The sequence below is a fragment of the Psychrobacter sp. CoH-33_TS_01 genome, from assembly GCF_058189395.1.
In genome coordinates, this window is the sequence record NZ_JBVGQI010000009.1 from 1 (window position 1) to 162,368 (window position 162,368).

The window sequence follows — 162,368 nt, forward strand, 5'->3', positions numbered from 1 at the left end:
GCTCACAATGCTCGTGATTCGATGATAAATTGTACCAATAACTCATGAGATTTATCATCAATCAAGATACAAGGGTGTGGTTAGCGCAGCGTAACCCACCAATTTTATTTAAATTTCATTCAATGGCAGGTGTATGGTGTGCCCCGCGCACCAATAAATAGCTGGTATTAATTCACCTCACAATACTTCTCAAATAACCTGTAGTTCTTATTCAACCCTCCATATCCCCAGAAAAACTACCCTCATGCCAACTCGTTAGATGTCACAGCAGCGCTTTTCGGTATAATGGCTAAATAACCTTATTTTAGTAAATTAAAGTTTTAAGCAATTATAGTTCTAATAAATCATAGGACTACTACATTAAGCCCGTTACCTAAGAGAGCCGCTATGTCCGTGTATACCCATCTGAGCCAAGACCAGTTCACTGAATTTTGTCAAGCGTTTGGCGTCAATTTTGCCAAAGCTATCCCGATTACCCAAGGTATTAAAAACTCAAACTGGTTTATTCAGACCACGGAAGATGCCCTAAGCGGTGTAGAGAATAGCTACTCGTACGTGTTTACCTTATTTGAAGAGCGCCCACCTGAAGATATTGCGAAGATGGCGACGATCTTAAATAAGCTCAGCGGTAAGCTGCCGGTCGCTGCTCCCTTAGCTATCAAATCAAGCGCTACCGAGGCAAATCAAGACGGCTCTGCTGAATATCTCATTCATTTTGAAGGCAAAGCCATCACTTTAGTGCCTTGCTTAGCGGGCACACATCCTGCTAAAACTACCGCGAGTATGTGTCGCACTATGGGGCAGGCTTTAGCGGTATTACACAACAGTCTGCAAAGTTTAACCCCTGCCGAAGATTATGGGGTGCCCCTGTATCCGTGGGACCAAGTGCGCGACCGTGAAATCCAATTTATGCCCGGTGACGAAGCCAAGCTGATGCGTGATATTTGGCAAGGCTATGATGAGCTGCCTCTTAATAGCTTGCCACAAGGGTTATGCCATCTAGATATGTTTGCGGACAATACCTTGTGGGATTTGGCGGGCGGGCGGGAGACCTTGACCGGTTTGCTCGACTTTACCGAAGTGAGTGCTGAACATTATGTGATGGATATTGCCATTACTATTAATGACTTCTGTACCACTTGGGGCGATGCTGAAGATGGTGAGACCGTTAACTTTGATACAGCGAAGATGCAGGCTTTCTTAGAGGGTTATAACAGCGAGCGCCCCTTAACCGAAGCGGAGCAACACGCATTGCCGGTTATGCTGTCAATGGCCGCCGTAACTTTCTGGTTATTGCGCCTAAACGTGATTTACTACAACCGTGAGCAAGGCCGTACTGGCGATAATATCATGGTCAAAAACCCGGACTTAATGAAACGTCTGGCCGCGTATCATTGGGGTAGAGTAGAGAAGTTACGGGGTCTTAAATCGACCGTTTTTGTCTTAGAACATGTCAGTCGTAAAGATACGGATAGCGACACTTATAATAAGGACATGAAATTAATTGGTGTCTTTGCCACTGAGTCGCAAGCACAAGCAGCGATTGAGCAATTAAAATCGCAACCGGGCTTTAAAGACTATCCAGACGGCTTTCATATCGATGCGTACCCCCTCGGTCAAATCAATTGGCAAACCGGCTTTGGGGGTTAATAGTCACCACTTGCCCTATTCATTTTAATTGCGCAAATACAGGGTTTATCCCAAGGAAGCCATAATGACGAATCAAATTGACAACTGGCACAAGCTGGCCCGCTACGACACCAATATCCAAGGTGAGCTGCATGCGGGTCTGCTGCGTAATAATGGCCTAACGGTATCGCTGCAGTCGCTAAGCGGCATCCCAGGGATGAACTCGGGGGCAGTATTATGGGTACAAGAGGACGAATTGGCACAGGCGCAGCGCATTTTAGACAGTATAGAAGTCAGCGATGATGCCGATGCGTCAGACGATAACGGACAGGATGGAAACGAATAAATGTGTCAATTACTCGGTATGAATGCCAACACCCCAACCGATATTAGCTTTAGTTTTGCTGGGTTTCGCCAGCGCGGTGGTATGACGGACCATCACGAAGATGGCTTTGGCATTGCCTTCTTTGAGCGTAGTGAGTGCGAGCCTTGCGATAGTAATGATTCTGAGGCTAATAGCAGCTTTAATAACTCTAGTTTTAATAGCCCGAGCTTTGGTAATAGTTCGAATAATAATGGTCTTAATGACAGCGGCGTTGATGGGGCTACGGTTGCGCAACGAGCGGCGACTGGATTGCGCTTATTTCATGATAATAAGCCCAGTCATTTATCGCCTGTAGCGGACTTGGTGCATAATTATCCGATTAAAGCTATCAATGTGATTTCGCATATTCGCAAGGCTACCCAAGGGCAAAACTGCTTGGCCAATACTCATCCCTTCGTCCGCGAAGTCTGGGGCGAGCAGTGGGTATTTGCTCATAATGGTCAGATGAATGAGGCTTTTGTCCGCCGTTGTGAGCGTCTGAAAAAAAATGGTAATGCGGAATATTGCCAACCCGTGGGTAATACGGACTCTGAGATGGCTTTTTGCTATCTCATTAACCGCTTGAAATCGACCTTTAAACAGCGTCCCGATGATGCGGCTCTATTTGCCTTTTTAACAGCGCAGTGCCGTTATCTAGCGGCCAATGGGCTATTTAATTGCTTGTTATCCAATGGCAATTGGCAATTAGCGTATGCCGGCAGTTTGCTGTTTTATCTCACGCGCAAGGCCCCATTTGGTGAAGCACGCCTAGCCGATGATGATTTAGCGATTAACTTTAGTGATGTCACCACGGATAAAGATAGAGTGACCATTTTAGTCACTATACCCTTGACCAAAAATGAAAATTGGCAGCAGCTAGCGGTCAATGAGTGTGCCATATTTAAAGATGGTGAATTGGTGCATCAAGATCGCCCGAGTCAGCGTAAGTATCTGACTATTGAGGAAGGCAAAGCTATTGCTAAGGCGGTTGGGGCTAGTGTTTAGGGCGGCATAATGTTGGCTCAAATACGGGTCTAAACATACTCCCCACAACACCGTTTAAACTTCTCACCCGACCCGCAAAGACATGGCTGTTTTTGCGTCACATTCATAGCGACAGTCGGGTCGAGAAAATACCATTTAATCGGAGTATTCTTACCCGCTTGTTCTGTAGTTTTTACAAAAGTAGACAGCTCATGGTGCGCTTGCAAGCCCGCATCTGAGTTGAAATACGCTTTAAATTCTACCTGAGCATGGCGTTTGCCTAATTTTGCTAGGTGCTGCACAATTTCTAGGCCTGCCCAATCGGTAGCGATCGCCCAGTCTTCGATAGCAGCTTTATCCAGTAAGGCTTGCTGAGCGGGTAGAGTAGTCGCAACGATATAATCCGGCAGTACTAAAACAAACGCAGCATAACGTGAGCGCATCAGTATTTCGGCCGTATCTGCACTGCGTTCGCCCTTGTGTAATGGTTCGCAGCACTGCGCATACGGTAGAGGCGAGTCCATAACCTGACGAGAGTTGGGATTGATTTGGCAAGGACAGATAGCGTCAGTAGTGATGGTCATAAATAATCAACTCAGGCTGGTAAACATCAGTATTCAACGAGTAAGTGTGCACTTATTTTATGGTCGAAGTCAGGCTACTAAACAGCTCTCTAGGCAATAAGCCATCTTTAAGAATCATCCAAGTAATAGGGTCGGTTACTGTGGACCAAAACTCGGTGAAGGGGGGCGCAAATACAATACCTACCGCCAGTAAGGCATACAGGCCAATATACCAGTAACGGCCACTGTCGCTATAGAGCTTCATTGCAGTGCCTGAAGAGCGTTTGAGCCGACTATTTAACAGGTCTACGCTGTAAGCCTCGTCCAAACCTAAATGCACCATGGAGCCGATAAACAAAAATAACCCATAAAACCAACTGGTCATAGCGGTGGTGTCGAGTAAGTAATAATTGAGCATGACCAACCCTAGCGCCAGTACCCCCATATAAGGGACCGAATGGATGATGCCGCGGTGTACCGTGATTTTGGTAAAGACATGGAATATCCCATAGCGCATCAAGCCGTAGCCTGCCAGCCAAAGCGCCATTAGCGATAACAAGGACAGCTCACTGCGCCAGTGCATGACGAGGCTAAAGGCGAAGAATAAAGAGGCAAAATCAAAGCCTAGCCTAATCGGGGTAGAGTTGTCTGAGTCGATGTCGGGCAGTAAACCACCAATAGTACCGAGGGCGATACAAATTAGAAACTCATGGCCGCCAAGTAAGCCCGCTTTATAGCCGACGATACCTAAGACTCCGCTGACCGCGAAAGCCCCATTCAGATGCGTTTTAAAATTTGCCATAGCGTGTGCCGTTATTGGGTCGTCAGAATAAAAAACGCCTTATAATACCATGAGTTCAGCGGTGGCAGCGTCTTAGCATGATATGCCCTAGTTCAAGGTTGGGATAACGTTGACTTGCTGCTGCTGGCCATGATTCACTTTACTTATTGCAGAGACTTTATTTCCCTGTTCCTCTTATTCTATATAACTTCCTATTTATACTTGATGGCTATGACTGATTTATCTATACCTACTGCTAATACTACCCCCTTAAGCCCCCTCTCACCTATACAGCAAGTCGATTGGCAAGCGCCTTGGCTACAGCATTTGACCTACCAGCCCTGTATGGTGAACGCTCCTGAAGCAATGGCTCAATCGTCTGTCCTCGCGAGCGTAGCCGCTTATCTAAATCAGGGGTTAACTCAAGCAAAAACTAAAGCGTTAATGGCTAATGATGAGTCAAGCGCTGCCACTGATAACTCGGCCTTAACCTCAGGGCGCGGGCAGACCTTAAAGTTTGTTGCACAAGATGATTTACCGGAAGGTATGGCCTACGAGACCTTTATCGCAACGACAGGTGGAGTGCCCACACGGGAAAATCTACACGATTTATTCAATGGCAGTATTTGGCTGACTTTCCCGCAGAGTAAAGCGTTGCTCAATCGCTACCAAGCGCAAGCTATCGATGAGGCAGGTATTTCAGGCAGTCGCGGTCGAGTTCGCGATACCATCACGGTGTTTGATGAAAACGGCGCTATTTTAGTCGCGACAGATTCTTCTATTGGGGAAGCGCTAGCGAATTTTGATTGGCAGAATGGTTTGGTGCAGCCGCGAGCATTGTGGGACCACCCTATGCAACCTAATGCAAATGCTAAAGCGGCTGTCTATATCTTTGGCCATGCTCTATTGGAGCAATTAATTGAACCGCGTAAGCCTTTATGCGCGCATACGCTTATTTTGACGGTTAACCCAGAATTTTTTAGCTTGTCCGTGCCACACCGGATGGCGCAATTAGATCAGATATTAGCCGTTAAATTAGCAGAAATTCTGCGGGATGAAGGGGTCACGCCACGGGTATTCTCGCCATTGCCTATCTTAGGGGTGCCGCATTACTGGCCAGAAAATGCTAACCCAAGCTTTTACGAAGATACTTTTGTGTTTCGTAGCGGCCGTCGCAGCTCTAAAAAATAATCCTATAGAGCATCCCTAATAAATAGCAGGGTAGGCTGACTATATAAATCTAGTTTTCTGCTAAGAAAATATTGAGATGAGAGCTTTGAGACTAGTGACCATGTTACGATTCCGCAACCCATTCCCTCTTATCTGTCATTAACAAGATAGCGGTTATCTGCTATGGTAAGAAGATACCTAAATAAAATAATATTTAGAAAATCTACCTCAGATTGGCCGCTGATTTATGGGCTGGTCTGTTGATGACTTTAGCGATATTTTAACTTACCCGATGAATGGATTCATCCCATGCTCCATGCTTAGTTTTAGGCTTATTAGACGCTCTAATTGAGTGCCTAAGTCCGATTAAGAGACTAAGCTATACAGTCCTCCTTTCAACAATGACCTTGAGTCCATTCCTATAGTCGCTAATCACTTAGTGAGTCACTGAACGATTTTGCTCATATCTGCTATTTTCTTCTACACCGTTAGCAGTTTGGGTTTTAACAGCCTAGCTGGTTTACTTATTAGCTTAGCGACAGCCCATCGTTTTATAGCCGACCCGCTACCATCAAGCCACCTTATAACTCTCTTCAATAATAAAGATAAGGAAGCCCAAATGACCGATATTTTCAACGTAAAAGATACCCTAAACGTTGCTGGTAAGCCGCATGCTTATTACAGCCTACCTAAACTTGCCCAAGTTCACGAGAATATTAACCGACTGCCTTTCTGTATGAAGGTGGTATTAGAAAACCTATTGCGTAATGAAGACGATGGCCAGTCTGTTGGTAAAAAACATATCGATGCGGTCGCCAATTGGGATGCCGCTGCTGAGCCGAGCCAAGAGATTGCCTTTATGCCAGCGCGTGTGGTCCTGCAGGATTTCACAGGTGTACCCTCAGTCGTCGATTTAGCCGCTATGCGCGATGCTATAGTCAAATTAGGTGGTAATGCGGAGCAAATTAACCCGTTTATTCCTAGTGAGTTGGTCGTTGATCACTCAGTCCAAGTCGATGTCTATGGCCGCGAAGATGCTTTAGACCTCAATAAAAAGATTGAATTTGAGCGCAATAATGAGCGTTATGAATTTCTGCATTGGGGCAAGCAAGCCTTTAATAATTTCGTGGTCGTGCCACCAGCCACGGGTATCGTGCATCAGGTCAACCTAGAGTATTTAGCGCGTGTAGTCATGGCCGCTGAGCAAGACGGTGAATTGGTTGCCTATCCGGATACGGTATTTGGTACGGACAGTCATACCACGATGATTAATGGTATTGGCGTCCTAGGGTGGGGCGTTGGTGGTATTGAGGCGGAAGCTGCGATGCTAGGTCAGGCCTCGTCTATGCTGATTCCACAAGTGGTGGGCTTTGAGCTGACCGGTAAATTGATGGAAGGGGTGACGGCGACCGATTTAGTGTTACGGGTCGTGCAGATGCTAAGAGCGCATGGCGTGGTCGGTAAATTTGTTGAATTCTATGGTGAAGGCTTACACCAAATGCCATTAGCAGACCGCGCTACCATTGCCAATATGGCGCCCGAATACGGCGCTACTTGCGGTATCTTCCCGATTGACCAAGTGGCTATTGAATACTTACGTCTTTCTGGCCGTTCTGAAGAGCAAATCGAGTTGGTCGAAATGTATGCGAAGGCGCAAGGGCTCTGGCACGATGCGGATACCCCAAATGCTATCTATTCAAGCAACTTAACCTTAGATTTAACTACCGTAGTGCCCTCATTGGCCGGGCCAAAGCTACCGCATCAGCGCATTGCGCTCACCGACATGCATAAGAGCTTTAGCTCGACCTTGACCGAGATGACGCAAGATCGCAAAGCAGAAATCGTAGGCAAAGTCCGCTTTGATCAAGAAGGTGGTGAGCAAGAACAGGCTAAAGAGTTGGCTGCTGAACCCAAGGTTGAAGTTGATACCGAAGATGAGGTGGCGAAACAAGAAGGCGTTTATTCTACCGTCTGCATTAGCGATAAAGAGCATAAGCTACGCGATGGTTCAGTAGTGATTGCCGCGATTACCTCTTGTACCAATACCTCAAACCCGGCGGTAATGATTGGTGCTGGCCTGGTCGCTAAGAACGCTGCTGCCAAAGGCCTGAAAGCCAAGCCTTGGGTAAAAACCTCGCTAGCCCCAGGCTCAAAAGTCGTCACGGATTATCTAGAAAAGACCCAGTTGATGGATGAGCTAGAAAAGGTAGGTTTCTACTTAGTCGGTTATGGCTGTACTACCTGTATCGGTAACTCAGGTCCTTTGCCTGAAGTGATCGAAAAAGGTATTGTGGAAAAAGACTTAGTTGTCGCGTCAGTGCTATCCGGTAACCGTAACTTTGAAGGTCGGATTCACCCGCATGTGAAGACCAACTATTTAGCCTCACCACCCCTAGTCGTGGCTTATGCGCTGGCAGGAACGGTCGATATCGATTTGACCACCCATCCGCTGGGTCAGGACGAAGACGGCAACGATGTTTATCTTAAAGATATCTGGCCGACTACCGCACAGATTGATGAGTTAATTGCCAATAATATCGATGCTGATATGTTCCATAAAAACTACGGTGAAGTGTTTGACGGTAGTGAAGAGTGGAATGCGATTAGCTCATCTGATAGTCAGCTGTATCCGTGGAGTGAAGCGTCGACTTATATCAAAAACCCACCGTTCTTTGATGATATGACTATGCAACCCGAAGGTATCCCAGATATTGAGAATGCGCGTATTCTCGGTCTATTTGGTGACTCTATCACCACGGATCATATCTCACCAGCGGGTAATATCGATGCGGGCTCACCGGCAGGTAAGTACTTGCAAGAGCGCGGTGTATTGGAAGCGGACTTTAATAGCTATGGCTCACGCCGTGGTAACGATGCGGTCATGACTCGTGGTACCTTTGCCAATATCCGTATCAAAAACTTGATGATGGATGGTATCGAGGGTGGTTACACTTATTATCTATCGGGTGATAGTGCTACGCTAGCCGATGGTGAAAAGATGGCCATTTACGATGCGGCGATGAAGTATAAAGAAGAAGGTCGCACCTTGGTTGTGTTAGGCGGTGAGCAGTATGGTACGGGCTCTAGCCGTGACTGGGCAGCTAAAGGCACAATTCTACTGGGTGTGAAAGCCGTACTTGCCGGATCTTTCGAACGTATTCACCGCTCTAACCTAGTCGGCATGGGCGTATTACCGCTAACCTTTAAAGAAGGCGAGAGCATTCAGTCGCATAATCTAGATGGCTCAGAGGTGCTTAGCATCACTGGTCTGAATGATGGTGAAAGTGAGACTGCAACTGTGACAGCCACACGTGCTGATGGCAGCCAGGAAGTGTTTGAGGTTAATGTCATGCTGCAGACGCCAAAAGAGCGCGTCTATGTGCGTCATGGCGGCGTATTGCACTATGTACTGCGTGAGCTCGCCAATGAGAATATTGCCGCGACCGCGTAAATTCAGTTGCGATACTCTCTATTTTAGAAAATCGTAATTTAAGAACGCTCGGCTTAGGCTGGGCGTTTTTTTATGCCCATTATTGTGCGGCTTGAGTTTTATTACAGCGCAGTTATTCTCAGAGAATCCTTTAACACTTCATGATAGCGTTGTGATTACTTTGCTAGGCTAATAGCAGATTTATACCCTCATAATAGAGTAAGCCATGCTAATAACTAACCCTTTGCAAACGCCTAGATTTCGTTTTCATCTTGGCTATTTTCTTTTAGCGCTAACCATTTTTTTAATCGAAATATTAATAGCTAAATACATGAGTGGCTGGGTAAGAAGTTATCTCGGTGATGTATTGGTCATTGCATTGCTATACAGCGCCATAATGAGCGGGGCAGCGCTAAACAAAAAACTCGTGGTGCTATTTACGTCGATAGTCGCATTTACCATTGAGTTTGCCCAGTATTTTAAACTTGCAGAACGGCTTGGGTTTGCGCCGGACAGCTTGGCTTATATCGTATTGGGCAATACTTTTAGTGTGGAGGATTTAGGCTGTTATGCCGTTGGGGCTATATTGATTTTATTGCTTGAGCGTTTTACGTTGAAACTCAGCTATTGACGCATTTAGCCATATTAGACTTTAAATAGCTCCATACAGCTGCTCACGTACAGTTACTAACATCGCTAAAGCCACCTCATGATCCGGCGTCTCCGGCAAAGTACTGTTAGAAAAGGCAGCCGTAATCTGCTGGGTCAACTGCTCAGCCTGCGTTAATAAGTCATCATAATCACTCTTACCCGACTTTATAGCGAGTAATTCCTCCCTATTGGGACGTTCAACAACAACTTGTCCCGTAGTAGCGATATCTAACGCCATCTCGAGCAAGCGAATAGTATGCATCATATTCTTCGCATCGTACTGCTTACCGTGCGATATCGTAGTCTGATAGCGGTCTTCGTTGCGATTGTCTACCCATTGCCAGTAGTCTTTATAATCCTTACAGTATTTGCTAAAGCCCTGCTCATTAAAGGATAAATAACCTACGGGGGTCATGCCTTTAGGAATAGAGCTAAGTCGCAGTTGGCTAGCTTCTGGCTTTTGCATAAGCCCTGAAAAACCAAGTGAACCGTCATAATCCACGTACATGGCATACATTTGCGTAGCTTTTGGCATGACCACCAGACCGATTTGACGTTGGGTAAAAGGCTGCTGCGCTAACCATTCTAGTAAGGGAATACTATGGTTGTCCGCAAATACCGAGCAGAAATCCAATAGGGTCTTTTTTTCTTTAGCCATCGGGTTGACGATTTTCTTATTCAGCCCGCGCGCCTTTTTAATCTGACTGCTGGCAAAACCAGCAAAGGTATTCTCACACAGTTTACTGACGAACCATTCGGCTAAAAAGAGCTCCATAAGCGGATGGCGATATAAGACTTTATCCGCAGGCGTTGCTAGTAGCTCCATCATATTGGGATTATTCTGTAGCAGCAGCTCGATATAGCGGCCCAGTTCGTAATACACGATATCGTTGCTAGCATTACTAACTTGCGGCACATACTCGTTTTGCAGCCCATAAAAACTTGATTTGGGCATATAAAACACCCCTTTGATATCGGTATCCGATTGTGGCGTATCCAGACCATAAGCACGGCTGCCCGAAAGACACTCTAGCAATATAAGATTGTTAGCTTTTAACTGCTCGATGGTAAGCGGGGTGGCCATGGTTACTCACTTTCTATAAAGCTTGTTATTAATAAATTAGCGTTGGTTTGCAAATAAGACGCCTTAGCTACTAAGGCGTTATTGACTCAGCACTACTTGCCTAAAAAAATCATTCAATGAGTCGGTATTCGGAGTATCGAGCGGGGTAAGTTCCGCTGCGTCAATGCTTTGCCATAAGTCATTAATGGTCTGTATTAGTAAAGGCGATACGGACACCTTATGACCTTCAGCGCAATGGCTTTTTAAGTCAATTAACTGAATTATCTCAGCTTGTGCTTCTAAATTAATTAACTCAAACATTGCTGCCATGACTACGGGAGGCGGTGTCTGCTTAGTCATAGTCCAATTCGCCGCCAGTAAAGCCCGCAATAAGTAAAACAGCTTTTTAATTTTAATGGGCGCGTTTAGCTCTAGACCAGTACTAGCCGTCTTTGCCATACCGCGATAATGATGCAGAACAGCGATAGGCTGAAAATAAGCACTACTAATATTTTTGAGGGTTTTCATCGCTTCGGTCTGCTGCCGATAGACGATAGGCGAGTGCAGCCATTCAAAAATGACAGCGTTAGATTTATAAATGAGTTGCAGAGCTTTTTTAATATCCCAACCACCAATATCAAAAGGAACCGTAAGCAAATCCTCTTGGATAAATTCAAAAGTATCTTTACCTTCAAACAGACTGAGATACCAATCCGGCGCATGGCAATATAACAAGCGCACATCATAGTCGCTATCCGGTGATGCAAAGCCCCAAGCGCGGCTGCCACTCTCGATAGCGTGTAAGCAGGTAATTTGCTGCTCAGCACAGACTTGCTCGATAGTTTGGATAATGATGGTCATATCGCTTAAGGTAGCTATGCCAGTATTAGTAGGGGTCGCCAGATTACTTGGTACAGTCATTATTTTTATAACTCGTAAGGTTTATGGTTAGCAATATGCTAATTATCCTACGTGAAATCTTAGCAAGAACCTAGCTAAGTTATTTGGTTCTATTGCTTATTATTACTTTTCCTCATTGACTCTATATAACGTGCATAAAAAAACGCACCCAATATTCTGAGTGCGTTTTTTGCTTGTGCTTAGCGTATGTTAATTAGATTAGAAAAGTTGCTTTTCTAATGAGCTAATTATTTAACGTTGTCACCCCAAGTTACGATAGGCTTAGCTAGGCGGTAGTTAGCAGCCGCTTTGCGAGCACCCATAGTACTGGCTAGGAAAGTAAGTAGAGCACTGATTAACCAGAATAGGCCTGAGTATAGTGCCGCTTTACGAGCGGTATCTTCAGCAGTGTCTAATACTTGGTCCACTTTCTGCATACCTTGGTCCGCTTTCTGCTGGGCAGTAGCAATAGCTTGCTCAGTTTCAGCTTTATATTCGTTGAATGACTCAACAACTTCAGTACGTACTTGCTGCGCTTCTGGCTCACTTAGGCCATTGGCTTGTAGACGAGTGATAAACTCAGGACCAGCTAGCGTTTGTTCCATGCTAGCGATACGTTGTTTAGCGATCTCGTCAATGTTGCGCCACGTATCCAAATCAGTAAAGTCTAATTCTTTAACTTCCGCTTTGTTTTCGTTCAATACTTCTTCTAAAACGTCAGCAGTTGCAGAGACTTGCTCTTGATCTAGGTTTTGTGTGTTTTTAGCGACCATCTTCTCGATGTCGGCACGGCTAATATCGCCAGTGACACGGTCATACATAGTTTTGGCTTCTTGCTGGATGTTCATATCCGAGTTTTCTACTACTGAACCTACTGCGCTAGCACCAGCGCCAACAGTTGAAGCCGCTGCACTAGTTACTGTGCTCACTGTGCTACCAACCGCTTTAGTAGCAGTACCCATGATGCTAGTAGCACCACTGATGGCTAAATAAGTTGTCAAAGCAATTATAGCGGCAGCAGTTAGCATACCAGTCAAGGTCGCATCTTTAGGGTCGATAGCGGTGCCGTCACCAAATAGTGCTTCTGGAGCAGAGGCTTTCACAGCGAAATAACCCGCAACGAATGCACTTACTAAAGCCGTAATAGCGGCATAAATACCAGCACCGATGCTAGTGCCTTTAAGGTCAAACGGTAAGAATGAGCTCAATACTAGGGCAAGAGCCGTCATGGCCATGACAACGACTAAACCCATAAGTAAGCCCGCTAAAACACCGCGCCAAGAAGGGCGACGTTGTGGAGTATAAGTAGGCATCATAATATTTTCCTCTGTTAAGCAAATAGTTGTTTATTAACTCATTGCGTAATTAACACTCTGAAATAAGCATTGTTAATTTAATAAAACAACTCATATAATATAATTTTAAAAGTAAGTCCACTAGCATCATATGCTAAAAATAGATGCTAGTGATACCGCTCAGCTGTTAAGTTACGTAAGATGGGCGAGATTATATAGAGCCGCAAAGCAACTGTCGTGAGGGTTTTAAGTAACTCTGTCTTGTTGACTATGAGGTTTTTAATAAACCATGTAAGCTATACATAAGTTCGGTTACTTTTGTTCATTAATAAGTAAATTATGTAAACTAATCTGTAGAAACGACTTGTGGAAAATTATAGAGTAATGTTTTGCTAAAGAGTATTTTAATAAATAATAATATAATATTGAAAAAACTGCATATAGACACAGATTGCTAAAGAATAACTAGTTCAGAACACCAAAGAAGTTTTAAAGAGGCCTAAACGGAGTGCCAAGAGAGTAATCAGCAGGAAAAAAGAAGATAGGAGAGTGGCAAAGGCGAGAATAAATTTTAGACAAAAAAAATCGCCCAATCCGTTAGATTGAGCGATTTTAGTAGTGGTGTCAGCCACTGAATAGTGGCGTCCCCAGGGGGATTCGAACCCCCGTTACCGCCGTGAAAGGGCGGTGTCCTAGGCCTCTAGACGATGGGGACGCAAAGAGTAGTTAAGCTTCATTGGTATAAACCAACTATCATAACAATCAACATCAGGGTGGAGATTAGCCTAGGGACTGATGTCGATACTTAGTGATAAACTATTAACAGCATAGTAATGGTGGAGCTAAACGGAGTCGAACCGTTGACCCCTTGCATGCCATGCAAGTGCTCTACCAACTGAGCTATAGCCCCTCACTAAGAGATGCGTATTTTAGGTAAGCTGAGGGTTATTGTCAAGAGCTTTTGCGCGAATTAATTCAAATAATTGAAAATAATTTTTAGTGGCTGAAATTTGATGACAAATTAAGAGGGTAAACAAAGAGATAAGGACCCCTCAACGCTAAGTATTACCAAGTTGAGAGACCCTATACTGCTCAGGTTAGTTGGTCAAGACTTAGGTCAGTTGCAATGACCCTTTAGCATTCATGACTAAATCAATCACATCATCGGCACCAATCAGGCCAAAGCGCGGATCAATTTCAGATTTATCAATGCCGTTATGAATCATACAAGCTTCGCAGACCAGGACTTGGCCGCCATGCTTGATGAACGCCTCTAGCATATCAACAGCAGGTTTGAATGGTGCACCGATATCCATACCGTTAAGGGCATCGGGTTTGGCTAGATGTACGGCATCTACCATTAAGATAACGGTAGCAGAATGACCTTTTTCAGCAGCTTTAGCGGCCATAGTGTAGGCAACGGTAATTTTATTAGGATTGCTAGCATCGTCAAATAAAGTACCGACGTAATCTGTAGTTTTAACCACGTTATTCTCCTTGGTAGATTTTTAATTGTCTGTTTTTAATCGAGTAGATAGTAATGAAATACCACCTTTATTAATATACTAACATATATTATATATTTTTATATAATGATTTGTTGTTTGAGGGTTTCAATGTGATTACAGAGGGTGAAGGGCTAGATGTTTTGAGGGCAGAAGGGTGTCAAATAGGGTATGGACTTTATTTTTTCCGTGTGTTTTATCCACGCTACTTGTGCTATTGATCAATTGCCATACTTCCTTGCATATATTATTTTCTGTCGGCTGTAGCCACTTCACCTTTTAATTTATGCTATTTTTCTATTAGACCTAACGTAGGGTGCGCCCAGCGCACCAACAATGATAAAAATTGAACTTTTCTCACAGGGCTCAAAAATGTCGCAGTACATTCGCTCTTATACGCAAGGCGCCACTTATTTTTTTACTTTGGTCGCCCATGACCGACGCAAAATATTTTGTGAGATGGATTTTCTACAAGCTGTTAAACACAGTATAAAGCGAGTACAGCAGCAAGAGCCCTTCGAAATATTAGCTTGGGTGCAGCTGCCTGATCATTTGCACTGTATCTGGCAAATGCCTAACGATGAGGCTAATTACAGCCGACGTTGGTCAAAGATAAAGCGTTTTACCACTCAGGCTTGCCCGCAATATCAATTGCCCATTGAGGACTTAAACTATTCAAAGGTAAAAAGAAACGAGCGTGGTCTTTGGCAGCGTCGATTCTTTGAGCATCAAATAAGAGATGAGGCTGATTTTTTTAGGTGTATGAACTATTTGCATTACAACCCGGTTAAACATGGGTTAGTGAGCAGGGTCAGAGATTGGCGATATTCCAGTTTTCATAGGCATGTTAAGGAAGGCACGTACCCTGTAGATTGGGGAGCGGATGTGGTCGATTTTTCGGAGGATTTTTTGCGTGGCTTGGAGTAGTTTATTTTAAATGGTGCGCGGGGCGCACCCTACGGATATTGATAATTTTTATCCATAGGTTGTCACCCTGCGTTTTTACTGAAAGCTATACGCTAATAGGGCATTAAATTGCCCAAATGTTAGAGCTATATCGCATTACCACCACCGCTATTCCATGCTTTGGTAAAACCTGTAACAGGGAATATAAATATCTCATTGTTTAACTGAATTTTGATAGGTAATAGTGCTGTTTTAAAAAGATTTATGACATATGTATTGCCTCTATCTGTTTGAGGTGTGTAAGAATAATATGTGGTTCCTGAGTCACCAAATTTCTTGCACCATCGAGACATTTTTACAGCTTGGTTATTGAAAATCATTGTGATGTCTTCAGGAATTATACTTTCATATTTACAGATATTTTTATCCTGTATATATTGATCTAGAAAATATAACCTTTGCTCTCCTGATTTTGCATGAGCAATATGAGCCATAAAATATTTAGGCATATCGTCATAGTCACTACTATAGTAAATACCAGCCTTTCCTGATGCAGCTGTCCATTGTTCTGTATAGTTTGCAGTTGTAGCGTGACTCTGCATCGCAAAAAGACCGCTTATCAATAGCGGTGCTAGTAATTTTATAATTTTCAAACTGCTCATCTCCCAATAAATTAAAATTTAATCAAGGTTTCTCGTCAGTAAGTTGACAGTATTTATCTTTAATATCAGATAAAAAATAGAGTTAATTCAGGACGTTATGCCTAAACCTTTATTTTACCAATTTAGCATCATATAGTGCAAACTATTGTTAGGTTTAAGGTGTGAGATTAGGGTGCGCTCAATACGCCCATTAAAATGCAATTTTTATTCCTATAATAGATATTTCAGTGTTTTAAAAGTTGTGATAGCGATTTACTTTTCGCAATTTCTGGTGCGCATGGCGCACCCTACGAAACTTTCTAAGAGTAGTAGCGTTGGGTATCGTAAAATCCACCCAACCTACATCCAGAATTTTATTGATGGGGTAGCGTGGGTGTAACCCACGGGTTCGCAGAGTAATCTCATGAATACCCTATCGCCAAAACCTCATCAATTAACACTTTTCTGTGTTTCGCACATATAAAAAGTTTCACCCATAAAAAATGCCCAGCCAAAGCCGAGCATTTTTATCATGATAAGACTAAATCTCAAGGCTATTTAGTCAAAAGACTATTCAGCCGAATCCGCCAAAAAGTTCGGCAAATCCGCCGACGTCTTCTCTAGTTTCTTTAGTTTCTTTTTGCCTAAGCCACCCAAGACTTCGACCGCATGACGCAGACGGTTCAAGGTCATATCGGCACCGATAATATACATCGAGTTCATAACCGGCGTCGAAGAGGTGCTGCCCGCAATGGCGATGAAGAACGGGGCCATCATATCGCGCAGTTTGATATTAAGCGCAGCAGAGAGACCTTTCAGCGTAGCGTAGATATTCTCCTCGCTCCACTCTGGCAATACTTCCAGTTTCCACAGGGTAATCTGCAGAATCTCAATCACTTGCTCAGGTGTCAGCGTTTTATGCTCAAAATCTTCGGCAGTGATGTTAGGAAGGTTTTGATAGTAGAAACCTGCCCAATTAACCGCATCAGATAATAGGTTGATACGTGGTTGAATCGCCGCCGCAATCGCGGTCAATTTGTCTGAATCATTCGCCCAAGCAAGAATCTTGTTTTTCAATTCTTCTGGGGTTAGTGCACGCAACCATTCCCCGTTTAACCAGCTCAGTTTCTCTACATCAAAGATAGGGCCGCCTAACGAGACGCGTTTTATATCAAAGCTAGCAATCATCTCTTCTAACGTGAACTTCTCTTCTTCGTTTGGCATTGAGTAGCCCATACGACCGAGGTAGTTGAGCAGCGCTTCTGGCAGCATGCCGGCATCACGATAGTAGGTGATAGACGTAGGATTTTTACGCTTAGACAATTTCGATTTGTCTGGGTTACGCAGCAATGGCATATGGCAAAGGGTGGGCATTTCCCAACCGAAATACTCATATAACAACTGGTGTTTAGGCGCTGAGTTGAGCCACTCTTCCCCACGAATCACATGGCTGATATCCATCAAGTGGTCATCGACGACGTTGGCCAAATGGTAAGTCGGCATACCATCGGTCTTGAGCAAAACTTGCATATCGACCTGTGACCAAGGGATTTCAACTTCGCCGCGCAGCATATCGTTGACGATACAGGTACCCTCAGTCGGGACGCGCATACGGATGACGTAAGGCTTGCCCTCAGCGACCATCTTGTCGGACTCTTCGCGAGATAAATCGGCATAGCGACCATCGTAACGCGGGGTCTCGCCATTGGCCATTTGCTCAGCGCGCATGGCGTCTAGCTCTTCTGATGTGCAGAAACAGCGGAATGCGTGGTCTTTATCCAGTAATTCTTCAGCATACTTTTTATATAAGTCACTGCGCTCGCTTTGGCGATATGGCGCGTGTGGCCCACCAATATCTGGACCTTCTGACCAATCGAGACCCACCCAACGCAATGCATCCAAAATCATCTTTTCTGATTGCTCGGTAGAGCGCGTCTGATCCGTATCTTCGATACGTAGGATAAACTCTCCGCCATGCGCCTTAGCAAAAGCTAAGTTAAATAGCGCAATATAGGCGGTACCGACGTGAGGAAAACCAGTCGGAGAGGGTGCGATACGGGTACGAACAGGACGGTTGCTAGGGGTAGGTTGGGTCATAGTAGTCTCGATAACGGGATGAAAAATATAATTTTATGAGTTTAATAGGGTGTGACAGGCTGGTTGAACGAGTTGGCTCACTTTAATAGCTTAATGATTCAAAGTACTAAGCTAACAGTACTTAGCTAACTAGTGGGCGTAGTCAATACATGGGGACGACTTGGCGACGAACCAATAGGAAAAAGTGGCCGATAATAAAGGTCAATAGGCCAGGCCATAGCGTCCTAACGCCCCCTGACTTATGAGCCCTTGGCTAACCATTGGCAGATGTCGTTGATGCATGGTGCCTATTATAACAGGTATTAAATCCCTGCTCGTATATTGCTGTCAGCAGTGCTTTATGTTTCATACGCCGATTTTCGTCAGATTAACTTCTCGTTTATGGGGGCATCACTTGACATGACCGGAGAGCTTGCGATAATGACAACTGCAGTGGCTAGGCTGACGGCAAACCTTGAGTAAGGTACTTTTCACGTATTTTACATCGTTTGCCGCTAGTATTTTGCTACTATATTATGGTGCTACCAGCTATTAACTTTTAATACAGAATATCGTGAGAAAATCACAATAGAAACTTGCTATTATTGGCGAGTAAAAGGTTATGATGAGCTTTTGCGAGCTTGCATAAGTCATGCAGAATGGTGAGCGTGCTTACTCATTCAATGAGCCCCTTTATTATCGATAATAAGTACTTACGCTAAGCCTAGCTAACGACACTATCCTTGCTTTGCTATCTCCTAGCTTTTCCGTAAAAAAGCTTTTATAGCCGAGCTATTACACAAGAAATTTGCCTTGAATGCCTTATAATACTGCACCAACCGAAGACACTCCCACTCCTATAGTCGCTGAGACCCTAAGTCATCACGCTGTTTTATTAGAAGAAACAGTGGCCGCTGTTTTGGGTTTAAAATCATTAGCGAAAGCGCCCGCACAAAAAGCCAGCGGTATCTTTGTGGATGGGACTTTTGGCCGCGGTGGCCACAGTCGCCTGTTGCTCAGTCATTTGGCAGAAGACGCGCGGTTATTGGTGTTTGATAAAGACCCAGAAGCTATCGCAGTGGCGAATGAATTGGCCGCTAGTGACCCACGGGTGACGGTCATTCATGACAGTTTTGCCACTTTACAGGCGCGCTTGGCCGATTTAGGTATCGCTAAGCTGACCGGACTGATGGCCGATTTGGGCGTATCGTCACCGCAGATTGATGATGGCAGTCGCGGCTTTAGTTTTATGCGTGATGGGGCAGTGGACATGCGCATGGATACCACGCGCGGTCAGCCGGTGTCGGCATGGTTAGAGACCGTAGAGGTGGATATTTTGGCCGATGTGCTGTATGAATTTGGCGAAGAGCGCCACAGCCGCCGTATTGCGCGTGCTATCAAAGAGATGGACCGTTATGACTCGACGCTAGAATTGGCCGAAGTCATCAAGGTGGCGCATCCCAATTGGCAAAAGGGCAAGCATCCTGCGACGCAAAGCTTTCAAGCCATGCGCATTTTTATTAATAATGAGCTGGGTGATGTCGATAGCTTCTTGGAGCAAAGCTTAGAAGTGGTGGCGACCGATGGCTGGCTAGCGGTGATTAGTTTCCATTCGTTAGAAGACCGCCGCATTAAGCAGTTTTTGCAGCGTCATAGCCGAGGGCAATACCCGGAAGACCAGAATTTGCCGATGCCGCCCAAGCGCCCGCGCTATTTTTCGAAGCCAAAGCGTATTGGACCGAGTGCTGCTGAAGTGAAGGGCAATCCACGCTCGCGCAGTGCTTGGTTGCGAGCCGCACAACGGACCGATATCCCGTATACGCCGCAAGTAGATAGCTACTAGCATTTTTTATCCCAAACTTAGCTTACCCCTTTACAATATTTTTATAATTGAGATTGACATGGCAGCAACAGACAAATCCGTCTCAAGGCGAGCGGGCAACGATTCGACGCCAGATGTGGGGGAAATTCTCTCAAAACGCTTTGTGGGCGTGAATCTCTATGTCGTCATTATGCTGGTACTCGCCGTGCTTATTATCGGGACTGGGGTCAAAGCTGCTGAACAAGTTCAAAAATATCATCAGGATTATAAAGTCTTGCAAGACATGCGCAAACAATACCGTAAGCTCCAAGTCGAACACCAACGTCTGCTTATCGAGCAGCAGACCTTTAGTGCCACGCCGCAAATTGCCAGTCGTGCCGTCGCTGAGTTGGGTATGTTCTCACCAGGTACGAAAGACAAGCTAATTTTGCAGCCCGGTTCCGAGCCTGCCGATGTACCCGCTAATATAGCTAGCGGCAATAAGTCATCGGCTGCTAGTAATACCCCAGCTACCCCTATACCCACCGATGCTACGAGTGACCAGACTGACTCTGCCTCAGCCGCGACTGAGGTCACCCCATGAGTACCAAACAACCTAAAACGCCAAAAACGCCCGCTAAAAAAACCACTGCTAAAACGACGGCCTCTAAAAAGCCTAGCCGCAGTAAAGCCAGTAGCGCCAGCACGGTTAAAGTGACTGAGCCCTTGCGATCCAAAGAGTCAGCGCAATCGGCTAAGCCGAAGTCTTCGCGATTCTCCCTAAAAAAAGCGGACAAAGCTGAGCAGGGTGGTGCTTACACCAGCGTTAAAAACCGCAAGTCCCTAGTATTTAATCGAGCTACTGGGGCGTCCTCTCGTGGTGGTGTCGAGGCGGATAAATCTCGTTTTCGGGTCATTTGGATTCTAGCTTTAGGCGTGTTGGTCGCTTTGATAGGCCGGGCTTACTACATCCAAGTCTTAAATGCCGGATTTTATCAAGAAAAAGGCAACCAGCTCATCACTAGCGTGCGTACGCAGCCCTCCTATCGCGGTATGATTACCGATCGCAATAATCTCCCCTTAGCGGTCAGCGCCCCTTTGGCAACGGTTTCTTTTAGTCCACACGATTATGCGCAAGAATACTATAGTATCAAAAAGGCTATCGTGACCAATCCTGAAAACCCTAAGATGCAAGCGCGTATGCGTAAACGTTTAGAGGCCATGGATTTAAACCGTCTCGCTGCGGCTGCGAATGTGCCGGTAGATAAGTTAAAAACAGCGGTGGCGATTGATGAGTCGGTCGATGTGACGGATGAAGAAGCGGTCAAAGCTGCACTGCCATCCGGTGCAGGCTCGCATTACTTCCCGTTATTAAACAAGGTCACCCCAGAGATTGCGCAAAGTGTCACCTCGCTTGATTTCGTAGCGGTCTATGACAAAAACTTCTTCCAGCGTTATTATCCGCAGCCGCAACCCAACTCACAGCTGCTAGGCTTTATGGGCCAAAACGCTAATGACCCAGAGGGTGGCTACGAAGGGCGCGCAGGGATTGAGCGTCAGTATGAAAAAGAGCTGGCTGGCGAAAATGGCAAGGTGATGGTTCTAAAAGACGCTCGCCAAAACAGCCTGAAAGAAATCAAACAGGTCAAACCTGAGATTGCCGGTAAAGATATTGCTTTGACCATCGACTCACGCTTGCAGTACTTACTCTATAAAGAGTTAGAGAAAGCGGGACGTCTGCAGCAAGCACGTTGGAGTACCGGCATGATTGTAGATGTGCAGACCGGTGAGGTGTTGGCGCTATCGACGTGGCCGTCGTTTAACTCTAATAACTTGAATGAGATGACGGGGGCCAACCAGCGTAACCGTGCCGTATTAGACGTGTTTGAGCCCGGTTCGGTCATGAAGCCCTTTACAGTGGCCGCCGCCTTAAAGTCGGGTAAATATACCAGTAATTCGTTAATCGATACCAACCCAGGGTCTATCCGTGTCAGAGGCTATACCATCCGTGACCATAATAACTTGGGGGTGATTAACTTTGCGACCTTGCTGCAGAAATCGAGTAACGTCGCGTCGACCAAGGTAGCGTTATCATTGCCACCAGAAGCCATTACCGATATGCAGCGTCAGTTTGGTTTTGGCAAAAAGACCCCGCTACAATTCCCTGGAGAGGGCAGTGGTCTGGTCGTGACGCCAAAAGAAAATGAAACGGCACGCCGCGCCACCGTCAGTTACGGTTATGGTCTGCAAGTCACTTTGGCACAAATAGCTCAGGCGTATAGTGCTTTAGCAGCTGGCGGGGTTATGCACCCATTAAAGCTAGTTAAGACGGAAAAGCCTGCAGCGAGTGAGCGCTTAATGGAGGCGCAGCAAGCCCAAGATATCGTGGAGATGTTGGAGTTGGTGACTGAGCCTGGTGGTACGGCGACGGCAGCGGCTATTGATGGCTACCGGGTCGCAGGTAAGACGGGAACGTCACGCCGTGTGAATCCTAAAGGGGGCTATTATACGGATCAATATCGCAACGTTTTTGTCGGTATCGCGCCGGCGTCGAACCCGCGCTTGGTCGGTGTCGTGCTGATTGAAGATCCGCGTAAGCAGTACTACGCTGGTCTCACCGCAGCGCCCGTGTTTCATAGTGTGATGAAAGAAGCCTTGCGTCTTTATAATGTGCCGTTGGATAAACCGCTCAAGACTAAATAATAGCGCTCGCACCTAGCAAGCTATTAGGCTAGTGAGAAAAAATACGTAGATAAAGAGAGAGCAGTCTGTCCGCTTAGGGGGACTGCCCATTGTTTTTACCTTTAATTTAGCCTTTTTTTGGCTTAGGGATTTTGCATGACCTCTGGTACTGATAACGCCCTCACGCTACAGCAGTTATTGACGTCACTAGCGCCTGTCTTCGCTAACCGTGATGGGCAAGATTTAGAGGCTGCAAACCCTACTACTAAACAAGTTAACTCCGCTTATCAGCAGCTTATGCAAGCGGATCCCACCGTATTACAAACGCCTTTCCACCAATTTCAACTCGATAGCCGCCAAGTGGCGCAAGCTGATGTCTTAGTCTTGCTCAAAAGCCAAACGCATGATGATGCTCGTAGCGGTCTATTCGCTAAGCAAGCTATGGATAAGGCGGCATTTATCTTGTCAGAGATTGACCCACAGGCGCTCGATATTGTTGAGCCCAGCTGTCCTATTATTTATAGTGCAAATATTCGCGATATTCTAGGCTCACTTATTCAAACGGCTTTGCTGCAAACGACGCTCAGTGTAGACGGACAATCGCTATCATTGCCGAAAGTCGCTGCAGTCACGGGGACGAATGGTAAAACCACCATCAGCCAGTTGCTCGCTCAATTGTGCCAAGGGGCAGGGATGAGTAGTGCCATTATGGGCACGGCTGGCAACGGTAAATTGGGTCAATTAACCCAAGCCAGTCATACCACTGGGGATGCGTTGGCCGTACAAAATTTCTTGCTGAATATGGCCAATCAATCGGTCGACCTATTGGCGCTAGAAGCCAGCTCGCATGGTCTGCATCAGCAGCGTTTACAAGGCGTGCCCATTAAAGTCGCTATTTATACCAATTTAAGCCGTGATCATCTCGATTACCATGCGGATATGGCGGAGTACGCCGCAGCCAAAGCGATGTTGTTTAATCGCCATTATTTCCCCACCTTGACCCATGCCATTATCAATAGTGATGATGAGTTTGCCCCGTTAATGCTAGAGACCGCGCAGCAGAGTGGTCTGGAAGTATGGACGTATAGCTTAAATGCAGCGTCAGACGCTACTTTTGTGGCCCGCCAGATTGAGCCCAGTTTAGAAGGTGCCCGTATTGAGATAGCCAGTCCGTTATTGAATGGTTTGTCAACAGAGCACGCTAGTGATAACACTTCTAGAAACCCTGCTCAGGCCAAGACTATGTGGGTGGATAGCCCCTTGCTGGGCCGTTTTAATGTGGCCAATTTATTAGCCGCTATTGCTGGAGCTATCGCTTTAGGCGTGACTATCGAGCAGATTCCTGCCCTAGTGGCGACCTTAGAAGGGGCGAGTGGCCGGATGCAGCGTATTGAGAATACCGCGGGCTATGACCAAGGCTGCTTTATCGTGGATTATGCGCACACACCAGATGCGCTGCAACAAGTGATGACCAGTCTAAAAGCCCATTGCGAAGGTACGCTTTGGGCGGTATTCGGGTGTGGCGGTGATCGCGATGCGGGCAAGCGTCCGTTAATGGCACAGGCCGGATTAGCAGTAGCGGACCAAGTCATTTTTACCTCTGACAATCCGCGCTCAGAAGACCCCCTTGCGATACTACAAGATATGCAAGCGGGCATGACCGCAGAGCAACACGCCCGCACCCATATCGAAGCTGATCGCCGTAAAGCGATTTTTTATGCGGTAGCGCAGGCTCAAGCTAATGATATCGTAGTGATTGCGGGCAAGGGTCATGAGACTTATCAAGAAATTAAAGGCGTGCGCCATGATTTTGATGACACGGTGGTGGTGAAAGAAGCCTTAAGTCAATAACAGCCGGGTGCAAATGAAGTCAGCAACTTACTCCCGTTAAGTCACTGAGCACTTATTTGAATAAAGTAAGACACAGATAGCGCTACAAGTTATTCCCATAGTTAAAGATAACGCAAAAGGTACCCTATGACAGACAAAGAAGAGAGTTCATCGGCAGGCGCTGATAACGAGCTGCACTCGCAAGGACTATACGTCTGGCAGGCAGAGAACTTGTTGGCCGCTACGGCGTCGCTAAATAGCCATTGGCTACCGGCTGCTGATCAAGCCAGCAACCCAACGGCTACAGTCTCCGTGACCAGCTATCGTATCGCGACAGATACACGGACGATTAAGCCGGGAGATATCTTTTTAGCCTTGTCAGGAGAGAATTTTGACGGTCACGACTATATCAATGCCGCCGCCAGCAAAGGCGCTATTGCGGCAATCGTCGAGCGCCCCGTGCCGAGCAGTATTCCGCAATTGGTAGTGAGCAATGCACGCCTCGCCTTAGGGCAACTGGCGGCGTACCGTCGGCAGCAGCATAAAGATTTAAAAGTGATTGCGATTACGGGCTCTAGTGGCAAGACCACTTGTAAAGAAATGCTCGGCAGTATTTTTAGCCGGCTTGCCCCTACGCTGATCACGCGTGGTAACTTAAACAACGACTTGGGCGCGCCCATGATGCTGCTAGAATTATCCGATCAGCATCAATATGCCATTATCGAGTTGGGCGCCAACCACATTGGTGAGATCGCCTATACCACTGAGATAGTGCAGCCGGATGTTGCTTGTATTCTCAATATTGGTACCGCACATTTGGGTGAGTTTGGTAGCCGCGAAGGCATTTGCCAAGCTAAGGCTGAGATTTACCATACGCTAAGCCGCGATCAATACGCTATCGTGCCGGATAATGACGACTTCACCAACCAACTGCGCCGTATCGCCGAAACCCATAGCGACCATGTGCTGGGCTTTGGCAATACCGACATTAGCGCCAGTCACTTGGACGTTGAGCCGGAACGCAGCGAGTTTAAGCTGCATATCGGTAGCGAAGTCCATGATATTAATTTACCTTTAGCGGGCGAGCATAACGTGAATAATGCGTTGGCCGCCGCTGCTTGTGCGCATGCATTAGGCGTGTCCGCAGCAGATATCGTAATTGGCCTAGAGAATGCCCGTCCAGCGAAAGGCCGTCTCAACAGTCAGTTGTTGGGCATGCACCGCCTGATTGATGACACTTATAATGCCAATCCTCACTCTGTGCGTGCTGCTGCGAAAGTCTTAGCCGCCCAGACAGGCACACGAATCATGGTATTGGGCGATATAGGTGAGTTGGGTGAAGCTGCTGTCGCCGAACACCAAGCGCTCGGCCGTGCAATTGCGGCTACCGGTGTCGATATCTTACTGTGTGTCGGTGATCTCGCTCGCTTTAGTGTGGACGGGGCTATGGAAGTCGGTGGCATTGCAGCGCAAGCATTCACAGACAAATTGGCGCTGCTGAACTATTTACAGCAGTATCTACAGACTCACGAAGATCGTCCATGTACTGTCCTATTTAAGGGCTCACGATCTGCCAAAATGGAGACGCTCATCGAAGCGTTGCTAGGGGAGTAAGTAGTGTTACTTTGGTTATTTGAATGGCTCGGTCAGTATTACACACCTTTTTCCGCAGTGTCCTCTTTGACCCTACGAGCCCTGCTTGCCGTGGTCACAGCGCTAGCATTTAGTCTCATATTGGGCGGTCCTGCGATTGCGCACCTGCGTACCTTAAAATATGGTCAGGCTATCCGCGATGATGGCCCACAATCACATTTGGCGAAGACGGGCACCCCCACGATGGGGGGGATTCTGATTTTAAGCTCAATCGCTGTGGCCACGCTCAGTTGGGCGCGGCTCTCTAACCCCTACATCTGGATTCTCATCGTGGTTATGGTGATCTTTGGTGCCGTAGGGTGGATGGACGATTGGCTCAAGATTAAGTATAAAAACCCCAAGGGCTTATCCGCTAAGAAGAAGTATTTTTGGCTGTCTATGGGTGCGCTCTTCGTTGGGGTCTCCTTATATTATATTGCGCTCCAGCAACCTAATATGCAGACCACTTTTGAGATGCAAGACGTGCTGGTGCCGCTGTTTAAAAATTGGGTTATTCCTTTTTCAGCGGTGCCTTTTGGTATTGGGTTTATCATCTTTACCTACTTCGTCATTAATGGCTCCTCGAACGCAGTCAACCTAACCGATGGCTTAGACGGCTTAGCTATTCTGCCCGTCGTGTTAGTGGCAGCGGGTCTCGGCGCCTTTTCTTATGTCTCTGGTGACGTGCGCTTTGCTGATTATTTGCACGTACCATATATCGCTTATAACTCTGAAGTCACCATTGTCTGCGGCGCTATGATTGGCGCAGGTCTTGGTTTCTTATGGTTTAACGCGCATCCCGCACAAGTCTTTATGGGTGATGTCGGTGCCTTGGCCTTAGGGGCTATGCTCGGTACTATCGCCGTGATGACCCGCCAAGAGATTGCTTTCGCTATCATGGGCGGCCTCTTTGTAGCTGAAGCCTTGTCTGTTATGATTCAGGTGGGCTCCTATAAGCTGCGTAAAAAACGCGTGTTTAGAATGGCGCCGCTGCACCATCACTTTGAAGAAATTGGTTGGAAAGAAACCCAAGTGGTCGCTAGATTTTGGATTATCGCGATTGTCTTGGTCGTGTTGGGCTTGATGACGTTGAAATTAAGATAAACCTCTAGCAAGAGAGCAATACAACGTAAACGGTAGGTTGAATAGCTATTTGACCTACCGTTATTTTTTTTATGCTATGCTATTTTTAGCCGGTGTCGTTCCGCATAAGCTTACCTTTGATAAGCTCATAATAATTTTCGTTAATTCCTCGCACCTTTTGCCCACCCGAATAAGAGTCTGCCGTGTCGCCATTTACTGTTTCTGTGCCCAATCCTACGTTTACTGCCCCTGATTTTATTTGTCCACTTTGTCAGTCGCCTCTACAAGTGAGCGCCAAGACTTGGATTTGCGATGCCAGTCAACAGCCACCTCTTATGGCAGATGGCATAACGCCTGCAAAGCTGACTCAGCATAGTTTTGATGTGGCGCGGCAAGGCTATGTTAATTTATTGCCCGTCCAGCAGAAGAAATCCAAAGCGCCTGGCGATAGCCCAGATTCTATAGCGGCAAGACAGCGGTTTTTGGCGGCAGGGCACTATGCGCATTTGCAGGCACTGATTTGTGAGCAGTTGACGCAACTGCCTAGCGCAACAGTAGCGCTAAAAGAAAAGGTGGCGCCAGTAATAGAAGAACAAGTAGCGGGTAAAGAGGCGAAGTATTGGGCAGATATCGGCTGTGGAGAGGGCTATTACACCTTAGCAATGCGCGAGGCGTTAGTGAAGCAAGGCATCACGGGTTTCATCGCAGTTGATATTAGTAAGCCTGCGGTGGTTACGTTGGCTAAGGCGAGCAAAGCGGCAGGATGCTTATGGCAGCAGGATACTGAGCAGGCAGTAGCGCACGACAACGGTATTTTATACCCGTTAGTCGCCAGTGCAGCGCATTTGCCTTTACCGCCGGCTAGCCTCAACGGTATTACTACTATCTTTAGCCCCATTTTGCCGGAAGTGTTTGCGCAGATGTTGCAACCTGGCGGCTGGCTAGTGATTGCTAAACCGGATGTTGGCCATCTGGCCTCAGTGCGCGAGGCACTATTTGATTCGGTCCGTGAGCACGATTCTGATAAATTTCTCACGCAACTAGAGCCGTATTTTGAGCAGCACACCGTCTTATCTTGCGCTCAGGATTTACAGCTGAATCAGACGGATTTAGCCGATTTACTCACCATGACCCCTTATGCTTATCGGGCACAACCGGCCAAACGAAACGCTCTATTAACGTCTGCTAGTGAGACTGAGTTTAAGACAGAAGCTAAGTTTGTGGTTTATATTCTGAGTAAGCGCTAAGTCAGTTTTCTCTATTCGCTAACCAAAAAAAACGCTGAGTCATTCATGGTTCAGCGTTTTTTTTACCTAACAACTCTCAGTATTGCCCATATTTTTAGCCCTTATCCTATAAGACAGGGCCAATCGTAGCGACCACATTATTCCAAATGCGTCTCGGTAAGCTCCAGGCTTTAACAGCGTCTTTGGTCACGGCATCCGAGTCGCTAATGTAGTCGAATTGGCGCGCGATAATAGCAGCGGTTAGGGCCGCATCACTCAGGACGATATTATTTTCATAGTTCAAATCAAAGCTGCGTAAGTCTAAATTGGTCGATCCGATCAAACTGACCTGACCATCGACGGTTAAGGTCTTTGCATGCAGTAAACCGCCTTTAAACTCATAAATTTTCACGCCTGCTTCCAACAGCTCCCAATAATAGCTGTGACTGGTGGCTGCCACGACGAAAGAATCGTTGTTTTTTGGAAAAATCATAATGACTTCGACCCCGCGATAGGCAGTGGCACACAGTGCGCTAATCAGGGAGTAGTCGGGAACGAAGTAGGGGGTAGAAATAATCAGTTGCTGCTGAGCCTGAGTGATAAGCGTGGTGAGAAATTGCGGGGTGGCTGCACGGCGCTGGGTAGGGCCATCTGCAAATACTTGGGCGGCAAACCCTGCCGTGGTGTCCTGATTTAGCGCCTCCTTCGCTGCCGTAGGATAGTTAAAAGCGGCTAGTGGCGTGTCTGGATTGGCCATCAGCCAGTCGCTGGCAAAGAGCATCTGTTTTTGCGCAACGATAGGCCCTTCAAAGCGCACCATGATATCGACCCAAGGCGCATATTTAGGCTTCACTCGAAACTCTGGGTCAGCGCAATTTTGACTGCCACAATAAGTAATGGTGCCATCGATGACCGTAATCTTGCGGTGATTGCGCAGGTCGATACGGCTGGTCAGCAGCACTTTAAAAATATTGCGAAAGGGTAGGGCAACTCCAAGCTGCACGCCCGCGTCTTTCATCTCTTGCCATAGCGGGGAGCTGAGCATCTTGCGCGAGCCCATGGCATCGACCATCGCCCGACAAGTGACCCCACGCTGTGCTGCGCGAATCAAGGCTTTGGCCGTATTAATCCCGGTCTCATCGCTGAGCCAAATGTAATAGAGCACATGAATATGGTCGGTTGCCGCATCAAAGTCCGCAATCATGCGCGCCCTTGCCGTCTGGGCGTCCGGCATTAATTCAGCGCGATTGCCTGTCGTGGTATTAAAGCCGGTGACCGCCGCTCCGTAAGCAAACGCCGGCTGGTATTCCGTCGCTATATAGTGCTTGAAGGTCTGTGCATCGCCCAAGACTTCAGGGTGACGCTTATGCAAATCCTCAATCGTAGCGTGATGTTCCTTAGTAATCTTACGCCCTAAATGCACCTCGCCAAACATCCAATACACAATGACACCAAGATAAGGCAAGGCCAATACCACCACAAACCAGGCCAGCCGAGCAGACGAGGTCAGGTCATAACGCGCCAGAATCCGTAACGTGATGAGCACCAATAAGAGGAAATGCACGGTGAGTAAGATATCGCTAAAAGTGATATCTAATATCCTTAAATCATTGACAGTGCTAGGGTTCATAGCAAAGAGTCATCCTATTGGCTCGTGGTTGTAAGCGGGGTTATCAGCAGAATTGTCTCACCAGTCATAGAGTTTTGCACTCAGCTAAGAGATGAGCGCTTGCCAATAAACGGGCTAAAAAAGTAAAGGTCTAGACGGGTTTGCCGCTCAGTTTACGCTGTTGATAGCGGCTGTAATAATAGATGGCCAGACCGGGGATATAGAGCAGCAATGACAGCAGCAAGTTATCGATTCCTGCCGCGTAAATCAGCCAAACGCCATAAACGCTGGCCCCTAAGCCGACCGCTTTAATCCCCCAACCTGCCTTTTCTTGAAAAGCGACTTTGACCAAATAAGCCCCCACCAAAAAATAGGGAATCAAGATCATAGAGGTAGAGATCAACACCAAAGTAGTATAACCCTTGCCGGTCCATAGAATCATCAGCAGACAAAATTGTACGGTCAAGCTGGTGAGTATTAAGGAAGTATAAGGGGTGCCTTGGGCATTTTTTTTGGCAAATATACGCGGGAAGGCATGATACTGGGCCGCCGTATAAGGGACTTCTGCAGAATAAAGAATCCAACTTAAATAAGAGGCCAGTACGGAGACGATTAGCCCTAAGCTGATTACCCATTTGCCCACTGGACCAATCATCTGCGCCATCAATCCAGCCATAGAAGGATTGGTCAACCCTGCTACGTCTACTCTACTCATCACCCCCAAAGACAGCAAGGTAATGGCGATATAAAGTACTAAAGCGCAAATGACCCCTATATAAGTGGCGCGGCCAATATCCGCTCGCCGTTTGGCGCGCCCCGACAAAACCACTGCCCCTTCTATACCCGTAAATACCCAGAGGGTAATCAACATGGTGCCTTTGACTTGCTCCATAAAAGGAGTGGCTAACGTGGTGCCAGCACGATCGGCATTAAAAGTGGGCAAATCAAAAGCGTAGTACGCAAAGACTATAAAGGCCAATAGCGGTAAGCTTTTGGCCAAGGTAGCAATCAGGTTAATAAAAGCCGCTTGTTTGACCCCGCGCAGCACCAGATAGTGCACGGACCATAAAATGATGGACTCGCCGACAAAGGCCCAAACGGTATTGCCTTCGCCAAAAATGACTCGGTTAGGACTGTCTACAAAGCTGCCCAACGCAGCAAAAGCGACCACCAAATAGCCTACCACGCCAATGGTGGCACACAGCCAATAGCCCCAAGCCGAAAAAAAACCTGCTAAATCACCAAATCCTTGTCTGGCATAAGTATAAATACCGCCATCCAGCTCAGGCTTGAGTCGAGATAGGTATAAAAAGCAACCGGCCAGAAATAAAATCCCAATGCCGGTAATTACCCAGGCCGTCAAGATGGCGTTTACCCCCGCCACCTCTGCCATATTTTGTGGCAAACTAAAAATACCGGCACCAACCATTGAACTAAATACAATGGCGGTGAGCATGACTAAGCCAATTTTTTGTCCATTTTGCATGGCAGCATCTCTATTTTTGCGTGGTCTGATTAAAGTTTTGGCTCAAGACTTTGATATGCTCTGCGCCAATACCGCAGCAGCCGCCAATGACAGAGGCGCCTATGGTTTGCCACTTTTTGGCCCAGGTCAAATAGGCGGGTGGCGTCAAATCGCTACGGACCTCATCCAGGCCCGCATTGGCAGTAGCGTCTTTAGTTTGCGGTGCAAAAGCATTGGCATAAGCGCCGAGCTTAATATGCTCGGCTTGGTTGTTTTTGAGGGTGGTTTGTGCCACTTGCAAAGCTTGCGCAATGACTTCCGGTTGGCAGCAATTAAACAGGATGCAGCTGACGTTCAACGTCACTAAGCGCTCGACTGCCGCTTGCACGGTCTCGCCTGATCTTAAGCGCGGGACGTCGAGTGCCTCGCTATCCTCCAAGGTAAAAGCGACCCAAAGAGGTTTGTGGGCCTCATCCCATTGCGCTAATAGCTGGTGAATGGCCACGGCCTCCGCTATTAAGCTTTGGGTCTCAGCAAGCCAGAAATCCACATAAGGCGCCAAACCTTTGATTAAAGGTGTGGCTATGACTTCTACGCGCTCAGGTTCAAAAAGATCAGCGCGATAAGAGCCAAACAACGGTGGTATAGAGCCTGCAACTTGAGTGTCACTACTTTCTAGTTCGACCGCTTGACGCGCCATCTTGCCAGCAGTTGCAGCCAAATCCTGCCCTTGTGCTGTGAAACGGGCCTCACCAATATGAAAAGGCACCAAAGCATAGCTGTTGGTAGTGATGACTTGCGCGCCACTTTGTATAAAATCACGATGGACTGCGCAGACGATTTCCGGCGTTTCCATTAGGGACAGCGCCGACCACTCCGGTTGACGAAAAGGCGCGCCATGTTTTTCTAACTCTCGGCTCATGCCGCCATCTAAAATAGTGACTGCTGGAATTGACATAAAAAATCCTTTTATATTGAGTTTTATTTATAAACGTAGCATGGAGGGGTGGGCTATTAAAATCATAATAGACCCCAGGACATTAGGGAATGATACCTCGCACGAGCAGCTACTGTGCTTGCTAGGTGATGTTGATATTGATATTGATATTGATATTGATGTTATATGGTAGTTAGGGTTGCGTCTGACTGTGCTGAGAAAAGGGTACTATTTTGTCAAAGATTAGAGTAAATACAAAGGCATAAACCAAAAAAAATAGTAATAAGGCGGCTGCCATAATAAAGGCCTAGCAAATACCCCCGCCATCCCAACCATCTTCTATAACAATGCCCATCAAAAACACCGCTTTGGCGTGACCAAAGCGGTGTCTGTGGTTTTCTTACTGTGCAGTGTACTTACCGGTATTCAAGAGAGGACTGTCTCCTAAATAGCCTTATAGAAAACTAGGTAAATGGCGTGCAGGGTCGGTCTCGCGAGCGGCGAGCGCATCGGCTACCGTCATACCCAAAGCTTTAGCCACGCCCTCACCATACGCCGGATCACACTGGTGGCAATGACGAATGTGGCGGTACTTAATAAAATCTAAAGCATCGCCCATGGCGCGAGCGGTGTTAGCAAACAATACTTGTTGCTGCTCGGCACTCATCAGCTGAAACAAAGCCCGTGGCTGGCTAAAATAGTCACTATCGTCCTCACGGAAGCTGTAGTGCTGCGCTGAGCCATTAATCTTCATAGGCGGCTCGGCATACTGCGGCTGCTCTTGCCACTGGCTAAAGCTGTTGGGCTCATAATGTGGACGGCCGCCGTAGTTATTATCCGCACGGCCCAAGCCATCACGCTGGTTGCTCATGACCGGGCAGCGGGGCTGATTTACCGGAATTTGATTGCGGTTCACCCCCAAACGGTAGCGCTCAGCATCGGCGTAACTGAATAGACGAGCTTGTAGCATACGGTCTGGCGAGGCACTGATACCCGGCACTAAATTGCTCGGCGCAAACGCGGCTTGCTCGACATCTAAAAAATAGTTGTCTGAGTTACGATTGAGCTCAAACTCGCCCACTTCGATGAGCGGATAGTCACCTTTTGGCCAGACTTTGGTTAGATCAAACGGGTGATAGGGGACTTTGTCTGCATCGGTCTCTGGCATGACCTGCACATACATGGTCCACTTGGGATAATCCCCTTGTTCGATAGCCCCAAACAAGTCGTTTTGATGGCTTTCACGATCGCCACCGATGATGGCTTCGGCCTCGGCGTCCGTTAGGTTTTTGATGCCTTGCTGCGTGCGGAAATGGAACTTCACCCAAAAGCGCTCGTTAGCCGCATTGATAAAGCTATAAGTGTGCGAACCAAAGCCGTGCATGTGGCGGTAAGAAGCTGGGATACCGCGGTCACTCATGACGATAGTGACTTGATGAAAAGCCTCAGGCAATAGTGTCCAAAAGTCCCAGTTATTCGTCGCTGAGCGCATATTGGTACGTGGGTCACGTTTGACCGCTTTATTCAAATCTGGGAATTTTCGGGGGTCACGCAAGAAGAATACAGGGGTGTTATTGCCCACCATGTCCCAGTTGCCCTCTTCGGTATAAAACTTCAAAGCGAAGCCGCGGATGTCTCGTTCAGCGTCAGCGGCACCGCGCTCACCTGCGACGGTACTGAAGCGCGCGAACATTTCGGTTTGTTTGCCCACAGTGTCAAAAATTTTGGCCCGGGTGTAGCGGATGATGTCATTGGTGACAGTGAAGGTACCGAAAGCACCCGAACCCTTGGCGTGCATACGGCGCTCAGGGATGACCTCGCGGTTAAAGTCAGCGAGCTTTTCATTCAGCCAGAGGTCTTGTGCGAGCAAGGGTCCGCGCGGTCCTGCAGTCAGGCTGTCTTGGTTATCAGCGACCGGAGCTCCGTTGCTCATGGTCAGATTGGTTGGCGCATAAGGGCATTTTTTATCGGTCATAGTGATCCTCACTTAGCAATGAGTCTGAAAGGCAACCTCTCGACTCTAATAAAGGCAAACGTCCATTTGCGTATGCCGGTTTAATAGCCCCATTACACCCCATTTATGAATATTTGTAAAACAAATTAATCATATGAAATAGTTTGGTTTTTTAGAATGATGGTGGCTTATAAAGCTTGGTGACAACCGAGCCATTAGAGGGAATGAGGCGACGCTAATATAAGCGGCTCATAGATAGACTAAGCGAGGGTTTTAGGGGTTGGTCTCTTCAAGCATCAGCAAGAACACAGCTCAAGCATTGACCTCATTGGGATAAGACAAAGTAAAAATCTTATCAAAGACCAAGGTAAACACAAAAGTATAGACCAAGAAGAAAAGGAGTAGCGCGGCTTCCATGACAAACGCCTCCCAGAGGCCTACCCCATACCAAAGCATATACAGCGGCAAGCAGATTAACACCAGCCCACCTTCAAAAGCTAACGCGTGAATACTACGCACGATAAAAGTACGCTCGGTGATCTGCCAACGGCGCTCTAACCGCTCAAACACGGTATTAAAGGTAAAATTCCAGATCACCGCTACCGCTGAAACCATAATGGCTACTGGCAAAGATTGCGCGGCCTCACCACCGCTTAACAGCATGAGGATAAAGGTGGAGGCTAAGATGGCGATAATTTCAAAGACAGTTACGTAGAGTAAACGACGTTTAATAGGGCTTAAGGTAATCAACCGACACTCCAACGAGCCTTGTTGGCTGTTATTTGAAATATGAGCCGGTCCGTCCCGGTAAAAGATACAAGTAAAGATGAGTCGTTATAAAGCGAGACCACGGTTTCCGTCTGCGCTTATAAAGTGCAACGAGATATTATCGCTTACAATCAAATGGTTATCAAATCAACATGCCCGATAACAGGGTTAGCACACCCATCGATAACAGTTTTATAGTAGGGGGCTATTACTGAATGACCGGGGTGCCTTCGGTGGTAAAGGCAAAGCTTTTATTATTAAAATTGCCAATCATTACCGCCTCAATCACGGGGGTAACCGCCTTATCAGCGCCTTCAACCTCAATAATAAAATTGGCTCCAGAGCCGCCCTTATTTTCCTCTTTTTCGACGATATAGTTGAGGGTCGCCATCGGGGGCAGTTCGATAGGGCCCTTAATATAAGCTTTGACTAAAGCGCCATCGGTATCGTAGTAATCGATTTTATTGATATATAAAGATTTTTTTAGTGTGGTATTGCGCACACTTAACGTCGCGGACAACAGCACTTTGCCGTTATTACTATCGGTATAGATATCAGAGTAAATCGGCACGTAAAAGGTCTGCTGATATTTAAAGTGACTGCGATCCACCTCTGATTTGATGGCTAACGCTTCAATGGGGTCTTTTTGCTCCTCGGAGAGCATGACATTGGGGTCTTGCAAGGACTCATTACAGCCAGCACATAACAACAGGGCGGCAATAGATAGGGCAGAAATACGATATTTATTCATAGCTTTTCCCTGCTTAGACTAGTGGACTTTGACCCCAACACTGCGCAAAAACTGGTTGATATGCTTATTCGCCCCATATACGACTAAGATGTCATCCGCCTGCAAGACTTGGTCAGGTTGCGCCAACCCTTGGATACTGGGCTTGCACTGGGTGCGGCCAAAACTGTCTTCATATTGCTCATAGCGCATTGTACTGAGCAATTTGATATCGAATTTATGCTCGAGCTGTAGCTCAGCCACATCCTTACCAATTAGCGGCATGGGAATGCTGATTTCGACGATACTAAAGTGCTCACTCAGCTCAAAGGAGTCTACAAAATAGCGCAAAGACAAACGTTTTGCCCAGCGCATCGCCGATTCCTTTTCGGGGTGAAAAATATCGTCGACCCCAATCGCCTGCAGTACTTTTTCGTGGAGCGGGTTGATACTGCGGCTGATTAAACGGCGTGCTTTCAAGGTCTTAAATAGCGCGGTCGCCATGACATTGGCGCCTTGATTTTCGCCAATGGCTACGACCACAATATCGGTGTCATTAATGGGCAGCCCATTCACGGTAAACTCATCGGTGGCGTCCATGCAAATAGTATGGGTGATGACTTCTTTATAAGTCTCTACTTTTTGCATATTACTATCAATAGCAATCACTTCATGGCCTTGGCTGGTCAGCGCGATGCCTAGTGATGAGCCAAAACTGCCTAACCCTGCGATGATATATCTCATAGTATTCCTTGGGGCTTATGTCACAGGCTATGCTGCCTAATATAGCGATAAGCCGTTAGTTAATAGTAATCTCTTCAGTAGGATAACGATAGTTACGTTCGTGTCTATTTTTGAGCAAAGCAATAAATAGCGTCAACATGCCCACGCGCCCGACAAACATAATGGCGGCAACTACCAGCTTGCTAAAGGTCGATAAATCAGCGGTTAGGTTTAAGCTAAGCCCTACGGTACTGTACGCAGAGAAGCACTCAAACACCACCTTGATAAGGTCCAGCTCCGGTTGGTCGTAACTAATCAGTGTGACCCCAGTGCCGATCACCAATAGCGACAACCACATGATAGAAAACGCACGGCGGATAGAAATCTCGGCAATTTCCCGTTTAAACACTTCGACTTTGCTCTGCCCGCGCGCTAGGCTCAAGGTATTTAATAGCGCGATGGCAAAAGTACTGGTCTTGATACCCCCACCGGTAGAGTTAGGGGAGGCACCAATCCACATCAAAAAGATGGTCAGCATAATAGTCGGGAAGGCGAGGGCGTCCATATCGGCAATATTAAAGCCCGCCGTACGCGGAGTGGCTGCGGTGAATAGACCGGTGATGAGCTTGCCCATAAAACTAGCATGTTCGGCCAGCACCCCGTTATATTCAAACATCATGACCCCAACTAGACCAATGAGTAAGAGGGCGCCCGAAGTAATCAAGGTAATGCGGCTATTGATATTGAGTAGCCACGGCTGATAAGTATAGCGAGCATCGTGACGGTACAGCACCCTTTGGGCACGATGGCGCAAATAGCGCAGCAGATTCACGACAATGACAAAGCCCATACCGCCAAATAAAAAGGTCGTACTGATAATCAGCTGTAGCGGGTAGTTAAAGCGCAGCGCTTCGTCATATAACCCGGCACTAAAAGTGGAAAACCCGGCATTACAGAACGCCGATACCGCATGGAACACGGCAAAGAATAAGCGCTCGGATGGGTCCATACCCGCTAAATTATAGATGCTTAGGTAAATGAGTAGTGCGGCCAGCGCCTCTACCCCAAAGGTAACATAAAGGATAGATTTTAGCGTGGTGACCATATCTCCCATCCGTTGGGAGTAGTTCATCTCACTGATGCTCAGTTGGGTCTCGTAACTGACGCCCCCCTTAAAGAAGTAACTGAAATAAGTCACGAAAGTTAAGATGCCTAAGCCCCCAATCTGGATGAGCCCCATGATGATGACTTGACCTAACGGGGTAAACCGCGTCGCTGTGTCGACTACAATGAGTCCAGTAACGCAGACGGCACTGGTGGCGGTAAAGAGCGCATCAACGAAGGTTAAAGGCTCAGTAGTGGCATTGGGCATCATCAGTAATAAAGCGCCGATCAAGACCACGAAAAGAAAACTTAGAATAAAAAACTGTGGAGGGTTGAGAAAGGCGCGATTTAGCGTGAAATTATTGTCGGAAATCTCACGGATAAAAGTGACCAATACGGCGACTTTAATAGCGACAAAGCCATCTACTGCACCGGCAAGGCCCGAGCGGAATAAGTCTGTAAAATGCAGCACTAATAAAATCAAAATAGCGATGCTGGTCAGCAAGTCAAAAACAGCGACTTTATTCACGGTCAGCGGGGTTTTTGGGCGCAGATAGCGGCCTAGAGTGGTGACAAAGCCCAAAAAAATAATGACTAAATAAAACAGATGAAAAATTTGCTGCAGCCAATTAGATAGGTTAAACCCGCTATCGACGAGCGCTACTCCGATGCCAATAAGGCTGATAACAATAGTAAACTTATTCAATAGCCGATACGGTAGGGCTGCGTGCATAGCCTAAATCCAGGATAGGAATAACCAGAATACTTATACTCCTTTTTTTAGCGGTCTACTAAGGCTGCTTACAAATAAACGTAACGATTTATGACATTGTTCGCCCTGATTTTTTGCAAAAAATAAGCCACTCAAACGAGTGGCTTATTGTTAATAGCAGAGCAATTACCCTTAGCTGGCCTTCTTTTTACGCTGCACAAAGGATAAATTCAAAAAGTGCTCAAGCGAATCATCGGTAATATCTAACCACGGCTCTGGTAACTCTGGAGCTAAAGTACCTGTCAACGTCGAGCGATAGGCTTTTTCTCTAAAGCCCATGATGTTCTTAGCTTTGTCTTTTTTCCACTGCTTAAAGATTTCGCCTTGTTTTTCTACAGCAAATTCTGGATAGTCCGTAGCGTTATTCAAATCACGGATATACTTCGCTTGGAAGTCAATTTCTTCATCCGTATTCTCTACGGCGGCATAGTCTGCCAACCAGCGTTGCTCATCAGCTTCACGCTCTGCCAGCTCAGGCAATTGGATTTGATCCATCATTACATCACGGGCATACCAAGCTTGCGCATCAAACATATTAAAGGTGAAGTACTGATCTTGCATACCAAGATAAATCAACTTGGGATTCGACTGCCAAAAGATACCTTTATAAAGGTTGGCAGGGTACAAGCAGTTGTGCGTTTGCAAACGCAACTCGTCCGGCAAAAAGCGGAAATGGAACAAGTAGCCGGTACACATAATCACGGCGTCAAAACGCTGGCTAGTCCCGTCGGCAAAGTGGGCGACATCGCCTTCAAAATGAGTGAGTAGTGGCACTTCTTTAATGCCATCAGGCCAATCATAACCGAGGGCTTTAGTGCGATAGCTGATGGTAACCGACTTGGTGCCGTATTTATAACATTGCGTACCAATATCTTCGGCAGAGTAGCTGCTACCCACGAGTAAGATATCTTGGTCTTTAAACTCTAAGGCATCGCGGAAATCATGCGCGTGCAATACGCGGCCTGGGTACTCTTCAAACCCTTCGAAATAAGGCATATTTGGTGTTGAGAAATGACCGGTTGCCACGACGACGAAATCAAATTCATCCGTCTCTTGCTCACCTGTCTTATGGTTCATGACGGTTACAGTGAATTTCTGCGTCTCGTCATCAAAGGTCACCCAACGGACGGGGCACTCAAAACGGATATATTTGCGAATATCCTGCTGATCGATACGGCCCATAATGTAGTCTTTAAGGATTTCACGCGGCGGGTACGACGGGATAGGCTCACCGAAATGCTCTTCAAAAGAGTAATCTGCAAACTCTAAACATTCTTTAGGGCCATTCGACCATAGGTAGCGATACATGCTGCCATGGACAGGCTCACCATTTTTATCTAGACCGGTACGCCAAGTGTAGTTCCACATACCGCCAATATCATTTTGTTTTTCATAACATACTATCTCAGGCAGATTCTTAACTCCGGCTAAACGTGCTGCTTCGAAAGCACGCAACTGCGCCAAACCGCTTGGACCCGCTCCTAAAATAGCAATTTTTTTCCTAATCAAGACTAACTCCTTTAAAAGTAATGAGTTATTACTATAACATGTTTAGAGAAGTCGTGTTTTTATTGGATTTTTAGAATATGGAGGGCAAGTATGGTGGCTGTTAGCGCATAATGCGTGGTTTTTATTTTTAAGTTTTACTGTAATTAATAAAATATTATTTATGAGGGTTTAGCTTAAAGATAGGGACTATGTATTTAACAATTAACAAGCTATAACCTTTAAGTATGTGTGTAAGTAAATCGTTGGAGGGAGCCAATATCCTGTTGTTTGCATTCTAAGTCACATAAGCGGATACTTTTACTTTAATGTTTTTATGAGCTTATATAGGCGAATGTAGCAGCGGAATTATTAGCATAAGCTATGCAGAAAAATAAGGAGTGTTTATGTCTGCAACGAAAGAAGATATAGTGGCCTTTTTGGCAGTAGAGTTTCCCACTGCCAACTGTACAGTAGAAGCAGTTAGGGAAAACGGAGCGACCTTATCACGTGCTATTGGCCCAGACGATCTGCGTCCTGGGGGCACGGTCTCAGGCCCGGTATTGATGGCCGTAGCTGATGTGGCCCTATACGTCGCTATATTGGGTAAAATTGGTATCGTACCGTTGACAGTGACCACCAGTTTAAACATTAACTTTTTGCGTAAACCTTCTGCAGAGGCGCGTATTATTGCGGAATGCAGTCTGATAAAAGTAGGGCGCACGTTAATTGTAGGTGAGGTTTCTATCTATTCAGAAGGCTCTTGCGATTTAGTAGCGCATGTCGTGGGCACCTATGCCATCCCGCCTAATCGCTAAATTTAGTTTGTAATCATAATCTTATATCGCTAGCAAGGAAGCTAACACTATGAATAATCCTATCGCTAAGACCTCAACGAATAATACTACCCCTATAAAAGAAGCTGTTAATGGTCAACTTATCGAGGCAAAAACTTCCGTAAAACAGAAATTTTACGACTTTTACTTAGATGAGCATCAAAATATGGCTTGTCGTCGATTGCATTTCGCGGGCAGTAGCTTTGGTCTATTAGGCTTAACTAAGGCAGTTAAAGAACGCTCAGCGGCACCGCTCGTGAAAGGCATTGCTGCGGGCTATGCTTGCGCTTGGGTAGGCCATTTTTTCTTTGAAAAAAACAAACCGGCTTCTTTTAAATCTCCGCTCAAAAGCTTTGCCAGTGATTTTCGGATGTATGGGGATGTGCTGCGCGGTAACTTAAGCTTGAAGGATAAGAATTTAGATAGGGTACGTTAACGACAGCTAGGCTTTGCTAGGACAGATTAATAAACAGCAGACATAAAAAAAGTAAGTTATGAGAGGTCAATAAATAACCCCAATGCTAGCACTGGGGTTATTGATGAGATTAAACTGCGCGGACAACTGTCTTAATCGCCAAACTCGGTACCTGCAGCTGCCATTTCGAGCAGTATCTCAGCCGGTGCATAACGCTGCCCGTACTTATCAGCCAGCTCCTGGCTACGTTGAACGAAGTTATCGACCCCTACTGAGTTGATAAATTGCAGCGTGCCGCCTAAGTGCGGCGCAAAGCCCCAACCAAAGATCGAGCCTATATTGGTATCAGCCACCGAGCGCACGACTTTCTCTTGATAGCACTTCGCCGCTTCATTGGCTTGTACATAGAGCAAGCGATCAATGATGTCCTGCATAGGCGGCTGCTCAGCTTTTACAGGGAAGTGTTCTGCGAGTCCTGACCATAGCTTCTTACTCTTGTCCTCGCCATAGTCATAAAAACCTTTACCGGCTTTGCGGCCCAAGCGCTCCAAATCACCACCTAACTTGTATAAGACCGTGTCACCAGGATGTTCATCAAGAGGCTTGCCTTCCGCTTGCAAATCTTTGCGAGTTTGCTCTTTGACATGCATGGCTAGGCCTAAAGACACCTCATCTTGCAAGGCTAATGGCGGCATTGGCATCCCTGCTTTCACACCCGCTACTTCAATGCTGCGGGGATTGATGCCTTCGCCTACCATCGCCAGCCCCTCATTGATGTAAGTTCCAAAGACGCGTGAGGTGTAGAAGCCGCGCGAATCATTAACCACGATAGGCGTCTTACCAATCTGCAGAACATAATCAAAAGATTTGGCCAGCGTCGCATCATCGGTCTCTGCGCCTACGATGATTTCGACCAAAGGCATCTTATCCACAGGTGAAAAGAAATGCAGACCGATAAACTGCTGAGGACGCTGACTGTTAGCCGCTAAGCCAGTGATCGGTAGCGTAGAGGTGTTAGAAGCATAAATTGCGGACTCAGGGATAACCGCTTCAGCTTGCTGGGTACATTTCGCCTTAATCTCGCGATCTTCAAAGACCGCTTCTATTACTAAGTCACAACCTTGTAGATTGGCATAATCGACCGTGGTTTTGATTTTATCGAGCAAGGCCTGTTTTTTCTCTTCGGTAGAGCGTTTACGGCTAATGGCTTTATCTAAAATCTGTTGCGAGTATTGTTTGCCTTTTTCAGCGTTCTCCAAGCTGGTATCTAGCAGTACCACCTCCATGCCAGCCTTAGCGCTCACGTAAGCAATACCTGCGCCCATCATGCCCGCGCCCAATACCCCAATTTTGCTCATCTTATGCGCAGCAAAACCTTCGGGACGAGATTGGCCTTTTTTGATTTGGTTGAGCTGAGTCCACATTGAGGTAATGAGGTTATTGGCCACTGGCGACATGACACACGCTGTAAAAAAGCGCGACTCAAGCTCAAGGGCGGTATCTATATCTAATACACTGCCTTCAAAGATAGCCGACAAGATATGAGTGATTGCCGGATAATTGCCATGGGTCTTTTGATAAGCCATAGCAGGAGGTACGGCCATAGATTGAGTGATATTATGGCTTTTGCCGTCCCCGCCAGGCACTTTAAAGCCTTTTTTATCCCAAGGCTGCGTAGCCTCTGGATTGGCTTGAATCCACTGCTTCGCTTGAGCCAATAAGTCGTCTTCATCGGTTGCTAAGGCATCGATAATGCCTAACTCTAGCGCTTTGGCTGGACTCAGCTCGCTCCCTTGGGTGATGAGCTCAATGGCTTTTAGCATCCCTACCAAGCGCAGCATACGCTGCGTGCCACCACCGCCGGGCAGCAGGCCAATCTTGACCTCTGGCAGACCCAGCTTAGTGCGAGGCGAGTCGATACAGATACGATGGTGACAAGCCAACGCGACCTCTAATCCGCCGCCTAGTGCCGTACCATTGATAGCGGCGACCACCGGCTTACCACAAGTTTCAATCTGTCGTAAACTGCGCTTTAAGGTTTCCACCAGCTCAAAGGCTTGCTCGCTCGTGGATATCGTCGCTAGCTGGTCGATATCACCACCCACGATAAAGGTGCTCTTGCCCGAGGCCAGAACCATACCTTTAGCATTGTCACCATTGACGAAGCTTTGTGCTACTTGGGTAAATTCTTCATTGAATTTATCACCGATGACGTTCATTTTTCGGTCTTTTTGGTCAATAGTGACGACCAATACGCCATTGTCATCGAGTTCAGCGCTGAACATTGACAAGCCATTGATATTGCTTTTGCTATCCGTAGTCATAAGGGGTCCTTTTATTCATGCTATGTATATGGTCACTATCAGGGATATAGCGTACGGGTTTATACGCGCTCGATGATCGTAGCGATCCCCATACCACCACCCACGCACAAGGTAATCATGCCGGTTTTAAGATCACGGCGTTCAAGCTCATCCAGCAAGGTGCCCATCAATATGGTACCGGTAGCGCCCAGTGGATGCCCCATAGCAATTGCTCCACCATTCACGTTGACGATGTCCAAAGAGATCCCCAGCTCTTTTGCGGTAACCATAGGCACTACGGCAAAGGCTTCGTTAATCTCCCAAAGATCAATGTCTGAGGCTTTCATACCGGCTTTTTCCAAAGCTTTTTGACAAGAGGCAATGGTGCCATCTAGCATGATAGTCGGCTCCGAGCCCACAACAGCACCCATCACAATTCTGCCACGCGGTTTCAGCCCTGCTCTTTCCCCGGCTTCTTTGCTAGCAATAATACAGGCAGCAGCCCCATCGACGATCCCTGACGAGTTGCCCGCATGATGCATAGGGGTAACGCTTTCAATCTCTGGGTATTTATCTAAGACTACGGCATTGAAGCCCATCTCTCCGAGTTTGGCAAAAGAGGGTTTCAGTCCTGCCAATTTATCCACGCTGGTATCAGGGCGGATGGTCTCATCTGTGTCTAATAAGAGCATGCCATTGATATCGTTGACCGGCACTACCGACTTAGCAAAATAGCCCTTTTCCCAAGCAGCAGCGGCGCGGTGATGAGATTGGGTGGCAAAAGCATCGACGTCGCTACGAGTAAAGCCATGAATACCGGCTAGTGCATCGGCGCCCACCCCTTGTGGGACATAGCCTATTTGCGAGTTGATGCGAGGATCGCTGTACCAAGCGCCCCCATCTCCGCCTAGGGGGATGCGGCTCATAGACTTTACACCGCCTGCGACTACCATATCCTCCATACCTGACATGACTTTAGCCGCTGCTAAGTTGATCGACTCTAGACCTGAGGCACAAAAGCGTGACTGCGTAATCCCTGCTACCCGCCGGTCCCAACCTGCATCCAAGACCGCCATACGAGCGATGTCTGAGCCTTGCTCGCCTACAGGAATGACGCAGCCGAGGACCAAGTCATCGACTAGGCTGGTGTCTAAATTATTGCGCGATTCTAAAGCTTGCAGCACAGTACGTGCCATCCAAACCGGTGAGGCTTGATTGAGACCACCTCCAGGTTTGCCTTTACCGCGTGGGGTGCGGACGTAATCATAAATATAGGCTGACTGATTCATATAAATCCTTTTATATCTTGATAGTCTAAAGAGCTTTAAATAGGTTTAGGGAAAAAAACCCTTAATAATTTATTAAACTATTAAGGGCGGTATAGACTATTTTTAACTCAGATCTATTAACCTAGTTCTGGTCGCTGGGCCAAAATATTGTCATATTGCTGGCGGAGCGCTTTCTTATCAATCTTACCCGTGCCTGACACAGGGAGCTCATCAACAAAGATAATTTTGTCGGGAACCTGCCAGCTGGCCACATTTTCTTTATACAAGTCTAGTAATTCCTCTTCACTCACTTCGTGACCTGGATTTACCGAGATAATGACGACTGGCCGCTCATCCCATTTAGGGTGATAAGCACCGACTGCAGCGGCAAGATTTATGGCAGGATGATTTAGGGCGATCGCCTCAAGCTCTACAGACGAGATCCACTCCCCACCTGACTTAATCAAATCTTTCGCGCGATCACGGATGGTCACATAACCATCCTCATCGATACTAGCGATGTCACCGGTATCAAACCAACCATCAGGCTCAAGCGCTGATTCTTCGAAGCCAAAATAGGTATCCATGACCCAGTAGCCTCGGGCCTGAATATTGCCTCGAGCGATGCCGTCATTGGGTAATAAACGGTTGTTATCTTCGCCATCGACAATACGCAACTCCACCCCAAAGGACGGGCGACCTTGCATCATTCTCCGCGCTACCATCTCATCGTCATTCAAGTCTTTGTGTTTGAGTTTGACCGTCCGATTCATGGCGCCAAGCGGACTCATCTCAGTCATACCCCACGCGTGAATGGTGTCACTATCAAAGTCATCTCTTAAGGTACGGAACATAGACTCAGGGCAGGGCGTACCACCAATACCAGTACGATTCAATGAGCTAAGCTTACTGCCGCGTGCTTTGGCAGCATCAATTAGGCCTTTCCAAATAGTAGGTACCCCTAGCGCTAGAGTCACCTGATAAGTGTCAATCAAAGTGACCAGACTATCACCGTCTAGCTTTGGTCCTGGCAAGATTAAAGCAGCACCTGCCAAAGCGGTACTATAAGGAAGTCCCCAAGAGTTGGCATGAAACATAGGAGCGACAGGCATTACGATGTCTTGCGCCGACATGCCTATAGCATCTGGAAGGCTAATAGCATAGGTGTGGATAATAGTGGTGCGATGGGTGTATAGCACGCCTTTGGGATTACCGGTCGTACCTGAGGTATAGCATAAAGAGCTGGCCTGATTTTCGTCCAAGATAGGCCACTCAAAATCATCTGATTGTGCATTCACTAAATCATCATAGAAAACCACGTCTGGGATAGCTGCCAGCACCTTCTCGTTAGGAGCGGTCATACAGACAAATTTTTCGACATTAGGAAGAGCAGGTTTAATGGCCTGAATTAGCGGCAAGAAAGTATCTTCAAAAAAGACGACTTTATCGTCGGCATCATTAATAATATAAATAAGTTGTTCAGGGAATAGTCGCGGATTAATAGTATGACAAACCAAGCCGCTGCCCGACACGCCATACCAGATTTCTAGATGACGGCGGTTGCTCCAAGCAATAGTGGCAACTCGGTCTTGTTGCTCTAGTCCTAAAGCCATTAAAGCATTGGCCAAGCGTTTAGAATTACTATGAATCTCAGACCAATTGCTTTCAGTGGTCGAGCCATCGGTCTCACAAGAGACCACTAGGGTGTCGCCATGGTAGCGATCGGCGTGTTTGATCAAATCACTGACCAATAGAGGGGTGTTCATCATTTTGCCTAACATAATTTTTCTTCCTTGAAAATTATAGAGAGAATTGCGAAATCAACTTAAAACTAAGTTGCTGATTAGAGTACGTCCTTGTACTGAGTAATAGGTATTGTCATAAGCAAAAATTTTTTAAATCATTATTTTATGTCCCTAACAAGTTGTATAGTAGGAAATTAAAAGTAGATTATCAATATCATAAATGGCGATAGTAACGATGATTACTCATTATTAGTACATATTAAATAGTTTATTAATATTTTTTATAATATAGCACCTATCCTAAAAATGCCCGACCAGATCCACCTAGGTTGTCAGCAATGTGCAGCGCTACACTGACGGATATTGAGAATTAATTGATGCCTTTGTGATTATATTGACAGAGGGTCAGCGGCGCGGGATGCTCAATGATAAAGTGCCGTTATATGTCTTGTTTGATGTTTTTATGAGCGTCTATGAAAAATAGACCAACAAATACACCAACACAAGCTAAGGGCAAGCCAAGGGATAGGTAGGATTTGCTTAGACAGATTGGGAAATAGTAGACACAAAAAAAACGCTCGAAGCGTTATATATAAAGGTTTGCAGAGGCGTTTGGGAGAGATTGGAACAGGATAGGAAAACTAGGAGTTGATAAGATTGGCGGTGAAGGAGGGATTCGAACCCTCGATACGCTATTAACGTATACACACTTTCCAGGCGTGCGCCTTCAGCCACTCGGCCACTTCACCGTCTTACTTTCAAGCCGCACAGTATACCCGAAATATTAGGGAGTGTCACCACTTTGCCCTCTGCGCCGCAAAATAGCCCATCACTGCCCCATACTAAGGCGAGCCCCTTTTATCAAGCCCTCTTTATAAGGAGCGATGGTGTCTATTAAGCCTACTTTACTGCCGATTTATCCCTAAAAAAGTCTCGCGGTTGAATCAGGCTTTGCACCACTCAGACGAACTTGCTACGATAGCGCTTTTCTATACTCGCTATGTTACTCGCTATGTTTGCTGTACCTTGCAGACATTTTATCATTGCGCCCATTTAAGGTTATCCGTCATCACAAGCTTGTCTAACACTACCCGTTTTCAATCCTTAGTTACCCTGTTGTTTATTGCGTTCGCTATTCCATCGCACCGGTTAATGAGAGGTTTCTTCCTAGTCATGACCTTTATGGTTATGCCAGTGGCCCATGCCGTAGAGTTTTATGACTGTAAAGATGCCTTTTATGGGGCGACGCCGCCAGACTATCTAAAAGCCTCTTTGACTAAGGATGCCTATCCTTTATGTTTTGATGGCTTTGCGACTATGTATTCGGGCGCTACCCGCACCGGTATGTGGTCCGCTACCCATTTAACACGCAAGCGCTTGGCACAAGCCGATACAGTGGCTAGAGACAATACCTTTCATGAAGAGAGTCGCATACCTGACTCTAAGCGCGCGACCTTAAAAGACTATTCAGGCTCAGGCTACGACCGCGGTCATATTGCCCCTAGTGCCGACATGGCGACGGTGAGCCAGCAATATGATAGCTTTAGTCTGGCCAATATGGCGCCACAATCACCGCGCAATAACCGTTATATCTGGCGTATGGCAGAAGCTGCGACGCAAGCGCTGACCAAGCAGTACGGTGAGGTCTATGTGGTCACTGGGGTTGCTTTTACGGGTAAAAAGTTAAAAAAGATTGGCTCAGGGGTGTTGGTGCCAAGCGATTTCTTTAAGGCCGTTTATATTCCTGCGATTGGGCAAGCTGGGGTGTACTACGCGCCTAATGACGAGTCAGAGCGTATTGAAATTATTAGTATTGATGAGTTGGCCTTACGGACGGGTATAGATGTGATGCCGGCTATCAATCCTACTGCTAAGTCGGAAGCGCTAGATTTGCCCCTGAGAGCCAGCGAGGTGACCGGTGAAGCGTTGCCAGATCCTGTAGAGGAGCAGGAGCAACAACCGTGGTGGTTGCTGCTGATTACTGAGATTATCTATTGGGTTATTGACCAATTGCGCCAATAACAGGCTCATATTTATAGAAGAAAGCTGATGGTTTTATAAAATAATAAGGCTAATGGCTTTATAGAATATTGCCGGCTATTAAAACGTCATAATCCGTGGTGTAGTTTGCCTTATAATGCAGGGCGTAGCCTATTTTCTTAGTTTAACGTTAGGAGTATTTGATTATGATCTCACCATTCGCGAATGACAGTGAAAGCATGCAGATAGGGGAGTTGGTAATAGAAAACCAGCAGGATAAAGTCATCGTGTACGGTGATATTGATATCTATCGTACCGCAAAAGGATTAGAGCAAGCGCAGCAGCTGCACGAGTTATTTGGTAAGATAGTACAAGCGTTAAGTACAGCCTCTACACAGACTCTAGAGCCTGAAAGCTTGGCGGATAGCACTATAAATGAAGGTAAAAATCAAGCAGATAGCGATTTAACCGATAACCCCTTTTTATAATTAACTTAATATTTGTTAACTTTATAGAAATAATTTATTATATAAAAATAACTATCAATCCATAAAAATTTGCTTATAATAGCGTTAAGAAATCCCAAATAACTCCTATTAATAGAGGGAGTTAGTTTGAGAATACACTTGTGTACTGATACTTAATATATCAAAATTTATGTCAAGTGTATAGGGAATAGCAAGCATAATGTTGAATAAACAGCGTTATGTATCAATCGTACGAAAGGAGTCGATTATGAAATTATTTACTAAAACTGCAATCGCGGTAGCTGGTATTGGTATTGCAAGCATGGCTATGGCCGCAGATCCAATCGTTGGCACTTGGCAGACGTTTGATGATGACGGCAAAACACCAAAAGGTGTGGTTAAAATCACTGAGTCAGGCGGCGTATTCACTGGTAAGCTAATTAGTACCGTGAAGCCAGAAGGCAAGAAACACGTAGGTACTACCGTAATTAAAGGCTTAAAAGCTGATGGCGGCAACAAGTACAGCGGTGGTAACATCACTGATCCAGTTAAAGGTAAAACTTACCGCATGACTTCTGAAGTTAGCGGCAACACCATGAAACTGAAAGGTTATGTTGGTCCGTTCTCACGTAGCCAAACGTGGAAAAAACAGTAAGTCACTAGGACTTATTGAAAGTCTAATCGATTAGTAAATCAGTTAGACTTAATAAAGCCCGGATAGCCATTTGGTTATGCGGGCTTTTTAAGGCCTGTTATTTATTAAAGCCTAATCTTTATTAAAGTGTGTTGTCTATTTAAGTCTGTTACTAACTAAGGCTTAGCAAAAGTAGGGAATAACCATCAGCTAGTAGCGATAAGTTAGTTCCCTATGTTATGGCCAACATAAAAGGAGCACTGGGCTCCTTTTTTTTACGCTATTTTTTACCAAGACTTTATTAGAGCATTTATTACCGGCTAATAACTCGCTTAAATGGGTATGAGCTTAAGCTATTATTTAACAAACTCAGGGTAAGCTTCCTGACCACATTCAGACAGATCCGCACCTTCGTACTCTTCTTCTTCGCTTATACGGATGCCAAAGACGGCCTTTAATATACTCCACACGATTAAGCTGCAGATGAATACCCAGAAGAAAATCACGCCCGCGCCTGCTAATTGCCCTAAAAAGGTCGCGCTAGGATTGGTCAGCGGCACCAGCATTAAGCCAAAGAAACCCACCACACCATGGACTGAGATGGCACCAACGGGGTCGTCTATTTTGATTTTATCCATGGCTAAGATAGACGCGACCACAATGATACCAGCCATCATGCCAAATATCGTGGCCAATAGCGGGGTAGGGGTCAAGGGTTCAGCGGTAATCGCCACCAGTCCAGCGAGGGCACCATTTAAGAGCATGGTTAAATCGGCACGACCAAAGATGAGACGGGCTAACACTAAGGCACCTATTGCTCCACCAGCCGCTGCGGCATTGGTATTGAGAAACACCATCGCTACCGAGTTGGCACTGGCAATATCGCCCAGTTTCAAGACAGAGCCGCCGTTAAAGCCAAACCAACCCATCCATAGGATAAAGGTCCCAAGCGTCGCTAGCGGCAAGTTGGCACCAGGAATAGCGCGAACTTCGCCGTTTTTGCCATATTTACCCTTACGAGCCCCTAATAATAATACCCCAGCTAGCGCTGCAGCCGCACCGGCCATATGCACGATGCCAGACCCTGCAAAGTCAGAAAATCCTAAATCGCCTAAGTTAAATAGGCCGAATACATCGTTGCCGCCCCACGTCCAGCCGCCTTCCATAGGATAGATAAAGCCGGTCATCACTACGGCAAAGGCAAAGAAAGCCCAGAGCTTCATACGCTCAGCGACTGCGCCTGAGACGATTGACATGCAAGTCGCGACGAAGACCACTTGGAAAAAGAAATCGGATGCTGTGGAATAAACAGAATCGCCGCCAAAGCCATTTTCTGCTGAAGCTGCTAAGGCATCAGGAACTAGTGACTCGTTTCCTGCAATACCGTTTAAGAAGAAGTCGCCGCCATACATAAAGCTGTAGCCGCAAATCATATACATGGTGCAAGCGATAGCAAATAGGCCGACGTTTTTGGCGAGGATTTCTGTGGTGTTTTTAGACCGTACTAGGCCTGCTTCGAGCATGGCAAAGCCGGCAGCCATCCACATTACTAAGGCGCCACAGATAAGAAAGTAAAAGGTGTCTAGTGCGTATTGCAGCTCAAAAATTTGGTTTTGCATTGAAATTCCCCCTTGAATTATTCATGCAGATTTTGTCAAAAAGACAAATGGGTCAATGAGACCCTGTAGGCAGGGCTTAGATAGCGTCTGGCCCTGTTTCACCTGTGCGGATACGAATAACCTGCTCAAGTGGGGTAACGAAAATTTTGCCGTCACCAATTTTGCCGGTACTGGCAATGCGCGTAATGGCTTCGATAGCAGGATCTACCATCTCATCCGTCACAGCGACTTCAACTTTGACCTTAGGTAAAAAGTCCACGACATATTCAGCGCCACGATACAGTTCGGTATGGCCCTTTTGACGACCGAAGCCTTTCACTTCAGTGACAGTGACGCCTTTAACGCCGATTTCAGAGAGTGCTTCGCGCACATCATCCAGCTTAAACGGTTTTAAAATCGCAGTAATAAGCTTCATAAAAACTAGTCCTTAGTAAGATAATGTCAGTGGTTATCTTTTGGGCTGCCCGGAGCAACCGTTACCTGTAAGTATTCAAAAACCATGCCAAGCGCGCTAAGGGGGAGAAGAGCGCTAGGCGGTTTAAGAAGTACTGATTAGGGAATAACAAACAGTGACATAGAGTTAAATGGGTCAATGATTAAAAAAAATAACAGATGAATTATAGCTAAATTTAAGGGCTCTAGGATAGGCATCCTGTGACGATTTGCTAATAGTTGCACAGATAATGTAGCGCAGTCTTAAGGATGCCAGCTCTGCGGCATGCCGAGGGTGCTCGTAAAAAAAACTGAGTAGGGGCGGAGGAAGGGATAAAGGCTGTTGGATAAAGGGCTAGCGAATGAAGTGGGCAGTATATAAACATTCAGGTTGGCAAGGATTTGTGAGTAAATCGCCGGATCGACAGTCATTGCTATAGTCTACTCTAAACACAGAATGTAGGAGTTGAATCAGTAATAATCGAGGGCGATAAGGGCAATAAGCCATAGCACGACAGAGATTACGCTATAACGGTACTAGGCAGTCAGATTTGATGTAGCGGCTTTAGGACTAAAATAATCTAGTGATTAGGCCGCTAACACCGTCAAAGTCAGTCATCTTAAGTTGGCATAACGGTGAATTGCTGCAGAGTTGGGTAGGTTTACTAACGCTAACTCGCCAATGGCACCATAATGGTGCATTGGTAGGCTTTATAGCATGAATAAAGCGAAAATGGCTTACTCTTTGGGGAATAATAAATAAGGGGTCTGAGTGCTGCCGAGTAATTTCTGCGTATCACTGCCGCGAAATAGCTCACGCAGGCGCGATTGGCCAAAGGCCCCCGTCATTAGCATGCCGAGATTGTGCTGCTTTTGATAATAGAGAATGGCGGCGCTGACATCGCGACTTTCGATGAGCGATTTTTTGCAATTAATCCCTGCTTGCTTCATACGGGCATAGGCCTCACGCAGTGCATCAACGTTTTCTGTGGTGTCTTTACCGACCATGACTATATGGACCGATAAGGTGCGCACGAGGGGGTTTTGACACAGCCAATCGAGCAGGCGATGGCAAGTAGCGCGGTTATCAAAAGCGAATAGGGCGGAGGTAGGCGCTATAAATGGTGCATCAGTCACCAAGATGGGGCACAGACTGGGGCGAATCAATTCACTCAGCGTGGCCTTGCTGGTCACATGGCGGCCAATGACCACCAATTGCACCACTTCATCGACGTAATCGATACTTTCTGCCAAGGACTCATGGCGATGTAAGGAATAGACCGATAGCTTATGGTGCTGCTGCTCGCAGTAGGCAGCGGCTTGATGCAATAAAATTTTGCCACGGGCATTGCGCTCGCTGTTACTGAGACGCTCCGCATTGGTAAACTGATCTAATAGCTGACTCTCGTCATCAATATTGATGCAGCCAGAATAATTGACGGCCGCCTGCCGATGCGTGCTTGGGACCGCGTGGAGCAGTCCGATCGGCGCTTGCAAGCGGTTAGAAGTCCACATGCTGGCATCTAAGACGGCTTGGACGTAGTCGGGGCTATCGAGACAAGCGATGACACTATCTGGTTTTAAATTACTCATAAAGCAGCAACACCATTCCACTCAAATCAATCTAGCACACGCCACATAGGGAGCAATCGTGCCGCTATTTATGGTCAGCTTAGCGGCGATCGCCAAGCTAACTTAAGGTAGGATAAGACTTATATTAATATTAACAAGCAACCTTGAATGGCTTAATCTAATAAGCCAATATCGCGACGATCATGGATCGAGAACTTGTCAATTAAGGTACGGCTAGCACTGTTTAATCCCACTACCTTGACATCTATCCCTTCGCGTTGCAAGCGCATCACTAGCTTGTCTAAGGTATCCACAGCCGTGACGTCCCAAAAATGGGCATTACTCACATCGATATGCACCGCATCCAAAGCTTCTTTCGTATCAAAGCTATTAAGAAATTGGGTGGTTGAGGCAAAAAAGACTTGGCCATGAGCATAATAATAACGGGTGTTGCTGGCCTCATCGTATTCACTATAAATACTTAAGAACTGCCCGATTTTATTGGCAAAGAACAGCGCGGATAATAGCACCCCTACCAACACACCGTAAGCCAAATTATGGGTAAATACGGTGGTTAATACGGTCGCTAACATCACGATGTTAAAAGACATTGGGTGGGTTTTAAATTCGCGGATAGACTGCCAATTAAAGGTGCCGATAGACACCATAATCATCACCGCCACCAGCGCGGCCATAGGGATTAAGCTGACCCAATCGCTTAAAAAGACCACCATAATGAGTAGCACGACCCCAGCGATTAACGTCGATAGACGAGTACGACCCCCTGATTTGACGTTGATGACCGACTGACCGATCATGGCACAACCCGCCATGCCACCAAAGAAGCCTGACACTACGTTGGCAATACCTTGACCGCGGCACTCGCGATTTTTATCACTAGGCGTATCTGTCAATTCATCGACGATCGTGGCGGTCATCATCGACTCTAACAAGCCGACAATCGCTAGTGCGATAGAATAAGGCGCGATGATCATCAGCGTTTCTAGATTTAGCGGAATATCGGGGATTAAAAACATCGGTAAGGTATCAGGCAGGTCGCCCATATCGCCAACATTACGGATATCTAAACCCATATATAAGGCGACAATGGTCAAGCCAACAATACAAACCAGTGGCGAGGGAATCACTTTACCAATTTTAGGAATTAGCGGAAATAAGTAAATAATACCCAAGCCAGCCGCGGTCATCAAGTAGACGGTCACACCGACTCTTTCTGTAGCTGGGTTAAGTTCAGGCAACTGAGCAGCGAAAATTAGAATGGCCAACGCATTAACAAAACCGATGACCACGGAGCGTGAGACAAAGCGCATGAGGTTGCCCAGTTTGAGCACCCCCATGACCACTTGAATTGCGCCACATAAAAGGGTGGCTGCCAGCAGATACTGCAGACCGTGAGAGGCGACTAAGTCCACCATCACCAAGGCCATGGCGCCTGTCGCTGCAGAAATCATAGCCGGACGGCCACCGACAAAGCTAATCACTACGGCAATACAAAAGGAAGCGTATAAACCTACTTTGGGGTCGACACCAGCGATAATAGAAAAGGCGATAGCCTCAGGAATAAGGGCCAAGGCCACGACCAGCCCGGACAATATGTCGCCACGGACGTTAGAAAACCAGTCATCACGCACGCTATCTAGAGAAGGTATCATCATAAAAGTCAGTAGTCATTTAGAGAAAGTTAAAAACTTAGGCCTATATTAGGGGCAGGGAGGATAGCGACATCGGCCCTAATATAGGACAGCAAGCCACGGTACTTTCCGCTAAACTGCGGGAGCATGATCCGTCAAGCCGCCCCTGTAAAGAAGGTATAGATTACTTAATTGAAAAGCCTTGGTTGTGATTGTGCATATCGCTAGGCTCAGCGCCCAGATGTCGAAATAACCGTGCTAGAATAAGAGCAAATTAGGGGCCAATTGAGCCGCAAAAAGTTGTCCAACCGCTTTACGATAGCGTTGCGGATAATTCTTAGCCAAACCGTCTTATGACGCCAGTAACTTAGTCGACAGGGAGTGCTAAGCAATATCACTTTTATTTCAAAGAGTTGATAGCTATAGCAGTTTGCTAGCATCATTTTAGCCTAGCAAAACAATCACAAAAATACTGCGCATCATAGCACACCAGACACAAAAGGAATAATGATGAGCCAAGACCCATCAGGCGATAACGTAAGCGTTACTTTATCCGGGCAGCTACCAAATCAGACGACAACCGCTATGAGCGCTACCCATACCAGCGTAGGGCAGTGGTCAGGCTCTCAAGCTGATAAAGCGCCGCAGATGATTCATAAAGGTGGCCTGCAAGTGGTCATTGGCCTAGGACAATCAGGCTTGTCTGCGGCTCGCTATTTGATCGAGCAAGGCTATAACGTCGCCGTGACCGATGGTAATACGAACCCTTCTTTAGCCGCTCAGTTGCCAGATAGCATAACGATTCGGCAATTTGGCCAAATCGATGGTCAATTATTACGTCAAGCTGCCCGTATCATTATTAGCCCCGGTATTGCGCTCACGACCCCTGAAATCGCGGCCGTGCATCAAGCGGGCACTCCGGTCATTAGTGATATTCAGCTGTTTCGTGATGCTTGCACCGTCCCTATCGTGGCCATTACTGGCTCCAATGCCAAAACGACGGTCACGACCCTAGTCGGTCAGATGGCCAAAGAGGCGGGCGTGAACGTCGGGGTTGGCGGAAATATTGGCTTGCCCGCTTTGACGCTACTGGACAATCCTGATATGACGCTAGCTGTGCTAGAGCTGTCGAGCTTTCAGTTAGAGACCGTCACCAATTTGGGCGCACAAGTCGCTTGTGTGTTGAATATGTCTCCTGATCATCTAGACCGTCACGGCGATATGCTCGGCTACCATCAAGCCAAGCATCGCATTTTTCAAGGCGCAAAGTCGGTTGTGATTAACCGTGAAGATGCGCTGACCCGACCGTTGGTGGCCGATGACCTGCCTAGAATCAGTGTGGGCAATCATGCGCCCGATAAAGGCCATTACGGGTTGATTACCGAAGCGGATGGCAGTGTCTATTTAGCGCGCGGCACTGAACTGCTATTGGCCGCTGATAGCCTGCATATTAAAGGCCAGCATAACCTGATTAATGCGCTATCTGCGTTGGCTATTGGTGAGCTGGCGGGCTTGCCAGTAGCGAGTATGGTCGAGACCCTCAAGCAATTCGGTGGTTTAGAGCACCGCTGCCAGTATGTGGCCGCAGTCGCTGGTATCGATTACTTTAATGACTCCAAAGGTACTAACATTGGCTCTACCATGGCCGCTATCGCGGGTCTCGGTGCTGTCTATGCGCCCAAAGGCGGCAAATTGCTGCTGATTTTGGGCGGTCAAGGTAAAGGACAAGCCTTTGGTGAGCTCGCGCCCTTGATTAACCAATATGTCGGGCAAGTCTTACTGATTGGCGAAGATGCCGAGCAAATTGCTAGCGACTTAGTGACTGCAGCAAAGAGTCCGGTCACTGAAGAAGTCGGTATGCACCAATGTGAGACCCTAGCGGCCGCGATGGCCCTAGTGCCGCAACTGCTCAGCAGTAGCCTATCGCAAGTGCAAGCGGTATTATTATCTCCAGCTTGTGCGAGCTTTGATCAATTTACTGGCTACGCGGATCGCGGCGAGCGGTTTATGGACTTAGTCGCTGCATTGACCCCTGCGGAGCCTTAAAGCTATAGACAGTAGCTCGCTTATTCTTCTTGTTTTTAGCACTACCTTAGCTCGGTGTCTATCGAGCTCTCCATTTTAGCCCTTTATAGATTTGATGATTATGGCGTTAACTAAATTTTCTCGTCCCCAGTCGCGTAGTAAGCGCGCCTCGCGACCTTTTACGGCTGGCGATGGCGTCCTCACCACCCCTTCTGCTAGAGCGACCCTGCTGGCAGGTGTGGGCTGTATTCTAGTGCTCAGTTTGTTGATGGTCGCGTCAGCTTCTATTCCCTTTGCGCTGAGTAAAGGGATGTCGGAGCTGTATTTCTTTGATCATCAACTTATGTACATGGGGTTGGGGCTACTGGCTGCGTTTGTGACGTATCGCATCCCGCTCAAGCACCTGTATCACTTGCCCAACCAGTTTATGATGTTGCTGCTGACCGCGATATTGCTAACCGTTACCTTGTTTGGCACGCCCATTAATGGCTCGAAACGTTGGATAGAGTTGGGCATATTTAATTTTCAGGTAGCCGAGCTGGTCAAGTTGGTGATGATTATTTTTGTCTCTGACTTTGTGGTGCGACGCTCGTATGAGGTCCGTAATGGCTGGGATGGCTTTTTGCGGATTTCTTCCGTCGTCGCTATTCTCACCGTATTCTTACTCTTACAACCCGATTTTGGCTCGCTAGTGGTGATTGTCGGGTGTATTCTGACGATATTTTATATCGCAGGGGCGCCGCAAAAACAGTTCCTCCTGCTAGGTGTTATTGTAGGGGGCTTAGCGTTCGCTGCAATCTCCATGGTGCAATACCGTTTGACGCGGGCGCTGTCCTTTCTCGATCCCTTTGATGATATTCAAGATACTGATTACCAGTTGGCGCGCAGTCTGATTGCCTTTGGTCGCGGTGAGTTTACTGGGGTAGGTTATGGCGAGAGTGTGCAGAAGTTATCGCATCTGCCCGAAGCGCATACGGATTTTCTACTGGCCATTACCGGGGAAGAGTTAGGCTTTATTGGGGTAGCAACTATTCTACTGCTAGAGGCGCTGATTATCGCTAGTGCTATGCGCATCAGTTATAGCGCCCTACAACGCCGCCAGATGCGCTTGAGTTATACCGCTTTTGGTATCGGGGTTATCTTTATTGCTCAGACCATTATTAACGCTGCGATGAATATGGGCGCTATGCCTACCAAAGGTCTGACGATGCCGTTCTTCAGCTATGGTGGCTCGTCCATGCTGATCAGTCTAATCATGGTAGGGCTGCTGCTAAGAATCTATAAAGAAAGCCCGGAAATTGAAAAAAACCAATGCCGTCACTATTAGTTTTTTAGAAATTAGCATGCCGCTAATCAATAAGCGCAAACAAAAAAATACGGTCTGATATAGGCCGTATTTTTTTGTCTAAAACTAAGTTAGGTAAGGCCTAAGTAACTTTTAAGTAAGGCCTAAGTAATTCCTAAGGTATGTTGACCTTGCAACGGCGCTATGTCCCACTGGGCGATAGCTTGCGCCAGCATCCGCTCAGGCGTATCAAAATCAACTTGCGGTTGTAATAATAACTTTAGGGCAAGTTGTAGCAGCTCGCTAGGATAAGCCGTATCTATGGGCAAGGCTAAATTCTGTTTTGACAGCTTTTGTCCGCTGGCATTCAGCACCAGAGGCAGATGATACCAGTGGTCCACCGTGGGCAACCCAGCTGCGCGCATGATACTGATTTGCGCAGTCGTCATGGGCAAAATATCTAAGCCACGCATGATGTGACTGATATTCTGTAAGCCATCGTCAATACTGGCTGCCAAGATATAGTTGATAGTCCCATCTTGACGCCTGACCACCACATCGCCCTCTAATTGCTGGGGATTGTGCCACTGGGGCCCTTGAACACCGTCCCTAAACCCAATCAGATGGTCTGCTAGTTGTAGACGAACTTTATACTGATGGCCCTCTAAGTGTCGCGGCAGACACAGACGCGGGTAAGGCGAGGTCTCAATACCATGCTGTTCGGCATAGGTATTGAGTGTTTTGCGAGAGCAATCGCAGCCATAGGTCAACGCCGCTAACTGGTCCTGCAAATAGTCGTTGTAAAGATCGGTACGTTCCGACTGATATAGGACATCGCCATCCCAACCCAACCCTAAGGCCTCTAAATCCATCAGAATTTGCTCAGTAAATTCGTCTGAGCAGCGCGCCATATCGGTATCTTCAATGCGCAAGCGCCATTTACCGCCTAGCGATTTAATATGACAATAGCTAGCAATGGCTGTCGTTAACGAGCCCAGATGCAATTCGCCCGTCGGTGAGGGTGCAAAGCGGCCAATAGGCTCGCGCAGGGGGGCTGTCATAGTCGTGGTCGGCTGAGAGGTGACGGCATTGAGCATAAGAAAATCAGTGATAGGGTGCATGAGGGTCACCTTACGTTGAGTAAGGAGTAGCGGCTATCAGGAGTAACAGCCGGTAGGGCGCGGGGTGTTAACCCTTAACTTATGAACACGTTACCAATATATGTATTCATAAACATAGCTCAATAGAGCTAAGAGGCGAAGCCGACAGAATGGCCGCTTTACCTCGCAGTAGTACGGTCTGATAGCAGACTAGTAGTCTCTATAATATAGCATAAGTGGGGTAAGCTCTATAAGTTAAGGCCAGATAGCACCCAGCTCAAATAACACGTAAAAAAACCGACCTAGTTACCCACGCGAGCGCAAGCAAACAGGTCGGCTACTTATCACAATAGCTTGCTAATTAAGATAGCAGGCTCTTAGGCCTATTAAGCGTGGCCTAAGTTTTGGCGCTCTTTCATCTCAGCTAGCGTTTTGCAATCGATGCACTGGGTAGCCGTTGGGCGCGCTTCCAGACGACGCAGGCCAATCTCAACGCCACAAGTCTGACAAAAGCCATAATCATCGCCATCAATCTCAGCGATAGACTTGTCAATTTTGCGGATGAGTTTACGCTCACGGTCGCGGGTACGTAATGCTAGCGCAAATTCTTCTTCTTGCGTAGCACGGTCGTTGATGTCGGGCATAGCACTAGACTCGTCCTGAATGTAGGACTTAGTGCGATCCGCTTCACCGATCAATTGCTCCTTCCAATGGATAAGAATCTTTCTGAAGTGCTCCAACTGCTCATCAGACATGTACTCTTCATCTTTGGCAGGCTCATAAGGCGTGAATTTGATATCCGCCGGGGTAGGGGAAACTTTGCTCATAAGAAATTCCTACTAATTCAAAATAATAACAAGGGTGAACTCATTCTTGTGGCACTACAGCGATAGTCAAATTAGCCGCCTAGACCTATCTTAGTAATACCGTCCCAAAAAGTGATGTCTAGATAGCACGAAGGCTATGCAGCGCTGATCACTCATCTTTCTAATCTTTGGCGATAGTCCCTTCACTGCTGAAAGATATCGTCCACCGCACGTGCCGAACACAACCATTAAACCAACTATTATTCTTTTATTCTCAGACTCAAGGTGATCACACAATGAGGATTTGAGTAAGGGCTACTGTGCATACGATAATACCTTTTTACTCTAGGGAATACCGCAAGCCGCCAACCCTTAAACCCAACCGTGGCTAAGCCCACCTAAAAAATCCGCTCTATTAAAAGCTATACCAGCAACATTTTCAACCTATGAAGGGTGGAGAATTGTGAGCTTGTGTTCAGATGAATTAGCTATTCTGAACTAAACCATACGGTTAATTGCCCTATTTAAGCGGCTTACTCAGTACAAGTCAATCGGCTAATTTAGCTAGAATGGTTGGGCGACTGTCTATAACGTAGCTGACGTGTTATGCGGTACGACAAGTAGTCGCTGTACCCAACTTTTAATCTGCCCATCAGCGCCCAATTGTAGCCAACGATAACCAGGTCGGGCTTCGTTATCGTAAGCAAACTCATCCACGTGTGGGCGAAACTGGTAGCTGGTCGCCGGAGCTGCGTAGACAGTAATGCCTTGCTTATGCAGCACCTGCTCCTGATGAGTATGGCCATGGACAATCGCTCGCACTTGCGGGAAATCTGCCAATAGTGACCATAAATCCTCAGGGTTTTCCGCCATATGAGCATCAATCCAAGCCGACTGCATTGGCAGCACATGATGATGCAAAATCAATAGGGCCGGTTTATCACAGCGGGTGAGTTGTGCGCTTAGCCAGCTCATACTCTCTAAGTGTAACCTACCGGCCACTTGCCCCGGTACGGAAGTGTCTATTAGTAAAATCTGCCAGTCCGGGGTGGTAATCACATGGTGATTGACCAGCTCAGCATTGGCCGGCTGTGCAATCAGTCGCCGCTGCGCAAAAGGCAATTGCTTGCCAGTCTCGTCCGTCACGTCATGATTGCCTGCTATACATGCAAAAGGAATGCCAGTCTTGCGCAATCGTTTATAAATTCGCTCATAAATACTGGGCTTGACTTCACTGACCAAATCGCCCGTTACTAAAATCAAATCGCAGCGGATAGCTTCGGCTAGCGCTTGCGCCAGTACCGCTTCAAAATTTTGCTGCAAAGGGTTGTTGTGGATGATGGTAGCGGGGTCTTCGTGAAGGTGCAGATCTGTAATCTGCAACACATTAAGGATGCGGTCAGCAGGGGCTAGGGTGGTCGGCGGCTGTGGCAACAAGTCAGTCATCAGGGCGCACTCGCTAAACGTCGAGGCAATGGTAGCTGTAAACCATCACTAGGCGCTAAATACAGCCGCGAATGAGGTAACTGCCGCCACTCGGCTCTAGGCTTGGACGTGCCAGGCAATGTCTGGTAGCTGCCCCCAACCTCAGGGTATACATAGGCAAACATACGTCTATTCCCTTAACGATTAACTTAGCGACTACTGAGTAATCTACAGCCGTTTACTGGTCAAAAATCAGCCAGTCCAAACTGAGAGCAGGGTTATATCATATCTGTTATTATAATACCAGAAATTTCTATAAATTTTATAAATTATTAGGAGCGGCTAGCCGTAAGTTTTGTAGTTAACTTAGTGATAATTAAGGTCATAAAGAATATCACCGCCAATACCAAGACGATCGATAGCCCGGTTTGGATATCCAACCAGACACTGCTCCAGACCCCAACGGTCACCCCAATCTGCGCCAATACTAAAGCAACTATCACCATACGGTTGGGAGAATTGGCCAACAAACGGGCAGTGAGCGCGGGTAAAATCAGCATGCCGCTAATTAATAGGCTGCCTACCGCTTGTAGCGCAATAGCACAGAAGCCAGCAAGCACGCCCATAAAGAAGAGTCTTTGCGCCGCCGGATTAATCCCTTGGATACGGGCGAGCGCCTCATGGGTCGCCAGCTTAACTTGTGCGGACCAAATGTAGCGTAACGCTATGAGCCCTATCAAGACCGCCGCCGCAATCATAGGCAAATCGGCCCAGTCGCGCTCTAGCAGATTACCAAATAAAAAGCCTAGTACATTGGCTTGCTGGTCGGTCAATTGCGTCAACGTCAGTAGGCCAAAACATAATAAGGTGACGGCTACTACGGCGAGTACCGCATCCATAGGCAAGCGCTCATCGTCGATGACGACCAGACTAAATACCACCAACACGCTGACTAAAGCGATACCAATACCGCTCGGCAATTGCCACCACACGGCCAAACCCACACCGAGCAAGGTGCCATGAGCTAAGGCATCCGCAAAAAACGCCATCCGCCGCCAGAGGACCAAACAGCCCAGGGGCGCAGAAAGTAGCGCCAATAAACTTCCTGCAATCCAAGCAGGGGCAATGATGGCAAGCCAAGAAAGCATAAAAATTCACTTAAATTAATGCGTTATAAAAACAAAAGCCAAAATTGGCTTAAGGATAATAAAGGATGAGACGGGTATTTTATAACAACTCGCTAGGCGCATGATGCTCACAGTGGTGCGGTTTGTGGACATAAGGTTGCTCGTAATTATGGCCAAAGAGCTTTTGAAATTCCGCGGAGACGGCCAACTCGCTGGGCTGGCCCACACAGCAAATATGTTTATTTAAACAAATCACTCGGCGACTGCCTTTCATCACCCAATGCAAATCATGCGAGACCACCAGCATGGCACAGTGTAAGAAGTCCGGCAGCTCATCAATAAACTGATATAACCAAGCTTCGGAATCCGGGTCTAGCCCCTGCATCGGCTCGTCTAATATCAATAAGTTAGGCCGCTCTAACAGCGCTCGAGCCAACAGAACCCGTTGGGTCTCGCCACCGGACAAATGGCGCAATTGCCTTAATAACAGATGCGATAACTTTAATTTGTCATAAATAAAGTCTTGCTGGGCTTGATCGAGTAGGCGGGTATCGGCCTGCGCCAATAAGTCCTGCACGCGCAGCGGTAGGATAGGGGAGACGCTAAAGCGCTGCGGCACATAGCCCAGGCGTAATGGCTGCTCTGGGACGATTTTACCACTGCTCGGGGTCAGTAACCCCAGAATCAATTTGACTAAGGTAGATTTGCCGGCGCCATTGGGCCCAATCAAGCTAATGGTCTCACCAGCGGCTATAGCAAAGCTCACTTTTGAAACTAAGGTCTGTGGCCCTATGGCATAGCTGACTTGGTCGAGACTAAGTAACGGCGGCGATATAGTGGCGTTCGTACTACGAGTCGTCGCAGCAGGGTCAGTAATAGGAGCGGGGGAGACAAGGGAGGTCATGGCTACCTGATTTATTCGGAAACATTAAAAAAACAGGATATCACTATATCACTGTAGAGAGGAGACAGCCGTTAGGAGACGGTAGCGAGGATAATATAAGACACGGTACTATTATAATAAGACACGGTGTCATGCGCGTGACTAACCGCTATTGGCAAGACTGACAGACACCTTGCAGTTCAATCACGCTATGAGACACCTTAAAACCCACATCGCTGTTGGCGAAAGTCATCATCTCTTGCACCGGTAGACTGCTGCATTCCTGCACCCCTTGGCAAGCGGTACAAATTAAAAACGCAGCCGTATGTTGCAAGCGCGGATGGCAGCAAGGGATATAGGCATTGATGGAAGCCAGCTGATGAATAAGGCCTTGCTCAAGCAGAAATTCGAGACTGCGATAAATCGTAGGCGGAGCGACATTCTTACTCTGCGTCTTTTTATCACTAGCTGACAATTCTGTTTGATGCTGCGTGCGCACTTGCTGCAGTTCAGTGATTAAATCGTAGGCACCCACGGGCTTATCAGCTTGTAGTATAAGCTCATAAATTTGCTGTCGCAGGGCAGTAAAGCGCACGCCCTGCTGCTGACACTGCGCCTTGGCCATGTCCAAGCGCTTAGTGATGGCTTGGGGACCAAGATCATGCACGTGATGCAAGTGCTCAGAATGTGGTTTGTGGTCATCCATAGTGGCCATATTTGTCAACTAATATTTACTCAGTTTAAGCGATAGCCTGCCTTTGGGCAATACACTATCTACCGTTATAGGCATAAGGCCTAGGGTGAAGATTCGATTCTTAGTAATACGCCAAGCATGCCAGCTAGCGAATTATTCAGTTCGCTAGGTATACGACCGGCATTAAAAATGACTACCTGTAAAAATATTTGGTAATCTAAATCAACATAATCTATTGATAATCAAAGTGTAGAGTACAGTTGTACCGATATGCTGCAACTTATATCTAGACAGTCATTATCTTAATGTTATATTATAACATAATAGTAAGGTGCAACTAATACTTATCTTGACTAGGCAAGCTAACTTATCATATAGCTGTAATTTTATCAGTATGTTAACCGCTACTTATCAAAGGAGCAAGCGGTAATAATAGACTTTAGTCCAATAAATAGAGTTTTTATTCCCTAGAGTAAGATTAATAAGCAATATCATAATAATTAGGCACTGCCACGGTCTTAGTCAGCCGTAAACTATCGTGTCTTTACTGTCGTTCATTATATAACCCCTACCATCGCCCCCACGTTACTGAGACCTCTTATGCCAAGCTCAATATGCTACTTATTGCCAACAGCCCCTAACAGCATGCGCAGCCAACCACTGGATAGGGCTAAGCAGCCTGTATCCAATCACCCTTTATTTAAGGCCATTGTACCTAAAGGACCTGAGTCCAAGGGTGGTATAGGTAAAGCCGCTGTCTCAATGAGATTGCTAGGTATGACAAAGCTAGCCGCTATGGCAGCGACCAGCATAACGCTGCTGCTAGCGTTTGCCCCGAGTGCGCAAGCTGCCGGCGTGAGTGTCAGCAACTATCCTCTCTATCTACTGAGCAACGAGGTGACCAAGGGCACGCCCGATGCCAAGCGTCTGCTTGAACCTGGGGATGTGGGGCACCACGGTAGCTTAAGTCCTAGCGATATCAAAACGATTAAAGACAGTAAATATGTGGTTTGGTTTGGCAATCCTTTAGAGCCCAATTTAACCGATGCCTTAAAAAAAGCGCCCAATGCGATTTCTTTATTAAGCTTTAAAGCTTTTGCTCGGCAGCCGCTCCGTGATGTACAGGGCCAGCCTATTAAAGGTACTGAAGACCCGCATATCTGGCTCAATCCTGATAATGCTAAAGCCATTACCCGCGCCTTAGCGGTAATTCATAGCCGCGCTGATCCTAAAAACGCCCCACTATATCAGCGTAATACCGCAGACTTTGCCAAACGTATGGATGCAGCGGTAAGCCGCGTCAATCAGCGCAAGCTACCGGCGGGGACTAAAAACAGCTACTGGGCCTATCATGATGCCTATCAATATTTAGAGCCCGCGTTAAAGATACGTCTGGCCGGTACGCTCACCACCGACCATCACCTGCCGCCAAAAGCCAGTCAGTTTCGCTGGTTGCAGCAGCATCGCGCCAACCCTAAGATGTGTCTTGTGTCACAAGGTAAGGTGAGTTCCGGGATCCAGAGCAAACTTGCCCCGGTCAACATCACTACGCAACTAGAAGATATGAGCGCCTCTAAAGACTTTGTCAGTGGTTGGCAGCAAATGGCGGGGGATATCCTCAGCTGTATGGCTAACCAATAACCTTTAAACTTGACAGCCGTTACTGAGCCTGACGTGAGCCTCTAGCAAGGGGCTTACGTGAGCAATTATTATTCGATTAATCATTGAAAAATACGCTTTTTTTGCAGGTTTGTGGTATATTCCTCTTGCACTACACCTAGGCTGTCCCTATAATAGGGGCGCTTAATTTTTACATCAGCAATGCTAAAGAAACCGTCTTACCTAAACTGTAATTATTATCTTAGTTATGGAGTTTATGGTAGGTCGTCTGCCTGCAAAGGCTATGGTTGTTAGCTATCGTAGGATGTCGTATGACTCAGCCTGCAAAACGCACGCAATCAGATCAAGTCGTTCGCGCGGTCAAACAGCAATTATGGGTCCTATTTGGCCTCATGGTGTTTGCGGTATTGTTAGACACGCTTTGGATGGGCACGCAGAGTGCTGTTGCTAAAAGCCTATCGCTGGGTGCTTTATTAAGTTTTATCTCTCAAGCCATATTTGCATGGTTTGTCTTTCATCGCACAGGCTTTCATGCTCGTCTTTATATAGTCCAACAGATGTACCGTGGACAGATGATCAAGTGGGCAGTGACGATCGGCGGATTTATTGTCATTTTCATTACCATACAACCCTTGTCAGCGCCTGCGCTCTTCACCGGTTTTATGCTAATGCAAATAAGTCACAGTTGGATGCTATGGCGCTTGCGCTAAGTTAAGGTATGACACCTACTTAATGTACAGCTTGCTTTATTAGCACCGCACTTTCAAATTTATAATATTTGCAACTTTGCTACGATAACTAACATTATTTTGTTATTTCATAGCGAAGACTGAGAGTAGGGGTCAAGTTATTGCAGCCCTTATGGTGGCTCAGTTAACTTAGAATGAATTATTAGTAAAAAATGACCTGACAAGGTCATATTTGGCTTACAAAGCGTAAAATACTAATAATTGACTTTACACAAATATGTCTCTGCATTAAGATAGACAACGAAATTGTGAACCTTAGCGTATTGGTTAATTGGATTTACAAAGAGAGCCGGCTAGGGAAGCTAGGCTTGTAGTCTTATAAAACACTATAAAGGGCGAATAGTAACTATGTTTCGGCCCTTTTTTGATAAGTGTTCGTTTTGTAGAGCACCCTAGATTTTGCACAGTAAAGCTAGACCGTTTTAAGAGATACCAAGTTTTAGAGATACCAGGTAGTAGCACGTAACGACCGCAGCAACAAGCAGTCAATGGGCACCCTAATATGGTGGCGTTCTCTGTCCTTGCCAATAGCAAGACAAGAGTATGAGCACCTTAAGTATTAGGCGATACAAACTCGGTGATTCAATCGTTGATTATAAAGAAGCGAAATTATGGCAGGCGAGCAAACCACAACAGAATATATCTCTCATCACTTAACGAACTGGACGTACGGCTATCTGCCGGGCGAAGGTTGGAAAGTTGCCTACACGGCTGAAGAAGCTAGTGCTATGGGCTTTAAAGCTATCCACCTAGACTCTATGCTTTGGTCTATAGGGTTGGGCCTAGTGTTCTGTGCGCTGTTTTGGATGGTTGCGAAAAAGGCCACTTCAGGCGTCCCTGGTAAATTGCAGGCGGCTATTGAGATGATCGTTGAATTCGTTGATAACAACGTTCGCGACTCTTATAGCGGGACTTCAAAACTGATTGCCCCGTTAGCGTTGACCATTTTCGTTTGGATTTTCTTGATGAACTTGATGGACTTATTGCCCGTTGACTTCATCCCAGCACTGGCTGGACAGATCGGTGCAATGATGGGCCATGACCCACATCACGTGTTCTTTAAGATTGTGCCAACGACCGATCCTAACATCACGCTCGGTATGTCGTTCTCAGTCTTTGCGCTTATTATTTTTTACAGTATTAAAGAGAAAGGTATCGGCGGGTTTGTAGGTGAGCTAACGCTACATCCTTTTAGCGCCAGTAACCCTATCGTGCAAGCTATCTTAATTCCCGTAAACTTTATTCTAGAGTTTGTTACCCTAATAGCCAAGCCTATCTCTTTAGGTCTACGTCTATTCGGTAACATGTATGCTGGGGAATTGATTTTCATCCTGATTGCCCTAATGCCATTTTGGATTCAATGGGCACTATCAGTACCGTGGGCAATATTCCACATTTTAATTATTACCCTTCAAGCGTTCGTATTTATGATGCTGACCATAGTTTATATGTCACTTGCATCATCAACTGAACATTAATTAGACATTCAATAGGTAAATGAGGATACATCAATGGATCCAGTATTAGGTGGTTATACAGTTATCGCAGTTGCACTGCTTATCGGTCTTGGCGCTTTAGGCACCGGCATTGGCTTTGCTATCTTGGGCGGTAAATTCTTGGAAGGCGTAGCCCGTCAGCCAGAGCTGGGCTCGCAATTACAAACCCGTATGTTTATCGTAGCAGGTCTACTTGATGCGATTCCTATGATCGGTGTCGGTATTGCTATGCTATTGTTGTTCGCCAACCCTCTAGCCGGTTAATCTGAAATCTCAGTTTGACTTAATTTGATCATGAACTTTGATCAATTAACTGATTTTTCATTAACAATGAGGTGATCACGTGAATATCAATTTTACCATCATCGGTCAAGCCATTGCGTTTGCAATATTCGTGGTTTTTTGCATGAAATTCGTGTGGCCACCACTCATTGCAGCGATCAATGAGCGTCAGCGTAAAATTGCTGACGGACTGAATGCCGCTGAAAAAGCAAAAGCTGACCTAGCTTCTGCCGAGCAAGAAGCCGAACTTGAGCTGAATGCCGCCAAAGCTAAAGCTGCTGCCCTGATTGAGCAAGCGAACAAAAGCGCCAACCAACTGGTTGAAGAAGCTAAGGTTCAAGCTCAGTCAGAAGGCGAGCGTATTCGTCAGCAAGCTCGAGCGTCTATCGATCAAGAAATCAACCAGGCGCGTGAGTCACTACGTGCCCAGGTCGCTGAGCTGTCTGTACTTGGTGCAGAAAAGATTCTACAAGACAAAGTCGACGTGCAAAAGCATGCTAGCATGCTAGATCAACTCGCGGCAAAGCTCTAATTGTGAGGATATAATGGCTGACTTTTCAACCTTAGCACGACCTTATGCCAAAGCTGCTTTTGACTATGCCAATGAGCATAGCGTGGCGGATGCATGGGAGGACTTTTTGTTTATTGCTAGTACTGTCGTCAATGACAAGTCTTTTCATGACATGCTAGACAATCCGGCCATTGCTGCTGACCAAAAAGTGAGCGCTTTGGTTGATCTTTACGACACCCAAGTCGCCTGCACCGAAGATACGGCGTTCAAACAACTTTTGAGCGCTACTGGCGCGCACAAGTCTGCGGATGCCGAGTATCCTAAAGTGTCAGCTGGCCTGCGTAACTTCCTCAGTCAGTTGGCAAACCAAGAACGCCTCGCACTGCTTCCTGAGGTTTATGAGCATTATCGTCGCCATAAAACCCAAGCGCAAAAGCAAGTCGATGCGTATGTGACCTCAGCGTATCCATTGACTGATGCACAGCGTGACCTATTCCAGACCCGTCTTGCAGCCTCGCTCAATGCCAAAGTGGTATTGCACGAAGCCGTGGATCCCAGTCTATTAGCAGGCGCGACTATCAAAATCGGTGACAAGATCATCGATGACTCTATGCGCGGTAAGCTAAAACAGTTAAAAACGCAGCTTATGGCTTAATAGTGGTTTAACTGAGCTAATTGCTTAGTTGAAAACGGTTAAGACTCTGTAAGTTGGTTATCATAAATTAAAGGAAACAAGGCAATGCAACAATTGAATCCAGCGGAAATCAGTAATCTGATTAAGCAGCGTATTCAAGACCTTGATGCGGGTGCAACTGCAAAAAATGAAGGCACGATTGTCAAAGTATCAGACGGTATCGTGCAGATTCATGGTCTTGAAGATGCCATGTACGGTGAAATGATTGAGTTTGAAGGCGATGTCTATGGCATGGCTTTGAACTTAGAGCGTGACTCAGTCGGTGCGGTAGTACTGGGTGAGTTCTTGACGCTACAAGAAGGTCAAAAAGCATACTGTACTGGTCGAATCTTAGAAGTACCGGTAGGTCCTGAGCTGCTAGGCCGTGTTGTTGACGCCTTGGGTAACCCTATCGATGGTAAAGGTCCTATTAATGCTAAAATGACCGATAAAGTCGAAAAAATCGCCCCAGGCGTTATCGACCGTCAGTCAGTAGACCAGCCAGTAATGACCGGTTATAAAGCCGTTGATACTATGATCCCAATCGGTCGTGGTCAGCGTGAGCTTATCATTGGTGACCGTCAGACGGGTAAAACCGCGATGGCTATCGATGCCATTATTGCGCAGAAAACTTCTGGCATTAAGTGTGTTTACGTCGCTATCGGTCAAAAACGCTCTACTATCGCTAACGTCGTGCGTAAGCTTGAGCAATCAGGTGCCTTAGAATATACAACAGTAGTTGTGGCTTCTGCCTCTGAGCCTGCCGCTCTCCAATACATCGCGCCATACTCTGGCTGTACGATGGGTGAGTACTTCCGTGACCGCGGTGAAGATGCACTGATTGTTTTTGATGACTTATCAAAGCAAGCCGTAGCTTATCGTCAGATTTCACTATTGCTCCGTCGTCCGCCAGGTCGTGAAGCTTATCCTGGTGACGTCTTCTATTTACACTCACGTTTACTTGAGCGTGCTTCACGCGTAAACGCAGCGTATGTAGAAAAATTCACCAATGGTGAAGTGGTTGGTAAAACCGGTTCTTTAACTGCGCTACCTATCATTGAAACCCAAGCCGGTGACGTATCAGCATTCGTACCAACCAACGTAATCTCAATTACCGATGGTCAGATTTTCTTAGAATCTAGCCTATTTAACTCAGGTATTCGTCCTGCGGTTAACGCCGGTATTTCAGTATCTCGTGTTGGTGGTGCTGCGCAGACCAAAATCATCAAAAAGCTATCTGGCGGTATCCGTACAGCTCTAGCTCAGTATCGTGAATTGGCGGCTTTCGCTCAGTTTGCCTCGGATCTTGATGATGCGACTAAGCAACAGCTTGAGCATGGTGAGCGTGTGACCGAATTGATGAAGCAGAAACAGTATCAGCCAATGAACATCGCTGACCAAGCTGTGGTTATCTATGCCTCAAACGAAGGTTTCTTATCAGATGTGCCCGTAGAAAGAATCGGCTCATTCGAAGAGTCATTGCTACGCTACATGCATGATGAGCAAGCGGACTTGATGAAAGAAATCAACGACACTGCCAACTACAACGATGATATCGCTGGCCGTTTACAGTCGTCTATCAATACCTTTAAGCAAAATCACAGCTACTAAGCTAATAGCGACTGCCTTATCTATAATCTACAGGCAGTGGCCAGCGGTCTCTTATTAGCGCCGCTGTTTATTAGTAAATGAGTTGAGTGATTGGCTAGGGTAGGGCTTATGATTGGCCTAGGCTGATAAAAGTACTGCCCACTACTGGTGTTATCAATAACGATGGCGCCAGTAGACCCAAGTAAGTGCTGGTAACAGATAATAAACTATCTAGCTTATTAGGCTTACGCCAAGCCCTACCACGCTCGCTGTAAGACAAGCATCGTAGGCACCGAATACAATGCTTTGTCGTTTATACTTTTGGTGAGCTTATCGGGTTATTTTTAGCCCAACGACTCGATAACCCTAAAGGCGTAAACAGGAAAGCAATCAGCATTTCTGATTAACGTTAATCGTCGCTAGCTGGCGAATAGCGGTCTGCAGACAGTTTGGTATTCATTTTTGATTTATATCCCACCGTATTGGAACCATTATGGCAAGCTTAAAAGAAATACGTGCCAAAGTCACCAGTATTAAAAGTACCCAGAAAATTACTCGTGCCATGCAAATGGTCGCAGCGAGTAAGATGCGCCGTGCGCAAGAGCGCATGGAAGTGGGACGCCCTTATGCTGATAGTATGCGTCGAGTGATCTCTCACTTAGTGCATGCCTCGTCAGACTATAAGCATCCATATATGGTCGCGCGTCCTGTCAATCGGGTTGGTTTTATCGTGGTCACCTCTGACCGCGGCTTAGCTGGTGGCTTGAATATTAACTTATTCAAAGCCCTCACTCGTGAGATCAAAGACTATCAAGATCAGTCTGTACAAGCAGAGTTTGCTGTCATTGGCTCAAAGGGCGTAAGCTTCTTTAAAAGCTTTGGCGGTAAAGTCACTTCAGCAGTCACTGACTATGGCGATAAACCGACCTTTGAACAGCTTAATGCGCCGGTCCAAGCCATGTTAGATGATTATGCTAAAGGCAATATTGACCGTATATACATGGTGTATAACAAGTTTGTGAATGCGATGACGCAAAAGCCAACCGTGACTCAGCTGGTACCTCTACCAGAAGGCTCACTCGAAGGCAGCGCCGTGCAGACAGAGCACAGCTGGGACTATATCTATGAGCCAGACATCAAGACTTTAATTGACGGTTTATTAGGCCGTTACATTGAGTCTATCGTCTATCAAGCCGTAATGGAAAACATCGCCTCTGAGCAGTCTGCTCGTATGGTAGCGATGAAAGCGGCTACCGATAACGCTGGCGACCTAATTAACGATTTACAGTTGGTTTATAACAAGCTGCGTCAAGCCGCGATTACCCGAGAAATTTCGGAAATCGTTGGTGGTGCTGCTGCTGTTTCATAATTGACTACACCTATATGTTAGAAGTTCAAGGAGAACGCAATGAGTAGCGGTCGTATTGTACAGATCATTGGCGCGGTTATTGACGTTGAGTTTGACCGTAGCAATGTGCCCCAAATTTATGACGCTCTGCAAGTCGATGGTACTGAAACCACGCTTGAAGTACAGCAGCAGTTAGGCGATGGCATCGTGCGTACGATCGCCATGGGTTCAACCGAAGGGTTGAAGCGTAACCTTCCTGTGACTAACAGTGGTGCGCCTATCTCTGTACCAGTAGGTATGGGTACGCTAGGTCGTATCATGGACGTATTGGGTCGCCCTATCGACGAAGCAGGTCCAGTACCTACTCAAGAGACTTGGTCTATCCACCGTGAAGCGCCAAGCTACGCTGAGCAGTCAAACAGCACTGAGTTGCTAGAGACTGGTATCAAAGTTATCGACTTACTATGCCCGTTCGCGAAGGGTGGTAAAGTTGGTCTGTTCGGTGGTGCCGGTGTTGGTAAAACCGTTAACATGATGGAATTGATCAACAACATCGCTCTAAAGCATGACGGTTTGTCTGTTTTTGCTGGGGTAGGTGAGCGTACTCGTGAAGGTAACGATTTCTATCATGAGATGCAAGATGCTGGCGTTGTTAACACCGAAAACTTTGAAAAATCTAAAGTTGCGATGGTATACGGCCAGATGAATGAGCCACCAGGTAACCGTCTACGTGTTGCGTTGACCGGTCTAACTATGGCTGAGTACTTCCGTGACGATATCGACCCTGCTACTGGTAAAGGTCGTGACGTACTACTATTCGTAGATAACATCTACCGTTATACCCTAGCCGGTACTGAAGTATCAGCCCTACTAGGCCGTATGCCTTCAGCGGTTGGTTATCAGCCAACGCTAGCGGAAGAGATGGGTCAGCTACAAGAGCGTATTACTTCTACACAAGCCGGTTCTATTACCTCTGTGCAAGCCGTATATGTTCCCGCGGATGACTTGACGGATCCATCACCTGCTACGACGTTTGCTCACTTAGATGCTACAGTCGTATTGAGCCGTGATATCGCTTCACAAGGTATTTACCCAGCGGTAGATCCTCTAGATTCAACGTCGCGTCAGCTTGATCCTTTAGTAATCGGTGAAGAGCATTACAACGTAGCACGTGGCGTACAGGAAGTCTTGCAGCGCTATAAAGAGCTAAAAGACATCATCGCTATCTTGGGTATGGACGAGTTGTCAGAAGAAGACAAGCTAGTCGTTTACCGTGCTCGTAAGATTCAGCGTTTCTTGTCACAGCCTTTCCACGTAGCCGAAGTCTTCACGGGTGCGCCAGGTAAATATGTCCCACTACGCGATACCATTGCTAGCTTTAAAGCAATCATTGCCGGTGAGTATGATGATTTACCTGAGCAAGCATTCTACATGGCCGGCGGCATCGACGAAGTCGTTGCGAAAGCTGAAAAAATGAAATCTACTGCTGCCTAATTAATGGTGCTGGGGGTAGGCGGCTTGGCCGTGACTGCCCCTGGTAATAGCAGCGTCCAGTTAGGAGATAAGCATGGCAACCTCAACCTTAGAGTGTCGGGTAGTAAGTGCTCGTGAAGAGCTGTATTCTGGTCCGATTACGATGCTGATTGCCACAGGTAGTGAAGGCGAAATCGGGGTGTTGCCAGGCCATACACCTCTTATTACGCTGCTAAAACCAGGCCCAATGCGTGTGCAAAATGCTCAAGGCGAAGAAGAAGTTATCTATGTCTCTGGCGGCGTTCTTGAAGTGCAGCCAAAGATGGTAACCGTACTGGCAGATACCGCAGTACGCGCCCATAACCTTGACGAAAGCAAAGTCATTGAAGCCCGTAAGAAAGCAGAGCAGATGCTGGCCAATCAAAGCGATCAGGTTCAGACTGGTGCCGCCCTTGCGTCATTAGCTGAGACGGTCGCCCAGTTAGAAACTATCAGAAAGTTCAAAAACCGCGCTTAAGTTAGCGTTTACTGCTGATAGCTTGCAAGTACTCTAAAAAACAGTCTTTTATAGGCTGTTTTTTTATGGCTAATTTTTAGTCAATACGGCATTATTCAGAGCCGCTTTGCTCAGTGTCGTTTTAGTTATTGGGCAATATTGATGCTATGATTAGAGGCTAATGCTAGGCTAAATTAATGTGTTTCCTCTATTGTCTATCATGGTAAGATGTAGTATTAGTAACGGTTTTAGCGTAGAATTTTACTCAGCGTACCGGTTAATATTTGGCTTTAATATTGCCTGCTTTGCAAAAATTTAGGCACATTGCGAGTCTCAGTAACAATAAGACAAACTTAGAGCTGTCTTTACCTCTCGCTATTCGTATCTCAAATCGTCATAATCCTATTTATCCCGTATTTATCACGGATAAAAAATGGTATCAGACTCTTTTGCAAAATCATTTTGGTGATATTTGTTAGTATTTTAAGGACATAACAATGGCAACATCTGAAGAAGACAACACCCCCCGAATTCTCATCGTAGAAGACGATGAGCGCTTAGCGATGCTAACGCAAGACTACTTGGTTAAGAATGGCCTAGAGGTAGCGATTGAAACCGACGGCAACCGTGCTATACGCCGTATCGTAAACGAGCAGCCTGACCTAGTGGTACTGGACGTTATGCTGCCTGGTAGCGATGGCTTGACCGTCTGCCGTGAAGTGCGCCCGCATTACCACCAGCCTATTTTGATGCTTACCGCCCGTACTGAAGATATGGATCAGGTACTTGGATTAGAGATGGGTGCTGACGATTACGTTGCCAAACCAGCTCAGCCACGCGTACTACTAGCGCGTATCCGTGCCTTGCTACGTCGCTCAGAAAATGCGCCATCAGAAGATGTGCCACAGCGTCTTGAGTTTGGCGAATTGGTCATCGACAATGGTGGCCGTTCGGTGACGCTAGATGATGAGTTGGTGGACTTTACTAGCGCTGAATACGACCTATTGTGGTTGCTCGCGTCAAACGCCGGTCGTATCCTATCGCGTGAAGACATCTTTGAGCGTCTCCGTGGTATCGAATATGACGGTCAAGACCGTTCAATCGACGTGCGTATCTCTAGAATTCGTCCAAAAATTGGTGATGACCCAGAGAATCCAAAGCGTATCAAAACCGTCCGTAGTAAAGGCTATCTCTTCGTTAAAGAAGGCAACTAGTCACTAACGGTGGTCTAGTTGGTTAACGCTAGCAGTCTTTGCTTAATAAAAAACCAGCAGTTTGCTGGTTTTTTTGCTTTATGCTGGCAGTTATGCGAATGGCCCTAATAAGGTGAATTTATTGGCCGTATTGTGTATTATTGCGGACGCTTGCTCACTAATAACCTGTTAGCGTTTGCTTTTAAGGCCAGCCCACTGCCTGCAGTTATTTCGAAACCTAGAATGGTGTTACCTCATGTCGCTAATTTCCTCCTTAAAGCACAGTATCTTTGTCCGCATTTATGCCGGACTGCTGTTAGTTTGTCTGTGTGTGGCATTATTTGCCCAACTGCTAATGGATACAGTCAATAAAGAGCGTGTACAAGCTTACCGTGAGAATATGGCGACCGGTGCCTTTTACTTGGTCAGTGAAGGGGTGACGCATCAGGAGTCCCAGCTGCAGCGCGACTATTGGCTTTCAGATGCTAGCAGTCTGTTCGGTGCGACCTTCAAGGTCATTCCTTTACCAGAAATCGACTTTAGCTCTAGCGAGTTGAATCGTTTGGAAAAACAGCAGACGGTCGTGCGTTATGATAAGCAGGGCCACTACGCGCAAATCTACCATAAGTTGCCGGAAGAAGAGTCCATACTGACGGTAAAGGTAGCGCAGGTCACCGAGCAGCAAGTGCGCGCTATGGCCATCTTCTTACTTGATGATTTGTCCCATTATGCCTCGCTAACGGACAAGCAAGCGCGCCTAAAAGAGCTTGAGGAGCGCTTCTCTTTTCCTCTCAGCCTACAGATGGTCAATGACCTTGGTCTAGATAATGACCAAAAGGCGCGGTTGCGCCGTGACGAAGTGGTGTTCTTATTCCAAGACAGTACCAGCAATAAGAGCAACTCCTCGATTAAAATCATCATTCCTTCCGAAATTAATGACATGGTGGTGGTCATGGGGCCGGTAGGGCTCTTTAACTGGTTCCCACTGAATCTCATTATTAGCGTGGTGTTGATCAGTATGTTCCTGATTAGTCTGGGGGTTTATGCGCTGATTTTCCCCTTAGAGCGCAAGCTGCAATTGATTCAGATGGGCGTCAACGAGGTCAGCCACGGTAATTTGGATACACGGGTACAAGTCATTGGTCAAGACGAGATTGCTCGGCTATCCGCCACTTTTAACGCCATGACTGAGCATATTAAGCGTCTAATTGAGTCGCAGCGTGAGTTAACCCGGGCGGTGTCGCATGAACTGCGGACACCGGTAGCGCGGATTCGCTTTGCCGTCGATATGCTGGCAGATACCGATGATGAAGAGTCGCGCTTTATGCAGCGGGATTATATTGATGAAGATATTGAGTCGCTAAACTCGTTAATCGATGAGATTTTGACTTACGCCAAGCTAGAAGAGGGCTCGCCAAAGCTGGATTTAGAATCCGTCAATTTGAGTGAACTGGTCGAGCAAATCGTGCGCGAAACCAATGCTTTGGGCAAGCCTATTACCGTTACCGCCAATCCACCAGGGGCCAAAGTTACCGCGATTGCCGATCGTCGTTATTTGCACCGGGTGGTACAGAATTTAGCGGGCAATGCGCTACGTTATGCTGATAATACAATTATCGTTAGCGCTGGGGTCAAAAAGGGTATTGCCTTTGTCTGTGTAGAAGATGATGGCCACGGTATTCCGGAAGAAGATCGCGATAAGGTCTTTATTCCTTTCGCCCGTCTAGATGACAGCCGTACGAGAGCTTCAGGCGGTTATGGGCTCGGTCTGTCTATCGTCTCGCGCATTGCCTTCTGGTTTAATGGCAATATGAAAGTCGATGAGAGTCCAAAATTAGGCGGCGCCCGTTTTATCATGACTTGGCTGGTGAAGCCTTTGACGCAAACGATCTCTGCAGATCAGATTACTCAAGAGCAGAGCGAACGTAAGCTTATGGATTCTTAGCCGCATAGCCCCGTTAATAACGCCTTCTCCATACTCATAAGACATGCGCTGATAGAGCTCCTAAACAGTTACTAAGTTATGTGCGCAAGTGCCCTAGACAACCGTTAAGCGGGTCTAGTGAGGCCTTCAAAGCGGCTAGGGTTGTCTTTCGGGCAGATATCCACTATATTTGCTCAACACTATGCCATTATTTGGCTGATGCTTAGAGAGCTGGTATAGGATGTAAAGGCAGGGCTGCACAGTAGGCTGCCTAACGATAATAAAAATTAAGGATTGGTTATGCCCTACGTTTTTGGCGTGTTAGTCATACTCAATGCCCTCATGCTGGGCTATTACATTTTTTTTCCGCAAGAGCCAGACTCGCAAAGCTTACAAAGCGCGCAGTCCGCTTTAGTACAGCCTATAGCTTTTGAAAACTCCTCTGCGCATGTACCGCCACTCATTGGTACCAAAAAGTAGTGAAGTTCTTAATGATTTATTATGCGACTCTTAGCGTAGCTGTAGAGTAAGGTTGATACCCCTATTCCCATAAAAAAAGCTTACGAGAGATCGTAAGCTTTTTTTATGGGGTAACTTTAAGGGTTACTAGGTTAGCCGATATGACCGACGTTATTGTTTGTTCAAACCTCTTGTACTTTTAAGCCGCTTTAACAAAAAGCTATTTTAGTCCTTACTTTGCTTATTAATTTGCCCTTACTTCTCTGGAGTAGGGTCTGCTAAACGCTTCGGCATCGGGACATCGGTAACTTTTGATAATAGCGGGATGCGCACACAAACTTGCAATCCACCTTCAGGGTGGTTAATCGCCTCGACCGTGCCATGATGCAGGTGGGCAATCCGGCCTACGATAGCCAGGCCCAAACCACTACCTTGGGTAGTCCGAGCCGTCTCACCGCGCTCAAAGGGCTGCATAATACGCTCTAACTGATCTTCTGCCACGCCGCTACCGCAATCTCGCACACAAATAATCAATTGCTCAGAGGCCTGACGATTCAAATCATTTTCAATAATCACATCACCTTCTTCCACAGGAGGCAGGGTTTCAGCAAAGGTAGGCACTATGGTCGCAGACAGATAAATAGGCGGCTTACCATAGCGGTTGGCGTTATTAATCAGGTTGATAATTAATCGCTTAATGGATAAAGGGCGCAGTGGAATCTCAGGTAAATTCTGTGACTCGTAAATAAATTCAAGCGGCGCTAACTGGATAATCACTTCATTAAAAATACTGTCTAAATCTGTCAAGCGCACAGGCTCATCAGAGCCATCCTTCATAAAGGAGATAAACTGCTCCAAGATGGCATCCATATCTTCGATATCATAAATCAAGCCTTCGCGGAAAAACTCATCTGGCAGCATCTCTGCCGTCAAGCGCATCCGCGTCAACGGTGTCCTTAAGTCGTGGGAAATACCCGCGAGCATAATCGTGCGCTCTTTTTGCGCTTGGTTGAGCGTGGTGAACAGCCGGTTAAAAGCAGCATTCACTTGGCGAATTTCGCTAGGTCCCTTATCCGTGGGTAGGGTAGTGGCATGGCCCATACGAATATAGTTGGTAGCGGCCCGCTGGAGATGGCGTAAAGGACGGTTTAATTGGCGGGCGAGTAGCGCAATGGTCAGTAAGGTCAAAAACGGCAGACCTAAGATAAATAGAATGATTAAAGTGGGGCTATATTGTGAATAGTAGATAATCGGCTCACGCAGCCAAAAGCTAGTATCCGCGCTGTCTTGCACCCACAGCTGCGGGGTGGGTTTGAATTTAAAATAAACCTCCACTGGGCGGCCTAATTGCTGACTGATTTCTGCCTCTAACACGCTAGTAAATAAGCCAACGAAAGCTTTATCTGCCACTTCCGGGAATTTCTGCTCATTCTCTACTACTACGACATGCGATTTGTCATAAACCCATTGCGCGACCTCAGGCTGCTGTGACCATTCTTGGCGTGCACTGGTAATGAGTTTCATCTCGCTGGTCAAGTAACGCGCATGGTTTTTCAGTTCAGGTAAGTACAAGCTGCGCCAAAAAAACCATAGCGTCAGCGCCACACTGATAAACACAATCGACATGACCATGAAAGTGGTCTGCCAAGTGGATGAATAGGCGCGCGACTTTGTAGGGCGGGGTCTACGAGAAGGAAGAGCGGGCATAACAAGGTTACTCACAATACTCAGGCAAAGTTTAAGGCCAGCAGATGGGTCAAGCGGCTGCTGCTTCGGGTAGCGGCTGGGTCTAGTAGCAGAATACTGTTATTAATAGATCATGTATTAATAAATAATGTATTAACAGACAATGGCCATAACCCAGTTAGTTTACCAGTTAACGGCAGGAGCACTAACTACTTTACGTGAAGAGGCTATTTACTCTCCGTGAACAGGCCTGGTCATAGGGTTGAGTTTATTTAAAAATAGTGTCCCTGCAGCCGAGTGGTCCAAGGTTTGTCTATACCTTTGTAATAGATTTTCAGGGCTTGCCAAATCTCGGCTGACGTCCTAAAATAAAAACATTTATCTAGTTTGCAACCCCTCAGCTCTGTGATATAATTATGCCCTTTTTGGTATACCTGCGAAAGAGAGAATTCATATGGTTGTTATTCGTTTAGCACGGGGCGGCGCCAAGAAACGCCCATTTTATCAAGTTGTTGTCGCTGACCAACGCCGTTCACGTGATGGCCGTTACATCGAAAACATTGGCTTTTTTAACCCACTAGCTAAAGGTCAAGAAGAAGCTTTCCGCTTAAACCTTGACATGTATAACGCTTGGGTTGCTAAAGGCGCTCAGCCTTCTGACCGCGTTGCTGCACTAGCTAAAGCTTATGCAAAAACGGCTACAGAAGCCACTGCTTAAATTTTTTTTATTAGCGTATCTAGCGGTTGGTTAGATGCGCTGAGTTAGTCACTGTTGGTCGCTTTTTTTATTATTTTTTAATTTATTATTCTTTAGTTAAGAGCGCGCAGTACTAGCCATTTTTATCCTTAGCAGTTGTTAGATATCAGTTGTCAGATATCACTGTGTCATCCTATTAAGAGTGTCTTTATCATCATGTCCTCAATGCCAAGCCCAGATGAGTTAGTAAAAATCGGCCAGCTAAAAAAGCCTTACGGCATTAAAGGTTGGCTATGGGTGTTCAGTGAGCTTGATGAGCGCGACACCATTTTTGAGATGCAGCCGTGGTGGATTAAGACAGCAACCGGTATCCGTCCGTTAACGGTGACCAACTGGCGTAAGCAAGGTGCGGGCATAGTCGCTCAATTTGAGCAGATCCCTGACCGTAATGTTGCTGAAACCATGATTGGCGTCCCGATTTGGACGGCAAAGGATGCTATGCCTGAGCCTGCGGAAGATGAGTATTACTGGTCGGATCTGCTTGGCCTAACGGTCATTAATGAGCAAGACGAGTGCTTAGGCGAGATTACTGAAATGTTTGAGACCGGTGCCCACGCTATCATGCGAGTGGCCGCGACCGACGCCAGTATCGACGCTGAAGAACGCCTCATCCCTTGGCACAAGCAAACGGTAGTGACAGTAGACTTAGTCGCTAAGACCGTCTTAGTGGATTGGCAGCGCGATTATTAATCATTACTAACGAGCAATAGGTGGTAGTAATGTATTTTGCGGTGATTAGTATTTTCCCTGAGATGTTTGCAGCGATCAGTCAGTACGGTATTACCGGCCGCGCAGTACAGCAAGGCCAAGTCGTCATAGAGGGGTTTAACCCGCGCGACTATACTACGGATAATTATCGACGTGTCGATGAGCGCCCTTACGGCGGTGGTCCGGGTATGGTGATGATGGCAGAGCCCTTAGCCCAAGCAATCGCTGCGGCTAAAGCTAGTGCTAGCGCAAAAGGTTGCCGTGTTGATGCCAGTCACTGTCCCGTCGTCTATCTCTCGCCGCAAGGCAAGACGTTAGCCGAAGCCAGTGTGCTACAGATGGCTGAGCTCGATGGCATGATTTTATTATGCGGTCGTTACGAAGGCATCGATGAACGCCTATTAGCGCAGCACGTCGATTGTGAAATATCAATTGGCGACTATGTACTAACCGGTGGCGAGCTGCCGGCAATGGTGCTCATGGACAGTGTGATTCGTCGGATACCCGGTGTTATGGGTGATGACCAATCAGCAGTTCAAGACTCTTTTGTCGATGGTCTGCTCGACTGCCCGCATTATACCAAACCAACGGTATACGCCGATGAGGCTATCCCTGAGGTATTGCTGTCTGGGCACCATGCCAAAATCGCGGAATGGCGATTTGTGCAGCAAGCTCAGCGGACTATAATGCGGCGGCCCGATTTGTGGCAAGCGTTTACCCCAAGCAAGCAGCAGCTCAAATGGCTGCAAAAAGCTGGGGTAGCGCTAGAAAGCGATGCGAGTCGCTAGTCTGCACGGATACCATACAGCAAACCGATAAAAATGCGCTGACCTGATTAAGCAAAATTTTAAGTCATTTAATTTCTATTATATTGAGCGCGTCATTGTATTAATGGCCTCTTAAACCCCAAGCGACTGCCGTAGCAAAATAAGCTGTGTTATGGTGATTTAATTATAAACAGGTGATAAGCGTTAAGCCTCTATCGTCTAATATGAGGAGCAACTCTCATGAGCAACAAACATTTATTAGTTCAAGCCGTTGAAAACTCTCAGTTAATTGAACGTCCAAGTTTCGCTCCTGGTGATACTGTTGTCGTACAAGTAAAAGTTCGCGAAGGCGAGCGTGAGCGTCTACAGGCCTTTGAAGGCGTAGTAATCGCTAAGCGTAACCGTGGTCTTAACTCTGCGTTTACTGTACGTAAAATCTCTAGCGGTGTTGGTGTTGAGCGTGCTTTCCAATTGCATTCTCCAATCATCGATAGCATCGAAGTGAAACGTCGCGGCGCTGTTCGTCGTGCGAAACTTTACTATCTTCGTGAGCGTTCTGGCCGTTCTGCGCGTATCCGCGAGAAGCTTACCGTTCGCCGTGTTGATAGCAAAAAAGCTGATGCTGGCGTTCCAGCCGAGTAGAGACTGCACCAGGAATCTAAGTCATTCAGACTAGATTTAGCAGTAATATCCTTTTATAGATCATTAATTGGGTATGCCAAAAAAGACAAAACCCCAACTTGAGCAATCGAGTTGGGGTTTTTGTTTGGGGCAAGAAAAAAGAACTGATAACAATCGGGCTTGCCCTTAAATCCACCTCCGGCCCCTCCTTTATAAAAGTAGGGGCGATCTAAGTTTTGCAGGCGTTACTAACTGTGCTTTACCATAGCGCTGATACGGCTGCTCTGGGTTTTAGAGCCACTGAATTTACGCAAGCGGATATAGAGCGTTTTGCTCACTGTCGCCACGATTTTGCCTTCTTCATCGAGGATGTCGATTTCGTAATCACGGAAAACCGCCTGCCCGCTTGCAGCCAAACTTTTGATGGTCTGCAGTTCCTGTTGGCAAACATGCATATTGGCAGTGACTTTACTTTTACCTGGCGCGACAAAATCAATCTGTGACGCTTTATCCCAGACCACATAATCATCCCCTAGCATTTGCATTAATAGCAGCATATAAAAGGGATCGACCATCGAATATAGACTGCCGCCAAATTGGGTGCCGACGACATTTTTATTCAGCGCCGTTAACGGCATAGCCACGCTACAGCGCCCGTGCACTAAATCCAGTTTGGTCATCTTTACCCCTGCGCCAAGATAAGGCGCATAGGTATTGATTCGCCACATAATCAACTTCGGCAATAAGGGCGGTAAGACTTTCTTTTTCAGCTGGATTTGCGCGCTGCGCAGGGTCTTTTGCAGTAAGGACATAAACAGAACTCATAATAGATACCATAATAATTTAGCACATTTTTTGGTGGCCGGCGTATTGAGAACTCATTAGGTTAATGACGGTTAGTGAGTTGTATTTATAGTCATTATTAATAGGATGATAACGGAATAATACTTAAATAAAGGTTAGATGCAGGCTAGGTAATGATTCAATTGAGAGCACGCCCTAATATAGTGATAACCGCCAGTGTTCACATAAAGATAGCCGGGACAGCCGCAAAATCAGGAGTGATAAATGATGGCGAATTATGTCGATATAGACCCTTTAGCGTCTCAAGCCGATGAGGGTACAGAAACAGAGATAGCAGCCAGTACAGAGGCTATCTGTGAGCTCTGTGGCCGCAATGAAGTGGCATTGACCCGCCATCATCTCATTCCTCGTGCTCGGCACAATAAAGCGCGCACCCGTAGGCATTTTAGTCGCGATGAGATGGTCACCGAGATTGCTATGATTTGTCGACCTTGTCACAGCCAGGTGCATCGCCTATTTGCCAACCATGAGTTGGCCAGTTATTACCATACCATTGCGCGTTTGCAAGACCATAGCGAGATGCAGAAGTTTATCCAATGGATTCGCAAGCGTCCAGCGGGGCTAAAAGTGCGGGTAAGGCGTTGATAAAAAAATAATTCTTATAATTAAAACAATAATAACCTTTATAATAACAAGGGATTAGTCGGTTTCTAGCTATATTCTCGATAATAGTAAGTAAAACTGCGGCTTACCACACTCGCTTTATGGAGATGAATCCCCTACAATAATGACCGAATTAGGTTAGGTTGGTTATCGGCGATGGTGATTAGACCTAATAACTGCGGTTTTTAACTGCCTGTACCACGAGCTACCACCCCCTTGCGTAGCTATTTTTTCTCTGACTTTTTCTTCCCTGCAGCCGACCGCTATCGGTATGGCAGTCGCTACTGTATTGCAGAATGAGCAGAATCTCATATCACATAAGGAGATGTAATGAGTCCTAGTCAGATCCCGACTCCCGGGTCTAAGACCACACTACCTGATAATAGCGACAGTATTACTGCCACCTCTACTACAGAGGACCATTCTGCAGCGCTGCACGGTACGTATGTCGATCTTCATAAGCCTAGCTCAACGTTTGCCAGTCGCGACGACTACCTCAATCACGAACTACAGATTATGCAGCCCAAGCGCTGGCGTCCTAACCTGCCGTTTCGGGATTATCGCTTTGAATATGAAGATACTATTCCGGCCATGGCCGCGACTATCGGTAAAGTGGTTATGGTGGGCGCTATTGCCGCCACCTTTGCGGGCCCACTAGGGCTTGGTGATGCATTCATCTTAGAAAACGTACGCTACGAACTGTTAATTGTCTCCTTCTTTATCATTTTATTCTCAGGCTTTTTGCTGCCCACGGCCAACTTGGCGGGTACGCATGGTCCGCTAATTCCTTTAATCCCTATTGTGGTCGCTGCGGGCGGTCACCCCATGGCGTTTGGTCTTTTGATTGGCGCTTTTGGCCTGTTGCTAGCCATTAGTAAAGGGGGGAGTCTGCTGGCCAACTTGACCAGTAAAGGCGTGTGCGGGGGACTGCTGCTTTATCTGGGCTTTATTGGCACCACCTCGCAAGTCAAAAACCTATTTGCTTGGGCAGAAGGCATCGGCATGGCACATATCGCCTTTGTGGTTATTCTGCTGACCATCATCCTTTACGCCGTCTTAGAAAATTATCAAAAACGCTGGCTAGCCGTACCGTTAAGTTGTTTAGTCGGCGGCGGTACTGCCTTTTTAATGGGCGCACCATTTGCGTTTAAAACCGCACCGGGTCTGCCGCATATGAGCCCAATGTATTGGTGGGGCGAAAACAGCGGTTGGATGCTCGGTCTACCGACGCTAGAGAGCTTTATCGTGGTGCTGCCTTTTGCCATCTTAGCCGTAGCTATGTGGTCGCCGGATTTCCTAGGCCATCAAGTGTTCCAGAAAATCAGCTATCCTAAACGTACCGAACGGGTATTAATGGACATCGATGACACTATGGTCAGTGCGTCTTTCCGTCAGGTCGCAGGCTCGGTATTGGGCGGCGCAAACTTCGCCTCCTCATGGGGGACTTATATCGTCCCGGCAGCGATTGCCAAACGCCCGATTCCAGCAGGGGCTTTGCTGACCGCATTATTCTGTATCGTGGCCGGCATTTGGGGCTATCCAATGGACTTAGCCATTTGGGAGCCGGTATTGTGTGTGGCGCTCATTGTTGGGGTCTTTATCCCGCTATTAGAGGCCGGTATGGAGATGACACGTGAAGGTAAAACCACGCAGTCTGCCGCCATCGTAGTCTTTGCTTCCGCCTTGGTAAACCCTGCGTTTGGTTGGTCGCTGACGTTATTATTAGATAACTTGGGTTTAATCGGCTCAAAAGAGCGCAGTGCGGGTCTGACCAAGATGAGCCGTTGGATTATCCCTGGGGTGATGTTTGTGGTGCTAACGGGTGTAATGGCTATCGTCGGTATGCTGCCGGGTATCCCTGCGTTGATGGCGAGCTTCCGTCATTAAGCGGGCAGTACTTAAGTTAGAATGACCGTAAAGCCAGCTTAGTGCTGGCTTTTTCACGCTTGCAATTTGGCCGCTATTGCCCCATAAATAGAGGATATTTCAGTATTTTGATGGCCTCGATCCTATGGTTACTGCTCCTACAACTGTCCCCATGCCAGCCGATGATAAACAAGCCCGGCTTAAGCATTTAATCAAGCGTCTGCCCAATTTGCCAGGCGTGTATAAAATGCTAGGTAAAAATGGTGACATCCTCTATGTGGGCAAGGCCAAGTCGCTAAAGAGCCGGGTAAACAGCTATTTTGCCAAGACCATTGACCATCCGAAGACTCGGGCTTTGGTCGCGCGTATCCATAATATTGAAACTATTATTACCCGCAGTGAGACGGAAGCGCTGCTGCTCGAACAGAATCTGATTAAAGAGCATCGTCCCCCTTATAACGTTTTGCTACGCGATGATAAGTCTTATCTATACGTGTTTATCTCAGCCGATCAGCCCTATCCACGGTTGGCTTATGGACGCGGCAAAGGCAACCATCAGAAGGGCAAGTTTTTCGGACCCTTTCCTTCTGCGCATGCCGCTAAAGAAACCTTGGTCATGATGCAAAAGATGTTTCAGATGCGCCAGTGCACCAATACCTTTTTTCGCCAGCGCAAACGCCCGTGCTTGGAATATCAAATTAAACGTTGCCGGGCTCCTTGCGTTGGTTTCGTCACGCCAGAAGAGTATGCCGAAGATGTGAATAATACGATTCGCTTCCTCAAAGGCGACTCGAGCGATATTCATAATGCGCTGATTGCTAAGATGGAAAAGGCGGCGGACGATTTGGACTTTGAGCAGGCGGTATTCTATCGCGATCAGCTGTCGATGTTGCGCGAAGTGCAAGCACGACAAGCCGTCTATACGATTAAAGGCGAGGCCGATGTCATTGCTATTGGCAGTCAGGCGGGCATGACCTGTGTGAATGTTTTAACGGTACGGGGTGGTCGGGTTTTAGGCGGTAAAAACTATTTCCCCGACGTTGATAGTAGCGAACCCTTACCCGATAATTTATCTGCCTTTATTACCTCGTTTTATTTCCAAGTCACCGATGATTTGCCGGCTGAGATTATCTTAAGCCATGAGTTGCCGGATCAACAGGCGGTCAGTGAAGCTTTAGCCACTCATTTCGGCAGTAAAGTAGCGATTAAGACCAGTGTGCGCGAGCATCGTGCCGAGTGGTTAGATTTGGCAAAATTGAATGCTAATAATGCGTTAAAGACTAAGCTAGGCGATTATTTAGAATTAATGAACCGCTTTAAAGTGTTAAAAGAAACCTTAAAAGTGGTGACGGATAGACCTATTGATCGGATTGAATGTTTTGATATTTCGCATACGATGGGCGAGGCGACCATTGCCAGCTGTGTGGTCTTTGACCAAGGTGGGGCGCGTCGTCGCGACTACCGTCAGTATGCCATCCATGATATTCAAGGCGGCGATGACTATGCGGCGATGAAGCAAGCGTTGACCCGGCGCTATAAAAAACAACCCTTGCCGGATCTACTGTTGATTGATGGGGGTAAAGGTCAATTAAATATGGCCAAAGAAGTGCTGACAGAGCTGGGCATTTTAGACGACACCCTGTTAATCGGGGTGGCCAAAGGCGAAGGGCGGAAGGCAGGCTTAGAAGTCTTACATTTCCTCTATCATGAGCCGCTCGATTTGCCTATGGACAGCAAGGCGCTGCATTTGCTGATGCATATCCGGGATGAGGCGCATCGTTTTGCTATCACTGCGCATCGGAAAAAACGCGATAAACGCCGTTCCTCTTCAGTGTTAGAGGTGATTCCGGGTCTTGGCGAAAAACGTCGTCGCGATTTGCTTAATCACTTTGGCGGTCTGCAGCAATTACTGGGGGCGTCGCAGCAAGAGTTGGGCGGGGTGCCGGGGATAGGTCCGGTGTTAGCGAATACCATTTATAAAGTCTTACACGAATAAGAGCAGCTAAAAATTCCTATAAAAAACGGGCCGTGAATTACTCTTCGCGGCCCGTTTTTTTGCCCCCTCCCTTTTGTAAAGGGAGGGTTGGGGAGGGATTCAATAAAACATCAAGCCTTTTCTGATAAGTCACAAAGCGGTAGCTAAGCCTACTCTTGTCATCAGTAACCGGCGCAGACTCAGCGCATCATCTAAATTATGCCCCACATGCACGTTTTCACAGTCGCTTAAGCCTTGTTTTTCAGCATAAACCTTTAATATCTGATATATCAATAAAAATACTTTACCTCTGTAATTTATAACCGCTATGTTAAACTAAGTAAGTACCATTATAAATTTGCTTTTCCATCAGTTAGTTAATCAATAATCAATAATCAAGGATGATGATGACCCCATTTAATACTAAATCCAGTTTTTTATCGCTTGCCATTGTCGCAGTTGCCTACGGGGTCAGCGTGCCTTCTACTGTTGCCCACGCCGCGCCAGCGTTAACTTATATCGGCGATTATGCAGATACCAAGACCCATCTATATAATTCTCACAATACTCGCGCGCTTAATATCGACAATGCCAACGCTTGGCTTGAGGTGGACGCTGGCGCTTATGGCGACAACATTGAGGCAATGCGCAACCACTTAAATGGGCAGGCTGAGATTTGCGCCATATTAAAGGCAGATGCTTACGGGTTTGGTATTAACAACTTAATGCCCACCATTATGCAGCATAATGTGCCTTGTATTGGTGTTGCCAGTAATGAAGAGATTCGCATTGCTCACAGCCATGGCTATAAAGGGCGCATCATGCGTGTGCGCGCCGCTACCAATGCTGAAATCGAAGACGCCATGCAATATGGCGTTGAAGAATTAATTGGCAGCCTAAAACAAGCAGAAATTGTCAATGAGCTTGCTAAAAAAGCCGGTAAAAACATTAAGTTTCATATGGCATTAAACGCTGGCGGCATGGACCGTAACGGTATTGATCTTAGCGTTAACCGTTTGCAGCAAGATGCTATCGCGATAACCAAGATGAGTAACCTTGACATTGTTGGCATTATGACACACTTCCCAGAAGAAGACCGCGAAGATGTGCTAAAAGGGCTAACAACTTTTAAACAGCAAACCGACTGGTTGATAAAAGCGGCTAATTTAGACAGAGATAAGTTGACCATTCACGCTGCCAACTCGTTTGTGTCATTAAATGTGCCAGAGGGCTGGTTTGATATGGTGCGCCCGGGGGCAATATTATTTGGTGAGCCGTATTTTGAGCGTGAAGATTTTAAATTTATAATGAGTTTTAAAAGCCGAGTTGCTAGCGTTAATTATTACCCCAAAGGCTCAACGGTTGGCTATGACCGCACTTATAAATTAACGCGCGACAGCTATTTGGCAAACTTACCATTTGGTTATTCTGATGGCTATCGCCGTACCTTTACCAATAAAGGGCACGTGCTTATCAATGGGCATAAAGTACCGGCGGTAGGCAAAATCTCGATGAATACCACAATGGTGGATGTAACCGATTATCCAGACATTAAATCGGGCGATGAGGTGGTTATCTTTGGCAAACAAGGCGATGTGGAAGTGACGCAAAACGAGGTGGAAGAAATTGTGGATACCTTATTTACCGAGATATATGCCAATTGGGGCAATGCCAATCCTAAGTTTTTAAAAACACCCACAGCAACCATGCCTTAACCATTTGTGTGATGCTTTCGGTAACAAGGACCCACAAAGCATTATCAAGTGGTACTAATCCCTCTACCATACCTTCTGATAAGCTATCCCAAGGCAAAAATTACTCAGGGGTAGTTGCAAGAACTGGGCGGTGTACCGGGATAGGTCCGGTGTTAGTGAAGACTATTTATAAAGTCTTGCCTGAATAGGGGACCTTAAATTTACCCATAAAAAACGGACCGTGAATCATTATTCGTGGCCCGTTTTTTTTGCTTTATTTTTTGCTCCCTCCCTTTACAAAAGGGAGGGGGCAGAATCTATTGAGATGTTAAAAGATTTATAGTCCCCCTTTTCAAAAGGGTGAGAAGCACTGCTTCGCAAGAGGGGGATTTTTTTAGTTATTAGTAAATATTGCACTTATTATCCTAAAACCGAGTTTAGATAACCAGTAAGGTCATCAAGCCTTTTTCTGATAAGTCACAAAGCGGTAGCTAAGCCCACTCTTTTCATCAGTCACCGGTGCAGACTCAGCAACTTTTTCAAAATCGCTAGGAATCTCAGGATAAAAAGCCTCGCCATTTTCAATACTGGTATCGACCAAGGTCAGCTCAATGCGATCGGTAAACATCAGCGCATTTTTAAAGACTTTCTCGCCACCGATAATCCAAATGGTATCGAATTTTAAACCGTGGGCTAGGTTGGCGGCATGCGTCAGCGCGTCATCTAAATTATGCACCACATGCACGTTTTCACGGTCGCTTAAGCCCTGTTTTTCAGCATAGTCTAGCTGAGTAGTCACCACAAAATTGACGCGTTTTGGTAAAGGTTTTGCGCCCATCGATTCGAAGGTTTTACGGCCCATGATTACGATGCCGTTAAAGCCAGAATCGGCGTATTCGTTGGTTTCTGCGGTGGTTAAAGCTTTGAAATGCTGCAAGTCGCCTGAGATATGCCAAGGCAGCTGATTTTCTTTACCAATACAGCGCTCGTTACTAATAGCAGCGATTTGGGCAACCTGGGTATGGGCGTAGCTCATAAATAGTCCTTGGCAGAAAAATAGGGAGAGAAATTGGGCGAGGATCTAAACCGCCACTGGTGCTTTAATGGCAGCGTGCGACTGATAGTTATCAATACTGATATCGGCAAAATCAAAGTCGAATATATCTTTAATGTCAGGGTTTAGCGTCAAGGTTGGCAGCTCGTAGCAATCACGCGCCAACTGCGTGTTTACCTGCTCGACATGGTTGGCATAAATGTGACAATCGCCCCCGGTCCAAATAAATTCACCAACGCCTAGATCGCACACTTGCGCGACCATATGGGTTAGCAGCGCGTAACTGGCAATATTAAAGGGGACGCCTAAAAATAAATCGGCTGAACGTTGATACAGCTGGCAAGACAGCTTGCCATCCGCCACAAAAAACTGAAATAGCGTGTGGCAAGGGGGCAGGGCTACTTGATTGGCTTCTGCGGGATTCCAACCGGAAACGATAAGGCGGCGCGAGTTTGGATTGGTTTTAATCTGCTGAATAACTTCACAAATTTGGTCGATACCATCTTGGCGATACTGTCCAGAGTCATCCTTGCTAGCGCCATAATTGCGCCACTGATGACCATATATAGGGCCCAGCTCACCGGCAGGACGACCAAAACGCGCAGTCTGCTCGGCGGTCGACCATTCGTTCCAAATACGCACGTTATGCTCTTGCAAATAAGCGACGTTGGTATCGCCCTTCAAGAACCAAAATAGCTCATAAATAATCGATTTAAGATGCACTTTTTTAGTGGTCATCAACGGAAAGCCGTCATTTAAATCAAAGCGCATCTGTGCGCCAAAATGACTGTAAGTGCCGGTACCGGTGCGATCGCCTTTTTGGGTGCCGTGGGCTAAGACGTAGCGAAGTAGCTCCAGATAAGCGGCTTCATTTTTACTCGTAATCATAGGGTTAAGCCTTACTAATATAGTGAAATCGCTCGCTTTAGCGTCGGTTTGCTTATACAAAGTGTATTTTCAAAATACTATTTTAAAAAAAATGAGATTAACAGTCGTAGTGCTATGGCAACCAACGCGCTTTATCTAAAGGTTAGCTGTTTATAAAGGCTAGTTATTTATAAAGGCTAGCGGTTTATAAAGGCTGTAAAAGTTAGCTTTGCGTCAGTAGCACTACTTTAAAGCTTAATATGTTGTGGTCGCTTTTGGACCCCAGTCGTAAACGCCGCGCTTATAAGCATAGGCGAACAGCAGCAAGCCAACGATAATCATCGGAGCGGTCAGAATCTGTCCTTTGGTCATCCAACCAAATAGGATGAAGCCTTGGTCGACGTCAGGCTGACGGAAAAACTCAATGATAAAACGACTCAAGCCATAGCCTAAGACGAATAGCGCTGAAGCAGCCATACGTGGACGCGGTTTTGAGGTATATAGCCACAGGATGATGAATAGCAGTAAACCTTCTGCGAACGCTTCGTACAATTGCGAAGGGTGGCGTGGCAACAAATACTGGCCATTCACCTCTAACATCCGCTCTTTTAGTGCAGGATTGGCCGTGAGTTGCTGCATGTCAAAGCCGGCCGCCTGTGGGAAATACGTGAGCCAGTTATAGCTGCCTTCTGAAACCCGGCCCCATAATTCGCCGTTTATATAATTGCCGATACGACCGAATAATAAACCTGTAGGTACGCAGGGCACTACAAAATCTAATACGGTGAATACTGGCTTTTTATATTTGCGGGCGAAATACAGCATCGCTAACGCTACCCCGAGGAAACCGCCGTGAAAAGACATGCCGCCTTCCCAAACGCGGAAAATATAAGCCGGGTTTGCCAATAACTGATCGAGCTGATAGAACAGCACGTAGCCAATGCGTCCGCCTAATATGACCCCGAGGGCACCAAAAAATACCAGGTCTGAGACCATCTCCGTCGTCCAACCTTCGCGCTTACTGCTGCGATACCAAGCGAGGCCATAGGCCGCGGCAAAGGCCAACAGATACATCAAGCCATACCAGTGAACTTGTAACGGTCCAGCGCTCAGCGCTACCGGGTCGTACTGCGGATGAATCATCATGAGGGCATCATACAAAGTGAAGAAAATGGTCTCATAATACCAAAAAAAGCCGCTTGAAAATACACTGGAGCGGGAATAGCTTATTGCCGCTAGTCTTTATGATTTCGCTTTACAACCGCAATCCTATAGCCCATCAGCCGCTAGCGAATTTCTCTTATTTTAATGCAAAGTTTGCGCTAGGCAATTTGTCACTATCTGTCTGATTGTTTACAGTAAAAACCAGGGAACTTGCGGGTAGATATTGGTCAGTTATTGGGCTGTTAATTCACCAAAAAGCGGGTAAGATAGAAGTTACTTACGCTTAGTGAGGAGACTGCTGTGCGGCTCCTAGCGCCCGTATTCAATGATAATTATAAAAGGACTTAGCCATGCCTCATTCTCCTGCTACCGCCTTCCTTGCCTTGCCACAAGCTAGGCGTAAACTCATGACTGTTAAGCTAATGGCTAGTAGCCCAAGGGCTATAATGACACCATTGCTGCCCGTTACCTTATTGGGCTTCACGGCCGTTGCTAGTGCGACTAGTGTACAGGCGGCCGTCAGTGATGTTGAGCAAGTGACCATCTATCAGGGTTTAGCTAGCGTGACCCGTACTTTACCCGTGACGGCAGCGGGCGAGCAAACGTTGGTGTTTTCTTGTTTATCTCCCTCTATCGACGAGGGCAGCATCAGCGTGCAGGCACCCCCCAGCGTCAATGTAGGCGAAGTAAGTATTGAGCGACTGACAGGGGAGCAGGCGGCTCAGTGCCAATATCAGACCGATACCAAAGTACAATCACAGCAGCAAACCTTAGCGGAGATTAATGCGGATTTAGAAGCCGCACGTTTGGCCAAAGCCTATCTGCAGAATCTCACCAAGGTCACGCAAATCAGTGTGGATGGTACGGTTGGGGGTAATGCGCGCGACCTAGAGACGCAGGCGAGTACTATTAATAAACGCATTTTGGTATTGCAGCAGCAGCAAGCTCGCGCACAAGATGCTCTCAATCAATTAATGGCCGGTAGTACCGGAGCAACACGCAATAGTGTTACTCAAGTCAGTGTGCGCACCGCCACGCGGACGCCCGGATCCGTCAAACTGCATTACCAAGTCCGCGGCGCCAGTTGGCAACCGACTTATCAAGCGCGCTTAAACACTGAAACTGAGCAACTCAGCATTATCGCCTCAGCCGTTATCGCCCAGCAGACCGGTGAGAACTGGACCAATATTCCGCTCACATTAAGCTCAGTCGACCCCAATCAGAACACCACAGGCAGCTTGCCGATAGTGCCGCGCTTGTCTCTGTATGAAGAAGAGCAAGATAACACCACCAAGCGCTTGTCTGCGCGCCCGATGGCTGCCCCCATAGTGGCCATGGCACAAGCGGAATACTCTGCGGACATGGCGGAAGGCGGCGGTATGGCCCCGCTACCGAGCTTTACCGTGAATAGCCAAGATAAAAACGGCATTACCGAATATAGCTTGCCGCAGCGAGTTAATATCCCAAGCGACGGTCGCCGGGTGCAAACCGTTATCGCTGAGCAGGCCGGTAAGAGTAAGGTCTGGCTGCGTAGCACTCCTGAACGCGAGCGCAAAGCTTACTGGTATGCTTCAGCTCCCTTCTTAACGCCAGCCTGGGTCGATGGCTCATTACAGCTATACCGTGATGACAACTATGTCGGCCAGTCCAACTATAGCTACCAGCAGCTTAAAGAGCAGGGCATTGGCTTTGGTGAAGACCCGAATCTACTGGTCAAACAATTAATCAATGAAAGTAAACAAGGCGATAAAGGCGTGTTGAACCGTACGCAAACCGTCACCAGCACGCAGTCCTATCAGTTTACCAACCAGCATAAGCGTACGGTGCGGCTGCAAGTCTTAGGTAGCGAGCCGGTCAGCCAAGATGAGGCTATCAAGCTCACAGTAACCCATACTCCGCCTGTAACTGAAAAAAATTGGAATGATAATAAAGGGATGGTGGCGTGGCAGTTTGATTTGCCGGCCCAGCAAACGAAAGTTGTGACCTCGACCCAGCAAATCAGCTATCCTGCCAGTAAGCAACTCAGTGGTAATTGATGGCAGGCCGTCGTTAACTATTAGCTCGCTATCTTGCATCTCCTATTACCACGACTCTATTTTATTTAAAGTCGACTAAAACAAGTTTATGAAAGGAAGACTATGTGTATCGTCGCCATAGCTTGGCAATTATTTGAAGAGATGCCGTTGGTACTGCTCTCTAACCGTGATGAGTTTTTTGCGCGGCCCACCCAGGCGCTGCATCAATGGTCAGACCATCCTGTTTACGCAGGACGCGATGAGAAAAGTGGTGGCTCTTGGTTGGGAATCCAGCAAACCAGCGCTGGCGAGCAAAATGGTCGTTGGGCGGCGGTGTTAAACTTCCGTGATGGCGTGCAAGCCGACCCAGAGCAGCGCTCCCGTGGTGATTTGGTCACTGAGTACTTAATAGGGGATTTATCTCCGATGGCGTATGCTCGCCAGTTGGATTTGCAAGCGTATGCCGGTTTTAACCTTATCGTTGGCGACCGTCAGCAAGCCGTATTAGTCAATAACCGCGGTTATCCGCCCACGCCGCTATTCGCGGGCTTGCATGTGCTGTCTAACGGGCAGCCTGATAGTGAGTGGTATAAATGCGAGCGTTTGCGCGGCCGAGTACGCCAAGAAGTGTTGCCGTTAATCGCTGAAAATAGTGAGCGCTCTTATTGGCAACAGGCGGCGTATGACGTGATGTCTGATCGTCTTAAGGCAACGGATGAGCAACTGCCACACACGGGCATGCCAATCGCTATTGAGCAGATGCTGTCTGCTGTCTATATAGAAGATGGCAGCTTTAAAGACTTTGGTTTAATGGGCAGTTATGGCACGCGCAGCCAAAGTATTTTAACCATAAGTGTGGATACTGAAGAAGCAGTAAAGTCTAATACCGCAGTGTCTCTACATTTAAGCAGCCGTCAACGGACACCTTTACAACAATAGCGTTAGTCTTTATCTAAGCGAACTTTGCTCATTTTATTAATGTAGAGCTAGATTATCTTGATAAAAAAAGAGCCCCTACTATAACCGTAGGGGCTCTTTACTAACCAATACTGCACTTTGCTTCAGTCTGCTGCCAATACATTAAGCGATTAAATGATTGGCTTGCTTAGGGATGATAAGCTCTTGTTTTAACGGCAGTTCCCGAGCGAGCTCTTGCAATGCTCGGCGGTAAACCCCGCGTTTAAAATGTACCACCTGACCTAGGGGGTACCAATAGCTGACCCATTCCCAATGATCAAACTCAGGTTTGACCGAATCAAAGCGAATATGTTGGGTATTCGGTTCATCTAGACGCAGCAAAAACCACTTTTGTTTTTGCCCAATACATAAGGGATACTGCCCATGACGGACGTAACGCTTGGGGAGGCGATAGCGCAGCCAATCTTGCGTGACGGCCAATACTTCGACGTGACGCGGATATAAACCGACTTCTTCCCACAGCTCGCGGTACATCGCATCTATTGGTGTCTCGCCAGCATCTATGCCCCCTTGCGGGAACTGCCACGCGTCGTGTCCAATTCGTTTTGCCCACAGGACTTGCCCTCTCGTATTTGCCAAGATGATACCGACATTGGCGCGAAAGCCGTCTGCATCAATCATGACGATTACCTTTTTAATAGTTTAACAATGTGACATTTAAAAAGTTATCTTAGTAAGTTAATCTGTGCTTTGCCTTTGGTTGCTCTCATTATAATTCGGCTTTAGCCGCGCAAAGCGCTAAACTAAATCACAAGATAAAAGTTGTTGCCCTTATTAGAACAAGAATCAGCGTAAATGTGTAACGATATTTTGCTATAAAAATGTTTCACAAATTAACCTAATATAAATCAATAGCTTATACATAATAATTTTCGTCATGAAACCTTATTGCGCCCAATAAGCGAAAACGAGCCTAATTTTATTTTACGGTAGTGATAAAAACAGTAGCAAACCTGCTCAAGGCTACAGAGCAGCAAACCTCACTCTCCTTTAGGTATGCTAAACTAAACCAAAATTAATAGCCCAAAACAATAGTCCAAAATAACATCAAGGATATCCCTTATGACCGATCAGAAATTCGCTTTAAACGCTGCAGTAGTTTGGCAAGAAAACGTGAGCTTTATAGGGACTGCGCCTTCTGGTAAAACGGTAGCTATCGATGCTGATAAGCAGACCGGTGCCAGTCCAATGGAGTTGATTCTATTAGGGTTAGGCGGCTGCGCCAGCTATGATGTGGTGACTATTTTGCAAAAGTCACGTCAGGATATTACCGATGTGCGTTGTGAGCTGTCTGCCAACCGTGCCGATACCGTCCCCGCCGTTTATACCGAAATCCATCTGCATTTCGTAGTGTCGGGCAATGACGTTAAAGAGAAGCAAGTGGCCAAAGCAGTCGAGCTATCTGCCGAGAAATACTGCTCAGCCAGTCAAATGCTATCAGCTGGTGGCGTAAAGATTACTCATGATTTTGAGATAGTAGCTGCCTAGGGAGAGGGGTCAGTGAATATGTTATTTGAATGGATTCCTGAAACCGCTAATGTGGCTATTTGGGCGATGGTGATAGCGAGTCTATTGCCATTAAGCTTTGCTATCATGGCGAAAATGCTCGGGGGTTTTGGTTTAGCTGATAATGCCAATCCACGCGAGTTTATGCAGCATGCTTCAGGGCCGGCTGCTCGAGCAAATGCCGCGCAACAAAACAGCTATGAGACCCTGCCAGTATTTTTAGCAGCCGTGTTAGTAGCGATGTTGTTCTTCGTTCCGCAGTCGATTATTAATTATCTGGCTTGCCTGTACGTCTTGCTACGCTTTGCTTATGGCGTCGCTTATATTGTGAACCTGCCGACATTTCGCTCGATCCTTTGGGGTCTGTCGATATTGTGTTGTCTGCTGCTGTTTTATTTAGCGATTCGACTGAGTGCTTAAGTAATAGGGTAATGGGTCAATAGGGCAGGCAGTAAATAAGAGTGCGAGGAAGTCGTGCTCTTATAGTATCTAATAGTTTAAAACCACTCATAATTCGCTAATCCGTCTCATACTGACGCAAGATTTGAATAATCACCGCCTTATCTTTCTCTCTCTTAATACTATTCCAAACTATCTGCGCTTCCTCATAGCCCTTGCTGAGCATGCCAAGCCACTGTTTATAGCGGCCTACCAACACTTTGTCATTTTTCGCATCGCCCTGCAAAAACATAATTTGAAAAGGAATAAGCTGTTGCCAAGTGACTTCGGAAGTAGGGTTCTCCACTTTGGCAATTAGGTCGGGTCGGGTCACGGCGCCGCGGCCTAGCATGAGATGGGTAGACTGTGCCTGTGCCATACAATCATGCGCTTGCTCAGCGGTCCAAATCTCGCCATTAGCAATCACCGGAATGGGCAACTCTGTAAAGCTGGCGATTTTATCCCAGTAGGCGGGTGGCTTATAGCCCTGGGTCTTGGTGCGTGCATGTATCGTGAGCCAGTCCGCGCCACTGTCAGCGATAGCTTGGCGGATATCTTCCATATTGCTGGTATCGTTATAGCCCAAGCGAATCTTAGCGGAGACGGGAATATGAGCAGGTACTGCGTCTCTAACCGCTGCGATAATATCACGCATTACCGCAGGCTCATCGAGCAGCACCGAACCGCCACGGTGGTTGTTCACAGTCTTGGCCGGGCAGCCGAAATTGATATCGATCGCTGGCGCGCCAATCTCACACACCGCTAGCGCATTCTCTGCCATCAGCGTAGGGTCACTACCGAGTAACTGCACATGAATGGGCGTGCCCGAAGCCGTTTTGCTGTCGGTCTTTAACTCGGGAACAAAGCGATAAAATACATGGTTAGGCAAAACATGAGCATTAACCCGAATAAATTCACTCACTGACCAGTCGTAAGGCCGGCCTAAGTCGCTAGCGATTTGCGTGAGGATTTGCCGCATTAAAGGGTCGGTGAGACCTTCCATCGGCGCGAGTAGGCGGACGGGATTGGCAAACCAGCTGTTAGTGACGGCATCGGCTGTGCTAGCTGCTAAAGGAGATAAGGTACTGCTCATGCGCTAATTTCCATAAATCACTTTTTTGCCTGACTTTAACCCCGAGATTAAATCAGAAATATGATGGATATCCAAGTTGGTCTGCGCGCGCGTACATGCCACATATAATAACCGCAACTCTTCTGGGCTAATCTTAATGCCACTGGTGGTCACGTCATAATAGAAGTCATCATCGAGCTGCACGCGCGACCATTCCAAGCCTTTGGCCTTATGGGCGGTAGAAATCACGTAATCCGCATCTTTCACATCGGTTAAGCTATTCACCGCCTTCGTCAAAATATCGGTACCATGATCATCTACTAATTTCACCAGCGTTTTTAAATCACTGCCTTCATTGGTCTCAGAATAATCCTGCACATCTGACCAATTATAGAAATACGCTAACTCAGGCACGCCGTAAGCTGGTTTGCCATTTTTTAGGTTCTCTGCCGATTGGCAAAAGCGTAGCATGCGCTCAGTATCGGCTTGTAAGGCGACTTTATGGCCAAGCTTTAATCCCATTAATAATTGTGTCATCGCCGCGGCATTGGTCCGGCATAGAATCGCGTCTTTTTTACCATGCACGAGTGATTTGGCCAGTCCCGATTCCCTATTGGGATTACCTTTGAGTGGGATATCTTCTTGTAAGGCGGCTAACAATAAGTTGGCCACCTCGGCAATAGGCTCGCCAAAACGGAACGATTGGGTCAATAGCGTCTGCGGTAAAGGCAGCTTTTTCATAGCATTGACCGCGCCGCGCCACTCATAAATCTGCTGGTGCGCATCGCCCACATAGATTACTTGGCGGGATTGCTGGGTCAAAATCCCCATCATTAACGGGTCAGCATCTTGCGCCTCATCAAACAGAATAAAATCAGCGGGAATGGTCGGTTTGGATAAGGCCCATAACTTAAGATAAATATCGTGACCAATACCCGCCGGATGACGTGGGTCAATCGATTGTAGCCAGCGCTGCTCGACGGCAGGGTAGAGGGCTTCACGCAATTGTTCAGCATCGCTCTCACTCAGCCAGCTAGGAAATTCTAAATGGCGCGGGGCCGGATAGCTGGCATGAGTGCTACAAAAATGACTGACGGCATCGCTGACAAAGCGGGCTTGGCGGGCAGGGGTCAAATTAATATATTTGCTCGAGCCTTCAACCTGACGTCTAACTTGAATGGTTTGTAGCCGTAAATCATCACCCAGGCGTTTGGGAGAGAATCTTGGCAAAGATAATTTCGCGGTAATATCACGCGGCACATGGCGATACGCTAGCGAGTGAAAAGTACGGCATTCCACATGCGGAGGGAATTTCTGCTTGGCCTCAGCAGCAATGCCTTTGTTAAAAGCTAGGTATAAGCCGCGACCACGCAGACGCTCGCCAATTAATTTTAGCGTGGTGGTTTTACCGGCACCCGCATAGGCCACCACTTTGAAGGACTTGCCATCCATCGCCATATTGAGCGCGGCAAGCTGCTCTTCGGTAGGGTCGGTCATATAAGTGGGCATGGACATAGCAAAATACCTATTGGGGACAGTGACTGGGTAAGGCCGAGGGTTGGCAATTACGGGATGCACCTTGCCCCTATAACTAAAATAAACACAATGGAATCGCTGGTGAACACCGCCAATTATTTAGCCAATAGCACTGCAAAATACGCGGCTAAAAAAAGCCACTGATTAAAGTTAAGTCAATGGCTTGGCAGCGGTCATAACTGAAGAGAAAGCAGAGGATAAGCAAGAGATGGCGCAGTTAGGCAACCCTATAGTGAATGGGGCTGCGAATATTGTGTTAAATAAGCTCGCTATTATAGCAAATTATTAGCCGTTCTTGGGGGTAGGAGTAACAGAAAAGACCCTAGGGTCATTCGTGATGGGCTAGCAGTAAAAGCGCTAACCATTGGTAAGAAACGCTGCCTAAAATTAGACCAATTCCCGCTAAGCTTTAGCAGGACGAACCAGCATTCTGGCTAGCAGTAAGCCTAGCTCAAATAATAACCACATAGGGATAGCCAACATGAGCATGGAGACACCATCGGGTGGGGTCACCACGGCAGAGACCGCAAAACACCCTACGATAATATAGCGGCGTTTATCCGCAAGGGTTTCTGTTGAGACTAGCCCTGCTAAGATGAGTAATAGCGTCACTACCGGTATCTCAAAGGTGAGGCCAAACACCATAAACAGCTTCATTGCGAAACTTAAGTAACTGGCAATGTCGGTCATGGGTAAGACGTTGTGCGGGGAGTAAGTGATAAAAAACTTGAGCACGCCTTTTAACACGATGAAGTAGGCAAAGGCGACCCCGGTATAAAACAATAAAATCGAGGAGAGTAAGACGGGAATGGCGACCCGCTTTTCTTTTTTATACAGACCTGGGGCGACGAACGACCAAATTTGATACAGGATATAAGGCATGGCCACGAAAGCCGCCACAAACAAGGTTAGGCGAATAGGCGCCATAAAGTTAGAGGTGATATCAGTAGCAATCATCGTTGCATTAGCGGGCAATTCGGCTACTAATGGATCCGATAAAAAATCATACAGCTCGCGCGCAAAGCCTACTAGGGCCAAAAATATGACCAATACGGCGACGCAAATCTTAATCAGATGCGAGCGCAGCTCAATGAGATGCTCAGTAATGGGCATGTCACCTAGGGTATCGGTCAAGTTGCTAGCGTCTGTCGCGGTCGTTTTTACACTATTCACACTATCTAGAGCCTGCTCACTGTCTGCTATTTGGCCTCTAGGTTTTTTACTCTTTTTTAGTAGGCTCATGAGGTTGCCTCAGTGCCTGTCGGGGTCATTCGGGTAAGAGCGTTATTTTGCGGAGCATTTAATAAGACGTCGGCATGATAATTGGCGCGTAACGGCGCAGGGGGTAGGCGACGGGCTTTATCATAGTCACCCAAACGAAACCACATATGCTCCCAAGGTCGGGTTATAGCCTCCGGCATAGTATTCACTGTAGCTTCGGTAGCCGTATCACCCGTAGGCAGTTCCGCAGAATTTTGCTTAGCATCAGATTTTTGGTGAACAACAGGAGTTTGCTCAGTAGCCAAGTCGCTAGTAGCATTTACTGCCGCTGCGGTAGCCCCAGATTTTTCTAGGTGGACGGCCTGAGTATTCGGGCTTGTAGTCTCTGCATCAGGCTTATATTGCGTGCTGGCGAGATGCTTATTTTGCGCATTTTCAAACTCTTGCATACTGCCGCGCAATTCTGCCATTTCCCGCTTCATCTCTGCTTCAGCTTGTTTAATCTTCGCCAGCTCTTCTTGCATCTTCTGCCGAGTCTCTGCCAAGTCGAGCTCAGCTTCAATCTCATTTTGCAGCGTCGCTACCGTACGGCGAAATTTCGCATACCAATGCCCAGCAGTACGTGCCGCTTGTGGGAGCTTTTCAGGCCCTAACACAACCAGGGCGATGACCCCAAAAAGTAAGAGCTCAGAGAATCCAATATCAAACATAGGCGTCTACAACGAAGAATGGCAGAGCGATATCAATATAAGTTGACCCGATATCGTTTTTAATAAATACAACAAGTTATGTGATAATAACGCACGATTCATTAAAGTGCATTGACAGCCGTAATCATACGTTATGCTTGTCATCGACCGAAGTCTTAGTCACTTTAAGCTCGTCAACTGGGGTGCCTGCGTCGTGGTTTAAAACGCGATGTTTATTAGCATGCTCAGTATTCTCGTCTTTGACGGCTTCTTTAAAGCCTTTGACGGCGCCGCCTAAATCTTTGCCGGCGTTTTTGAGTTTGGAAGTCCCAAATATCACAACGACAACGACGAGTAAAATAAGCCAATGAGTAATCGAAAAACTGCCCATAACGGTATCCTTAACACGTAGTGGAGGTAGCACTTATGATAGCATTTTACGCGCTGAACAAGAATGTTAGCGGTTGAATAACAGCTACTTAATATCTATCAGAGTTTATTAAGCCCTATAGCTTGGCGATAATAGCTGTGCCGGCCTTAGTGCTTAATAGTATCTTGAGCACACGACCGGCTAGCGTGAAGCTTTTTCTTCGATACCCGAGAGCCCAAAGCGTCTGCCAAGCTCAGTCAGTATCTGCTCAGAGCCGATATTAAACCATGCTAATGTGACTAAGGTATGAAACCAAACGTCTGCAATTTCATAAACTAATTCATGTTGCGCGGCTTGCAGGGTCTGAGTGTCTGATTCATCGTCAGCTTTAACATTGTGATGCTGTGCTAGTGCCGTCTCCAAATCTTTAGCGGCAATAATACTTTCTGTGCTTTCTTCACCGACTTTTTCAAGGATTTTATTCAAGCCTTTATGATAAAGACTGGCCACATAAGAGCTGTCTGGGCTGGCGGCTTTACGCTCAGTCAATACCGCATCTAATTGGCGCAAAATCACCGCCCCGTCTATCTCAGGGTTGTTATCAGTCTCAGTGTTGGTGCCAGTATCAGTACTAGTATCAGCCGCCTCAATAGGCACCGCTGTGCTGGAGGTTGATTGCTTGGCGTGACCATAGATTTCGTTAGGGTCTTTTAGGATAGGCGCAGCCACCTCCCAGCTCGGTTCAGCTTGTGACAGGTCAAGACGTTGATAGAAGCAGGACTTGCGACCGGTATGGCAGGCGATTCCACCTTGCTGGGTAACCGATAAGATAAGCGCATCGGCATCACAATCTAAATAGATGTCATGTACTTGTTGCACGTGTCCCGAAGTCTCGCCTTTATGCCACAGCTGATTGCGTGAGCGTGAAAAATACACGGCCGTTTTAGTTTGCGCGGTTAAGGTCAAAGCTTCTGCGTTCATCCAAGCCATCATAAGAATCTCACCAGTGGCATGATCTTGTGCGATTGCAGGGAGGAGGCCATCTTGATTGAATTTGATTGGGTTGAGCCAAGTTTGCATGGTCATAGGTGTCTAACTTTATAAGGGATAAAAGGAGCAGTAAGGGGGCGCTACTAGGGCTATTATCAGAGCCGCTACACTGTCTAGGCAAATTACTGCGAGTGCAAATTACTTTCAGTATAGATTGCTATAAGTACAGATTGCTGTGCGTGCAAATAGCCAAGCCGCTAGTGACCCATAATAAAGTGTGCGTTCGCATAAGGCAACGCACATATGGCTATCTCGCGAGTCCAAAAAGGCGTGACGCCACAGTGGGGAGTTTTTAAGGCAGAGGAGGTCAGCTAATCTTTATAAAAGCTGCAAAAATTTTTACCCACTGCTCTTTTTACCGACTGCTCTATAGAGGTAGGCTAATCAGGTCAGTGTAGATAATAGCAGCCACTATGCTAGTAACCTATAACAGGGGGTTATAATTCGAAAGGGGTGGGGTCGAGCGCTTCTTTGGTATGGGCATTCATAGCGATAATATGATTGAGACGGTAGTCAAAATTGACAAAGTGCAAAGTAGCTTTGGCGACTACTGAGCCATCAAACATGCGGCTGACTTTGATAGCTAAGCAGCCATCTTCATAGGTTAAATCTGTGATGCCTACCTCAAATAATAATTCTTCGCGAACTCTCACCCGGCTGTACATAGTCAGGGTTAGGTCATCCACTATTAGACCTTGATACTCTGCCGTTATTTCCTGAATCCCTTTGGCATAAAAGAAGCGCGAGCGCACCTCGGAAATCAATGAAGTTAGCGCTTCAATGGTCAAGTATTGTCCTACGTCTACTTCCGTACTACGCACGCGAATGGCCGTTTCAAAAACAAAGATTTTATCCGCAAAAACCAACTCTTGATTAGGCACTTTAGCCTCCAAGCATATCTAGCAATAGGTACAAAGCTATTGGCCACACTTGCTAGTCAATAGACATCCTTAAAACTCAGCAATTGTCATCTAGTAAAGCCCTCTGCAAATAGTAGCATATTTCTTATTGGCATAAGTGCGCCTTAATATGAATTATTTTAGCCTATAGCCCCTTATATTTAGAGTTGGTACCTGTTTAGAACGGATACGTTAGGAGTCATGGAGATAAAGTTTTTGGTTAAACGTCAGGATTAGCCTGAGATCAGGATAACCTCATATCAGGGGCGCTTTATATAAAGAGTGCTCTAGCACATCTGCAGGTGGCTGGATGATAATGATTTGAGACAGCGAAATACCATTCCTTACTCTGAGCTAAAAATACCATGCTTCACTCTGAGCTAAGCTATGAGCGGTCGCCTATAGCGGATGAATAGACCTTGGCAATTTGCTGGCTTTCCGCTATAATGTCGCCTCCCACCTCGAGGCAAATGTCTTTAGCTATGCGTTTATACTATTAGCCACTGCATTTGACGACCAGGTTCATCCTTTTATTTACCCCATAACCTTATTGTTAACGTGCTATTGGCTCGATAATAACTAAGGAGCTCAAGGTAAAAAAGATAAAGAGGCTAGTTATCATGAAAGTGAAAATGAAGACAAAACGTGGCGCTGCTAAGCGCTTCAAAAAGACGGCCACTGGTTTTAAGCGTAAGCAAGCTTTCAAAAGCCACATCCTGACCAAAAAATCTCCAAAGCGTATTCGTCAGTTACGCGGTTTGAAAATGGTTCATAAGTCTGATGTTGCAGCGGTTCGCCGTATGTGCCCGTATATCTAAGCGGACAGCTGACTTAGTAATTATTTAATCGCAACTGCTAATCGTTATTTTCGTCGTTATTGCTACCTGACTCTTGTGACTTATTAACGCCATTTGGCACTAATGATAATAAGAAAAGGTAACCGGTCTCCAAGCTTAACAGGCTTTATTGCAACTTATTAATAAGGTTGAGCTGAGACCAAGTAGCGACTATCAAAAAATCTTGGAGTAAATTATGGCTCGTGTAAAACGTGGTGTACAGGCCAATCGCCGTCACAAAAAAATCTTAAAACGCGCAAAAGGTTACTACGGTGCCCGTTCGCGTGTTTACCGTGTTGCCGTTCAAGCGGTAACTAAAGCAGGTCAGTACGCTTATCGTGACCGTCGCAACAAAAAACGTTCATTCCGTCGTCTATGGATTGCTCGTATTAATGCTGGCGCACGCTTAAACGGTTTAAGCTACAGCCGCTTTATCAACGGTCTTAAAAAGGCAAACATCGAAATCGATCGCCGTGTACTAGCTGACATCGCTATGCATGATGCACCGACTTTCGCTGCCTTGACTGAAAAAGCTAAAGCTGAGCTTGCTTAAGTTTATATTTTTAAACTTAATATCTGCATTGTTATAACGCAATTATTAAAAGCTGCCCTTAGCCGGTGGCTTTTTTTATGCCTGTATTATTTATTGCAATATAAAAGCAAGTCTTTACAATTAGGGCGTGTCGTCAATTAAGTCATGACACATTAGCGTGGTTAAATAAGGACACGCCTTAACACTCTGTTTTGATCAGGAACTATTATCACCATGAGCCATTTTGCAGATGAGGCCCTCGCAGGCGTCCTACCGACATTATCTGAGACCTTGACGGAAGTCACCCAAGCGCATTTCGATGAGTTTATCGCGGCCGCCCGCCAATTAATCGCAGGCGCAGCATCGCTACAGGATTTGCAGCAGCAGCGCGTGACCCTTACCGGGAAGAAGAGTGCCCTGACAACGTGGTCAAAGCAGCTGGGTAAATTGGATGCTGAAGACAAAAAGTCTTATGGTGCGAGTTTGCATGAAGTGCGCAGTGCTATTCAAGACGCTTTAACCGCCCAGCAGCAAGCGTTGGAAGTCGCAGCGCTACAGGCCAAGTTAGAAGCCGAGCGTATCGATATCACTTTGCCGGCTCGCGGTAGTGATAAAGGTCGTCTGCATCCGATTACTATGACGACCCAGCGTATGCAGCAGTTTTTTGTGCAGGCCGGTTTTAATGTCGCCACAGGCCCTGAAGTAGAGCACGACTACTATAACTTTGAAGCGTTGAATATTCCTTCGCATCACCCTGCGCGCGCTATGCACGATACTTTCTATTTTGATGCGCACTATTTATTGCGTACGCACACCAGCCCCGTGCAGATTCGCACTATGGAGGCCGGTGAGCCGCCTATTCGTATTATCTGTCCAGGCCGTGTCTATCGTTGTGATTCCGATCAAACGCACTCGCCAATGTTTCATCAGTTAGAAGGTTTAATGGTGAGCAAATCGAGCACTTTTGCTGAATTAAAAGGTCTGATTAGCGAGTTTTTAGAGGCTTTCTTTGGCAAATCACTGACCGTGCGTTTCCGTCCGTCATTCTTCCCTTTCACAGAGCCTTCTGCAGAAGTCGATATCTTGGCAGATAATGGCAAATGGTTAGAAGTGATGGGCTGCGGCATGGTACACCCCCAAGTCCTCAAAAACTGTGGCATTGACCCAGAAGAATATACGGGTTTTGCCTTTGGTATGGGCATTGAGCGTTTTGCCATGCTCTATTATGGTATCGATGACTTACGCTTGTTCTTCCAAAACGATGTGCGCTTTTTAAAGCAATTTAGCTAGCCTTATCGATGGCACCACTGGTCTTAGTGTCGACTACGGCTGGTGTCTCTGTTAAAAAGCAGATAAAAAGCAGCTAGAGAGCAGATAAAAAGTAGATATTAAATCAAAGCATTAACAGTATTGAGAGTCTTATGAAAATTAGTGAACAGTGGCTACGTCAATGGGTGAACCCCAACAATAGCAGTACCGAGCTTGCCGAACAATTAACGATGGCAGGTCTTGAGATTGATGATCAGTATGCCGTTGCTGCCCCTTGCGAAGGGGTGGTGGTGGGCCAAATTACTCAGGTTGCTCCGCATCCAGACGCCGATAAACTGCGTGTTACCCAAGTGGATATCGGTAGTGACGAATTGCTACAGATCGTTTGCGGTGCCCCCAATGTTTATGAAGGTATGAAAGCGCCAGTCGCGACGATTGGGGCAGTATTACCTACCGCTGATGGTCAAGGCTTTAAGATTAAAAAGAGTAAGTTACGCGGTATAGAGTCGCAAGGGATGCTGTGCGGTGCCTCTGAAATCGACCTGCCTGATGTGGTTGATGGCTTACTAGAGCTGTCTGCTGATGCACCAATAGGGAGCGATATACGCGACTATTTGGGGCTTGATGCACAAATTTTGGACATTTCTATTACGCCAAACCGTGGGGATTGCTTTAGCGTCCGTGGCATAGCGCGCGAAATCTCTGTTATCAACGATTTAGCCGTGACCCCACCAGCGATTACGGCACCGGCCGTCACTAGTGAGCAGCAACAAGCGGTGATTGTCACTGCCAGCGAAGCGTGCCCACGCTATCTTGCGCAGCTGCTTAGCAATATCGATCGCAGTGTACAGACCCCAAAATGGCTGCAAGATGCCTTGATACAATCGGGTCTGCGCTCGCATAACTTTTTGGTCGATGTGACCAATTATGTGCTATTAGAATTGGGTCAACCACTGCATGCGTTTGATGCCGATAAAATCGTCGGCGCTATCCAAGTGCGTTTTGCTAATGAAGGTGAAACGGTCGTCTTATTAAACGAGCAAACCGTTACCCTAACAGGCGATGAGCTGGTTATTGCTGATGACGAGGGCGTGTTAGCCTTGGCCGGTATTATGGGTGGCATGCGCAGCAGCGTCACGGACAGCACGACCAATATTGTGCTAGAAAGTGCCTTCTTTGCCCCCTTAAATATTGCTGGTCGCGCGCGCCGTTTTGGCTTGCATACCGATGCCTCACAACGCTTTGAGCGTGGCGTAGATTTTGAGTTGCCCGCATTGGCATTGGCCCGTGCGGCGAGCCTTATCGTTGATATCGCAGCAGCTACTGCCGGCGAAGTGACCACGGTTACAAGCGCTGAAAACCTACCGGCTCGCAATGAAATTCGTCTACCAATTCATAAGGTTAAAGACGTTCTTGGCATTGATATTGCAGTTGAAGAGATGACGCGTATTCTGACACAATTGGGTTTTGCGGTAGCGTCAGCAGATTCGGCATTGCTATGTACGCCACCGTCTTATCGTTTTGATATGGCCTTAAAGGAAGACTTGATTGAAGAGATTGCGCGTATCTATGGCTATGACAATATCCCGATGCAACTGCCGTCTTTGCAAGTCAATATGGCCTACGAAGACAGTGCGGATTTGACCTTACGTCTTAAATTGGCTTTGGTAGATGCCGGTTATATGGAAGCAGTGAGCTTTAGCTTTACTGATCCAAAGATGGAAGCGTTATTACAGGACGACGCGCTAGGGGAGGTGCTTACCTTGGCCAACCCTATCTCTGCTGACCTTGCGGTGATGCGTCGCACCTTATTATCGAGCTTACTGCCGTCGGTACAGTACAATTTAAACCGTCAGCAGCCGCGTATTCGCTTTTTTGAGACTGGGCTTAGCTTTGTCGGTCAAAGTGTCAGCGAACTAGTGCAAACCCCAAGTCTAGCTATGGTCGCTGTAGGTGATGTCTGGCCTGAGCAAGCATATGACAACCGAGCTTATGATTTTTATGATCTCAAGCACGATGTCGAGCAGCTGCTGCCTAGCGAATTTGCAACGACCCGAGTCCGGTATGAGCGTAGTAATTTAGCGTTTTTACACCCTGGCCAAAGTGCGGTGCTCTATATTGATGACGTTCGCGTCGGTTGGTTGGGTCAATTGCATCCGAGTATCGCGCAAAAGTTAGATTTGCCAGCGACTTGGGCGGCGCAGTTGGACCTATCTCCATTGTTAGAGTTAGCTAGAGAGAAGTCAGCCGTACAAACCCCTAGCAAGTATCCTCAAGTTCGCCGTGATATTGCGCTGATTGTGGATGCGGATATCGAGCTACAAGCGCTTGAAGCTACCATTCGTCAAGCGGCGGGTGACTATCTGACAGATCTCTGGTTATTTGACGTCTATCAAGGCGACAATATGCCAGAAGGCAAGCGCTCATTGGCTTTCGCTCTAGTGTGGCAAGATGCGCAGCAGACTTTAGCCGATGAAACTATCAAGCAGGCTTTCGATAAAGTAGTAGCGGCACTGCGCGAGCAACATCAAGCGCAACTGCGTGATAGTTAAGAAATTATAGTAAAAAGAGTCTATAGTAATGTCTCGCTATGCCATGGTATAGAGTCAAGCGGTCCTATTCGACCTGCGCATACTCGACCGTGAATAGGGAGACTTACTGAGCCATCACCATCTTTGTAGGCATTCTCTGACAGCGGTAATTGCCCTAAATTGGGGCGTTAGCGCTTAGATTTATTGAATGCAGGGTTGCAGATAGTCTAGGTGACTAGTAATGAGTTATATTGAATATTAACTTAATTGTTAATTTACAAATATTATACTTGCTAGCGCTTTAATCAATTGATAAGGTTGTAAGTTAAGAATTACTAACAATTGTCTTGAATAGAGATGGCATATTCAAGGTTGCGACGTAATTACCTATAACTAGACAACAAGGAGCACATTATGAAGACATTGACCAAAGCTGATTTGATTGAGCACTTAATGCAGCAGATGCAACTGACGCGCCAAGAAGGGCGTTGTTTAGTAGAGAATTTTTTTGATGAGTTATCGACCAGCCTCATTGAAGGTAAAGTCATTAAATTATCAGGATTTGGTAATTTTGAGCTAAAAGACAAAAGAAGCCGTCCGGGTCGTAACCCCAAAACGGGTGAGCCTGTTGCCGTATCGGCAAGACGCGTAGTGACTTTCAAAGCAGGACAGAAGTTTCGTCAAAAGGTCGATGCCAACCTTTTTAGTTAAGGGCAGACGGTTATAACTCAACTTTGACCCTTATTTAGCCCTTCTTATAGTTATCACTGCTTATAATTATCACTGTTTATAATTTTAAGACGAAAAAAAAGAGAGCCTAGGCTCTCTTTTTTATTGCTTAATAAACAGACTAAATATTTAGACTATTTACTAAACTCAGTATAAATTACTGAGCAGGTGCTTCTTCAACAACAACTACGTCGTCAGCAGCATCAACAGCAGTAGCGTCAGTTGCAGCTGGATCAACAACTACAGCTTCAGTACCGTCAGCAGGAACTTCTGCGTCGATTTCGTTAGTTGCAGTAGCAGCAGCAGCGTCAGCAGTAGCAGCAGCAGCAGCGTCAACTTCAGCAGCAGCGTCAGCTACAGGCTCGCCTTCAGCAGCGCCTTCTTGGATCTCTTCTTGAGCGTCTTGAATTTCTTCTTGCGCGTCAGCTACGTCTTCAGCAGCGTTTTCTTTGTTGCTATCGCAAGCAGCAAGACCCATTGAAGCGGCCATAATACCTGATAGAGCTAGTAACTTAAGTTTCATAGGGATATCTCCATAATAAAAAAAGAGCAGTAGCCAAAAAAGTAAAAATTGACACAACGAAATTCGAGGGTCAATTTAACAAGTTGGAGCTACACAGCTTGCACGTATTTTATATAAACTCTATGACAAAAGAAAGCGTTTCTACATTTAAGTAACAATTAAATACACTGTTACATTCTTAAAGTCTTCGGTAACACCGAAGCCGCTACTTATGCTACCACTGACAAGCTACGCTAGGCCTATGCTGTATAGCATAGGGATTATAAATAGAGAGCTAAAATGACTAATACTAAAGGCAATAGTCATATTCAGTAGCTATAAATAATCGTACTAGAATAATCTACCAGCTGTTTCGACCGCTGTCGAGATTTTGCGACCAACATAAAGCCGTACATTTATACGAGTTAGGAAGCAAGTATAAATCAATATGACGGTAAAGCAAATCCCAACTGTAGCAGGATTGATGTGTATTTGTGACTAATGTTAAATGGGGATTATTTATTTTTATAACTATATGTTATAAGGAGTTAGCAGAGACATAACCCCTTATCTGCCCCAATATTTAAGCCGTATTAGCACCTGCTATTCATGCTGAGTAGGTAGCTAGGCCACTCAGCTTTATAATAAAACTATGCACAATTCACCACAAGCGGCTACGGCTATGCTAATAACAATATGCAATAATATTTACAACTTGATAGGGCCAAATAGTTTTTAATGTCGGTTTAAGCGCAATGTTGAGTCTCGGCATTACTAATTAGCTGATCATTGAATGATAGCGGCGTGGTCAGCTGGTTCATGAATATTGATTTTTGCAGCCTGAGTAAAGGCTTATAAAAGCCAATGAAGTAAATAGCCCCAGTATAAAAATTGTTATTTGGCATAGTAGCTAGTATAGAATAACTCAATTGCATTCAATGAGTGCGCAGGCAATAGTATCTGAAGTGAGGAGAGCCTAAGATGAAATGGCAGGGTAGACAAGGTAGCTCAAACGTACGTATGAGCGGCGGTAAAGCAGTCGGTGGCGGTATTGGTGGTATTATTATCGGTCTCATTTTATGGCTGGTCTTCGGGGTCAATCCGATGCAAGCTCTGCAAACGGGACAATCAGTAGCCGGTGGTAGTAGTACTAAAACGACCGAAGCCACTGATGACAGTCGTGATACGCAATTTGTTAAAGTGGTTTTGGCGGATACGGAAGCGGTCTGGCATCAGGTTTTCCAAGAGGCAGGTGGCACTTATAAAGAGCCTACTCTAGTGCTGTTTAACGGTCGCGTAAACTCGGCTTGTGGCGGGGCTACGGCAGCTACGGGGCCTTTTTATTGCCCAGGCGATGAGACCGTTTACCTAGATACTTCATTTTTCGCAGAAATGCGTCAGAATCTAGGTATAACAGGGGATCAACAAGGGTCAGGCGACGCTGAGAATGCGGATAGAGCAGGTGACTTTGCGCAAGCGTATGTCATCTCACATGAGGTCGGTCACCATGTGCAAACCCTTTTAGGTATCTCACAAAAAGTGAACCAAGCACGGCAGCAAGTTAGCCAAGCAGAAGGTAATGACTTGTCTGTACGTCAAGAGCTGCAAGCAGATTGCTTTGCTGGTGTTTGGGCCAATCGTAATGAGCAACGAGTACAGTTTTTGGAAGCGGGTGATATTGATGAAGCCATCAATGCCGCGGGACAAATTGGTGATGACCGTCTAGCCCAAGCTAGTGGTCGTGCTGTAGTGCCAGATAACTTTACCCATGGTACCAGTCAGCAGCGTGTGAACTGGTTTAGTCGTGGTCTAAAAAGTGGCGATATCCAATCTTGTGATACCTTTAGTGGTGCTTTATAACCTTCCATAGTGCTCTATAACCGTTGATGGCGCTGTGTAACCGCTAAAGTCAATAACTTAGTGGCTTAAGCTAATAAATGGTTCTTTAATCTAGTGCAAATAAAAAAGCCTGCAAATCAATTGCAGGCTTTTTTATTAGTAAAGTTAATAGCTTAACTATTAATCCTTGTTCAATAATTGACTATAATCAATTAGTTATGGTCGATCACATAGCCAGTACCACCACCTAGAATAGCACCTACCACAGCGCCTCTAGCGATGTCTTTACTGTCGCCTTTACTTTTGACTAAAGCACCAGCAGTAGCGCCCGCGATAGTCCCTTTAGTAGCGTTGTTCATAGTGCCATAGTTACCTGTTGACGAGCAAGCGGTCATAACTAAGGCAGAGGCTGCTACAGAAGATAATGCTAAAGTTTTAAGAGTTTTCATAACAATCCCTATCAATATAAAGTGGTTAGATTAACGCAAGCTGCTATCTAAAAATGATGCAACAGTAACGTCAAATACGCTATGCTCATCAAAGACTAACTAAAAACAAGCAACCTAGAAGAAAAGTTACCTTCATGTAGTCAGTCTTTATGAGTCAAGCTGCTTAAGATAATAATAGCGCACAATTCTTTACGGCTCGTACCAGTCTAAGGCGTTATTTGCTAAGGCTTGTAAACTAAGGTAGCTAGTTGTTACCTAAAACATTATTATCTTGTCAAGATTGTAAAACTACGCTAACTGTTTTGGCTGTAGTTTTTGCAGATAATAGAGTATTTGCAGACCATTAACAGATATAGCTCAATATATTGCCAATGATGAACAAAGCAGTATTTAGTGCAACCTTCTCTTAGCTTACCTCTTGATTAGATTAGACCTCTAAAAAATCAGCGCCTAAAACCCGCCCATAAAAAAGACCACCGAAGTGATCTTAGATAGTTGGCAGTCTTACCACCCGTTGACGATGATATAACCTATTAGTTTTGCGATTTACGCTTCATTTGGTCAAAGAAGTCATCGTTGGTCTTGGCTTCTTTTAGACGATCTAGCAAGAATTCAGTCGCGGTCACTTCATCCATAGGCTGCAGCAATTTACGTAAAATCCAAACTTTACGTAGCGTATCTTCATCCATCAGACGCTCTTCGCGGCGAGTCCCTGAACGCTTAATATTGATCGCTGGGAACACGCGTTTTTCGGCTAGGTCACGCTCAAGAGTAATCTCTTGGTTGCCCGTACCTTTAAACTCTTCGAAAATCACGCTGTCCATTTTACTACCGGTATCAATCAATGCCGTAGAAATAATGGTTAAGCTGCCACCTTCTTCGATATTACGCGCGGCACCAAAGAAGCGTTTAGGCTGGCCTAACGCATTGGCGTCCAGACCACCGGTCAACACTTTGCCTGAAGAAGGCACAATAGTGTTATAAGCCCGTGCTAAACGGGTAATTGAATCGAGCAAAATAACCACGTCTTGTTTGTGTTCTACCAGACGTTTGGCTTTTTCGATGACCATCTCAGCCACTTGCACGTGACGCTGTGGCGGCTCATCAAAAGTCGATGCTACCACTTCACCGCGGACCGTACGCTGCATTTCAGTGACTTCTTCTGGGCGCTCATCGATAAGTAAAACAATGAGATAGCACTCAGGGTTATTACGAGTAATCGCTTGCGCAATCGTCTGTAATAAGACGGTCTTACCAGCTTTGGGTGGGGCTACGATAATAGAGCGTTGGCCTTTACCAATAGGAGCAATCAAATCGATAATACGGCCGGTTAAATCTTCAGTCGTCCCGTTACCACTCTCTAGCTTGAGCTGTTCTGTAGGGAAGAGGGGGGTCAAGTTTTCGAAGATTAGCTTATGACGTGAGCGGTCTGGCGTATCAAAGTTGATTTCGCCAACTTTCAATAGCGCGAAATAACGCTCAGAGTCTTTAGGCGGACGAATCGTACCGGCAATACTGTCGCCCGTCTTTAAACTAAAGCGACGAATCTGGCTAGGGCTGACATAGATGTCGTCAGGGCCAGCAAGGTAGGAGCCTTCAGAGGAGCGTAAGAAGCCAAAACCATCCGGAAGGACTTCTAAAACGCCATCGCCATAAATAGCTTCGCCATTACGTGCGTGGGTTTTTAGGATAGCGAAGATGATATCTTGTTTACGGCTGCGTGCCATATTTTCAAGACCCATTTCCTCAGCAATTACCAAAAGCTCAGTAACGGATTTTTTCTTTAATTCAGTTAAGTTCATAGATAAGTCATTAGCAATTTATCGGAGGGGACTGCAATAGGTAGGGCAGCCCATGACGTAGAGAGTGGATAGCCATAGCGTGCTAACAGGGATACATAAGGGGTCGATCTCAACAGTCAGCTCAAGGCATACTAAGGTGATGACAAGGTATCACGGTATGAATCTGGTGCTGCCAAAGAGTCTTGGATAAGAACGTAAATATTCTGTTATTAATCGTCGTGTTTTGTGTTGATAAACACAGAGGAGAACAGCGGCTGCATGGTACTTCGAGCGCTTAGGAAACCTTTTAAGTTTCTCTTGTCAGCAGACTATACGGTTTTCAGGATAGAGTTGTCAATAATTTTTGTAAAAAAACGTGAATAAAGTTGGTAAGCTCGGTGGGGTATAAGCCGCCCTGAATAGGGACTTTATTAAAAAAGCCATCATTATCAATAACAATGGCTAGATTAGAAATTAAGATAGCACAGTTTGGGTTTAGATATGTTTATCTAATACTTTAGCCAATTCAGCTTTAGGCTGTAGGCCCATAACTGCGTCTACTTTTTCGCCACCTTTAAAGACAAATAGCGTAGGGATGTTGCGGATACCAAAGCGGCTAGCGGCTTGTGGGTTGCTATCGACATCTACCTTGACGATTTTTACTTTACCGTCGTATTCGTTGGCTAAATCCTCTAAGATAGGGGCAATAGCTTTACAAGGGCCGCACCAAGCTGCCCAAAAATCGACTAATACGGGTACGTCTGACTTTAGCACGTCTTCATCAAAGTTAGCATCGGTAGTGTTAATAATATTATCTGACATAAAGTCCTCACTTCTATAGGGAATTATTTATAGGTAATCAATGTGACATTATCTTAGCATGATTCCCGGACATTGACAGATGCTGCCCAGTTAATATAGCAAACAATTAATATTTGCATAATAAATCGCAACATAAGACCACACCGCTTGCAATCAGAACGAAAGAGACCTATGGCCATTACTCAAACCTATATCGACGAACAAAACCTGCTAGAACAACAGCATCCGCAAGCCTTCTTTACCGAGTTTGCCCAGTCTATCACTGTCTTTGAAGACGATGATATCTGGATAGTAGACAAGCCCGCCGGCCTATTGAGTGTCGATGGCAAAGAGCTGAAGGTAAGCCTACTATCCCGCCTTGAACGTGCCAATCCTGAGGTGAAATTGATTCATCGTCTGGATATGGATACTTCTGGCATTATGATTTTTGGTAAAAATAAAGCGGCGCAATCGCATATCAGTAAGCAGTTCATCGACCGGTTACCGCAAAAGCAGTACCAAGCAGTCGTGATGGGCACCCTAGCGGCAACTGAAAAAAAGGGTAAGATAGATATTCCAGTGCGCTATGAGCCGAGCTTAAAACCGCGGCATATCACCGATCCCAGCTGGTCAAAACAGGCGCTGACTCATTACGACGTTTTGCACCATGAGTTGCGGGCAGGCAAAGCGGTGACGCGAGTCGCTTTATACCCAGTAACGGGACGCAGCCATCAATTGCGGGTGCATATGACCCATATTGGCCATGTCATTATCGGTGACCCTATCTATGCTGAGGGCACGCCGCTGACCTTAGCGCCGAGATTGTGTCTACATGCGCACAGCTTAAGGTTGAAGCACCCAGTATTAAACGGTTGGATGGAGTGGCAAAGCCCTGTTCCTTTCTAGTAGCCCCCTTTTTAGCAGCACCCTTTTTTCGTACAGTATTTTTCGCTGTGCCTTTATTAGTTTAAGTATTGGTTTAAGGATGACCCTATGCAATTGCCGCTGTTACCGACCCAAACTTATAGAAAGGCGCGCAAGCAAATTGTAGCATTGCCGCAGACCTTGGCGGAGTTGAAACAACGCCTACTGACGCAGCATGGGGATGCGACCTATCCGCAAGCAGAGCAAGCACTACCGGATTACGAAGTGCTAATCATTGGGGCGGGCGTATCGGGTATTGATATGGGCTACCATCTGCAACAACGCTATAAAGAAAACCCGACTGTGCTAGGCCGTGCCGCAAAAAAGAGATTTCTAATCGTAGAGAAGCGCACAGATATGGGCGGGACTTGGGATTTATTTAAATATCCTGGGATTCGCTCGGATTCTGACATGTTTACCTTTGGCTTTGCGCATCGACCTTGGCTCAGTAAAAAAACGCTGACGGATGGCGCTTCGATTAAGGCGTACATTAAGCAAACCGCAACGGATGAACAATTAGACAGCGCCATTCGTTATCAAACAGAAGTCACGCAAGTGGCGTGGTCGAGTACAGATAAATACTGGACGGCAACGCTATATAATAGCGCCACGAAGATGACCCAAAAGGTCACTGCCAGTTTTATCGTGGGGGCGACGGGCTACTACGATTATGATAAAGGCTACCAACCTGACTTTCCGGGTCAAGAGGCTTTCAAGGGTGCATTGATTCATCCGCAGCAGTGGGCGGAAGATACCGATTATCAAGATAAAAAAGTTGTGATTATCGGCAGTGGGGCGACGGCGGTAACCTTGCTGCCCGCCTTAATCGATGCGAATGCGGACACCCAAGCCGCTCACGTCACTATGCTGCAGCGCTCACCGACTTATATTGCTAATGTGCCTAGCGTGGATGAAGGTATGCAGACTCTGACGGCAAAACTGCCGCTGAATAATGCCCAGGCCTATACGCTAGTCCGTTGGAAAAACATCCTCACTCAGCAAGGTATTTATCGCTTTGCCAAAGTAGCCCCGCAAGCCATGAAAGCGGTGCTGACCTACAAGGCCAAACAAGACCTGAAAGGCAGTGGTGTGTCGCTCTCTCATTTTACCCCAGATTACAACCCTTGGGATGAGCGCCTTTGTGCGGTACCAGATGGTGATTTATTTCAAGCCTTGCAGGGTGATAAGGCAGAGATAGTCACGGATGAAATCGAGCACTTCACCGCGACCGGCATACAATTGCGCAGTGGCCGTCATCTTGAGGCCGATATTATCGTTAGTGCCACAGGCTTGACCTTGCAGATGTTGGGCGGGGCAGAAGTAAGTTTGGATGGGGTGCCCGTCACCGTAGGCGAGCGCATGACGTATAAAGCGGTACTGGTCGAAGGCATCCCTAACATGGCCGTCATGTTTGGCTATACCAATGCTTCTTGGACGCTAAAAATTGATTTAGCCTGTGCGTATCTACTGCGTTTATTCGACCATATGGCTAGACATCGCTACCAAACGGTCGTCGCGCAGTCGCAATCTGAGCAGGGCGAGCAAGTACAGCGCCAAGTGGATACGGTCATGGGCGCGCTTTCAGCCGGCTATATCCAACGCGCTAAAGAGGTGTTGCCGAAGCAGGGCGATCGCTATCCGTGGTTAGTCACTAACAACTACATGACGGATAGGATCATGCTGAAATACCGCGGTATCGAGGATGAATGGCTCCGCTTTACCCGTTAAGCCTTAAGGGTCGCCACAAAGTCCTGCACCTGGTCGCTTAAGATGGCCCACAGTTTTTCTTGCGCGGCGATGCTGCCCCAAGCATTATGCGGACTAAATACCACCCGCGGGTGGTCAGCTAAAGTCAATAAGGGGTCATCATCACTGATAGGCTCTTGCTCAAAGACATCGGTGGCATAGCCTAGGACTTGCTCAGCATTGATAGCGGCGACTAAGGCAGCGGTATCGACCACACCGCCGCGAGCGACGTTGACGATTAGAGGCTGTTGCTCCATTTTACTGAGCGTCTCTGCATTAATTAAATGTTCGGTGGCTTCGGTCAAAGGGCAGTGCAAGCTCAGGACATCGGCGCGGGCTAAGACTTCATCAAAGTCGGTATAGTCGCTATTGCGCGGTGTACGGCCTTGATGCTCGGCCCACAATACGGTCATGCCAAACACGCGCGCTATCTCGGTAACGCGTTTGCCAATAGTGCCTACTCCAATGATACCTAAGGTTTTATCTTCTAAATCTAATAGCGGCTCATCGAGCAGACAGAAATTGCCGTCTTGTTGCCAGCTGCCATCGACCACTTTATTATGATAATGCAGCCCTGCACGCATACCATTGAGCATCAACATAAAGGTATGCTCAGGCACACTCTTAATAGCATAGCCCGCGATATTATATAAGAGAACATCATTATCTTTACAGGCGGTCTGGTCGACGTTATTAATGCCCGTCGCCGTTAATTGGATGAGCTTCAGTTTGGGCAATTGCTCAATGACATTGCGGCCAATTTTAACCTTATTGGCAATGATGATGTCGGCGTCTTGGCAGCGCTCGAGGATGATGGCGTCATCTTGTGGGGTACTGTCATACGTTTCATAATAATTTACCCCTGCCGGTGCTGGCAGATCGACACAATCCAAAAAAGTACCACGGTCTAAAAACACAGCCTTCATAAAATATCCTTTCTCAGCAATGATTAAACATGAGTTCCCTAATTAGCTATCTTAACAATAGCGTGCCTGCTTTGGTACTGTATACCTCGTTTAAATATTAAGGCGGCCAAAAACAGCTGCTATAAAAAAACTCAGTTCTCTGCCCCTTGAAAATCGCCACTGATGCACACATTAAGCCCCTAACGTTATATAATCTATGAGTCCGTGCCGTCTTTTGGTGCAGATGCCGCTATTTATGTCCTACTTTATGAGCGGTCACCTGTGCTCACTGATCATTGTATGACTGTATATATTGTTGTATATCATACAGTTGATTCAAGGCACTAGGCTTTGATTGATAACCGCCTCTTTAATTCGCTAAGCACACAAGATCCTATTCTATGACTATCTCTGCTTCTTCTCTACACAGCGCCGACTTTGCCGTTGGTCAACGTTATTTGTCTGACACTGAGTCTGAGCTTGGTCTCGGCGTCGTCATCGATGTCGATGATCGCTGTGTCCATATTCTCTTCCCACAAAGCGAAGAGACTCGGGTCTATGCTAAAAACTCAGCTCCCTTATCGCGAGTAGTGTTCAAAGTCGGCGATAAGATTACCGATCAAGCGGGTGAGACGCATACTGTGACCGGTGTGGATGAAGTGATGGGCGTGATTAAATATCAGGTCGAAGATATTGATAAAGGCATCATGGAGACCCGGTTGGCCGCCAATATTACTTTGGCCAAGCCTTTAGAGCGTCTGCTAGCCGGGCGTATTGAGCGTGGTGATTGGTACGAGCTGCGCCAAGATATTCTCCGTATGCAATCGGCGCTGGCAGGTCATCCGTTACGCGGTCTCATGGGCGCACGTGTGGATATTATCGAGCATCAACTGTATATCGCTCATGAAGTGGGCAAACGTATTGCCCCTCGCGTCTTGCTAGCGGATGAAGTGGGCTTGGGTAAAACCATTGAAGCGGGTCTCATTATCCATCAACAGCTGATGACCGGCCGCGCAGAGCGAGTGTTAATCCTCGTCCCGGATAGCCTGCAATACCAGTGGATGATTGAAATGCGTCGTCGCTTTAACTTGGACTTCGCTCTATTTGACTTGGTGCGTACAGCCGCGATTAAAGAGCACGATCCTGAGCAAAACGTCTTTGCTACTGAGCAATGTATTATTGCCAGTTTAGACTTGCTGCTCGACCACGATGACCTTTATGAGCAGGCTATAGAAGCGGGCTTTGATTTGCTAGTCGTCGATGAAGCGCATCATTTGCATTGGAATAGCGAGCAAGGTGGCAACGACAAGTACGAGATGATTGCGGACTTTGCTCATGAGACGCCGGGTATGCTGTTACTGACTGCAACCCCTGAGCAGCTGGGCTTAGAGAGCCATTTTGCCCGCCTGCGCCTTTTAGATCCCAATAGATTTGACGATTTAGACGATTTCGTAGCCAGTCAAGAGGCCTTCGCAGATACCGCAGCTGTGGCTGGCGTGTTAATCGCTGAACAACCGTTAACAGAAGGTCAAATAGCTGCGTTGGCGGGCTTAATTAACATTGATGCAGATGAGTTGGCGCCTATTAACGAAGATGACAAGCTGCGTACCCATGCGCTCAACGAGCTGCTCGATCGTCATGGCACCGGTCGTGTGCTATTCCGCAATACGCGCGATAGCGTCAAAGGTTTTCACGGTCGCCAGTCACAAGCGCATCCGTTACCCTTGCCAGAGGCGTGGCAGGGCTGCTATCAAATGAATGGCAAGCTGCGTGAGCAATTATGGGCAGAAGAGTCTCAGCCTGAAGGCGGTTGGTTAGAAGACGACCCACGGGTACCTTGGTTGATTAATATCCTTAAGGGCGACCTTAAGCATCATAAAGTCCTGCTCATTGGCCGTAGTGGCGCGACCATCGAAAGCCTAGAGGCGGTATTGCGTCTGCATGCAGGCATCAAAACCGCTATATTTACTGAGCATATGACGCTGCTTGAGCGTGACCAGGCTGCAGCATTCTTTGCCGATGATGAAGGCGCACAGATCCTACTTTGCTCTGAGATTGGCTCAGAAGGGCGCAACTTCCAGTTTGCTAGTCACTTGATTCTGTGGGATTTACCAGCCAACCCTGATACTTTAGAGCAGCGTATTGGTCGCCTCGACCGTATTGGTCAGACCCAACAGATTACCCTGCATGTCCCATATATTGAAGGCACAGCGCAAGAGCGTCTGTACCAATGGTATAACGAGGCGTTAAATATCTTTAACAATATCTCGCCTACTGCGCAAAGCGTGCAGGAACGCTATATTGTTGATTTAAAACCTCTATTAGAGGGTCAAGCGCCAGAAGGGACAGCAGTAGAGGCTGAATTACAGACCCTAATAGCCGCCGCTAAAGCGACCCGTCAAGACTTAGAGGCGCAGCTACAATCAGGGCGTGACCGCTTGCTTGAGTACAACTCTTGCCGTCCGCGTGTAGCCAACCGTATTGCCAATGCGATGCATGAGTTTGATGACCACAATATCCTCCCGCAATTCGTTGAGCGCTTCTTGGCCTCCGCTAATATAGAGTACAGCTTGCAGCGTGATGGCTCGTGGGTAATTCCACCTATCGATAGTGCGCAAAGCCATGAGTATATTGACGGCTTGCCAATCGACGAAGATGGTATGACGCTGACCTTTGAGCGTAACCAAGCGCTTACGCGTGAAGATATGGCTTATCTGACCCATGAGCATCCGCTCATTCAGAGCATTTATGAGTTAGCGAGCTCCGGCACCTTTGGTAATACCTCAGTGGCGATGCTAAAAAGTGCCGCCATGCCGCAAGGAATGCTGATGCTAGAGGTCAATTTCCGCGTGCAAGCGATTGCGCCAAAACTATTGAATCTACCAGCGACGCTACCTGTGCAAAACCTGCGCATTTTTATTAGTGAGCAAGGCGGTGACCTATCTGAGCGTATTAGTGCCGAGATGATTATGCCGCATATCGAGCGTTTGGATAAAACCCGCGCGCGTCAGGTGGTGAAGGTACGCAGTGAAGTGATTGAGCAGCGTTATCACGATGCGCAGAAAATAGCGCAGGATAAATTGGCAGAGATTGGCGCGCAGGCGAGTGCCCGCTTTAGTCAGCAGTGGCAGCGCGAGATTAGCCGCTTAAAGCATCTCAATAGTATTAACCCAAACGTGCGTCCTGAAGAGATTGAGCGCTTAGAGACGCTAAAGGCACAAGGGGAGCAAGCTTTAGCGCAATTGTCTCTCGTACCCGATTCCATACGGGTTTTAGTGGCGGTGCAGCCTTAAGCGCTGTTCGCCCACCCATTGCTGCTGCCGATTGTTAATATCCTTATAAATAGGGTATTAACATCTATACCTACTAAATTTTAAGCGAACTCATGCTAAAGTAACTGATACTGAATAAAAAGTAGCTGTTATTAAATCAAATGATTGCTATTAAAAAATTGACTGTTACTTAAGCCACCCCTAGATTATTAAGACTTAATGTTTAGTGCGACTTAATGTTATTCGTACTATCCCTGCTATGTTGAATGCTATTTGCGTACGACCCTAATATTTCAATAGATTGGAGACTCCATGCCTGATTATGCTGCACTGATAGACCAACTTTTAGCGACGGTCACTTTGGAAGAGATCAGCCCCGATGTATTTGAAGGGCAGAGTCATGATTATGTAGGCAAACGAATTTTTGGCGGGCAAGTATTGGCCCAAGCCCTGATGGCGGGCGCCAAGACACTACCAGATGATAAGCCATGTCATTCTTTTCACAGCTACTTTTTAAGTGGTGGTGATATCTCGCGCCCTGTCGTTTATCAGGTACGTCGACTGCGAGATGGCCGTACCCTTTCGGCACGCCAAATCACTGCTGTGCAGCATAAAGAGGATAAAAATGGCGAGCCTATTGAGCAAGTTATCTTTTCTATGATCGCTTCCTTTTCTGATGATGAGGCGGGTCTCGATTATCAAGGCAGCATGCCGGTCTATCCGCCGCCAGATGATCTATTGACGGAGCAAGAGCTAAAAGAAGAGTATGTCGGCAGTATTCCAGAGGCGCTACAAGCTCGTTTTATGCGCCAGCGTCATGTCGAGATTAAACCGGTTAAGCCGCGCAATCCCATCTCGCCTGAACCTATGAAACCTAAGCAAGCCAACTGGTTACGTATTAACGAGTTGGGCGAGCAGCCTATAGCTATTCAGCAAGCACTATTGGCCTTTGCCTCGGATTTCTATCTGGTAGGCACCGGCTTAATGCCGCATGGCGTGAGCTTTATGACCAAAGGTCTACAAGCGGCCAGTATCGATCATTCGATGCATTTCCATCGCCCGTTCGATATCAATAACTGGATGCTCTATGACATGCGCTCGGACACCACTTCCAATGCTAAAGGTCTGAACCATGGCCAGTTCTGGCAAGATGGTAAGTTGGTCGCTAGCGTGCAGCAAGAAGGCTTGATGCGTTTAAGACAGTAGCTTAATGAGCAAAGCATTAAGCTCAGAAGTATTTAGACCCATAAAAACAGCCCCTCATATTTATTATGAAGGGCTGTTTTTTATAGCGTATTTAAGCCGATAATCGTGCGACTAGCACTATTTGTAGATTAATCTACCAAATCAGCGTCGAAGCACTACGCTGAGAGATAAAGCCATCTGGCGTCTGGCCATTGGCCGCTTGCCAACGTTGGAAAGCCTTACGCGTATTGGTGCCAATCACGCCATCCGCGCCTTTAGTATCAAAGCCAGCACTGGTTAAGCGCTGCTGTAAATTGGTCACTTGCATAGTAGACAGTGGTTGCTCATAACGCGGCCATGACTTCTGTAGTCCGCCTTGACCAGAAATAGCTTTGCCCAATAAGCTCACACCTAGCGCATAGTTTGATGAGTTGTTATACACCTTAATCACATCAAAGTTTTTGCTCAGTAGTAGCGCAGGGCCATCTTTACCCGCAGGTAGCCACAGCTCAAACTGGCCATTGGCATCCATATAGCTGCCATTAATGCTGGTCACACCCAGTGCACGCCATTCAGAAAATGAGCGTTTCGTGCCCACAGTATTGTAATCAAAAGCGCCTGGTAAAGTCACTTCATAAAAAGGGGCTAACCCACGTACCCAACCCGAATTGCTTAAGTAGTTCGCCGTTGACGCTAGCGCATCAGCAGTAGACCAAGGGTTACGGTGACCATCGCCATCCCCATCGACCCCATGTTGTAGCCAAGTCCCTGGGATAAACTGGGTCTGTCCCATACCACCGGCCCATGAGCCATCAAGCTGTGTCCAATACACATCGCCACGCTGCAGCAATTGCACTAAAGACAGTAGCTGAGTCTCTGCAAATTCTTGACGGCGACCATCGAAAGCTAGACTGGATAAGGCGCTAGGAATATCGCTGTTGCCCGTGACTGCGCCAAAAGACGACTCCATACCCCAAATAGCCGCAACGATATCTGCACTCACGCCATAACGAGACTCAAGCTCTGACAAATAAGCGCGCTGCTCAGCAAATTTACGTTTGCCCGTACTTACGCGGCCATCAGATACTGCAGAATCAGCATAATCCCAAGGCATTTTCGAGAATTCAGGTTGACCCGAATCTAGCGAGATTACCTGTTGGTTTAACTGCGCTGAACTCATTAGACGCTGCACGTCTGAGGGGCTATAACCTGAAGCAATAGCTCGCGAAGTAAAGTCATTTTTCCAGTCATAAAAGCTGTTATAGCTCTTTGGTACGGGCTTCACCGTAGGCGTCTGCTCGATGATTACTGGAGTCGGTTTGACCTTAATAACTTGCGTCTGCGTCACTTGCACATTGCCTTGGCGTACCGGCGGTTTGGTCTGCATAGCTTGTTGACTGGCACAACCAGACGCTAAGAGTATGGCGGGAACCAACGTAAGATATTGCTTTTTTAACATAATAAAAGATCTCAAAATGGGAAAGAATGAAAATTGGCGCAAAACTAAAGCAAAGTCTGGAGTTATGACTAGCGTGTACTTAACTGAGTTTCGATAAGTCAGTTTCGATAAATCAAGTTACGAGCGGGCGTCATAAAAAATTACTGTAGCAATAAATGCTAACAAAGTCGATGGCATAAGTAAGGGGATTATCGTACTTTGGTAGGGGAGTTCAGCAACAATTCTATATTATGCTAAATCAAGCTAGTCCATAGCTGACAGCTAAAAAGTGAGGTAAGAATGAAATCATTGTATATCGTCAGGCACGGTCAAAGCCTTGCTAATACGGGCGCTGAGTCTATGCCGGATAAGGCTATACCGCTTACAGGCTTAGGTATTGAGCAAGCAAAAACGCTTTGTGATAACTGGCAAGCGCTACTGCCAAAGCCTAGCACTATCTATTGCTCACAAATGCTAAGAGCTCAGCAGACTGCGCAAATTTTTTGTGAGCATTACCAACTCGAGGCGCAGCCACTGCCTTTATTAAATGAATTTGGCTGTCTTGGGTTTGCGACTGTTAAAGGCTTAAAAGGTGAGGCGCGCGGTAAATTAGCGCAGCAGTATTGGGCGAGCGCAGACTTAACCTATCGCGATACAGAGGATTCGGATAGTTTTGCGGATTTTGTTGCAAGAGTTGATGGCTTTATAGCTTCAGCGGCTAGCTATTCACATCAAAGCGTATTTTTTGGTCATGGGATTTGGCTAGGATTGCTAGCATGGCGGTTGCTCGGTATCGATATTCAAGACAATGCTGATATGCGCCGCTTTCGTCAGTTTCAGACAGCTATGCCGATGTATAACACGGTCGTTTATCGACTGGATATCTCTAGTGATAGGGTGATGCAGTTACAAGTGGTTCGTATAAATTGATAAGTAGTTAATCTTGACCCCACGGCAATCCGTACAGCAGATTAAATGACGTAGCGTGTGGTTAGCGATAGCGTAACCCTTAAACTACTAAAAAACTTGCTCTAAGGTGCCTAACTTTTAAAAGCTAGAGAGGTGTCAAATAGCCATATTCTATAAGCTCGCTCGTCGTTGGCGGTATCATAGTTTCTAAATTACCAAGTTGTTCACTTTCAAGAAAATTTGAGTGATTACAGGCCTGGCAGAAAAATGCCAAAGCATCGTGGTTGCTGTATTTAACGAGGATAACCTCTCCACCGCCATCAGAGTGACAGTTGGGGCAGGTGTACGCTTCTAGTTCGACATAAAATAAATCTTCTAAATGACTCCTTAATAACATAGCGAAATTACTTCTATGTTTAAAAGGTATAGAAATCATCTGGTCTATACGACTATCAATATATCTGGAGAAACCAAGATAATTCTTATGAAAAACGGAATGATTAATGGGGTATTTATTAAAATCCAAGTCTTTATAAGCCAGTAATCCCCAATCAGCGAAAGGAGGTTGCGAAAAAATATCCTCATAGTCATTGATGACGTCGAGAATAGTTTGCGCAAACTCCCTAGGCGTAATAACTCCCATATCGCTAAATCTTTTTTTGATGCCGTTAAATATTTTTGGATTTAGCACCATAGATAACACCTTATGAAGTTAATTGGCGTAGGTTATTTAAAGACTCTCCAAAACCTTAACCATAGCCTTAGGCAAACCCAAAGTCGCCTGAGCCTGATTACTATCTGACCAAACCACATTATTATCCGCAGCTTGCAATGCCTTGGTTAATTCTTGCGCTTGCTCAGCACTCAAAGTCAGCTGTTGTGGCTGCAAATACCAGTGAAAGTGAGTCAATGAGTGCTTTATTGGAGCATCATCAAGCAGCGAATTACTAACTGATTGCGCTGTAAGTTTATTCTTGGCTAGCCATTCATTAATGATCTGCTCAGCCGTGGTGAATTCACTTTCATAAACGTCATCATCTTGTGCCGTGGTTAGCACCGTCTTACCCTGAGTTTTTTGTTGAAATTGAAGCGGTAATACCCAAAGTCCACCCCAAATGCCACTATCAGGACGCTGCAACCACAGTATTTCACCTAAATCATTTTGTATCAGTAGCGCATTGCTAAAGCGACTGGGTTTAGGTTTCTTTTTGGCCTTAACCGGATAGTCAGTCTCGCGACCTTGTGCATGGGCAATACAATCGGCACTCACCGGACACAACTCGCATTGCGGGTTTCGACGAGTACATAGCGTCGCCCCCATATCCATCATGGCTTGGGCGAAGTGGCCACTATCGTTGCTCGGGGTTAAGCGCTCCGCCAATGCCCACAGATCTTTAGTCGTCGCCGACTTCATGATATCGCTGTCAATCCCTGCCCAGCGCGTCATCACTCGTTTGACGTTACCATCGCAAATCACGCCGTAGCCGTGCAATCCCATCGCGACAATAGCGCCTGCTGTAGACAGTCCGACACCGGAAATGGCTTCCCAACCTTCGACAGTTTGTGGAAAGTCACCCGTCTCCTCGATAACGGCAACTAACTGCTTAGCACCTTTGTGTAGATTGCGAGCTCGCGCATAATAGCCAAGACCCGCCCAATGCTCTGCAACAGTATCCCAATCGGCAGCGGCCAAGTCTTGCACCGTAGGAAAAGAGGTCATAAAGCGGGCAAAGTAGGGGATGACAGTAGTGACTTGGGTTTGCTGCAGCATCACCTCGGACAGCCAAACAATATAAGGATTGGGCGTATCGGTCTTATGCTGCTGCCAAGGTAAATCGTGGCGACCATTGGTGTCAAACCATTTGAGGATGCGCGGGGCAAAGGTGTCTAGGGCTTGGGCTGGCTGGGAAAATTGGCTAGGCAAGAAAGTTCCTTATAGCTTAAAAAATAAGACTTAATCGTAAGGGCTTTATGGGGGTATACATAGGGTATGCAAGATAAGTACAGGATAAAAAAGGCAATAGGAGACGTTATAGTATTAGCGTAATGACGCTTCGCTAAGCCTGTTAAAGGGTATTCTTAGCGAAGGGTTAAGAGATAAGTTGATTGTGATTATCGTAAAAAATAATTTTTAAAAAGAAGGTTCATTGAGTGAAGCTTTTGCTGTTTAAGAGCATAGTATTGAACAGACGCAAAGTTGATTAACCCTACTTCCGGTTCTTTTTAGCCCGCAGACGACGCAAACGTTTTTCTTCTAACTTTGCTTCTTTTTTCTCTTCAGCTGCTGCTAGTAAGCCCGCGACCATGATCTCTTCCTCTTCACGCATAGCAGGGGTCTCTAAACTAATTCGGCCGAGCGTACCACTGCGCAGTTCATTGACTAAGATCTCGCTCATGCGATAGGTATCGACCACTCCGCCTCTTTGCAAAAGCCCGCGATTACGACCGGCTACCTCAAAAAACTCCCAGTCTGTCTTTGGTAGCTCGTCAATTTTATAGCGTGCCTTGAGCAGATGAGGGTAGGCCTCAATCAGATACTCAGCGGTAAAGCCCGCGACATCTTCAAAGTCAAAGGCTGTGTCTTTAATACCGCCTGTAGCGGCTAAGCGATAGCCAGAATTGGGGTTTTGAATTTTTGGCCAAAGCATACCTGGGGTGTCATACAGCATGATGTCATCATCAATTTTGATCAGCTGCTGCGACTTGGTCACTGCTGGTTCATCCCCTGTTCTAGCGATAGCGCGTCCTGCTAAGGCGTTGATTAACGTGGATTTACCGACGTTAGGAATGCCCATAATTAGGACTTTAATTTGTCTGCCTGTACCGACTTTATTAGGGACTAGCTGTTTGCAAAGCTGAACGATGCGTTTCACTTCAGCGGATTTATTATCGTCACAAGTAATCGCTTTGACTTGGTCTTGGCTTTCTAAGTATTCAATCCAGGCTTGGTTTTGATTGGGGTCAGCAAGGTCAGCTTTGTTTAGGATTTTAATGACCGGTTTTTGCCCACGCAGTCTGGCCACCATCGGGTTTTCGCTGCTATAAGGGATGCGCGCGTCAATCACCTCAATCACCACATCCATATTGGGCATGATTTCTTTGATTTCATTGCGGGCTTTGTTCATGTGGCCCGGGAACCACTGAATGGTTTGTGTCATTGCTTAACTAACCTTGTGTTGATTGGCGAGCGATTATGCCATCGACTCTAATGGTGGATCTTTTATTGGACCGTCTAACGGGAAAGGTCATTGGTTGTAAGGCTTATTATACACAAGCGCAGCTGCTAGCAGGGTTTGCATTCTAAAAGGGCTGTAAGGGAGGTTCAATTTACGGAGGGGAAGTATTAAATGGGCTAAAGCTAAGACAAAACCCAAGTTAAGGCTTCAGTGGGCGTAATACTCACTATATTTCTCATCAAGGTGCTCATGATAAGCATCTTGGTTCTCTGCAGAGCTATGGCTAGGTTGTTTATCCGCTAAGCAACCTGCAAGCTGCCGAGTCAATGGCAGTAAATCCTGCGTAGTTTGCAAAGCCTCCACGAGGTGACTATTTTCATTATTATCTAAATGGATAGTAGGCAACCGCTGCAAATAGTCTGCTACCAGTTGAGAGAGTGATTGGCCCGCCTGTTGGGAAAAAGCTTCTGCCTTAATAATTAGCGCCTCGTCTAGACTTAGCGTAATTTCCTTAGTCATGGGCTACTCCTTAGCAGGGATATTTAACCAGGCCAATAAAGATTTCTCATTACTTAATTAGCATACCCGTTAGCAGCTATTTTCACAAACGCCGCCGTTATTAAGGTGATAACGAGCCTTTCCCAAAATCTATCAAATTTCTCCATTATCCACAGGTTTATCCTCTTGTACCGGAGGCAGTGGCGCCAAATAACCAATCAGCAGAATCAAGCTACCCGCGCCAAGGAAGGAGACTACGCGCCAAATCGCTTCTGTTTGCGAGAGATCGACCAATACGAGTTTTAATACGACCAGCCCGAGTAAACCAATCCCCATAAACCATAGCAGACGCTGCCAATAACGGCTGGCAATAATTGTCGCTACTAAAGCTGTCAGCGTCCAAAGAATAGTTAGTCCCGTCTGTACTTTTTCGCTGTTCCAAGCGCCGTTATACCACAGTGGGGTATCGCTGAAAGCGTGCAGCGTGCGTACCAACATACTTGACAGATGCCAAAAGCTAATCAGCCCTAAGACGATAAATACAAAGTTGCTTGGTGACGGTAAGTTTTTAGCATAACGGCCATTAATTAACTTAGCAGGAGTAGGGGCTTGCTGCTGCAAATAGTAGGTACCCAGTCCGGCGATTAAGGTTAATATCGCTGCGATATCATATAAATTGAACGCAGGGAAATACGGTAAACCCCAAATGACGCCATCATAATAGGCATTGGTTACAATGACCCAAACCAGCACAAAGGGTAAGAAAACATTGGCGTTGTCCAAAAGAGCCTGTTGCCAATTAAACCAAGGTATAGGGCGTCGGGTTGAGCTATTTAACAGCTCATTTTCTGGTTGGCGATAGCTGAGCCATAGGCCGGCTAGCAACAAGGCCATAGGGATTAGTATGGGCATCACGCCTTTGGAAGCAGGCAAACCATAATGCAGGCTCGCCGCCAATAATAATACACCGGTCGCAAGCCAGCTGGCACTAGCAAAACGGATAGAAGATAGCGTTGAATGATACGACTGCCAAGTTTTAATCCATAGCTGTCCTACTATGAACCAACCTAACACTAAACCTACGAAGATTAGCCAGTGACCTGTCAGCCAAACACTATGAGATTCAAAGTGCTGCGGTAGCTGAACAATCAACATGAGATAAAATAAAAACGCTACGCCATGACTAAACTGACGACTTTCTTGCCAAGCGCGATAGCGATTAAGCACTAGATAGCCAATGAGACTAATTAAGGCGGCCAAAGCAATCAACATTGAAGTGGGGAATTGCCAAGCGCGGAACCAATGGTCCAAATCTAAGGTTAAGACAAAGAGTGTCCATACCATTGCGACTAAGGTCAACAGAGTCGTCATGACGGGAGAGCGCCAGAGCGCTTGGAAAGCGACACTTTGCTGATTAATACTACTAAGCCATTGCTGGGCAGCGTGTTGGCTAATTCCTAATGACGTGGCATAGCCTGCAGCGGGACTCGCTGTGGCATCTTGCACAAGGTTTAAGGATGCTTGTGAATTGACGGGTTGCTCGAAGGCCAACGGTGAGTTGCTGGCGCGTAAAATAAACACGGAGACCAGTGCACTTAAGGCGGACAGCGTGAGCGTTAACGTTGGGAAATCAGCCGTCGAGGAGTCCAGTATGTTGACCAGTAGACCAACACTGACGAGTTGTAAGGCCATACCAAATAATACCGACCAAGCGCGTAGCGAGCGGCGACCAAACCAGACTAGCGCTAGACCTTGTAGCGACCAGCCTCCGGCAATCCATTCGGCTTCAAATGCTAGCGGAATGACTAACGCTAAAAAGCCACAACCTAGGGCTAGCATACCCTCGGTGATAAGGGCATAACGCTGACTGCGTTTGATAAATAACGCACTCAAAGTCAGATAGACGGCCGCCAATACGGCACTGGTAATGGTTAATGCATGATTTATATCATTTAATAAGACTGAGAACAGACCGAATGCCAAGATAGGTACTGAGAATAACAGCCCGATATCAATGGGGAATAGATAGGCGCTGTTAGTATGTTTAGCATTATGAATGGCGTCTGGCGAATTAGCGTTACTCGGCTGAGCGGAGGTGGCTTCATAATCGGTGTTATAGGCAATGATTTGTTGGGCGTAGCGGATTACCACAAACAGGTACAGCGCTAGATGTAGAGCTACTAACGCGACCAACGCCCAACGCTGCGACTCGATAGCGGCTGATAAATTTTCAGTGAGGCCTAGGTAATAGGCAAAGCCAAAGGTGACCATAGCGCCCAATAGGTTGAGTACCTTCCAAGTGCGGTAATGGGCAATGACCGCAATGGCAACGTTGAGCAATAGATAGTAGCTAAATAGGGTGACTAAACTGCCAGTATCGGTGCCCGTCAAGATTGGAGCGAAGAAGCCGCCGGATAAGGCCAATAGCGCCAGTGGGAAGGCATTTTGCCGCACAGCTAAAGCTACTGTAAGCGCCGCTAAAATCCCCAGTGCTATGAAACTAGGTAGGCTAGAGATGACATGATAGACCCGATAGGCAAAAAAGGTACTTAGATAAGCAATCGCTAAACCGGTACCTTGTAAAGTAATCCCGTAGGTAAAGCGCTGTTTTGCCAGTTTTAATCCTAGCCCAGCCAACGCGAGCCCCGCTACCACCATACCACCCAGTTTGAGCCCAATCGGAATCTCAATAAATTCACTTAGTAAGCGCAGTAATAACACTACGCCGACGAGTAAGACAATAACACCGACACGCACGACTAGATTACCGCCTAAAAACCAATTTTTTAGCGAATAAACCAGTGAAGTAACCATCGGTAGCGAACGCTCGTCTGGTTCCATTGGGGCAGCAGGTGGGCTTGAAGGTTGCAAAGGGGTTGCAGCATCAGAAGCAACAGTTTCAGCCGCAAATATATCATTAGGCGGTGCTAAGGCATCAGCAGAAGGGGCAGATAGCGTTTGATTATCAAGGGTTTCTTGGGAGAAACTTTCTTTAGGAAAGCTATCTTGAGAAGTAAGATTTTGCTCAGAAGTATCTGCATGAGTAGCAGTAGAGACAAGAGGTGAGGTATTTATATTAGTACGGGAGTTGGTAGCATCAGCAGGATAAATAGTTCGCTGCTTAACTTGATTCAGTTCCTCTTTTAAATAGTCTACATCACGACGCAGTAAAGCTATGCGTTGATTGGCTTTACCAACCATCACTACTACGATGATAAATAGAACAATAAAAGCTAACCAGCCTGGCTGCTCTAGCAATAGATATAGCATCATTACCACTCACTCGTTGAATGAAGTGATAATGACGCTAATTAATCATAAACACAAGTACAGCGATTGTAGCTAGCGATTATGGTTAAACCCTAACGGATATAGCTACTATACCCAATTAGGAGTGCAAGTTAGTCCTGCCTATAAATAGGTTTTATAACAACGTTTTACTTTAAGCGGGCGGTCATGAAGTCGATCATTTTATCCCAACTTTGCGTAGCAGCGGTTTCGTTATAGCCTAGGTCTACGCCATTTTCGGCAGCGCGTTTATCAGCGTCAGGATTAGTAAAGCCGTGTTTCGCATTGTCATACACATCGACATGGTAACTGACGCCGGCGTTATCGAGCTCTTTTTTCAGCGCTTCAATACCTGCCATCGGTACCATAGAGTCATCTGCGCCATGAGCAACCAATACTTCCGCGTTAAACTTACCTTTTTCAGCAGGCTGCTTAGGCGTTGGGTTACCGTGGAAAGTTGCCACAGCCTTGACAGGCATACCTTCGCGCGCCATGTCTAATGCGATTTTGCCGCCAAAGCAATAACCAATCACACCCAGACGCTTGCTATCTACCGCCATCTGATCGCTAAAGTCATTGAGGACTAATTGGCAACGTCCCATCAACATATCTTGGTCGGCCAACATCTGCTCCATCCATTCATTCGCTTGGGCAGCATCCGTAGTGAGCTTACCTTCACCAAAGACATCGATGACTACGGTAGCAAAGCCCGCTTTGGCGAGTTTTTCACTGACAGAACGCGGATGCTCGACCACACCCCACCATTCTGGCGCGACCAAAATGCCAGGAGCTGGATTGTCTGCACTGGCATCTTCTGGTAAGGCTACATAGCTTAAAAGTTCCACACCTTCTGCTGAGGTGCTGGCGAGTTCAAAAGTTTTAATACTCATATAATTTCCTTATTTATTTAATTTATTCATTAGAATTTGTTTTGACATCTTTTGATAAAAGATAAAGCGTACCGTGGATAAAAACGGCAATAAGTAAGCTAATTTATTAGTTTTAGACCATAGGCTTAACTGATTGCTGAATCTAGATTTACGGCCAACTTGCTCACTTACCTTAACGCTCAGCCGCTCGAAAAACAGCTATAATACTGTAACTAACCCTAACTGATTGCTGCTCATGATTAACCTCTTCACGCCGTCCTCTCCTCAGCCAACGCTAGGCGAAATCACAGACAAACATACTGATGTAAAACTTGAATCAGCAGCTGCAAATGCTAGCCTGCAAGAGTCATCTAGCGCCCCTACTTTACGCCCATTATTTTGGCAGCGTTTCGCTTTGGATGAACTCACTACTGTAGAGTGGGAAGCCTTATGTGACGGCTGCGGCGCTTGTTGTCTGGTGAAGTTTTTGGAAGATTACGATGATCAGACCGACGTCGAATATACTGACGTGGCTTGTCGACTCTTAGACTGCGAGTCGGGTTATTGCTCGAATTATGCCGATCGCCAACAATATGTGCCCGATTGTGTGTCGCTGACCTACGATAAATTGGTCGATATGATGTGGTTACCCAGTAACTGTGCTTACAAACGCTTATATTTAGGCCAAGATTTGCCCGAGTGGCATTTGCTAATTACCGGCGATGCGGTAGCCACGCAACATGGTATGCGAGCGGCAGGGGTAGGGGTGGCAGGTCGCTGCATTAGTGAAGTTGGCGTGGGCGAAGAGGAGTTAGAAGAGCGGGTGGTAACTTGGATTGAGGTTTAGAGGGAGATGATAAAAAATGTACTGCATCAAATAGTTTATGGTAAGTTTATAACATGCCTTGTGAGAGCAGCATGGTTCCCTAGTGAGGACTTGAACGCTAAACTGTGGGTTAATGGTATTAACGTTTTAACTTGCTGAGATAAGCACAGTGTACTTCATGGTGTACTTACCACACATATTCTATTAGTGATTGGTGCGATTCAGGTTAAGGAGAGATGCGCCGCTATTCGTTTTCCCCATTCAGAGTTAGAAATGAAGCCAATATTTTCTGACTTTATTTCTTCTAAAATAGTATAACAAGCACTAAGCTGGTTAATAGTATTAATGATCTCAGTTTTTTGACGTTTCGCTTCAGTAAGTTTTTCGGAAATAGTAATTAAATCTTTATCAATATTGAGAGTGCCATTGAAATGATCATTAAGGTATCTTTTAAATTCATTAAGAGTAAAACCGATGGCTTGTGCGTCTTTAATCATTTTAATACGCTCAATACATTCAGGATGAAATTCGGTGTATAGGCGTGATCCTGCTTGGCGTTTTCGAGATTTCAGTAGCCCCATCTCATCGTAATGACGAATAGTATCTTTGGTTGTGTTAGCTTGTGTTGCTAAAGCTCCTATTAATAAGAATGATGTATCAGATTCCATACTATAACCTTAAAAATATAATTTTTATCTAGTTTTAAATAACTATACCGCAACCTATAAAATACTATTGGCTTCTGAATATGGTGTACCCCAAAACAGACGTAGGGCTTGTTCTGTTGGTCTAAAAAATAGTAAAACCTTTAGTTTTCCAGAGCCTACCACACAAAGCTTCATTACCTGTGAACAGGCGATTGGTGATTTGCCTAATGAAACTATTGGAGATGTTGAGGGCTATTCCATTGAAGCCCAAATTAACTATCAGCGACTAATGCGAATGGATAGCAATATTTCATATTTTTTTGTTTTCTGTGCTGACACAAAACCGCCTTTCAAGGCAACGCCTTAGTATCAATATCACGGTTACGAGGTAGGGTAAGATAAGGGAAACGGCTCACCTTGGCCCGTATCTTTTTTTGTCGTTTGCTTGGATTACCCCAGATAACTTCTAAGGTGGTACCTTCGATGGCATACTCGGTTTCAATAACCGCCAAAGAAATCATACGACGGTAATAAAACGAATAAATACGTCCGCTTGAAATACCTATACTGCGACTATCTATCTGCACCTCATCTGCCACAACAATAGAACTCTGCGTTGTCCAAATAGGATTGGCTGGGAATTCCATAAACTCAAAAGGCTCACCAGACTCAAAATAAGAGGCATAGATATCCTTAATATCGTCCGCATACCATTCAAGCGTTACAATTTTTTTTGCTTGCTGCTGCATGGCAACTTCAAGGGCGGCTCTGCCAACGAAGTCATGATCAAAGGTGATCATATGCCCCCAACCTAAATCGATAGGGTTAAAATAACGACGGGTGATATCGACACCTGCACTGCCTGGCAGTTTGGCAAGCAAAGCATCGTATTTGCCATTTAGATAGTCCATAAAGTCTTCATCTTGGGTCCAAGCAGGTAAAAAGTGGATAAAGGCTTGGGCAAAACCATTTTCCGTATGATTCATACCATAAGCACGCATCCCTAGACGAACTAAGTTAAACGGTTGTCCTGCTGCCATTAAGGCTTGGTAAACCAACGGAGCATCTTTGATATCCCCATGCACCTCATATGCCAGTGTGCCTGCTACGCCCAACCGAAAAATCCGCACAGCAATACCTGTTGGTGGTAGTTCATCCCCGTAGATATGCACTGTGCGATGCCAAATAAATTTAATATCGCTGAGGGATTCTTGGGTGGCTGCCTCGAGAATTTTCAAAGATAAGGAACCACCCAGTTGGAACAGAAAGGTTTTGCCTGTCAAATCTTCAATATTGACATCATAGTTGCCACGACTGGCAATGTATTCTAGGTAAGGTGATAAAAAATATGATACGAACGCATTATCCTCTGTGCGAAGCAGCATACCATCCGCCATCACATTACCCTTATAGTTACACATCACGGCATGCTTTGATGCACCAACGCTAAATCGGCTAAAATCGTTGATACAATGATCGCGAAACAATGTTAATGCATCGGGTCCTGTGATGCGTGCAGGCATTGGTGGGTTTAGCCCAGCGTGCAAGTAACAGCTCTCTTTCCATGAAAGGACTTCTGTTTTCCAGTCCATAAATTGATAGGGATAAAGATGCCCAAACGCCACATTGTAATCGGCAACGTCTTTAAAAAAAGGAATATAAGGGCTATAGGGAATAGTATTCTCTTGCTTCATGAGTGACTCCCGTCATTAAGTAGCATGCGTCATCTCAAGTAATTGCTGTTTAAGGGCATGTAAATCTTTTTTGGCAGTGAGCTTGCCGCCGTGTAATAAATGGGTGAACCAAATGCCATCGGCTGCCATTCTGACTACTTCAAGCTGTAGGCTGTTATCGGTCTTTTGATGCTTCACCATACGCCCTGCCATCCACACATCCCAACGCTCAACTAGCTCAGGTCTGGCACACAGCGAAAATGTCAAAGCTGAAGACAATCTATCATCAATACAGGCAAAAAAAGTGGCATGGATATAGGCTCTAGTAAAACGACCATAATCGACTGTATCTTTAGCTAATAAATCGTCAAGCAACTTGTCAAGCATCGCTAATTCACGGTCAAATACAGCTTCAATTAGAGCCTTTTTATTGGGAAAATGATGAAATAAAGCTCCTTTAGTGACCCCTGCTTCAGTTGCCACCTTATCAATGCTTACCCCTGCAAAGCCGCACGTGGTCATTAAACTTGCGGTACTTTGTAATAAGCGATGCCGCACCATCTCAGGATTTTTTTTTGGTCTATTCAGATTAGTCATTAGCTATGCCCACTCATTTTAGAAAAGCCATTAATCACTACTACCCCAATCACAATCAGTGCAATACCTACAATAGCTGCCATATCTGGTTTTTGCTTAAAGACCAAGACGCCAATAACCACTGTTAAGATAATCCCGAGACCACCCCAAGTTGCATAAGCAATGCCAATGGGTAAGGTGCGTAATGCCTGTGCCAGCATAAAAAATGATCCTGCATAAAATACCCCACAGATAAGAGTCGGCACAAGGCGAGTGAAATGCTCAGATTTGCCTAAAAACGTGGTAGCGATGACTTCAAGTACGATGGCAAAAAACAGAGCAGCATAGGATAAAAGCGAGTTCATAAAATTAACCAGTAGGAAAAAATCCTATTATACATACCAACTAGTTGGTATACATAATAAAATTTGTAACTTTTTTATGTTAAATTTCTTTAATGGGGTCAGCATAGAATCTGGAAAGATTAGCCCGCTAAGTAATTTCTTTGAGTTGATGAGCCAAAAGCAAAGCTCTCAAGCCATCTTGTTTTCTTTAAGTATATTACTAGTTTTTTCCCTGTACAGAACCTGACGTAGTGACACTAACTGTATTGGTATAATGATATATGCCATTGTGGCAGGCTATGCTCGACAACGATTAAAAAGCCCAAAATCTCGTTAGAATTTCAACCGAGCTGGTGCATCGTTTATGGGACTTGCAGGAACTTGGCTAGTGGCAAAAGGTTAAGAATTTTTACAGCTACTATAAGCTATATACGGTGTACCTTCAGCTAAATTGATATCAGGTCTGTGAATAGAGTATACCCCAAGGAAACCAGCTATTTTACTCTTCAAACCTGTTAATAGACTACTTATAACAGACTGATATAATGGAACCACTTATAATGGTTTAATAGGTGCTATATTTATAAACATTATACTGATCATCAAGGGGTGTGAGAGTTCGAGTCTCTCAGCCCCTTTTTATTGCTTTATAAATAATAAACCCAGAATAAAAAATGGTGAAAAATTTTACGGCGTATCTGTTGAATCGTCCTGCATAAGCTTAGCTTTAGGTAAGCCTTGGCGAATAAGTTTCGAGTAAGCATCGACAGACTGATTGTCTTGAGCACTAAAGGTCTTGGTCTTCGGATTGATATGCGACTGACGATACCACTCATCCATTGACCACTTGCCGTCTTGATTATATTGAGCGTTCTTATCAGTGCTACTTTGTTGTATAGTCGCAGATTTATTAGCAATAGCGGCTTGTTTATCAGAATTAGTATTGGGCGTATTCGGTAAGATGCCTAAATCATACAGATAATTGGGCAACCAACCGGACACCCAAACGCGGTAATCCCAAGGTAGCTCACCACCACTAATAGCATGCGCCATGTAGAAGATAATATTGGTACAGTTGCTGGTCAGCGTGTTATACCACTGCGGCTTCGCTTGCAAGTCATCGGCAGCGGTAAGATAGGCCTCAAACAGTTTCTGTATTTCTGCTTTCGTCAGATTATCGATAGGGAATAGATAGACTTGTTCGCCACGCGCATTGGTACGGGTATAAATAATATCGCGTTCCTCAGCGGCGACCAGGCTGAGTTCGTACTGTTTAAAAAAGCCGCCAATCGCCGAAAAGCTTTCATTCTTCTCTTTGCGAATCTCAAAAGAAAAAGACAGCGGCTGCGCATCCTCGAAATGAAAACTCACCAAAGTATGGGCGATCAATGGTCCCATCCAATAAGCATTCGCAATATCCACCCCGGTAAGCTTAGACAGATCGACTTGACGCGTTTGCCACTGCTCATCCGCCGTATTCGCTGTATGCCAATCAAAATTACGTACATTATGTAGGGTAACTAGGTTTGGATTATTAGCATCGCGCTCGTAGTGTAAGACCTCGGCGACTTCAGGTTTCCAGTCGCGTTGTTGCTGCGGCGCTAAGGAGGCAAACCAAATCAACCCCAATAACCAGATGCCCGTATAAAGCCAGCCCAGACGCTTAGCAGAAGTGCCAGTGACGCTAGGCTTATGACGGGCTAGTAATAAGGCCAGAGCCAACAAAGCCACTACGGCAATCAAAGGCCAACGTAATAAAGGCGTGGCTGCCAACTCGTACCAGAATGCTGCGGTAAGCCACGCCGCACTCAGCACAATAGCTATACTAGAGCCCCATTTCCATAGACGTGGCAACCAACGTTTGGGTTTTTTGTGCCGCGTCAATGCTGACAAGGGTTTAGTGCCAGTAGTAGTGGGGCTATTTGCATCATCAGACGGGGGCATGGTTGGTGTTTACTTATAGGGAAATAATGACCATAGCAAACTTCTATCTATAGTGACAAGTGGCTGATTGGTAATCTCTTTTAATAGGGCGATTCAGCCGATAACAGGCCGCAAAAGCTGTATTTTTATCTTAAAGATATGGCTCTTATGAAAGGGCTCTTTTATAGCAATCCTTTATACGGCAAAGGCTCTGCTGATAGTAAGGTCAGAAAAGGTCAACATAGCGGATACAATTCACGTAAATTAGCCGTTGAATGTCAAATTGCCATGGGCTAAAGTGAGGGTAATTTGGTTAATAACGAGGTTAAATTACCCCACCATGTCTGACGACACTCCCAGCTCGAGTAGCTGGTCCATGCGCGGCTTAAAACGTTGGTTGCAAGCTGCGCCTGAGACCCGCGACGAACTTATCAAGCTGGTGCACAATTCGCACCAATTTTTAGAGCCCGACACTGTAGATATGCTAGAAGGGGTGCTCGATTTGCCGGCCACGCAAGTGCGGGAGATTATGACGCCGCGCCCGCAAGTGATCGGCATCCATGAGAGCACCAGTCTGCCAGAGGTAATGGATATTATCCTGGAGACTACGCATTCGCGCTACCCTGTCTTTGACAGTCAGGATGATGATGCGGTCATTGGTATTTTGCTGGCCAAAGATTTGATTCCGATTTTGGTGCATATGCTGCGCGATAATCAAGATGATATTGGCAGTACCCGTCTCAAAGACTTGGTGCGCCAGCCGCTGTATATCAATGAAAGTGCGCGCTCCGATACGCTGCTGCGCTCATTGCAGCGGACGCAAGTGCATATGGCCATCGTGGTTGATGAATTCGGTAACTTTGGCGGGGTCGTCACCATGGAAGACCTACTAGAGGAAATCGTCGGTGATATCGTTGATGAGCACGATGACTTTGATGAAGACAGTGATATCAATAACATTGTCCCGCATCCAGAAAAGCTCAACAGCTGGCTGGTGCAAGCCTCCACAGTGATTGAAGACTGTAATGATGAGCTGGGCACGCGCTTTGATGACACCGATGTCGATACGATGGGCGGCTTAGTCATGCAGGCACTGGGTAATGTTGGTGATTTGGAAGGGGAGGTGGTCACGATTGACGATTGGCAAATTACTATCGTCAACGTCGAAGGCCGCTTTATTAAATCCCTCGAGCTAACGCCCACGAATATCGCTGGGCTAGAAACTTAGATGCTAAAAGCTTAGCTGCTATTCACTATAGCAAAGCGCAGTTGACGTGATTTTAAAGCCACTAAACACTCCTCATGATGAGGTAGGGTTTGGTGGCTTTTTTGTATGCCGCTATCTAGAGCAGCTTAGCAATAGAGCACCACTATAAAGAGCGGCTATAAAGAGTCACGAAGCGGTACGAAGCTGTTAGATAATTATTGGTGAACACTGCTATCATACGCACGACGAGTTTGTTGTCTCGGCTCTAGTCTTTGCTGTTTTTACCTTATTATCTTTTATATCACTATCATCCCTTAAGTTTTATTGGAAGTCGCATGCGTCCTACCACTCATCATTTACAAAATCGTCTCGCCCGCAATCGTGAGAATAGCGGGATTAAGATACCAACGGCGCTTGCGCTGCTTATCGCTTGGTTGGCGGGGGCTTTATTTACTTTAGCCTTAGCGCCTTATGGCTATTGGATATTGGCGATTGTGTCGCCAGCGATTTTATATGCATTGCTAATTCCAAAGATGACCGGCAAGCGAGCCTTCCTCATAGGGGAAGCTTATGGGATGGGCTTATGGTGCGTAGGGGCTTTCTGGTTATATACCTCCATTCATGACTATGGCGATACCCCAGTTTGGTTGTCCTTAGTAGCGATCGCTGCGATGGGTCTAGGCATGGGGCTGTTCCATGGCTTTTTAGCGCTAGTATTTAACCGTTATATGGGCAAGCAGCCTTTTGCCTTTGCCGCGCTGTGGGTAATGCAAGAGTGGCTAAAAACTTGGTTATTCACTGGATTTCCTTGGTTGTTCGTCGGCTATGCCTTTACCGAGCAGCATTGGGTGTCGTCATTAGCGCCGGTTCTTGGGGTCTTTGCCGTCTCCTTGGTCGCGGTATTGCTTGCGGCGAGTTTGGTCGAAGCTGCTCGTCGTCGAGCCGGCTATTTAATGGCTAGCGTGGCATTATTGGCCGTGAGTACGCTACTGTGGCTCATCAACCCGCAATGGACTCAGGCAAAAGATGAGCCCAGATTAACGGTCTCGCTAATCCAAGGTAATATTCCGCAAGATTTAAAATGGCTGACTGAGTTCCAAGTGGAAACTTTAGAGATTTATGCCAAGCTGACCAGTACCGAGTGGGGCCGTGATATTGTTTTATGGCCTGAATCCTCTATCCCTATGTTTCAGACTGAAGCGTGGCCTTTTATTACCGAAATGGTCTCGCAAGCCCAAGCAACAGGTACGACTTGGGTTACTGGTATTCCTTATAAAGACGATGCTGCTTTTGACCCCAAAACCCAAAAATATCCGCCGTTTTATAACAGTGTGATTGCCTTAGGCTCGCAAGCGGATGGTTTGTATAAGAAACAACGTTTGGTGCCTTTCGGTGAGTATATTCCTTTTGAAGGGGCGCTAGATTTATTTCCTAATCTCGCCGGCAGTCAAGATATCATGAGCTATAGCCGCGGCAGTGCTGAGCAATCACCGCTGCGAGTGCGTGGCCACAATTTAGGCGCTGCAGTCTGCTATGAGGTGGCTTATCCCGATACCACACGCCGCAATGCTGCGGGGACTGATTTCTTACTAACCATTTCCAACGATGCTTGGTTTGGCACTTCTGCCGGTCCATTACAGCATTTACAAATGGTACAGATGCGTGCACTTGAGACAGGGCGTTGGTTTATGCGCGCTACCAATACTGGCGTGACGGCTATCATTGATGAAAAAGGTCATATCGTTGAGCGCGCTCCGCAGTTTGAGCGGTTGGTATTGCGCGGTGAGCTGGAAGCGCGTACTGGCATGACACCCTTTGTTCGCTTTGGCAGCACGCCTATTTTGATTATGAGTGCGCTTTTATTATTATTGAGCTATTTGGGCGCTCGTGCAGGTCGCCGCAGATATGCCAAAGTATTGCCCCATCATAAGAACCTAGAGAAATAACAGTCGTTTATAGCCCGATTATTAGATTTGCAGGCATTAATCCCCTGAAAAACCTGTGGGTTTGCACAAATCGCTATAAATTACGATATAATAGGCTAAAATTTTAACCTCTTTGTGCAAGGTAGGTCAGACATGTCATCAGATATTAGCGAAAATAACCCTAAAAAAGAGACACTCTATGCTTTAGGTGGTGTGGGACTATTTTTGGCAATTGTATTACTTATTGGAATTTCTGGCTTTTTGCGTCCAGCGGGCGAGCATATCGAAGCTGAACCTGTGGCTGAAGAAGCGGTAGCTGAAGCTCCTACTGACGCCGCTGCCGAAGCGACGGCAGAAGCACCTGCAGCGGATGATACGATGGCAGTAACTGAAGAAGTTAGCACTACGCCGGCACCTGCCGATGCTGCCGCTACTCCTGCTCCTACTGAGGCAGCTCCTGCAGACACGGCTACCGCTGAAGCGCCAGTGGCTGAAACGGCTGCTGCCGACACCGCTACTGCTGAAGCGCCTGCAGCAGAAACTGCTCCAGAGACGGCTCAATAATAGCCTTGCTCTGCGAAATTAAATAGACAGTCGTTATTCTGACCCTCTAATAGCAGCTAAGAGGTCACAAAACTCGCCTAATCAGAGGATTGGGCGAGTTTTTTATTGGCATTTTGTAGCTGCCACCTTTACATAAATGGGGCGTAGTGGAACAATGTCGCCCATATTTACTGGCCAGTTTGCTAGATTTGGGCGGTTATTTGTTTGGTTTATGACCTATACAAGGGTGACTAAATCAATACGATAGCAACAATGTAGCAGACCGTCAGTAAACAAAACTCAACCTAGACACCTGCACGATAGCCGCAGCGAAATGGCGGTCGATATAAGACAAGGTATCCAGGTCCCATTGTCTCAATAGCTTTATTTAGGATAAGACCTCGAGTCCATTAGCTAGCAAAATCTGTGCAGGTCGTTCGATATAATTTTGTTTAAGACAATGTTATAGCTAAAGGATTAATTTTATGAACACGGATTCACAACGCTCGCTGTCTGCCGCAGAAGTAGAAGCGTTAGACAATGGCTTTATGGGACATCCCAAGCCATTACGCTCGCTATTTTTCACTGAAATGTGGGAGCGCTTTTCTTACTATAGTATTCGTCCGCTATTGGTTTTATTCATGGTGGCGACCGTCAGTAGTGGTGGTTTTGGCTTTGAAGACAGCACGGCGTCAGCTATCTACGGGATTTTTGCCGGCTCTTTATATTTGGCGGCAGTACCGGGCGGTTGGCTAGCGGATAATTGGTTAGGTCAGGAGCGTGCATTATGGTGGGGCAGCATTATTATTGCCTTAGGTCACCTTTGTATCGCCCTGTCTGCCATGTTTGGTATGTCGTTATTTTTTATGGGACTAGTCTTTATCGTCTTAGGGTCAGGGCTGTTTAAGACCTGTATCTCAGTGATGGTCGGCGCGCTATATCCCAAAGGCGATGTGCGCCGCGATAGTGGCTTTACCCTGTTTTATATGGGCATCAACATCGGCGCGTTATTGGCCGCTTTAATCGTCGGGGTGTTCAAAGAAAAAGGCATGTGGCATGTCGGCTTTGGTGTCGGTGGTTTGGGGATGTTGGTTTCATTATTGGTCTACCGCTTTGCGGCCCAAAAGAACCTAACCCATTATGCGCGCGCGAAGAATATTGTGGCTGAGTGGGAAACTGCAAACGATCGCTTTAGTAATGTCGGCCGCTGGGTATTAGGTTTTGTTGCCCTATTAGCCGTCCTATTTGTCACTATCTCGACCGGTATGCTGCCGTTTAACGCAGAGTTGGTCGCTGAATACATGACCTATATTATCGCAGGGGTGGTACTGCTGTACTTCGTCGTGATGTTCTTATCGCCACGCTTAGATAAAACGGACAAACTGCGCTTACTGATTTGCTTAATCCTAATCATCGGGTCGACGCTATTCTGGTCTAGTTTTGAGCAGCAACCGACTTCGTTTAACTTATTTGCCGATCGTTACACTGATTTAAACGTAATGGGCTTTGAGATTCCTAGTATTTGGTTCCAATCGCTAAACCCGTTATTTATTCTACTATTAGCCCCTATTGTTAGTATCATTTGGGTCAAATTGGGCAAGCGTGGTCTTGAGCCTAATAGCATGATGAAGTTTGCCATGGGTATGTTGCTTGCTGCGGCAGGGTTTGCGTTGATGATTTTTGCAGCGAAAATTGTGGTCACTAATCCAGGGGCTTTAGCCTCACCACTTTGGTTAGTAGGTAGTTTATTGCTATTAACTTTGGGTGAGCTAGCACTAAGCCCAGTCGGCCTATCTTCTATGACCAAACTAGCCCCCAAAGGTATGCAGGGTCAGATGATGGGGCTGTTCTTTGCCTCGGTTGCTTTGGGTAACTTAGTTGCTGCCTTTTTTGGTGGCCATGTGTCAGCCGATAAAATCGAAGGTTTGCCAACGTTATTTACCACTATGACTGTATTCTTGGCAGTGACCGCAGTGATTTTACTAATATTGGCCAAACCTATTAGCAATATGCTTAAAGCCAGTGAAGAGGCCGATAAACTCAGCTAAACCTCACCTAAATTAGCTCAATTGTTAATAGTAAAATAAAGCGCGTTATCTTTTGGGATAGCGCGTTTTTTATGGCGAAATAACAGGGATATCGGCGGGACTCCATATCAAACCCTTACAAAAACCGTATGTCATCTCACTAGGCCAAGTCGTAAACTAGACGAATAGCAGCAATTGACTATTGAAAGTGAAGGTCTGCTATTGAATGTCACTGTTTTACCCCAATACTTAGTAACTTAGTTTTAGGTTAAAAATTAGAGTCTTAACCTATCTGTTTAATGATCACACTAAGTTATCAGACCATTAGCTTAAAGCTATTTTTTATCTCCAATCCGCTTAAATAAACCCACTGCGACCCAGTCCTGACCGCTTACTGGTGGCTTGTGCTATTAAAAAATGCATTATAAAAATGCAATTAAGATAAAAAAGCACTGAGCTACCCCACTGGGTCAAGCACTGTTAGGTCAGCAAGCCTGAAGGCAAAAAAGCCTAGCGCTTAATAAGGAAATAGCTATTTATGAATAAATCACCTATCAACAAACAAGTCATCAAAGACCGTATTGCTAGCCTCCGCGAAGTACTAAAAGCCAAAGACATTACCGCGTTAATAGTGCCTTCAGCGGATCCGCATCTATCAGAATATCTGCCAGAGTATTGGCAAGGGCGCTTATGGCTGTCTGGCTTTACCGGCTCGGTAGGCACGCTAGTCGTAACGCAAGATTTTGCTGGTGTTTGGACCGACAGCCGTTATTTCGTCCATGCGGCAGCACAGTTAGAAGGCACAGGCATCACCCTACAAAAATTGCAAAAGGGGTCACCGAACCATATTGAATGGCTAGCTGAACATTTAGAAGCAGGCAATAGCGTCGCTGTCGATGGCAATGTCTTGTCCTTATCTGAGCAAGATCGTCTGGTCGATGCGTTAGTAGATAATGACATCCGTCTTCTCACCGATAAAGACGTGTTGAGCGACGCTTGGCAAGACCGTCCTGCGCTACCAACCGCCAAGTTATTTGCTCATGATGACGCTTTTTTATCACAGTCTGCGAAAGACAAACTGGCGGCCGTGCGTGCCCAAGTTGTAGAGATTGGGGCCAGCCATCATCTAATTTCTAGTCTTGATGATATCGCTTGGTTGACCAATCTACGCGGTAGCGATGTCGACTATAACCCGGTATTTTTAGCCCATATGCTCATCAGCCAAGATAAAGCGACACTATTCGTTGATAATGCGAAAGTGGGTAGCGATGTACAGCAGTTGCTGGATGATAGTGGTATTGAGTTGGCAGAATACGATGAAATTAAAGCGGCGCTAAGCGAATTAACGCCAGAAGATTTATTGTTAATTGACCCTAATAAAGTCGCTGTAGGTACACTATCTGAGCTGGCTGACGGTATCAGCATGATTGAGCGCATTGCGCCCAGCAGCTTATTAAAATCGGTGAAGTCTGATCAAGATATCGAACACGTGCGTGAAGCCATGCGTCAAGATGGGGCAGCATTATGTGAGTTTTTCTCAGCGTTTGAGCAGCGTCTTAATGCCGGCGAGCGTCTCAGCGAATTGGATGTCGATAGCATGTTAATCGATGTGCGTAGCAAACAGCCACACTATGTGTCACCGAGCTTTCCGACAATTGCGGGCTACAATGCTAACGGCGCGCTACCGCATTACCGTGCTACCGAAGAGCAGTTTAGCTATCTAGATGGCGATGGCTTGTTACTGATTGATTCAGGGGCCCAGTACCAAAACGGCACCACCGATATCACTCGTGTGGTCGGTATTGGTAACGTGAGTGCCGAGCAAAAGCGTGACTTTACTTTAGTGTTAAAAGCGCATATTGCCTTAGCCGTAGCTTGCTTCCCAGATGGCATCGCGTCACCACTCATCGATGCGATTTGCCGTGCGCCATTATGGCAGGCACAAATGGATTACGGTCATGGTACCGGTCATGGCGTGGGTTATTTCTTAAACGTGCATGAAGGCCCACAAGTGATTGCTTACAGTGCCTCAAACCCACCAGAGCGTGCGATGAAAGCGGGTATGATCTCCAGCAATGAGCCGGGTCTGTATCGCGAAGGCGGTTGGGGTATTCGTATCGAAAACTTATGCGTCAACCAACCTGTAGCCAATCCTAGCGAGACAGAGTTTGGCAATTATCTGCATTTTGAGACTGTCACGCTATGCCCGATCGATACGCGTTTAATCGAGCCATCCTTACTGCGTGAAGACGAAAAAGCATGGCTCAATAGTTACCATGAGCAAGTTTTTAACGAGTTAAAAGACCGGGTTGACGGCGATGCTCTGACTTGGTTGACGCAGCGTACCCAAGCGATTTAGTTGAAATCCCACCCCAGCCCTCCCTTTAAAAAAGAGAGGGTGTATTCGGCTGACATAAGCTTAAAGTCCTTTTTTCACAAAGGGACAGGATTTAAGTACGTGCAAGAGATTTCTTTAAAACAAAGGTCTTTTCGTTGAGCCATAAAAAAGGAGCCTAAATTAGGCTCCTTTTTTTTATCGGCAGTGCTAAGGGGTAGGGTATTTATCAAACTGCTTTTAGTTTATTTGGCGCGTGCCAATTGGCGTTGTACTTCATCGCGTAGCCAAGCTTTGAGGTTTTCTGACATATCGGCCATCTGCTCACTGAGATAATCATCGATACGCACTTCTAGCTCATGGATGAAGTCTTCTTGCTCAGCACTGAGCTTAACAAATTCAGCGGGAACACAATCCCCTTGTTGATCAGGGCTTGCTGCACTGGCTGGAGTCGTAGCGGGTTGGGCAGTAGTCGCAGCAACTTCTTCGTCTAGTTGCGGTACTATCGTCAAAGTAGCGGTGTGCTCGGTATCTGCCTTTGCAGCTGTCTGAGACGTACTAGCTTCTTCGCTCTTATGATCGCTAGTTAGAGCTGCTTGCTGTTCTGCTTCTGCTTGCACCGCTTGTTGCTCAGCTTCTGCCTGTTCGGCTTGCTGCTGCTCGCGTTGCAGTTCTGCTTTTTCATACGCCTCTTGTTTGGCCTCTTCCTCTAAGCGGGCTATTTCCAAACGCTCTTGTTCCAATTGCTCTTGCTCGAGCTGTTCTTTTGCTAGCCGCTCTTCTTCTTGGCGTTGTGCCTCTAGAGCTTCGCGTTCGATTCGCTCTTGTTCTTGAGCAATACGTATTTTTTCGGCATCGGCGGCTTTTTGAATGCTGTCTTGAGTATACAGCTCATCCAGATACCCGTTTAGATCCGGTTGGGTAAAGGCAAATTCTGCGACTGTCGTATCGGTCTGTAGCAGCGTCATGATATCTTTGAGCTCTTGCACGATAGCTCCGCGCACTTGCCCCGGCGCTTGTGTCCAACGCTGATAGAATTGATGTGAAAATGCATACCCTGCCATAGTGCTTCCAAAATTAATAATAAGTTATCCCCTTATAATACGAACTACGGCCAGACGCTGCAAGCCCCTATAACGTTAAGCTCGCCGCAAAATGTAAAAAGCCCGCATCACTTACATAGAAGTAATGCGGGCGTAACAGTGGGCAGTATTGCAGTCTAGCCTTAAGCTCGGCTTTACCGAATCTAATCTAACCTATGAGTAGGTGCTAGGTGCTAGGTGCTCCCGCTACTGCCAACGAGCAAAGACCAATGAGCCGTTGGTGCCGCCAAAGCCAAAGCTGTTAGAGACCGCATAATTTAAGTCGGTCACTTGACGAGCGGTATGGGGCACGTAATCTAAGCGGCAGTTTTCATCGACGTTATCGAGGTTAATAGTCGGGGGCACCAGCTGATTTTGTAGCGCTAAAATCGTAAATATGGCTTCGATACCGCCGGCGGCTCCAAGTAGGTGACCGGTCATAGATTTGGTTGAGCTCACTAAAATATCATCTTTACAGTCAGCAAACACAGTCTCAATGGCAATCGACTCAGCGACATCGCCTGCTGGGGTACTGGTACCGTGCGCATTAATATAGCCCACATCACTAGGGCTAATACCGGCATCCGCTATCGCAATGCGCATAGCCCGGGCCGCCCCTTCGCCGTCTTCTGGTGGCGCGGTGATATGGCTGGCATCGTCGCTCATGCCAAAGCCAACCAACTCCGCTAAGATGTTGGCACCACGTGCCTTGGCATGCGCCAAACTCTCTAACACCACCACGCCGGCGCCATCGCCCATCACAAAACCATCGCGGTCTTTATCAAAAGGACGGCTAGCGCGGGTAGGCTCGTCATTGCGCGTGGATAAGGCATGCATGGCCGCAAAGCCGGATAAGCCCAGGGTACTCGAGGCCTTCTCGCACCCGCCTGCCAACATCACATCGGCATCACCATAAGCAATTAAGCGCGCTGCCAAGCCCATAGCATGCGTCGAAGTGGTACAGGCGGTAGCGACGGCTAAGTTGGGGCCGCGTAGGCCATGTTTAATCGCCACCAAACCAGCGGGCATATTGACGATAGAGCCGGGAATGATAAAGGGCGAGACTTTCTTAGGGCCTTTTTCGCGTAAGGTATCGCGGCTGTCTTCTATGGTTTGAATACCGCCAATGCCTGAGCCTAATACGATGCCGAATCTTTCAGGGTCGACATTTTCTACGAGCGCAGTATCAGCACCCACCGTTTCAATAAAACCGGCATCGGCTAGGGCGCTGCTCGATGCGGCGATACCATAATGCATAAACTCATCGTAACGGCGGGCGTCTTTGGCGTTCATATAGTTTTTGGCGTCAAAGCCGTCAAGCGTGCCCGCAAACTGGGCACGATAGTCGCTGGCGTCGAAATGGCTAATGGACTTGATGCCACTTTTGCCTTCGATCACACCTTGCCAGCTGGTCGCAACATCTAGGCCGAGCGGTGTCACGGCACCCATGCCGGTCACGACAACCCGTTGATGATCGGGACGTTGGTGATGGGCAGGCTTGCTACCATATTGATTAGTAGGTTGAGTCATTACATCCTTCCTGTCGCTGTCTTTTATTATGAATTGGGTGGTAAAAATGGGGTGGCGAAAGTGGTCACCTAATTAGGCTAAAGCATAACCCATCAGTATACGGGTGTAAACTTAATTTATGCAGCTGTGGTGGTAACGTGTCGACAAATGCACAGGCAAACAGGTTAGCCAAAACATACCTGCCCCAATACCACTCCTTTACTGGCACCGGTCACTGCGGGTAAATTGCCTACTTCGCCCATAATCGACTGCCGAGCCAGCCAAGCAAACGCCATCGCCTCGACCCAAGTAGGGGCAATACCTAAAGTATCGCTAGTCGTCAGCTGCCAATCCGGCAGCGCGTCATTTAATAAACTTAGCAAACGCGCGTTGTAAGCACCGCCACCACAAACTACCACCTCACCGTTAGTCAGGGTTAAACGCTCAGCCTCCTTATGAATGGCCTGGGCTAACGACTGCACAGTAAGTAGGGTTAAGGTCGCTTGCACATCTGCTGCACTAATGGCGATATTGGTGGCTGCTTCCACTAGAGCTATCTGCTGCGTGAGCCACCCTAAATGAAAGTCTTCACGGCCGGTACTTTTTGGAGTGGGTCGTTCAAAGTAAGGGTGGGTTAACAGTTGCGTCAGCAAAGCTTCATTGATGGTACCGGTCGCCGCCCATTGACCATCTTTATCATATAGAGGTTCTGCAGAGGTAATGGTGCCTGCTGCCACCTGATGTTGATACCAAGCATCGAGCAAATTATTGGCAGGCCCAGTGTCATAACCGATGACTTTATCGGGTTGACCGGCTGGCAGCACGGTAATATTAGCAATACCGCCTAGGTTCACGATGATACGGTCTTTGGGTGGCTGATTACCTGAAGCAGCGCCAAACTGGGCCAAATGAAAGGCCGGGGCAAGCGGAGCGCCTTGACCACCCACCGCCATATCACGACGACGGAAATCGGTGACGACGCTAATACCGGTACGCTCTGCGATGACATTAGCATCAACGAGTTGTAAGCTAAAGCCTAATTGCGGACGATGGCGTACGGTCTGACCATGACAACCGATGGCTAAAATAGAGGCAGCATCGATAGCGGATTTTTCTAGCAGTTCTACTACCACCTCGCTAGCAAATTCGGCATATTCGCGACTCGCCCAACCGAACCAATCTAGCTCGCTCTGCGGTTGTTGCTCGCCATCTACTTTAATATTCGTTAAGTCATCGACACCATTAGGTTGGCATAAGGCTAGCAAGACATTACGCAGATTTGCTGGGAAGTCTTTGGTATGGGTGGCGACGATTTTATTCTTTGCACTGCCATCTGTAGCCTCAGCATCATCCTCTTCATCAAACTGACAGATAACGGCATCTAGACCATCCAAACTGGTGCCTGACATCATACCGAGGTAATAGCCTGAGTCAAAACTGTCAAATAGGGTTTCAGATAAGGCATCTGCCAGCTCGTTAATATTATTAGCGTCGGGCTCAGGGAGGGCGTTTGGCATAATCATGTCCTAAATTTATTACGAATTAAAATAGAGAGTGATATGAAATGAGTTTTGAATGCATTTAAGGTATAAATTGTCTATTAGTTTAACTACTGTTATAATCAATAATAAGTGGATTGGGGGTTCCCGGTCGGCGTCTAAGCTTCTGGGGGTTCCTGGAGGCTTTTCGCTTTTTTGGGTAGGCTGTTTTTTGTACCAACTACTTTTGCTGTGGAATAACCTTAAGTCCATAGCCATCAAAGTCTTGTCCCACACAGGTACGACCACCTCGACACATAAACTTCTGTTTTAAGATATCAAAAGCCTGATTGGTTTGTTGAGGTCGTAGATAACTAATTCCTATTGGTCGAGCCACTAAATCTGCTAGTTGTAACCCTGTTGAGTTGGCTTGTTTATTAACAAATACGACATCAAAAGGTAGCGGTCGATTTTTACGATTCTCTCCCGTACACATTCGCCTAAACTCTAGTTCTAACTCTTTGTCTTCTTTTTTGCCTCGACATTCGACTAAGACATGCGTCTTACGATCCAGTTGCCCCTTTTCAGCTAAGAAATCATGTAGACCATCCAGACAAAATCCTAATGCTAAATGATATGGATTATCTATATCTGATAGGTTGCTATTTGCTTTAAGTTTAATCTTATCAATGACGCAAGCTACTAAAATGAAGTTACTGCGCGCCATAATATCGGACATATTACCCAAGAAATGCTGGTTTAACTTTTGATTATTCAATAGGGCAAAAGCATTTTTCTTTTTTCTAATCTCATGCTCATGTAATACAATTAAGTCATGGCCAAAGTAGTTGAACTTAAATTTTTCAATAGCAGGGACGATTTTTTCAGCGTAATGACGTTTATGAAAAATTGCAAATGCCAACACAAACACGGGATATTCAGGATCAATATTCTCTAGACCGTGATCACCACTTTCGTCCACATATACCACGTAATCGCTAAAAGATTCAGTTCCTGGTAGTGTATTGATATCTAATGAATTTGGTGTTTGATATTCGTGTAAATCCTCATCATTGGCAAAGTCAAATAGAGGCAATTGAAGGTCAGAGCTAATTGGCTTGTTGTTCATAAACGTTAGTCCTTATCATTCTAATTTATATTTTTGAAGTTAAGGGTGTTATAACAAGTTATACCGCAATCTGCCCCACCATATAATCCACCGCCTGACCTACCAACCGCACCTGTGCGCCAGCCTCTGTCGGTAGCAACTCACATTGTAGATGACCACGACGTTGCGAAACTTGTACTGCGGCAAGTTTAGATTTACCCAATTGCGCCGCCCAATATGGCGTCAGTAAACAATGCGCTGAGCCGGTTACAGGGTCTTCAGCTTTGCCTAATTGGGTATATAAACAGCGACTGACGAAATCTATGTTAGGGTCGTCACTCTTAGCCGTCACAATTACTCTTCTAGCGTTTAAACAGCCCCAGTGACTTTGGTCTGGCGTTAGCGCTGCGAGTGCATCAGGGCTGTCCAACACTACAATATAGTCTGAACCCGAGGTGGTGGTAAGCACTGCATTTATGACTAAATTACTGCTAATAGTCTGAGAATCGCCAGCAAGACCAATAGCCAAGTTTTCTGGCACCGCTGCTAACTCGACAGGATAAATGGGAATAGCAGGGAATACCATGGCATACGCGTCGGTTGTTTTAGTTACGCTCAATACGCCACTTTTAGTCGCAAAATTGATCACTGTCTCACTAAAGCCAAGGTGGGTAAATAGTACGTGAGCGGCTGCCAAAGTCCCGTGACCGCATAAATCGACCTCGCCAGTCGGCATAAACCAACGTAGCTCGTAAGTTGAGTCGTTAGCTACTATAAAAGAGGTCTCGGATAGGTTGTTTTCGCTAGCGATAGCCTGCAAGATAGCATCGTCTAACCACGACTCTAGAGGAATAACAGCGGCAGGATTACCGCCAAATATGCGGTCGGTAAAAGCATCTACTTGATAGATGGGCAGGGTCATAGTAGCCTACTGTAATTATATGCGAATGATATATAAATGATATGCGCCGAGAAGAAATATTAAGGCTTGAGACGCATCAGCCTTCAACGTAGTATAATCCTGATACTCTAACACTTTAATCTTGTAAATTTCATTAGAAAAGAGACAACCATGAGCCAAACTGCACCAACCGCTGCCGACCATGATCCACAAAACCTATCTTTAGAGGAGCAGCTAGCAATCATACAGCGCGGGACTCACGAGATACTGTCAGAAGAAGACCTGATTAGTAAATTGAAAGAGGGCCGTCCGCTGAAGATTAAAGCCGGCTTTGATCCTACCGCTCCTGATCTACATTTAGGTCATACGGTATTGATTAATAAGCTTAAGCACTTCCAAGATTTAGGCCATGAGATTTATTTTCTCATCGGGGATTATACGGCCAGAATTGGTGACCCATCTGGTAAGAATGCCACGCGTCCGCCACTGACTGAAGAACAAATCAAGGCTAACGCGCAGACCTATGCTGAGCAAGTCTTTAAGATTTTGGATAAAGAAAAGACCAAGGTAGTCTTTAACTCAGAGTGGTTTAGCAAAATGACTGCGGCCGATATGATTCAGCTGGCGAGCCAACAGACGGTATCGCGTATGCTTGAACGTGATGATTTCTCTAAGCGTTATGCTTCGCAGACGCCGATCTCTATCCATGAATTCTTATACCCACTCGTGCAGGGTTACGATTCAATCGCGCTAGAGGCCGACGTGGAGCTTGGCGGTACCGATCAGACCTTTAACCTATTGATGGGCCGTACTTTGCAAGGTCGCTATGGTCAGAAATCACAGGTTTGTATTACCGTACCTATCTTAGAAGGTCTCGATGGTGTCAATAAGATGTCTAAATCGCTGAATAACTATGTCGGCATTTACGATACCCCAGGCAGCATGTACCAAAAAATCCTGTCTATGCCAGACACTTTGATTCGTCGCTACTACGAATTCTTAAGCTTTAAGCCTATGGATGAAGTAGATGCGCTAATGCAAGAGATGGAAAACGGTCGCAACCCACAGGAGATTAAACGTATCTTAGCTGAAGAATTAATCGAGCGTTTCCATGATGCTGACGCCGCAGCCAATGCGCATAAATCAGCGGGTAACGTGTTAGCCGACGGCGAACTACCGTTGGATTTACCAGAAAAAACCTTAGAGTTAGAGGCTAGTCAAGACGCCCTGTTTATTACCCAAGTTTTAAACCAAGCTGAATTGGCTAAGAATAACGCTGCGGCTAAAGACTTAATCAAACGCGGTGCGGTAAAAGTGGATAATGAAGTGGTCGATGCCGGCTTTAGCTTAACTTCAGGTCAAACTGTGGTGGTTCAGGCGGGCAAAAAAGCTTTTGCTAAGGTGACTATTGCTTAATCACAGGGTTTTGCTCAAGGCATCTTTCAGATAATGGCTATATACGATAGCCACCAATAAGGAAGGTTAGGATGAAAACGATAGTATTAACGGTAAAGGACACTGCTGTACACCATGTCTTGGCAGTATTAAAGCGCCAGTTATCCGCTGATGAAGTCGTTATTCATCCGCCTACTCCTGTAGAACAGTTGGATTTGTCGCAGAATGACTCTAACTTTCATCAGAAATTAATGGAGTGGCGAGAAGAGAATCAGGCTCTATTATCTGATGATGACCCGTGGAAGGATGTGCGCTCCAAAGAGTTAGGTCGTGACTTTAATTGGGAAGATTAAATATGTATGTCTTAGACACTAATATTTTTTCTGAAATTATAAAGCAGCAGCCCAACGCTAAAGTGATGACGCAGTTTAAGCAAAATGAGCTTCATATATATTTAGCTACTGTCGTTTGGCATGAACTTATTTATGGCACGCTGACTATGCCTAGCGGTAAAAAACGCGAGCAGATAGCGCAATTTTTTTATGAAGAAGTAGCTAAATTCCCTTCACTATCCTACACCAAAGCTTGCGCTGATATTCATGCCACCATAAGAGCACAAGCTAAATCCGCTGGCACGCCTATCGCTTTTGTTGACAGTCAGATAGCTGCCATTGCTATGGCAAATAATATGGTGCTAGTAACACGGAATATAAAAGACTTTGCCGCGATTAAAGGCTTAAAATTAGCAAATTGGTTTGAGTAATCCTTTACGCTAAAATTAATTAATATAAGCATTACTCTATAACCTAACTACCTAAAAATATCATCCTTCAAGATATCTACCGCCATTTGATTCTGTGATTGGTGAAACTATCTTGTCACAGAGTATTAAAATCTGATTTTTGAATTGTGAGAGCTTAATGCTAAATCCACCTACTTTGTCTTATCAAGAGGTCACGCTTGAGCCACTAACCATAGCCCATGCCAAAGGATTATCTAAGGCTTGCCAAGATGGCAAACTTTGGACGATAGAGGTAACCTCGGCCCCCACGCCAGAGAGCGTTATTGACTATATCCAACTCGCGGATTTAATGGGCAACAGGGTAGCGTTTGCCGTCATTGACGACGCTTCAGGTCGAGTGATTGGCTCGACCAGCTATCATGATATCTTGCCAAATGCTAAACGTTTGGAGATTGGCTATACTTGGTATGCTAAGTCTTATTGGCGCACTCATGTGAATACGGCTTGTAAGCTGATGCTGCTAACCCATGCGTTCGAAACGTTAGACTACCAAACGGTTGGCTGGCGTACCGATGGCGAGAATTTGCAATCGCAAAAGGCCATCGAGCGTTTGGGAGCTAAAAAGGATGGAGTGATTCGAGGTAATCGTGTGCGCCGTAATGGCATCATCGCTGACACTGTGATGTACAGTATGGTCGCTAATGAATGGCCTGATACAAAAGCGATGTTAGAGCAAAAACTAGCCCATCATTCTTAATTCATTTTTCTATTAATTTCTAACTTTCATAAGCCTATCTCTATGACCCAATCTATCCAAGACCCTATTACCCAAGGTATCTACCGCCATTACAAAGGCAACTTATACCAAGTCCTGCATACCGCGCGCCACTCCGAAACTGAAGAGACGCTAGTAGTCTATCGTTGTTTGTATGGCGAATACGGCGTTTGGGTACGACCTATAGAAATGTTTGGCGAGAGTGTTACAGTAGACGGAAAATTAATGCCAAGATTTGAGTTGATTCAAGCCCTGTCATAGACTTATTGCTAAACACTTTAATTCGTAAATTAAAAGCCGTTAGCTAAATGGCCGACGGTTTGACCTGACCCCGTATCTCATCATACCTACCTTCCAAAAAGCCTTTTAATACTTTATAAAAGCCAATCGGTTCATCAAGTGGGACGGCATGTCCTGAATTTTCTAAAACAATTTCAGTAGCATTGGGCAGCATCTCGGTCACTTTACGTTGCCACTCAGGATCATACAGCTGTGAGCGACCGCCAATAAGATTGACCACTGGGATAGGTAGCTTTTCGGCCACGCTACGGAAGTCATAAGGCATGGCCAAATAAGCTTGCAGGCAACGCATCTTATGTTTCCAAGTTTTATGGTCAAAGAATACCAATTGATGGTCAGTCTGATGGGTCATTACTTTGATAAACGCTTGCGAGCGAGGCCGGCTAGCCGACATTAACGAGAACATCCGCTCAGTATCGGTAGTCCGACGTTTGAGGTCATGAGGCAGATGGGTAAAGCTTTCGACATCTTGATAAGCCAAACCTTCTGTAAGCAGGCGCTGAAACACATCAAAGACCTCGTCCTGACGTTCACCAAATAGACCGCCTCGCCAATCCGGTTGGTTATGTACAGTGGGGGTCTGGTCGATATTTAGATAACGACTCACTCGCGAGCTGCCATAACGACCAAAATAAGCCCACATGACCTGCGCCCCCATAGAGATGGCCGCCACGGGTAGTGCAGTCACCTCGCGCCAACTACAAATCTGCTCGATGATAGCGTTCACATCTTCCGCATACTGACCTAAGAAGTCAAATTGAGTTAGCGGAATCTCTTTGGATAAACCAAACCCCCGTAAATGCGGAATATAAAATTGATATTTCGTAGTCAGGGGCAGCACAAAAGGTAAAAACTCACGCGCGTCCATCCCATAGGCATGCAGTAATAGCATAGGCTTACCTTTACCGATGACGGTAATGGGTAGCGGTTTGTCACAGTTAGGCACCGCGACTTCGCGGACAGTGGCACGGTAGGATTTAGGGACTAAAGCAGTAAGCATAGGTGGGCGACTGTATGAAGAAATATCCGCTACCCTAGCACAAGTTGGTGAAAGTTAGCAGTGCTAAATAAGAGACTTTAGTCTACTAAAATTTGTTTTGAAGACTCTGGATCGAGTGTCTATTAGGTCAGCTACATAGACCGGACAGACGGTATATCTGAAATTTATGCGAGTCTGCTACACTAGCGCCATGATAAAATTATTTGGCAATAAATCCCAACAGCATGCTGCGACGAGGCCTACCTTGCCGAGTTTGGAGGCTAGTCTGTACCCTCTGACCTGGTCATATCTTAATGGGCTAAATAACAGAGACTTTAAGTTTAATAGCTCTGTAGATTTATTGTCAGCGATTATCTGTACTGAACCGGCGCCGAGTCAGCAAGAGTTTTATCAATTACTTTATGCCGATGAGGTTTATCAGCAATGGATAAATTTCACTGTGTTTGGCCGTTATATTCAGCGTAGTTTTGCCGCATTCCATAGCCAAAGTGAAGACAGTTTTAATACGGATATGCCCGACATCTTACGTCATGAGCTTATGCGTCACTCGCAGTATTTACCGATGGAGCAAGGGTTATTCTTTGGGGGTAAATTACCGCTACAAGTACGCAAAGATAAACTGTTCACCACGATGCTTAATCCTTGGACCGCGCTTATAAACGCCAAGCCCTCCGCCAAAGCATCTAGCAACACTCCTTTTATAGTAAATACAGTCAAAGTAAAGGGTAAAGAGGTCTTAGCTTTTGCCGTACGCCATAATAAACGCACTAGCGAGCGTCTGCGTAGCGAAGTGATGGTGCTAGATTTTAAAGAACTGCGTTTAGTGAGTGAGCGCGAGATTATTCCTGCGAATCCTAACTTCCTCGATATTCAAATTAGCCAAGTTATACTGCGTGATTACGAACTGCGTTAAGCCTACCGTCAATTTTGCTCAGAAAGTTAAATCTATTAATTACTAGGGAATAAAAAAGCAGCGACCTTATTAAGACAGCTGCTCATTAAAATAACGGTATTGGTGTAAGGATTAATCCTTGGCGATAGTCAAACCGTTGTAAGTCTGCGCGACCGGCATAACTTCAAGGCGATTGACGTTTACATGAGCAGGTGACTCGATCAGCCAAACTAAGATATCGGCAATATCCTCTGCACTCATGGACTCAAAGCCTTCATAGACCTTAGCTGCTTTTTCTTCATCACCATGATAGCGGATGTTAGAAAATTCCGTACCACCGACATTACCCGGTTCTAAGTTACTCACACGCACTTTGGTGCCCAGTAAGTCAGCGCGCAAGTTTAAGCTAAACTGCTGTACAAAAGCTTTTGTTGCGCCATAGACGTTGCCGCCATAATAAGGCCAACTGCCCGCGATAGATCCCAAATTAATGATATAGCCACTGTTGCGTTCAACCATAGCGGGCAAGATAGCGTGAGTGAGTGCCATCAATCCTTTGATATTGGTATCGACCATGCGCATCCAGTCATCGAGTTGCGCTTTATAAGCGGGCTCAGTACCTAGCGCTAGTCCAGCATTATTCACCAACACATCGATAGTGCGGAAATCTGCAGGCAGCTTAGCCAATGCAGCCTCAATAGACTCAGTATCACTAACATCCATTACTAACGGGAAAAAAGCTTCGCCTAAGGATTGCGCAATGGCGTCTAATTTTTCAGCGCGGCGGGCACAACCAATTACGCGATGGCCTTTTGCAACCAACTGTCTAGCAAGTGCTTCGCCAAAACCAGCACTAGCACCCGTAATCAAAATATTCATATAGAGTCCTTGTTTTATTATTGAATTGAAAAGAATAGAGGCATTGTTAACACCTTGAATTAATGACTAACAGGCTTAGCTTAGCAAATATAGTAAACCACGTGGCTAATAGAAAAATACCGCTAATAATTAGCGGCATCTCGAAATAAATCAGTCTGTTTAGTCTTGTTTAGTACCAAATATCTTATCACCAGCATCGCCGAGACCTGGGATGATATAACCGTTGTCATCTAAATGACTGTCTAAAGCAGCGGTAAAGATAGTGACGTCAGGATGGGCTTCATTGACCAAGCGTACGCCTTCTGGCGCCGCGACTAATACTAGGGCTTTGATATTTTTACAGCCGTGTTTTTTTAGCATCTCAATAGTTGCGACCATAGAGCCACCCGTTGCTAGCATCGGATCAATGATTAGGGCAGGGCGACGGTGCACATCTTTTACCAATTTTTCAAAGAATGGCACAGGTTGTAGTGTCTCTTCATCACGCTGTAAACCGACCACTGAAATCTTCGCAGTTGGGATTAAGTCGAGCACCCCATCCAACATCCCAATACCTGCACGTAAGATAGGCACGACCGTTACAGTCTTACCGACGATTTGCTCGCCTTCGATTTCGCCATTCCACCCTTGCATAGGAAAGGTTTCAATCTCAAAGTCACGACTCGCCTCATACGCCATTAAGCGGGCTAGCTCGTTGGTCAACGTACGGAATTTATAAGTACTACAGTCTTTTTCACGCATCAGGCTTAGTTTATGGCGCACTAGCGGATGGTCGATGATGGTCACATTTAGGTCGGTCATGGCAGGTCTCGTTATATTGTTATCGGTAGCAATCTCTAGGATTTACCTGGTATATGATAACAAAATTACCTGCAAACATGCCGGATTCTATGAGCAAAACGCCATAACTATAAAGATTTTTAACATAACTCTTATTTCAAGCCGCTGTGATGTTATCCATCATAAAAGCCACTATTATTAACCACTATTTTCATTAGCTTAAATAAGAGAGACCTTGTGAGCCACGCTACTACCCGCAGTTATCTACTCAATGGACTGCATTCAGACGATATTTTCCCCTACGATTTAGATGAGTCGGTCTCGCCACCGATTGAGTCGCACCCATTTCCGCCGTTTTTGCCTCCCGATGCGACAATTATGATGATGGGCTCTATGCCACCCACCCCTGATAAATGGGGCATGGAATTTCACTACCCCAACTTTAGCAATGACATGTGGCGCATCTATGGTCGGGTGTTTTTTGATGATGCCGACTACTTTCGCAATGGCGATGAAAAAGGTTTTGACCCTAAGTTAATTAAAGCATTTCTAAGAGAACGCGGTATCGCCTCTTGTCCCACGGTACGCCGAGCGATTCGTGAGCAGGGCAATGCCTCAGACAAACATCTCACTATCGTTGAAACCGTCGACTTTGAGCATATCCTACCGCAAGTCCCTAAAATAAAGACGATATTTACCACGGGTGGTAAAGCGACCGAGATTCTATTAGAACTATTGCCAGCAGACGTACGTCCCAAATTGCCTAAGACCAATCAAGAAGTGGACTTTCCTTTCGGTGACCGCGAGCTCAAGCTGTATCGTTTACCGTCGACGTCTCGCGCCTATCCACAGTCTCTAGATAAAAAGGTCGCTGCCTGGCGTGCTTTCTTTGAGCATGTAGGCAAACTGGATTCAGAGAGTGATGACTGACCTATATAGGTAGGGTGTGAAATAGGTTGGATTTAATTGCGCTGCTATTATAAATAGATGGTGGTACTTTTTTATCGGAGGGTTGTTTATATAATCAGGTTCTATATGTACGGAACTCATCCTGCTCTTTCTTGTATCACCTCCGCTAGGCGGGGTATACCTTATTGTCTGATGGCGTTCCTGTATTCTCGAGACCATCCTCAGGCAAGTGCCCCCAGTGAATAGGGGAGAAGCATTCTGGGTATTGTTTATGCTTTAAAGCTGCCAGAAAATCCCCCAACCCCCTTTTGGAAAGGGGGCTTAAAACCCTCTATATCTTATTTATCCAAGCGTGGGTGACAACCCACGGATTGATAGATACCTATATAAGAGGTAGGTCATAGAAAGAATCGTAGGGTAGGTTAGTGCTACCGAGCACGCGCAGCGTGCGAAGGAAGGACGTAACCCACCAATATAAGATGGTTGAATTAGAAACCAACTATATAAAGAACGCACCCTCCTTTTTCAAAGGAGGGAAGGGGAGGATTTCTAAGATGGTTAAATTAAGAAAGATGTATATAAAGTAGTCCCTCCCCCTAAGAGGTGAAGAACCAAGGAAGGGGTTCTGATAACTGAAATCATCACAACATGAATTAAATGAAATAAACTCTAAAAAGGGGGTTGACGCTCAAACTAGAATGCGTATAATACGCAGCCTGCCAAGAGGGAAAGCAAGTTAAAGATTATCTAATTTGATGATTGGAAGGCTTAAATGATAAGGGCTTAGAAGTTGAAAAGCTTTTAAAAACTTAGAAATTACTTCTTGACACAGGCTATAAAGCGTCTATAATACGCACCTCATTGGGACGAGCTAA

General features: G+C 46.4%; 139 protein-coding genes, 3 tRNA genes and 1 pseudogene. 71 read left to right on the top strand and 72 right to left on the bottom strand.

Annotated elements, in window-relative coordinates; translation table 11 throughout:
• Positions 1-387: 387 nt before the first annotated feature.
• The 3 genes from ACZ2XM_RS12545 (at position 388) to ACZ2XM_RS12555 (ending at position 2,998) form a co-directional block, all read left to right on the top strand.
• Entirely contained in the window at positions 388-1,650 is a 1,263-nt protein-coding gene (locus tag ACZ2XM_RS12545; RefSeq protein ID WP_490589209.1) for a homoserine kinase, read from the top strand.
• A gap of 64 nt (positions 1,651-1,714) precedes the next feature.
• Positions 1,715-1,975: a hypothetical protein gene (locus tag ACZ2XM_RS12550; RefSeq protein WP_490589208.1), complete on the top strand. Its 261-nt coding sequence runs from the start codon at positions 1,715-1,717 to the stop codon at positions 1,973-1,975.
• Entirely contained in the window at positions 1,976-2,998 is a 1,023-nt protein-coding gene (locus tag ACZ2XM_RS12555; RefSeq protein WP_490589207.1) for a class II glutamine amidotransferase, read from the top strand.
• A gap of 29 nt (positions 2,999-3,027) precedes the next feature.
• Here the strand turns inward: ACZ2XM_RS12555 and ACZ2XM_RS12560 are convergent, their stop codons facing one another.
• Both ACZ2XM_RS12560 and ACZ2XM_RS12565 read right to left on the bottom strand, forming a co-directional pair.
• On the bottom strand, positions 3,028-3,561 hold the full coding sequence (locus tag ACZ2XM_RS12560) for a YchJ family protein (RefSeq protein ID WP_490589206.1): 534 nt from the start codon (positions 3,559-3,561) through the stop codon (positions 3,028-3,030).
• Between the two features lie 52 nt (positions 3,562-3,613).
• Positions 3,614-4,342 carry a metal-dependent hydrolase gene (locus ACZ2XM_RS12565; protein ID WP_490589205.1) on the bottom strand — a complete coding sequence of 243 codons (729 nt, stop codon included), beginning with the start codon at positions 4,340-4,342 and terminating at the stop codon, positions 3,614-3,616.
• A 210-nt stretch (positions 4,343-4,552) separates the two neighbouring features.
• On the opposite strand from ACZ2XM_RS12565, the gene ACZ2XM_RS12570 reads away from it, so the two are divergent.
• The 3 genes from ACZ2XM_RS12570 to ACZ2XM_RS12580 all read left to right on the top strand — a co-directional run bounded on the left by ACZ2XM_RS12570 (position 4,553) and on the right by ACZ2XM_RS12580 (position 9,552).
• Positions 4,553-5,512, top strand: a complete 960-nt coding sequence (locus tag ACZ2XM_RS12570; protein WP_490589204.1) for a DUF3025 domain-containing protein — start codon at positions 4,553-4,555, stop codon at positions 5,510-5,512.
• A gap of 598 nt (positions 5,513-6,110) precedes the next feature.
• On the top strand, positions 6,111-8,942 hold the full coding sequence (acnA, locus tag ACZ2XM_RS12575) for an aconitate hydratase AcnA (RefSeq protein WP_490589203.1): 2,832 nt from the start codon (positions 6,111-6,113) through the stop codon (positions 8,940-8,942).
• Positions 8,943-9,147: 205 nt separating this feature from the next.
• On the top strand, positions 9,148-9,552 hold the full coding sequence (locus ACZ2XM_RS12580; protein WP_490589202.1) for a ribosomal maturation YjgA family protein: 405 nt from the start codon (positions 9,148-9,150) through the stop codon (positions 9,550-9,552).
• A 21-nt stretch (positions 9,553-9,573) separates the two neighbouring features.
• On the opposite strand, the gene ACZ2XM_RS12585 is transcribed toward ACZ2XM_RS12580, so the two are convergent.
• From ACZ2XM_RS12585 to ACZ2XM_RS12610, 6 genes are all read right to left on the bottom strand, one after another.
• Complete coding sequence (locus ACZ2XM_RS12585; protein WP_490589201.1) at positions 9,574-10,656, bottom strand: DNA polymerase beta superfamily protein; 1,083 nt, start codon at positions 10,654-10,656, stop codon at positions 9,574-9,576.
• A 78-nt stretch (positions 10,657-10,734) separates the two neighbouring features.
• Positions 10,735-11,556, bottom strand: coding sequence for a nucleotidyltransferase domain-containing protein (locus ACZ2XM_RS12590; protein WP_490589200.1), 822 nt, complete (start codon positions 11,554-11,556; stop codon positions 10,735-10,737).
• Between the two features lie 227 nt (positions 11,557-11,783).
• The gene (locus ACZ2XM_RS12595; RefSeq protein ID WP_490589199.1) at positions 11,784-12,851 is read right to left on the bottom strand and encodes an MFS transporter; all 1,068 of its coding nucleotides are present in this window, start codon (positions 12,849-12,851) and stop codon (positions 11,784-11,786) included.
• 618 nt (positions 12,852-13,469) lie between these two features.
• Positions 13,470-13,545, bottom strand: a tRNA-Glu gene (locus ACZ2XM_RS12600).
• Between the two features lie 119 nt (positions 13,546-13,664).
• A tRNA-Ala gene (locus ACZ2XM_RS12605) sits at positions 13,665-13,740 on the bottom strand.
• Between the two features lie 202 nt (positions 13,741-13,942).
• Positions 13,943-14,317 carry a DsrE family protein gene (locus tag ACZ2XM_RS12610; RefSeq protein WP_490589198.1) on the bottom strand — a complete coding sequence of 125 codons (375 nt, stop codon included), beginning with the start codon at positions 14,315-14,317 and terminating at the stop codon, positions 13,943-13,945.
• Between the two features lie 390 nt (positions 14,318-14,707).
• Between ACZ2XM_RS12610 and ACZ2XM_RS12615 the strand changes: the two genes are divergently transcribed.
• On the top strand, positions 14,708-15,262 hold the full coding sequence (locus tag ACZ2XM_RS12615; RefSeq protein WP_490589197.1) for an REP-associated tyrosine transposase: 555 nt from the start codon (positions 14,708-14,710) through the stop codon (positions 15,260-15,262).
• Between the two features lie 125 nt (positions 15,263-15,387).
• Here ACZ2XM_RS12615 and ACZ2XM_RS12620 read toward each other — a convergent pair whose 3' ends face one another.
• On the bottom strand, positions 15,388-15,894 hold the full coding sequence (locus tag ACZ2XM_RS12620) for a hypothetical protein (protein ID WP_490589196.1): 507 nt from the start codon (positions 15,892-15,894) through the stop codon (positions 15,388-15,390).
• A 558-nt stretch (positions 15,895-16,452) separates the two neighbouring features.
• Entirely contained in the window at positions 16,453-17,979 is a 1,527-nt protein-coding gene (gene gltX / locus ACZ2XM_RS12625) for a glutamate--tRNA ligase (protein ID WP_490589195.1), read from the bottom strand.
• Between the two features lie 796 nt (positions 17,980-18,775).
• Between gltX and rsmH the strand changes: the two genes are divergently transcribed.
• The 7 genes from rsmH (at position 18,776) to ACZ2XM_RS12660 (ending at position 28,233) form a co-directional block, all read left to right on the top strand.
• Positions 18,776-19,801, top strand: coding sequence for a 16S rRNA (cytosine(1402)-N(4))-methyltransferase RsmH (rsmH, locus tag ACZ2XM_RS12630; protein ID WP_490589194.1), 1,026 nt, complete (start codon positions 18,776-18,778; stop codon positions 19,799-19,801).
• Positions 19,802-19,859: 58 nt separating this feature from the next.
• A complete protein-coding gene (ftsL, locus tag ACZ2XM_RS12635; RefSeq protein ID WP_490589193.1) occupies positions 19,860-20,363 on the top strand; it encodes a cell division protein FtsL in 504 nt (167 codons plus the stop codon).
• Positions 20,360-22,462 carry a peptidoglycan D,D-transpeptidase FtsI family protein gene (locus ACZ2XM_RS12640; protein ID WP_490589192.1) on the top strand — a complete coding sequence of 701 codons (2,103 nt, stop codon included), beginning with the start codon at positions 20,360-20,362 and terminating at the stop codon, positions 22,460-22,462. The genes ftsL and ACZ2XM_RS12640 overlap by 4 nt, the downstream gene beginning before the upstream one ends.
• Positions 22,463-22,597: 135 nt before the next feature.
• On the top strand, positions 22,598-24,292 hold the full coding sequence (locus ACZ2XM_RS12645) for a UDP-N-acetylmuramoyl-L-alanyl-D-glutamate--2,6-diaminopimelate ligase (protein ID WP_490589191.1): 1,695 nt from the start codon (positions 22,598-22,600) through the stop codon (positions 24,290-24,292).
• 126 nt (positions 24,293-24,418) lie between these two features.
• Positions 24,419-25,885 (top strand): UDP-N-acetylmuramoyl-tripeptide--D-alanyl-D-alanine ligase, encoded by a 1,467-nt coding sequence (locus ACZ2XM_RS12650; protein WP_490589190.1) that lies wholly within the window; start codon positions 24,419-24,421, stop codon positions 25,883-25,885.
• A 3-nt stretch (positions 25,886-25,888) separates the two neighbouring features.
• Positions 25,889-27,007 (top strand): phospho-N-acetylmuramoyl-pentapeptide-transferase, encoded by a 1,119-nt coding sequence (gene mraY / locus ACZ2XM_RS12655; RefSeq protein ID WP_490589189.1) that lies wholly within the window; start codon positions 25,889-25,891, stop codon positions 27,005-27,007.
• 182 nt (positions 27,008-27,189) lie between these two features.
• Positions 27,190-28,233, top strand: a complete 1,044-nt coding sequence (locus tag ACZ2XM_RS12660) for a putative RNA methyltransferase (protein ID WP_490589188.1) — start codon at positions 27,190-27,192, stop codon at positions 28,231-28,233.
• Between the two features lie 106 nt (positions 28,234-28,339).
• Here the strand turns inward: ACZ2XM_RS12660 and cls are convergent, their stop codons facing one another.
• From cls to ACZ2XM_RS12710, 10 genes are all read right to left on the bottom strand, one after another.
• A complete protein-coding gene (gene cls, locus ACZ2XM_RS12665) occupies positions 28,340-29,842 on the bottom strand; it encodes a cardiolipin synthase (protein ID WP_490589187.1) in 1,503 nt (500 codons plus the stop codon).
• A 130-nt stretch (positions 29,843-29,972) separates the two neighbouring features.
• Entirely contained in the window at positions 29,973-31,307 is a 1,335-nt protein-coding gene (locus tag ACZ2XM_RS12670; RefSeq protein ID WP_490589186.1) for a basic amino acid/polyamine antiporter, read from the bottom strand.
• A 10-nt stretch (positions 31,308-31,317) separates the two neighbouring features.
• The gene (locus ACZ2XM_RS12675) at positions 31,318-32,244 is read right to left on the bottom strand and encodes a homocysteine S-methyltransferase family protein (RefSeq protein ID WP_490589185.1); all 927 of its coding nucleotides are present in this window, start codon (positions 32,242-32,244) and stop codon (positions 31,318-31,320) included.
• 172 nt (positions 32,245-32,416) lie between these two features.
• On the bottom strand, positions 32,417-32,521 hold the full coding sequence (locus ACZ2XM_RS12680) for a hypothetical protein (RefSeq protein WP_490589184.1): 105 nt from the start codon (positions 32,519-32,521) through the stop codon (positions 32,417-32,419).
• A gap of 156 nt (positions 32,522-32,677) precedes the next feature.
• A complete protein-coding gene (locus ACZ2XM_RS12685; RefSeq protein WP_490589183.1) occupies positions 32,678-34,198 on the bottom strand; it encodes a catalase in 1,521 nt (506 codons plus the stop codon).
• A 291-nt stretch (positions 34,199-34,489) separates the two neighbouring features.
• Positions 34,490-34,927 (bottom strand): PACE efflux transporter, encoded by a 438-nt coding sequence (locus tag ACZ2XM_RS12690; RefSeq protein ID WP_490589182.1) that lies wholly within the window; start codon positions 34,925-34,927, stop codon positions 34,490-34,492.
• A gap of 226 nt (positions 34,928-35,153) precedes the next feature.
• On the bottom strand, positions 35,154-35,696 hold the full coding sequence (locus ACZ2XM_RS12695) for a DUF3124 domain-containing protein (protein WP_490589181.1): 543 nt from the start codon (positions 35,694-35,696) through the stop codon (positions 35,154-35,156).
• Between the two features lie 18 nt (positions 35,697-35,714).
• Entirely contained in the window at positions 35,715-36,416 is a 702-nt protein-coding gene (locus ACZ2XM_RS12700) for a potassium channel family protein (protein ID WP_490589180.1), read from the bottom strand.
• 55 nt (positions 36,417-36,471) lie between these two features.
• Positions 36,472-38,232, bottom strand: a complete 1,761-nt coding sequence (locus tag ACZ2XM_RS12705; RefSeq protein ID WP_490589179.1) for a TrkH family potassium uptake protein — start codon at positions 38,230-38,232, stop codon at positions 36,472-36,474.
• A gap of 171 nt (positions 38,233-38,403) precedes the next feature.
• Positions 38,404-39,780, bottom strand: coding sequence for a trimethylamine monooxygenase (locus ACZ2XM_RS12710; protein ID WP_490589178.1), 1,377 nt, complete (start codon positions 39,778-39,780; stop codon positions 38,404-38,406).
• 383 nt (positions 39,781-40,163) lie between these two features.
• On the opposite strand from ACZ2XM_RS12710, the gene ACZ2XM_RS12715 reads away from it, so the two are divergent.
• Together ACZ2XM_RS12715 and ACZ2XM_RS12720 are read left to right on the top strand one after the other, a co-directional pair.
• On the top strand, positions 40,164-40,574 hold the full coding sequence (locus ACZ2XM_RS12715; RefSeq protein WP_490589177.1) for a PaaI family thioesterase: 411 nt from the start codon (positions 40,164-40,166) through the stop codon (positions 40,572-40,574).
• A gap of 49 nt (positions 40,575-40,623) precedes the next feature.
• Positions 40,624-41,028, top strand: a complete 405-nt coding sequence (locus tag ACZ2XM_RS12720) for an Mpo1-like protein (protein WP_490589176.1) — start codon at positions 40,624-40,626, stop codon at positions 41,026-41,028.
• Between the two features lie 131 nt (positions 41,029-41,159).
• Here the strand turns inward: ACZ2XM_RS12720 and ACZ2XM_RS12725 are convergent, their stop codons facing one another.
• From ACZ2XM_RS12725 to ACZ2XM_RS12740, 4 genes are all read right to left on the bottom strand, one after another.
• Complete coding sequence (locus tag ACZ2XM_RS12725) at positions 41,160-43,331, bottom strand: 3-hydroxyacyl-CoA dehydrogenase NAD-binding domain-containing protein (RefSeq protein ID WP_490589175.1); 2,172 nt, start codon at positions 43,329-43,331, stop codon at positions 41,160-41,162.
• A gap of 59 nt (positions 43,332-43,390) precedes the next feature.
• Positions 43,391-44,599, bottom strand: coding sequence for an acetyl-CoA C-acetyltransferase (locus ACZ2XM_RS12730; protein ID WP_490589174.1), 1,209 nt, complete (start codon positions 44,597-44,599; stop codon positions 43,391-43,393).
• A gap of 116 nt (positions 44,600-44,715) precedes the next feature.
• A complete protein-coding gene (locus ACZ2XM_RS12735; RefSeq protein WP_490589173.1) occupies positions 44,716-46,359 on the bottom strand; it encodes a long-chain-fatty-acid--CoA ligase in 1,644 nt (547 codons plus the stop codon).
• Between the two features lie 622 nt (positions 46,360-46,981).
• Positions 46,982-47,072 (bottom strand) — tRNA-Ser (locus tag ACZ2XM_RS12740).
• A 424-nt stretch (positions 47,073-47,496) separates the two neighbouring features.
• On the opposite strand from ACZ2XM_RS12740, the gene ACZ2XM_RS12745 reads away from it, so the two are divergent.
• From ACZ2XM_RS12745 to ACZ2XM_RS12755, 3 genes are all read left to right on the top strand, one after another.
• Positions 47,497-48,345: a DNA/RNA non-specific endonuclease gene (locus ACZ2XM_RS12745; RefSeq protein WP_490589172.1), complete on the top strand. Its 849-nt coding sequence runs from the start codon at positions 47,497-47,499 to the stop codon at positions 48,343-48,345.
• Positions 48,346-48,509: 164 nt separating this feature from the next.
• On the top strand, positions 48,510-48,791 hold the full coding sequence (locus tag ACZ2XM_RS12750; RefSeq protein WP_490589171.1) for a hypothetical protein: 282 nt from the start codon (positions 48,510-48,512) through the stop codon (positions 48,789-48,791).
• Positions 48,792-49,038: 247 nt separating this feature from the next.
• A complete protein-coding gene (locus ACZ2XM_RS12755; protein ID WP_490589170.1) occupies positions 49,039-49,425 on the top strand; it encodes a DUF2147 domain-containing protein in 387 nt (128 codons plus the stop codon).
• Positions 49,426-49,760: 335 nt separating this feature from the next.
• On the opposite strand, the gene ACZ2XM_RS12760 is transcribed toward ACZ2XM_RS12755, so the two are convergent.
• The 4 genes from ACZ2XM_RS12760 to ACZ2XM_RS12775 form a co-directional block, all read right to left on the bottom strand.
• Positions 49,761-51,023 (bottom strand): ammonium transporter, encoded by a 1,263-nt coding sequence (locus ACZ2XM_RS12760; protein WP_490589169.1) that lies wholly within the window; start codon positions 51,021-51,023, stop codon positions 49,761-49,763.
• A gap of 76 nt (positions 51,024-51,099) precedes the next feature.
• Entirely contained in the window at positions 51,100-51,438 is a 339-nt protein-coding gene (locus tag ACZ2XM_RS12765) for a P-II family nitrogen regulator (protein WP_131669382.1), read from the bottom strand.
• A 755-nt stretch (positions 51,439-52,193) separates the two neighbouring features.
• Positions 52,194-53,048, bottom strand: coding sequence for a universal stress protein (locus tag ACZ2XM_RS12770; RefSeq protein ID WP_490589168.1), 855 nt, complete (start codon positions 53,046-53,048; stop codon positions 52,194-52,196).
• A gap of 152 nt (positions 53,049-53,200) precedes the next feature.
• Positions 53,201-54,703, bottom strand: a complete 1,503-nt coding sequence (locus tag ACZ2XM_RS12775) for a SulP family inorganic anion transporter (protein WP_490589167.1) — start codon at positions 54,701-54,703, stop codon at positions 53,201-53,203.
• A gap of 624 nt (positions 54,704-55,327) precedes the next feature.
• On the opposite strand from ACZ2XM_RS12775, the gene murD reads away from it, so the two are divergent.
• Both murD and ftsW read left to right on the top strand, forming a co-directional pair.
• Entirely contained in the window at positions 55,328-56,725 is a 1,398-nt protein-coding gene (gene murD / locus ACZ2XM_RS12780) for a UDP-N-acetylmuramoyl-L-alanine--D-glutamate ligase (RefSeq protein ID WP_490589217.1), read from the top strand.
• Between the two features lie 100 nt (positions 56,726-56,825).
• Positions 56,826-58,031, top strand: coding sequence for a putative lipid II flippase FtsW (gene ftsW / locus ACZ2XM_RS12785; RefSeq protein WP_490589166.1), 1,206 nt, complete (start codon positions 56,826-56,828; stop codon positions 58,029-58,031).
• Positions 58,032-58,153: 122 nt separating this feature from the next.
• Here ftsW and gluQRS read toward each other — a convergent pair whose 3' ends face one another.
• The 6 genes from gluQRS to ACZ2XM_RS12815 form a co-directional block, all read right to left on the bottom strand.
• Positions 58,154-59,050, bottom strand: coding sequence for a tRNA glutamyl-Q(34) synthetase GluQRS (gluQRS, locus tag ACZ2XM_RS12790; protein WP_490589216.1), 897 nt, complete (start codon positions 59,048-59,050; stop codon positions 58,154-58,156).
• A gap of 425 nt (positions 59,051-59,475) precedes the next feature.
• Positions 59,476-59,916, bottom strand: coding sequence for an RNA polymerase-binding protein DksA (dksA, locus tag ACZ2XM_RS12795; RefSeq protein WP_490589165.1), 441 nt, complete (start codon positions 59,914-59,916; stop codon positions 59,476-59,478).
• Between the two features lie 564 nt (positions 59,917-60,480).
• A complete protein-coding gene (locus ACZ2XM_RS12800) occupies positions 60,481-61,341 on the bottom strand; it encodes a metallophosphoesterase (protein WP_490589164.1) in 861 nt (286 codons plus the stop codon).
• A gap of 311 nt (positions 61,342-61,652) precedes the next feature.
• Positions 61,653-62,468, bottom strand: a complete 816-nt coding sequence (locus ACZ2XM_RS12805) for a metal ABC transporter permease (RefSeq protein ID WP_490589163.1) — start codon at positions 62,466-62,468, stop codon at positions 61,653-61,655.
• 79 nt (positions 62,469-62,547) lie between these two features.
• The gene (locus ACZ2XM_RS12810; protein ID WP_490589162.1) at positions 62,548-63,351 is read right to left on the bottom strand and encodes a metal ABC transporter ATP-binding protein; all 804 of its coding nucleotides are present in this window, start codon (positions 63,349-63,351) and stop codon (positions 62,548-62,550) included.
• Between the two features lie 148 nt (positions 63,352-63,499).
• Positions 63,500-64,045, bottom strand: a complete 546-nt coding sequence (locus tag ACZ2XM_RS12815; RefSeq protein ID WP_490589161.1) for a transcriptional repressor — start codon at positions 64,043-64,045, stop codon at positions 63,500-63,502.
• A gap of 756 nt (positions 64,046-64,801) precedes the next feature.
• On the opposite strand from ACZ2XM_RS12815, the gene ACZ2XM_RS12820 reads away from it, so the two are divergent.
• From ACZ2XM_RS12820 to ACZ2XM_RS12880, 13 genes are all read left to right on the top strand, one after another.
• Positions 64,802-65,665, top strand: a complete 864-nt coding sequence (locus ACZ2XM_RS12820; RefSeq protein WP_490589160.1) for a metal ABC transporter solute-binding protein, Zn/Mn family — start codon at positions 64,802-64,804, stop codon at positions 65,663-65,665.
• 290 nt (positions 65,666-65,955) lie between these two features.
• On the top strand, positions 65,956-66,354 hold the full coding sequence (locus tag ACZ2XM_RS12825) for an ATP synthase subunit I (protein WP_490589159.1): 399 nt from the start codon (positions 65,956-65,958) through the stop codon (positions 66,352-66,354).
• Between the two features lie 650 nt (positions 66,355-67,004).
• The gene (gene atpB, locus ACZ2XM_RS12830; RefSeq protein WP_490589158.1) at positions 67,005-67,871 is read left to right on the top strand and encodes a F0F1 ATP synthase subunit A; all 867 of its coding nucleotides are present in this window, start codon (positions 67,005-67,007) and stop codon (positions 67,869-67,871) included.
• Between the two features lie 33 nt (positions 67,872-67,904).
• The gene (gene atpE / locus ACZ2XM_RS12835; RefSeq protein WP_010197960.1) at positions 67,905-68,153 is read left to right on the top strand and encodes a F0F1 ATP synthase subunit C; all 249 of its coding nucleotides are present in this window, start codon (positions 67,905-67,907) and stop codon (positions 68,151-68,153) included.
• Positions 68,154-68,232: 79 nt separating this feature from the next.
• On the top strand, positions 68,233-68,703 hold the full coding sequence (locus ACZ2XM_RS12840; protein WP_490589157.1) for a F0F1 ATP synthase subunit B: 471 nt from the start codon (positions 68,233-68,235) through the stop codon (positions 68,701-68,703).
• 13 nt (positions 68,704-68,716) lie between these two features.
• Complete coding sequence (locus ACZ2XM_RS12845) at positions 68,717-69,337, top strand: F0F1 ATP synthase subunit delta (RefSeq protein WP_490589156.1); 621 nt, start codon at positions 68,717-68,719, stop codon at positions 69,335-69,337.
• Positions 69,338-69,421: 84 nt separating this feature from the next.
• Positions 69,422-70,966 (top strand): F0F1 ATP synthase subunit alpha, encoded by a 1,545-nt coding sequence (gene atpA, locus ACZ2XM_RS12850; RefSeq protein WP_490589155.1) that lies wholly within the window; start codon positions 69,422-69,424, stop codon positions 70,964-70,966.
• Between the two features lie 472 nt (positions 70,967-71,438).
• Positions 71,439-72,314, top strand: coding sequence for a F0F1 ATP synthase subunit gamma (gene atpG / locus ACZ2XM_RS12855; RefSeq protein WP_490589154.1), 876 nt, complete (start codon positions 71,439-71,441; stop codon positions 72,312-72,314).
• Between the two features lie 39 nt (positions 72,315-72,353).
• Positions 72,354-73,787 carry a F0F1 ATP synthase subunit beta gene (atpD, locus tag ACZ2XM_RS12860; RefSeq protein ID WP_490589153.1) on the top strand — a complete coding sequence of 478 codons (1,434 nt, stop codon included), beginning with the start codon at positions 72,354-72,356 and terminating at the stop codon, positions 73,785-73,787.
• A gap of 73 nt (positions 73,788-73,860) precedes the next feature.
• Positions 73,861-74,283, top strand: coding sequence for a F0F1 ATP synthase subunit epsilon (locus ACZ2XM_RS12865; protein ID WP_490589152.1), 423 nt, complete (start codon positions 73,861-73,863; stop codon positions 74,281-74,283).
• Between the two features lie 476 nt (positions 74,284-74,759).
• The gene (locus tag ACZ2XM_RS12870) at positions 74,760-75,476 is read left to right on the top strand and encodes a response regulator (protein ID WP_201498496.1); all 717 of its coding nucleotides are present in this window, start codon (positions 74,760-74,762) and stop codon (positions 75,474-75,476) included.
• Between the two features lie 235 nt (positions 75,477-75,711).
• Positions 75,712-77,400: an ATP-binding protein gene (locus ACZ2XM_RS12875; RefSeq protein WP_490589151.1), complete on the top strand. Its 1,689-nt coding sequence runs from the start codon at positions 75,712-75,714 to the stop codon at positions 77,398-77,400.
• 279 nt (positions 77,401-77,679) lie between these two features.
• A complete protein-coding gene (locus tag ACZ2XM_RS12880) occupies positions 77,680-77,859 on the top strand; it encodes a hypothetical protein (protein WP_490589150.1) in 180 nt (59 codons plus the stop codon).
• Between the two features lie 234 nt (positions 77,860-78,093).
• On the opposite strand, the gene ACZ2XM_RS12885 is transcribed toward ACZ2XM_RS12880, so the two are convergent.
• The gene (locus ACZ2XM_RS12885; protein WP_490589149.1) at positions 78,094-79,545 is read right to left on the bottom strand and encodes an ATP-binding protein; all 1,452 of its coding nucleotides are present in this window, start codon (positions 79,543-79,545) and stop codon (positions 78,094-78,096) included.
• A 433-nt stretch (positions 79,546-79,978) separates the two neighbouring features.
• Here ACZ2XM_RS12885 and rpsP point away from each other — a divergent pair, with 433 nt between their 5' ends.
• The 4 genes from rpsP to rplS all read left to right on the top strand — a co-directional run bounded on the left by rpsP (position 79,979) and on the right by rplS (position 82,398).
• Positions 79,979-80,242: a 30S ribosomal protein S16 gene (rpsP, locus tag ACZ2XM_RS12890; RefSeq protein ID WP_201498500.1), complete on the top strand. Its 264-nt coding sequence runs from the start codon at positions 79,979-79,981 to the stop codon at positions 80,240-80,242.
• A gap of 195 nt (positions 80,243-80,437) precedes the next feature.
• The gene (rimM, locus tag ACZ2XM_RS12895; RefSeq protein WP_490589148.1) at positions 80,438-80,971 is read left to right on the top strand and encodes a ribosome maturation factor RimM; all 534 of its coding nucleotides are present in this window, start codon (positions 80,438-80,440) and stop codon (positions 80,969-80,971) included.
• A 29-nt stretch (positions 80,972-81,000) separates the two neighbouring features.
• The gene (trmD, locus tag ACZ2XM_RS12900; protein WP_490589147.1) at positions 81,001-81,777 is read left to right on the top strand and encodes a tRNA (guanosine(37)-N1)-methyltransferase TrmD; all 777 of its coding nucleotides are present in this window, start codon (positions 81,001-81,003) and stop codon (positions 81,775-81,777) included.
• A 219-nt stretch (positions 81,778-81,996) separates the two neighbouring features.
• The gene (gene rplS / locus ACZ2XM_RS12905; protein ID WP_490589146.1) at positions 81,997-82,398 is read left to right on the top strand and encodes a 50S ribosomal protein L19; all 402 of its coding nucleotides are present in this window, start codon (positions 81,997-81,999) and stop codon (positions 82,396-82,398) included.
• Between the two features lie 227 nt (positions 82,399-82,625).
• Here rplS and ACZ2XM_RS12910 read toward each other — a convergent pair whose 3' ends face one another.
• Positions 82,626-83,189: a DUF4442 domain-containing protein gene (locus ACZ2XM_RS12910; RefSeq protein WP_490589145.1), complete on the bottom strand. Its 564-nt coding sequence runs from the start codon at positions 83,187-83,189 to the stop codon at positions 82,626-82,628.
• A gap of 256 nt (positions 83,190-83,445) precedes the next feature.
• Here ACZ2XM_RS12910 and ACZ2XM_RS12915 point away from each other — a divergent pair, with 256 nt between their 5' ends.
• The 4 genes from ACZ2XM_RS12915 (at position 83,446) to alr (ending at position 89,400) form a co-directional block, all read left to right on the top strand.
• Positions 83,446-83,826 (top strand): HNH endonuclease, encoded by a 381-nt coding sequence (locus ACZ2XM_RS12915; protein ID WP_490589144.1) that lies wholly within the window; start codon positions 83,446-83,448, stop codon positions 83,824-83,826.
• Positions 83,827-84,174: 348 nt separating this feature from the next.
• A complete protein-coding gene (locus tag ACZ2XM_RS12920; RefSeq protein ID WP_490589143.1) occupies positions 84,175-85,731 on the top strand; it encodes a DUF3360 family protein in 1,557 nt (518 codons plus the stop codon).
• Between the two features lie 151 nt (positions 85,732-85,882).
• Entirely contained in the window at positions 85,883-87,706 is a 1,824-nt protein-coding gene (uvrC, locus tag ACZ2XM_RS12925; RefSeq protein ID WP_490589215.1) for an excinuclease ABC subunit UvrC, read from the top strand.
• 386 nt (positions 87,707-88,092) lie between these two features.
• Complete coding sequence (gene alr, locus ACZ2XM_RS12930) at positions 88,093-89,400, top strand: alanine racemase (RefSeq protein ID WP_490589142.1); 1,308 nt, start codon at positions 88,093-88,095, stop codon at positions 89,398-89,400.
• A gap of 436 nt (positions 89,401-89,836) precedes the next feature.
• On the opposite strand, the gene ACZ2XM_RS12935 is transcribed toward alr, so the two are convergent.
• The 3 genes from ACZ2XM_RS12935 to lgt form a co-directional block, all read right to left on the bottom strand.
• A complete protein-coding gene (locus ACZ2XM_RS12935; RefSeq protein ID WP_490589141.1) occupies positions 89,837-90,415 on the bottom strand; it encodes a dihydrofolate reductase in 579 nt (192 codons plus the stop codon).
• A gap of 45 nt (positions 90,416-90,460) precedes the next feature.
• Positions 90,461-91,321, bottom strand: coding sequence for a thymidylate synthase (locus ACZ2XM_RS12940; RefSeq protein ID WP_490589140.1), 861 nt, complete (start codon positions 91,319-91,321; stop codon positions 90,461-90,463).
• A gap of 234 nt (positions 91,322-91,555) precedes the next feature.
• Positions 91,556-92,446: a prolipoprotein diacylglyceryl transferase gene (lgt, locus tag ACZ2XM_RS12945; RefSeq protein ID WP_490589139.1), complete on the bottom strand. Its 891-nt coding sequence runs from the start codon at positions 92,444-92,446 to the stop codon at positions 91,556-91,558.
• A gap of 368 nt (positions 92,447-92,814) precedes the next feature.
• Between lgt and ACZ2XM_RS12950 the strand changes: the two genes are divergently transcribed.
• Positions 92,815-94,500 (top strand): DUF4139 domain-containing protein, encoded by a 1,686-nt coding sequence (locus ACZ2XM_RS12950; protein WP_490589138.1) that lies wholly within the window; start codon positions 92,815-92,817, stop codon positions 94,498-94,500.
• 102 nt (positions 94,501-94,602) lie between these two features.
• On the top strand, positions 94,603-95,418 hold the full coding sequence (locus tag ACZ2XM_RS12955; RefSeq protein ID WP_490589137.1) for an NRDE family protein: 816 nt from the start codon (positions 94,603-94,605) through the stop codon (positions 95,416-95,418).
• Positions 95,419-95,559: 141 nt separating this feature from the next.
• Here the strand turns inward: ACZ2XM_RS12955 and ACZ2XM_RS12960 are convergent, their stop codons facing one another.
• The gene (locus tag ACZ2XM_RS12960; RefSeq protein ID WP_490589136.1) at positions 95,560-96,078 is read right to left on the bottom strand and encodes an RNA pyrophosphohydrolase; all 519 of its coding nucleotides are present in this window, start codon (positions 96,076-96,078) and stop codon (positions 95,560-95,562) included.
• Positions 96,079-96,519: 441 nt separating this feature from the next.
• On the opposite strand from ACZ2XM_RS12960, the gene ACZ2XM_RS12965 reads away from it, so the two are divergent.
• Positions 96,520-96,945 carry an OsmC family protein gene (locus tag ACZ2XM_RS12965; RefSeq protein ID WP_490589135.1) on the top strand — a complete coding sequence of 142 codons (426 nt, stop codon included), beginning with the start codon at positions 96,520-96,522 and terminating at the stop codon, positions 96,943-96,945.
• A gap of 18 nt (positions 96,946-96,963) precedes the next feature.
• The gene (locus ACZ2XM_RS12970; RefSeq protein ID WP_490589214.1) at positions 96,964-97,383 is read left to right on the top strand and encodes an MAPEG family protein; all 420 of its coding nucleotides are present in this window, start codon (positions 96,964-96,966) and stop codon (positions 97,381-97,383) included.
• 97 nt (positions 97,384-97,480) lie between these two features.
• On the opposite strand, the gene ACZ2XM_RS12975 is transcribed toward ACZ2XM_RS12970, so the two are convergent.
• From ACZ2XM_RS12975 to ACZ2XM_RS13005, 7 genes are all read right to left on the bottom strand, one after another.
• Complete coding sequence (locus ACZ2XM_RS12975) at positions 97,481-98,494, bottom strand: tRNA dihydrouridine synthase (protein WP_490589134.1); 1,014 nt, start codon at positions 98,492-98,494, stop codon at positions 97,481-97,483.
• 3 nt (positions 98,495-98,497) lie between these two features.
• Positions 98,498-99,988, bottom strand: a complete 1,491-nt coding sequence (locus tag ACZ2XM_RS12980) for a UvrD-helicase domain-containing protein (RefSeq protein ID WP_490589133.1) — start codon at positions 99,986-99,988, stop codon at positions 98,498-98,500.
• 423 nt (positions 99,989-100,411) lie between these two features.
• Entirely contained in the window at positions 100,412-101,122 is a 711-nt protein-coding gene (tatC, locus tag ACZ2XM_RS12985; RefSeq protein WP_490589213.1) for a twin-arginine translocase subunit TatC, read from the bottom strand.
• A gap of 125 nt (positions 101,123-101,247) precedes the next feature.
• Positions 101,248-101,940, bottom strand: a complete 693-nt coding sequence (gene tatB / locus ACZ2XM_RS12990) for a Sec-independent protein translocase protein TatB (RefSeq protein ID WP_490589132.1) — start codon at positions 101,938-101,940, stop codon at positions 101,248-101,250.
• Between the two features lie 124 nt (positions 101,941-102,064).
• Positions 102,065-102,310 carry a Sec-independent protein translocase subunit TatA gene (gene tatA / locus ACZ2XM_RS12995; RefSeq protein ID WP_490589131.1) on the bottom strand — a complete coding sequence of 82 codons (246 nt, stop codon included), beginning with the start codon at positions 102,308-102,310 and terminating at the stop codon, positions 102,065-102,067.
• Positions 102,311-102,490: 180 nt separating this feature from the next.
• The gene (gene hisIE, locus ACZ2XM_RS13000; protein WP_490589130.1) at positions 102,491-103,375 is read right to left on the bottom strand and encodes a bifunctional phosphoribosyl-AMP cyclohydrolase/phosphoribosyl-ATP diphosphatase HisIE; all 885 of its coding nucleotides are present in this window, start codon (positions 103,373-103,375) and stop codon (positions 102,491-102,493) included.
• Positions 103,376-103,776: 401 nt separating this feature from the next.
• Positions 103,777-104,220: an acyl-CoA thioesterase family protein gene (locus ACZ2XM_RS13005; RefSeq protein WP_490589129.1), complete on the bottom strand. Its 444-nt coding sequence runs from the start codon at positions 104,218-104,220 to the stop codon at positions 103,777-103,779.
• A 638-nt stretch (positions 104,221-104,858) separates the two neighbouring features.
• On the opposite strand from ACZ2XM_RS13005, the gene rpmI reads away from it, so the two are divergent.
• The 5 genes from rpmI (at position 104,859) to ACZ2XM_RS13030 (ending at position 110,117) form a co-directional block, all read left to right on the top strand.
• The gene (gene rpmI / locus ACZ2XM_RS13010) at positions 104,859-105,056 is read left to right on the top strand and encodes a 50S ribosomal protein L35 (RefSeq protein WP_201498519.1); all 198 of its coding nucleotides are present in this window, start codon (positions 104,859-104,861) and stop codon (positions 105,054-105,056) included.
• 214 nt (positions 105,057-105,270) lie between these two features.
• A complete protein-coding gene (rplT, locus tag ACZ2XM_RS13015) occupies positions 105,271-105,627 on the top strand; it encodes a 50S ribosomal protein L20 (RefSeq protein ID WP_201498520.1) in 357 nt (118 codons plus the stop codon).
• 213 nt (positions 105,628-105,840) lie between these two features.
• Entirely contained in the window at positions 105,841-106,896 is a 1,056-nt protein-coding gene (gene pheS, locus ACZ2XM_RS13020; RefSeq protein ID WP_490589128.1) for a phenylalanine--tRNA ligase subunit alpha, read from the top strand.
• A gap of 131 nt (positions 106,897-107,027) precedes the next feature.
• Complete coding sequence (gene pheT, locus ACZ2XM_RS13025) at positions 107,028-109,427, top strand: phenylalanine--tRNA ligase subunit beta (RefSeq protein WP_490589127.1); 2,400 nt, start codon at positions 107,028-107,030, stop codon at positions 109,425-109,427.
• A 393-nt stretch (positions 109,428-109,820) separates the two neighbouring features.
• A complete protein-coding gene (locus ACZ2XM_RS13030) occupies positions 109,821-110,117 on the top strand; it encodes an integration host factor subunit alpha (protein WP_490589126.1) in 297 nt (98 codons plus the stop codon).
• 175 nt (positions 110,118-110,292) lie between these two features.
• Here the strand turns inward: ACZ2XM_RS13030 and ACZ2XM_RS13035 are convergent, their stop codons facing one another.
• A complete protein-coding gene (locus ACZ2XM_RS13035) occupies positions 110,293-110,658 on the bottom strand; it encodes a hypothetical protein (RefSeq protein WP_490589125.1) in 366 nt (121 codons plus the stop codon).
• Positions 110,659-111,618: 960 nt separating this feature from the next.
• Here ACZ2XM_RS13035 and ypfJ point away from each other — a divergent pair.
• Positions 111,619-112,497, top strand: coding sequence for a KPN_02809 family neutral zinc metallopeptidase (gene ypfJ, locus ACZ2XM_RS13040; protein WP_490589124.1), 879 nt, complete (start codon positions 111,619-111,621; stop codon positions 112,495-112,497).
• A gap of 191 nt (positions 112,498-112,688) precedes the next feature.
• Here ypfJ and ACZ2XM_RS13045 read toward each other — a convergent pair whose 3' ends face one another.
• From ACZ2XM_RS13045 to trxA, 3 genes are all read right to left on the bottom strand, one after another.
• Entirely contained in the window at positions 112,689-112,925 is a 237-nt protein-coding gene (locus ACZ2XM_RS13045) for a YMGG-like glycine zipper-containing protein (RefSeq protein ID WP_490589123.1), read from the bottom strand.
• Between the two features lie 533 nt (positions 112,926-113,458).
• Positions 113,459-114,727, bottom strand: coding sequence for a transcription termination factor Rho (rho, locus tag ACZ2XM_RS13050; protein ID WP_490589122.1), 1,269 nt, complete (start codon positions 114,725-114,727; stop codon positions 113,459-113,461).
• A 474-nt stretch (positions 114,728-115,201) separates the two neighbouring features.
• A complete protein-coding gene (gene trxA, locus ACZ2XM_RS13055; protein ID WP_490589121.1) occupies positions 115,202-115,528 on the bottom strand; it encodes a thioredoxin in 327 nt (108 codons plus the stop codon).
• A 171-nt stretch (positions 115,529-115,699) separates the two neighbouring features.
• Between trxA and ACZ2XM_RS13060 the strand changes: the two genes are divergently transcribed.
• The gene (locus ACZ2XM_RS13060; protein ID WP_490589120.1) at positions 115,700-116,413 is read left to right on the top strand and encodes an RluA family pseudouridine synthase; all 714 of its coding nucleotides are present in this window, start codon (positions 115,700-115,702) and stop codon (positions 116,411-116,413) included.
• Between the two features lie 87 nt (positions 116,414-116,500).
• Positions 116,501-118,159, top strand: coding sequence for a flavin-containing monooxygenase (locus tag ACZ2XM_RS13065; protein ID WP_490589119.1), 1,659 nt, complete (start codon positions 116,501-116,503; stop codon positions 118,157-118,159).
• On the opposite strand, the gene ACZ2XM_RS13070 is transcribed toward ACZ2XM_RS13065, so the two are convergent.
• On the bottom strand, positions 118,156-119,103 hold the full coding sequence (locus ACZ2XM_RS13070; protein WP_490589118.1) for an NAD(P)-dependent oxidoreductase: 948 nt from the start codon (positions 119,101-119,103) through the stop codon (positions 118,156-118,158). The genes ACZ2XM_RS13065 and ACZ2XM_RS13070 overlap by 4 nt on opposite strands.
• Before the next feature lie 380 nt (positions 119,104-119,483).
• Here ACZ2XM_RS13070 and rapA point away from each other — a divergent pair, with 380 nt between their 5' ends.
• Together rapA and ACZ2XM_RS13080 are read left to right on the top strand one after the other, a co-directional pair.
• Complete coding sequence (gene rapA, locus ACZ2XM_RS13075; protein WP_490589117.1) at positions 119,484-122,375, top strand: RNA polymerase-associated protein RapA; 2,892 nt, start codon at positions 119,484-119,486, stop codon at positions 122,373-122,375.
• A gap of 291 nt (positions 122,376-122,666) precedes the next feature.
• The gene (locus ACZ2XM_RS13080; protein WP_490589116.1) at positions 122,667-123,560 is read left to right on the top strand and encodes an acyl-CoA thioesterase; all 894 of its coding nucleotides are present in this window, start codon (positions 122,667-122,669) and stop codon (positions 123,558-123,560) included.
• Positions 123,561-123,693: 133 nt separating this feature from the next.
• Here the strand turns inward: ACZ2XM_RS13080 and ACZ2XM_RS13085 are convergent, their stop codons facing one another.
• Positions 123,694-125,001, bottom strand: a complete 1,308-nt coding sequence (locus ACZ2XM_RS13085; RefSeq protein WP_490589212.1) for a lytic murein transglycosylase — start codon at positions 124,999-125,001, stop codon at positions 123,694-123,696.
• Positions 125,002-125,277: 276 nt separating this feature from the next.
• Between ACZ2XM_RS13085 and ACZ2XM_RS13090 the strand changes: the two genes are divergently transcribed.
• A complete protein-coding gene (locus tag ACZ2XM_RS13090) occupies positions 125,278-125,907 on the top strand; it encodes a histidine phosphatase family protein (RefSeq protein ID WP_490589115.1) in 630 nt (209 codons plus the stop codon).
• A gap of 124 nt (positions 125,908-126,031) precedes the next feature.
• Here ACZ2XM_RS13090 and ACZ2XM_RS13095 read toward each other — a convergent pair whose 3' ends face one another.
• The 6 genes from ACZ2XM_RS13095 to ACZ2XM_RS13120 form a co-directional block, all read right to left on the bottom strand.
• A complete protein-coding gene (locus ACZ2XM_RS13095) occupies positions 126,032-126,580 on the bottom strand; it encodes a hypothetical protein (protein WP_490589114.1) in 549 nt (182 codons plus the stop codon).
• A 36-nt stretch (positions 126,581-126,616) separates the two neighbouring features.
• The gene (gene mutY / locus ACZ2XM_RS13100; RefSeq protein ID WP_490589113.1) at positions 126,617-127,810 is read right to left on the bottom strand and encodes an A/G-specific adenine glycosylase; all 1,194 of its coding nucleotides are present in this window, start codon (positions 127,808-127,810) and stop codon (positions 126,617-126,619) included.
• 283 nt (positions 127,811-128,093) lie between these two features.
• Positions 128,094-129,044: a ribosome biogenesis GTPase YlqF gene (gene ylqF, locus ACZ2XM_RS13105; RefSeq protein ID WP_490589112.1), complete on the bottom strand. Its 951-nt coding sequence runs from the start codon at positions 129,042-129,044 to the stop codon at positions 128,094-128,096.
• Between the two features lie 225 nt (positions 129,045-129,269).
• Positions 129,270-129,581, bottom strand: coding sequence for a DUF6364 family protein (locus ACZ2XM_RS13110; RefSeq protein WP_490589111.1), 312 nt, complete (start codon positions 129,579-129,581; stop codon positions 129,270-129,272).
• 132 nt (positions 129,582-129,713) lie between these two features.
• A complete protein-coding gene (locus ACZ2XM_RS13115) occupies positions 129,714-132,833 on the bottom strand; it encodes a DUF2339 domain-containing protein (protein ID WP_490589110.1) in 3,120 nt (1,039 codons plus the stop codon).
• 164 nt (positions 132,834-132,997) lie between these two features.
• Positions 132,998-133,738, bottom strand: a complete 741-nt coding sequence (locus ACZ2XM_RS13120) for a dienelactone hydrolase family protein (protein ID WP_490589109.1) — start codon at positions 133,736-133,738, stop codon at positions 132,998-133,000.
• Positions 133,739-133,973: 235 nt separating this feature from the next.
• Here ACZ2XM_RS13120 and ACZ2XM_RS13125 point away from each other — a divergent pair, with 235 nt between their 5' ends.
• Positions 133,974-134,564, top strand: a complete 591-nt coding sequence (locus ACZ2XM_RS13125) for a YcgN family cysteine cluster protein (protein WP_490589108.1) — start codon at positions 133,974-133,976, stop codon at positions 134,562-134,564.
• A 200-nt stretch (positions 134,565-134,764) separates the two neighbouring features.
• On the opposite strand, the gene ACZ2XM_RS13130 is transcribed toward ACZ2XM_RS13125, so the two are convergent.
• The gene (locus ACZ2XM_RS13130; protein WP_100750144.1) at positions 134,765-135,211 is read right to left on the bottom strand and encodes a MerR family transcriptional regulator; all 447 of its coding nucleotides are present in this window, start codon (positions 135,209-135,211) and stop codon (positions 134,765-134,767) included.
• Between the two features lie 52 nt (positions 135,212-135,263).
• On the opposite strand from ACZ2XM_RS13130, the pseudogene ACZ2XM_RS13135 reads away from it, so the two are divergent.
• A pseudogene (locus ACZ2XM_RS13135) lies at positions 135,264-135,557 on the top strand (DNA cytosine methyltransferase); the annotation flags it as partial.
• Here the strand turns inward: ACZ2XM_RS13135 and ACZ2XM_RS13140 are convergent.
• The 4 genes from ACZ2XM_RS13140 to ACZ2XM_RS13155 form a co-directional block, all read right to left on the bottom strand.
• Positions 135,541-136,884, bottom strand: coding sequence for an aminomethyl transferase family protein (locus ACZ2XM_RS13140; protein ID WP_173239965.1), 1,344 nt, complete (start codon positions 136,882-136,884; stop codon positions 135,541-135,543). The pseudogene ACZ2XM_RS13135 and the gene ACZ2XM_RS13140 sit on opposite strands and share 17 nt — an antisense overlap.
• Positions 136,885-136,899: 15 nt before the next feature.
• Positions 136,900-137,460: a TetR/AcrR family transcriptional regulator gene (locus ACZ2XM_RS13145; RefSeq protein WP_173239964.1), complete on the bottom strand. Its 561-nt coding sequence runs from the start codon at positions 137,458-137,460 to the stop codon at positions 136,900-136,902.
• The gene (locus tag ACZ2XM_RS13150) at positions 137,460-137,804 is read right to left on the bottom strand and encodes a DMT family transporter (protein WP_102076209.1); all 345 of its coding nucleotides are present in this window, start codon (positions 137,802-137,804) and stop codon (positions 137,460-137,462) included. Before ACZ2XM_RS13150 ends, ACZ2XM_RS13145 begins: the two co-directional genes overlap by 1 nt.
• Before the next feature lie 666 nt (positions 137,805-138,470).
• Positions 138,471-139,727, bottom strand: coding sequence for an Lnb N-terminal periplasmic domain-containing protein (locus ACZ2XM_RS13155; protein WP_490589107.1), 1,257 nt, complete (start codon positions 139,725-139,727; stop codon positions 138,471-138,473).
• 319 nt (positions 139,728-140,046) lie between these two features.
• Between ACZ2XM_RS13155 and ACZ2XM_RS13160 the strand changes: the two genes are divergently transcribed.
• The 5 genes from ACZ2XM_RS13160 (at position 140,047) to ACZ2XM_RS13180 (ending at position 147,767) form a co-directional block, all read left to right on the top strand.
• Positions 140,047-140,934 (top strand): transporter associated domain-containing protein, encoded by an 888-nt coding sequence (locus ACZ2XM_RS13160; RefSeq protein ID WP_490589106.1) that lies wholly within the window; start codon positions 140,047-140,049, stop codon positions 140,932-140,934.
• 314 nt (positions 140,935-141,248) lie between these two features.
• Positions 141,249-142,859, top strand: coding sequence for an apolipoprotein N-acyltransferase (gene lnt / locus ACZ2XM_RS13165; protein WP_490589105.1), 1,611 nt, complete (start codon positions 141,249-141,251; stop codon positions 142,857-142,859).
• Positions 142,860-142,991: 132 nt separating this feature from the next.
• Entirely contained in the window at positions 142,992-143,402 is a 411-nt protein-coding gene (locus ACZ2XM_RS13170; protein WP_490589104.1) for a hypothetical protein, read from the top strand.
• Between the two features lie 464 nt (positions 143,403-143,866).
• Positions 143,867-145,429 carry a peptide MFS transporter gene (locus ACZ2XM_RS13175; protein ID WP_490589103.1) on the top strand — a complete coding sequence of 521 codons (1,563 nt, stop codon included), beginning with the start codon at positions 143,867-143,869 and terminating at the stop codon, positions 145,427-145,429.
• 532 nt (positions 145,430-145,961) lie between these two features.
• Positions 145,962-147,767, top strand: a complete 1,806-nt coding sequence (locus tag ACZ2XM_RS13180; RefSeq protein WP_490589211.1) for an aminopeptidase P family protein — start codon at positions 145,962-145,964, stop codon at positions 147,765-147,767.
• A gap of 221 nt (positions 147,768-147,988) precedes the next feature.
• On the opposite strand, the gene ACZ2XM_RS13185 is transcribed toward ACZ2XM_RS13180, so the two are convergent.
• The 5 genes from ACZ2XM_RS13185 to ACZ2XM_RS13205 all read right to left on the bottom strand — a co-directional run bounded on the left by ACZ2XM_RS13185 (position 147,989) and on the right by ACZ2XM_RS13205 (position 153,842).
• Positions 147,989-148,807 (bottom strand): hypothetical protein, encoded by an 819-nt coding sequence (locus tag ACZ2XM_RS13185; protein WP_490589102.1) that lies wholly within the window; start codon positions 148,805-148,807, stop codon positions 147,989-147,991.
• Positions 148,808-149,032: 225 nt separating this feature from the next.
• Positions 149,033-150,355 (bottom strand): beta-ketoacyl-ACP synthase II, encoded by a 1,323-nt coding sequence (fabF, locus tag ACZ2XM_RS13190; protein WP_490589101.1) that lies wholly within the window; start codon positions 150,353-150,355, stop codon positions 149,033-149,035.
• Positions 150,356-150,519: 164 nt separating this feature from the next.
• Positions 150,520-151,851, bottom strand: a complete 1,332-nt coding sequence (locus ACZ2XM_RS13195; protein WP_490589100.1) for an anhydro-N-acetylmuramic acid kinase — start codon at positions 151,849-151,851, stop codon at positions 150,520-150,522.
• 202 nt (positions 151,852-152,053) lie between these two features.
• Entirely contained in the window at positions 152,054-152,941 is an 888-nt protein-coding gene (locus tag ACZ2XM_RS13200) for a DUF3800 domain-containing protein (RefSeq protein WP_490589099.1), read from the bottom strand.
• Between the two features lie 58 nt (positions 152,942-152,999).
• Positions 153,000-153,842: a PhzF family phenazine biosynthesis protein gene (locus ACZ2XM_RS13205; protein ID WP_490589098.1), complete on the bottom strand. Its 843-nt coding sequence runs from the start codon at positions 153,840-153,842 to the stop codon at positions 153,000-153,002.
• A gap of 150 nt (positions 153,843-153,992) precedes the next feature.
• On the opposite strand from ACZ2XM_RS13205, the gene tyrS reads away from it, so the two are divergent.
• The 5 genes from tyrS (at position 153,993) to ACZ2XM_RS13230 (ending at position 156,994) form a co-directional block, all read left to right on the top strand.
• Positions 153,993-155,237: a tyrosine--tRNA ligase gene (tyrS, locus tag ACZ2XM_RS13210; RefSeq protein ID WP_490589097.1), complete on the top strand. Its 1,245-nt coding sequence runs from the start codon at positions 153,993-153,995 to the stop codon at positions 155,235-155,237.
• A 71-nt stretch (positions 155,238-155,308) separates the two neighbouring features.
• A complete protein-coding gene (locus ACZ2XM_RS13215) occupies positions 155,309-155,569 on the top strand; it encodes a hypothetical protein (protein ID WP_490589096.1) in 261 nt (86 codons plus the stop codon).
• A gap of 2 nt (positions 155,570-155,571) precedes the next feature.
• Positions 155,572-155,979: a type II toxin-antitoxin system VapC family toxin gene (locus ACZ2XM_RS13220; RefSeq protein WP_490589095.1), complete on the top strand. Its 408-nt coding sequence runs from the start codon at positions 155,572-155,574 to the stop codon at positions 155,977-155,979.
• A 157-nt stretch (positions 155,980-156,136) separates the two neighbouring features.
• Positions 156,137-156,715, top strand: coding sequence for a GNAT family N-acetyltransferase (locus ACZ2XM_RS13225; RefSeq protein WP_490589094.1), 579 nt, complete (start codon positions 156,137-156,139; stop codon positions 156,713-156,715).
• A 42-nt stretch (positions 156,716-156,757) separates the two neighbouring features.
• Positions 156,758-156,994 carry a DUF1653 domain-containing protein gene (locus ACZ2XM_RS13230; RefSeq protein WP_490589093.1) on the top strand — a complete coding sequence of 79 codons (237 nt, stop codon included), beginning with the start codon at positions 156,758-156,760 and terminating at the stop codon, positions 156,992-156,994.
• Positions 156,995-157,037: 43 nt separating this feature from the next.
• Here the strand turns inward: ACZ2XM_RS13230 and ACZ2XM_RS13235 are convergent, their stop codons facing one another.
• Positions 157,038-158,033 (bottom strand): alpha/beta fold hydrolase, encoded by a 996-nt coding sequence (locus ACZ2XM_RS13235; protein ID WP_490589092.1) that lies wholly within the window; start codon positions 158,031-158,033, stop codon positions 157,038-157,040.
• A gap of 190 nt (positions 158,034-158,223) precedes the next feature.
• Here ACZ2XM_RS13235 and ACZ2XM_RS13240 point away from each other — a divergent pair, with 190 nt between their 5' ends.
• Positions 158,224-158,946, top strand: coding sequence for a hypothetical protein (locus ACZ2XM_RS13240; RefSeq protein ID WP_490589091.1), 723 nt, complete (start codon positions 158,224-158,226; stop codon positions 158,944-158,946).
• A 111-nt stretch (positions 158,947-159,057) separates the two neighbouring features.
• On the opposite strand, the gene ACZ2XM_RS13245 is transcribed toward ACZ2XM_RS13240, so the two are convergent.
• Both ACZ2XM_RS13245 and upp read right to left on the bottom strand, forming a co-directional pair.
• Positions 159,058-159,804 carry an SDR family oxidoreductase gene (locus tag ACZ2XM_RS13245; protein WP_490589090.1) on the bottom strand — a complete coding sequence of 249 codons (747 nt, stop codon included), beginning with the start codon at positions 159,802-159,804 and terminating at the stop codon, positions 159,058-159,060.
• 159 nt (positions 159,805-159,963) lie between these two features.
• Complete coding sequence (gene upp, locus ACZ2XM_RS13250) at positions 159,964-160,605, bottom strand: uracil phosphoribosyltransferase (RefSeq protein WP_201498564.1); 642 nt, start codon at positions 160,603-160,605, stop codon at positions 159,964-159,966.
• Between the two features lie 270 nt (positions 160,606-160,875).
• Here upp and ACZ2XM_RS13255 point away from each other — a divergent pair, with 270 nt between their 5' ends.
• Complete coding sequence (locus tag ACZ2XM_RS13255) at positions 160,876-161,514, top strand: DNA glycosylase (protein ID WP_490589210.1); 639 nt, start codon at positions 160,876-160,878, stop codon at positions 161,512-161,514.
• Positions 161,515-162,368: the final 854 nt, after the last annotated feature.

Coding starts and splice junctions, on each gene's coding strand:
- ACZ2XM_RS12545 (WP_490589209.1), top strand. CDS start 388: ATGTCCGTGTATACCCATCTGAGCCAAGACCAGTTCACTGAATTTTGT.
- ACZ2XM_RS12550 (WP_490589208.1), top strand. CDS start 1,715: ATGACGAATCAAATTGACAACTGGCACAAGCTGGCCCGCTACGACACC.
- ACZ2XM_RS12555 (WP_490589207.1), top strand. CDS start 1,976: ATGTGTCAATTACTCGGTATGAATGCCAACACCCCAACCGATATTAGC.
- ACZ2XM_RS12560 (WP_490589206.1), bottom strand. CDS start 3,561: ATGACCATCACTACTGACGCTATCTGTCCTTGCCAAATCAATCCCAAC.
- ACZ2XM_RS12565 (WP_490589205.1), bottom strand. CDS start 4,342: ATGGCAAATTTTAAAACGCATCTGAATGGGGCTTTCGCGGTCAGCGGA.
- ACZ2XM_RS12570 (WP_490589204.1), top strand. CDS start 4,553: ATGACTGATTTATCTATACCTACTGCTAATACTACCCCCTTAAGCCCC.
- acnA (WP_490589203.1), top strand. CDS start 6,111: ATGACCGATATTTTCAACGTAAAAGATACCCTAAACGTTGCTGGTAAG.
- ACZ2XM_RS12580 (WP_490589202.1), top strand. CDS start 9,148: ATGCTAATAACTAACCCTTTGCAAACGCCTAGATTTCGTTTTCATCTT.
- ACZ2XM_RS12585 (WP_490589201.1), bottom strand. CDS start 10,656: ATGGCCACCCCGCTTACCATCGAGCAGTTAAAAGCTAACAATCTTATA.
- ACZ2XM_RS12590 (WP_490589200.1), bottom strand. CDS start 11,556: ATGACTGTACCAAGTAATCTGGCGACCCCTACTAATACTGGCATAGCT.
- ACZ2XM_RS12595 (WP_490589199.1), bottom strand. CDS start 12,851: ATGATGCCTACTTATACTCCACAACGTCGCCCTTCTTGGCGCGGTGTT.
- ACZ2XM_RS12615 (WP_490589197.1), top strand. CDS start 14,708: ATGTCGCAGTACATTCGCTCTTATACGCAAGGCGCCACTTATTTTTTT.
- gltX (WP_490589195.1), bottom strand. CDS start 17,979: ATGACCCAACCTACCCCTAGCAACCGTCCTGTTCGTACCCGTATCGCA.
- rsmH (WP_490589194.1), top strand. CDS start 18,776: ATGCCTTATAATACTGCACCAACCGAAGACACTCCCACTCCTATAGTC.
- ftsL (WP_490589193.1), top strand. CDS start 19,860: ATGGCAGCAACAGACAAATCCGTCTCAAGGCGAGCGGGCAACGATTCG.
- ACZ2XM_RS12640 (WP_490589192.1), top strand. CDS start 20,360: ATGAGTACCAAACAACCTAAAACGCCAAAAACGCCCGCTAAAAAAACC.
- ACZ2XM_RS12645 (WP_490589191.1), top strand. CDS start 22,598: ATGACCTCTGGTACTGATAACGCCCTCACGCTACAGCAGTTATTGACG.
- ACZ2XM_RS12650 (WP_490589190.1), top strand. CDS start 24,419: ATGACAGACAAAGAAGAGAGTTCATCGGCAGGCGCTGATAACGAGCTG.
- cls (WP_490589187.1), bottom strand. CDS start 29,842: ATGAACCCTAGCACTGTCAATGATTTAAGGATATTAGATATCACTTTT.
- ACZ2XM_RS12670 (WP_490589186.1), bottom strand. CDS start 31,307: ATGCAAAATGGACAAAAAATTGGCTTAGTCATGCTCACCGCCATTGTA.
- ACZ2XM_RS12675 (WP_490589185.1), bottom strand. CDS start 32,244: ATGTCAATTCCAGCAGTCACTATTTTAGATGGCGGCATGAGCCGAGAG.
- ACZ2XM_RS12680 (WP_490589184.1), bottom strand. CDS start 32,521: ATGGCAGCCGCCTTATTACTATTTTTTTTGGTTTATGCCTTTGTATTT.
- ACZ2XM_RS12685 (WP_490589183.1), bottom strand. CDS start 34,198: ATGACCGATAAAAAATGCCCTTATGCGCCAACCAATCTGACCATGAGC.
- ACZ2XM_RS12695 (WP_490589181.1), bottom strand. CDS start 35,696: ATGAATAAATATCGTATTTCTGCCCTATCTATTGCCGCCCTGTTGTTA.
- ACZ2XM_RS12700 (WP_490589180.1), bottom strand. CDS start 36,416: ATGAGATATATCATCGCAGGGTTAGGCAGTTTTGGCTCATCACTAGGC.
- ACZ2XM_RS12705 (WP_490589179.1), bottom strand. CDS start 38,232: ATGCACGCAGCCCTACCGTATCGGCTATTGAATAAGTTTACTATTGTT.
- ACZ2XM_RS12715 (WP_490589177.1), top strand. CDS start 40,164: ATGTCTGCAACGAAAGAAGATATAGTGGCCTTTTTGGCAGTAGAGTTT.
- ACZ2XM_RS12720 (WP_490589176.1), top strand. CDS start 40,624: ATGAATAATCCTATCGCTAAGACCTCAACGAATAATACTACCCCTATA.
- ACZ2XM_RS12725 (WP_490589175.1), bottom strand. CDS start 43,331: ATGACTACGGATAGCAAAAGCAATATCAATGGCTTGTCAATGTTCAGC.
- ACZ2XM_RS12730 (WP_490589174.1), bottom strand. CDS start 44,599: ATGAATCAGTCAGCCTATATTTATGATTACGTCCGCACCCCACGCGGT.
- ACZ2XM_RS12735 (WP_490589173.1), bottom strand. CDS start 46,359: ATGTTAGGCAAAATGATGAACACCCCTCTATTGGTCAGTGATTTGATC.
- ACZ2XM_RS12745 (WP_490589172.1), top strand. CDS start 47,497: ATGACCTTTATGGTTATGCCAGTGGCCCATGCCGTAGAGTTTTATGAC.
- ACZ2XM_RS12750 (WP_490589171.1), top strand. CDS start 48,510: ATGATCTCACCATTCGCGAATGACAGTGAAAGCATGCAGATAGGGGAG.
- ACZ2XM_RS12755 (WP_490589170.1), top strand. CDS start 49,039: ATGAAATTATTTACTAAAACTGCAATCGCGGTAGCTGGTATTGGTATT.
- ACZ2XM_RS12760 (WP_490589169.1), bottom strand. CDS start 51,023: ATGCAAAACCAAATTTTTGAGCTGCAATACGCACTAGACACCTTTTAC.
- ACZ2XM_RS12765 (WP_131669382.1), bottom strand. CDS start 51,438: ATGAAGCTTATTACTGCGATTTTAAAACCGTTTAAGCTGGATGATGTG.
- ACZ2XM_RS12770 (WP_490589168.1), bottom strand. CDS start 53,048: ATGAGTAATTTAAAACCAGATAGTGTCATCGCTTGTCTCGATAGCCCC.
- ACZ2XM_RS12775 (WP_490589167.1), bottom strand. CDS start 54,703: ATGATGATACCTTCTCTAGATAGCGTGCGTGATGACTGGTTTTCTAAC.
- murD (WP_490589217.1), top strand. CDS start 55,328: ATGATTCATAAAGGTGGCCTGCAAGTGGTCATTGGCCTAGGACAATCA.
- ftsW (WP_490589166.1), top strand. CDS start 56,826: ATGGCGTTAACTAAATTTTCTCGTCCCCAGTCGCGTAGTAAGCGCGCC.
- gluQRS (WP_490589216.1), bottom strand. CDS start 59,050: ATGACAGCCCCCCTGCGCGAGCCTATTGGCCGCTTTGCACCCTCACCG.
- dksA (WP_490589165.1), bottom strand. CDS start 59,916: ATGAGCAAAGTTTCCCCTACCCCGGCGGATATCAAATTCACGCCTTAT.
- ACZ2XM_RS12800 (WP_490589164.1), bottom strand. CDS start 61,341: ATGACTGACTTGTTGCCACAGCCGCCGACCACCCTAGCCCCTGCTGAC.
- ACZ2XM_RS12805 (WP_490589163.1), bottom strand. CDS start 62,468: ATGCTTTCTTGGCTTGCCATCATTGCCCCTGCTTGGATTGCAGGAAGT.
- ACZ2XM_RS12810 (WP_490589162.1), bottom strand. CDS start 63,351: ATGACCTCCCTTGTCTCCCCCGCTCCTATTACTGACCCTGCTGCGACG.
- ACZ2XM_RS12815 (WP_490589161.1), bottom strand. CDS start 64,045: ATGGCCACTATGGATGACCACAAACCACATTCTGAGCACTTGCATCAC.
- ACZ2XM_RS12820 (WP_490589160.1), top strand. CDS start 64,802: ATGACAAAGCTAGCCGCTATGGCAGCGACCAGCATAACGCTGCTGCTA.
- ACZ2XM_RS12825 (WP_490589159.1), top strand. CDS start 65,956: ATGACTCAGCCTGCAAAACGCACGCAATCAGATCAAGTCGTTCGCGCG.
- atpB (WP_490589158.1), top strand. CDS start 67,005: ATGGCAGGCGAGCAAACCACAACAGAATATATCTCTCATCACTTAACG.
- atpE (WP_010197960.1), top strand. CDS start 67,905: ATGGATCCAGTATTAGGTGGTTATACAGTTATCGCAGTTGCACTGCTT.
- ACZ2XM_RS12845 (WP_490589156.1), top strand. CDS start 68,717: ATGGCTGACTTTTCAACCTTAGCACGACCTTATGCCAAAGCTGCTTTT.
- atpA (WP_490589155.1), top strand. CDS start 69,422: ATGCAACAATTGAATCCAGCGGAAATCAGTAATCTGATTAAGCAGCGT.
- atpG (WP_490589154.1), top strand. CDS start 71,439: ATGGCAAGCTTAAAAGAAATACGTGCCAAAGTCACCAGTATTAAAAGT.
- atpD (WP_490589153.1), top strand. CDS start 72,354: ATGAGTAGCGGTCGTATTGTACAGATCATTGGCGCGGTTATTGACGTT.
- ACZ2XM_RS12865 (WP_490589152.1), top strand. CDS start 73,861: ATGGCAACCTCAACCTTAGAGTGTCGGGTAGTAAGTGCTCGTGAAGAG.
- ACZ2XM_RS12870 (WP_201498496.1), top strand. CDS start 74,760: ATGGCAACATCTGAAGAAGACAACACCCCCCGAATTCTCATCGTAGAA.
- ACZ2XM_RS12875 (WP_490589151.1), top strand. CDS start 75,712: ATGTCGCTAATTTCCTCCTTAAAGCACAGTATCTTTGTCCGCATTTAT.
- ACZ2XM_RS12880 (WP_490589150.1), top strand. CDS start 77,680: ATGCCCTACGTTTTTGGCGTGTTAGTCATACTCAATGCCCTCATGCTG.
- ACZ2XM_RS12885 (WP_490589149.1), bottom strand. CDS start 79,545: ATGCCCGCTCTTCCTTCTCGTAGACCCCGCCCTACAAAGTCGCGCGCC.
- rpsP (WP_201498500.1), top strand. CDS start 79,979: ATGGTTGTTATTCGTTTAGCACGGGGCGGCGCCAAGAAACGCCCATTT.
- rimM (WP_490589148.1), top strand. CDS start 80,438: ATGTCCTCAATGCCAAGCCCAGATGAGTTAGTAAAAATCGGCCAGCTA.
- trmD (WP_490589147.1), top strand. CDS start 81,001: ATGTATTTTGCGGTGATTAGTATTTTCCCTGAGATGTTTGCAGCGATC.
- rplS (WP_490589146.1), top strand. CDS start 81,997: ATGAGCAACAAACATTTATTAGTTCAAGCCGTTGAAAACTCTCAGTTA.
- ACZ2XM_RS12910 (WP_490589145.1), bottom strand. CDS start 83,189: ATGTCCTTACTGCAAAAGACCCTGCGCAGCGCGCAAATCCAGCTGAAA.
- ACZ2XM_RS12915 (WP_490589144.1), top strand. CDS start 83,446: ATGATGGCGAATTATGTCGATATAGACCCTTTAGCGTCTCAAGCCGAT.
- ACZ2XM_RS12920 (WP_490589143.1), top strand. CDS start 84,175: ATGAGTCCTAGTCAGATCCCGACTCCCGGGTCTAAGACCACACTACCT.
- uvrC (WP_490589215.1), top strand. CDS start 85,883: ATGCCAGCCGATGATAAACAAGCCCGGCTTAAGCATTTAATCAAGCGT.
- alr (WP_490589142.1), top strand. CDS start 88,093: ATGACCCCATTTAATACTAAATCCAGTTTTTTATCGCTTGCCATTGTC.
- ACZ2XM_RS12935 (WP_490589141.1), bottom strand. CDS start 90,415: ATGAGCTACGCCCATACCCAGGTTGCCCAAATCGCTGCTATTAGTAAC.
- ACZ2XM_RS12940 (WP_490589140.1), bottom strand. CDS start 91,321: ATGATTACGAGTAAAAATGAAGCCGCTTATCTGGAGCTACTTCGCTAC.
- lgt (WP_490589139.1), bottom strand. CDS start 92,446: ATGATGATTCATCCGCAGTACGACCCGGTAGCGCTGAGCGCTGGACCG.
- ACZ2XM_RS12950 (WP_490589138.1), top strand. CDS start 92,815: ATGCCTCATTCTCCTGCTACCGCCTTCCTTGCCTTGCCACAAGCTAGG.
- ACZ2XM_RS12955 (WP_490589137.1), top strand. CDS start 94,603: ATGTGTATCGTCGCCATAGCTTGGCAATTATTTGAAGAGATGCCGTTG.
- ACZ2XM_RS12960 (WP_490589136.1), bottom strand. CDS start 96,078: ATGATTGATGCAGACGGCTTTCGCGCCAATGTCGGTATCATCTTGGCA.
- ACZ2XM_RS12965 (WP_490589135.1), top strand. CDS start 96,520: ATGACCGATCAGAAATTCGCTTTAAACGCTGCAGTAGTTTGGCAAGAA.
- ACZ2XM_RS12970 (WP_490589214.1), top strand. CDS start 96,964: ATGTTATTTGAATGGATTCCTGAAACCGCTAATGTGGCTATTTGGGCG.
- ACZ2XM_RS12975 (WP_490589134.1), bottom strand. CDS start 98,494: ATGAGCAGTACCTTATCTCCTTTAGCAGCTAGCACAGCCGATGCCGTC.
- ACZ2XM_RS12980 (WP_490589133.1), bottom strand. CDS start 99,988: ATGTCCATGCCCACTTATATGACCGACCCTACCGAAGAGCAGCTTGCC.
- tatC (WP_490589213.1), bottom strand. CDS start 101,122: ATGCCCATTACTGAGCATCTCATTGAGCTGCGCTCGCATCTGATTAAG.
- tatB (WP_490589132.1), bottom strand. CDS start 101,940: ATGTTTGATATTGGATTCTCTGAGCTCTTACTTTTTGGGGTCATCGCC.
- tatA (WP_490589131.1), bottom strand. CDS start 102,310: ATGGGCAGTTTTTCGATTACTCATTGGCTTATTTTACTCGTCGTTGTC.
- hisIE (WP_490589130.1), bottom strand. CDS start 103,375: ATGACCATGCAAACTTGGCTCAACCCAATCAAATTCAATCAAGATGGC.
- rpmI (WP_201498519.1), top strand. CDS start 104,859: ATGAAAGTGAAAATGAAGACAAAACGTGGCGCTGCTAAGCGCTTCAAA.
- rplT (WP_201498520.1), top strand. CDS start 105,271: ATGGCTCGTGTAAAACGTGGTGTACAGGCCAATCGCCGTCACAAAAAA.
- pheS (WP_490589128.1), top strand. CDS start 105,841: ATGAGCCATTTTGCAGATGAGGCCCTCGCAGGCGTCCTACCGACATTA.
- pheT (WP_490589127.1), top strand. CDS start 107,028: ATGAAAATTAGTGAACAGTGGCTACGTCAATGGGTGAACCCCAACAAT.
- ACZ2XM_RS13030 (WP_490589126.1), top strand. CDS start 109,821: ATGAAGACATTGACCAAAGCTGATTTGATTGAGCACTTAATGCAGCAG.
- ACZ2XM_RS13035 (WP_490589125.1), bottom strand. CDS start 110,658: ATGAAACTTAAGTTACTAGCTCTATCAGGTATTATGGCCGCTTCAATG.
- ypfJ (WP_490589124.1), top strand. CDS start 111,619: ATGAAATGGCAGGGTAGACAAGGTAGCTCAAACGTACGTATGAGCGGC.
- ACZ2XM_RS13045 (WP_490589123.1), bottom strand. CDS start 112,925: ATGAAAACTCTTAAAACTTTAGCATTATCTTCTGTAGCAGCCTCTGCC.
- rho (WP_490589122.1), bottom strand. CDS start 114,727: ATGAACTTAACTGAATTAAAGAAAAAATCCGTTACTGAGCTTTTGGTA.
- trxA (WP_490589121.1), bottom strand. CDS start 115,528: ATGTCAGATAATATTATTAACACTACCGATGCTAACTTTGATGAAGAC.
- ACZ2XM_RS13060 (WP_490589120.1), top strand. CDS start 115,700: ATGGCCATTACTCAAACCTATATCGACGAACAAAACCTGCTAGAACAA.
- ACZ2XM_RS13065 (WP_490589119.1), top strand. CDS start 116,501: ATGCAATTGCCGCTGTTACCGACCCAAACTTATAGAAAGGCGCGCAAG.
- ACZ2XM_RS13070 (WP_490589118.1), bottom strand. CDS start 119,103: ATGAAGGCTGTGTTTTTAGACCGTGGTACTTTTTTGGATTGTGTCGAT.
- rapA (WP_490589117.1), top strand. CDS start 119,484: ATGACTATCTCTGCTTCTTCTCTACACAGCGCCGACTTTGCCGTTGGT.
- ACZ2XM_RS13080 (WP_490589116.1), top strand. CDS start 122,667: ATGCCTGATTATGCTGCACTGATAGACCAACTTTTAGCGACGGTCACT.
- ACZ2XM_RS13090 (WP_490589115.1), top strand. CDS start 125,278: ATGAAATCATTGTATATCGTCAGGCACGGTCAAAGCCTTGCTAATACG.
- ACZ2XM_RS13095 (WP_490589114.1), bottom strand. CDS start 126,580: ATGGTGCTAAATCCAAAAATATTTAACGGCATCAAAAAAAGATTTAGC.
- ylqF (WP_490589112.1), bottom strand. CDS start 129,044: ATGACACAAACCATTCAGTGGTTCCCGGGCCACATGAACAAAGCCCGC.
- ACZ2XM_RS13110 (WP_490589111.1), bottom strand. CDS start 129,581: ATGACTAAGGAAATTACGCTAAGTCTAGACGAGGCGCTAATTATTAAG.
- ACZ2XM_RS13115 (WP_490589110.1), bottom strand. CDS start 132,833: ATGATGCTATATCTATTGCTAGAGCAGCCAGGCTGGTTAGCTTTTATT.
- ACZ2XM_RS13120 (WP_490589109.1), bottom strand. CDS start 133,738: ATGAGTATTAAAACTTTTGAACTCGCCAGCACCTCAGCAGAAGGTGTG.
- ACZ2XM_RS13125 (WP_490589108.1), top strand. CDS start 133,974: ATGATTAACCTCTTCACGCCGTCCTCTCCTCAGCCAACGCTAGGCGAA.
- ACZ2XM_RS13130 (WP_100750144.1), bottom strand. CDS start 135,211: ATGGAATCTGATACATCATTCTTATTAATAGGAGCTTTAGCAACACAA.
- ACZ2XM_RS13140 (WP_173239965.1), bottom strand. CDS start 136,884: ATGAAGCAAGAGAATACTATTCCCTATAGCCCTTATATTCCTTTTTTT.
- ACZ2XM_RS13145 (WP_173239964.1), bottom strand. CDS start 137,460: ATGACTAATCTGAATAGACCAAAAAAAAATCCTGAGATGGTGCGGCAT.
- ACZ2XM_RS13150 (WP_102076209.1), bottom strand. CDS start 137,804: ATGAACTCGCTTTTATCCTATGCTGCTCTGTTTTTTGCCATCGTACTT.
- ACZ2XM_RS13155 (WP_490589107.1), bottom strand. CDS start 139,727: ATGCCCCCGTCTGATGATGCAAATAGCCCCACTACTACTGGCACTAAA.
- ACZ2XM_RS13160 (WP_490589106.1), top strand. CDS start 140,047: ATGTCTGACGACACTCCCAGCTCGAGTAGCTGGTCCATGCGCGGCTTA.
- lnt (WP_490589105.1), top strand. CDS start 141,249: ATGCGTCCTACCACTCATCATTTACAAAATCGTCTCGCCCGCAATCGT.
- ACZ2XM_RS13170 (WP_490589104.1), top strand. CDS start 142,992: ATGTCATCAGATATTAGCGAAAATAACCCTAAAAAAGAGACACTCTAT.
- ACZ2XM_RS13175 (WP_490589103.1), top strand. CDS start 143,867: ATGAACACGGATTCACAACGCTCGCTGTCTGCCGCAGAAGTAGAAGCG.
- ACZ2XM_RS13185 (WP_490589102.1), bottom strand. CDS start 148,807: ATGGCAGGGTATGCATTTTCACATCAATTCTATCAGCGTTGGACACAA.
- fabF (WP_490589101.1), bottom strand. CDS start 150,355: ATGACTCAACCTACTAATCAATATGGTAGCAAGCCTGCCCATCACCAA.
- ACZ2XM_RS13195 (WP_490589100.1), bottom strand. CDS start 151,851: ATGCCAAACGCCCTCCCTGAGCCCGACGCTAATAATATTAACGAGCTG.
- ACZ2XM_RS13200 (WP_490589099.1), bottom strand. CDS start 152,941: ATGAACAACAAGCCAATTAGCTCTGACCTTCAATTGCCTCTATTTGAC.
- ACZ2XM_RS13205 (WP_490589098.1), bottom strand. CDS start 153,842: ATGACCCTGCCCATCTATCAAGTAGATGCTTTTACCGACCGCATATTT.
- tyrS (WP_490589097.1), top strand. CDS start 153,993: ATGAGCCAAACTGCACCAACCGCTGCCGACCATGATCCACAAAACCTA.
- ACZ2XM_RS13215 (WP_490589096.1), top strand. CDS start 155,309: ATGAAAACGATAGTATTAACGGTAAAGGACACTGCTGTACACCATGTC.
- ACZ2XM_RS13220 (WP_490589095.1), top strand. CDS start 155,572: ATGTATGTCTTAGACACTAATATTTTTTCTGAAATTATAAAGCAGCAG.
- ACZ2XM_RS13225 (WP_490589094.1), top strand. CDS start 156,137: ATGCTAAATCCACCTACTTTGTCTTATCAAGAGGTCACGCTTGAGCCA.
- ACZ2XM_RS13230 (WP_490589093.1), top strand. CDS start 156,758: ATGACCCAATCTATCCAAGACCCTATTACCCAAGGTATCTACCGCCAT.
- ACZ2XM_RS13235 (WP_490589092.1), bottom strand. CDS start 158,033: ATGCTTACTGCTTTAGTCCCTAAATCCTACCGTGCCACTGTCCGCGAA.
- ACZ2XM_RS13240 (WP_490589091.1), top strand. CDS start 158,224: ATGATAAAATTATTTGGCAATAAATCCCAACAGCATGCTGCGACGAGG.
- ACZ2XM_RS13245 (WP_490589090.1), bottom strand. CDS start 159,804: ATGAATATTTTGATTACGGGTGCTAGTGCTGGTTTTGGCGAAGCACTT.
- upp (WP_201498564.1), bottom strand. CDS start 160,605: ATGACCGACCTAAATGTGACCATCATCGACCATCCGCTAGTGCGCCAT.